Genomic DNA, 230,686 nt, shown 5'->3' with positions numbered 1-230,686 from the left:
CTTTTTTAAGCCATTGCTCTCTTTTGAGAGCACCACACTGTGGGCAACTTCGATGCCCACAGCTATTGTACCAATAGCCATTGAGGTGCCCATTATCACAATACAGCGCATGACCTCCCATCGACGAAGTTCGACAAGATGAAAGCCGACTGATCCCCTTAAGTTGATATAAAGGGAGTCGATGGTTCTTCGAATATGATTCAAACCTTTTTTGCAAAAAGGTTTGAACTGTATGTTTACTCATACAGTAAACATAGTAAATCTAACCAGAAAGGAGATGTTTAAGAGGGAGAATTACGAGGCAGCGCACTCTTCGAGCTTGCTCGGCAGATTTAACGCCTGCATAACACGTTTGCTACCATACATACCTAGCTGAATTTTACTGCCTTAATCACTGAAACTAAAGGCAAACTGACAACGCCGAATGTAGCAAATCGTGTTGATGCATTTGTTATAACGCAGTTCTCAATTTAGACCAATGACTCAGCCAATCTTTCGACGTTACACGGTCACTGAAAATTTCTAAAGAACGTTTCGGATTATGTGTAACCTGCAAATTGAACAACGATTCAAAGCCAAAAGCAGAAATACATTCATATTTTCCATTGCCTAATTTTCGTATGGCTACCGCTGTTTCTTTTTCTGGCCAATAACTCATTGCGTCGATAATATTTAAATACGGTTTATCACCATTTCGTTTGTGCATAATTGCTTGATTACGCACTTCCCAATTCAATTCTGGCATCAATGCAGAAAGCTGAGATTCTATTAGTTTGTAGTTTTCAGGATTAGATTCAGTTTCATCGAAATAAATAACGTCAACGTCATTCAAAGGCGTTGATACTAATTTCTGATGCAAATGATCCCACACCAAATTTCGGACGAAACCAGCGGCTAAATAGCAATGAGGTAAATTGAGCTGCCGAACACAATCAAGAGCTTTAACCCTTAATTCATCTTTCTCAATTAATGTGATAATTCTATCCATAACCACCCTGCGTTATAACGCCTAGAATAATGCGTGCAAACGACGGATTAATAGCGCTAAATATACTTTAAACCGCGAATGCCGAAGGTTACAGCATCGCATTGATTCGATTGTTAGATATGCCGATTGTGATGTGGTTGCAGCAGCTGTTAAATTTTCCGAGCAAGCCTGCGCCGATGTCTTTGTAATTTCTATATACTAAAACAAGAAAAATCACACTTTTCACAATCTAAAAAAACATCCCATTTCAAACATATAAACCAACTAGCACACGATAACTGGAATCGCTTGCAGCAGCAAGCTTTCTACACGAAATAGAATAATCCTTATCACATTTTCGATGAAAAAATAAATTCACCGTTTATCACTCTGAATCGAGCCAATACCGTAACCTTGCCTCCACATTCATCACAACATGGTACTTGCCCTTTGCTTTCCGCGTATTCTCGCCATAATAAAGGACTAATGTCCTTTATCCGCTCTTGGCCAAGATACTGTCGAGCTGTATTCAGTCTCTCTCTACATCGATTATGATACAAACCAACAAAGTGATATTGCTGTTTTTTCGGTATCGCTATATGACTCAATATACGCTCAATAAATTGATTAGGCTTTAGCCTAAGCATTTCTGTTTTCTTTGTTTGATGAGACTTATACCTAACTCGCACTTCCTTGTTTGATACATGCATAATTTGACTGTTTTTTATGGCTCCGCCACGAACATACCTCGCTAAATATTTAACGACTCCAGCACCATGGGAGTACGGTTTGGTACAATGAACTACCCAATCAAAAACGCCCCATTTATTAAAAAGGTTAAGTACATTTTGCTTAGAAAGTGATTCAGGGTAATTTAACTCTCCTTTATTCATTGCTGCGCGTAGCGCTGCAATGAACTTACCGCGAAACAGCTTCATCATCACTCTTGCAGGAAACAGAATACTTTTCTTTGGCTCAACCCAACCATCATTACCTAATCCTCCATGGGTAACTAAACAATGAATATGAGGGTGAAACGTTAAATTTCGAGCCCAGGTATGTAGGGCTAAAACACACCCAACCTTAGCACCTAGAAATCGCTCATCCGCGCTTAATATCTGAATAGTTTTACGAACAGAATCGAACAGTGTTTGCTGGCATAACGCTCTGTTATATTTCCATATTTCATGCAACTCATGCGGAAGAGTAAATACCCAATGATGATGAGAAGTATCTAAAATAAACGAATCTACTTTTTTAAGCCATTGCTCTCTTTTGAGAGCACCACACTGTGGGCAACTTCGATGCCCACAGCTATTGTACCAATAGCCATTGAGGTGCCCATTATCACAATACAGCGCATGACCTCCCATCGACGAAGTTCGACAAGATGAAAGCCGACTGATCCCCTTAAGTTGATATAAAGGGAGTCGATGGTTCTTCGAATATGATTCAAACCTTTTTTGCAAAAAGGTTTGAACTGTATGTTTACTCATACAGTAAACATAGTAAATCTAACCAGAAAGGAGATGTTTAAGAGGGAGAATTACGAGGCAGCGCACTCTTCGAGCTTGCTCGGCAGATTTAACGCCTGCATAACACGTTTGCTACGATACAGACTAAACTGAATTTTACTGCCTTAATCACTAAAACTAAAGGCAAACTGACAACGCCGAGTGTAGCAAATCGTGTTGATGCATTTGTTACACGATCTTTGTCAACGCCTCGATTTAATTGGTAAAGAATTGATTTACCAAGATTTACTGTAAACTGAGTTTAATTAGACTGGCTCAATTAAGCGAGCAAAATATCACTTCAACAGCAATAACTGTGAAACGGAACAATCCCTTTTTCTTACACCATTTGTACTATTTGGTTTCAACCAGTTTGGAGCTAATAAACCAAATATCCTCGCCACAATTGGGATTGAGAATGCTACGAGGAAAACACTGATTCAGGATAAAATGAGGCAAAACTACGAACAATTGAAGCGTGAATTGGTTTCTGAAATCCATGAACTTTTGGCAATAATGGCCAATTGCCGAACCTGATGAAATGAAAGCTAAAAGGATACAAAGAAGAAAAGAAACCACCCTACTTTCACATCTAAAAATCGAATGGTTCAATCACTGAACTGAGCCAAAAAACTGCTATCTTTAGTTCGTGTAACGCCTAGAATAATGCGTGCAAACGACGGATTAATAGCGCTAAATATACTTTAAACCGCGAATGCCGAAGGTTACAGCATCGCATTGATTCGATTGTTAGATATGCCGATTGTGATGTGGTTGCAGCAGCTGTTAAATTTTCCGAGCAAGCCTGCGCCGATGTCTTTGTAATTTCTATATACTAAAACAAGAAAAATCACACTTTTCACAATCTAAAAAAACATCCCATTTCAAACATATAAACCAACTAGCACACGATAACTGGAACCGCTTGCAGCAGCAAGCTTTCTACACGAAATAGAATAATCCTTATCACATTTTCGATGAAAAAATAAATTCACCGTTTATCACTCTGAATCGAGCCAATACCGTAACCTTGCCTCCACATTCATCACAACATGGTACTTGCCCTTTGCTTTCCGCGTATTCTCGCCATAATAAAGGACTAATGTCCTTTATCCGCTCTTGGCCAAGATACTGTCGAGCTGTATTCAGTCTCTCTCTACATCGATTATGATACAAACCAACAAAGTGATATTGCTGTTTTTTCGGTATCGCTATATGACTCAATATACGCTCAATAAATTGATTAGGCTTTAGCCTAAGCATTTCTGTTTTCTTTGTTTGATGAGACTTATACCTAACTCGCACTTCCTTGTTTGATACATGCATAATTTGACTGTTTTTTATGGCTCCGCCACGAACATACCTCGCTAAATATTTAACGACTCCAGCACCATGGGAGTACGGTTTGGTACAATGAACTACCCAATCAAAAACGCCCCATTTATTAAAAAGGTTAAGTACATTTTGCTTAGAAAGTGATTCAGGGTAATTTAACTCTCCTTTATTCATTGCTGCGCGTAGCGCTGCAATGAACTTACCGCGAAACAGCTTCATCATCACTCTTGCAGGAAACAGAATACTTTTCTTTGGCTCAACCCAACCATCATTACCTAATCCTCCATGGGTAACTAAACAATGAATATGAGGGTGAAACGTTAAATTTCGAGCCCAGGTATGTAGGGCTAAAACACACCCAACCTTAGCACCTAGAAATCGCTCATCCGCGCTTAATATCTGAATAGTTTTACGAACAGAATCGAACAGTGTTTGCTGGCATAACGCTCTGTTATATTTCCATATTTCATGCAACTCATGCGGAAGAGTAAATACCCAATGATGATGAGAAGTATCTAAAATAAACGAATCTACTTTTTTAAGCCATTGCTCTCTTTTGAGAGCACCACACTGTGGGCAACTTCGATGCCCACAGCTATTGTACCAATAGCCATTGAGGTGCCCATTATCACAATACAGCGCATGACCTCCCATCGACGAAGTTCGACAAGATGAAAGCCGACTGATCCCCTTAAGTTGATATAAAGGGAGTCGATGGTTCTTCGAATATGATTCAAACCTTTTTTGCAAAAAGGTTTGAACTGTATGTTTACTCATACAGTAAACATAGTAAATCTAACCAGAAAGGAGATGTTTAAGAGGGAGAATTACGAGGCAGCGCACTCTTCGAGCTTGCTCGGCAGATTTAACATTTATTTATACCAAGCAGATTCGCAATTTCTTCCGAGTCTATCCCACCACAATCAAATCAGTCTATTTTACTTTAAAACCAAAAAATTACCTTCTTTTCAAGCTAAAAAAACACTGAAATATCTGAATATGATTCGTATATCTCATTTTTATCACCTGGTGTATGTAACTGATTAATCTAATATTTCCATGAAATTAATAACTGCATTACAAATATACGAAACTAAATTGCGAGTTCAATTTAGACCGCTACACTCACTCTATCATTCACAACAACCAGTTATTATGGATATTCCATTAAACCTTAATCCAAGCTCACAACGTTTTACAGATCAATTACGTATTTTTATTCGTACGCGTGGCCTCGCCTATAATACAGAAAAACATTATATTTACTGGATAAGTAATTTTATTCGTTATAAAAATTACATATCAAAAGATGATATCGAGGCATTTGATATCCCAAGCTACCTCGAACATCTTGTTATAAAGCAAAATGTGTCTCCTAATACACAAAAAACGGCATTAAATGCCCTGATATTTTTATGTCGTGAGTTTTTACAGCAATCAGTCGATAACTTGGATTTTAAACGCTCTAAAAAAGCAACTAAACTGCCAACAGTATTTACTCATAATGAAGCTATATCTGTAATAAACGAATTAAAACATCCTGTAAAATTGATAGCACAACTGATGTATGGCAGTGGATTAAGAATAAACGAATCGTTACGCCTCAGAGTTAATGATATCGATATAGACAAAAAAATCATTACCATTAAAAGCGGAAAAGGAAATAAAGATCGAACATCAATCTTACCTGACAGCGTTATTAAAGCGATTAAAACCCAACTCGATTTTGTAAAACAACAGCATAAACTCGATGCTTTAAATGGCAACGATGAAGTTTATATGCCTTACGCTTTAGCTGAAAAATACCCAAAACAAGCCAAAAGTTATGGTTGGCAATATGTTTTTCCATCACCACAGTTAAGTAATGATCCTCGTTCAGAAAAATATCGACGCCATCATCTGTTAGATAGAACGGTTCAATCTGCTGTTAGAAAAGCAATACAAAAGGTTGGTATAGATAAGAAAGCAAGTTGCCATACATTTAGACATAGCTTTGCTACACGAGTTTTAGAAAGAGGAGCAGATTTAAGAACAATACAAGAATTATTGGGTCACTCTGATATCAAAACGACCCAAATTTACACGCATGTTATTGGTCTACATTTTTCAGGGACAAAAAGTCCACTGGATTTCGACTAATAACACTTACATCTCATATTGGCGATGTTTTAGTGAGTAAAAAATAGCTTTTACTGCTTTCGCCAAAAAAATCACTGCGATAATAACAAAAACTTTACTCGCAATAAAGCCAGGGGCTAAATATGAAACGATGGCAAAAAAAGCACCGATAAGTGCAGATAACATCCACTCTTTTTGCATGATTACATTACCAACCGAGCCATTTCAATTCCTGAACCTTTTACTCCATCGATGTTTTCAATAATAGAATCATTGATGAATAAGATATCAGCTTCAATTTGCTCTGATAACCATACTGATTTTGCATCCAGTGTTGGTAGATTATCCCAATCACGATTAATCGCATTTGCTAGACGAACGGTTGCCGCTAATGGAGAATAAATATTATCTATTTTTGGTTCATACTGTTCAGAGATAGCAAAAACCAATTCTTCAGAAAAAGACCAACTCTCGGCCAATTTAGCACCTAAAATTGCGCTATCAGTACCAATCGTTGAGCGTTGTGCTGTAACTTTATTACTGCCGGCTTCAATCTTTTCAAAAATAGTTGGAACTTGTTCAGCCATTACCGTGTAAATCATTAAATCGCCAATATTATGTAACATGCCAGCAGTAAAGGCGCTATTTGGATTTACTGAACAACTTTGAGCTATCGCTTTACTCAGAATCGCTACTTCAAACGTCTCTTGCCAGAACATTTCTAAGTCAATCACTTCCACGTACGGGAAGGCACTAACCAGAGATGATGCGATAATCAATGTTTTTAACGGTTCAAGACCCAAACGCACAACCGCTTGATCAACGGATGAGACACTTTTGCCTCGAGAAAAGTGTGCAGAGTTCGCTAAACGAATAACACGAGCACTAACCACTTGTTCCATTGAAATAATGCGAGCCAGTTCTTGAAGCTCTACTTCGGGATCATTCACAAGTTCCATCATCTCACGGATCACTTTAGGGATCTTTGGTAACTCATGCGCATGACTTAAAATTTCATTTTGTTCCATTTTCTTCTCCACAACAAGTCGCTACTTTTTCTTTTTCATCACGGCAACAGTAAAACGACTGGTGCAGACTAAGCGTTCTCGTTGATCTCTAATATCAATTAGCCAAACTTGGGTTGTTGCACCTAAATGCATTGGTTTTGCAGTGGCGTAAACTGTACCTTCTCGTACTGCACGAATGTGATTGGCATTTATATCCAACCCCACGCAATATTTTGATTCATCAACACACCAATTAGCAGCAATAGAAGCAACTGACTCGGCTAGCGCAACAGAAGCTCCACCATGCAGCATTCTAAGAGGCTGATGCACTGTTGAATTTACTGGCATTGATGCTGTAATGGAGTCATCAGTGTACTGACAATACTCAATATTTAATGCTTCCATCAAGGTATCTCGTGATGTTGAATTTAATATTGCCAAGTCCATCGGACGCTTCCAAATACTCATCGCCTATCCTTAAATTATCTTTGCTAATGTGTATCGCCTCAGTTTACACCCAACAAACCAGATCAAAAACACATTTTCACTTGTTGTCTGCTTTTAGTAGCTGATAAACTTCACAAAATTTTCCACTTTCTAATTAATAGGCTTGATATGTTAAATAAAAGCATTATCACTAATTTAATCTCACTACTCTTGTTAGCAGTCGGTTATTACATGCAACAAAATACTCTGTACTATATTGGCTTATTTGCTTTTTCTGGTGCATTAACAAACTGGCTTGCTATTCATATGTTGTTTGAGAAAGTCCCTGGCTTGTATGGTTCTGGTGTTATCCCTGCGCGTTTTGAAGAGTTTAAAGCCAGTATCAAACATTTGATGATGGAACAATTTTTCACAAAATCAAATGTAGATAAGTTTTTGTCTAAAGAGATGACATCGGCAACGAATATCAATCTAGAACCTGTAATTGAAAAAATCGACCTATCACCTGCGTTTGATTCTTTAGTTGAAGTCATTATGAATTCTCAATTTGGTGGCATGCTAGCAATGATGGGCGGCAGTGAAGCAATTCAACCGATGCGCGACCCTTTTATTGAAAAGATGAAGATTTCGATTACAGAGATCAGCCAGCAAGATCAATTCAAACTCGCTTTGAAAGAAGAATTAGAAAGCCCTGCGATGATGGATGATATTCAAGTCACTATTGAAGAGATCATTGACCAACGTCTTAACGAACTCACACCTAAATTAGTTAAAGAGATGGTTCAAGATATGATTAAAAAGCACCTAGGTTGGCTTGTAGTTTGGGGTGGTATCTTTGGTGGTGTGATTGGCCTTTTATCTACGCTAATACAATAATCCGATTTCAAACATATAAATACAAAAATGCCAGCCGTTCAATTGAAATGCTGGCATTTTTATTTAGATAAAGAACAAATTCAATAATTAGTGAATTGGGGCTTCATCATCTGCATTAAACTTACCAAAATGCGCTTCAAGGATTTCAGGAGTCAACTCCCCTGCTTCTTCAAGGCGTTTAAGCTCTGCAACAATCGCTTTTTGCTCTTCTATAGAAGGCAGTGCGACTTCTGGTTGATCTGAACCTTGTTGAACCATATCTTGCAGTTCTTTTTCGATATCACTCATGATTACTTTCTCAATTCATTAAAACAATTATGGCGATTCTACAAGAAATCTCCGTAAAAGGTAAACCTAAAGCGGTCAGTTATATTTTAAATGCACCAACTAATTGATCTAATCGTTGTGAAAGTTCGTTAAGTTGTTGACTCGAATCAGCTAATTCTTGTGCTGTTGCCGTTGTTAACTCGTTAATGCCATTGATCTCTTCGATATTCTGGTTAATCGTATACACCACGGTTGATTGCTCTTCTGTTGCTGTTGCTACTTGCGTATTCATGTCTGAAATATCAGTAATGCTTAACGCAATACCTGCTAATACGTCAGTTGCTGTGTCTGCAGATTGAACACCACGAGCCGTTACAGTGTGACTTGCTTCCATTGCCATTACTGCATTTTGAGCTTCGGTTTGTAGTTGGTCTATCATCTTTTGAATTTCATTAGTAGATTCAGACGTACGGCTTGCTAATTGGCGAACTTCATCAGCCACCACTGCAAAACCACGACCGTGCTCACCAGCTCTCGCAGCTTCAATTGCTGCATTCAATGCCAGTAAGTTAGTTTGGTCTGAAATACCTCGAATAACATCAAGAATAGAACCGATGTCTTGCGTTGTTCCTGCAAGTTGTTCCACCACATGACTGACTTGAACTAAATCACCTTCAAGCTGAGTAATAGCATCACGAGATTCAATCACAGTTTGGCGGCCATTTTGTGTACTCACTTCAGCATTGCTTGCCGATTGAGCTGCATTTGCCGCATTTGAAGCGATTTCATTAATCGTACTGCCCATTTGATTAATCGCCGTAACCACTTGTAAGGTTTGATCGCGTTGCATTTCACTGTTATCACGCGTTGAGGTTGCTTTGAGTGCAACATTTTCTGCTGTGGTATGCAGTACATGCCCAGTTTCAACAACTTCAGAAACTGTTGCGTGAATTTTCTCAACAAAGCCATTAAAGCCTTTTGAAAGCTCTGCAATCTCATCATTTCCTTTCACTTCAATGCGATGAGTTAAATCCCCTTCACCTTCACCAAGCTCATGGAAGCGGTGTGCTAATTCTTTAATTTTATTCGTGATCGAGCCTGCTCCCCAAATCGCTAATGTAATAAAGATAGCAATGATCACTAATATAGATAGGATGATTTCTTCTGTTGAGCTATAAAGACTTTCAAATACTTCACCTACAGGCACTTCTGCAACAATAAACCATTCCATTGATGGGATATAATGAGAAGCGATAAAAATCTCTTTACCATTTTTTTCAATGCGGCTTAAATTAAATGCTTGTTTGGTTAACAATGTTGATGCTTCTGCACTCACCAGATTACGAATTGATTGTTTTCCCATGATACTACTGTCTTTATGAATTTTAATGTCACCATTAACATCCATTAAATATACAAAACCAGTCTTCTCAATTCTAAAACCGTTTAATAATGACACCATATCATCAAGAGATTTAGATAACCCTGCCATTGATGTACCATTTAGCTGCTGAAAATTAACAAACAGTTTCACTTCACCATTTTGCTCAGTAAAGACATTCAACATTCGCTCAGGGCCATTTTGAGTAAACCCAAAAAACCAAGCATCTTGTTGCTGAGTTAATTGACGTAAAAAACCGTCTTGATTCCAATAATACGCTGTTTTACGGTTTGCTACTGACGCATCATTCAATTGATGTTGTTGTTTTAGTTTATTCAGTTGAGCAATCAGTATTGTTTGATCTTCAGGTGAAATATTAGGGTTTGAAATAGCATCAATAATAAATGGATTATTTGCCATTTGCTCTGCCGCACAGGGCGCGAGCATACTTTGATTAATTTATAACCCAAAGAAGATTCGAGCCCGATAATCATCATTCCAACTAGCTTTCTTCAACTTCACTTTTTGGCTTGGTGCCCCACAATCGCATTGCTTCAGCATGTTCATAACAAAGCGTCTAAATAACGCTATATTCTCCACTGCACCATCTAACGTTATTCGCGAGCTATCTTCTTTAAAAACAACATCTAAAACATAATGTTGGCTGTTTTCAATACGCCAATGCTGACGGATATAGTGGCCTAATAATTTGTGATTTGGAGACATAGAGCTTATGTAGTATGAGGTGTCTACGCTGCCTTTACCATTGATCACTCTGTGCCGTTCCACCGCTATGATGCTTCGTACCGTCGGCCATTTATTAGCAAGCTCTTCGGGTAACTTGGCCTTTAACTGGAATACGTATCGTTCTTCGCTGCGACCATGGCGCTTCTCTTTGATTTCGGTAACTATTTTCTCTTTACCTGCATCAAAGACAGCTTGAAATTGGTCAACAACAGCCGCTCTTAATTTGGGCTGATTGTTCTTTACTTGAACAACAACGTGAGCCTTTTTTTCTGCAATTTTCTCCAGTGTATCGCGCTGACAATGCAGAGCGTCAATGGTGATGACACTGTCTTTTACGTTAATAACATCAAGCATTTGGCGTACAACGTTGATCTCGCCATTCTTGCTCTTTGTCGGCTTTTGGCTCAATACAAGACCACGTTCAGTATCGTAGGCTGTGACCAATTGTAACGCGTTTTTTTTGTCATTTCGGTATGAACCACGCAACACTTTTCCATCGAATGCTATAATCGGCTTGTTTTGACTCGTGCGTTGTTCATTAATCCAAAGGGCTAACGCTTCTAGCAAAGATTCAGCAACAATTGAACGTAAAATACGAGCTATTGTATGTCGGCGTGGAATGCCATGTTCGAATGCTCTGTATTGTCTCAACCAATCTAATTTATCTTTTCCAAATAATTCAATATCTTGCCAGCCTTCACACCCCGATGTGATAGCGCTAATTACAAGGAACATAACGTCAATAAGGTCATGCTTCTGATTAATGTCTGATCGGGTATCTTGGACGACTGATAGGTGTTCGATTAAGTTCAAAGTGGCTGCGTGATTATGGATTTGGCACTATTAGATCATATTTTTTAACAAAGTGCGATCCCGCCCTGCTCTGCCGCAGAAGAGATAACCGCGACTTCTTTATCAACTTCACCACCAATTTGTTTAAGGATGGTAGGTAACTCAAGCGTCGTTAAACGCTCATCAAGAGTCTCGAATGCTTTGGTTTGGGCAACAATACCCACAAGTGAAGTCGATGCAATAATCGCTATTACGATGCCTGCTACGAGTTTCTGTTTTATTGTTAGATTAATCATAATTTTTCCACCGATAAAATAGATTTTCCATATAACGGCAGAGCGTACCATTAATTTAATAAATAACTACAATTTAATTCATTAGCTAAATGGTTGAATAATCAAAATTAAACCTCATCTATTAAGGAACTAATGTGATTTTAATAAGTCACAAAGAAATAATTACTACATAATCCAGAAAATGGGTGATATATGCCAGCGTTAAAAGTTCAACAATTACAAACTTATCTTGAATCTCAAGTCATTGGTCAGCCTGCATTAGTGAAGCAGTTATTAATAGCCCTTCTTGCTGATGGTCATATTTTAGTTGAAGGTCCTCCTGGCCTTGCTAAGACGCGTGCCGTGAAAATTTTGGCTGATTCGATCGAGGGGGATTTCCACCGCATTCAATTCACCCCTGATTTATTGCCTTCAGATTTAACCGGGACGGATATTTATCGCCAAGAAACGGGAGAATTTACCTTCCAGCCGGGGCCTATTTTTAATTCATTGGTTCTTGCGGATGAAATCAACCGTGCGCCAGCGAAAGTGCAAGCGGCAATGCTAGAAGCAATGGCAGAGAAACAGATCACTGCCGGTCGTAACACGTATCAATTACCAGAACTTTTCTTGGTGATGGCAACGCAAAATCCGATTGAACAAGAAGGGACATACCCTCTACCAGAAGCGCAACTTGACCGTTTCTTAATGCATTTAGATGTTGATTATCCGGGCGCAGAAGACGAATTGGCGATTCTGCGTTTAAACCGTGGTGAAGCCCTAGGTGAACAAGCTGAGAAACCACAGCCTTTAGCGCAAAGTGAAATATTTAAAGCGCGTAAAGAAGTGCTGTCGATTTACATGGCGCCTGAGATTGAGCAATACATTATTCGTATTACTATGGCGACGCGTAAGCCTGAACAATACTGCCAAGACTTAGCGAAGCAACTAGAAATGGGCGTAAGTCCTCGTGCAACGTTAGCGCTTGACCGCTGTGCTCGTGCACATGCATGGTTAGCAGGTCGTGATTTTGTTAGCCCTGAAGATGTACAAGCGATGGCCTACCCTGTGTTACGTCATCGTTTATTACTTAGCTTCCAAGCACAAGCTGAAGGGACAACTGCAAATAAAGTGGTTGAACGATTATTGCAAATGGTTGCGGCTTCTTAACGTCGTAAAGTAATTATATGAAAAAGACTACTCTATCGCTGCCACCACACAGTAATGGCGTTACCTTGTCACTGAATGAATTGGTTCACTACAAAAACCATTCATTACAGTGGCTACCGCCATCTCAATCTGTCTGGTCAAAAATGAATGGCAGCCACCAAAGCCGACAAAAAGGCCGTGGTATGGATTTCTCGGAAGTACGTCAATACCAACCGGGCGATGATATTCGCTCGATTGATTGGCGTGTAACTGCACGTACCGGTAAACCTCATACCAAACTCTACAGTGAAGAGCGTGAGCAACCAACCATGTTGTTTATTGATGTCAGTGATACCATGCGTTTTGGCTCTCAACTGCTGTTTAAATCTGTACAAGCTGCGCATTTTGCCAGTTTATTAAGCTGGATAACGCTCGCTGCAAAAGATCGCGTCGGTGGGATCATCTTTAATGGATTATCGACCTTGGATTGTAAGCCCTCTTCTCGTCAGAAAAGTGTGCTGCAATTTATGCAATCCATCATTGAACAGCATAATACCAACAGTGACTCAGAGCCTTTAGATACCGCACTGCAAGCTAGCTCATTTGCCAAGGGGTTAAGTCAGTTACAGCGTTTATGCCCTAAAGGCAGTGAGATTGTGATCATCAGTGATTTCTATGCACTAACCAATGAATGTAAGGCTATCTTCAGTCAACTGAGCAAACACAACCGTTTACAGTTTGTGATGATTAGCGATCCGCTTGAGCAAGGCTCTACTCGCTTTAATGGCGCAGAATATGTCTCTGATAATAAACGTTCTGCATGGTTAGATTTTTCGTCATCATCGACCAAAAAAGCATTAGAGCTGCAGGCTAATCTTCATAAAGCGTATGTACAAAACATGGCGATGCAATTAGGTATTCAGTTGCACTGTTTGTCATCAGGCTTGCCGTTATTATCGCAACTAACGTCATCACAAGATCCATCACAACAAGATAAAGGAGCCATGTAATGTCTTTATCTTCAGCCCAACAAGCACCAACAAGCAATGTATTACCATTAGCGGATATTCATTTACCTGCCGCGCCACCGTGGGGGTTATCACTTACAGGTTATGCCGCCATCGTCTGTGTGTTATTACTGGTTATTGCCATCGTTTGGTTTATACGTCGTCAACGTCAAAAAAGCGTCTTAAAACGTATAGCATTACAGCAGTTATCACAATTAACACCGCAACAAACCAGTGACATTGCGCGTTTATTAAAACAAGCCGCGTTAAGTCACTTTCCTCGTGAGCACATTGCATCACTACATGGATTAGCGTGGTGGCATTTTGTTGAGCAACAATTACCCGTGAAAAAACAGGCCAATGTTCATTTCTCATCTCGCGCAGAAATGCTAGATCAAGCGTTATACGGACAACAAGCATTATCAGAAACCAATCAACAACGTTTCTATGATGATGTGCGTTATTGGCTATCTCATGCTTTACCGGTAAAAAAAGTAATAGCAACAACATCAACAAAAGGACATCAACATGCTTGAATTCGTTTGGTGGTGGGCATGGTTTTTATTACCTATTCCCTTCCTGTTTTACTTTTTTGTTCCAGAAAAAGACGTAGGTAGCGCAATTCATCTTCCTCGGTTGCCAGAGCAAGGGGAATATAAGCAACCGAATAAACGCATCAACATTGGCTTATTGTCCGTTGCTTGGGTGTTATTGATTGCCGCCTTAGCGCGTCCGGTATGGTATGGCGATCCGGTTGATATTCAACCAGAACACCGTGACATGATGCTAGTGGTCGATTTATCTGGCTCAATGGCGGAAGAAGACATGCAAACCGAGAATGGGGATTTTGTTGATCGCTTAACTGCGGTTAAAAAAGTCGTGTCTGATTTCATAGATGAGCGTAAAGGCGACCGTCTTGGTTTAGTATTGTTTGGCGATCACGCTTATCTACAAACCCCACTCACCTTTGATAGAAAAACCGTCGAAGAACAACTAGACCGTACTGTTCTTGGTTTAGTGGGACAAATGACCGCCATGGGTGAAGGCTTAGGACTTGCAACTAAAACCTTTATTGAAAGTAATGCCCCACAACGAACCATTATTTTATTAAGTGATGGTGGCAATACTGCAGGAGTACTCGAACCATTAGAAGCGGCGCAACTTGCTAAAGACAACAATGCCAAAATTTATACTGTCGGTATTGGTGCGGGTGAAATACAGGTTCGAGGTTTCTTTGGCAAACAAACCGTCAATACCGCGCGTGATTTGGATGAGAAAACCTTAACTGAAATTGCAACCATGACAGGTGGACAATATTTCCGTGCACGTAATGCCGATGAGTTAGCGCAGATCTACCAAACCATCGACCAACTAGAGCCCATTACTCAAGCAACACAAACCTGGCGACCGCATGAAGAGTGGTTCCGCTATCCGTTAATGGGCTATCTGTTTTTCTTCTTTATTATTGTGGGAGTAAGAAAGCGTCATGGCTAATTTTACTTTTCTCTATCCGCTGTGGTTTTTAGCTCTTATCCCTCTTGGGGTATTGGTGCTTATTCAACGTAAAAACAAAAACACCACAGGGCTGATTGCACCGCACATTGCCAAACAATTGGGACTGACTCAAAAGACACAAGGCAATGGCTTTACGCTTGGCTTAGTTCTCGCATGGTTATGTGTTACTACTGCCCTCGCAGGTCCTAGTTTTGGTTATAAAGACTCACCAAGTTTTCAGCTCTCAGGTGCCCGAGTGCTTGTGATGGATATGTCTCGTTCTGTGTATGCGACCGACGTAAAACCAAATCGTTTAACTCAAGAGAAATACAAAGCGAAAGATTTATTGCCTTACTGGAAAGAAGGCATGACGGGGTTAGTCGCTTATGGCGCAGACAGCTATCTGGTGAGTCCGTTAACTGAAGATAGCCAAACGCTCAATAACTTAATTACTAACCTATCGCCAGAGATCATGCCTTATAAAGGGAAAGGCAGTAACTTGTTAGCGGCGGTTGATCAAAGTATTGAGATGATGACCAAATCAGGCCATCAACAAGGTGACATCATTGTTTTGACTGATGGAATATCAAACCAACAGCTCGATAAAGTGATGAGTCGCGTTAAAAGCACCAAATGGCGAATCAGTTTATTAGGCATAGGAACTAAAAATGGTGCGCCAATTGAATTGTCTTCTGGTCAGTTGCTCACCGATGCTTCAGGTAAAACGGTTGTCGCGACACTGGATTCAGACCCACTAGTCACACTCGCACAAGCAACTAATGGTGTGGCTCAACTTATTCAATCAGATAACAGTGATATTGAAGCTATTGCTCGCTTAACTAAAACGCCAGTAGAGCAAGTGACACAAAACAGCGATACCCAGGTCAACAGCCGTGCCAATCATGGTTATTGGCTGCTTTTCCCATTGGTACTGTTCTCACTGCTTTGTTTTAGAAAAGGGATGTTCTTAGCGTTATTGTTGGTGCTATTGCCTGTCGATAAATCCATGGCAAGTACTGATATATCAAACCGCTTAATTTCTGATGATTACAGCGCTCATCAACAATTTGAACAAAAAGACTATCAAGCAGCAAGCGAGCAGTTCAAATCCAAACAATGGAAAGGAGCCGCTCAATATAAGGCTGGAGATTATAAAGGCGCGATTGAAAGCCTAACGGGTCTTGAAGATACTCAATCTCAATACAATCTTGCGAATGCCTTGGCGCAAAATGGTCAATTGGAAGAAGCGAAAGAGAAGTACGAGTCTTTACTAAAAACCGATTCAGAGATGAAAGATGCAAAGAAGAATCTTGATATCGTCAATAAAGCACTAGAGCAAAAACAGCAACAGCAACAGCAAGACGATAAAAATAAACAATCGGATCAAAATAAAGACGACAAACAAGATAAAAAACAGGATAAACAAAACCAAGAGAATAAAGACAGCAAAGACGGCTCTGAGCAATCTTCAGATTCAAAAGACTCACCATCTCAAGATCCACAGCAGAATCAGCAGAATCAGCAGAATCAGCAGAAAAATGAATCTCAATCTGATGATAAATCACAGTCTGATAAACAAGATAAGTCAGAGGCTTCTTCTCAAGAACAGCAACAAAAAGATCAAGCTAAAAAGGAACAAGAGAAGAAAAACAAAGAACAAGCCGCACAAACTCGTGATGAGAAAGAGAAACAACCTAAATCGGACGAAGAAAAAGAGCAACAAGCTCAAATGCAATCACAACAAGCAAAAGCCGACAGTGACGCCATTAAAACCGATCCTCGTCTACAAAAATTAGAGCAATCAGGTGCAAAAGAAGATGAACTGCTGCGCGCCCTATTGTATCTGCAAGCAAAACAACAAGAAGCACCACAAGCTTCTGAAAATGAATGGTAATTTAAATGAGTATAAGACCAACCAGTCCCTACTCTACTGTAAAGAGTTCGATAATGAAGGCTTCTATGAAAAAGACAGCGCTGATAAAGAAAGTGATTTTATTTACGACCTTATGCGTTAGTGGTATTTCGGCAAGTTACGCACAAGCCATTGCAACGGTCAGTAAAAATCAAATCACTGAAAACGAAGTGATTAAGTTAATGGTATCTGTCGATAAAAGTGCAGACCAAAGTAAATTTGACCCTAGTCAACTCGCGCCTGATTTTCGCAGTGGCCAAGTCAGCTTTGGTAGTTCACGATCGCTAGTGAATGGCGATTACAGCGTACAAAGCCAGTGGACGGTTTCTATTGCCCCAACCAAAATGGGCACGTTAACCATTCCGAGTATGGATGTCGCAGGTGAGCAAACTAACCCAATAACGATTCGTGTGACTAAAGATGCGACCGCCCCAAAAAGCAGTGACGTAATCAAAGTCAGTGGTGGGTTAACCAAGGATGAATTGTATGAAGGCGAAACCGCTCAATTTAATGCCAAGATTGCTATTTTTGCAGATATTCGTCGTTTAAAAGATCCAAACATCATTACTCCACAAGGGAGTGGTATTGAGTTCTCTCCTATCGGAGAAAGTAAACAATACCAAACCGTAATTGATGGACTGCAAGCAACCGTAGTTGAACAAGCGTTTAGTGTGAGTGCAAACCAAGCCGGTCAATTAAGCTTTGATGGCTTGGCTTTCACTGGTGGCTTAGTACAAACTGATCGTTATGGCCGTAGTACTAAATTAATTCCACTGAACGTTAGCCCTAAACAGTATCAATTAACCGTATTAGCAAAACCCGCGGATTTCACAGGGACTTGGTTACCGACTACGGATTTAAAATTAGGGCAACAATGGTTAGTTGATGGCAAGCCACTAACAAGTACCACTGTAGAAGCGGGTACTGCCATTACTCGTCAAATCACCCTAATGATGGCAGATGTCCCACCAGAGAAATTACCAACGCTTGATATTAATTATCCTAAATCGGTTCGCATGTACGATGAGAAACCCGTAATCGGTAAAGACAGCCAAGGCAATAGCGTAATGACCATTAAACAAGTGATCATCCCTCATGCCAATGGTACGGTTCAATTACCCGCGGTTTCGATTCAATGGTGGAACAGTAAAACACGCCAGCCTGAGGTGGCAAAATTGGATTCATTGGCATTAACAGTGACCCCAAGCACTCAAATTAGCGAGCAAAAGATCGAGAGTCAAACAAATGCTCAACCTAAGAGAATACTAAAACGTGAAGTTGAACATGGTTTTTGGCCATATACAACGTTGGCTTTTGCTCTTTTATGGATATTAACAGTAATTGGTTGGTATATTAGCCGAACAAAAGGACACACTAAAAGCAACAATCTTGAAGGCAATAAAGTGATCATTGCCAATGGTAGTAAAGCTCTTATTTCTGCACTTGATAACAATAATATAATTCTTGCACACCAAATAATCTCAGATCATCATGAGCAATGGCGCAAGCAAGGTATTGATGTTGTTGAAGTTAAAGGATTAACAACCAAACTAAGTCAGCAAAAATACGCAAAAAATAGAGATAATAGCGCTGAAAAACAAATTATTAGCGAGATTAAAAAGAAATTAACGACTCTTAATAAATCCTTTCAACCTGATGTAGAACTTGAAAGATTATAACGGTTTTTAATTTCACTTAGCGTCCTTTCATTAAGGCTCGCGAGCTCGTCTCGCTGGCCTTTTTTATACATTGAATTCTGCTAGTCACACCTACTTTTAACATTATCTCTATCTTATTATTTACATTACTCTTTATTCATTAAACAAATTAAGCGTCATATCACATTACGTCCTACCCTACGCAAACGATCCCCCTCAAATATTCATATAAAAAAGCATGAATAATCACACAATTTTTTATTTTTGATTGACATCTATCTCATAAAACTCAATTATCAATACATCAAATGTTCACTACCATCGCATTTGCTCAGTATCATCTGAAACGGTGGCAGCGAGACGGATTTTCAAAGAAGATGCTCAAGCAGCATGTGATCAGTAAGGGTAAGTAGTATGACAACTAAATTAGAACAACTTCGTAAACTAACAACAGTAGTAGCAGATACCGGTGATATTGAAGCAATCGCAAAATACACACCAGAAGATGCAACCACTAACCCTTCTCTAATTTTAAAAGCAGCTCAAATCGCAGAATACGCACCACTGATTGATACTTCAATCGCTTATGCAAAAGAGCAAAGCAACGACAAAGCACAACAAGTGCAAGATACGTGTGACATGCTCGCTGTGAGCATCGGTAAAGAAATCCTTAAAGTAGTACCTGGTCGTATCTCTACTGAAGTAGACGCTTGTCTTTCTTACGACACTGAAGGCAGCATTGCAAAAGCTCGCCAACTGATCAAAATGTACAACGATGCTGGCATAACTAACGATCGCATTCTTATTAAACTGGCTTCAACGTGGGAAGGTATCCGCGCTGCTGAAGTTTTAGAAAAAGAAGGCATCAACTGTAACCTAACGCTTCTATTCTCTTTCGCTCAAGCGCGTGCATGTGCTGAAGCTGGCGTGTTCTTAATCTCTCCTTTTGTTGGTCGCATCATGGACTGGTACAAAGCAAAAGAAGGTCGTGATTTTGAAGCAAGCGAAGATCCAGGCGTAATCTCTGTTGCTGGTATTTACAACTACTACAAAGAACATGGCTACAACACAGTAGTGATGGGTGCAAGCTTCCGTAACATTGGTGAGATCCTTGAACTTGCAGGTTGTGACCGTCTAACTATCAGCCCTAACCTACTTCAAGAGCTTGAAGAAGCAACTGGCGAAGTTGTTGAGAAACTGATTGATACAAACGGCAATAAAGAACGTCCTGCTGCAATGACTCACGCTGAATTCTTATGGGATCACAACCAAGACCCAATGGCTGTTGAGAAACTGGCTGAAGGCATCCGTAACTTTGCGGTTGACCAAGGTAAGCTAGAAGACATGATCGCATCTAAGCTATAAAACATAATTTCAAATTGGGCTGATATTCATCGGCCCTTCTTTTATTCAAATATTCGAGTTAATCATTATGAATCGTAAACATTTAGCTAATGCTATCCGTGCTCTAAGCATGGACGGCGTACAACAAGCAAACTCTGGCCACCCTGGCGCACCTATGGGCATGGCTGACATCGCTGAAGTTCTTTGGCGTTCACACCTAAACCATAACCCTGCAAATCCTGAGTGGGCTGATCGCGACCGTTTTATTCTTTCTAACGGCCACGGCTCTATGTTGATTTATTCTCTGCTTCACCTAGCAGGTTATGAGTTACCAATTGAAGAGCTTAAAAACTTCCGTCAACTGCATTCTAAAACTCCAGGTCACCCTGAGTACGGTTATGCACCGGGTATCGAAACAACAACAGGTCCTCTAGGCCAAGGCATCACGAATGCAGTTGGTATGGCGATGGCTGAAAAAGCATTAGCAGCACAATTCAATAAAGAAGGCCACGACATCGTTGACCACTTCACTTATGCATTTATGGGTGATGGCTGTCTGATGGAAGGTATCTCTCACGAAGCGTGTTCTTTAGCGGGTACTTTAGGTCTTGGTAAGTTAGTTGCTTTCTGGGATGACAACGGTATCTCTATCGATGGTGAAGTTGAAGGTTGGTTCTCTGACGATACACCTAAACGTTTTGAAGCGTACGGTTGGCACGTAATTTCTGCTGTCGATGGTCACGATGCTGACGCAATCAATGCCGCTATCATCGCAGCTAAAGCAGATCCTCGCCCTACTCTGATCTGTACTAAAACTATCATCGGTTTTGGTTCTCCAAACAAACAAGGTACACACGACTGTCACGGTGCTCCACTAGGCGCTGAAGAAATTAAAGCAGCGAAAGCACAATTAGGTTGGGAGCACGACGCATTTGAAATTCCGCAAGAAGTTTACGCAGAATGGGACGCGAAAGAAGCAGGCGCAGCTAAGGAAGCGTCGTGGAACGAGAAATTTGCAGCTTATGAAGCAGCATACCCAGAGCTTGCAGCCGAGTTTACTCGCCGCGTAAACGGTGATTTACCAAAAGAGTGGAAAGAAAAAGCATCGGCAATCATTGCTGATCTTCAAGCTAACCCTGCAAACATCGCTTCACGTAAAGCTTCTCAAAACGCACTAGAAGCATTTGGTGCTATGCTACCTGAATTTATGGGCGGCTCTGCTGACCTTGCACCTTCTAATCTAACTATGTGGTCTGGTTCTAAATCGCTTGAAGCAACAAACTTCTCTGGTAACTACATTCACTACGGTGTTCGTGAATTCGGTATGACAGCTATCATGAACGGTATCGCACTACACGGTGGTTTCGTACCATACGGCGCGACTTTCCTAATGTTCATGGAGTACGCTCGTAACGCAATGCGCATGGCAGCACTGATGAAAGTGCAAAACATCCAAGTTTACACGCATGATTCTATCGGCCTTGGTGAAGATGGTCCAACTCACCAACCAGTTGAGCAAATCGCTTCTCTTCGTCTAACACCAAACATGAGCACATGGCGTCCATGTGACCAAGTTGAATCTGCAGTGGCTTGGAAGCTAGCAATTGAGCGTCGCGATGGTCCATCAGCACTTATCTTCTCTCGTCAAAATCTTGCACAACAAGATCGTGATGCAGAGCAAGTAGCTAACATTGCTAAAGGTGGCTACATTCTTAAAGATTGTGAAGGCCAACCTGAGCTAATCTTTATCGCAACAGGCTCTGAAGTTCAGCTTGCGGTTGAAGCGGCGGCTCAACTAACTGCTGAAGGCAAAGCGGTACGTGTTGTATCAATGCCTGCAACTGATGCATTTGATAAGCAAGATGAAGCTTACCGTGAATCAGTACTTCCATCAGCAGTAACAAAACGTGTTGCTATTGAAGCGGGTATTGCTGACTTCTGGTTCAAGTACGTTGGTTTAAACGGCAAGATCATCGGTATGACAACGTTTGGCGAATCAGCACCGGCTGAAGAACTATTCAAAATGTTTGGTTTCACTACTGAAAATGCAGTGAAAACAGCAAAAGAATTGTTAGCTTAATCACTAAATAAAAAGGAGCTACTCGTATTTAACGATTGGCTCCTTCAAAAAAAGCCCCATTATCTTACATAGATATGGGGCTTTTTAATGTCGATAGATAATTTAGTTTGCTAATACTTTGGTTTTATATCTATCTGGTTCTGTAGAGTTTTCTGGCAACGTTTTAAAACGTTTATGTAACCACATCCATTGAGACGGTTTTTTCTTTATTAAGCGTTCGATTTCCTGATTAAGAACCGTCGCAGCTGTAATTGCATCTCTACGTGGGATCTCTGCACTTAAATCATCACCCACTTCTAACGTATAATGCCCAGCTTCTCTGATACTCGTTCCAGACATCACTGCACATTTCGTCATATCAATTAAAAAGCTTGAGCCTGTTGTTGTTGCTGCTTCTTGAACCGCAAAGAATGGAACAAAAACAGAGTTACGTCTCCCATAATCATGATCAGGCAAGTACCACAAACGATTACCAGACTTAAGCACTTTAATCATGCTTTTTACATCATGACGATCAATCATTTGATGGCCTTTACGCGTGCGTCCTCGGTGCTGAATAAACTCATAAACAGGATTACTGTTCGCACGATACACACCATAGCCAGGAGCAAAAAGACTAAAAATACGAGCTGTCATTTCTAAATTTAAAAAATGACAACAAACAACAAGCACACCTCGTCCCTCTTTTTCTTGCTCTAAGATCTTATCCTTACCAATAATAGAGATATGACGCTTAACTCGCCAATCAGGCCAGAACCAGGCCATTCCCGTTTCAATCACTGCCAAGCCAGTATTTTTAAAATTCTCAAGAACCAACTTTTCTATTTCGACGGATGAATACAGAGGAAAACATAACATTAAATTCTTTCTAGCTATATCTGCACGCTTCTTTAAAAAGTGTTGAGACAAACGACCAATACCACCACCTAGAGCTTTAAGCATAAAAAAAGGAAGTGCGTTAACTAAAAAGGCAAGAAGAGAAAAGGATAGCCACACTAACCAATATTTTGGAGACAACAGCGCCCATGAAAATTTAGGACTTGGAACTGTTTTCATTTTTTAACCTTATTAAAACTAAGACAATAGTCATAGTAATGCTACAAAAGTGTAATTTTAGTAGAAAATCATAGATAGCTCAATTTAAGTTTATCTAATTTGAATAATTTAATATGAAAACTTATATTGAAAAGATAGGTAAGCATATTACCTATCTTGTGGAAAGTATGACTTCACTCGAATAATGACCAAATATATAATATTAATTATTTAACATCATCATTATTTACAGTTTCATAAATTTCTTTTAATAACGTTGACTCTATATTAACCAATCCATTAGAAAGATGTATATAATTACCATCTGTTACACTTAGTAATATATTCTTTCTAATTAATTCACTTTCTTTAGATTCTTTATTTTGAAAATGAAAATGTTGTATTTTTTCATAGACCATTTCTGATATTTGGTCTATTTGCTCTTGAGTTAAACAAACACGAGACATTCCAACTTCAGGTCTATAATTCTGAGATAATACTTCTAATCTTAATTTTTCAGTAAAGAGTTCATCTAATTTTGAACCTTCAAAAAACGTATAATATGGAGGTGTTAAAAAACAAGGAACACCATCTGAACGTAGCTCCAACAAACCAAGTATTTCAAGAGATCTTAAATAAATGTAAATACTTTGCTCAGATAAATCAGATTCTTTAGCAACCTCTTCAACCGAGCTCCCCTTCACATGAACTTCATAAAAGAAATCATAAAGATAAGGGTGGTTAAAAAACACCTCATCTAAGACTTCGGTTCTTGTCCCTTCTTCTTTATTATGAATATCACGTGCAATTTGAGAGAGTTCCTCTATATTGGTATTCAATACCGTCGCATATTCCATTAGTTTATCTATGCCTATAGAATTACTATGAAAATGACGTTTTAATGTCGATATAGGAACATTAACTCTTAATGACAATTCATTATAAGTTAGATTGTTTTCCTTAAGTTTAACTCTTAAAGCATTTAATAATAGACTTGCACAAAACCCCATAACTACTTCCTTGCTGTTATTAAGCGATTAAAATAACGTTACTGTATATTATTCATAATTACTAGCTTAGTTTCATTATTTGGTGTTATGAAACTCAAAAAATAAAACCTTACTATCAATAAATGTATAACCTGTTGCGTATTCACCGCATCAAAGGTTACAAATATGTTACATCGTCAATATTATGACGAGACCATAATTAAAATAACAATGTCAGTTTCTGCTCATAGATGAGCATTATTAATACATGGAAGTCACGCATGCAGACAAGAAAAATAAATGTGTCAGTGCTGTCTAGCTTTATTGCCTGCACTTTAGCACTAGTACACCCAGCATTCGCTGATGAAGCAAGTGAATCTAATGACATCAAACAAGAAAGCATATCATGGGGCGGGTCCTTATCCCTAGGTTACGACAGTAACTTTTTCCAAGAGTCGGATTATCGTTCAAACAGAGCGGTTTCATTCCATGGTTCACTTTATTTAAGCTTTTGGGATAATTACTCCCTATATGCCAATTCTGGAGGCTACCGTACTTTACAGTATGCAGAAGCATATTACTCAACAGACACAGTTATAGGATTATCACGTTCGTCATTATTCACTTTTGGAGAGTCTGGAAAAATAGGAATGAGCGGTCAATTCTCAATCCCTACTTCTGAATTTTCACAAGACAGCCATTTAAATACTGCTTTTAGAGTTCAAACCCCAATCTCATTTAAGCTTTTGGATATTAATATGACTGTCGCGCCTAGGGTACGTAAAAACTTTCACCAATATACAACCTCTCCTACTGGAACCGTGAATATCTCTTGGGGATTATCACTGCTTCTCTCTGCAAATTATTCTTATGATGATGCTTTTTTCTTTGCATCAGCCCTGGGCGGGACCTCAATCAATTACAACGGTCGATGGGCTGACGGGTACAGCTATGGTGGCAGTTTTGGGGCTGGCTATAAAGTACTCGAAGACTTATCAATTTCTTTAACCTTTGCTTCTTCAGGCGTATACACGGATGCAGCGCAAGGCACTCTAGGTAGCTTTGACATTTTTGATGAAGCCAAAGCAACTTACTCACTTGGAATGACCTATTCATTTTAAGGAAGTACAATAAAAACAGGATGTTAACGTATGAATTATAGAAAACTTTCCCTAACAGCAGCAATCGCAGTTGCCCTTACAGGTTGCGCTCCAGAAGAACAGGAATACGATACACTTGATAAAGACTTAACCCAAGTTCAGGTGCAAGATCTCCGCGTAGAAGGTCGCTGGTTCTATGCGCCAACTACAGGTGCAGCACCTCGCTTTGCCGTAACACAGTTCCCCTTCTTACAAGGCATGGGAAGATACGTTGAACTTTGTTTTTCAGATGAAGGGTTAGAAGTTCGTGGTTACGATAATAACAATCCGGACCTTACCCTACCAAAAGATAAAAATGGATTCTGTTTGCCACAAGACCAAAATAACATCGGTTCAGATGACCAAGTTAACTTTCCTCATGTCATGACCATCCCTGGAAGCTACGCAAAATATCAATGTCGTGAAGACAGCTATGGAGATTGTACTAATGTTGAAGAAACTGATTCAGATCCAAACCTTGGCAATACCACCTTTAGAAACAATACCCATTTTACGCCGGATCCTGAATCAACACTTGTTAGTGACTTAAACTGGGATGAGTTATATGGAACCAAAGATGGCTTAACACCTCAAGGCTCACCAGAAGTGATCTCGTGGGAGTTTGATCCAAAGAAAGGTGTATTAAACTTCGAACTTGAACAAACATTTAAGATCAATTTTGACAAGCTATCTCGCTATATGGATTGGTCGGCAATGGAAGAAGAGATGGCAAAAGGCTCATTCAAATCTCGCTTCTATTACTCTCTAGTTCATGAAAGTCATTTAGCATCAAGTGACTATCAACCAGTGCTATACCCTGTTAATGATGAAAATGACATTGGATTTTTTACAACAACAACAAAGAAAAAAGACCCTACAACTAACAAATATGATTCTGTTACTTACTTAAATCGTTTTAATCCAAACAAAGGCACAATCAAGTATTATTTGTCGGATAACTTCTTTGAAGAAAAAAATAAAATCTTTTTAGATTCAACAATTAAGACCATTAATAAAATGAATGAAACTCTACGCTTACTTGAGTCAAATTCAAATAAACCTATGCTTGAAATTGTAAACAAAACTGAAGGTATGGGCATTCACGCGGGTGATTTACGTTATAACGTGATTAACCTCGTTGATGAGCCACTAGATAATGGTTTATTAGGCTATGGTCCATCTATTGCTAACCCTATTACAGGAGAGATAATCAAAGCTCACGTAAATCAATATTCAGGGGTTGCTAGAACTGGCGTACCTTATTATTGGGATAACATGGCCCGTTTATACAACCGCGGGCAACTCGAGTTAAATGGACTTACCTCTGTTGATGAAACACCTACTGTTGCTTCTCGTATCGCATTACAAAAAAATAAACAAGTTGCATCAAACTTAGAAATAAACCATGCCGGTCATAACCATGTTACAACCTCTTTAGATGAGCAAAACGTCATTCAACTTTTAGCTCAACAAAGCATTAAAAACAAATTATCCCCAACAAAACTTGGGCAAATGCATGATGACATGGACCTAGAAAAAATTGTTCAAGCTGAAGAAGATCGCATTGCATTTTGGAGCGAAAATAATGTTTATCCTATTGAAGCCTCTTGGGTATCTTCTTCAAGTAAAGCTGTTATTGATAACCTACCTTTAACTGATGAAGGTTACTTTACTACCGTTACTGATAGTGAATCGGGCATTGTAACGAAAAAATTAAAAGCGTGGTCAGATTTACCTAAAAATCTAAAAACAATCGCAGCGGATGCTATTACGGTAACAACATATGCAAATACACTCGTCCACGAAATTGGTCATAATGTAGGCTTACGTCATAACTTCAAAGGATCTAATGACATTGATAACTACTTATCAAAAGAACAATCTAAACTTCTTGGGTTGAGTAATGTGCCGGCATACAGTTCAACCATGGATTATGCACCAAGTATGCTAGATGAAATCCCTACATGGGGATTATACGACTTAGCTGCGTTTAAATTTGCTTATGGTCGTAAACTAGACCTTGTTGAAGCCTCACCAATGACTCATGAGCAACGCTCAGCAGATGGAGGCGAAGCTGCATACTCTAATTCTTTTTATCATAGATACGGTACAACAGCTGACAATAATTCTTTAATGGTTTGTACTGAACAATCTGCCATTCTTAATAATTCAGGTCAACCAACGGGCCAATCAAATTATACGTGTGATTTCTCTCGTCTAGATACTGCAGCATTAAATGGCAATCCTCAAGCAGAGCACGGGGTGCTTTACTACCTTGATGACATACTTGGCTTCACACGTAAAGCCTATGCATTCTGTACAGATGGTAATGTTTCCTTAAACAGTGATTGTAACCGTTTTGATGAAGGAACTAACCTTCAAGAAATCGCTACGTATCAATGGCAACGATACCTTGATAGCTATGATTCAAGAAATGCTGGATTGTACCGAGATGGAATGTTCAATTCAGATTACCCGTCATACATTATCCGCCGATTCCGTGAAATGAATACGGTTCGAGATATGATTGAAGATAATGAACGCATTGATACCTTATTCCATGACTATGGTGATGCATCACCTTCAGATAAACCGACAGAATTTTTACAACGAGTTGCCGCTAATCCAAGCACCTGTACTTACTCATCAGATAAAGAACTTACTGCAGGAAATTCATGGCTATGTGACTACGCTTATGGTGCAACTAAGGCTTCTGAGTTCTTTTTAGATATTTTAAGAACACCAGAGTCACAATGTATAATTACAGACCGCTTAGGTGTTATGCGTAGTATCTCTCTTGGAGAAACATTGAGTGCCCAAAGCTATAAGATACCAAGTGACTATGATATTACTCGTGCAAACTGTTTTGATGAAGTAGCAAAACCAATCATTGAAAGCTTACATGGCGCTACTGCTATTCATGCAAAATCAATTAACTCTAAGTTTTTAAACTCAGTGAGTTCATTTGACCCAGCAAATCCATATTCAAATGCAGTTTCAGTACTCGGCATGTGGCCAGACAAAGGGCTAGCAAGCGATCAATTAGCTCGTCGCTATTCTTCACGTCATACCGATGAAGCAGCTTATGCGTCATTGCTAGATTTACCTGGGGTAAAAGCTGAATACGATGCAATCATGGCACATTTAATTGCCAAAGAACCATTGGTTAATGCAGTGGCATTTGTTGACAATACTGGCGCAGTTTATGAGCCAACAATTGATGTGAACTTACATGTCACACAATTGGTTGAATCATTGCCTCCACTACCTCAAGGAATTTTAAATTTTTATAACTTAAGTAATTACGCACGTACAGACATGTCAACCATGATCTTATCTATGGGTACAGACATGATGACAACAAGAGACTTTACCTTTGCTGAAACGGCTAAGAAACAAAGGAATAGTTTAACAAAACAATTGGACCACTATGGCTTATTAAACGATGATGCTATTACCGTTTCTTTAGAAGGTATTAGCTATAAAATTACTAAAGATAATGTTCTAGCAAACCGTATTGCTTCTAAACTATTTACGAGCGAAGGTTACAATGCAAAAGTCGCACTAGACCAAACATCAGCTGAAACACTAGATTCCATTCTATCAGCATGGGAGCCCGTTGCTGGATTTCAATCAAATTTCCATACTCCAATACTTGCTTTAGATGCCCCATTTATTGAGCTTATTGTAAATTCATATAAAGCACAAATTGCCTCAGGTGAAGCCGATTTAACATTTGAAAAAGTCGTTGATGGCGTACTAGCTCAAGACGGTGTCGTTTATGACGCTGAGACTGATATGATTACTTACAATGGTGGAAAATCTCACACGAAAAACAGCGTAACCGTTATTATTGACTATACATTAGCTTATGTGAATGCAGGTCTAGACCCTCAATTACTAACCGCAAGTTTTGCTTTATATAATGGTTACACTATAGCCAGTGATACTGAGAGGTTTGCTTGGACGCTAACACACAGCATGGTTACCTCTTACTTATCAGGTGACTATACAAATATGGTCGGACAACATTACGAAACCCTTCGTAAACTACCAGTCAAAAACGTATATTAATTTAGTTATTATAACATCTCTAAAAAGCCAGCTATCACGCTGGCTTTTTATATTCCAAAACAATAAGAATCTAAAGAACCGTAATCACATCTTTAAACGCTTTACGAGACTTAGGTAAGGATGCATTATAATCTTCACTTGCATGATGATAACCAATCGCTAAAGCAACATGGCACTCATACCCAGCGAGTTCGTCAGAAAAAATCTCATTCAATAATTCAGAATCCACCCCTTCCATTGTTGTTGAATCGATGTTTAATCGAGCTAACGTATGTAGAGCATTGCCTAACGCTAAGTACACTTGAGGTTTAGTCCATGCTTTATGTTGACCATTCTCATCACAATTTAATTCAACAAATTTAAATGAACCAAATGCCGCTTCTTTTTGCTCTTCAGTGATTCGATTATCTTGCACCGCTTTATTCAATACCAGTTCGTAATCATTACGTGAATATGTCAACTTATTAGCAAACAAGATCACATGAGAGCACGCTTTAATATGGTGCTGATTAAACTGATGCATGTTAGCAAAAGAATCATGCATCCGTTGTTTTGCTTCCTCAGACTCGATAACAACAAACTTCCATGGTTGAGAGTTAATTGATGAGGCAGATAGGCGTAATGCTTCTAATAACACAGCAAGATCATCTTGAGATATTTTTTTACTTGGATCGTATTTCTTCGCGGTATAACGACTTTCTAAATCATTGATAATCTCATGTTTCATAATCATTCACCTATTATCAGTTCAATTCAGTTAAAATTTTAGTAATACGAGTGTACACACCAACGCTAACGAGTCAATTTACTCATCAATCGTGACCTTATTACGTCCACTTTCTTTAGATACATACAACGCAGCATCAGCACGCTTATAAGCATCTGTAAACGAAACATCATTAGCAATAACTCCCCCCAAAGAAATAGTTACGGGAATCCCTTTTATCTTTTCCTTTTCAATAGCACATCGAATGTTCTCAGCTTTTTTTTCTAATCCTTTTTGAGACAAAGAATCAAACACAATAATAAATTCTTCGCCACCCCAACGGATCGCGATATCTTTAACTTGGATATTATTTAAAATTCGGTCAGCGACTTCTTGAATCACATCATCCCCTTTCTTGTGACCATAGGTATCATTGATACGCTTGAAATGATCAATATCAATTAAGAGCAATGAATGAGATTTCATTTTTTGTAATCGTTTTTCATAATAATCACGACGATAAAAGCCAGTCATACGATCAAACTGTAGCAAGTATTTACGGCGATTAAAGTTCAATATTAAAAAATAAAGTGTGAAAGAAAATAATAAAGATGGGAATAATACTACTTTAACGATATCAACCAACTTGATCCCTAACGTGATTTTTTCTTCTTCTGAACAAGGTAAAAATAATGATTTTTTATAGCGACTTCCTACGTCATGACTATTAATAACCGTGTTATATTTATCATTAAATTGAGTCACCATATCTGAAAACAAAGACGCTTTAAGATCAATTACTAACAGTGAATCTAAATGTTTATTATTATATATAGAATAATAAATCGAGCGTACTTCTTGATTAGTTTGTTGTTCAATGTACTTTTCAGTTAACTTTAAATTACACCCATAAAAAGATTGATATGTTGCATTAAGACTTTTCTTATCAACAATATCTTCTATCACATTTTCATGATTAAGCCCTTTAAAAAACATTTCATATTGTTTTCTAAGAGGGTCAAAGTGCATGTAGTTAGAAGGACTTTGGAAAACAGCAACAGTCCACACATTATTACCAACTAACTTCTCCAACTCGACTCTTAACTTTCTGATCCCTGGAGACAATACCTTAACTTGGCTATCACGATTAACAATAATACTAACGTTATTTCGGTCATAATTTCCCTTTTCTAAAAATGTTGAATCAGTATTATTATAATAAGAAGAAAAACGGCGAGTTATGGAATAGATATCTTTATAATCCTCAACAACACTCCGCTCTAACCGATTTAAAGATATGACATTAAAGAAAAAATAAGATATTGAAAATAAGGAAATAATCACACACAGTATCTTTAAAAAAATAGAGATACCTTTCGTTATTTCCTTTTTTTGTCTACTTAGCATTTGTTTTCCATCACAAAAAAGAATCAAATATATAGTAAGAAGTTATCATATCAACGTCGAATCTCATAAAAAGAGATAGCCTCTCGATTTTGAGACCAAAAACGAAATTAGATAACAAAATCATCAATTGTCTATATACATCAACAACATCCCATCAGTCATTAATTCAGCAAACCAATACTTAGCTTTTAAAAAACAAACCATTATTACTTGCAATTTACAAAAATGATTATTTTTACATTCGGAATGATATTAGTGATTTTTCTGTGAAGTTAATAGATTTTCTATTAAAAAATATATGCTAGGGTTTTATTCACTAACTAAAAAAGGAGAAGGATTATTATGAAACCTGAATTTGTGTACAGCGTTCCTGAAGAATTAGGCTCAACCGGCCAAGCTACAGCAGAAAGAGAGGCTGAGGCACTTTACTCTGAATTAACGGACAAGGGTGCTAGAAACATGACAGAAATTAAAATTGAAATAAAAGACATGAATGTCATTGCAAGTTGGGTTATAGATGGTGAAAGGTATTATAATAACTAATCCCTAGCCTATAAAAAAAGGGCCGCAAAAATGCAGCCCTAAAATTTGTCTTATGCCTCTAAAATAAATATTACCGTTTATTCGAATTTCACCACCGCAGCCTAATGCAAGACGAGATAAGTCATCGGCATGAGTACTATTAATGATGCAGTAATTGCCGCTTGCTTCCGTAATCGCGGTTAAATCCCCTACTGTTAACTTATGCGGTTGTTCAGGGTTTAACTTGTTGCGTAGCATTGTTGGGTTTATTCCACACTGCTTTGCTACTTGTTCCATGTTTTCTGAATCTGCAAATGCGTAACATGCATTGTCAAAAGCATTTTGTTTAGGCTCACGTAAATCGCACATTGAGCTATTCCTCTATCTGTCCGATACTCAAATGACAAAACCAAGGGAAACCAGAACTACAATTGCAACGATGATTTCCAATGTTGTCGGTTCGTTTTGGTTTGATTGGTTAGCCATCGCGTTAACCCAAGTAGCTAAGAGCTTCACGAGTAGCAAGCTCTTGCATTGCAATTACGTTTACTAATGGGGTTTCTTTAGGTAAGGCTTTCTTTTTAAGGATCAATTTACCTTGCGCAGCCCAATCTTTAAGAGTGCGTTTCGGCATACCTGAGTGACGAGAATATTCGTCCAAAGTCATAAATGGTGCAGGAATAACTATTTGAAATGACAACATGGTGGTATCCTTTATGGTTATCGAATTGTTTAACTTTGTTTGCAACCGTACAACTCCGCCCGAGTTGATAATGCAACTTTAGATCGAGAATGCAACTTATGCAAGCTAAAATTGAAGCTCCAGACTATTTAAATGGTCGAGATGTCGTAGAAAACTTAAAAAACGTGACGAAAAGTAGAGATTTATTAGCTCTTGCTGACGTCATCGGCGTACCAAGATCTACAATCTCGACATGGAATACACGCAACATGACTCCTTTTGAAGTGCTAATTCGCATTCATTTGGAAACTGGTGTGTCAATGAAGTGGCTTGCATTAGGTATTGGCGAGGCTTTTCCTGAAAGTGAAGAATCTAAAGTTGCAAATGCAACATCGATTGATAGCTTTAGATTGCGTTCAGGAGTCTTGGAAGAAACAAACTCGTTTGTTTTAGATAAGAGCATCTGTGATGAATTAGAGACTGAAAATCTAATTTTAGTAAAAGAAGACTCTCAAAGACTGCTTATTGATAAAGAATCTATACATGCAACATCTGGAAAGTATTTAATTGATATGGATGGTTCGTTCTCGATCAACGAACTACAGCGCCTACCGGGTAAGAAATTAGCGATCAGTTTTAATGGCTCTACTATTAATGTATCAGAAGATGATATTAAGGTAGTTGGCCGTGTGGCTATGGTGATGGGGAAGGAATAAAAAGGAGGCTTCAGAGCCTCCCCTTTTATTTATTGTTGGCGTAACCACTCCATTTCATCGACTCCATTACGGCTTAAATCACCAACAATACCAATAACTCGACTTTGTGCTTGTAACTCACCAAGGTCTCCAATCCATTGATATTTCTTTGCTGGGGTTTCTGTATTTTTAAATATCAACCTAGAATGTTGATCCTCTTCACATTGAACTCTTCCATCGATACTTGGCTCAAAACATATATGATTTAATTCATAAAATTTATTCTGTGTTTTTAAATTTATATGGCCAGTATTATCCATATTAGGAATTATTAAATCATAGTTACGATCTGTATTTTCTAATCTTTTTAATGGCGCAAAAGAAAACTTATGAGAATCAGTTAGTCGAACTGTATCGCATTTTGGTGTAACGCATAAAAAATATTCCTCAGAACCAAGACAATAAATAATAGAACCCTGAGTTAAATATGGTTTACTGTCTGTTATATCATCAGAAGTACGTCGAAATAATGATAAAACAGACAGATTTCGAATAGAATCTAGCGCTTTATTTTCTTCTGAATAAATATTAAAAACATCTTGAGTAAATGATTTTAAAATTTTATCTACTTTAGTTTTTGATAGCATACTTAGCTGCGGAGTACTATTATCGACTAATGATAATAAAACCTTATATAGCCCAATATCTTTGTTATCGCTTGTATAACCATCTTTTAAGATCTCGAGTGCTTTATCTTTCGTAAAATTAATTTTACTTCCATTTATAATTAATTCTTTTTCTATCATGCGTTCATTTTTTATTAACCACTTATTGATAGATTCGATTCCTAGACACTTACGATCTACTTGTGAAATTGAAAGCAACCCTTTTAAATATGTCATAAACATATCTAACACAAATAGCTCAGCATCTTCTGGTGATGGCAACAATGAACGATGAGTCAGATATCCAGCATCAAGTGTTTTAGGAAACTTAGCTGTTATTTTTCCAATATTCTTTCTTATTTCCGATGCCGATCTCATAGCAAACGCAGGGATTAAACCATCAACTAAAGTTGCAAAACTAGTTAAGGCAACCTTTGGTAAATCTTTTTCTTGAAGAACTCTTACCGCTTGTATTGTTTCAGGTTTATTATAAAAAACAATAGATAAATTATCTGAGTTAATTTCTAATTCAGTCTCTTTATTTAAAGATTCATTAGGCAAATAATTCCACAACTCATCTCTTAGATTATGTAAATCAGATTCACCAGTATAAATTACAATTGTTCTTAATCTTCCACCAATACTGTTATCAATACTAATAATTTTCTTTATAATGGCCTTACTGTAGCTAGAATCACGATCTTTAAGCATCCAGTCTAAGATAATTAAATCTGCAGCAAGAGCTACACCTTCAATATTTTCCGCGAATGTTTCAGCATTATCATCCCCTAATTGTGGTTGATATAGGCCAGGTACAATTCCTTCTTTGAAAAAAGCATTGGTTAACTCTAGAGCATTTAGATCATGACTAATTCTAACTTCTCCTGTTTCTGTTTCTGTTTCTGTTTCTGTTTCTGTTTCTGTTTCTGTTTCTGTTTCTGTTTCTGTAAGTCTGAACGGTGCAGTTGCATCAGGTTCAATTAAATTTTCATCCACAGTGATAACATTAGATCCAATTCCTGTCATATCATCAATGATTAAAACAGTTTGAATATAATCCTTAACAATATCATTGCAATGCGTTTGAAAAGTAGCCATTATTTATTCTCCAACTTCATTTGCTTTATCACAAAGCATGGAGATATTTTGTTTTCTTCTCCATTAACCAACTGAATATCAAACTCTTCTTTATTGAGAGTTTCTTTACTTATATAAAGCCCCATTCCTCTACCGCTCTCTTTTCTTGAGAAAGTAAATTCGAAGATTCTATCTTTATCAACTGTAGCTATACTTGGACCATTATTTGAAATGGTTAATCCACCAAAACCTACATCTAAGGATATTTCCTTATTAGGGTTATCTTTATCTGATTGATAATTAAGCCAATATATCGCATTATCCACAACATTAATAAATACAGGTAAGAACGTTGATGGGAAGACTTCTGTCACACTAACTGTAAAATCATGACTAACACTCCACTTTATATTATGACGCTTTAATCTCTCATCAAATATATCTTTTAAATACTTATCTATTTCCTTTCCTGATAGTTCAACTTTACTTCTATAAAGCCGTCTATTTAAAGGAGTAAACATTTTCAAATAACCATCTAAATGAGAAAAGCTATGCGTTATATTAGAATAAAGTGAATTTAATTTAGGGTTTTTATCTGCCCATGGTTTCAACGACTTAATTGAATTCCGTACGTTTTTAGCTGTACTACTAAATTCATGTTGAATTATACCTAAAGACATTCCTAATTGAGCGAATTCAAAATACTGATTAAGGGAACTTTTAACTTGTTCATTTTCATTTTCTAAAGCAACAAGTGTATCTATTGAATTTGTTTCACCTGATTTTAAATCATTTGCTATAAACTCAATAGCATCACGCATTTTTATAAAATACTCATCAGTTTGAGTATATATATCCTCAATTCTATTCTCCCATTGTTCAATTAACATTGAAGATTCATCATCAGGCAAAGTATCAATAGGAGTTGAGTTTATTTCACTCATTACTAACGAAAGTGTATTACTTAACTCTACACTGCGTTCTTTTGCTTTAGCTTTTATTGCAACATCAATTTCCGCAACATTTCCTGTTAACTCTTTCTTGTATTTTATTATATTTTTATTAAGACTTTTCTTCTCATCATTCAAAATACCAGTAACACGATCTCTTAAGCTAAAAGATAAGTCATTATTCATAAGATAATTTCTAATTTCACTTTCAACAAATGTCTTTAATGGAATAAGCACATCATCATTTAACTTTTCTTTTGTTTGAAGATAAGCACTCCACTCTTTTGTAAGAGATTCATTCAAACCAATATTTGGTTTTGTTATTTTTGATTTTTTTAAGACCTCAGTTAAATCAATTTCTATTTTTTTTCTTAACTCATTAATAGCATTATATTTATCTCTATCAGTCCAAGTGTCAGAAATGTTTTCTAATTCTGTAGTAACAAGATTCATAATCTCATTTGATAACAAAACAAACTCATTATTATCATAAGCTTTAAAAAAATCATCTATTTCATTTTTAAACGTGACTTTTTTCTCTTTTATTGTTTCTTTTCTTTTTGCTAATGCGGCTTTTTCTCGATCATTATCGCTTTTTAATTTATCTTTTATTTCAGAAAATCGTTCATTAACCGAATCCTTACGGAAAAAATCACTAGCTAATTGTGAAAAAAAGTTCTTAAGTATTGCTTTAAACTGATTGTAAGCAATATTTTCAATTAACCCTTCACGTCCAGCTTTCTCATTTAAATTAATATTAACATCATGTGAAATATCGATAGAACCGAACATTAATCGATAAGAAAAAAAAGCTGTCCCAGCATTTTTTGAACGCTCTTCTTCAAATCTTAAAAAATCAAATTCAGGTTTACCATAAGGTAGTACTCTAATACCATCTTTATACAAATACAATCCACCATACATACCTAGTTTAGATTTCATGTCTGTATAAACTTCTGTAGGAACTAGAGTTTCTGATGGTAGGCCTTGTATATAAGAAAACTTAATTTTAAATTCCCCACAGCGAGTTTTAGCTCCATAGTTTTTATTCCAATTTATAATATGCTCTTGCGGCGCTGATTTATAAACTGTTACAAAACCTTTGAATTGACCATATTCATCAAACTCACCTTCAACATAATGGTCTCCATTACCTGCATCTTCAGCGGTAAAAAAACCTTCTTCAATAAGTTCTTCTGCGGAGTTTGTATTATTATGAATACGAAACTTAGTTTTCAAATTGAATTTTGAGTTAATTGATAAAGAATTAGAGAAACCAACAAGTATTTTTTGTAACTCTGTTGTTCCTGTTTTCTCATCAACTTGAATATCAAGATCAAGTATTTCTTCTGACGGCATAATGATAAAATGAGTGCCTTTTCCAATACCATCTAGCTTTGGCAAACTTATTTTTGAATCATCTTTAGACGTTAATTTCGTCCAATTAGCTTCTGTTTCCTTTTGAAGATTTTTAAATAAGATCTCAGGTGAAAATGAGAAACGTGATAAATCGTTTTTGATTAATTCAAAAACATTCGCAGGAATAATTTTGCCTAAGCCCTTAAGGCTGTCAAGCAGTTCATTTACCATACTGTCAAGGTCTTTTACTTTAGGTAAAACACCTTCAGGAAAAGTTCTCGTTGGTATAGTTATATCTGATAAACTAATATCAGGTAGTTCAAATTGGCTCCAATGAATTAAAGCAACAACCATATCGTGCAAGCCATCTTTACGTTCTGCACGACTTAAAACCAAAACTTGGCGACCAATAGAAGCTATTGCTAATCTGCCAATGCCTTTTTCCCCCATTAAAGGACGTTCAGACATTCCTTCAGGGATATATTCTGACTTTCTATTTACTCCATACTTGCTAGAGGTACCAACTGTAAGCCACTTTGTTATAAAATCATTCTCGGTCATTCCAATCCCATCATCTCGTAATGTTACGAGCTTTTGTTCTTGGTAATAATCAATTTCTACATTTTTTGCATACGCATCATGCGCATTCTTAAACAGCTCATGAATCGCTGTTGGGATACCTGCAATTTGCTGCCGACCTAACATGTCTACAGCCCTAGCACTGACGGTCATTTTAGCCATTATTAATTATTATCTCAGTAAGTTATATACAAAAAAAAGTGCCTCACATTGTAGGCACTTTTTTCAATTCAATCCACAGCAGATAGTATTTATGAGGATTAGCCCCAATAATGGGGGGACCGCATTACCTATTTGCTTGGCCTGCTCTGTCGATGAACCATAAAAAACAAAGTCATCGGGAAAAGTTTGAAACCTTGCTGCATGTCTAAGGGTTATACCGTGATTCTTCCACGGATGAACAAAACGCCCTTTCGATGGGTTATTACAACCTGTAGTAATTGTATTACTTGGTTGATGTATAAAAATTCGACCGTATACATCTTTATGACCTTTATACCCGTTAGAATGGCATTTTAGTCGGTGCTGCTCTCCAGCATCTTCACGGCTACCATTTAATGGAGTATCAACAAAGCGTTTCACCATCATTTCGCTTGGTTTCATAAACACATTACATGGATCGTTTTTATCAACTTCAAAACCAAACTCTAATTTTCGCAACGAATTTAAAGCTTGTTCTTTAGTTAATTTCGTTTTCGTTAAGAAATACTCTTTAACGAAACGATTTAAATATTGTTCAGGTACGGCTTCAAAAACCGTTGATGCAGTCTTCCAACAAGGCGTAAGCCCTGATGTTGGTGAAAAGTGAGTTGCTTCTGGTGGAAAACTAACTGTGCTATTTATATCTTTTCTAACGCCATGTATAAAAACTCTTTTTCTATTCTGAGGCACACCAAAATCTTTGGCGTTTAAAATACCGCAAAACGTTATTTCATAGCCTTCTTTAGCTGCAAGCTGTAAAAATTTATTTAAAAAATCTTCATGTCGCTTCCATAATAAACCAGCTACATTCTCAACTAAAAAAGCTTTTGGCTGAAACTCATGAACAAATTCAAAATAGCGTAACAAAAGTGCATTTCTAGGATCATTTACGCCAGCATTATTAATTCTATGTGTTGAGAACCCTTGGCATGGTGGACCACCAAGAATTAAATCTAGTTCCCCAGCCTTTAAATTTAAAGACTCTCTCAAAACTGTTGGGTCAACTAGATTAATATCTTCATTAAGCAGTTTAATTGGCTTCTTATCTTTTAAGATGAAGTTTTCTTTATAAGTATTTGCAGCTGCCTTATCAAATTCTATTGCGGCCACAACCTCAACTCCAGCATTATGAGCTGAAAGAGTAAAACCACCTGCGCCGGCAAACAAATCTATTGCTTTTACTGTCATTAAAAATACCTACAAATTACTAACCGGCACATTCTACCGAGTTATTTCATAATTACCATTCTTACTCAATTAAACGCTGATTATATAATCGTTCTATGTACTATTTGTACGATATAAAACATTGTTAAACACTGAGCATGATTTATACTGTATAAAAACACAGTTAATGCAGATTTTACTATGGCTATTCGCAACTTAAAAGACAATTCAAAGAAACCTTGGCTCGCCGACTTCTACACGAACGGTCGTGAAGGTAAGCGCATTCGTAAACGCTTTACATCTAAAGGTGAAGCCACTACTTTTGAGCACTACACATTAAAACAAATAGAAGAAAAACCGTGGAAAGGCGATAAACTTGAAAACCGCCGTTTATCTGTGCTTATTGAAATTTGGTTCTCTATGTATGGCGTAAACCTATCTAATGGCCAAGTTATCTATCAAAAATTTGGACACATGGTAAAAGCCATGGGTAATCCTGTAGCCTCAACTTTTACCGCGAAAATTTACGCAGAGTTTCGCCGTAAACGTATGGCTGGTGAAATTAACTTTGTTGACCGAAAATGGCAAAAAGGCGCACCAAGTATTGCGACATTAAATTCTGAACTGGCTCGTTTTAAAGCAGTATTTGAAAAGCTTAAAGAGCTGGGTGAATTGAAAGGCCCAAACCCCTTAGAAAGTATTAAGCCATTTCGTGATCATGAAAGACCAATGAGCTTTTTAGCAAAAGAAGAGATTGCTCATCTACTTCAAAAAGTATCTGAACATAAACGTAAAGATATGCTCAAAATTGTTAAAATATGCCTATCTACAGGCTCGCGTTGGAATGAAGCGGCACAATTAACGGGCAATCAGCTTTCTAAATTCAAGATCACTTATACCAATACAAAGAATAAGAAAATTCGCTCTGTTCCCATCACTGAAGAGTTGTATAACGAAATCCATAAACCGACATCGGGTAAACTGTTTGAAGAGTGCTATACCCCTTTCTGCTACATATTAAGAAACAAACTTGATATTGATTTACCAGCAGGCCAAGCCTCTCACGTTTTACGCCACTCTTTCGCAAGTCACTTTATGATGAATGGCGGTAATATTTTGGTTCTTCGTGACATTCTTGGTCATGCCGACATTCAAATGACCATGCGCTATGCTCACTTTGCACCAGATCATTTAAGCGATGCCATTACAAAGAACCCTTTAAGCTACTTTTAAGTAATTCACTAAATATGCATAATTAATCACATTTAAAGGATGTGAAAAATAAAAACTTGGATCTGCGTAGTCATTTTGTAGTCATTAGCCATTTTTAGGCCATCGAGTAGGGTGAGGCTTTTGCCTCATCCCTCTCACAGAACCGTACGTACGGACCTCGTATACGGCTCCTGCAATTTACTATTTCTTAATAAAAAGAAGCGAGTACACCTGTTTTAACTTCGTCTATTGAATACAAGCCTAGATTTTTGAACCACTGATTAGGCATCGCATAGCTTGCTAACGGACTCGCACTGTTTCGCCATGAGTCCATTTTTATGGACTTAAATGGCGGTTTGTACTTTAGTTGCTTAAGACGACGATGCAATCTGCACGGCTTCTTCCATAAACTCATTTGTACCGCTCGCAATCTCCGCCTTATCCAAGCCGCAAGGCTTTTCAGTGTGCTCGTAATATTGGCTATTTTGAAGTAGTTTACAAACCCTCTGAGCACTGGATTCAGTTGCTTTAGCACTCTCGCTAAATTCAATCCTCCATTACGCTTGGTGAGTTGCCTTACTTTCGCTTTTAATGTTTTGAGCTTCTTTTCTTGAATTGCCGTGTAATTTGTAAAAATTTCCACTCCCAAGAATTTAATACCTGTATCGCTATGTGCTATATGGGTTTTCCGCTCATTCACTTTAAGTTTTAGCGTTACTTCTAAAATATGGCTAGCTACTTTTAATGCATTCTCTGCACCCTTTTTCGAGGTGCAGAATATCAAAATGTCATCCGCGTATCGCACTATTCGATGCTTACGCCTCATCATTTCTTGATCGAATTCATCTAAGTAGATATTAGCAAGTAGTGGACTAATCACCCCACCTTGTGGACTGCCTATTACACTATTCTGCCAGTTTTCACCAACCATGACTCCACTTTTTAGAAATTGACGGATCAAGCCTAAGATACTGCCATCCACGATGCGCTTTCGCACGAACTTGATTATCAGATCGTGGTCAAGCATGTCAAAACATTTAGACAGATCCATATCAACAACATGCCGCTTATTATATTTACGTATAAAGAGTGTAGCTTTGCTGATGGCTTGATGACAGCTTCGCCCAACCCGATATCCATAACTGGATGGATGAAAGTTTGGGTCAAATATGGGAGTCATTATATTCGTTAAACATTGTTGAACAATTCGGTCTCGAACTGTGGGGATCCCCAATAACCTGATACCGCCATCGTCTTTGGCGATCTCAACTCGTTTTACGGGCCGCGCTTGATAGCGCTTTTCTTGTAGTTCAAGTAATAGTTTTCTGAGCTCTACTTCCAAATTTTGTGTGAAATCATCGATACGCTGCCCGTCAATACCAGCTGCGCCTCCATTCTTTCTCACTTGTTTGTATGCCACGTAAAGCGCTTGCAGTGATAGCATGCGCCCGTAAAGGCTATAGTGTACTCTCAAATTATTATCTCACATCACCTGCTGCTGACTTTATTTATGTTGGTTAGGTTTATTTCGTTGTCGCGTTAAGTTTTCTAGCAAGGCTACGCCCTTTTATTCGCAATATGCTTAACCGCCTCTATGCCTCTAGTAAAGAGAAACACTTACTCCCCGTGTCCAGTTCTATTCACAGCTTTAGTATCACCCTTAGCCATTAAAATAGAGACTTTACCTTATTTGGTAATTCGTGAACCCATCATAAATTACGTCACTTTAAGGTAATTTATAAATCACTTCCCCCCTTCGCAATCAATAAGTGCTTTTGGCTCAAATTGACTCTATCAGATATATTACTGATAGTCGGCTTGGTTTTGTCCTCCACACCATCACTGGCTTTCACAGGCCTAGCCTTACTCACTACTACGGGTTCATCTGCCACCTCACATCGGCATTAGATCTTGAGTTTCTTCTTGAATCTAAGCCACTTACTGACAATTAAGTTTAGATGCCAGGCTTCCCCAGTTATTGCACTGACTCCCTGTTAGATATGCCACCCTCAAGCACAGAATTGGTCTGACTAAGTATTGGGCTTCGCGCTATTTTGGACGCTTACCCACCAATCCCGCCGAAACAGGTTACGGTTAGTTGTGTACATCTAACTTCCTATGGCTTCCTTCAGACCTCACCGTTAGCCAGTGACGCCCTTGCCATTCAGATTGTCTTCCCCTTAGTCGGGGTGACTCTGCTATCTTGCAAGCAGACGGGTTTGCCAGCTTTGCTGGGCAAACAAAAAAAAGGCCGCTCAATGCGACCTTTCATTATTCGTTATTTCCGAAATATCGAGTTATCACTCTTTACCGAAAACGTTGTTCTCTTGCTCTTGTACTCGGATGAAAGTAGTACGCTTAGTTAGCTCTTTAAGCTGCGCCGCGCCTACGTATGTACAAGTTGAACGTACACCGCCAAGGATGTCAGAAATCGTTGTATGAACTGAACCACGGTATGGTAATAGTACGGTTTTTCCTTCAGCTGCACGGTACTTAGCAACACCACCTGAGTGCTTGTCCATCGCGCTTTGTGAAGACATTCCGTAGAATTTCATGAATTGCTTACCGTCTTGCTCGATAACTTCACCGCCTGACTCTTCGTGACCTGCTAGCATACCGCCTAGCATTACGAAATCAGCACCACCACCGAACGCTTTAGATACGTCACCAGCACAAGAACAACCACCGTCACCAATGATACGACCACCAAGGCCATGTGCTGCGTCAGCACATTCAATGATTGCAGAAAGTTGTGGGTAACCAACACCAGTTTTAACACGTGTAGTACATACAGAACCAGGGCCGATACCTACTTTAACGATATCTGCGCCAGCTAGGATAAGTTCTTCAACCATATCACCAGTAACAACGTTACCCGCAGAAATTACTTTGTCTGGGAATTCAGCACGTACTTTTTCAACGTATTGAACTAAATGCTCAGAATAACCGTTTGCGATATCAACACAGATAAAGATCAAGTCATCTGTTAATGCCATGATATCTTTTGTTTTCTGGAAATCAGCTTCTGAAGTACCAGTAGAAACCATTGCATTTTTAAGAACTGATGCATCATTCTCTTTTACAAAGCCAGCCCAATCTTCAACAGTGTAATGTTTATGAATTGCAGTCATTACTCCGTGCTCAGAAAGTGCTTTTGCCATTGCGAAACTACCAACAGAATCCATGTTAGCTGCAATTACAGGTGTACCAGACCATTGACGACCGCTATGCTTAAATGTAAAATCGCGGGTTAATTCGACTTGAGAGCGACTTTTCAGTGTTGAACGCTTAGGACGAAATAGTACATCTTTGAAGCCTAACTTTAACTCTTGTTCGATACGCATGATAAATTCCTCGTATTATCGATACTGGCTCTACTATCTCTTGTTGCCTTTGGCAGAAGGCAGTTAACAAACCAAGATAGCAGGCACAAAAAAACCGGAGCGCTGGCAGGCGCTCCGGTTTTCAGTATTATAGGGCCGGAAACTTATTTCGCAAGCCTGATAATTCATTTTTTTTTGTGATACTATTGATAAATCTGCAAACAAACAATTATTATCAGAACATCCCACCAAGAATATAGTAAAATCCAGATAAAACACCAACAAGACATCTTTTTCAGGATTTTATATCAGACGAGAAGTTGCACGTTTTTACTACAACCCGACAAAAGTAAACGTTTGCTATTTGAACCATAAAACGAAAGTGATCTAGATCTCAACTTTTTACTATATTCATGAATGTTAATGAAAAAACTTGTGATATAATCTCGGAAAATTCACTTATTAACTGATCTTTAATTCATGAAGTTTCCTGGCCAACGTAAGTCTAAACACTATTTTCCTGTTCACACTCGCGATCCATTAGTGAATCAAATCAAACAAACACCTAAACTTGAACGCACCCACCTTATCGGTGTTGGTCAAACTATTGTCGATATTGAGGCAAAAGTAGACGATGATTTCTTAGCGCGTCACCAGTTAAGTAAAGGCCATTCATTGGTTCTTGAAGAATCAAAAGCAGAAGCTTTATATAAAGAACTGTTTGAAAGAAACTTGATCAGTCATGAGTATCCTGGCGATACCATTGGTAACACCCTTCATAACTACTCTGTTCTAGCAGACAGCAAATCTATTCTGCTAGGGGTAATGAGTGAAAACATCAAAATCGGTTCTTACGCTTATCGTTATCTATGTAACACAACAAGCCGTATGGACTTAGATCACCTGCAACCAGTTCAAGGTCCTATCGGCCGTTGTTACACCTTGATTTCTGAAGATGGCGAACGTACGTTTGCGATCAATGAAGGTGACATGAACCAGCTTTGTCCTGCTCACGTTCCTGAGCATATTTTTGAAAAAGCCTCTGCATTAGTGATTTCTTCTTACCTTGTTCGTGGTAAAGAAGGCGATCCTATGATGGACGCGGTTCAAAAAGCGATTGAATGTGCAAAATCTCATAATGTCCCTGTAGTGTTAACGTTAGGTACTAAGTACGTTATTGAAGGCAAAGCAGAATGGTGGCAAACCTTCTTGAAAGAGAATGTAACCGTTGTTGCGATGAATGAAGAAGAAGCTGAAGCTCTTACTGGTGAGAAGGATCCCCTACTTGCAGCAGATAAAGCGCTAGAGTGGGTAGATTTAGTACTTTGTACTGCAGGCCCTGTTGGTTTATACATGGCTGGCTTTACTGAAGAAAGTATTAAGCGTGAAACTGACAAACCATTGCTTCCAGGTAATATCCCTGAATTCAACCGTTTTGAATACAGCCGTCCAATGATGAAAGCATTATGTACTAAGCCAATTAAAGTATCTTCTCACATTGCCCCTTATATGGGTGGCCCAATGGAGATTAAAAACACGAATGGTGCTGGTGATGCTGCTTTGTCTGCCCTATTACATGATATGGCAGCTAATTACTACCATAAAGAGAACGTACCAAACTCGAGTAAACACGATGCCGAGTATTTAACTTACTCTTCTTTCTCGCAAATTTGTAAGTACTCAAACCGTGCAAGCTACGAGGTGTTAACTCAGCACTCTCCACGTTTATCTAAATCAATGCCTGAACGTGAAGATTGTTTAGAAGAAGCATACTGGGAGCGTTAAGCAATTTAGTACTCTATATAAATAATAAAAATCCGACGTTAGGCGTCGGATTTTTTGTATGTATTATTTAGTCCAATATAAATAATGTTAAGTTCGGTAAAGTACTTTCACTACGTGCCAACCGAATTTGGTTTTCACTAAATGCGGAACCAATGTTTCACCACTAAAACACACTTTATCAAACTGCGGTACCATCTGGCCTTTTTTAAATTCACCTAAATCTCCTCCTTTTTTACCTGAAGGACAGTTAGAGTATTTCTTCGCTAATACGTGAAATTTAGCGCCTTTTTTAAGCTGCTGAATAATGTCTTCTGCTTGTTCTTTATGCTTAACAAGAATGTGTAGCGCTGCTGCAGTGCTAGCCATGAATACCTCAAAGTGATCTTAGATAAATTTAGTCTAATTATATCGTTTATATAGCAACAATTGATAGACTCACCTTTAAAAAGTATCTCAAAAAAACTACAATCGCATCCAGAAAAATAATTATTTCCACAAGGCTATTATTTATGAAAAGCAAAGCGAACCAATCTCAAGGGATGCTGCTATTTAAACTCACACTAACACAGCGTTTTGCCATTGGTACGTTAAAAGTTCGTGAGATTGTGCCTTTTCAAACTCTCACTTCTATTCCCTATTCTCACCATCATGTATTGGGAACTGCAACGATTCGAAATATGGCGATCCCAATCATCGATATGTCAGCAGCAGTTGGTTTTAGACCACTTCAAGAAGAAGAATTACAAGACTGTTATATCATCATCACAGACTGTATGCGCACTGTGGTAGGGTTTGCAGTTAGAGCTATCGATAAAATCATTGAGTGTGATTGGAAAGCCATTGAGGCATCACCAGAAACCGCAGGGGCAAATGTATTTGTTACAGGGATAACTCGAGTTGAAGACAAAATAATTCAACTTTTAGATGTTGAACTTCTATTATCAAAAATCTACCCAGAAGATACCTCAAATCTTTATCCTATCTTGGCGGATGTAGAAAGAGAGAAACTCAAAGCACTTAATATTCTATTAGTTGATGATTCGTTTGTGGCACGTAAACAGCTATCAACGGCTTTAGACAGTATTAATATTATTTATCATGTTGCAACTAACGGGCTTGATGCTTATGAAGTTCTAAAGCGAGCAGCTGAAGAAAATAACCCATTTGATATTGTGGTCAGTGATATTGAAATGCCGGGCTTAGATGGCTATGAGTTAGCGTTTGAAATTCAAAATGACACTAAACTAAAAGACGCTTACGTTATTCTCCACACTTCTCTTTCAAGCGAAATTTGTGTTGAACAAGCCAAGCAAGTTGGTGCGCATGAGGCGTTAACTAAATTTGAAGCAACAGAGCTAGTTCAAGCCATGCTGCGTGGTGCTAATCACAATCAAAAGAAATAATACCAACCCCAATAATTATCCGATCATTATTACTGGTTAAATGTTAGTCAACTAACCACATAAAAAAAGCCGCGTTAATCTTCATAAGATAAAGACTAACGCGGCTTTTTTATATATTAGAATTAGCTCTCTCGGCGATTAGAAATACAAACGTATAACTGACACAGCAACACAACCAGGTCTGCGGCATTTTTCAATTTCAACTTTAACTTCAGTTTCAATTTCTAAACCACGCTTAATTGGAGTTACCGACATTAATGTACTTCTCGCACGAATTCGTTTACCTGCTTTTACAGGGTATGGAAAACGCACTTTATTTAAACCGTAGTTCACTGTCATTTTTGCAGTAGGAAATAATAAGTTATCGCTGCCTACGTTGTCTGTTAATTTTGATAGCATTGAAAGCGTTAAAAAGCCATGAGCAATAGGTGTTTTAAACGGAGATTCTGCTGATGCTCTTTCTGGATCAGTATGGATCCATTGCATATCTTCGGTTACAGCACCGAATTGATTAATACGTTCTTGATCCATCATTGACCAATCGCCAATGTGGATTTCTTCGCCCAAACGAGCGGTTAACTCTTCAAATACAGCTTGAGTATCTAGATTCATTTCTATTGGCTCAGGTTGAACTACATCTTGCTGCGGTCCATTTGCAGCACGTTTGTGTTCTTTAACCCATGAAATAATGTGAATATTATTGGCTTTCTGTAAAAATTCAATCCAGTAATCCTTAATGGTTGGTGACATCCAGTCTTTTAATTCAAACGGATGTTTCGCCAGATATTCACGCTTATGCTTTAGAAAATCGACAACCTTCATAGAGAAACCTTATTTGATATCTAATAGTAAAAACAATGCTTAGTAAGTGCCAGAATTATAATTGTGTTACACATCACGTTTTTATGCAAACACTTTTCTAGCTTACAAGCGTTCGCTAGAACCAAGTTTATTATTAAATTACAAAGACTTGTTGATAATGAACACTGTTCAAAAAAGATCAATAGTGAGAAGTAAAACTCATTAATTTTCTCAAAATCACCAAGAATGTATTCTAAATAAACCAATCACAAAAAATGAAGAACAACCAAACTGAAGCTATTTCCCCCATACTTTTATTAATGTTTAGTGTAAGTTTTATGAAAATTCCAATTTTTATTATATTTTATACATAAAAGCCCTCTAACTGATTAAGCATAGAGGGCTTTGTAAAGCAGTTAAACAGAGCTAATCAATAACTAATGACATTAACCACGATAATAACGTTGAGGAACAAACGGCATTTTTTCAACTGTCATTGCTAGTTTTTTACCACGAACCTCAGCAAATACTTCAGTGCCAATAACAGAAAGATCTGTTCTTAAATACCCCATTGATACTGGCTTCCCAGCAGTAGGTCCTGCAGTACCAGAGGTTATAACTCCAACTTCAATATCATTCGCATCAAACAATTTACAACCTTCACGCACTGGTGCTTTAGTTTGACCCACTAAACCAACGCGTTTACGATTTACATCTTTCGTTTCAATTTGCTTTAAAATGATATCTGCACCAGGGAACCCACCAGCGCGCTCACCGTCTGAACGACGATTTTTACTGATACCCCACAGTAAACTTGCTTCTACTGGCGTCGTTGTTGTATCTAAATCATGACCATATAAGCATAAGCCACACTCAAGACGCAGCGAATCTCGCGCTCCAAGGCCAATCCACTCGACTTCTTCAAAAGACGTTAGTGCTTGTGCAAGCTCTGCGGCTTTATCATTTGGCACTGATATTTCATAGCCGTCCTCACCTGTATAACCAGAGCGGCTGATATAACACTCGATACCATTAATATCAATAACGGCCGTATCCATAAACAGCATAGAAGCAACAGAGGGTTGAAGTCGTGACAATACATCTGCCGCTTGTGGACCTTGTAGTGCCAATAAAGCACGGTCTTCAATTACTTCAAGTTCAACACCTTCAGGAAGGTTGGCTTGTAGGTGTGCTATATCTTGTTCTTTACAAGCTGCATTCACTACGACAAATAGGTGGTCGCCAAAATTAGCCACCATTAAGTCATCCATAATACCGCCCTCTTCATTTGTGAAGAACGCATAACGTTGTTTCTGAGAAGGAAGGTCAATAATATCAACAGGCACTAACGCTTCTAATGCCGCGGCAGCACCTTCGCCTGTTAATCGAAGTTGGCCCATGTGCGATACGTCAAACAAACCTGCAGCATCACGCGTGTGAAGGTGTTCTTTTTTTACACCAAGTGGATACTGAACAGGCATATCATAACCGGCAAATGGCACCATTTTTGCGCCAGCAGCTACGTGCATATCAAAAAGTGCAGTTTTATTTAGTTGTTCTGACATCTTCTTTTCTCCATGTGCCATCTCTGGCTGATTTTGTCGTTATCTTTCTAATTAAGTAGGCGTTTATCGGTTACGCTTTATTTTGCAGTAACCCAGAGAATTTGAGCGTCTTCTTCGCTGATTGAAATAAGTACGTGTCCCATACTTGCTTCATAATAAACACTATCCCCTACTGCTAAATTAACCGGTTCATAAAATTCACTGTAGAAACAGACTTCACCTTCTAGAACCAATAAAAATTCTTCTCCATCATGGCGAACCCACTCTGCGTACGCATCAAAATTACGCGCTCGAATACGGCTTTTAAATGGCATCATCCTTTTATTGGATAATTGTGTCGCTAATAATTCATGTTCATAAGTCGCTGTGGGATGAGGCTTACCTTGCTCAACACGTGTAATATCTCTGCGACCAACCGCGCCTTTTTGCTTAGGTGGTTCGAATATTTGCGGTATGTCTATATCCAGCCCGCAAGCTAACTTGTGTAATGCTTGAAATGTAGGAGATATTTGCTCATTTTCAATTTTAGAAAGCGTTGAGCGAGCAAGCCCTGTTCGTTTACTTGCTTCTTCTAACGTCAAGCCAAGTTGAACTCGAATGTCTTTTAATCGCTTACCAAGATTTAGCGGAGCAATCGGTTGCTCTTCGCTATTTCTCTCTATTTTAACGACCTTTGCTTCTTCCATTATATTTTTAGGCTGGTTCAAGCGTTTCTCCTTGCTCATTTAAGCATCCAAGTTGCTCTATTAATATTCATCTTAAGGAGGGAAATTGCGAGATAAAAAGCAACACAAATGCTTAAATAGTGCGCTAGGTAACAAAACGGGAAACAAAGTTTCTTATTGGAAACTTGACGGTTGAATGTTGCATTTCACACTTGTATGTTTACCAGATGTAATCTTATGGCCGTTATTAATACAGATAACACCTTGTTGAGTTCCACTTAATATAATTCGCTTAATGCTAATTTTTCTCAAGCATTGGACTAAAAACCATTTGCTAAAAACAATTCACACTGGAGAAGTATCATGGAAAAAGATCTTAAATTTACAGCAAGCCACGAATGGGTACGTGAAAATGGCGATGGCACTGTAACCGTTGGTATCTCAAACCACGCTCAAGGCCTACTTGGTGATGTTGTATTTGTAGACTTACCTGACGTTGATGACGAAGTAACTGCGGGAGAGAATTTCTCTTTAGTTGAATCTGTAAAAGCGGCTTCTGATATCTATGCACCTATTTCTGGTGTGATTGTTGAAATCAATGAAGAGCTAGAAGACAGTCCTGAACTTGTTAATGAAGAACCATATGAAGGCGGTTGGATTGCTAAAATAAAACTGTCTGATGAAGGTCAACTTGAAAGCCTAATTCCTGGCGATCAATACCTTGAAAGCATCGAAGAAGAATAAAAATAATTTAAAGGATTAAGATCATGAGTCAGCTTCTTCAACAATTAGGCACGGATAACGAGTTTATTCGTCGCCACAATGGTCCCGCTTCTTCACAGCATCAACATATGCTCAATACGGTTGGCGCTGAAACACTAGAAAAATTAATCGAAGAAACCGTACCAAGCTCAATACGTTTACCTCAGCCAATGCAATTACCTCACGGCCTTTCTGAAAATGCCATGCTTGCTGAGTTAAAACAAATAGCTCAACAAAATACGCTCAATACAAGCTATATCGGCCAAGGCTATTACAATACACACACGCCAAACGTAATTTTGCGTAATGTATTAGAAAATCCGGGCTGGTATACCGCGTATACGCCTTATCAACCTGAGATCTCTCAAGGTCGTTTAGAAGCGCTACTAAATTACCAACAAATGGTGATGGATTTAACTGGTCTTGATATTGCTAACGCCTCTTTGCTTGATGAAGCAACTGCGGCTGCAGAAGCAATGACACTGTGTAAGCGTGGTGGAAAAAATAAAAGTACCACTTTCTTTGTGGCTGACGATGTCCACCCACAAACATTAGCGGTAATTAAAACCCGTGCGAAATTCATCGGTTTTGACGTTGTTGTTGATACTGACTCAAACTTAGATTCACATGATGTGTTTGGTGCCCTACTTCAATACCCTGGCACAACGGGTGAAGTAAAAGATTTATCAACACTGATTGAACAAGCTCATGCTAAAAAGACCCTAGTAGTTGTTGCCACTGATCTTCTTGCTTCAGTGCTTCTTAAACCTGTTGGTGAAATGGGTGCTGATATTGCCATTGGTAGCGCACAACGTTTTGGCGTACCAATGGGATACGGCGGTCCACATGCCGCATTCATGGCTACGCGCGAAAAGCTAAAACGTTCAATGCCAGGTCGAATTATTGGTGTGTCGGTTGATTCAAAAGGCAACCAAGCACTGCGTATGGCAATGCAAACACGTGAGCAACACATTCGTCGTGAAAAAGCGACATCAAACATTTGTACAGCCCAAGCGCTGCTAGCAAATATGGCCTCTTTCTACGTGGTTTACCACGGTCCTAAAGGCTTAAAAACCATTGCTCGTCGTGTACACCACTTCACAGCTATTGTTGCAAAAGCACTTCAATCAGCAGGGTTTGAGTTAGCACACCAAAGCTTCTTTGATACATTAACAGTTAAGACTGAGCAACAAACAGATATTCTGTACACCAAAGCATTAGCAGCAAGCATCAATTTACGTAAGTTTGATACTCGGCTTGGTATTAGCTTTGATGAAACCACAACAGTGCCTGATCTTGTTGCACTACTGACGGTATTTGGTGTTGATAATGCAGAGTGTGATACGCTTTCTAATGAAGTTGGTGCTGATGAGTTTGCCGCAATTCCAGAAAACTGCCGTCGTACTTCTTCATTCTTAACACACCCAGTATTCAACACGCACCACAGTGAAACACAAATGCTGCGCTACTTGAAAAAGCTGGAAAACAAAGACTTTTCATTAACTCACGGTATGATCCCGCTTGGATCTTGTACGATGAAGTTAAACGCTGTTGCTGAAATGCTGCCGGTAACATGGCCTGAGTTTGGTGGTATTCACCCATTCGCACCATTAAACCAAGCTGCTGGTTATACTACATTAGCAACGTCGTTAAAATCGATGTTATGTGAAATCACAGGCTATGATGAGTTTTCTCTACAACCTAACTCTGGAGCTTCTGGTGAATACGCAGGTCTAATCGCGATCCAACGTTACCACCAAAGCCGTGGTGATGACCAACGTAATGTGTGTCTAATTCCAAGTTCTGCACACGGTACAAACCCAGCAACGGCTTCAATGGTATCCATGAAAGTCGTTGTGGTTAAATGTGATAACAACGGCAACATCGATATGATCGATTTAGCTGAGAAAATAGAAAAACACCAAGAAAACCTATCAAGCATCATGATCACCTACCCTTCTACACATGGTGTATATGAAGAGCAAGTTCGTGAAGTGTGTGACATGGTTCATGCTGCTGGTGGTCAAGTCTATCTTGATGGTGCCAACATGAACGCTCAGGTTGGTTTAACTAGCCCTGGTTTTATTGGATCTGATGTATCACACCTAAACTTACACAAAACGTTCTGTATTCCACACGGTGGTGGCGGCCCGGGTATGGGTCCTATAGGTGTTAAATCTCACCTAGCACCTTTCTTACCGGGTCACACTGAGAACGGTGTTCAAGGTTCAGATTATGCTGTATCGGCTGCGGATCTAGGCAGTGCCTCTATTCTTCCTATCTCATGGGCTTACATTGCTATGATGGGTGAAATGGGACTAACTGAAGCAACTAAAGTGGCTATCTTAAATGCCAACTACGTGATGGAGCGTTTACGCCCGCACTACCCTGTTCTGTACCGTGGTACGAATGGCCGTATTGCTCACGAATGTATTATTGATATTCGTCCACTTAAAGAGGCTACAGGGATCAGTGAAGAAGACATTGCAAAACGTTTAATGGATTTTGGTTTCCATGCGCCAACCATGTCATTCCCAGTGGCAGGAACGTTAATGATTGAGCCAACAGAATCTGAAGACTTAGCTGAATTGGATCGCTTCTGTGATGCGATGATTGCTATTCGTGAAGAGATGAACAAGGTCCAGCAAGGCGAATGGCCATTAGACAATAATCCACTAGTAAATGCACCGCATACTCAAGTGGATCTGATGTCTGATGAATGGGATCACCCATACACTCGTGAAGTGGCTTGCTTCCCATCAACTCAAGCAAAAGCTTCTAAATACTGGCCTACCGTTAACCGTGTAGATAATGTATTTGGTGACCGTAACTTGATTTGTTCTTGCCCAAGTATCGAGAATTACGAAGAGTAGTTTTCTAGCGATAGAATCATTTATAAATACAATAAAGGCAAGCCAGTAGGTTTGCCTTTTTCTTTCCTTAAAACTGAGAGTTATTAACTGAACAATAGTTCTTCTAAATTCGATTATTTAACGTAAAAACATGACAAAAGGCATGGTTAAAAACCAGTATGGTGATAAGATTCACCCCAATATATGGCTTATTTTATGAAGTAAAAAACACGTTACTTTATATTAATCACGATGATTTACTTCCATTGCCCTTCATTCTTTTTTAACATTTTTGGGGCTCGTAATTGGATCATTTATTGGACATTAATCTTTGAAGACCAACAATTACCCTAATTCATTAAATACACGATTTATCAACCTACTGTCAGTATTTAAAAATAAACTGACATCAAACAATAATGAGTCATACTCTTATGTTTATGACCTCTCGGCCATTGCATTATTACTATTACCGCTAACGTTATCGAATGCACTCGCCATACTATTAGGGCATACATTTAACGTTCTTGAACTGCCTTTTTTCTCTGGATTGTGTTTTCATTTATCCAATTTATTAATCAATATTTATCCACTTTCATTTTGTGTTATTGCTGGTTATTATTTATCCCATAAAACCACATTTAATAGCGCTCTCTTTATTATCTATTCATTGGTTCTTTTTTACCTTGTCTCTATAGAAAACGACAGCCTTTCTACCGCTTACTACTTTCCGAACAATCCATTAATTGCGTTATTAAGTGCTCTCGTCACTTTTGTTTATTGTACCCGCTTCAATTTACTGCAACTTGAACCACAAGCATTAGATTTTTCATCCCGTTTATTCAAACATGTGCTGCATTTTTTCGTTTTTATCGGCTCTGCATTGTTCTTATCTAAAGTAGTGGTTAAAGTAATCGAATACTTTACATCGCTGATTAATGGGTTAAGCCTTGATCCTTTGACTTTTTCAGGAGGATTGATTTATCAAACCTTACTGGGCTTACTAGGCGCAATAGGGATTAACGGCCACAACATGCTGTTTTCCATAAAGCAAACTATCTACTCTGCTACACAAGAAAATATGACAGCTTGGGCTGCTGGAGAAACGTCTCTTAATATCATTAGCCAGGGGTTCTACGATGCTTTTATGTCAATGGGCGGTTCAGGTAACAGCATCAGCTTATTATTGTGTGTGTTAATATTCTCTAAAGAGCGTAACCACATCATGCTAGCGTTAGCTGCGTTACCATTAGTCATTTTTAATATTAACGAAGTTTTATTGTTTGGCTTACCTATCATTTTTAATCCACTCCTTATTATTCCATTTGTCGGTTTACCTTTAATTAGCTTTCTTATTACTTATCTTTGCATTTCATCTGGCCTTGTTTCTCCCGTAGTAGAGATTGTGAACTGGATGACTCCACCATTATTTAGTGGCTATATCGCAATGGGTAATAATATCGAAGGAACCCTGCTTCAATTATTCATCATTATTGTAGGTGTTTTTATTTACCGCCCTTTCTATCTTTCTTTTGCTGGTAAATATTCAATTCGTTTAAAGTCGACAATGTCAGAAACATTGGTTGAAAAAAGTATTTTTACCAATCTATTAGACAATGTTAGAAGCTCAGCAAGTAATAGCTTAAATAAATCTTCAGCTCAAAAGCGACTGGCCACCTTGCTTCACCAAGGCGAGTTATTAATGCATTACCAATTATTACAATCAGTACTGAATAAAAATTCTTTTTCATTCGAAGCATTATTGCGTTATCAAGATAAAACCGGAAAACTACATCCACCAACTTTTATCTGTGACTTTCAGTTATTAAACATGATGCCAATGCTAGATAAGCTAGTCATTGATAAAGTATTATTAGATATGCAGCAGATGAAGCTGTCAGCACAACATCGAGTTGCCATTAATATTTCGGTTGCGTCTATTGAAAAAACTGATTTTGTTTCCCACTTACTGGCGCGATTAAGTCATTTCTCAATTCCTCCACAGTGGTTAGAGCTAGAAATAACAGAAGAAGCCATCTTGAGTGATAACCTTGCACTACTACAAACGATGGAAAACTTAAAATCACACGGAATTAAAATATCAATGGATGACTTTGGTACCGGTTATGCTTCATTCCCCCACTTAAATAAATACCCATTTGACAAAATTAAGCTAGATCGTTCTTTACTACAGGATGCAGTAACGCCAAAAGGAAAAGAGCTTTATCAATTAGTCACGAAAATGGGTGAAATTGCTGATTGTGAAGTCGTTGCAGAAGGCGTGGAAACCACTGAAGAATACGAATTCGTAGCAAAATGTGGGGTTGACGCCGTGCAAGGTTATTTACTGGCAAGGCCACAACCACTTTCAGCAGCGCTTAAACTCATAGAGCAGCATCAACGAATTAGTATTCGTTAAACCTATTTCACGCTATTGCCACATAACTAAAACAGCAGCAATGGCAATTAAAAAGAGAGCAAATATGTCTTTTCTCTTAATGCTTTCTTTTAACCAAAAGAAAGAGATCAAGATTGTAAAAAACACTTCAACTTGACCAAGTGTTTTTACTAATGGCACAGTTTGTAATGACATAGCGCTAAACCAACCCAGTGACCCAATAAAGCTTGCAATGCTAGTCATCACAACTAATTTAGGTTTGATAAACATTGCTTTTAATGTATTACGGTCTTTGACTAACATATAACCCACAAGTAATAATGTTTGTAGGAAAATAACCAATAATAATACCCAAGCAGCACGATGAGGGAATGGAAGCGTTAATGTTAAACTTGCCTCTCTAACCCACAATGAGGTTAAAGCAAAAGAAGTACTGCAGGCTAAACCAATTAACGCAGTTTTTAATGAAATACTACGAATACCATTGGGACAGCTCAACATAAAAACTGCAATGGCTCCGACAGCAACCCCTAGCCAACCGAATAACGATAATGAAGTACCAAAAAAAAGAACACCCAGAAAGGCAGCTACTGGCGCTTCACTTTTGGCTAACCCAGCACCAATCGCAAAATTCTTTTGTTTAAATAATACCACCATCAATCCAGTTGCAAGGATCTGCATGATTGAAGCACCAATAATAAAGAGATAGGAATACGCAGTAAAAGTAGGCAGAGGAACTGTCTGATATAGGTAAAGTGAAAACAAGTAGAGTGCTGCAAGTGGGCTGGCCCATAAGAAGCGAGACAGTGTAACTCCAATCACGTTCATTTCTTTACTTAAACGACTCTGAAACGCATTACGCCATGATTGGCTGAATGCCGCCAGTAAGGTAAAAAGTATCCAGCTCAAAATAATCCTTTATTTAGCATTTAAATCTCAATAAAAACCAACTTAACTCTATTTTTGTAACATGTGAAGTCACTCTCCTCATTTAATTAAATAATAAAAAATTACGTTCCAAATAGTAATGAGATCTACACCACAAATACCTACTCTTCTATTTTTTTAAATTGTAAATTTACAGATTATAAAATACATTCTTTTCTTTTAAAAACAAGAGAGTAAATAATAATGACAAGCTTTAAAGAATACAAAGTAATTCACTTAGTCGAAGGCGGTTGTGGCACTATCTTTTTAGGCGCTAGTGGTGTTCCAATTCAAAAAATGGAAGCTGAACTAAACAAACACGCCCAAGATGGTTGGCAGTTAGCGTTTCAAATCGTAGAGCAAAAACGCTTTCTTCTTTTCTGGAAGCGTGAAGCCGTTATTATTACATTAGGTCGTTAATGATCGCACAACTGTCTATTACCTTGATCCGCTCCTATCAACATAAAGGTGGGTCAAAGAAGCTATTAAATCTTGCATGCAACTTCGAACCAACCTGCTCTGAATACACAAAACAATGTATTGAAAAATATGGAGCCTTCAAAGGATGGAAGTTAGGCTTACAAAGAATAAGACGCTGTAACCAACCGGATTTGGTTGAGGTGATTTATGACGAGGTTCCGTAATGAATTTTCTTGGTAATTTAAGCGAATTAGAAGAAAAAGAAGAGCTACTTAGAAAACAGGTGGCTGAATTATCTAGTGAAGAGCGCAAAATATTTTATCAAAAACAAAGCGAACAGCTTAAAGATCCTGATACATATGCGACTCTGAATTATTTATTTCTAGGTGGGTTTCATCACCTATATTTAGAAAAATACTTATGGTTCTTTGGTGAGTTATTAGCCTTAATTTTAAGTCTATTCTTGATTTTCTCTGGCGAAAATTTTGGATTCTGCATCTTGATTGCAATTGCAATCATAGAGCTTCCTCAGTTATTCTTTTCTCAAAAAATAGCAAGAGATCATAACTACAAACTCTCTTGTGCACTATTAGAAAAAATCAAAAACAAACTTTTCATCTAGGGCATTTTCTGCCCTATTTTATCATTGTTCTATAATCTGATGGCGTATAAGTCGTTTTATTCTTAAACACTCGATAAAAATAATTCACATCTTGAAAACCACAACGAGTTGCTACCTCTGTTAATCTGAAGGTATATTTTTTCAACATGAATTTTGCACGTTCAATTCGAACCCATGTAATGTAATCCGCTAATGTCATGTGCCCTTGCTGCCTAAACATTCGTGACAGATGATTCGGCGAAATATTAAATCGATTCGCGATATTTGTTCTGTCTATGTTGCGATGGAAATTTTCCTGAATATATATACATATCCCTTGATAGAGATCTTCACTGCGTTTTTTCGGAGAGATCACATCATTCGGCTCACCTAGCATTGCATTACTGTAACTTAATAGAGCAAGCAGCAAGTGCTCGTCCATCGGTTTTTTCTTAGGCTCTCTCGCTAACGCATTCAACGCTTCTAAAATATTATCGATCGCATGACCTGTACGTGTTTGGATACTGTATTTCTGCACATCGTAAAAACCGGAGTCCCCTCTGTGTTTACTCACCAAGCTAAAGCCCACCTGACGACGACCAAATAACAAACTCAGTACAGAACAGTCTTCATCCCAGCTTGGTTTATTCCAACAGTTTGGTGGAATATATAGGGCATCACCCGCCATCACTTTAATCTCTGTAATGCCGAGATCTGGGTCTTCAATTTGATTTAAATATTCACCACTGACGACTAACTCTAAACGAGGAAAGTTTACCTGATAGCTAAATTGTGGGGGGGTGACTTTATCACCAGCAAACCAGATCTGGTTGAAGCTTTCTCGCTCAGACAAAAGTGCTTCTAGCACACTATTAAATACAACTGTCATTTCATCTCATACCAAATAGATTTAATTAACGCTACTTTTATCCACTAGAGTTCAGGAAAACAAAAAATAAAGCGTGAATAATTAAATAGAAACCGACCACAAAAAACACCTAACTAACTATTTATTAAATGCTTTTTTGACTAGTACATTATAGCCATTTGGTTTTATAAAAATAAGATCTTAATCACACTTGCCGCTACAGGATACAATAATCCAGTAAATGCCTTTCTAACACACTTATCAATAATCCCTATCCATCCCACACTATTCCCACTTAAGTAAATCATAAAAAACGGGGAATAAATCATGATCACCGACTTAATTAATGAACAACTCATTTGTTTAGATCTTAAAGCAAAAACAAAAGATGACGTATTTTCAGAAATGGCTGAGACGTTACACCAACAAGGTCGCATCAATGACAAACAACAATTTTTGGCAGATATCTATGCCCGTGAAGAATTAGGAAATACAGGGTTTGAAGAAGGCGTTGCTTTGCCTCATGCCAAAAGTTCGGCAGTTATTTCACCAGCAGTAATGATCGGTGTCAGTAAAGAAGGCATTGAGTACGGCGCTGAAGATGGGCTCCCATCTAAATTATTCTTCATGATCGCATCTCCTGCGAATGGTGCTGACCATCACATTGAAGTGCTAGCTGAACTTTCTTCTAAGTTAATTGAAGATGGTTTTATTGAACAATTCCTTAAAACTACCTCTTCAAAAACCGCTCTTGAACTTCTACTTCAAGAATCTGAAGCAACAGATGCTGTAGAAGCAAACAACGGTTTTCTTATTGGTGTTACTGGTTGTCCTGCTGGTATTGCTCACACTTATCTAGCTTGCGAAGCTCTCGAAAAAGGCGCAGCAGAGCTTGGTTACAAAATCAAAGTCGAAACTAATGGCTCTATTGGTGTTAAAAATAGCCCAACAGCAGAAGAAATTGAGCAAGCCGATGCCATTATTGTCGCCTGTGATAAACAAGTTGATCTTACTCGCTTTGCTGGGAAAAAATTAATTCAAACCAACGTAAAAGCACCAATCAAAGACGCGAAAGGGTTAATCACTCAATCACTGACTCAACCTCCTTTTGTAGCTGAGTCATCATCTTCTTCAAGTGACACTAAAAGTGCCGCATCTCAAACTCGTTCAGATTTATATCGCTATCTAATGAATGGGGTATCTCACATGATCCCATTCGTTGTAACTGGTGGTTTATTAATTGCACTTGCATTAGCACTAGGCGGTCAACCAACAGAAAGTGGAATGGCAATCCCACCGGGTAGCCTATGGAATAAAGTGCTTGATGTTGGTGTTGTTGCCTTTACCTTAATGATCCCTGTCCTTGCTGGTTACATTGCTTACGCGATTGCTGATCGTCCTGCATTAACACCAGGGCTTATCGGTGGTTGGATTGCTAACAACGGTTCTTTCTATGGTGCAGATGCAGGCACAGGCTTCATTGGTGCCATCATTGCCGGTTTACTGGTTGGTTACTTTGTTAAATTTATCGTAAGTATTAATTACCATAAATTTATCCAACCACTTGTGCCAATCATGATTGCCCCAATTGCTGGGTCATTGTTTATTTCAGGTCTGTTTATCTTCGTTATTGGTGCGCCAATCGCAAGTTTAATGGATTCATTAACCGTGCTTTTGACTAACTTGAGCACTGGTAATGTTGTTCTACTTGGCATCGTGTTGGGTGGTATGGCGGGCTTTGATATGGGTGGTCCATTCAATAAAGTCGCCTTCCTATTCTCTGTCGGCATGATTGCAAGCGGCCAAACTCAATTTATGGGTGCGATGGCATGTGCAATTCCTGTTGCTCCACTAGGTATGTCTTTGGCTACTGTTCTTGGTCGCAAGTTCAATATCTTTGAATCATCAGAAATCGAAGCAGGTAAAGCGTCTGGTGCGATGGGTCTCGTTGGTATCTCTGAAGGTGCAATTCCATTTGCTGCACAAGATCCAATCTCAGTTATTCCGGCAAACATGCTCGGTTCAATGACAGCGGCAGTAATGGCATTTTCATTCGGTATCACTAACAGTGTTGCTCATGGTGGTCCAGTGGTTGCCCTACTCGGTGCGATGAATAAACCAGTCCTTGCTATCGCTTGTATGGCGGCAGGTACTGTCGTAACTGCTCTGGTTTGTGTCTCTATTAAAAAGATGCGTCAAAACAAAAACGTCACAGTAGCAGTAGCTTAATTGTCTTGTGGCACCATCGACCAATCTCCCCCTGTGCTTGATGGTGTCACCCTAATATTATACGAGTCCATTATGAACGCATGTAAAAAGCACTTTTTTTACCCGATGAATAACGTCATTCAAGATTATGCTTGGGGTAGTTATACTTCTATCGAAACTCTTTTTGATATCAAAAATACAACTGAGAAGCCTCAGGCTGAATTATGGATGGGAGCTCATCCAAATGGTTGTTCTTTTGTGACAATCAATGGGAATTCAGTATTACTTTCTGATTTAATCAATGAAGATAAAGACGCCTTCTTATCTTCACCTACTGCACAAAGCTTTGGTGAACTGCCTTATCTTTTTAAAGTACTCGCAGCAGAAAAAGCCCTCTCAATTCAAGTTCATCCTAATAAACAACAAGCGATGGACGGATATGATAAAGAAGAAAAAGCAGGCATTGCAATCAATGCATTTAACCGTAATTACAAAGACAACAATCACAAACCTGAGTTGGTTTATGCCTTAACGACTTATAAGGCAATGAACGGTTTTAGAGCATTTGACGACATAATATCGCTGTTTACTTTAATGTCATTACCTTCGATAGACTCTCTTGTTACTGAATTTTCTCAAGATCCAAGCTCTAACGGACTAAAAACATTCTTTAAAGCCATTCTATCTCTAGAAGGTGAAGCAAAAGACACCGCTTTAACTGAATTAGTTAACTTCGCATCACAAAATACCGATGAGTTATTTATTCAAATTCAAGATCTCATTGAACAATACCCAAATGATATTGGTTTATTTACTCCATTGATGCTGAATGTAATTACCCTTCAACCGGGTGAGGCGATGTATTTAAAAGCATGTACCCCTCACGCTTACATTAATGGCACAGGTCTGGAGATTATGGCTAATTCTGACAATGTATTGCGAGCAGGGCTAACACCTAAATTCATGGACATTGATGAGTTAATGGCATGTACTGAATTTGACAGCATTCCTCAGTCAGCATTATTGATGCAACCAATAAGTATTGATGGTGGGATGAATTACCCTATTCCTGTTGATGATTTTAAATTCTCAGTGCTAACTCCTAGCACAGAATTACCATTAACAACTCAAAGTGCCGAGATCTTATTTGCTATTGATGAAGATATGATCGTAAATCATCCGTCTGGAGAATCGGTTTCTGTGTCTAAAGGTCACTCGATTTTTATACCGGCTTACACAGAGCAATATACATTACAAAGCCAGGGTAAAGTTGCAAGAGCCTTTAATTAACGTTGTAAATAAAACACCAATCTAAATCCCCCTAAATAGCTAACGAGTGACTCCTTTTCGTTGGCTATTTTTTTTACTCTTGGCACATAGCATGAAGCAACAATGCTTGTAATCCCATTGGTTGTCTTGTATTTACAAGTCTTTGACTAAAATCGGAAGACAACATACTACGGGTTAATTTAGTCGCGCTTATGATCATATCTCGAGTAGGATTCTCAGGTAAAACTAAGGCAATGACTAAGTTAACATCCCCCATTTTAGAAGCCCAATCTATAGAGTAATCACTACGAATAATAGCGATGGTCGGCCTATCAACTAAAGATGTGATCACATGGGGTAACGCAATTCGTCTCGCCATCGACGTGGACGAACGCTCTTCACGTTTAATAAAAAGAAGTAATAACTCATCCGTTTCTTCAGGACAAATCAATAATGATAATCCTTTTAAAATTTCAAACTTTGAGAGTTGGGTTTGGGCTTTTACGTAATGGAAATTAATGTCACATTTTGGGGTTAATTTAGGGTGTTTATCGACAATTGCTTCAGAAAAATCACAAGACTTATCTGAGGCAATAAAATCAAAACCTGATGAGAGCAAATCTGTTAATACAAAGTTTGCCCACTCCGCATCGATACCAACCGTAACTAATTGACAAAAATCGCCTTCCGTTAATGCTAATTGCAATAAACCAAGAGAACTTGATACATCAGAACGGCGATCTCGGGTGATATTTTCAATATAAACCAAACATTTAAACTTTTTCGCTAATCGAGCCAACTGACTTGCCAATTTAGGAGGCAAGCCACTGTGTTTTACAAAGAAGGTTATTCGATAATCATTTGTTACGGATTCAATCATGAAAGATGCTTGGATAAAATTCGGTCAACATCCGTCAATACTAACTCAATATTGTATTGTTTTGTATTAATCCCAACAAAACGGTTTTTATTTGCGATTTCAATATCAGAAGCAATGATCACAACGTCCGCATTCACGATATCAGCTGACGTTAATTCATTTTCAATTCCCATTGCTCCTTGCGTTTCCACTTTAATGGATACACCATATTTTGCTGCGGCTTTAGTTAATACATCGGCTGCCATATAGGTGTGTGCAATGCCCGTAGGACACGCAGTTACTGCCACAATTTTCATGATTTACTCTTAAAAAGTACAAACTAACGGTATAATAAAATGCTTTATATCAATGGATAACGATTAGAATCACACTTTATAATTCAGGGTACAATAATCCAGTAAAAGCCTTTTTTGTGCTGTATTCTAAAAAGAGATATTTACTTACATTACACCTAATAACTACAATATAATCAATAATGAGCAAATCATGAACATCCATTCTCTTATCGATACCAACGTTATTTGTTTAGATCTCAAAGCGACCTCTAAAGAGAGTATTCTTGAAGAGATGGTTCAGATTTTGGATGATGCAGGCAAACTCTCTGATAAAAAACAATATTTATTAGATGTTTGGGCTAGAGAAGAAATTGGAAATACTGGATTTGAAGATGGTATTGCTATTCCTCATGCAAAAAGCTCTGCAGTAATCACCCCCTCAGTGGCTGTTGGTATCAGCCGTCATGGTATCGATTATGGTGCCGAAGATGGCGAACCTTCAGATATCTTTTTTATGTTAGCGTCTCCTGACGGTGATGATACACACCATATCGAAGTATTAGCTCAGATATCTAGCCGTCTGATTGAAGATGGCTTCACTGAAAAACTTAAATCAGTATCAACCGAGGCAGAGGCTCTGGCTCTTTTTACTGACAATATTAAACTAGAAGAAGAATACACTCCTAATCAACCTCCCTCTGTCTCATCAGAGAAAAATACATTACAGCGTCGATTAGGGCGAGCTAAAGAACACCTTTTATTTGGTACTTCGCACATGATCCCCTTTATTGTTGCTGGTGGTGTGTTGTTATCTCTTTCCGTTATGATCTCTGGACATGGTGCTGTTCCGACAGAAGGCATATTAGCGGATATTGCTCAAATGGGCATTGCTGGCTTGACCTTATTTACCGCGGTATTAGGCGGATACATAGCCTACTCTATTGCAGATAAACCCGGATTAGCTCCTGGTATGATCGGTTCTTGGATTGCCGTTCAGCAATATAATACAGGGTTCTTAGGCGCGATTATCATTGGTTTTTTTGCAGGTTTCGTTGTAAGAGCTTTAAAGCAAATCAAATTACCAGACAGTATGACTTCTCTTGGTTCTATTTTTATCTATCCACTTATTGGTACCTTTATTACTTGTTCTGCTGTGATGTGGGTAATAGGTGCTCCTATTGCTAGCACCATGACGTTATTAAATGAATGGCTTGCAAGTATGGCAGGGTCTGGAAAAGTGGTTCTGGGTGCCATTCTTGGCGCAATGACCGCATTTGATATGGGCGGACCTATTAATAAGGTGGCTACTCTATTCGCTCAGACTCAAGTAAATACCCAACCTTGGCTCATGGGTGGCGTCGGTATTGCTATTTGTACTCCTCCTCTAGGCATGGCTCTTGCCACTTTCTTGTCTCCTAAGAAATTCAAACGTGAAGAAAGAGAAGCAGGAAAAGCCGCAGGTATCATGGGAATGATTGGCATTACTGAAGGGGCAATCCCATTTGCTGCTGCTGATCCTGCTCGTGTTATTCCGGCCATCGTTGCAGGTGGTATTGTGGGTAATGTTACTGGGTTCTTATTTAATGTACTTAACCACGCCCCTTGGGGAGGGTGGATTGTTTTACCTGTTGTTGATGGGAAATTTGGTTATGTCGTAGGTACATTAATCGGGGCAATAACGACTGCTCTTATTGTCATATCCTTGAAGAAAAATGCGGTTGAAGATAGCGATTTAAAAGGACAACAACTTATTTTTAGCTCTGTAAAAGACGAAGGCACAGCAGATGTATTAGCAATAACCGCTTGCCCTTCAGGTGTTGCTCATACCTTCTTGGCAGCAAAAAGTTTAGAAAAAGCAGCTCATACTTTAGGCATAAAGATTAAAGTAGAAACTCAGGGAGCTGATGGCATTAATAACCGAATAACCCCTCTTGATGTTAAGAACGCTAAATTTGTTATTTTCGCACACGACGTTGCCATTAAAGAGCCATTACGCTTTAAAGGAAAACGAGCACTTGATGTTAGTACAAAAGAAGCAATGTACAATAGCGAGCAATTACTAAAAACACATTCTATTAGTTATAAGCGCTATACTTTGTAGCACAGAACTGGCTCTATTTTTGATTTCCTTAAAAAAACCAAAAAAACCACACTGACATAACCACTGAATTATCAGTGATAATAACTATTCAAATAGTGATTCCGAGTGTTTTTTTATAAAGCCGCCCTACCGTATTGAAATAACAAATTAAGTTGATATTTTGGCAAGATAAATAAGATGTAACAAAAATATTTTGCTAGAGGATTAACAAAATGGCTAAGCCAATCCAACTGGGTTTTATGGCTTTATTACTGGCTTTTTCTGCTTCAACATTTGCTAAAGGCGAGCGTTATGGTGCAGTGGCTAATATGAAGACAATTGAATCTACTGAGTACGAACAAGGAATGAGTGGCGAACTCAGCACAATCAGTTACGGTTTAGTTCATACCCGCCCAATAGATGAGAATAATAACCGTTGGCGTTGGTGGCTTGGATTTAATTATTTGTCTGACTACATTGATGCGCCAGCTAATGGGGTATATCAAGAAGTAACAAATTACGAACTTCGAATCGTCCCTCAATTCGCACTCGGTAACTGGTGGGCATTCACACCCTATGTGGGCGCGGGATTATCTCTTGGGTACAGTCAATATGGTGACCGCTGGGAAGTCGATGAAGACGGTTATAAGTACGGCAAGCAACTTGATGATATTGACCAATTTGAAGTCGGAGCAGTGTTCTCTTTTGGTACCGTCATTAAAATTGGCAGTAACCCTGATGCCCATCTTCAACTGATCCCTCAAGCTTCTTATATTCAACCTCTCTATAATGATGGCCTAGGTGGGCTTGAGTTATCCATCGCATTATTATTCTAAGGGGTTATTGTGCATTTAAATCAGCTCACTCTGTTTATTACAAAATCTCCTGAAGAATACACGGGCGGAAAACACATTGAAATGCCAGAAAGTGGAGGTTCACTCGGTCGAAATCCAAGTAATACTGTCAGTTTAATCGACCACAATCGCTTTATTTCTGGTTCTCATTGCATTATTAGTATTTATGGCGATACTTACTATCTTAGCGATGTAAGTACAAACGGCACGCTTGTTAATGGTAATAAACTACTAAAAAATCAACCAATCTCCTTATACGATGGCGATACGATCATTCTTGGGCGCTATGAAATCAGTATTGCTCTAGAAAAACTGTCTAACTCCGTCAATATTGCCGCAGATATTTCCGAAGAAACAGATTCTATCGATCCTTTAGCGAACCTTGCAGAATACACCGTTGATGATAAAGAAGATAAAGGTAACATTGCTGATCTATTTAAAGAAACTCGGATAGATAAAGTAGACAGCTCAGATCCTGTCGCTCATTTAAACTTCAAAACTCAAACAAGCAATGATGAGCACCTACTTCATGGCACTGAAAAAAAAGCGACGATAAAACCAACAGAGGCCGTTAATACTCGTCAATTACTTGATGACAGTAATAGCGTACACGCTGAGTTTGATATTCCAAACCTTATTCCTGAAGATTGGTTTTCAACTGATTTTAATGATCTTACTTCATCAACGTCACAACAAGAAATACCTCAAACGGTCCCAATTCAGCCAGTTGTAGAGCCTAAAGTCGCTCATCAAGAACAGCCTTGGGAAGACGTAACCCAAACAATACAATCAACAGCGACAACAGTAGAAAGAGAAGAGCCTTACCCTTCTCGCGATGTCATTACGCAAGATGCCCCATCTCAACAATCAGCGTATATTCCAGAAGTCAGTCACGATATAAAAGCGGCATTCTTTAAAGGGCTGGGCGTTTCTGAATCTCAAGTTGAACAAAGCGATGCGCAATTCTTCCAGCAAATGGGGACATGTTTACGCTTATGTATTAATGATTTACAAAAAGATCTTACCGAATTAAGAACAATAAAAGAAACAGAGCAAGACACATCAATCACCAATATTGTTGAGTTGATGCTGTCATTAAATCAACAAAAACTTTTGTCTCCAAATGAATTAATCGAACAAATCCTTGATGAATTGGACAGTCACAAATTCAAAATGGCTCAAGCCACTAATGATGTGATCAACCAAAAATTACAATCCTTAAATCCTACAGAATTTGCTCAAATCGTACGTTCTCAGTCGAGATTAAAAAGTAATGGCAAATTATGGAAAGAGTACGTCGATTTTTATCAAAAAAACAATCATGACAAAGTGGATATTTCTAGTTTAGTTGTGCAACAGAAAATCAAAGAACAATATTCTAAGAAATTAAAGGCTTAACATGCGAAATCTACTCATAGTTACACTGGCTTTAATTCTTTCTGGTTGCACCATGTGGGACCAATTTAAAGAATCAACAGGCATAACACCAGAGACGTCATCAATCGAATTGATTATTACTGCAAACAGCATACTTAATGTTCGTGAAGGTGGTCAATCTTCTCCTGTAATTCTGAGAATTCATGAACTTAACTCCCCTGTATTATTCCGTAACCTCGATTTTTTTGCTCTGTTTGAAAATGATAAAGCGTCATTGGGTGATGAATATATTAAACGTTATGAATATCAAATACAGCCTGGCGACGTTATTCACGAAACCTTAGTACTTGATCCTGAAACGCGAGCTATTGGATTCTCTGTCGCCTTTCGAGACATTAATGGATCGTCGTGGCGCAAAGTCGAATTAATCGAAGAAAAAAGCGAATACTTCTTAAAGCTAAACCTAAAAGAAAGTGAACTTAGCTCCAACAATACTCGTGGTATTGAACAAACATATTTTTAAGGATATCAACAATGTCATTATATAACCCTGTCGTGTGGCAAGATGGAATGTTTATGAAGCCGCAGCATTTCCAGCAGTTAGATCGCTATCAAGGCAAACAAAGTGGAATGCTAAGTGGGTTTGAATCTCCTCTTCATTGGGGAATAAAACGCATTGAAATCAATACCGAATTATTGGCTTTAGGTAAAATAGGTATCACTCACGCTGAAGGGATCTTGCAAGATCGCACTCCTTTTGATCTACCACTTCACGCTTCATTGCCAGAAGTAAAAGATGTTGATGCTTCTATTGCAAATAAAGTCTTATATTTGTGCTGTCCTTTGCCATCAGAGCGCTCTGAGCTATTCGGTACAAGTAAAGACGGCGCTCGTTACACAATGCACACTCAAGATGCGGTAGATGCATGCTATGACAGTGAAGAAATTGCCAATATCACCATTGGTAAGCTGAATTTTTGCTTAATGTACGAAGACGAAGATAAAAGTGCCTATACCTCTATTCCTATTCTGAAAATTTCAGAGGTAAAACCTGACGGCAGTATTATTCTAGATACATCATATATTCCTACTTGTATTGATATTAATGCCTCAAGTGTGCTTAAAAAATTCACAACCGAATTTGCATCTATGCTCCGTCACCGTGCTGAATCGATTGTTCAACGTTTAGGCGTTGTTGATCAGCAAGGCGTGTCTTCGGTTTCTGACTTTATGCTTTTACAAGCACTTAACCGTTATGAACCTCTATTTTGGCACTTTGCTAATATTGAAGGTGTGCATCCAGAAGCTTTCTATCGTGTTCTATTGCAAGCTGAAGGTGAATTAGCCACGTTATGCTCGGCGTCTCGTCGTCCACAAGAGTTTGTTCCTTACAACCACGGTAACTTAACAAGTTGTTTATCAACGATCCTGAATAACTCAAAAATGACCTTGAGTGTGATGTCTGAGCAACGTGCTATCCCGCTTGTTCTTAAAGAACAAGGTTACGGTATTCGTATTGCGCCAATTTCAGATAGAAGTATTGTTGAGTCAACCACCTTTATTTTGGCAGTTAAAGCAGACGTTACCTTGGATATTCTTCATACCCAATTCGTATCTCAAACTAAGATTGGCTCTATTGATAACATTCGCGAACTTATCAATTTACAGCTACCTGGTATTCGTATCAAACCAATGCCAGTTGTACCTCGTGCTCTGCCATATCATGCAGGCTACACCTATTTTGAGTTGGATAAATCAAGTGAAGAATGGGCAGCACTAAACAAGGCGGCCGCCATTGCGGTTCATGTTGCTGGTGACTTTGCGAACCTATCACTGCAACTCTGGGCTGTTAGATTATGAGTTACACCGAAGACGATGTAACCGTCGTACTCTTTCAACCAGAGCCGGGCAAACCAATGGAGGTGATGCCCGCTCCTGATTTGTCTCGCAATATATCCGTCAGTGAGCTAAACATCACCTCGATGGGAATAAACCCATTAGTTGATCAGTTCTCATGGCTCATTGCAAGCTTATCTTGTATGTCTTCTATCCCTTGGCTTGATGACCCAATGCCCTTTCGTGAACAAGTGGCTCGTGAAATCCGTAAAGGCGAGCGCATGCTAAATGAAATGGAGGTCGACCGCGCTTCTATTTTGGTTATCCGTTATTGCCTGTGTGCCGCAATGGATGAATCCGTATGCCGACAAGAATGGGGAGCAAACAGTAACTGGAGCCAAAACAGCTTATTGTCTGAGTTCCATAATGAAACCTCTGGTGGTGATAAGTTTTTTGTCATTTTAGAGCGATTAAAAGCGGATCCAAAAAAGTACCGTCACGTGATTGAGTTTTTGTATTTATTACTGCAACTCGGCTTTAAAGGCAAATACGGTCGTGCTGAGCGTGGTGCAGAAAGCTTAGCGGATATAGGCAATACCATTTATCGTCTCGTACGAGATGAACGCCTTGCTGAACAAGAAAAAGTCACTTTAGTGGATGTAAAATCCAAATACTTAAAAAAACCATTAAAACGAGTATTGCCTCCAAAGGTAATTATTGGAGTAAGCACGGTACTTTTTGCTGCCTTATATGCCGCAACGTACCTCATTATTGACGTTCGCTTTCAGAAGCTATTGTCAATTTATCAATAAATGACTCTGGGATTTTATCCCTTCAATTTTACAGATAGGTAATTCAATTATGGGCGTAACGGTTGCAGCAAATGGTATTGGCTCGGCATCTAGTATATCCGCAGGGCAAATCTACATTATTTACAAAGAAAGTGCTGATGATTTTGTAATTAATTCACCAAGAAGTATTAATCCTCATTATCGAAAAAACCTTACCGACGATGTATTTTTCGATCTTGCAGCTCAAGGAAAACATTAAAGAAGCCAAAAAATCAGAAGCAAAATGTGCTAACAGATTACACGGAAAGAATTTATCTCGTCAAATTTCGGGGATCGATTTTCGATACCTGGGAAAAGAAGATACAATAAAAGGTAATAGGAAATTAATTACATTTAGTCAACAACATTGGGAGCCAAAGGTAGGTCAATGAATAAATACAACGAAGAATACTATATAGTTTTTGATAATTATAACGATGAAACTCTTTACCTTAGCCCTTTACAAAAAACATTTGATAGAAACTATACCTATACAAAAGCAATTATGGGGCAAGATCCCTTTTTTTTGAAAATGCATATAAAGATAAAGACTTATTAAACTCAATACAAAGACCAATTAACAATGCACACTTAAATCTAAACTACCCTATTGTTTCTGATAAAATAAAAGATGACATAAACAATTTTAAAATTGATAATTTCCAACTTTACCCAACAATCATAATTGATGACAATGGTGATTTTTATGACAATTTCTGGTTTTTTTTTAATATTGTCAATAAGACAAATGTATTAAACTTAAAACATTGTATTATTGATGATTATGATGAAGATGAAGATCATAAGCGACATGATATAGATAAATATTATCTTGATTCAAATAAATTAGACGTAATACCAAAGGAACAGCGCTTAGTGCTCATCCCAGAAAAAGTGGTGTTCCAGTTTTCCTCCATCAAAAAATAGTTGATATTTTTAATAAACATAAAGTAGATACTCTAAAGTTTATTAAAGTTTCGGAATGGGAAATAGGTAAGCAATTCTAGTTCCTTAATCATAAACACCAGTTCTTTCGCTGGTGTTTTTGCTCCTACTAATTTTATACTTCTTCAATACAAAATATCTATCATTTTAATTAGACCACATAGAATAAGAAACAAACACTATGCGACTTCAGTGACGTATGATAGCCTAAAAAACTAATATTCTTGTTAGTGTTTTTATCTTACCTTTAATGCATTCAACCACTACATACAAAATACCTATCACCTTAGTTACTTTTTCTATTATTTTAGTGAGATTTAAAACCTTTAATCGCATAATATTATTATACAATAAATTCATATAAAAATATTATGGCTAACCAAATAATCGCATTTATTGCAAGTAATCAATTAAAAGACAGAAAATTCACACGATTGGTTTTTAATACAATCATTCTGCTTATTACACTTACAATCATGACTCTTGATGCATCTGAGAACTATGATATTGATAACCTACTTACTGATGTAATAGACAGGATCATTATCTTTACCAGCATTTGTTATATGAGTACTTTGTATTCGTATGGTTACAAGAAGGCTCTATTTAAGCATCAATGGCAATTATTCCTCGTGTCTTACCTAACAGTTACGCAAGCTATGTATATTGTTGGTTATACTATTTTTTCTTTATATGGAAAAGTCACCATCTTATTTTTACTACCTTACTCTATATTTTGGCTATTATTCTATTGTTATATTATCTATACAATTAACAATCTAAAAAATGACTTAGAAGAATATATATAAACTAAAAAAGCCAGTGAGTTCACTGGCTTTTTATATCAAAAACAAAATCAATTACGCTACTTTTTTATTAATCCAATCATCACGATATACAAAAGCAACGCTATCATTTAAGGACACAGTTCTACTTACTGTTGTTGCATTTACACCAGAAGCATTTATACCATCAAGAGTAATTGCTATATTAGAATTTCTCCAAGCTGAAATATCTTCCGTAGTCGTAGTCCAAGTACCATCTCGTTGTACCTGTACGGTTTGATTAAAGTTCTTAGCACCTTGATCTACTGATTGAACAATAATATTAAGATTGTCCCCTTCAGCAAATCCTAAACTTGTGCCAGTGATAACTAAACGATCAGAATCATCAGTTCCTATAACATCATCTCCTGCTACAAGACCTAGTGTGATCTCGGAGTTATTGCAACTTGCTCATTATATGCATCACCTTTATTACCAAACGCATTTTCATAATCTGCAGAAACGATTAAGTCTTTATAGCTTTCAGCACCTACATTTAAAGAGGAAATAGTCCCTATCCATTCAATAGCAGGGGCCGTCACAGAGCTAAAATCAATCGGTTGGCCTAAAGTTCCACTTACATTAGAGACATTTTCATTAAATCGGATAGTTACTTGAACACTATCACCATTTGACGGTGTTACCGGATTTAACGTGACACTTGAAACCGTTGGCTTCGCTGCTGAAAGGGTCGCCGTCTCTGTCACTGCTTCAGCAGCAATACTATGTTGATTTGAACCAGTAACTGTCGCCGTTACTTCACCATCAGGCCAACCAGTTAAATCTTGAGCCGCCGTACTCCAACGGCCATCACCTTGAACATTGGCTTCCGCGGTTTTCGTTTGTGCATCAACGTCGTTACTCAACACTAACGTTACTTTTTGGTTGTCATCAAATCGAGAGGTGTCACCATTAACAACAACATTCGTAACGTCGCTGCTGTTGATTACACCACCTGAAATTGCATCTATTGTAATACTAGGAATAAGATACAATACCCCGCTTGTATCTATACTCCCTACATTACCGAATTTATCAGTATGCCCAGATATCGTTAATATTGCTTCAGCGCTACTACTGACCGGAACATCCACTTGCCCAATCCATTGGGTTGAGTTTTGACCTGATATCCATGTAACAGTGTTCACTCCAAGTTTAGCCTCCGCATTTAATGTCTCTTCAGAAAAATCGATGGTTATATTTACAGAGTCGCCACTATTTGCATAAGTAGGTGAGAAAGTCGCCTGCGTTATCAAGGGGCCACCATTATCGACAAAGTAAGATGACATAATAACCTTACCCGTATTATTCCCAATAATGTCTTGAGCTTCTGTCTCAATTTCAAATTTAAAAACATTGGGATAATTTATGTTTTTAGAATCGATAGTAAATGTATATACCTGACGATAGTTATTACTTCTAGAGCTATCTAACTGAAAATCAATATTAGCATCAGTGCGCTTTAATGGATTACCTGCATACCAATATACTTTATTGATAGGAGCAGTATCCGTTGTATTTATACCGCCAATATCTTCAATTGTTAATGTTGATTTGACGATACCTGAAATTGTAAAATCATTACCTGTAGGATCGGAAATAACGACACCATCCGGTTGAATATTATCAGGGGAAAGAGTCAAAGTAGGTGCATTTTTATCAATACTTTCCCCTACTGAACCAAATACACGTACACCATTAACCACTGGGTCAGCCAGAGAGAAATGATCGGCCTGCTTTAAAGCGATAAACTCTTCAACACCATATTCTGTTGTCGTAATATCAAAGTAAGTTTGAGCTAAATCAGTTCTATATATATCTTCATTTAAATTCTGGTTACCAATAACAATTTGTCCATTAGCACCTTGACCATCAGCCTTGCCATCCGTTAATAAGTCATCATAAATTGCTACGGCATAGTCAATACTATCAGTTTCAGATGCATTCCTAGATGCCATATCACCTAAACTTTCAACCAAAAAACGATGTTGATAATTGATACTAGGTTCAGTAGGAATGACACTATCTAACATCTCATTTGTTGCATACTGACTCTGGGTAGGATTAAAACCAAAGAATGAATTTATTTGTGTATCTAAAGCCGAATTTACATCATTTAAAAGTTCTTTCGCTTTGGTTGAGGTTTGATAAATAAGATCTAATCCATTCCATTGATTCTCAAATAAACTCGTTTGATATGTAGATAATTCATCAATATATAGAACTTGAGATTCAGCCTCAGAGAAATAAACACCAACATTAGCAATTTTTGATGGAGACCCATAATTAAAATCAATATTCTTTCTTGCTGATAAACCCGATTCCCATTGGTAGTAATAGGCTCCTGGGTTGGCCTGTAAAACTACTCTAAAAAAGTCATAACCAAAAGGGTTATAGGTCATTTCACATTCCGCAACATCAAGTGATTTTCCACCTGAGTTATTATCTACTTGTACTGTGGTACAACTCTTAAGAGAATTAAAATCATTATTTGCTTTCATTCCTTCAATTTTTGCCGTAACACCAATAAAAGGGGTCACCACTTTTAATTTTGGCTGATCAAACGTAGATCGGAAGTAAACATCAAGCGGTTCACTAAAATTACCAGAAGGATCTCCTACCGTAATACTCAATTTTTGAGAATAGGTTTCAGTTGTTGAGGTAAAGGTTGTTCCAAGGACATCTTTAGTAAAAGGAATATAATAAATAACCTCTGATACCCTTCCATCAGCCTCTTTAATTAAAGCTTCATGAGGTATGCTAGCCTCTACGCTATCTGTAGACGCAACTGTATTTTTACTCGTAACAAAATCATATTCAATCGCACCTGTACGTTTCCGAAAATAATCAACTCTTAATGTTAATTTATCCGCAGAAGAACCATAAGTGCCTGATGTATAAGGATCCGAAACTCGAACTTTTATATAAGGAATATTATTATCTTTAAGAAAATTAATATTAAAATCAGAAAAACTAGTGCCACTCGCGATCCCATCAGAGGCATAAGCAAAATTTATTTCTAGGATCTCCGTTGCATCATCTACCGTATCTTTGGTATACGTATAATCAGAATAAATACCCAATCTCGATGCATCAAAGCCACCAAGTGTCATAAAGTACATATCTGCATTAATTTCATCGGGATAAGAGACGGTTTCTCGAGGTAACTGATCATCCTTATAAACAATAAATTCGTCTTTTCCTATATTTCCTAATATATCTTCTGCTGTGATATTAAATGCCGTACTATCTCCGAAAGAATCCGTACTATAGATCTGACTAAATTTACACCATGTATTGACGCCGTCATTAATAGGAGAACAACTTAATAATGTTGGTTCTTGTGCTCCTAATTGAACGCTAATACTCTGTATTTCACTCGGATTTTTCTTTATAATACCTTCCAATGTATAGCTAGATGCTGTTGATTTAATCGCATCAGGAGAGATAACCTCAATAACTGGCGCAATATTATCCCAATCAAATTGAATCTTGACACCATTAATATTCGTATTACCAATTACATCTTCAGCGTAAATGACCAACCGTGATTGTACAAAATCATTGTCTTCAGTATCTGCATCCAACCTATCTATCGACTCGGTATAAATGTCCACATTTTCTTCTGTGTCCCGAACTCCTGATTGAAAGTTAGTGAGATCTAATTGACAATATATTCCAGAATGATCTTTAGGACATTCTTCTAATTCAGTCCAACGATCATCAAGATCTGACTCCATCTTCCATTCAAGAACCACTCGATTACTATCTACACCTATTTCATCAATTAATGACAATTTAATAATATCGGTACCAGATAAAGTGTCAGAACCTAACCGAGTCACCTCCGGAGGATCTTCATCAATAGGAATTGAAGCTCTTGGAGCAACAACACTGTTAATTGAACCACTAGTTCCAAAATCATTTATTTGTCGACTAAAACTTTCATAATCGGAAACTGGTGTTCCAGATACATTTAATTGGTGATCACTAGTAACAATTAAAATATGCTGTGCCATCTCATGTGAATAAAGATCAGAGGTAATAGGAACTTGCCCAAAAGAGATATCTTTCAATAAACCAGAACTGTCTAATTCAAGCCCATTAAGCTCCCCGTCAGCAACAATATCCCGATAACCAATATCTGCAAGGTGATAAGAAGTATAAAGTTCTTCACTATCATTTCCTGGATATTTTTTAATTAAATCATAAGAATAAGAGGAGTATCCAACCAACAATGCACCATACTTATGCCCTATAGATGCAAAACTACTTTGCCCTCCTGTCGTGATATCAATAGGTATTGTTGTATTCACATCAAAACCATACATACCTCTATACATTGCAATCGCATTACTAATCGCATTAGCTACATTATTACCTTTACTAATATAATATTCAGTGAGTCCAGCGACTTGGTATGTTAGTGGCGTAATCATTATTGGTACTTCTGTTCCTTCCTCATAATTAACCACACTCGACATCACTATTGATTTATTATTACTTGCCGAGACAATATTTTTAGTTAGCGGATCACGATACGCTCCTCCCTCAGCTTTAACAAAAAGCGGCATACTCGATGAATCAAGGCTTATAGAATATTGACCAGACGGATTAGTAATTGATTGCCCTAATTTCCGTCCTAATTTCCCATTATTGTATTCCCATACAGTAACCGTAGCACCCGAAACTGGCGCGTCAAATACATAACCAGAGACTGAACCCATAGTACGTACTGGTGGAGATGTATCTCCTTTTTCTCCCCCACAAGATGTAATAAAGGATAGAAATAAGATACTAATAAGTAATTTAAATAACGAGTTAAGACGCATAAGGCTATTTTTAGTAATTAAGGGAGATATTTGGAGGTATTATATTTACTGCTTTTAAAATAACAACATGTCGATAAGAGTGGTAATATAGTTAAAATGACCATGAATTTAGTTAAAGTAACTATTGCATTAACCTGAAATTGCCAACAATGATTTCAAACCCTTTATATATCACCTAAATAAAGGCCTATTTATCTTTAAAATAAATGGTGTAGAATCGTAAAATCAGTATATTAAAAGTCAATTCTATGAAGTCTAAATATTTTACATTCATTTTTATCAATCTATTTATTCTTATGTCTGGATTTTACTTTATCTATAATTCTTCAAAAATTAACCAGAAGATAATACCTGAACCTCAAATACACCTTCCAATTAAAGTAAAAAAAGTAAAACATATTTTTTCTGGTGAGGTAACCACATCTTTCTTTAGCTCAGCATTAAACAGTGGTTTATCTGTAGATCATATTCTAACGCTGACTGAATCACTTAAATATAGCATCAATTTTGTAAGAGGTATCCAACATGGAGATAAATTTAAAGTGATTCTAAATAATGAAGCAACAAAAATAGACACATTAATCCTTCATTTATCAAATCAGATACTTATAGCAAAGGCAGATAAAAATGGTGTATTTCACGACCAAAATGGAGTTAATTTAAGCAATGACAGTATAGTTAGACCGCTAAAGAAGCATTATGCTATAAGTTCTCACTTCTCTAATCATCGAACTCACCCGATTCTTAAACGAATTCAGCCACACTTAGGGACTGATTTTAAGACCCCAGTTGGAACTCCTACCTTCGCTATTAACAAAGGTGTCATTATAATTTCAAGATACCACCCAATAGCTGGTAATTACATCGTTATACAGCATGATAATTCAATTAAGACAAGATACCTCCACCTTAACAATAGAATGGTCAATAAGGGTGATGTTGTATATAAAGGACAGAAGATAGGATTAACTGGTAACACAGGTAGAACTACTGGTCCCCATTTACATTTCGAGTACTTAAAAAATGATATTCCCATAAACTTTGAAAAAACAAATAAAAAGAGTATTTGACATAACTATAATAAATGTAAATATACAAAACTCAGATAACAACAAATCAATCATAACTATCATATTTAAAACGAGTATTCGCCTGATAAATGAATAAACCGAAGAGATAAGAGCTGCAGGTTAAAAATAAAATCAATTATCTCAATTATCTCAATTATCTCAATTATCTCAATTATCTCAATTATCTCAATTATCTCAATTATCTCAATTATCTCAATTATCTCAATTATCTCAATTATCTCAATTATCTCAATTATCTCAATTAAGGAACAAAAGAATAATTAATGTAAATATTAATAGTATACACTTTGGCTTTTGCGTGGTAATTATGTGAACCAAGATCACATTTGCACGATATACGTAGACATTTGCACGATATGCGTAGAAAAACATTATTTTTTTATATTCATTTTATATTTTAGTAGTACAATTAAGTTATATTATATAAGAGCACATAAAACATAATAATACATGACCACATGTAGATAATTGTTATTCGCTAGGTTGGAAAAACTCATGAATCTTCCTGATTTTGCACGGCGCCCTATTAGCCAAAATTTGCCTTGTGGGGTAAACCCTAATGCTCTTGACGACTTTTCAGAAATTAAACGTCAAGTTAATAAGCTTAATACAGTTACGTCTAAAATTTCATGGAAAATAGTTCATTCATTATCTAAAAATATCCTACTTAATGAAAGTAAAGACATCCGTTGTGCTTGTTACTACACCGTTTCAGCAACTCATGTGGATGGACTAAAAGGATTTGTTGGTGGTTTACAGGCATTATTCGATATTTGCCTCATTTATTGGTATTCCGCTTACCCAGAAGAAAGTAAGTCTACTGCTCGAATTGGTTCAATCGAGTGGCTGACTGAGCACGCCGTCCGTAAACAAAAAACATTAAAGATATCTCCTAGTGACTTACCTTTAATTGAAGAAGGACACAAATTAACACTTAAGATAGAAGAAGAATTACGCTCTCACTATGGAACAAAAAGCCCCTCTTTAGGAGGGATCCGTCGTATTTTCTCTCAGTGGATAGAAGAAATCCAAATACAAGAAGAAAAAGAGAAGAAAAGAGAAGAGTCCAAAGATAAAAAAAGCAAAAACACAGCGGAACCTAAAGGGATTAACGTTAATCTATCAATGCCAGCAATGAAAGCCCCTGTAACTAAAGTGGAAACCACTAACAAGCCAGAAAATAATTCAAAACCTTTACTTATCATTCTTATTGTTCTTGGCTTTTTTCTTTGTATGCTGTTCGCTAATTTTTTCTATAGCGACAATCAAAAAAGAACATTACGTGAACAAATAGAAACGGCCAACATCGACGACATTGTTGCCCTTCTCCCCGAGTTAGAGCGTAAAGAAGATCCGATTAAACAATCGATCAAGTCCGATATTATCAAGCGAACTCAATGGTTAGTTTCAGGCTGGGAATTAGATCCTATAAGAGTGAATCAACTTCCAACTCTAACCTTTGCAGTAGATACACTGAAAACAATTTACCCAGATTCAGCTGCAGCAAAAAGTATGCAAGAAAAACTCACATCGCAAACCATAGAATTTGATAACGCATACAAGCGTATTAACCGCCAGTTTTTAAAATCAAGGACGGTGTTTGCTAACGCAAAATCTCAAGAAAAATCCATCATAAAAGCATATGACTACAGTAATTCTTTATTCCCCTTACTTGGTCGAATTGAATATGCAGAGAAAAAAATGACATCGGCAGAGATCGATAAAACACAGCGTTTACTCAATATTTACCAACACAAAATAAATACGCTAAAAGAAGAACTTTAGCCTTGTAACTCACTGTATTACTAACGTCAAACATAACAAAAAAGTAAAACTATGAAAAACACTTTAGTTAGAAGCCCGTTACTACTCTCAACACTTATTACTGTTTTTATACTGGCTGTATTATGTGGTTCTTATCTTCTTTGGTTTCCAGAAGCCGAAGTTATGCTTGTGTGGGGAACGGCGGGAGTCATTGGTCTGCTGTACTTATTATTTAATCTTACTTTATATATAAAAAAACGAAAAGGTAAGAATAATCAAGATATTGAGACAGAAGAAGAAACTCTATCAATGGTACTAAAGCCATTACTGCATAATGCCAAGCAAAAACCAATCTACTTAGTGATTGGTAATAAGGGATCAGGGAAAAACCAATTCCTCCATGTCTCTAATGCTATCAAACCAATGGATAAAGTGAAAAGTGTAAAAAATGACTTTTTTGAATGGTCTGAATCCGATTCTGCCGTCTATATCAAACCAAATCATCGTCTTGTTTTTCAAGAGATCTCAAGCACTGACAGTCTATTATGGCGAGCATTAATAACAGAAGTCATTAACCATAAACCAAGAAAACCATTTGCTGGTTGTTTATTATTAATCGATTTTGAATTCTTGATCGTCAATGAAGATGAACAAACTGACTATACACTCAACATACTTCTACAACGTTTAGACTCAATTAAAGAAAGTACAGGAGCTACTCTGCCTCTATACCTTGTGATGAGTAAATTGGATAAATTAGAAGGGTTTAAAGAGTACATCCATTTTAGCCCATTAAAATCAAGCATTGAGTTCCTTTCTATTCCATTAAAAGATGCGAAAGGTGCCATCCTAGATTATTTTCAAGATAGCTATAAAAACATCGTAAAAGTGATGGAAGTAAGTGCGCTCGACTCTTCATCACACACAAACAACGTCGATGAAAAACAAATAATTCTCGCTTTTCCTAAACAATTTGAGTTATGCCAAACAGAAATAAAACGCATTATTGAGCGTTTAAACGATTTAAATCAAGGCTCTTATTCTATTGATATTAGAGAGGTATTCTTCAGCTCAAGTCTTCAAGGCGGTCGTAAATATAACTTATTAGCAAAAAGCTGTAGTAATTACTTTAATTTACCAATCATTGCATCTGAACATGGGCAACTCACCGAGACTCCTTACTTTACTCGATTCTTAGTTGACTCAAAAGTATTGCCTGAAGCCGACTTTTCTAGTGAAAACCAAAATTACTTACGCCGAATTCAACAAAACAGTCGTTTGGCTTTCTTGGTCTCTGTTGTTGTTCTTACCAGTGGTAGTTATTTTTTATTTCAAGCGTTAGAAAGTAATTTGCAGGTAATTAACCAGTTAATTGATGTAAAAGGCAGCGATCATGAGCAATACAACTCTGCCGTATTCGAATCACAATTAACCAATGCTCAAGAAGGGATTGAACCGACTTATGGAACCTGGTTAAGCGGAAACAAAGCGCTTGATGACGAACTTTTATCGATGAAAGTCAGCCGTTTAGAACCAACAACTAAGATCGCATACCGAGCACTAATCGAGCAAATAAATACACAATTAATGCCGATTATTTCGGAAGCGTATCGAATTCAATTAACTAAAAATCAAAATGATATCTCCCTCTCTCTCCCTCTATTAAAGGGATACTTGATGTTAAATCAACCAAGTAAACGAGACATTCCTTACTTAAAACAGCAGACCTTTGATGTACTAACTCAATTACATTCAAGCCCTGAGACTGTAAAGAAAACCATGTCTTATTTGGATGCTTATTTCCGTACCAAGTTCATACCAATTTCCATTAACATGGATCTGGTTCGTGCGACTCGCCGTAACCTTCTAGCAAAATCAAACGTTGATTTGGTCTACCTTCAAATCTTAGAGCAAGCTAAAAGTTCAGATATTGATACGCTTAATCTACAGCGAGCGGTTGGGTTTGATTTTAATAATATTTTTAAGAATCCGATCAACAATAAGAGCTTAAATATCAACAAACTATACACGTCAACTGGGTTTAGTTCGTTCTATCGTCCACAAGTAGATTTACTCTCAAAACGAGTCATCTCCGACAACTGGGTGCTTGGATTATCAAAAAACATTATTCCAAGTAACGAAGAGCAAGAAGAATTTAAAGATAAAGTTCGTAAGAAATATACCGATGACTATATTAATTACTGGCGTAACGCGCTAAGCGAATTAAAAATAAAATCATACGACAATATCTATGACTTGACGAATGCGATAGATCTTATTTCTGGTCCATCATCACCAATGACAACGATCTTAAAACAGCTGTACGCAAATACACACTATTCACCGACTGGTGACATTGGATCGTTACTGGATCCAAAAAAGAATTTAAAAAATACTTTAGAAACAGCAACTGAGGCCGTAAAAGAGATAGTTAAACCCGATTACGTTTTAATGTCTCGAGTTGAACAAGCGTTTTCTTTATTAAATCAATTACAAATAAATGAAACGAAAAACTCCCCTACCCCTTGGGAAGATATCTTAACCTCTTTGAATTCATTGAGAACATACATTAAGGATATTGCTGATTCTCCAAATGTACATCAAGCAGCCTTAGACGCTGCAAGAGCTCGAATGATAAGATCGGAAGCCGACCCTCTTATTCGACTTAAACAAATTGCTCAGAAATCACCAGAGCCAGTACGCAGTTGGTTACTTGATATAGTAAATCAAACCTGGTCTGTGATGATCACAGAAGCCAAAAAAGGCATTCAAACAAAATGGTACAGTGAGGTATACAGCGTTTTCCGTCAAACTGGGTTAAACAAATACCCATTTGATGTTAATGCAAAAGAAGATATTTCATTAGAAGATTTCGAACAATTATTTGCCACTGGCGGCATATTAAATGTGTTCATTAAAGATAATCTTGCACCATTTTATGACACCAATTTATGGACGGCAAAACGAGTAGACGGACAAGTCATGTATCTATCGCCTGAACTGCTCGTTCAATTACGAAATTACAATATAATACGCAACACAATGATCAATAAAAGCACCAATAAAGTACACATCCCTTTTAGTACTAAAGTTGTTGATCTTGATTCAAGTGCAATCCGAGCAAACATCAATGTGGGAAGCCATATGATGAGTTATTACCACGGCCCAAGTAAGGTCCAAGAGTTGCAATGGCCACCACAAAACGGAGATTTTGAGGTCAAAATTACCTTACAAGACGTAACAGATGAGGGTAAACAACATACCCTTTCTGAAAATGGACAGTGGGCTATCTATCGATTATTAGGGGATTCTACACTCTCTGATGTCACCAATAGTAGCTTTGTTAGCCATATTAAAGTGAGTGGTCGTGATATCAGTATGAAATTCACACCATTAACACAAAACAACCCATTTACTTTCTCTGAGCTATCGAACTTTAAGCTCCCAGAAGTAATTAACTAAGAAGATAAATTAAGGCAGGGAGTAACATGTCAAAGATGAATCTACAGGACTTAGATAAGTTAGATCGGAGAATTATCTCCAATCTTTTATCAAATGGTAGAGAATCTATTGCGAACTTATCACGTAATGTTGGGTTGTCTAGAACAGCCGTTGCAGAACGAATTAATCGCTTAGAAAAGACAGGGGTCATAAAAGGGTATACAGCCCAAATACGAATAAATAGCGAGAATCATGCATCTTGTTATTTGTTAATTTCGTGTGTGGTTGGACAAAAAGATGGTGTCTCAGAAGCACTGAAAGAAATCCCTGAAGTAAAGATGACCAGTATTGTTGGTGGGACTTATGACATTATTTCTTTGATTGAAGCGCCCGATTTACATCGAATTCATTATCTCTCTAGTGAAATTGAATCGATAACGGGCATTAAAGAAGTGAAGAGTACTATCGTTTTACATCAGCCTGTTTGCCGATAAGTATTCCTAAGTCACTTAAAACTATTATAGAAAGCGAATAATAAGCGCCAACTTGTTGTTCGTTTTCTATCTTATCTATCTTTAATTACTGCCTACAATTTTAATGATTGTATCCTCCTTATCGATATTCCCTAGCCAATACGTTTGACCTAACACATTCCCAATCCCATCCCCTAATTCGTTCTCAGGAATAGTATTGTTCTTAACGGTTAACTTAAGATCCCATGCCATCGGGTCACATAAGATAAACTTCATTAGCCCTATTAACGTCTTGTGCAGTCGTCCTCCTGGTAAAAAGTTGGTATACGCATCAAAATCAATATCATCGATACATAAATTGAACTTTCCAGTAAGATCCGCCATGCTCTTTCCTAGGTGCAAATCATTCCCTAATTGACAGTTCTTTTGATTCAACTTATTACGTTGTGAATCGGCGATCGTCACTCGACGATATACCCACTCTTCAATGTAAACATTGGGAAGTGAAAAGTAATGGGAAACGATACCAGAAACAAGCTTTGGTGAACGAGTACGCGTGGATAACTGGTTTACATAGGAAAGTAATTTCGCTCTATCTAAATCAACATCATTATTCTCTTGAATAACACTCGACAGACCAACTAAATGTAATAATCTTCCTGAGAATGGGTCCGTTGCATCACTTTGATATTGAATATGATAACGGTACTTTTTCCACACTCGATAAAGCATACTAATGTAACGATGATGAAAAAAATCAAAGAAATCTTTTACTGGATTATCGTCACTGTCTCGCCCTGCTAACTTTTCCGTATAAGACGCTGGTAGCGGAGAACTTGAGCCATGCAAGCCGAGAAAGTTCACTTCAATTTTTGTGTACACCTGATCATTACGTTCAACCTGAGCGATGTATTCTATATCGCTCTTGGGGAAACTCAGTTTTGGTGACACACTAAACTGTATGTACTCGTTTTTTACGTACTGATTTTCACCAATCGCATTAAATTCAATACCTGGAAAATTTTGATAGTGTTTCTCCAATAAAGATACCGCTTGGAAAAAGCTGTACTCGCAAGGTTTATTAACAATATATTCAATCATAATATTGTCTGTTGCCCAGTTAAGCTCGGCCATTCATATTCTTCACCCGTATCCTCATCAAACACTTCAAGCTCAGTAAATGAATTGATACTCGAATACAATCGAATAAACTCGTTTAGAATACTAGCGAGTAAATACATATCCCCTTCATTAACAAAGTACGTTGAGTTCATCGCAACCTTAAACTTAACACCACGAATAGCAACGCCACGAAAGACTCTATCTGTTGGATTCATACTTGCGGACCTAATACCATCAAGGCGGTGTATAGAGGCTCTGTGAGCCTGCCTATCAACACGAGAATGGAAATCATAGGTTGAGAGTAATACTTTTAACACATCAATATTAGCGAGTGATAAATAGTTCAACGACATATTGGCAATAAGCTGCCACTGTAACTCTCCATTCACTTGTGGGCTAACTGACTGAGTCGGCTTTGTTATATTGCTAAACGTGGCATAGGTTGGTGACTTGTGTGTGGTATAAATAACATCCCCCACAGATAAGCGCTCAGCTAAATCTGCATTGCTGCACACTAATTTAAGTAACACGGTTTCTGTCCCTAAATCCGATATTTGATTGTTGTGCGAATGAAAAGAGATATAACGTTCTAGCCCTCGTCCATTAATTCTTTCACTGACTTTTGTTTTATAAAAATCTCGTTTATCGCGCTGATTTATTTGATGTTCAAACGATTCAAATTCAATTAGCTGTTTCCTACGGCGCTCTGCTTTACTCCAACTTTCTACATTTTCAACTGAGTAAACTTCATAGTGCTCCTGATTTGAACTTTGAGGACGGACTTTATAATCATTACGTTGGTGATCAAGACGGATAGGATCACCATCTTGTTCGAATAAGTTCACCGCTGGTGTGCAATGCAATTTTAAATGCTTATCTTTTAAAACCACTTCAGAAGGCAAGGCTCTCGAAAAAACAAAGGACAATTTGACCGTACTGCGCTGTGGTATCCCGCTTAACCATTCAAGACCTTTAATATCAAAAAACATGAATTTATCAGGTAAAGAGAAGTACTCTTGTAATAAGCGATACCCTGAAAATGAGTTTTTGCTGTATGGCAAAATTGCTTCATCGTCATCAAAGCCCACAGGGGTAACTTGATCGGCTCGAATACGATGTTTATAACCGCCACCAACATCTAACTCTACATACTCTAAATAGCGGAATAACCAAAGATATAAACTGCGAGTAATATGCTGCTCACCATTTAAATGAAAACGTAATGTATCTAATTTTATGCGAGACAGTTCTAACCCATTATTTGCTGCTAATGTCACATGAACAGAAGAATTGGTGCGACTGTTATTTTGCTCTATCTGTTGAATACTAAGTGGATATAAAGCAACGTCATAACACGTTCTAAATAAGCATTGAGTGCCTTCAACTTGCTCACTTGCCATTTCTGCACCACGGTTTACGATGGTCTTTTCTGTTACGCTTCCTGAATGAGGAGTCAGTTCACTAATGCACATTGAAGGCACTGAACGCATGTAATGAGGCCAAAGCAATGAGATTAATGACTGTGTTAATTCTGGTAGTTCATCATCGATTTTTTCGCGAACACGACCGGTTAAAAAAGCAAAGCCTTCAAGTAAACGCTCCACATCGGGATCAAAGGTTCCTTCAGATAAAAAGTTAGTCAGCTTAGGGTGATATTTTGCAAATTCACTGCCTGCTTCTTTTAAATAAGCCAGTTCATCTTGAAAATACTTACTGTTACTCACTACTCTCTCCTACTAAACGTTAAATTGTCCATCGACGCCCATGAATATATTAATTGACATTGGGACTTTACCGCCGTTGTGCATTACTTCTCCGCCAATACCAAAGCTTAATTGCAGTGGGTTGTGATTATCTTGGCGATAGTGAACCTCAACATTTTTCAGTCTTGGTTCAAATTTTTCAATTGATGTTCGAATGTTTTGCTGAATATTACGAACCAAATTCGTGTTATTTGATAGCACATCATTAAAATCAGGCAGTCCGTATTCATTATCTATCATGGCGTTCCCTGCGTGAGTATTCAGTAAATCAGCAAGGTGGAGATGAATTGATTCTATCAGATGTTTGTGGGAGACCACTTTCTCATAGCAGTTTTTTGGTTCGCCCAATTCAATTCGCTCTAAAAGCCGGTAACCTTTTTCCATAATGACTTCTTAAAAAATAAGCGATCGGCTCAACCTGACCGCCTATATACGGTGACAAATTAGTTCTGATCTAATTTACCAACTAGTGACAAGTCAAAACTTGCCCCCATGTATTTGAAATGCGGACGTACAGACATTGATACTTTATACCAACCTGGATCGCCTTCAACTTCAGATACTTCCAGTTTTGCAGCACGTAATGGACGACGGCCGCGAACTTCTGCTGGTGGGTTCTCTTGATCAGATACGTATTGACGGATCCACTTGTTTAATTCAATTTCTAGATCAGAGCGCTCTTTCCATGAACCAATTTGTTCACGTTGCAGTACTTTGATGTAATGAGCTAAACGGTTGATAATGAACATGTATGGCAATTGAATACCTAACTTGTAGTTCATTTCAGCTTGCTTACCTTCTGGTGTATTCGGGAATACTTTTGCTTTTTGTACTGAGTTTGCAGAGAAGAACGCTGCATTATCAGAACCTTTACGCATAGTAAGTGCAATGAAGCCTTCTTCTGCTAATTCATACTCACGACGATCTGAAATTAAGATCTCTGTTGGGATCTTAGTTTCGATTTGACCCATAGATTCGTAATTATAAACAGGTAAGTCAGCAACAGTACCTCCACTTTGTGGACCGATAATGTTCGGACACCAACGATATTTCGCAAATGACTCACTAATTTTAGACGCCATCGCATACGCTGAATTACCCCAGAGGTAGTTATCATGACCATCTTGAACTTGTTCATCATAATCAAACGCTTTAATTGGGTTATCTTCTACTGAATACGGTGTACGTAGCATCATACGTGATGTACAAAGACCAACATAACGTGCATCTTCATGCTCACGGAAACCGCGCCATTTAGTGTACTGAGGACCTTCAAATACAGACTTAAGATCTTTTAAGTTAGGTAGGTCTTCGTAGCTATCTAAACCAAAAAACTTAGCTGATGCTGAAGTAATAAATGGAGCATGAGACATTGCGCCTACATTCGCCATGTATTCCATCAGTTTCACATCAGGTGATGATGCAGACATTTGGAAATCACAAATCACAGCACCAACTGGTTTACCACCAAATTGACCGTATTCACGCGTATAGATTTGCTTATAAAGACCAGATTTAACCACTTCTGGAGCATCTTCAAAGTCATCTAATACTTCGTCTTTTTTCGCTGAAATCAATTCAATTTGAATGTTTTCACGGAAATCGGTGTGATCAACCAGGTATTTCAAACCACGCCATGTTGATTCAATCGCTTGAACTTCTTCATTGTGAAGAATGGCATCGACTTGTTTAGACAACTTCTGATCAATTTCAGAAATCATTAAATCAACAAGTGATTGCTCAACTTTACTGTCGGTATTTTTGCTGCTTAACAATTCACCAATAAATGCTTCTACGCCACGCTTTGCAACATCAAAACCTTCATCACTTGGCTTTAAACGCGTTTCATTAAGAATACTGTCTAATAGTGAGCCAGATTCAACTAGTGTAGCTTCTTGTTCGGGAGCTTGTGCTTCTGTTGTCATAATACCCTCTACTCAGCCTTTTCTTCTTTATCTGCACCAAGATTTAGCTCTTCAAGTAATTTTTGACGAGCTTCTTCATCTTGAAGTACCGCGGCAATTTTCTTACGAAATGCAGGTACGTTTCCTAATGGGCCTTTCAAAGCAACAAGTGCTTCACGCAGCTCAAGTAAACCATTTAATTCAGGAACACTTTTAGCGATCGCTTCTGGTGAGAAATCTTTCATGCTGTTAAATGTAAGATCTACACCAAGTTGAGCACCTTCTTCACCGCTTAACTCGTTACTTACGTTTACGTTTACGTTTGGAGAGTAGCCTTCCAATACATCATTGAAGTTATCTTTATCAATGTTGATTGGAGTACGATCTTCAATTGGCGTCTCATCAGCACGTGCAGTAAAGTCACCAACGACCATCATACTTAGTGGTAATTCAACGTCTTCTTGCACATCGCCAGTCGCAGGGACATAACGTATATTAATTCGCTCTTTAGGAGCAACCGAGCCATCGCGGGACATAATTCTTCCTTATTTTCGTCTATTTATTTGTTATTAATGGTTAGCCATTGTTGGTACTTTTCAGGAACCAAATCCTTAGATGGATACATTTCCGTCATTGTTTTCTCAACCAACGTATCAAGCTGATTACATAAATGAGGCTCCCAACTCATTAAATTTATTTCTTCTCTTACCGCCCATATTTTTTCAATGTAAGGTAAGCACAAAGGAAGCAAGCCTACGAGGTGGTACGCTTTTATTAATTTCAATTGCAACATAAACTGCCCACGTCCAGACGTATCGGTCGTTAAACCTTGAGCAATGGTGGAAACATAATCACCTAATGTCGCTAAGGTAATATCACCTTCAGATAAGGTTTCCTCATCTGTTAATTCAAAAGGCATTGGCACCAACGCCGCGGGGGTAATCGCAGTGCGTGATGCCAGCCATTTTAGGGTTGCTTCGTCAGCAAAAGGCACTGAATTGGCAAACATTAGTTCTTCAACACCGTTTAATTCTTGAGTAAATAATACGGTTTCTTGTTTAACAGCTTCAGCCGCAGACTCATGACCTAGATTGTTCAACATCTGGTACATAAGATGATGACCACTTAACCAAAAAGGTGCATCAGTCAACGTTTTTTCAAGACGTTTAATCACTTCAGGATCGGTTTCTTGCTTTGCTTTTTCTTTATATTCGGAAAGCTGATCTTGTGATACTGCTAAGCTTATCGGTGTTTTTTTCTCATTATCGTGCGGAGGTAATTCATCCACATCACACCAGGTAGAATGACGATGTAAACGATAAGCCAAAGAAGCCCCAATATTAGAATGAAGCATAAACTCAGCAACTTTTTTTAGCGTTCTTTTTGATGCACTAGGACTTGAAAAATCTGTATCAATATCGACTTCTTTTCTCATCGATTCTTGTCTTTTTATTGGTGTTGGAGTCACCGCTTTAGGTGCTTGTTCAATAACCGTTTCAACCACATCTGGTTGCTTCACGTCTTGAACAACAGCCGTTACGGCTCCTTCTCCTGTTTGTGGTAAACGCTCCATAATGGCGTTAACCGCAGAACGAACAACAAAGAACTCTACATCTGAGTCTGAAAATGCATCTTTATATTTATCATCAATCTCAGAAATTAAGGTTAAACACACCGACCCTTGCTCCCACGACACTGCCGCAGTATTTAATTTTGGTAATACACTTTCAATTTGAGAAATAAACCATTCTATTGCACCGTCTCTTGCGCGTTTTCGTCGTGGATATAATCCATCACTAAACGTCGTTAAACTTTGTAAAAGCAACGAGAGTCCGGTTTCAAACCCGTCAAACCCTTTTCTTTCGATCAGCGCTCGAGTTAAGTAACAAATGGCTTTTAAATCTTTACTATAAGTGGTTAATACTTCAGTTGCGTTCGCTTCAACAATTTTCCAATCAACCGTTTCACCAAACAATGAACCAAACTTTTTGATCTCAAATTCCATTAGCTCATAACAGAATTCATATTTCGCTTCTTCACCAGAGGGAGACGTTTCATTGATCGGTTTTAAAAGTGTCTCAATATCAAAATTCATTGCCATTAGAGTGTTACCTGTTTTTGATAAGCATTTAAGGCTTTCTCTATCGCAAGTGCACCTTCAGCGGGAACATCTTGCTGAAAGCTTTGTTCAAGCGACTCTCTTGCTAGATTTTTTAATAACAGTGACACTTCTTTGAAGCGAGATGGCGCGTTTTCATGCAAGTCTGATAATGCAGTATTAAGCTTATCGCTTTTAAACATTAGCTCACCGGTCACCGTACCAAAGAGCACGTACTCACTGCGTTCAATTATTAATTCTGTTTTTTTAGACGTCAGTTCTACAGTGTCGCCAAAAAGCGTGATGGTTTGATTTATTTCATCAATTGCTTTTGAATAAAAATGATTTTCAGCGTTTTTATTTACGGACTCGAACACTTTATTTAGAATTTCTTTCGGAAGTACATAAGCATAAAAATAAGATTCAGCCTGTGTTTTCATCCATTCAGTGCGTAGATATTTTTCGACATCTTTTGAATCCCCAGACATCATAATATCAGCCAAAGCTTGATCTTCTTTGCCCAGTGAATATGTGTATTTCTGACGCTCTAACATTAAGTTATTCAATCCTTTCATTAACTTACTTAAACGTCGATTCACAGAAGATGAGATAACAGCATTGCGGTTAAGATGGTCATTCAGAGCGACCATGTCTTTTCTTATCGAACTAAGCTCTTCTCTTTGACGCTCTTCACTTTCACGTCGCTTCATCAAATTGTCTTTTTCTTTGTTATACCAAAACTCAATTTGATTATTTTTAACATCAACAGCCTCTCTATAAGGTGCTAATGCTAATAAATCGGCTTCATTATCATCTAGTGCAGTTGTGATTTCCCATGGCGGCTTTGTTAAGAAGGCTGCCATCTGTGCCGGTTTTATTTTTGATATTCCAATCACTGGTGCAGTTTGTGGCAGTAGATAACTAGATAGCATTGCGCCAGTAATAACGAGAACACTTGCAATCAACGCCACTTCTAAATACTTAAACATGCCGAGACGTAAAGGCTCAAAACTGTTTTCTTTTCGTAATACCAAATCTGCATTGCGTAATCGTGTGAAAATTGGCGCATGATTACTGGTACGCATAGCATCAATATCAATTTTTGCTAATGCTTGAGCAAAAGCAATCGGTGTTAATTTATGGCCTCGCGGTTTTGTTACAATTAGGCGTAATAATAGCCATACTGACTTTGGTATCTGGTGTGGTCTTTTTCGCTGCGTTAAAATCGCTTTCCAATCTGGGTTTTCTGTATACCCAATAAATAAGCAACACGTCAGTATTGCCATTGAATAAACATCATCTTGAGGATCGGACTTTCCTGTTTCTAAAAATAATGGGGACGCATAAGATAAGCTTGCTTCAGAATATTCTTTACCTTCTCCTGAATATTGGGCTGCACCGAAATCAATAAGCTTAATACCATCATCTTCACACACAATAATATTAGAAGGTTTAATATCTAAATGGCATACACCCTTGGTATGCATATATTCCAATGCACCCGCTAATTGGTATATTAACCAAGCAACATGGTCATGACGAAAGCCTTTATTATTATGTCGAGAGAGTTTCTCAGATAAAGATTCACCTTTAATCCATTTATACATAAAATAAGGGCGATCGAATTCATTCCCTAGTTTAATAAATTCAGCAGTGCTTGGATGTTGTGATACTTCAAGGTGTGTTGCTTCTGCGATAAACATTGAACGAGCGTACTCTGGCGCGTTTTCATTCAATACCTTACAGCAGATCTGTTTCTCTGGTTCACCCTTTTTTGCTAGGTGATACAGCGTCGTTTTAGTATTCTTAGATTCTATAGTATCTAATACATCGAATTGTGAAAATAATACATGCTCCAACCTTGGCTTATTTTTTTCAGCCAATGCTTGCTCATATTTTTTCTTTTTTTCGATCGCTTTTACAACTAACTGATTAATAAATTCGTTAGCTGATCCCTGCTGTTTAGACACTTATTATTCTCTTTATACCAAACCGAATTAATGAGGCTTGATTTTAATGAGTTAGTGTATGGCTTTTCAATACTGCAAAACAAAACGAACACTATCCCTAGGCTTTTAGTTAAAGTGCCTAGAAATATAGAAAAAACGCCACCACACAAATAATATTATTTTATCGGTTTGAATATTAATAATGAGCAAGTATTAAATTGGTCAAACAAAAATAAACTCGCCAGAGAATTACTGTCATGAAGATAATTCATTGATGCTATAGTCGCAATCCCCGAGGCCCCACCTAATGTACCCCAATATTCATTAGTTAAATTTACTTGCTGCACATTTGGTAATGCTTCACTTCTTGCGCCAATAGCAAAACCATAATCTTCAACATGAGCACGTTGATTGGTCATATCGCTATACACAACACCTAGGTTAGAATATGAGTTACACGCCTGTCTAATTAGACGAGAACACCCTCTTCGATCTGTTGATGCTTTATCAAACCCCATATACATAAGTTGGGATTGAGGCGTTATCTTTAATGTGTCTATGACATTACGTTTTGTTAATACCATCCCTGCCGCCCCTTCACTTGGGATCATACCCCACGGATTTTTCGCACTCATAACTTGTCTATTTTCAATTAAACTCTCTATCTCGCTAAGCGGACTATCAATAGCGATACATAGGACAGCATCTGGCTCATCTAAACTTTGCAAACATTCAGCCATAAACAGATTGCCTTGATGGTTACTTATCGTGATATTAGATAAATACGCACTGTATTGACTCTCACTCAACCAGTCTCGAATATCGTGACGAGAAAGCGAAGCTGGAATAGAAAGCAGTAATGGTAATGGTTTTAATGAAATGTGTAATCGTTCTAATAAAGGGACAAGTACTTCAATAAGTAATTGTTTTGTTTTTTCAAATAAATCATCCGCTTCTATATAATCAAGTTCAGCAACACTGTATTTGTCACCATTACTTTCATAACTTGAAAAACGGTCAATATCTGCTTTTGCAACAGCAATAGCAAGTTCCACATTCATACCTGTTGAAGTGACAATTTCACTGTCGAGAACAAATTGTCCGTATCGCTGGCTCATGATGACACTTCCTCCAAACAAGATGACGTGAGCAAATGCTCACGGTCTTGGCAATGAAAAGAGGCGGTATACAGCACTTCAACTCGCTTTTTATTCGCATCAATCCAAACGGTATATATCGGCATTACCGCCTTTTCTTCCTTGTCTTGAAAAGTGACTGTCGCTTGATATTTCTCTGTAGGAATTCGAAATGACAATGCATCATTATGACAAAATCCACTCACCATTAAACGTTCTCCGCCAATAAGATAACCTTTACATTGCTGATCGTGAGGTGCCGATTGGTAGAACCTGTCATCAAAATCAATTGGCCACAAAGGACGACGGTCTTCCTGCCATCTCTCATCAAATGTTCCAGCCCATCGGCTTCGTTCAGAGAAAAAAGGAGGTAAAGGCCCAAAGCCTGCCACTTGAACTTTATTGCTGTTCGCTTGCCAATTTTGCCCCACATAAAATACAGAAGGCACTTTCATACTGGCGAGTTCTTCATTCGTATCAGCAATGCCTGATCCAAGACGGTTTCTCTCATCCCCTCCAATAGCATTCGTATAATCAATCTCTCTCTCAATGAAAGGTTTTGCTGACGAAACCGTTAAACTGCCACTATGATCTATCCATTGTCGCTCACCAATAATGATTAATGATTTATCAATATGTTCGTCAATTAACAAACGACAAGTATGACTGCTCATCGGTTTTTTAGCGTATGTTTTTGCTTTTCCATACACCAACACATCGGTATTTTTTTTATGTATTGGGAAGTCATGATCTGAAATCATGGCAGAAAAACCTGCGTCACCAGCATAAATAGGGTCATCATTGATAATCGCAGGTGCTTCTTCTACCCATCGCCCTTCTAGCCAAGTCCATGCTCTTTTCATACTTAACACCCACACCTCATGACCTTGGCAATCACGTTGGAATCGGCCTTTTAAAGCGTATAAGTCCTGTTGTTCAATATCCCAAAGCTGCATGTTTTCCTCTCAAATTAAAACGTTCGCGGACAAGATCAATATGACTAATATTATCGAGTAAACGTGATTGCTGCTGAACACTCAATTGAGGATGCCAATGAAAATGAACACGGCTTAATATACATACTTCACGCCACAACCAAGTTCGAAAATTCGCACTTATCTCTGGGCTTTTTAAGGCTTCGATTGAAGAATCAAAAGATAAACGTTGGCCCAATCTTAATGGATAATGACTGTCATGTTTTTCTTCATTAATCCATTGATTAAACAACGACAATGCATGATCCCAATCCATTCTACTTCCAATCGCTGATGGCAATAATGGCAAGCGCTCGCCATATACAGTAAATAATGCCTCACACCATGGCATTCCTTCAATTTCATCAAGTGAATTCATATAAGAGACAATATCAGCGACTAACGCGGTTTCACCAGACAGCATAAGATGAAATGGCGCATGAGCATGTTGAATATCAAATTCACTGAACTCTTTCAAATTCAGCAGCATTGCATAAGTCGCAATCTCTTCTGATGGTAATGAATCCGGTGAATATTGTTGACGAAACCAAGTAGATCTATCCTCTTTAAGCACCAATTGTTCAAATAAAATAAGATCATAAGATCGTCCTTGATCTAGCCATTCGATGCTGCTGTCTACATTAGACAATGCAAGTTGGGAGTGTAAGTAATCTTCAGGAAGGAATGACATTGATAACCAATGTTTAATTAAAGATACACTCACACGCTGCCTCAAAACTAAACAACGAACGTAACCCTCACTTGCTTTGGATTTCCCTTCTACCAACCTTGCTAATATTTTGTCTAAACCAGAAGTATTTGAACGAAGTAGCAATCCTATGCCTAAGCTATCATCAAGATCATCAATGATAGAAAGCCCTATCAAGGTCGTTTTTTTGTCTTCTTGTTTAAGCGACTCATCCAAACATAACCAAGCTAAGACTTCTGGAAATTCATCATAGATACAGTATACAAATGCAGGAGATATACGGTGCAAAGCAATAAAAACAGATAAAAAAGACGCTAGTTGTGTTTGTAGTAGCGATAAATAATCAACACTTAAAGAAGGATATCCTTGTTGATGAAAACGGTATTGCTGTTTAATGCAAAACGACATACTTTCAGCAGCTAAGATCGCTTTATTTTGTAAAAACTCAACCTTAGCGGTTGAAAATTTACTCAATGCTTCTTGAGATTGTTTGATAATCGCATAGGCTGCAGCTTTATCCATATCAGATAAGGCGTTTTTTACATCTTCAACTAAATAACGATATTGATTCATACATCACTCTAATTAATGGCGATCGTTGAGCCCTGAATTTTTTGGGCCTTCTCTGCTTGCGAAGTAATGTATTTCGCATTAGTAGTTACTCGCCCATCTCGACCACTGTATCTGGTTTTTGTCTCACCACTTTTAAGAATTAACTCATCTTCGGTTTCAATAGTTAACGATTTAGCTCTTAAAATCATCGGCTGGTCATCATCTAATAATGAGAAAAAAATGTCTGTAAGCACAGGAAGTGAAAGATCACCATTAAGAAACTCAATTCGGCACGTTAGGCCGCTTTCAATTGCTGTTTCTAATTCAGACTTTCTAAATTGTCGTCCTATTTTGGCAAGAACCGAGGTACCTAGAGCCAGACCATCAAATTCAACATAAAGACGATCACCCAATGTTGGGTGCAAAGAAATGACTTTACCAAAACGAGGAACGCAAGCTGATGATTCAGCTTGCGAAGTATTGTCTAGAATGTCAGTAACTTCGATAGAGTTAGTTAACTGCAACCTTGCCACCTTTCACTGTTACGGTACTTGAACCTTCAATAGTAATCGCATTGCCTGATAGCTTAATTGTGCCATCGCTGCTCATAACTAAGGATGAGCTTCCAGTTTGCAATACAATCTTACTACCGCTGATAATTTGAGTTGAAGCATCTGATTTATAAGACGTATTACCTTGAACTGAAACCGTTAAGTTACCACCAACCGTTTGATTATCATCCGCTGAGACATCACTTGTTCGTGATTCTCCTACCGATAGGTTGCTGTTTTCAGTAACGCTTAAATCGTCATTTTTACCAATTGTCGTGGTGCGGTTATCACCAATATCTAACGTTGAGTTATTGGTCACCGATTGCTGTTCGTTTGCGTTGTATTTAACCGTGACATCTTGCTCTACCGTTTCGGTAAACGTACTATTTACTTGCGTAGTCTTATGGCCTTCAATGGTTTCTTTATGATCGCCCTTAATCTCATTAGTTTGATTACGATCTACGGTTAAGAACTCGTCTTGGCCAATGGTTCTAAAGCGGTTGTTAAGCACCTTTGTCGACATGTCTTTTTGAGCATGAATGTGAACCTCTTCCTGATTCGCTTCATCTTCAAAGCTTAGTTCGTTATAACCCGTTCCCTTATGGGTTTGCGTTCTAAATGCTGTTCGTGTTTTATTCTCAGGCAAAGAGTATGGAGGATAATGTAACCCATTATAAACCGCCCCTGTCACTAATGGACGATCAGGGTCCCCTTCTAAAAAGGCCACCACTACTTCATGTCCGATACGAGGCAAATACACAGCACCCCATGTTGGCGCTGCCATTGATTGACTTACGCGGATCCAACAACCAGAGTTTTCATCATTATTGCCATAACGATCCCAATGGAATTGGACCTTAATACGGCCTAATTTATCTGTGTAAATCTCCTCACCATTAGGACCAACAACAACAGCGGTTTGAGGGCCATCAACAATTGGCGCAGGGAGCTTAGGCGCTTTAAATTCAATATCACGTGGTAAACAACTAAATTGGTTTTGATACGTGGTAGGCATACCACTGGCTTCATCTTCATGCACTTGCGGATCATAACCACTGTGTGTCACTGATAAAATAGTATAATCACGATTAAGCGCTGCTCTTGGGTGCTTATTTAATATAAAACTATACCCTGGTGTTAAACGCATAACGCTACTAACAGCTTCAATCTGATGATTATCTACCACGCTTTCAGCCATTAATTCATCAGAGCGAATTTGTCCTTGGCTTGGTTCTACATAGCGCCCTGGAAAGTCAAAATAAGCGAGATCATTATCGATCGAACCAGCCGTCCCCATTTTTTGAGGAATACGAGGTTGCTCATAGTTGTAATCAGTATAGGTAACTTGACCAGTACGAACACGATTCACTGATTCTAATTCAAAAATATGCTCTCTATCTGCATTCCCTCCCCCTTCGGCCTGATAAACAATAGGTCCAACGTAAGAAGAGTTTAAAGGAGTATTAATCAGCTCTGCAATTGCATCATTTTTATCCACAATAACCATAGTATGGTTTGCGCTAGAGTGCTCGAAGTAATACCACAGTCCATGCTCAGCAAGTAATCGTTGAACAAATTGGCAATCACTCTCTCTGTATTGAAGAACATACTCTTTAGGTGAATATATTCCTGATGTATCAAAACGATAATCAGTCACTGAAGCTTCATCAAGTACTTCTGTAACTATATTAATAACAGACTTATCTTGGAAAATACGACAATCTTGACGCTGTGTTAAAAACCATAATTGTGGAACCAGAACCACTTGATAACGAGAAAAGCGACGCCCTTCACCTAGATAACGAACTTCATTAACCACACCATGAAATTGACGAGCAACGCCAACCCCTTGACCAAAAACATTAAGCAGTGCTGGTTTTCTAATTAACTCATCAAACGTAATATCTGCATCAAGTGAAAGTAATGATAGGTTGATATGAAAAGGCTTAGACAACTCTTCAACTACATTAAAGCTTTCAACACGAAATTCATGCTCTGTTCCAAGGATTTCAAACTTAAATTCTATCTCACTAACCATATCTTTTACCTGATACTAATATAAAAAGAGGGCCAACAATGTGGCCCTAACTATTTAACGCAAAGGCTATTAAGCTTCGCGTGGAGTACGCCAGTCATCGTTACCCGCAGTACCACATGTTTCATGAGTTACTTCAATTGCACGGTAAGTGAACTTAAGAACTTCTTCAGTAACACGATCAGACGTTGCAGCATCTTGGCAATGATCCATACGTGTTTGCATATCAACCAATAGTGCATCAATTAGTTTGATTGTGTAGTAATGCTCTTGCTTACCAGAAGTAGAAGTACGGTAAAAGTTAATACTACATTCAGGCAGTTTCTCACCAGATACTAAAGCGTTAAATAGTAGTGGAGAACAACGGTCTTGTTGTTTAGTTACGATCACAGGACGGTGAACACGTTGACCTGTAGGTTGACCACTTTGTGGATCACGTGGAACTGTTAATACGTGGTCAAGTTCTTGAACTAGGAATTCATCAACGTGAGCTTCCTGCCATGTATTACCAACTGAATCTGCAGAGTATGCATCTTTAGTAATATCGCCTTGATTTTGACCTTTAATTGACATATATGCTGGAGTTGGCATTCTATTATCCTTTCATTGTTTATATATAAGAGTATTTAATTTTACCAAATCGTTTATCACTACGATTGTAATGTACATACAGCAACAGCCATGCCAACTTTTAAGTCATATATAATCAATAACTTATAAAAAATATAAAATTAAAATCAATTTATAGATCCAATTTCTTGTTTATTTTAACAAGAAATTGGATGACAAGAATCATTGTATCTTCATATACTAATAATGGTAGTTAATATAAAACACAAATAACAAAAAAGTCATAATGACATGCATTATAGTGATAATAACTATTATAAAAATCAGAATAACCAAAAGCATTAATTAATAATGATAATAATAAAGTCATACACCTATATTTCATCTAAAAGACGGTGTTATAAATAGCATTCTAAAAAAAAGATATTTTTATATTTAGTATACTCGGCACAATTTTTCACATTGGCTAAAGATAGATACTACTCATGATAAATATAAATCTCTCTTCTTTAATACAACGTCTACACCCTATTACTAAAGTGGCTTTAGAAGATGCAGCTGCTCTTGCTGTTTCTGAACGAGCATCAGAAGTTCAAATCGAACACTTTCTATTAAGCTTATTAGAACGCCCAAACAGTGATTTTGACCAATTACTTTCTCATTTTGATTGTTCAGAAAATCTTTTACGCCAGAGTATTAAATCAAGTTTAGAGAACAATCATCAAAATCATGGTGGTAAACCTGTTTTCTCAGCAATGCTGATTGAATGGTTACAAGAAGCTTGGCTTGTTTCTTCTCTTGATCTATCTGAAACAAAAATCCGTTCTGGTGCATTATTACTTACTTTAATCAGTAACCCATTACGATACGGGCAACACAGTTATTCTTCATTATTAGAAAATATTAACCCTGAAACCTTAAAACGAAACTTTGCCGAGCTAACATCACAATCGCTTGAGTCTCAAGTCGCAACATCAGAGCAAACACACGCACGTGAAGATGGCTCTGCATTAAGTCAGTTCACGACCGACTTTACTGGTAAAGCCCGTAAAGGTGAGATTGATCCAGTCTTTTGTCGTGATCAAGAGATCCGTCAAATTATAGATATCTTAGCTCGTCGCCGTAAAAACAACCCGATAGCCGTTGGCGAACCTGGTGTAGGTAAAACAGCGGTTGTTGAAGGTTTAGCACTTAAAATCGTACAAGGTGAAGTGCCTGATTGTCTAAAAGGCGTAGAGCTTTACGGTTTAGACATGGGATTACTGCAAGCAGGTGCAAGTGTAAAAGGTGAATTTGAAAAACGCCTAAACGCCGTACTTGATGAAGTAAAAAACTCACCTACCCCAATCATTCTTTTCATTGATGAAGCACACACTCTTGTTGGTGGCGGTAATCAAGCAGGCGGAAGTGACGCTGCAAACTTACTAAAACCAGCATTAGCGCGTGGCGAAGTAAAAACCATCGCGGCAACAACATGGTCTGAATACAAAAAATACTTTGAAAAAGACCCTGCCCTAGCTCGTCGATTCCAACTAGTCAAATTAGATGAGCCATCAACAGAGCAAGCAGCTTTAATCATTCGTGGTTTACGATCTGTTTATGAAAAATCACACAGCGTTTATGTTCGTGATGATGCAATCACAGCGGCAGCAATGCTATCAGACCGTTACATTTCAGGTCGTCAATTGCCAGATAAAGCCATTGATGTACTTGATACGGCGTGTGCTCGTGTAAATATCAGTTTAAATGCGGTACCTGCTCCGATTGAAACATTACAACAAGAGATTGCTGCGCTAAGCCGTGAACTTGAAGCCCTTAAGCGAGATCAGTTACAACAAACGGGTGATAGACATGCCTTAGCTGCCATTCCTGAGTTGCAAGAACGTATGGATGAAGCGCTAGAAGAGCAAGCGGTGTTACAGCACCAATGGAAAAAAGAGCAAGCTTTTATTTATGAAATGATTGAACTTCGTGCCCACCTTCAATCATTAACCTCTGAAGAGTCAGTCGATACGAATGAAAAATCAGAAGCATCAGAAGACGATTTGCCTAGCTGCCATCACTTTACTGAAGAAGAAACTCGCCAAGCAATTCATACCTGTAATGAGCAATTAGAAAGCGTACGTAGCGCTCATCCTCTTGTACATTTTGAAGTAGGACCTGATGAGATCAGTCATGTTATTTCTGATTGGACAGGGATCCCTATGGGGAAAATGCTGCAAGATGAAGCCGCAACAACATTAAACCTACAGTCTGCACTAACAGAAAGTATTAAAGGCCAACCTTTTGCTATTCAAGCGCTGACAGAAGGATTACAAACAGCAAAAGCAGGATTAGTTAACCCTGATGCTCCAACCGGTGTTTTCTTATTAGTTGGCCCAAGTGGCGTAGGTAAAACAGAAACTGCTCGTGCCATTGCCGACCAAATGTTCGGTGGTGAGCGCTTTATGACAACAATCAATATGTCTGAGTTCCAAGAGAAGCACACAGTTTCTCGCTTAATTGGTTCTCCTCCTGGTTATGTTGGCTACGGTGAAGGTGGAATGCTAACTGAAGCAGTACGTCAACGTCCTTATTCTGTTGTTCTGTTAGATGAAGTAGAAAAAGCCGATCCTGAAGTTCTTAACTTGTTCTATCAAGTATTTGATAAAGGGACATTAAATGATGGTGAAGGTCGTACTATTGACTTTAAAAACACGCTTATCATCATGACAAGTAACTTAGCAACACATGAGATTGAATCTCTTGTTCAACAGTCAAAAGACATTGACGCAAACATTGTTGCCGAGGCTATTCGTCCTACCTTAAATAACCATTTCAAACCTGCATTATTAGCACGTATGAATGTATTACCATTCTTGCCTCTAAATGATGAAGCAATGACCGACATTATCGTACATAAACTTAATAAAGTATCTGCCCGATTAGAGAAACATCATAAATTAACGTTAAGCTACAGTGATGAATTAGTATCATTTATCCTTGCTAATTGCCGTCTAGCTGAAACTGGTGCTCGTAACATTGATGCCGTTATCAACCGTCAATTATTGCCTCAACTTTCGACTCAGCTTTTGGCTCATGACAAAGATGAAGTACATACACAAATTGTCATTTCAATTGATGACCAAGGAACCTTAGGTTATGTCTTTAGCTAAGCCAGACAACCTAAATAATGCCCTACTTGCGATTAGCCAGTCTCTGGCTGATCGCAGCCAATTAGCGTTAACTCTAGACTCTATTTTGGCAGCAGCACGTCAGCTTACTTTTGCTGACCACGGTATTATTTACGTATTAGATCAAACAGGACAAGCACTTATCCCAAGTGTTGTTCATCATAACGAGCAAATATTAGCAGATCACCCTTGGTTACCTTTAACGCTAGAATCAACCAATGAAACGGATCCCTTTAATTATGCGATTCGTAATGGTGAGGTGGTTCTGATTAACGACCTCTATCAATACAATGGTTATTATTGTGATGATATTTATCAATCTGAGACCATTTTAAATCGAAAAAGCCAAAATCTATTAGCGTGGCCTCTCATCGATAACGAACGAAAAACCGTCGGGTTGTTGGTGTTATTCAATTTAAACGTCATTAACGATGAAGCAAGTTTAACCGCATTTTGTCAAATAGCAGCAACCAGTATTCGCCAAGCAGTTTGGCTTGAAACTTATAGCTATATGCTCAAAGAACTGTCTAAAGATAATGCAAGTCTTGTGCGAGAAAACAATCAGTTAAAACAGCGAAAACAAAGCCAATATAACGGTCCTATTGCTGAAAGTGATGTAATGGTTAATGCTTTAGACCGATTAAATAAAGTACTAACTCTGCCCGTTGATATACTTATCCGTGGTGAAACAGGCGTAGGTAAAGAAGTTATCGCTCAGTATATTCACGATAATTCAGACCGTTCACAACAAGCATTGATTGTACAAAACTGCGCAGCCATTCCTGAACAATTATTAGAATCAGAACTTTTTGGTCATAAAAAAGGCGCATTTACCGGCGCAGACAAAGATAAAGTTGGATTGTTTGAAGCCGCTAATGGCGGAACCCTTTTTTTGGATGAAATCGGGGATATGCCATTACTATTGCAAGCAAAATTGTTACGAGTACTGCAAGAGCGTAAATTTAGGCCTCTTGGGGCGAATAAAGAAATCGCGGTAGATGTAAGAGTATTAGCAGCAACGCATGCTAATTTGATGGATAAAATTAAAAAGAATGAATTTAGAGCCGATTTATTCTATCGTTTAAACGTCTTTCCAATCACCATTCCACCACTAAAAGAACGACAAGCGGACATTATTCCTCTTTCTGAACACTTTATTAAGCAGCTCAGTGAAAGCATGAATATCGAACCACCAGTTCTTAATAAGCAAGTACGTAAACAGTTATTAGAATACTCCTACCCCGGTAATGTTAGAGAACTTAAAAACATCGTAGAACGATCTGTTTTCTTATCTGACTTTGAAACCATTGCATCAATTGAATTTGGAGAAAATGACCTGATTCAAGCAGAAGAAATTACAACTCAAGTACAAGTAGAGCTACCTTCTAAAGAGGACGCAGATGGTATAAACTCCCTTAAAGACATCGTTGGTAGTTATGAGAAAAACATTCTAATTGAATGCTTAAACACTTATAACTGGCAAACAAAACGAGTGGCTGAGTACCTTGCCCTCCCATTAAGTACGCTTAACCATAAAATGAAAAAACACAACATTTCATCTGAGCATACACATTAAATGAAACCATATTTTTTACTTATTCCAGCAGCACTTGTTGTTGCTGGATGCTCTAATAATACACAAAAATTCGATCCTCTCGCACCATACAAAAACGTTCACCTCATAGGGAAGCAATCTCAGAGTATTGGTTCATTTACCTATCTAACTAAAGACAATAATGGATACATAGATAAAGAAGTGATTGTTTATTTTAGTAAAATACCTTTTTTATGTGCTGACTAAGGGGTTTATATCGCTAATTGCCAGAGTAAGATAACTATCTCTAAAACTAAAAATAAAGGCCTTATTTTTAGTTACGATTTAAATTTCTATAATGGTAATTACCCTGCAAGAGTTGGGAATATGAACATATTACTCCCAAGTACGACAACAAGAAAAATGGATAATATGACTCAGCATGTTTCTGCTGAGTTTAGTGAAGAACAATTCTTAACAGCAGATAAATTAGAGGAAGCGACGTTTATTTCAATGAAGCCTTCTTAATATAAGTAATACCAATCGTAATAAAAAACCGCCCTCAGGCGGTTTTTTATTCGAAATTAACTTATACCTTGATCTGATGGCGCCGATCGAGTTTCAGCCTTATCTTTTATCCAATCTTTCAACCATTTTTTCTGCTTCTCTTTATCTTTATCCAGTTCTTTCCATTTAGCTTGTGCTGATATGTCTAAGCTAGCTGATTTATCTCCCTCTTGAGTCCAAGGTAAACCTTCCTCATAAAAGCTCTCACTTTTTGGCAATGTTATCGCTAATGGAGAACCTGAAAAGTATTTACTCTCCCCCTTATCAATACCTTCTTGGTATAATCCCAAAAGACGTAATTCAGAAGAATAAATCTCATCGTTCTTATCATCCAATATCGGCCCAAATGGTCTTAATCCTTTGACCTTTCTTCCTGTTGGAGAGATATAATCCAGATCAAATTTCATGATATAGAGTTTTTTCGATGCTAATGCGGTCTGGTTTAAAACAAAATCAGGCGTTTGTTTAACTTGCTCAACGACCAGTGATGCAAAGTTTAATAATTCACTCTGATTTTCACTCTTTATATTTAATTCAACGACTTTCGATTTAATGTTACTATAGGTAAACAATTCAGTGCGGCGATCAATATCTACTTTATAACTAATATCCATTACATGATGAAGAGAGTTAAAGTAACTTGGTCCTTTTGCATTATCTTTAAACAGAGAAGTAGAGTTTTGCTCTTCAATACTTAACTTTAGCTGCATAGTGATCTTATCAAGATTGAAACCAATACTCTTATAATCTTCACGGTTATCTTTATCTGCTAATAAAGCCACATAAATCGATGCTGGTTGCTCTTTACTCCAATCAAACTGTTGAGAACTAATTGGCTTTTGTTTATCAAACCATTCAAATTTATTTCCTATATTTAACGCCGCAACCGATGTGATATTTCCTTCTATATAGGGCTTTTTACCTGCACCTTTACTACTTTCATTAGCTTTAACAAAGCTTTCAACGAGCAAATCAGCTTCATTAATTACCGCACTTTTATTACCTAACCCATCAAAGAGATATAACGGTTTAGTTGATGCATCAACACTTCCATAGGTACTGTTGTCATCAATACCATAGTGAATATTGCTCATATCGTAAAGCACGCCACCAACATCCAGTTTTTCTATCGAAACTTTATGCTGATTAAGCTTAAAAAAATACGACAGAGCTTTGTATTTACCATCTTGTTTCCACGTATCAAAATTTTCATACCAATAACCAGAAAACAGAGGTTTAAGTCCGGGGATTTCATACTCACCGAACCAATAGGTTGGTTCAAATTCAACAGCGGTTAACGTTTGTTTTTCGTCTTTATCCGCTGCATAATCATCGCCTAATTGCTGTGTGTAGTATGACGTCAATTCTTTATCTGATGGCCCACACACGGTTAAATCAGACACTTCTTTTGCTGATAACAAGACTTGATATTGAGGGCCATCAACATCAAGCCAGCCACGATCACAACCATAGCTTAATGTTGCTTTAAAGAATTTCTTCGCATCTTCTGACGCGTCTTTGGTCAATACAACTTGTAACTTAACACGAGTAAATGGCGTAATACACTTTGTTTTACCTTCTTCTTTCCACTTTGAATAAGGCATCCATGATTTATCATCATCTCGATCGTTAAGCACCAATAAACGACTAAAACCAATATCGTCTGATTTTACATCTTGAGCGGTATTGTCAAACAACTTAGCAAAATCAACAAAACCATTCTCTTTATCATCCATATACAAACTGGTTTGCACAGGGAACCCGGTATTAAACGTACCTTGAATTTTAGCTCGTTTAACTAAATGTTTCGTTGCTTCATCCAATGTTGCTTTCTTATTCTTATTGGCATATTCCACAAAGAAAGAACGTGCTTGTGATGCGCCAGTTTTATCATCTCTTACTCGGTTAAGCCAATTCTGAGCCATGGTATTGTAAGACGACAAAGGGGCTTCCCAATTATCATTAAGAATATAAGTTGCTATGTAGTCTTGAACTCGATCACTTATGAGTTCTTTTTTATAATCACTATTTGAGCTACTCCCTAGCGATATTCTGGCAAGCAATTCAATTAAACCATTTAACGCCAAAGCTCGAAGTAAGAAACGTTTTTGTAATTCTTCTGATGTTTTATTCGCCTTTAGAAACGCTTCTACCTCTTCTTTTTTTGTTAACTGCTGTTCAATTTTTACCTTAAACCCACGATACTGTTGCAATACTTCAATGTGAATTTTACCTAACTGGTTTAGCTCATTAACGTTCTTATATTTGGCTTTAAAATCCTTATAAGCCCCTTCTGTTAATATTGAATCTAAAAAGCTTAACCCACTGTCTGCAATAGTAGCACCCTCTTTAATTAACATAACCCCAGCCGCGACAGGGGCGATAGGGGTTAACATTGCCACCCCCATTAAAGAGTTGAATACTGCTGATATTTGCTCTTTTTGATTATTATCTAACCCAACATCAATCGCCTGTTTTGCTTGACGAACTTTCTCTAAGTCAATCATACCCGTTCGGCTAGGAGGTAAAGCTAATGAGTAGGTTGGAGGCAATAGGCTTATTTCAACACGTCTATCTTCCGCTAACGCTGAATCGTCCCCAGTTTCACTCATAGCAACTTTAGCGTTGCCTGCACTTATTGGTTGAGTGTTGCCATGTGACAAAGTAATAATACGCTCAGGTAATGTGTTATCTTCTTTTGCTTTATCTAAAATTGCCTGCTCAACTTGTTTCGCGCGATCCTCAGCAATCGTCTTATTCGCCTTATCACTGCCAATTCGCCCTGCGTGCCCATCGATTTGAATTCGATAATCTGGGTGTGTTTTTAGTAGTTCTGCAATTTTCTCACAAACTTTATCGATATCACTACGTAATGTCGTACCTGTATTTGGTAGCTCCGACGAATTAAATTTGAAGTTAATATGAATAATCGCACGAGAGCCTTGCGTAATAATACGCGCTATTTGCTCCTTACCGTCATTATTCAAAACCTTAGTGGCATCTGAAAGCTGCTTAGTCCAGTCCGCCTCGGCTTTTACCATCACAATTTTTTGCAAATAATCAGTGGTTGCATTATCAAAGTTTTCTTGTTCTTTAGTCGATTGTTTCTCTAATTCTCCTTGTTTATCTACTAGCTGATAAAAATCATACATACTGCCAATACTGTCTATAATAGGTAAGCCTTTAGCCAATTTTGTATAAGCACTTCCTTCAAACCAACTTGCCGCAAGGTTTCGAGTACTAACGGATGTCCCATGCTCTTGAAAGTTTTCTTTCATCTCTTTTAGCGCGTTCTGCATAAACGTTTTATTAGCAAAACCGTTACGCACCATTCTTCCAAAAGTTTGTGGAGCAGTTAAATTAAATCGTTGAACTCTTTCGGTGAGCTTAACTGCATCAGTAAACGCATCACGCGCCTCTTTGACCGATTGCAACCCAAACAAGAAACTCGCCCCAGCAGTAAGCGGCTCTGGTAAAACACCCTCAACGGTTAATTTACCCCAAATATTTTTTGCCACACTAGTTGCAATTTGTTGGCTAGATAAATCACCAAATACACCAATGCCTTTTGTCGCAAAACCTTGAGCGTAAGATTGCGCTGTCTTTTGCACTGCGGATGCAACACCAAGCGTGGCGACACCAGTGCCTTTCAACGCCACTGTATTTCCTTGCTGTGTTATAAAATCAGAATAGCTAGGTAGTGCCGTTGGATATTGATAAATTAGACACTCTTCAAGCGAGATCAAATCACCACATACCATCGCCAACTTACCAAAACCGCTTATTGGTTTAAAAGTGACTTTTTCATGCAACTCATAAGTATAGACGTCTTGCACCGTTTTGCTGTCAGGATGCTCAATACTAGCTTCAAATTTTAGTTGCCCTTGCTTTACTGAATCAGGAAAAGTAGCTTCTATACCTTCATCTAAAATTGCTTTCTGTCGTTCTAAATATTCTTCAACCCAAAAACGCGTGCGAAGCAGAAAATAACCATCATCAATCAATTTAGGATCAAAATTAAACACGACACTAGGTGTTATTTTCTTATAATCTTCTGGGTTATTTGTTTTATCATCACTTGGATCAGGTTTAGTGACAAAACTCGTGGCCAAGACTTTTTCTACTTCACCTGAATTGTCTTGTTTTGATTTCACTTGAATAAGAGAAACCTCTGCCCCCACATACAAATCACTGCTAAACACCACCCCAACTGAGTGAAAAGCAGGAGTAATGATGCCTTGAATTTCTGTTACGTCACTCGCTTTAATTTTGTCATACCAAACATTGTAGTCATTCTGCTCATCTGTCAGCGGCTTATCGAACTCTTTATAGGGCCCTGCTAACTGCTCAACACTTATTTTACTGATAGTAAATTCAATTAATTTAGAATATTTTTCTTCCGTGTTTAATTTATTGGAATAAATATCTTTTAGTGAATCGTTTAACGCTTTAACGTTGGAGTGTGTTTCAGCCAGTTGTCCAATCACATTTAATGGCGGAAACATTAATGAATATGGTTTATCTAAATTTAACTCACTAACCGTTAATGGTTGCTTATGACGCAAAAAGGTTTGTTTTTTTGCTACGGCTTCAGGTGCTGTATTCTCATCAAAATAACCCAACTGACATAATAAACCGTCTTTATTCGTGCCCCATAATACTGGCTTTTCAGCATCATCAACCAAAACAGGCGTAAAAGGAATTGGGCGAACATTGCACAAATCATCAGCCTCAGTTACATCAGATGATTGATGCCAGGTTGTTTCAACCTTCTGCCCCTCTTCATCTAGATAACTTGTAAAGTAAGCCCCTAATAAATAAATTCCGTGATCATAGGTTTTTAAGGTAGACATTACTTGCCCTCCTTAAACCATAAGCCATTATTTGCTAATCCATTATATAAAATAGCGTCGCCAGATAGCGCCCCATAATAAAATGCACGCCATGACCACACACGATCTCCAACGCGATCAACAATTCTAACTTTAGCAAAACTATCTAATGCACTAAAATGAGCATCTTTCCCTAAAATTTGAGCTGGCGTATAGTCTGTGGTCATTTGCTTAACAGTTAATTCTTTAGTATCAAACATCCAAGCAAAACTTTGATTTGAACCCCATGCAAAACGTCCTGTTGGACTAATAGATTTAACTCTAAAAATTCTTTCTTTATCACTTAATGATCGGTCTGAACTTAAAACAAATAAACGTTCATTTGTCTTTAAGTTATAACCCACAACTGCGGCATCGGTGACTTTGATAATTTTATCTTCAGTTAGAACTGCTTCAGTACGAATTTTAAAATCAATCTCATTAATTTCACCAGTCTCAGAATCCCAACGAGAATAACGATTACGATATCTCTCATGATACAAATAACGGCTGTCTTCAGACCAAAGCATATTAAGTGGAGAAGTAGTCTTCTGTACAACTGTCACCTTACCCGTTTTTAAATCATACACACCTTTCTGACCACCGGAGCCAGCCCAAGCAACGTAACGATTATTTGGTGAACGAGCTAAATTACGAATAGATGCAAAACCAATGGTGGCATCCGTTACCAAACGTAAATCAGTGCCATCGGTTTTCATACTCCAAATCTTAACCCCACTCTCATATTCATCTTTTGAGCTTGAGTTCGCCCACGCAAATTGAAAACGCGGTAAATCGTATGAGCTAGCGTCATTGAGATCTTCTTTTGGCCACTCTTTTGCTTTTTCAATAAAGTAACGAGGAAAGTCTTGATACATTACTTTTAAATCTTTTTTTGTCGTGAATTGAATGTCACCACTGCTTTCCATGGTGTAATAGTTACTCTCACCCACATAGGTACGATCTGGGTGTTGCTCTGCTCTTAATTGAGCCGCTTCTGCTGCCACACTTTCAGGGTCATTACACCCCATTAGAGTGATGCTAAATAGTGCGAGTAATAGTATTTTTTTCATTGTTCTAGCCTATTAATTCTGAAATTTTAATTTTTGTTTTCAAAACGGATAATTCGTATTCTGTTGTCCCTAAGTCAGCACTCGCGCCGCGAAGAATATCCACTTCTTCAACTTCTTTTGGCCAACCAGAAAAAGAAAGGTTTAAGAAGCCTTCATCATCGGCTTTTGCTTGTCTGAAATAAACTTTCTGTGACCATTCTTCCTCTTCATTCCTTAACATAAAGAAATCATCAGGTTGGTCTGTCGTGCTACAAATACGGTAACGTAATGTGATTTGATTTTTTGGTGGCATCACAGTGATTGCTGCAATGTTACTACCATTCTGCTCGTTGATAATATGAGAACCAAATGAGGTATTTTTTGCCATAGGAAGTGTATAAATATGCTCTCCATCAAACGCTTGTTGCTGGCTATAAACCGACATTTCCTCAATGGATACCGCGATATTGGCATAATTAGATTCTAGTGAGCTTATCTCTGTATCAGATAATGCCGCTTGGCTATAACTCACATAACAATCAGTCTGTACCTCGCCTAAAATTTTATAAGGTAACCAGACATGAGGCATTGGATAACTCATTGCTTCACGTTCATTAGACGCTTGATTTTTTATTGGACTTTCATGCGTTTCAAGTAAAATCTCATCATGCTCAAAATCAACAAATTTTAGCTCGACCTCTTCTGCGAGCAGGTTAAATACCCTTGCTTGTTCGCAAATATCCAGTTCTCCAGAAAATACCTTTTGCCCTTGCTGATATAATTCAAACGTCTCAAAAGACACATTCGCTTCAGGAAAAAACTCAGACGCATTTATATTTACATGTCGCGTGGCCAATGGCTCTTTTCGTTCATGCTGAATATCGAGATCACAAAAGTAACCATTAGAATCAATCGTAATTTCTCGCCATACTTTGCCATTCCAAATAACATAAAAGAAACCGCTTCGGTATAAAGAATATTCTTCTCCTTCCTTCTTCATTGGTACCACTGGCACTAACACATTATCCCATTCATCCATCTTTGTTTTTTTCTCAACAGGTTGAACGTTTTCGGCAAGCAGTAATTTTAAGGGTTGTGGCGTGCCATTCATTGGAATGGTGAGGTAAAGGTTTCTTGGCTCTGGCTCTAAATCTTTAAAAATGGCGATACTGCGATGAGCAGCATGAATATCGGCTCTTGGTTTGGTTATTTTTTCTTTTAGTTCATCAGACTTAGCAAGCAACAAAGAAGCCGCATTATTTGGCCACTGTCCTGCGAACTCCACCACGATTTTATGCTCTGGTGTTAGTTCTACTGGGTTATATTGAAGGCTACGAGATAACACAATATCATCAGTGACAGCTTGAAAGTTTGCTTTTACATACTTTGTAGATTGAGTCTCACTCACTCGCGCCATGTGTTTGTTTAACTGCGGGTATTGAACGAGTTGAGTATCTGATAGCGGTTTAGTTCGCTTTGCTGTCGATACTGCTATCCACTCACCTTTTACCAATTTTTGGTTTAAAGCGGTCAATAATGAATGCGTATTTTTTGTAGAAGAAAGCGCTAAAGATTCCCTTAACGGAGATGGGAGTGACTTTACAATATTTTGTGAATTTTTCTCACGAGAAAGCAGCCTAACGACCTCGTCAGGAGTGAGAATATACTCTAGCTCTTGGTGTGATAAAGAGAGGCTAGGAATAAGTTTGCAAGTAAAATGCATGTAGGTCTCCACAACCATTAACAAAATTTCAATATTGGTTGTAGTGATATTTAAGCTGATAAGGCTTAGGTATAACGATTTGGTTTGTAGATTTTACTGATATTTATAAATTCATTCAATCACTTGCTGAAATTAAAGTCTGATTTAAAATAATGAACACTCTAAATGTGATATTTAGCACAGAAAACCACCACCAACGTTAGCGAATAGTCTAAAAATCCAGACACTTTAACCAAAGAGCTCGTAGTGGGATATTCTGCTAAAGTTTATTCTTATACCTATAATTATCTGAACATTATTACTGGCTAAATCACTCAATAGTTGCGTTAAAAATTATTATTGTAGAATAACTACTTATTAAAAATTTTTGCCTTACTCTATAAGTGATTTTCCTGCGTAATAATAGATCATCTAGTTAGTTACATTGGTGTTACTACAAAAGCTCAGTACTAGATCAAATTCCAGATACAACAAAACACGCCACTAAGCGCTTAATTTTCAATGAGTTGGAATATTAAAATAGGAACAATCTCTTGAGGAGGATAAAAAGAGATTGGAGCGTACAGCGGGAATCGAACCCGCATCATCAGCTTGGAAGGCTGAGGTAATAGCCATTATACGATGTACGCACATCGTTGGAACGAGATAGATAATGCCATACTGAGCGCAGAGGTAAAGCCTTTTTTTACACTTAACTAATTGATTGCATGATATTTAAGCATAAGTTACAAATTTTCACATCTCACACCATATAACAGGTATAAATAGTAAGCACCGCTACCCTGTTTTCTCATTAGGTAATGTGGACGATGCTTACTGTGCGTCATTACAAAAAATTGCTTAGATTTTAATTCAATAGCAGGTGGCTGCAGCAATAATAGATAAAAGACTAACCTAATCTGATCACAAGTTTATTTTTATTGATAGTATTAACAGGAGTTAATCTCGCTAATATAAACACCAAAGTCGTCTGTGCAATCAAAGCTAATACAAAAATTAATGGACTCTCAACAAGACCCGCGATAACAAAACTAACCAAAGCGATGCTACCGTTTAATAATGCATAAGGCAGTTGAGTTCTAAAATGCTCAAACTGATCACAACCAGCCCCTGTTGATGATAAAATAGTCGTTTCAGATATTGGGGAGCAATGGTCACCAAATAAGCCACCAGATAACACAGCACCAATACAAGCGTATAATGGCGCATCAATCGCTAGAGCCGTTGGAATAACTAAAGGCATCATAATTGCGAACGTTCCCCACGATGAGCCAGTGGCAAAGGAAATGATTGCAGCTAATAAGAATGCAACCGCCGGAACTAACCAATTAGGAAAACCACTTTGAGCTTGCTCTGCAATATAAGCCGCAGTGCCCAGCTCTTTACCAACAGAACTTAATGACCATGCAAGGATTAAGATGATCGCTACTTGCATCATATTACCCATGCCTTTCATATAAACTGATATTCCTTCCGACCACCCTCTTACTTTATAAAGAGCCATTAAACAAATTAACGTGGCAGCAGCAAAGAAATAAGCGGTTGATAAGGCAGAACGAAAAACAGAACCAGAGACTTTTTCAAACGGGAATCCTAAAGGCACAAGCATAAAACTCAGAACCAATCCCATAACAAGTAATGGTGCCCATACGAATGAGGCTTTTGCATTTTTATGCGTGAATATTTCTTTAGATGCTTCTGATGATACGTGTATTTCACCTTTTTCAGCGGCATTTTCTGCTTTTGCCATCGGACCAAAATCCAATTTTTTAAATGCAACAAGAGGAACTATCGCAATTGCTAAAATTGCATAAAACTGGAATGGGATCGCACCGATAAAGGCATCCCAATCGGATAATTCAACATGTAAAGCGGTAAATTCTTTTTGAATTAATCCCATGATATAAACACCCCATCCAATAAATGGGATCAAGATAGCAACGGGAGAAGATGTTGAATCAATAATAAAAGCCAGTTTTTGACGAGATACTTTTAATTTGTCGAAAAGAGGACGAAAAACAGGACCGACAATTAAAGGTGTACCTAAATCAGAGAAGAAAATAATAATTCCACCTAACCACGCTGAGGTTTGGGCTTGAAACTTGCTCTTAACCCATACAGTGACTTTATCTGCAAATGCATAACCACCACCAGACTTCTCCATCAATGCAACAAAGCCACCAATAAAGACAAGCAGTACAATAACGCCAGCATTGTAGCTGTCCGTTAGTTGTGGAGATATATAACTTTTTATCATTACACCAAACGTTTCTAATGGGTCGGCATGAGTAAATAATCCATTAATCATAGCAACCCCGCTAAGAACTCCGGCAAACAAACCCACTGCAACATTTTTTGTTGTAAGTGAAATAAAGAGTGTAATGACAATGGGTATTAGGGAGGTAATGTCTGTCTGGTCCATAACGATATTCCTTTTGCTACCGCATAAAACAAATTAAATATAAATTCATTATTTATGACTATATATATTTACAATGATTATGTAAACACTAAAAAACCCACTCTTTAAAATTAACGATTTTCTTACAATAATTCAGTCATTAACACAAAAAAGATACCCATCCGATATATAAATAAAGGCATTGGAAATCATTAATATTTAAAATATGTTAGGCACAAAAAAGCCGAATGATTTACTCTCATTCGGCTTTTTTATTTAAGATTTTTAGCTAGAAATAGTTAACTGTCTGCAGGAAACACAACGCCCGTTTGTTTACGGATCTCAGTGGTTACTTTTGAAATCAACAATGAGCGCTCAACCGCATGTTTATCTATTTGATTCACTTCTACTTGCTCTGCAAATTTAAGCGCTTCATAGAACATTGGATTTGAGTTCTGCTCTACAGTTAAGTTTTCTGTTTCTCCACCACGATTGATTTTAATTACTTTCTCACCAATCGAAATCATGTCAGCCAAGATTGCACCATTCTCACCTTGGATCTCGCTAGGTACATAAGAATCACTGGTTTTAGAGTGCATCACAACCACATCAAAGCCATCATAGCCGCAAATAATGCTGCCGTTACCATCAACACCTGATTCTAATAAATGCGCTTGTGCTTGAATTGATGTTGGCTCACCAAACAATTCAATCATTGAGCCAATACAATAAAAACCAATATCCATAATTGAGCCATTGGAAAAATCAGGATTGAAGGTATTCGGATTTTCACCATTCAAATACTTAGGGTAGCGTGAAGAATACTGACAATAAGTGATATGGGCCTTTCTGATTGTTCCTAAGCTTGGTAGTTGCGCTTTGATTATTTGAAAGTTAGGTAAGTATGGAGACATAAATGCTTCAAACAGAACCACATTATTCTCTTCTGCCGTTTGATACGCCTGTTGTGCCAAGGCGTAGTTAGATGCCATAGGTTTTTCACAAATAACGTGCTTACCTTGCTTCATCATTTGAATAGATTGTGGCGCATGACAAGAGTTAGGGCTCGCGATATATACCGCATCAATCTCACTGCATTCAGCCAATTTATCTAAGTGATCAAAAGTAAGTTCTACGGCAAACTTCTCTGCAAAGGCTTTTGCTTGTTCTAATGAACGAGAATACACCGCTTTTAATTCATATTTTCCTGACGCTATCGCCCCCGCAATAAAACGTTCGGTAATCCAGCTTGTTCCAATAACAGCAAGTTTTATCATTATGGTCTCTCTTTATTGGTTTCTGTGTGTTTTTATTTGCTTCTTAATGCTTCACTTTTAAATTGAACACCACTCCAACCCGTCACCATAAAGTTACGAATATTTTGGTGATCATCATTAGTTGGGTTTTGTAATACATCTTCACGATAATATTGACCGAAGCAAGTCAACGTTTGTTCAACTGTTAATTGATTTAATTGAGCAAAAGCAAAGATCTTACACGAACCACTGTTCTGCCCTGCTTCATTAACGGTATTTCCATTAGAAAACTCCGTTGGCGTAAAATCATAATTAGCCTCAATTACTGACATGGTGTCTGCAAACTCGACCAATTCTGGTTGTATATTTAACCTTTCAATAAACGTGTGTAAAGACATCTGTTCCATCCTTGTTTCTGTTCAATTTGGTGGATAAAAATAAAGCCTAGCTCAATTGAACTAGGCTTTACATTATTTAATTATTTTGCCAGTAAGAACTGCCATTGCTCGTTCTTATTCATGTAATGCACGACATAAGAACAAACAGGAACTATCTGCAAGTTAGATGTTTTCATTTCTGAGAGAAACGATTCCATCATCACTTTTCCATAACCCCTACCTTGCAACTCATCAGGAATACGAGTGCTTATCACATCCAAAATATTCCCTTTCTTTTCATAATAAACTTTTGCTACAGCATTACCTTCTAGAGTAATTAAATAGCATTTGTTATTAGAATCATGAGTAATTGCATTCATACATAATTCCTTCTAATTAATCTGTATGTTATGTCATTTTTATACACTATGGCTCTACTTTAATCAGTTCCACTTCAAAATGCGAGTCTCATTTCCTTCAGTAGGTGCCTGAGGAATATTTAAAGACAATATTAAGGATAATAATGCCATTCCCGCCCCTACATAAAATACCGCAGCAGGAGACACTAACCATATCAAACCAAAACTTACCGGAATAATGACCGCAGCTATATGATTTATCGTAAATGCCACACCAGCAGTAGATGCCATATCAGCAGGATCCGCAATTTTTTGGAAATACGTTTTAATAGCAAGCGCTAGCGCGAAGAATAGATGATCAATAATGTATAAAGCCGTCGCAATTTCGGCAGTTTGCACTACAGCATAACCAACAAACACACAAATCAAACCTACATATTCAAACATCAGCGCTTTACGCTCACCGACAACACCAATCCAACGTCCTATTTTTTTAGCAAATAGCCAATTAAATGCGTAGTTAGCAAGGAACAATAAGGTGATATCAGCAGCAGAATAACCAAACTTTTCTACCATTAAGAAACCAGCAAAGACCGTGAATATTTGACGACGAGCACCACTCATGAAGGTTAATGCGTAATATAACCAGTAGCGTTTACGTAATACTAATTTCTTAGTTTGAGGCGTTTCACTTTTAAATTCAGGGAAAGCAAGCCACATAAATATAATGATAGAGAGAGCAACAGAGCCTGCAATTAAGTAAATCCATTTAAACTCTAGCTGTATCACTTCAAGCAATATCCACAACGCACCATATGTACATAATGAGGCCAATGCGCCAACTGATATGAGTTTGCCTAACATCTCAGGCGCTTCTTCTTTGGTAAACCATTGCAGTGATAATGATTGCTTTAAAGTCTCAAAGTAGTGAAAGCCCGTCGACATTAATAACGTAGTACACAATAGACCATATACACTAGGGAAGAACCCCGTAATAGCAACACCGACAGCCAACATGCTCAAAGAGAGGATCATGAATTTTTGTTCACGAAGAAAAAGAAGGACGAAAACAGCAGTAAAAGCTAGAAATCCAGGGATCTCACGCACGCTTTGCAATAAACCAATATCTGCACCTGTAAAGGCAGCTTTTTCGATAACGAAGTTATTCAGCAAGGCACTCCATGCCGAAAACGCAATCGGAACGACAATCGAGATTAAAATAAGAAAGGTTTTTGGATTTCTCCAATGAGCAGTGCTCGACATGGTAGTGACTCTCATTAATGTTTATATTATCGATACAATAGCATATATTTAATTAATTCTAGTTCATCTTATAATGATCTTTACTTTATTTACCTACTCCCCCTGTTTATTGCTTAAATAAGCTCACCAAATACTCCATATTTTCAGACAACACTTCGGTATTTGAATAAACTCCTACTACACCTTGTCGGTGCTCTGTCATTGGTAACGTCGCAATGCTCTGCTGCTTCATTTTGTCTTTAATCTTATCAGTATAAGGCATAATCGCATCACTCATCTTAAGCATATCAATGCTGGCTTTTAACGAGTCCAATTCATAAACAACTTTGGCTTGCTGTGCTTTAATTGCAAACGTTTCAGCCCCTTTATCATTCAGAACCTTTCCATCTCGGCTATGATCCGGCGTTACTTTTATCTGTGGGTAATCATGTCGGCTCAACTCTCTGTTATTCAGTAATGGATGCCCTTTTCGAACATATAAGGCTTCACGCTCTGTGAATAAGGGAATAAAACGCACTCGGTTACGAGAATCAATATTTTCTATCTCATGACCTATAAAGAGATCAATATCACCATTGAGTAAATGACTTAACATCGACAGACCATTTCCAAATTCAATATAAAGTGAATTTTTAGGGTTTGTTTCGATAAATTGTTTAATCACATCAGCCGCAAAACATTCCCACCACGCTTCACCAATCCCTATTTTTATCTTTCCTTGGCTACGAGCTTTCATATCAGATAATTGATGCATCATCTGGCCATGTTTTTCATAAATATCTTGAACATAACGATAATACACCCAGCCAGCACTGGTTAATTCGACCCCTTTAGACTTTCGATGAAACAAAAGCGTCCCAAGTAAATCTTCAAGCTTTTTGATTGCGGTAGTAAGCGTTGGTTGACTAATGAACAATTTATCCGCAGCACCTTTAATACTGCCTTGACGAGCCACTTCATAAAAATATCGGTACTGCTTTTCCATGATTATTATCCATATCATAACTTCAGCTCTACCATACCTGTGATATAAATTTTTTCTATATCAGAGTTCAAATTATCAATTATTCATACCCATTTAATTTCGTTATATTAGCGCTACTTTCTTTAATGAATATTGGATATCAAAATGGAAAAACGTTGGTGGCATAACAGTGTGGTGTATCAAATTTACCCACGTAGCTTTTGTGATTCAAACAATGATGGCATTGGTGATCTACAAGGTATTATCAGCAAACTCGATTACTTAACTACCCTTGGTATCGACGTTATTTGGCTCTCTCCTGTTTATCAGTCTCCAATGGATGATAACGGCTACGATATCTCTGATTATCAAGCCATTGCCGCTGAGTTTGGTAGCATGGATGATATGCGCGAACTGATGCAAAAAGCAGAGCAACGAGGCATTAAAATCGTCATGGATTTGGTGGTTAACCATACCTCTGATGAGCACCCTTGGTTTGTTGAATCTAAGAGCAATAAAAACAGTGAATACCGTGATTTTTATATCTGGCGTGATGCTGGCGAAAACGGCGAAGCGCCAAGTGATTTAGGATCTATCTTTGGTGGGACTGCATGGGAGTGGGATGAAGAGAACCAACAATACTATTTCCATTTATTCTCAAAACGTCAGCCCGACTTAAACTGGGAGAACCCTGCGGTTCATCAAAAAGTGTTTGATATGATGAATTGGTGGATTGACCAAGGCATTGGCGGCTTCCGTTTAGATGTGATTGATTTGATTGGTAAAGAAGTCGATAACAAAATTACTGGCAACGGCGAACGTCTTCACCCTCTGCTTCAACAAATGAATAAAGCAACCTTTGGTAATAAAGACTTATTAACCGTTGGTGAAACATGGGACGCAACACCAGAAACAGCACAGCTTTATAGCAACCCTGCTCGTAACGAACTATCAATGGTGTTTCAGTTTGAGCACATTACTCTGCTATGGGAAGACGGAGATAAGTGGAAGCCAAAACCATTAAATCTTAATGCCTTTAAGCAAGTGATGATCAAATGGCAACTTGAGTTAAGCAATAACGGCTGGAACTCTCTATTTTGGAATAACCATGATTTACCGCGTGTTGTTTCTAAATACGGCTGTGATGGTCAATATCGTGTTGAGTCTGCGAAGATGTTAGCGACAACGCTACATTTACTAAAAGGCACACCTTATATCTTCCAAGGTGAAGAGATTGGCATGACAAACGTGGCGTTTGATACCTTAGAAAAATACAAGGACATTGAAACGCTGAATTTCTACAAGGTAAAAACAGAAGCTGGCGTTAGTCATGAAACCATGATGAAAGGCATTCATGCCAATAGCCGTGATAATGCAAGAACACCAATGCATTGGGATAGCTCTGCTCACGCGGGTTTTACTCAAGGATCGCCTTGGATCAAGCTGAATCCAAATTACCCTGAGATAAACGTTGCTGCTGCTTTAGAAGATAACGATTCTATTTTCTATCATTATCAAAAACTGATCGCTCTGAGAAAGCAGAATCCTGTAATTGTGTATGGTGATTTCATTCCACTGTTTGAAGATCACCCAGCGGTATTTGCTTATGAGCGTAAAGATGAAGACCAACATTTAGTGGTACTAAATAACTTTACGGCTGAATCTCAATTATTAGTGCTGCCTGAGCATTTAGTGAACAAAGAAGTTGAATGCTTAATTGCTAACTTAGAACCTATTAGCCAATTAAATACAGAACTGACGATTAAGCCTTATCAAAGTATCGTTGTAAGACTGTAGTTACCATTATTGAACCACCTTGTAGCGCCCTATTGCTTATCAATTAGATTAGTTTTCTATTGATAATTATGCTTTTGGTATGGGGCGTTACACTCACACTCCCTTTTTTTATTCCTATTTCTATTCTTACATCCCTTTAAATAAACTCTGAGCGCTGCGGCTAACGGGCAGTTTTGACTCTCCAATGTGTACATGTAAATGCCCTAGCAAGTCTTTTTTTACTTTGTCTATTTTAGCCACGTTGACAATGCTTGAGCGATGGATATGCCAAAAATGGTCCGGATTTATCTTCTGCTGTAACTCCTTAAGTGAACTGCGGAGCAAATACTCGGTCACTTTATTATCTGCTTGTTTTGTATAAACAGAAACATACTTATCTTCTGCTTTAAAATAGAGTACATCAGAGATTGAGAGAAGGTGTAAATCATCTCCTTGATAGGCTTTAATCCAACTTAAATATTCTGGTTTTTGCTGTGCTGATAGCTGCTGAATTTGAGCAAACAGATCACTTAATGCCCCTTGATCTTGTTTGGGCTCTAAGTGTTTATCTTGCTGAGTTAACCTTTGTTTCAGTTTTTCACAGGTAGCTTCAAGTCTGGTTTCAGGTATGGGTTTCAACACATAATCAATCGCATTGGTTTCAAACGCTTTTACCGCAAATTCATCATAAGCGGTAATGAAGACAATTAACGGCGCTACGGTATTTTTTTGTAATTTTTCCGCCAATGCCATGCCGTCTAATTCTGGCATTTTAATATCAAGAAAGGCAATATCTGGTTGGTGTTGCTCTATTGCATCAAGCGCTTCTTTACCGTTAGCACATACCGCCATAATATCTAAATCAAGCCAAAGATCGGATAACATTTTTTCTAAATGGAATCGTAATAAAGGCTCATCATCGGCAATAATGGCGGTCATCAACTTACTCATGAATATTCCTTATTTAGTTGAAGCAGCTTATCAGATGGAATAATCAGCTCTGCATTTACACCACCTTCTTTATTTTCAATGATACGAACGGAAGCACTGCCATCGAACAGATCATACAATCGCTGTTTGATATTATTTAAGCTCATTCCATGCCCCTTACTCAATGGCATCGATTCTAACCCAATACCGTTATCCGAGATGACAACAATAAACTGGTTATTCTCTTGCTTAAACTGAACCATAAGCTGTCCTCCTTGCGCACTCGGCTCTATACCATGAGTAATCGCGTTTTCAACCAGAGGCTGAATGAGTAAAGGAGGCAGCGAAATTGTTCCACTCAGTCGGTTCTCAATCTTATACGTTAAACGATCACCTAAACGGATCTGTTGAATTGATAAATACGCACTTAATAATTCGACTTCTTGCTCTAGTGTAATTAGGGGATTACGATTTGTTTTTAGTGTGCCTCGAAGTAAATCCGTTAATTTCTCCAACATCAATTTGGCTTTACCACTGTCTAATTCGATTAACGCACTAATGTTAGCTAAGGTATTAAACAAGAAATGAGGTTCTATTTGGCTTTGAAGTTGGCTTAATTGACTTAATGCTAAGGCTTTTTCTTGCTCTAATTGCTTACGCTTAGAAATCTCTAATGCCTGCTCTGCCTGCAACGTTTTCTCTGTGGCGTGAAAGTAATAAAAACAGATCCCGGTAAATATCAATCCTAATAATACAATCGGTTGTAATGCTTCTAAAGTTGCGAAATCATCGTATTTATTTAGCCATAATGACGCGTGAAACGTTCCTAATGTGATAGAAAGCACCATGGCTAATACGGTGGAATACGCTTTTTTTAAAGTGGGAAAGTTATTCTCTAATACAAATGAGCATAAAACGGCACTGTAACCATAACCAATACTAATAAGAACGTGTTCATAAAAAGGAGATGGCCAAATATTGCTCGTCATCATGGCGATAACAAGACAAAACACAGTCGTAATCGCTAGGCTTTTTACTATCTGAATCGCTACTTCTTTTTGTTTATTTATCGTTACCATTAAAATCGTCCTTTTAGGTTCAATAACAGCATATGCTTATCGGATAAATTTGCATACGCTGAATCACCCGATCCTGTTAAAAAACGTGCGGCAAGTTCCATTTCAATACTCGAATCACCCGAATCATGCAGCAAATAATTTAACCACTGAGTTGCTATCACGCCATTATCTTCTGGTGAGTAAAGCACATCAAATGTTGGGGTAAATTGACTTAACCATGAAATATCTCGGCTCCATTCCCATGCGGACCATGCGTTAGGATCTAAGCTCCAATGAAACATCATGTTATGTTGAACCATATTCGCCTGATTAAAGCCTTGTTGATACGACGGTGTTGCTGCAGTAAGCGCATTATTCCACTCGTTTTTACTCCATGCTCGGCTGTCATACCAATACTCTAAAACGACACTGCTTCCGATTTCATTTGCCCACGTAAATCCGACTAAGGCTTGATACGCATTTTCTTCTTTTTCTAAAGTGACAGGATAAAGTGTGTTATTTGGCTGCTGATAAGAAAAATACTTTGATTGATATACCGCCGATCCATGAAACTCCCACGCGGCATCTAGCACAGTAACAACACTCGCACCCAATAGCCCCTGTCGAACATCGTCATAATAAGCAACCCATTGGTATTCTGTATCTCTCACTAACGCATAACGTCTTATTCCAATTCCTTGCTGTTCGCTTTGCTCCTCTAACTCGCTCCCTTCTTGCTGAGTCCATGAGGAATTGGTATAAATTAATGACCACTCTCCTTGGTTATCAAAATAGGATACCGAAGCAACACCAGCCCCTTCTTCTACTTGTATACCTACGGGATTACGGCGATATGGCGTGAATATATCAAGAGGGCGATAACCATATCCAACACCCCAATCCACTCTGACTTTACCTAGTTGTAGATCCAACGATGTATTGGCGATATCAACACTACTTTGCCAAAACAGTTCACTGACAATTAACTCAGCTTCTGCACTTTTATCTTGAGACTCAAGACTTGAGTGGTAATAGAGATCATTACCTTTAAGTGCCACCACCGCATTCCAATCTTGATAGCCAATTTGAACGTCTAATACACCATTAATGGACTCTTGATGCTCGTTATCTGTTATTGAAGAGAAAACCGTCTCTCTTTGTTGAACCGTTTCGGAACTAAGCATCCAATCCCACTCGAAAGTCATCTCTGAAGATTGAGTACTAAAAGAAGCCAACCAAGCACCGCACAATAATATCCGTTTCAACCGAGGTTTTATGATCACAAACCCAACTGCTTGGTACGTGACAGATAAGCAGGGTTGTAATATTTATCATCAATTTCAGTGACCACTATCTCTTTGTATTCAATGACGGTTTTTTGATTGGTTTGGATTTTATCGTTTAATACCATTGAGATAACTTTGGTTTCACCTTCTCTAAGCCCTTTAATAAACCACGCTTCTTTCGCCATTTTTCCTGAACGTAGATAGAGATCGGCTTTAATTGGAAAATGAGTCCCCTGCTCTAGCCATAAATCAATGGTGAAATAACTCGCGCCTTTAGTAATGGCATTCAGTTTGAGTTTTTCAACTTGTACCTGCTTTCCATTCTCTAATTTTAATGCCTCACTCGCTTGCCATTGCCCTTGATAATCTTCGCTCCAAGTGAGGGTTGAAATATCACCTACCGATGCTTCTCCCAATAATTTTTGCATTGGTGTAATACGGATTGGTCGGCGGCTTTTAGGCATTAATAACCAATAATTATCGCCTAACATCAGCATCTTTTGCCCAGCTTCGACTTGAGAATTAAACAGCACTAATGATTCTCTATTTTCTCGCATATAGACCGTGTATTGACGTTTTTTATCTAGCTCATCATTTTTATATAGCAATACTTCTGATACGACTTTTGCAGCTGCGTTATCTAATCGATAATCATCAGCAGCCTTAATCATTTGTTTCACTTGGCTATGATTATGATTAATCCCGATTTCTTGCTGATTCTGTTGTTGAGTAAGTTCTGATTGAGATAACTCTGTCGCGGCCACTGAAAAATGAAGCCCCATAAATAAACAGAACGTAGATAATAATTTTAATTTAGACATAGATAAGCGCCTCCGTAATCGGTTTTTTAACACCTTTTCGAGCAGACAAATAAGCAGCTAACAAACAGATAATCATCACACCAAATCCCGCATAAGCGACTAGTTCAAATGAGAAATAAATATTTAATGGGTAACCATCCGTTCTGCCCGGAGGTGGTGGCATTTGCACATCAATAATCATCAGTAACACGGTAGTAATTGCGGTGGTTAACGCCCCAAAAATCACACCAATAGCAGCTAATAACCCAGCTTCTCGTAAGAATGAATGGATAATTTCATTTGGGTAGCTTCCCAATGCGGATAAGGTACCAATTTCACGTGTTCGCTCAGTCACGGACATTGTCATGGTATTAAACAAGGCCACAAAGACCACTAATCCCATTACAAAACCCATTATGCCGAAGATAAGATCGTAAAGATCTTTTACCTTATTGTAGAAGAAGGCTCTCTCTTGCCATGGTGTGATCTCAATATCTTGTTGCGTGATGTTCACTTCTTCATTTAATCGTTCATGCATAAGCTCTGTTTGCTCGGTATCAAACAAAAAAACAGATAATGTGCTGACTTTATCTGAAATCAATAAGTCTTGTGAAGACTGAATATGAATATACAGTTGACGCTTATCAAGCTCAGGGACACCGGTAGAATACGTTCCTCGAACTTTAAAATCTAAGGCATTTAATGCGCCTTCACTAGTGGTACTTAATAAGGTAATCCAATCACCAATAGTTACGTTTAGATTTTTAGCAAGATCAACCCCTAACATCACTTCAGGTTCCATTGGATCATAACGACTAGAGTTAATATCAGATAAGGTTTTTCCTGATTTCATATCTAGAAATGGTCCTTTCATATCAAACTCTCGGTCATTAACCCCTGTTCCCATAAAGATGGTTGATTTCATTCCATTTGAGACTAAGCCAGTGAAATAAATTCGAGGTTGAACACCACGAACTTCATCGTGCTTCATTATGTTTCGGGTTAATTGAGAGATGTCAGCAAGACCATTACTTAATGGCAACTCTTCATCGCTTTCAAAGTAGCCCGGCTGACTTAATGTTAAATGTCCAGTGTCACGTGCTGTTGATTCTTTCAATGAATCATAAGTATATAAGCCAAAACCACCCGCACTGGTTAATGCAAAAACAGCAATAGTAATGATTAAAATTGAAAGTGCGCTACGGCGACCATTGCGCAATAAATTAAGCCACGCGAGACGCAATGAATCAGGAAATAAGGTGATTAACTTGCCCATGATATTTTCTCCTCGCTGATCATTCCATCCAATAAATTAATGCAGCTATCACAGTGTTGCGCCATACGATAATCATGCGTCGCAATAATAAAGGTGGTTCCCATTTCTTTGCCTAACGCTTTCATAATATCAATCACAACCTCTGCGGTTTGGCTATCTAAGCTAGCCGTTGGTTCATCAGCAATAACCAAACTAGGTTTATGAACTAACGCACGAGCAATGGCAACACGTTGTTGCTGCCCACCAGAGAGGTTATCTGGACGATGATAAATAAAATCGCCTAACCCTACTTTTTCTAGCATCTCAATGGCTAACCTATTTTGTTCTTCTCTGCTGTAGCCATTTAATTGCAATGGGTAAGCCACATTCTCTAAAGCCGTCATAACTGGAACAAGATTGAATCTCTGGAATACAAACCCCAATTGGTGACGCCGTAACGTAGCTGCTTGAATAGGATCTTTAGGGTAGGCTTTACCATCCATTCTGATCTTGCCTTTGTAATCCATATCCAATAAACCAAGTATATTTAATAAGGTGCTTTTGCCTGAGCCAGATGGACCGCACAAAGCAACCATCGAACCTTTAATAATAAAACCCTCTATTTTTTTTAACGCTTCAACCTGTTGTGATCCCAACTGATAGTTTTTTTTAATACCCTTAAAGCTAATCATCTCTATTCTCCTATTACTGAGCTAAAAACAGCACTTGAGCATTAAGCGTTTCTGGATGTCCTTTATCTTGTTCTCTCATCTCCGATAGCCATTGATTCGCTTTTTCTGTGTCTTCTGCTCGTAAAGCGGCTTGTATCGCATAGCCATAAATCCACGCAGTAGCTTCGAATGATTGTTGCTGAAATTTAGGCTCAGAGAGCAATTCCAAATAAAGATCATAACCACGCCCAAAGTGATTAAACATATCAGGAAGTTGTGAATAGGTTGCCGCCGCTAGCGCACGTGTGAGGTAAGAGTTAGGAAGGCCAGAAACAACGGGCTGATCTTCAATTGAAGCGGTTTCTGTAGCAAGTAGATTTAACCCTTTGCCAATTTTAGCTAACCCTTGTTCAACGTATTTCATTGCTGTCCACGGCATCATGGCATCTCTACCCTTTAAGGTTTCAGCACTGCCAAAATAAACCAGCGTTAATGGTGTCGCGCCTTCTTGTTGTATCAATTGGTTAAAACGATCATAAGCGGGGTCAACTTTATCTTCATCACCCGCCGCTGCTTGGTTATAGAGTGCAATATCTGTAGCGGTTAATGCGGCGTGAGCAGTAAAAGCAACCATGCTCATACACACGCTCAATAGTAAGATTAATAGTGTCATTTTCATCTTCTAATCCTTAGTCGGTGATCTTATTTTCAATGATCACAGATTAACTAAGATGAAAAATAAAAACCGACTGATGCGACGAATGGTAAATAACAGGTATAAACGGTAATTATTAGATTCAAATGGTATCAGTGCTTGTCATCTAAGATTATTCTAGTTAAGTTAAGTGTATGTTTATTAAGCAAAGGATGTAGGTAATGGAAATAGTGATTCGCCCAACAGAATTAAAAGACATTGATGGTTTATGTGAGTTGTATAATCAACCACAAGCTCAAGCGCAAACACTTCAACTGCCACTCCCATCGCCTGCTCTCTGGGAAAAACGTATTTCAAGTAAACCTGATAACGTCTATAGCTATGTTGCCCTTATTGATAACAAGGTTGTCGGTAATATTGGTTTTGAACAAGTGACACATCCTAGGACTCGTCATGTTGCTCATTTTGGAATGGGTGTTCACGATGATTATCATGGACGTGGTATTGGCAGTAAGCTAATTGAAACCGTTTTAGAACTTGCTGATAATTGGCTTAATGTTCACCGTATTGAAATTGATGCGTTTGTAGATAACCACGCGGCGCTTTCTCTGTATAAAAAATTCGGGTTTGTGATTGAAGGTGAAGCAATTGATTCTGCGTTTAGACAGGGTGAGTACGTAAATACCTATTTCTTGGCACGTATCAATCGTAAGTAAGTTTTAATATAAAGCATTAATAATGAATATCATGGCGGACTTTTTTGTTCCGCCATTTTTATAAATAGTTATCTTAGTTGACTGTCTTTACTTGCCCTTCGGTTATAGGCACTAAAGGCTTTTTCTCTTACATCTTCTTTTACCTGACACTCAACACACAACTCAACACCGGGGATAATTTTACGTCGACCTTCAGGGATCAACTCACCACATTCTAGACAATAATCAGTCTCGTTATGTTCATGGTTAAGATGTGCTCTAGCACGGTTAATTGCATCAGTAACAGTGGCATCAATTTGGTCTTGTACGCCACCATCTCTTATAAATCCATTAGCCATAATGGTCTCCAAAGGTAATGATTGACTAGGAGAACATTATCGATTATTAACTGTGTTTTGATAATAGAGTTAAATGTGAATTACTATTACGTTTATGTAATAAAAATAATTGAGAATAAAAAAGCCGAACCAATAAAAGGGACGGCTTTGTTTTTCTCAAACTCACTCAATGGTAAGTATTACGATAACGAAATCACGTACTCTTTCCAATATTGAGTAGCAAGCTTGATCGCTTCTTCTCTTGGGTAGTTTTCTTCTCGTTTATTTGCCCACAATACGTTAGCAACATTAAAAATAACGGTGTTCGCCATTAGTTGTAACTGCTCAGGTTTAGTACATAGCAAACAATTTTCTAGGATAGGCAAGTCTTCTATTAATGCTTCTTCCCAGTACAACTCTTCGCACACGCCTTTTGATGCACACCACAGTGATTGACTCACTTTAGGGTTAAACTCAGATTCCCCGCCCATGCCTTTAAAGCACAGTGCTAATTCAGAGCTGTCATCTGTTGCTTGTTGCAAGCGAGACTCTGCTTCGCCATGCAGTTGCGGTAAACCTGGGTGAAAGCTTCCACGTAATGAAATCGGCGCTGATGCAGGGTTTAGCATACGAGCGCAAGTGTTAGCCGGTGTGCGTAGACCATATTCATGTTGCCATAACAGCATGGTTTCTACTTGAGGAGCATAAACAGAGAGTGGTAAATATGCGATATTACCTTCATCCAGTTTTTTCTGCGTTTCAGCAATGCTTGAACAACTTGGAATATTTAGCTTATCAATGACTTGAGATACGTGTTCACGCGTGCTGCCAAGTTGTAAGTGACCATGAAGCAATACTCTAAAGCCTTTATTCGCTAGAATTTGTGCTGCATACAACTGCCATGACGGACCTTGAACCTGACGCTTACCTGCAAAACATGCCCAATCAATATCTACATTAAGATCTTTTAGCTCTGGCGTTTGTTCGTTACGAATAAATTCACGGATGGCGGTAGTAAAGCCGCTGATCTCCTCAACCGTTTCGTTTTGAACTCGGATAAGCATCATCAGCATTGCCATTTTGTCACGAGATACTTCACCGGCAAGGTATTCTTTCATTACCTGATAGGCTTGATCAAAACTTAACGGCTTACGACTGCGCTCACCACGCCCTACCGTTTTAATACATTCAATAATTGAGCTCATGACTGTCCTTGTTATTTTCTTTATAATTTTCAACTAGACAGACGTTATCACATAAACAAAAAAAGCCAAGAGCAGTTCGTAACAATGTACAAACCTCTTGGCTTATAATTCTATGATGCATAGTTTTAGCTATTTTGTTCTTCTCTTTCTACTCCCCGAAAGAAAATAGGAAAAAGCTTAATCAGTCGATAACAAACCCAAATCAGTAAGCTGGTAACAATGACAGCAACAACTATCGATGACATTCGATATAAAATAGCAAAGAAGGCATCTTTTTGTCCCGGTACTGCGCCTGTAATTGGTATAGTTAACCCTGCCATAGCGGAGAAACCAATCCCTTTCATTATTGGATTTTCACTCGCTAACCATTTACAAAAATACCCTGATGCAATAGCAAAGCTTAAAATATACAAAATAGGATTATCGTAAAGATCATACAAAATCAACTGCATCACCATCGCTGCCATACAACCAGCTAATGTACCAATGATACGTATGCGAGCCATCATTAATGAACCGACTAAAGTCATTGGTGAAAGCATAATCAGCATAGAGGCTTGTGCTGATAAAGAGTCATTTAATGCGCAAATTTCAAAGATCAAAAACACAATCATTGCTACCATCCAACCTAATGCAGTTTGCTCTAGCATCTCTCTTGGCTCTTTACTCTGGCCTTCTACTTTTAAAATAGGAGTATGAGCTTCAATGGGGTCTGGAAATAGATAAAAAGCTAAGGCACAAATAGGGATCACCATAATCGCGGCAACCCATACTCCAACAATAAAATCCTCTAAATCAAAAGTGGCATACGAACCAAAATTTAACAAAATGGAACCAACTAATAACCCAGTATAACCATATAGATAGCTCGCTTTATAATGCATGGCATGACACTTAAACAACAACAAAATACCAACAGCAACGGTCATTAGAAGTGGATAAGGTTGTAGAAAGCCAACAATTAACGCCACTTGAATACTCACCCAAACAACACTGATAAACAGTTGAATAAACATTCCCCAGTTCCAGCGGTTTAGATTCGATAATATAAACAGAGGTAATAAAGTACCAAACATGCCATTAGACCAACCAAACACCGTGCACATCGCAAAGCCTAAAACACAACCAAACCATATCCGTAATGCTTTCATACCAATACCCAATTAATAAATATAATGTAAATAACTGATCATGGTAATTAAACTATGGCCGATATAATCAATTACGCTATTTCCTGAGGTATAAATAATCACCGTTGCACGTGAGCCTACAAATAAGCTAGAAGGTATGGATCCTTCACTAATAAGATTAACTCGAACTCGCTGTGCATCTCGTACCCAGCGGTTACTCACCTCTACTGTGCTCAATTGTCCATTAGCCTTTTGCTGTGCAGAAGACACACCATAATCTCGACTTTCAACTAACAGTGGGAAAACTTCACCAGGCATAGCATCATATGCAACCTCTGCTCTCATTTCTTTTTTCATTCCTGCCGTTGCTTTTTCACGGTAATCAGCAGAGATCCATAACGAATCTGTTGGAATAAAAGTAAGTAATGGCTGATTAGCATTGGCAAACAAACCGACATGCAACTGCATGTTCGTAATAATCCCTTCACTTTGCGCTACTACATCAGTATGTTCTAAATTTAACTGTGCTTGCTTTAGAGCATTTTTTGCAGAAAGCACCGCACTGCTTTGACCATTGCCCTTACCCAACTTAACTTCTAAAGCATGTAGCTTTTGTTTTGATGCCATAAAGTTAGCAACTGCTTGATCTCGTTTTGTTACAGCCGAATCTAGCCCTGATACCGAAACAGCACCTGATTTAGCGAGCCGTTTTATACGATGATATTCTCGATTAGCATTATCTGCCGTGATTTTCGTAGTTTTTACATTTGATTTTGCCGCTTCAATATCAGCAACTAAAGAGGCTTCTTGCTCTTTTGTTTGTGCTAATGCTATCTCTGCTTTTTGTACTGCTAGTTGATATTTTTCATCATCTATTTTGAATAATCGCTCACCCTTTTTTACCAACTGATTATTCGTATGGTTCACTTCTACAATGCGTCCCGATACCTCTGGAGATATTTGAACTACAAACCCTTGAACTTTACTCTGTGTAGTAAGCGGCGTTAATCTATCCGCCACCACTAAATAAGCCGTAACGATAAGAAATAATACGATTAGGATACGCATCCATTGTTTGAATTTTTTTTCTGCAGCTTGCATAAATGTTCTCAATAAAGTCAAAGTTGCTGTGATCTGGTTCTCATACCATTCTGGATAAGTGGTTGTTCAGATAATTGCGCAGGAAAAATCGATTAGAGCAAGGCATAAATTACAGTAACTAGTGGGTCTAATTACAAAATTTATAACGCAGATATAATCGATTTTAACAAGCAAGAATGATCAAATACTTATGTAGATTGGTATTATTATAGTGCGTGATTTTATTTCGAATAGATGGCAAAATAGTCCGTATATGGCCTATTAACAGGACAATAGAGATGAGTAACCATCCAGATAGCTCCGTTTCATTTGATGATATTTACCTATTTGTTCTTATTGTTAGGCATAAGGGCATTAGCTCTGCTGCACAATTTGCAGGATTACAGCGCTCAAAGGTTAGTCGTCGCCTACAAGAGTTAGAAAAAGCTCTTGGCCATCAATTACTCATCAGAACGACAAGAGCGATTGAATTAACCCAGCAAGGGAAATGGCTATATGAGCAAACCTCTAATCCAATTAATACCTTAGTGGATGCAAGCCGATTAATGAAAGAGCACCATTTAACGCCAAGGGGTCGTTTAAAAGTTGCTATCCCTCCAGCCCTTGGAATGACGGAAATTTTCTCCCAATTAATTGAACAGTATATGAAAGAGTATACTGAGGTTAAGCTAGAGATTGAGCATCATGTTCAATCGTTAGATCTTCGCCGTGAAAATATTGATCTGCAAATTCTGCCTAGCTACATTGAGCCATTACATGATGATTATATTCAGCAACGCTTAATTCAAATTCCTTATAGCATGGTTGCTTCTTCTGAATATTTAGCGCTTAACGGATGTCCTGATAATGTGGCTCAATTAAATGACTTTCATCTGCTTGCTAGTCGTTATAACAAAAGCTTGCTCCCTCAAGGGCTTGATTATCAATTATTTAGTGATGATCTAAATTTACTTCAAAGATTAGCTATTTCAAGTAAAGGCATTGCTCTTCTACCATCTATATTAATTGAAGATAAAATCGAAAATGGCCAACTCATTGAGGTCTTACCCAGAACTTCTTTTACAGATCTAACGATTACTTTGGTTTACCCTACCCCAAGTTATTTACCTGAGAAAACACGGGCGATGGTGACGCTATTTAGAGAAACGTTTTCATATCAATGAAATTAATGTCCAAAAAAAAGCCAACATCATGAAAGATATTGGCTTCTGTATCTTGTACTTAAATGCGTTTATAGCAATAGAAATTAACTTTCTAACACATCTAAATTAATGTATTTACCCATATTTTTACGCTTAACACTTGGCATGTATGGGATTTCACCTAATTTTGGTGCTGGCATTTTATCTTCTAACATAGCGATAATCTCAGCGTAATTTTCAGTACCTGGGTTGATTCGGTTTGCTACCCAACCAATGATCTCTAAGCCATCATGTTGAATCGCTTCAGCCGTTAGCATTGCATGACTTAAACAGCCCAATTTAATGCCTACCACTAATACGACTGGCAATTTCTCTTGCTTAACCCAAGTAGACAAGCAATCATCTTTAGAAACAGGAACACGCCAACCACCTGCGCCTTCTACTAGCACCACATCAGATTTAGCTTTTAATGCAGCCAAACCTTGTGAAAGAACAGAATAGTCAATCACAACATTCTCTGCTTCTGCCGCAATGTGTGGCGATGCAGGCAATAACAATGCGTATGGGTTTACTTCTTCGTAGCTTAATTCAACATTAGCAGCAGAGCGTAAATGGATTGCATCAGAGTTTTGAACGCCTTCGCCTTTGTCTTCAGAGCCCGCAGCTACAGGTTTGTATGCGGCTGTATTTAGCCCTTTTATATTTAATGCATCTAAAATCGCTTTAGAAGAAACCGTTTTACCTACATCTGTGTCTGTACCTGCAACAAAAAATGCATCAATCATTACTTATAACTCCAAAGCCTACCTGATAAGTAGCAGGTAACTTATTCAATTCATTCTTAAAAATTTGATACGCTTCTTCCACAGCTAATAGCTTTCCTTTACTCAATAAACCTGAGTGGCGACCATTAGGTAAATGCGTTGCTCCAATTCCTTTTAAATCTTTCATTAAAGCAAGAGCGGAAGAATACGTCATCTCGACTGGCGTGCAGTCTAGTGTAAACTTGTTGCAATCAGATTGCGCTAACGCAAGTTTTACCATAGATTGAGTAATAAAATCGTTAACATGTTGATATGAATCAACCTTTGACCACGCATTTTTCAACTCAAACAGTGAGCCATCTAACAAAGTTGAAAATACAACCTTGCTTTTAGTATGAGTAACTCGATTCATTTCAGCCAGAGGAACGGATAAATCCTGGCACCATTGCAACGCTAAACTTGAAATAACCGCGTCAAATTCACTATTAATAAACGGTAAATGCTCAGCATCCCCTTGAACATAACAAATATTAAGTTCACCACAACGTTCTTTAGCTTTATCTAACATCGATTGAGACAGATCAAACGCCACAACCTTTGCACCACGCTTCAACAACTGTTCACTGCAATAGCCCGTTCCGCAGCCGACATCTAATATACGCTGCCCTGACAGATCTTGAGGTAAATAAGATAATAAGGTATCCGCCACCTGACGTTGAAATTCAGCCGAGCGATCATACGTATTTGCCGCCTTACTAAACGCGGCTTGAATGGCTTGTTTCTCTTGGCTTGGTGTCCAATGTGAGGTTTCTATGGCGACAGCTTGATTAACCATAACTCCATCATCCTAATTCTGTTATTGCTTGGGTAAGCTGTGTAATGCCTTGTTGCGAGTGATTAGCACTTAACGTAATTCTTAACCGCGCAGTTCCTGTTGGCACGGTCGGCGGACGAATGGCAGTTGTCCACAATCCTTGGTTTTTAAGTGCAGCAGAGAGTGTCATTGCCGCCCCCGTTTCGCCAATAATAATCGGTTTTATCGGCGTATTTGTTTTCACCGCTCCTGAAAAACCAGTTAATTCTGATTCAAATTGTTGATTTAATTCTTTGAGCTTTTCACGTCGCCACTCTTGTTGCTGGATCATCAATAAGGCATGAGATAACGCATGAGCTTGAGCAGGAGGCATTGCCGTTGAATAGACATGATGACGAGCAAATTGCGCTAAGTAATCACCACATTCTTGATTACATAACACCGCAGCACCCGATAAACCAAACCCTTTACCAAACGTGACGACTAAAATGTCTGGCGTCACTTGATAAAAATCACAACATCCTCGGCCATTGTTACCTAACACGCCACATCCATGAGCATCATCTACCATTAACCACGCATTATTTTCTTTGGTTACTTTAGCAATATCTGAAAGTGGTGATAAATCCCCATCCATACTAAAAACCCCTTCGGTGACGACCAAAGAAGGTGAATTATCAGACGCCGTTAATAATTTGGTTAAGTGAGATATATCATTATGTTTAAAGCGTTTCATCATCGCAGGTGACAATATACCCGCTTCCATTAACGAGGCATGATTAAGTTTATCTTGCAGTAAAGCGTCACCTTTTTCTAATAATGAAAAAAGCACCGCTTGATTAGCACTAAAGCCAGAGTTAAACAGTAATGCGCAATCAAACCATAGCCATTCAGCCAGTTGAGACTCTAAGTCGGCGTGAGGTTTTGAGTAACCTGTTACTAATGGTGAAGCACCACTGCCACTGCCATATAAAGATAAGCCTTGTTGCCATGCTTGAGTTAACTCTTTGCTGCCAGCAAGACCAAGATAATCGTTACCTGAAAAATTGATATAAGATTGACCATCCACCACTAATCGAGATTGATTACCTTGCTCTATTACCGTTCGAGAACGATTCAGCCCCGCTTGCTTACGTTGAGTAAGTGCGGAGCTAATACGTTGATTAAACGCTCGCTTCATAGAATAGATCGTCTTTTTCAGGACGAGAAGCAACACGTTCAGCAACGCGGTCTAATAATTCATGCTCTTGAACCACATCTGGTTTTTGCGCAACTTGTTGGCTATTCACACCCAGTTTCTTAAACAGTTGCATGTCGCTGTCTTCATCCGGGTTTGGCGTTGTCAGTAGTTTACACCCATAAAATACCGAGTTAGCACCGGCCATAAAGCATAAGGCTTGCATCTGCTCATTCATGCTTTCACGACCTGCAGACAAACGCACAGCCGATTCAGGCATCATGATACGAGCAACCGCAATCAAACGGATAAAATCAAATGGGTCAACGTCTTCAGCATCCTCTAATGGCGTGCCTTTTACTTTTACCAGCATATTGACAGGAACAGACTCAGGGTGCTGAGGAAGATTCGCTAATTCAACAAACAGACCCGCACGATCACTGTCACTTTCGCCCATGCCGATAATGCCACCAGAACAGATCTTCATTCCTGCATCACGAACATGAGATAATGTATCTAGACGATCTTGATAAGTACGAGTAGTAATGATGTTGCCATAAAACTCTGGCGAGGTGTCTAAATTATGATTGTAGTAATCGAGACCCGCTTGTGATAATTCACCCGCTTGCTCTGAGGTGATCATCCCTAGCGTCATACACGTCTCAAGACCCATCTCTTTGACGCCTTTGATCATATCTAACAGATAAGGCATATCACGTTCTTTTGGATTTTTCCAAGCAGCACCCATGCAGAAACGGGTTGAACCTGAGTTCTTCGCTTTTTTCGCAGCATCCAAAACGCTTTCTACTTCCATCAAACGTTCACGGTCAACGTCAGTGCGGTAATGAGCACTTTGAGGGCAATATTTACAATCTTCAGGACAAGCGCCCGTTTTAATTGATAGCAGTGTACTCACTTGTACATGGTTTGTTTGTTGATATTTACGATGTACTAATTGAGCATCAAAGATTAAGTCCATAAACGGCTTATCCATCAACGCCTGTACTTCTGCTACTGTCCAGTTATGTCTCACTTCCACGTGTAAATTCCTTTCGTTAACTTGCTATAACCATTGCTATTACTAAGATCCGACCACTTTTGATTGTGCTTTTTGGTCTCTATTTATACTTGGCTAGTCTACGGTTAAACGATACACTGTCAACCTTAATGGATAGATAAAGTTTACAACTGGTGAATAAATGAGCAATAGCGTCGACTTGGATTTTGACCATCAACACATTTGGCATCCCTACACATCTGCAATTAACCCGCTTTCTTGCTACCCTGTTACTCACGCTAAAGGGGTTAACCTCTATTTAGAAGATGGGACAGCATTGGTTGATGGAATGTCTTCTTGGTGGTCAACCATTCACGGTTACTGTCATCCTCACCTTAACCAAGCGCTTAAAGATCAAACCGATAAAATGGCACACGTGATGTTTGGTGGTATTACGCATCAACCTGCGGTTGATCTATGTAAAAAATTAGTTGAATTAAGCCCTTCTCGATTAGAGCAAGTCTTTTTAGCCGATTCTGGCTCAGTCGCGGTTGAAGTTAGTTTAAAAATGGCTCTGCAATATTGGCACGCCAAAGGACAACCTCGCTCGAAATTCGTAACGGTTCGTCATGGATACCATGGTGATACCTTTGCCGCAATGTCGGTAACTGATCCCGATAATTCAATGCACGGTCTATATAAAGGTTTTTTACCAGAGCATCTATTCGTAGAATCTCCGACCAGTAAATTTGGTGATGAATGGAACCCTGAAGATATTCTTCCTTTAGAAAAGATACTGGCTGAACGCCATGAAGAGATCGCCGCCATGATCCTTGAGCCTATTGTTCAGGGGGCTGGCGGAATGCGTTTATACCACCCTCAATATTTGAAAGAAGTGCGCCGTTTGTGTGATCAATATGACTTACTTCTTATTCTTGATGAGATAGCAACCGGCTTTGGACGAACAGGAAAGTTATTTGCTTGTGAGCACGCCGACATTGAGCCTGACATCATGTGTATTGGTAAGGCACTTACAGGCGGCTACATGACATTATCTGCAACACTCACCAGTAAAGTGGTTGCTGATACTGTATGTAGTGGAGATGCCGGCTGCTTTATGCACGGACCCACCTTTATGGGAAATCCACTGGCTTGTGCTGTTGCGAATGCCAGTTTAGAGCTGATCCAACAAAATCATTGGCAGACTCAAACTAAACAGATTGAAACCTGCTTTTCAGAATTACTGCCTCAACTTAAAAAACACGATGTGGTTGCCGATGTTCGATGGCTTGGAGCGATAGGCGTTGTGGAATTAACCACACCTGTTGAGATGGAAAAAATCCAAGCACACTTTGTCGAGCAAGGGGTTTGGATACGACCATTTGGTAAATTGATTTATATGATGCCGCCGTTTATTTCTCAACCTGAACACATTACTAAATTGGTTAATGCTATTGATAGTGCGTTAAATAAGCTCTTCTAATTAAAAGTAAACATAAAAAACCGATACGCTACATTAAGCGTATCGGTTTTTATTGAATCATTGCAACAAATCTACTTTATCACTATTTCTTTTTCGACTCGTTAGTAAAATCATCTTCTACCAACTTATAAATAATGAAAATAGCCAGTTCTAACAATGCCGTTAATACCAAGGTCATAATGACGTAACGTTCACTGAAAATACCAATACCGTGCAACACAGTTGATTGAATAACAAACGCACCAACAACACCTAAAATCAATAACTGTAAAAACTTGATGAACTTCAGCATTTAAATTCCTTCTTTATCATTATCTTAAAATAATTGAAATTAACTCTTATAGACTACACTAAACTTAGTACATCTCTATGATTAACTTCTCCTATTTTCTTAATTTTTCTTATTTTTATGACGAAATAACTCTAATCAGGTTTCCAATCATCATTTATTTTTGAAGTGAGAATGTGGTCTTCCCACTCTCCATTAATGTATAAATAATTCTTAGCTTCACCTTCTTTAACGAAACCTAAGGTTGATAATACCTTGCCACTTTTTTCATTATGAGGAATATAAGCCGCCATAACTCTATGAAGATTCTGCACAGAAAACATCCAATCAACCGTTTCTTTAACTGCCCGCTGCATAATGCCGTTTCCTTGATATTTTTCATCCAAAGAATAACCAAGGTGAGAGGCATGAAAAGGAAATCGCGTAATATTACTGTAGCTCACAGTACCAATAATTTTGTGCTCTTCTTTATCAAAAATTACGAAGTAAAAAGCTAAATTATGCTTATGCAGTTCAACTAGTTGTAATAGACGTTGTTTCCATCCTTCAGGTGTAAAAAAAGCATTTGCACGCTTTGGCTCCCATGGTTCGAGGTGATGGCGATTACGCATAAAGTAATTCGCTATCATCACAGCATCGGCACTTTTAATTAAACGAACTTGGTAATGGTCAAAATCAAAATGTACATCCATGTCGTTTCTCCCTACTTCTTACCAATACCGTAATCACGCAGTTTATTCGCAATTGCAGTATGTGAAACCCCTAAACGCTTCGCTAATTTACGGCTTGAGGGAAATTCACTGTATAAGCCTGACAATATGTTTGACTCATACGATTTCATTATTTCATCTAATGTGCCATCCACATTAATATTAATCACATTCGTATTATTATCAGCAATTGGTAGCATAAAGTGAGATGTACTTAACTGGTTTCTGTCCATTTGTGTTAATGCTTTTAACGTCGAACTTCTAAGCTGACGTACATTACCAGGCCACGAGTAACTGCGTAAATAATCATATACGTCTTCAGAAATCGACGGTTTTACAATACTTAACTCTTTACATAGTTGGGCAACAAAAAACTCAAATAACGTCGCAACATCTGATGGACGTTCACGCAATGGCGGTATCTCTAAGAACAGTACATTCAAACGATAATAAAGATCTTCCCGGAATACGCCTTGTTCTACTAAGTCTAGAAGTTCTTTCTTACTTGCGCCAATAATCCCCACATCAACATGGATTTCTTTCTCTTCACCCACACGGCGGAAATTACCATCTTGAATGAAACGCAATAATTTGATCTGTAGAAGCGGACTCATTTCGCTGATCTCATCAAAGAAAACGGTTCCGCCGTCTGCTTGCTCTATGATCCCTTTTTTACCTTCAGGCATATTTGGAAACGCACCAGAAGCGTATCCAAATAATTCAGTTTCTGCGACATCATCTGGCATAGCAGCACAGTTAACCACCATAAACGCTTTACCTGAGCGAACAGAAGCATTATGACATGCACGAGCTAACATTTCTTTACCCGTGCCAGTTTCACCTTGGATCAATAATGATTGATCAATATCAGACAGTTTCTTTGCCTGAGAGATTAGCTTCTTATATTTAGTCGAGGAACCAACAAAATGTTCAAAACCAAGATTAGATGATTCAGGTAAAAATGGACGTGCTTGTTGAGAATCAATCGACGGCTTAATAATAACAACGGCACTGGCTAAGATAGAGGCGTTGTCATCATCAGTGATATAAACAGGCATGATTTCCATGACATAATTTACGCCTTCTATTTCCATTGATTCTCGCTGACGAATGCGAGATTCCTCTAGCCAATAAGTAATATTAAAATCAGGCAATAATAGGCTTGCTGGTTGGCCAATAAGCGTTTCTTTGTCTAAATTAAATAAAGAGGCTACGGCCTGATTTGCGTTATCAATTTTACCTTTTAAGCTAATAGAGAAAACAGGATCAGGGAGCGTACTTAATACCGCTAATAGCTCTGTATTGCGACGTTCACTCGGAAGAAATGGAATTTTACGAACATCCATTACTCCCTCAATTCGACGAATTTTTGCCATTAATTGACTGAATTCATCAAATTCTACTTCTGGAAAATTAAGATAGATTAACCCTGTTTTTTCAATTTCAATATCTCGTAAATCGATATTTTGAGAAGCCAAAATATCAAGTAATTCACGGGTTAGTCCTAATCGATCTTTACATTGCACTTCAAGACGCACAGAAGCTTCCTTAACTAAGATAGCTGTCACAATATGTTTACAGTTAGTTTGCTCGACTACAAAAAAAGAGTCAAGCTGAAGTGATCCAAATAGAGAGTTAATTCGTTTAATTACTCATTGATAATAAAAATAAGCAATGGAGAGTCAATCATGGATATTAAAGTTGGTATAAGTTCCTGTGTTAACGGTGAAAGTGTTCGTTTTGATGGTGGGCACAAAAGTAATAAATTCGCTTCTAAAGTCCTTGCCCCGTACTTTACTTATATTCCTATTTGTCCAGAAGTTGGCAGCGGTATGTCTGTACCAAGACCAACGATACGTTTAATCACAAATGAAGAAAGAATAGCCCTTGTTGATTCAAAAGACGCGTCTCTAGACTACACAGATTCAATGATCGAGTTCTCTCAAAAAACCGTCGATCGTCTAAAAGAAACTGAGATGTGTGGCTACATCGTATGTGCTAATTCTCCAAGCTGCGGTATGGAGCGAGTTAAGGTATATAGCAAAAATAATGCAAAAAAAAATGGCGTCGGTCTTTATACTCAAATTTTGATGAAAGAAATGCCGTGGCTGCCAGTAGAGGAAGATGGACGACTGACTGATCCCGTCCTTAAAGAAAACTTCATTACTCGCGTATTTTGTTTAAATGATCTATATAAATCTATGGATGGAGAGCCTACAGCAGGGAAAATCATTGCCTTCCATTCTCGTTATAAATATACCCTGATGTCACACTCCACCGTTGGATACAAAAACTTAGGTAAATTGGTTGCGAAAGTAGCGGAATATGACATAAATGAGTTCTTTGCTATTTATCGTACACAGTTAATGCAGACAATGGCGATCCGCGCTTCTCGCAAGAACAACACGAATGTATTAATGCATCTTCAGGGGTATTTCAAAAAAGAACTTGAATCACCACAAAAACAAGAGCTTGCTCAAATAATCCAAGATTACAATCAAGGGTTATTACCTTTGCTTTCACCAATTACCTTAATTAAGCACCATTTAGGTATTCATTCCAATGAATATTTAGCAAAACAATCTTTCCTTAATCCATACCCTCAAGAATTGAGATTACGCTATGGATTATAAACCAACCATGCAATGCGTTTGGTTTCGTACTGATTTAAGATTGGCGGATAACCCAGCGTTATCTGCCGCTCTTGCTAATCAAGCGCCTACAGTCGCCATCTTTGTTGCCAGTGAATCTCAATGGCAACAACACAATAAAGCATCAATTCAAATCGATCTGATAAAGAGGCGTTTGCTTGAACTTAAAAAAGAGCTGCACACACTAAATATTCCATTATTAGTGTTATCTTGTCCTTGGTTCAAAGATATACCACTACAGCTTCGAATATTGTGTAAAGATCTTGGTATATCACATCTATTTGCCAATAAAGAATATGAAGCAGATGAATTAAGCAGAGATGCCGATGTTGCAGCACAACTATCTGATGTTCAATGTGCTTTTTACGGCGCAAAATGTGCTGTAGAAGTTGGAAAACTATTGAATAAAACCCACCAGCCCTACAAGGTTTTTACACCCTTTAAAAAAGCGTGGAGAGAGTACTTTTATCAACACTTTCCAACCATTGAAAAAGTGACCGCTTCAGTTGAACTATCGAGTCCGCAACTCGACTCACTGAAAAGTTATAATGCACACGAATTTACCAACTCTATCAGTAATGAAAGTAAAGTATGGCCTGTATCAAATAAAACAATAGTTAATACCATGCGTCAATTTTGTCGTGAAAAATCACAACAATATAATGACCAACGAGATTACCCAGCAATTGAAGGGACAAGTCAACTTTCTCCTTATCTGGCTATTGGTGCAATTTCAGCAAAGCAATGTATTTTACGATTACACCTAGAAGCGAATAATCAACTAACTCAGGGACAAGAGATCTGGCTTGATGAATTAATATGGCGAGAGTTCTACACTCATCTACTTTACTTTTATCCATTGTTGTCTAAAAACCACGCTTTTTTGAGTTTTGACAAATACATTCAATGGAATAACGACAGCGATAAGTTTGAGCAATGGTGCAAAGGCGAAACTGGGTTTCCTATTGTGGATGCAGCAATGAAGCAACTCAACAATACCGGTTGGATGCATAATCGCCTGCGAATGATCACTGCCAGTTTTTTAGTCAAAGACTTACACATTGATTGGCGTTGGGGCGAGCAGTACTTTATGTCAAAACTTATTGATGGTGACTTTGCATCAAATAATGGAGGTTGGCAATGGTGCGCATCTGTGGGCTGTGACAGTACACCTTACTTCCGCATATTTAACCCCACAACACAAAGCGAACGGTTTGATAATAATGGGGTTTTTATTAAACATTGGCTACCAGAGTTAACGGAACTAACAGGAAAGCTATTGCATCAACCCAATAACAAGCCGCTATTAAAACCGGATAATTATGTAGAGCCTATTATTGAGCATGCAGTACAACGATTAAAGACATTAGATATCTATAAGCAAGCCAAAGCTCAGGATATTGCAAGTTAGCCATAGCAAGTATTATGATGGTCTCATCTGTTATAAAGAGTTGTATTAATTGATGTCTAAATCACTACCGTTAGTTCTTGCTGGGCCTATTATTAGAAAATCGAGTGCGACTGAAGTCAACTTATGGCTAACGACTTCAGAACGCCTCGAAGGTCATGCCCTAATTCAATGGGCAGATAACTCACTTGAGTTTATGATCACAGATAAACAATGCATTCAAATCGGTCACCATGCTTGGGTATATCTACTGCAATGCCAAGCGGAGTTTCCGGTAAATCAAGCGGTCGAATACGATATAATCACTCAACATGGCACATTATCTGGTTTGTTACCTAATACGCTTTATTCTAATGAATCTCTCTTTTCATTCATCATTAAAGAGAAAGCTGATTATGTCTTACATGGTTCATGCCGTAATCCTCATTATCCTAGCAAAGACAGCTTAGTCATCGCCAATCAACAATTGAAAACACAAACTCTTGAAGAGAGAGCTTCACTATTAATGATGAGTGGTGACCAAATCTATGCAGATGATGTCGCAGGACCGATGTTAATGGCGATTCAGCAAATCATTCCTCAATTAGAGTTATTTGAAGAATCGCTTCCTGATAAAGCTATCCCAACAGATACTTCGCTTTACGCCCATCAACATAACCTTTACCAGCGTGATAAAATTTTGCCGCACTATGTTGATAATACTAATTTTCTCTCGCGATGGAATCTATATAAGTCTCGTCCCATTTTTAGCTCCAGTGAGCACGAAAATCATCTAATCACTTGTGCCGAATTCTTTGTCATGTATTTATTAGTTTGGTCGCCTGCATTATGGGAATGTATAGATCTGCCTACATCACTTCCTGACCCTGATAATAAATTAGATAAAAAATGGCACGCTTGCTGGAAAACAGAAAAAGCTGTTATTGACCAATTTGTGCAAGAGTTAAATGACGTCCAGCAACTGTTTGCGCATATACCGACTTACATGATCTTTGATGATCATGACATCACTGATGATTGGAATTTAACCATTGGCTGGGAGAATGCCGTTAATGGGCATCCACTCGCAGCACAAGTCATTGGAAATGGCTTAATGGGCTACTTTCTGTATCAAGGCTGGGGAAATAACCCTGAGCAGTTTGATGACGAATTTTTAGATAGCTTCCGTCAACTCTTTAGCGACTATACTCATGAAAAACATACACAACTTATCAGGCAGTTAACTCGATTTGAACAGTGGCATGACTCTATCCATACAACGCCTAAAATCGTGGTATTAGACACTCGAACTCGTCGTTGGCGTTCTGAATCGAATACCAATAAGCCTTCTGGTTTGATGGATTGGGAGGCAATGCTTGATTTTCAGCATGAACTTATTGGTCAAGAAGCGATCATCATCGTCTCTGCTGCGCCTATTTTTGGGGTTAAATTTATTGAAGCTCTGCAAAAAACAATGACTATGTTAGGACAACCATTAGTGATTGATGCAGAAAATTGGATGGCTCATCCAGGTTCAGCAAATACATTATTGAGTATTCTTACTCACCCTAAAACACCACAAAACTTTGTAATTCTGTCTGGTGATGTGCATTACTCTTTCGCCTATGACATTAAATTGCGTCACAGCAAATCTAGCCCAGAGATCTATCAAATTACTTGTAGTGGGTTTAAAAACGAGTTTCCTAATGCCTTACTTCGTTTTTGTGATTTTATGGACAGAGTGCTCTATAGCCCACACTCTCCGTTAAACTGGTTTACAAAGCGTAAGAATTTATTAGTCACCAAACGAGATCCATCGGTCACAAATAACGATAAACTAATTAATAAAAGCTCAATTGGGGAATTAAGGTTGGATGAAAAAGGCAAGCCGGAACAGATTTCGATTTTAACCGCAGAAGGAGAATCTATTTCCTTCTTGCCTAGATCAAGTGATTAAATCACTTTGTACTATTAAAAATAGTAAGAACTGAAAACATTAATCGTTGAGGGTAGTGTCAGAACCACTCTCAACCTCTATTGAGTTATGGAAGTATAGACCCGTTTCAATTGCGTCTAGCCACTCTAATTCCACCTCTTCATGATACCTAGTTTTATCAAGGTAGTCTGCACTCATATTAATATCCTTATGTGAGTTCCAAGAGCCCGATTATACGAGTCTTGAATTGCAATACTGTGACAGATATACAAAATCCTATTCAAATCGCACCACTACAAATGGTAATGATTATTATTAAGATTGAATTATCTCTCATTTTATCCTACTCTATAGGACTGTTCTCTACTGAATCTCTATTATGAAATCCACGATTTTATTTTCTCTTGCTTCTGTTCTTTTGTTGTCAGGTTGCAGTCAACAAATTCAATCGACATCAACACCTTTCCAAGCTATCACCAGTTTCTATGATTATCAATTACTATCACCAACAGGCTTGCCTTTATCTCTTTCAACCTTACCTAATGAGATAATAAAAGCTGATGTTATTCTGGTTGGTGAGTGGCACACTCATGCCGCTATCCATCGTTTTCAAACCGATTTATTTAAAGAACTCTCTGCAACAAACCCTAAATTAGCGTTATCTATGGAGCAGTTCAGCCGTAATAAACAAACCGTTGTTGATGATTATTTGTCAGGAAAAATTGGCGAACAAACGTTAATGTCTGACGCTAACGCATGGCCTAATTATGAAAGCGATTATCGTCCATTAGTTGAAATAGCAAAGGCTGAAGGACGTGATGTGATCGCTGCAAACGCCCCAAAGCAAATCGTAAAATGCATTGGCCAACAAGGCATTAGTTATGTAGATAAACTCGATATTGATGAAAAGTCATGGTTAGCTAAAAACATCGATCTTTCTGACTCCCCTTATAAGTCAAAATTCTTAGCTTCTATGCACCACGGCGATGAAGAACAAACTCAGAAACAATTTGCAGCTCAAATGACGTGGGATGCCACGATGGCAGAAAGCATTGTTAATTACTTAACGCTACATCCTAAAGCGCAAGTCATGCATATTGCAGGAAAGTTTCATATTGAAAATGGCCTAGGAACAGCAGCACAAATACTAGAATTAAACCCAAAGCTTAATGTCGTAGTTATCTCCCCAATAGAAAAAGCTTCTAATGAAGACTCTGGCTATCAATTAGAGGTTTTAGCTCCACCAAAACGCTTTGTGAAACAAGAAAACATGATGAAAGCCTATAAAGCGATTAAAAATCGTAACAATGAGCTTGTATGTAAATGATTAAAGAATAAGAAATAAAAAACCACTCACTTCGACGAGGGAATAAAGTGAGTGGTTTTGGTTTAGCGGCATGTTTCATTTCAAGGTTTTTACTTATTTTCGGATAACAAGTACAACTTCACCTACTTGTATACCCCATTTATAAATTTCGGTTTGATTAATAACAACACTATCTGAGATTAGATAAATCCAATCATCAAATTCAACTTCATATTCTGAATCATCTACCTTTAATATCATCGAGTATTTCCAGTTAAGGGCATTCCCTGCACTTTTCCCATAAGCTGTATCAAGAATATCGCTGGCAGTTCCTGTGTACGAGTTATCACCTAAATCTTGAATCACCCACGTTCGTTCTTGCTCTTCACCGTCATTAAATAGAAATTGTTCGTCTAAGGTTAATGTATCCGCCTTCCAGTTAGCCTGAAGATCAACGGTAAACGTTCTTATCACAGTGCCATTAAAGTCCTTTACTATCCCTTCGGCTTTTAAATCACCTTGAAAAAAGGCCTTCATTGAGAATTCAGGCGTTGTCTCTGCATAATCATTAATGTCTTGAGAAGAGCAACCGACTAATAGAATACTAAAAACAAATAGGACTATCTTTTTCATTATCTATCTCCTATCAATTCAAGACGTAAATCTGGATAAGTGGTTTTTTCTGAGACCCAAATATCAAGAAAAAGCTGAGAAAAGTCTTTATTCGCTATTTTTCCAATAGGTTTATCATTTAGAAAAAACTGATTATTCCCTATCTCATCAATGCTAAAAACCAATTTATCTTCAGGTTTCACATCAGGAAATACTTGTTCTAATTCAACCAACCAAGAATCTAAATCAGGGTGTTTAATTGATTGCTCTTCCCACTGATCTTTAGTCGCTTTAATTAAGTTTTCTTTTGTTATATTACGGTAATATTCAATCTCAAGTGCTTGTGGATATTGACCATAGATAAACTGGCCTGAAGTAGTAAACAGCTGCGCTTCATACACTGAGATTAAGAACCATGACAGCTCTGATTTACCGCTACTTTGTAAGCCTTGTAATGGAGCGGCTGCCACACTATTTATTGTTAATAGGCTTATTACTATGGTGAGTATACTCATCAATCTTCTCATGACCCTTCCCCTCATTATTTATTCTTGCTCTTAAACGCTTTTGAATAATAATAAATACGGGTAGATTGACTACCCAGATCACTCCAATTGAAAATAAAGTGATTTGATATGAATATGAGAAATCAACAGCGCCTAATCGATGACCAGCTAAATAGTTTAGTGGGCCTGCAATCGCACCAAGCAAAGCAATAAATCCAAGATTGAAACGAGATAGCCATCCTAAGCTGTGATTAATAGCAAAACCAAAATGACACCATAATAAAATAAGCCACACTGGTATTAATGCATCATTCGGAAATTGATACACGCCGGTAAATGATAATAATACATCCCCCGACACACCTAACATCGAAATTAAAATGAGTAAATAAAAGTCTATTTTTCGTGTTGGAGATACCAAAAGATGAAGCAATATTGAAACGAGTAAAAAAGGAATCGCTTGCTGTTGATAAAGGATCACAGAAAACCACACCAATTGAAACCAAATAGCATTAATAAGTGGGAAATAACGTGACATTGAAGCCTCCTACAATACCAACCTAAATAAGTACTTGTTTGCTGACTTATCTAGATTAGTATAATGCAAATAATAATCGACTAGCACACTCCATGTTGTGGTTTTGCAGCCACTAAATGTACAGTACTTATCTTGCGTTCTAAAAAGCCACCTTCGCAGTAACAAAGGTAGAACTGCCATAAACGAATAAAATCATCGCCATAACCCATTTGTTTTAAATCACTGTTTGCATCATCAAAACGTTCATACCAATGACGTAATGTTTTTGCGTAATCTAAACCAATATCATGTAGAGAAGTAATCACCATATCGGTATTTTGTGCCACTTTATTTGCCATAACACTAACAGATGGTAAGCACCCCCCAGGAAAGATATAACGCTGAATAAAATCGACACTTTTACGATATTGATTATAACGTTGATCTGCAATCGTAATGGCTTGAATTAACATTTTACCTTCAGGCTTTAGATGACTGCTACATACGTCAAAGAAAGTGCTTAGGTATTCGTGTCCTACTGCTTCAATCATTTCTATCGAAACTAATTTGTCGTATTGACCTTCAAGGGTACGATAGTCTTGCTTTAGAAGCGTAATTCGGTCTTCTAGACCTAAGGCTTTTACCCTTTGTTCTGCAAATTCATATTGAGCATCAGAAATTGTCGTAGTGGTAACATTGACCCCATAATGCTGTGCAGCGTAAATAGCCAAAGCTCCCCACCCTGTACCAATTTCAAGTAAGGTTTCACCTTCTTTGAGTTCAAGTCGTTCACAGATGGTTTTTAATTTAAATAACTGAGCTTCTTCCAAATTTGCATCTGCATTAGGATAAATAGCACTTGAATACAGCATCTCTTTATCCAGAAACGTTTTGTACATTTCATTGCCGAGATCATAATGCGCTAAGATGTTCTTTTTAGAACCTTCTTTGGTGTTTTTATTGCGCTTGTGGTTGATTAAATCAAAAAATTGAACCAGTTTACTAAAGCTATTTTCTACTCTATCAAGTACGCCTTCTTCACGGCCTAACACTTGAATAACCTTTGTTAAATTTGGACTTGTCCACCAACCTGCGACATAGGCCTCACTCGCACCAATGCCACCACCAAATAAAATTTTTCGATACGCTTCGGTGTTATTGATCTCGACTACTGCTTTCAGAGAGGCTAATGGGTCTCCCAAAACCACTTGTCCAAATTCATCGTTTATTGTTAGTGACGCTTGAGTCATTTTTCCTAAATAATCCAATAACACTTTACGCGCCATGCCATCAATCCATCGCATTGACTTATGATTTTTCTTATCGATTAGCACTGACTCTTTCAATGCTGTTCTCTCTATTTGATTACTAGCCATTGCTCTCTCCTTATTGCTCTGGGTGTGGCACAAACGGGATTCGTTTTATGAATAATTTCAATGCTTGCCAATAAATACCCCATACTATTTTTACGGTCATGACGGGAATAGAGATCACTTGTTCACGTATATTTTTTGAATTAAATTCTTTTCGAGTCATAGCGATCGTTGCATCAAAGACTTTTTCTTGATCTTCATCTAAGCCACGGTTTTCTAGGTGTAGCGATAATCGCTTGCTTGGCGCTTTAATAAACCAATGATATTTCATATTCAGATCCAAAAAGGGCGATACATGAAAGGTTTTATCAATGATTTGCTCAGTGCCAATTTTTATTAAGTAATAGTGAGTTTGATTCCACGGCGTATTACTCACTTCAGCCAATAAATCCGTCAATTCATCTTGTTGGTTATAACAGTAATAAAAATTAATTGGGCTAAAATAAAGCCCAAAACAACGAACCTGTCCAACGAAGAGCACTCGACCTTGGCTGTTATTTCCACCCAATTCACTCACTTTATTCCACACCGATTTTTTTAAAGATTCATCCTGATTGCCAAGATAATCAGAACGTCGAAAACTTAGGGGAGCAAAACGCCCTTTTTTGAACCACCCCACCTGTTCTGTTTTTTCTAATTCATCCAAATCTAAGGCGACAAAGAACATCTGATAACTAAAGCTATGTGCTTTCGTTTGAAATCGTCTGTGTCTTACGTCGCCATAATATAGACAGGAATTGATCATAAGCTAATACCAAAACGCTGGCATACATCTAGCGCACTTTTTACGCCATCTTCATGGAAACCGTTATACCAATACGCACCAGCAAAGTGGGTATGGTGTCGACCACAGATTTCTTCTCGACGAGCTTGCGCCTCTATGGTGTCAGTATTAAATACCGGATGATCGTATTTGTACGAACCTAATATTTTATCTTTATGAATCAATGGTGAGTTGTTTAAGGTGACACAAAATGTTGTTTCTTTAGTTTCTAATCCTTGGAGAATATTCATGTTATAAGTCACACTAGATGGATTATTTTTATTCCCCGTATCTAAATGATAATTCCAAGCCGCCCATGCACGTTTTTGTATTGGCAATAAGCTCTCATCAGTATGCATAACCACTTCATTTTCTTGATAAGTGAGTTTACTTAGCACTATTTTTTCAGCGGTTGTAATATCACTTAACATTGCTAATGACTGATCGCTGTGACAAGCCAATACCACTTCATCAAAGTCATGTTTATCTTCACCATTTATCTCTAACGTCACCCCTCTAGAGTTTCGAGTTACACTCGTTACAGGACTATTTAAATGAATTTTGTCTTTAAACGTCGCAATCAGAGGTTTAATGTATGAATGAGAACCATTAGGGACCACATACCATTGAGGTCTATTAGCAATATCTAACAAACCATGATTATGGAAAAAGCGAATGAAAAAGTGCAATGGAAAAGCTTTCATATCTTGTAAGCTAGATGACCAAATAGCCGCACCCATCGGTAAAATATAGTGCTCAGAAAAATAGCTACTATATTCATTACGGTATAAGAAATCACCTAATGTGCCATCGATATCAAGATCCATATGGTCATCACTGTAATCGACACTCCACAGCTCTTTACATTGTTTATTAAAGCGTAAAATCTCACTAATTAAAGACAAAAACTTAGTATTGAATAAGTTTGAGCGTTGAGCAAAAAGCGTATTTAAATTATGGCCATTATACTCAAGACCAGAAATGACATTTTTTACACTAAAACTCATTTCTGTTTCTTGCCCAGACAAACCAAGTTGAGTTAATAACTCAATGAAGTTTGGGTAAGTTCGATCATTAAACACAATAAACCCAGTATCAATATCCCATTCTTTTCCTTCTGCCTTTACTCGTTTTGTTGCGGTATGCCCACCAATATAATCATTGGCTTCAAATACTGTCACATCATGCTCTCGTGATAATAGGTGAGCACACACCAATCCTGAAATACCTGTACCAACTATTGCAATTTTTTTCATTATCGTTTCATCCTTAAAGCGAGCCAGTGCCAAATACGATCTGGGAGACTTCCCATTAAAATTAAGAAACTCGTAAATGGAAATGGAAAATGAATGTGTTTTTTATTTTTATCTATACCAGTAATTATATGCTCTGCTGCTTTATCAACGTCGATTAACATTGGCATAGGAAAATCGTTTTTATTTGTTAGTGGCGTTTTAACAAAACCTGGCGCAATGACACTAATCGTAAATTGCTCTGGTGATATATCTAATTGAAGCGATTTTGCCAAGTAATGGATTGCCGCTTTACTTGCTCCATACGCTTCTGCCCGTTGAAATGGAACATAAGAAGCACTTGACCCCATGAACGCTAAGTGACCGCCCTGCTTCATTTTTGGTATTAACGCTTGTAAACAATACCCAATTGAAATTACATTAGTTGTGATCACTCGCTCAAATAATACAGCGTCAAACTGAGTCGCATCATCGATGTATTCGCACGTTCCCGCATTGAGGATTACGGTATCTAGCATTTCAATCGTAGAAAGTACGTCGAGGATTGAGTTGCTGTCATCAAGATCAAAAACGACCTCAATTAAACTTCCGTTGCCTTTCGCGCTGGTTAAGTATTCTGAATCAACATACCCAGAAAAATTACGACCACACGCATAAACCCGATACCCTTGTTTAAGGTATTTGTTTGTTAAAGAGAGACCGATGCCCGACGTTGCGCCTGTAATTAATATTGTTTTCATGACTGCATTCTCTTTTTAATCAGCTTCACGGCTGAACCAAGAACTGGTAAATGCTCATACAGCATCTGCCCCATGTCTAAGTAATCTCTGTGGTAATACACTCTTTCATTAAATTTAATATGTGAAGAGCCATCAACAGAAATACTTTTCCCTTTACCTATTTTAGGATGGCTATATTCCATCGTCCAAAAAAGACTGGCTTCATTATTATTCTCAATAACATGATGGATATGAAACTGACAATTTAAAATATTCTCGTATAAGTGCTCAAAATACTCAGTAAGCATAGGAAGACCATCGATCTGATGTACAGCATCAATAAATTGAATATCATTGGAATAGATTTCAGGAAGGCGATGAAGGGTTGAGCGATCTAATTCACTATAAAGTGATATAAATGTAGTAACAAAATTAGAGTGCTTCATGATGATATGTCCTTATTAAACTTATGAAATACTACGTGGTAGTATTCAAAAAAGATCACATCCTGTGATCTTTTTAATAAAAGGAAATTAGCGTTAGCTCAACTTACTTACCTATATGTATATATTAGTACAATAAGTTACCTATCGGATTAAATAATTTACTTATTCCTTGGGTAAAATGCAGTGGCGCATTTTGCACTGTGTAACATAAACACCCATCAGTGGTTTTAGGGCTATGCGCATGCGAAGAATCTAGCCAAATAAAATCACCTTTATGGTAATGTCCTGATTCATCTTCAAAGCTACCATCTAACAATAAGGTTAACTCAAAACCTTTATGGGTATGCGTTGGGATCACACCACCGGCATTGATGTGCAGTAAGTTGGATCGTGTCGCTCCCTCTTCTATTAAACGAGCACGACTGACCGCTCCCATTTGATTCCATTTCATATCAACATAACGAGTCAGTACACGAGGTAATTCATAATGAAAAGAATCAATAAAAATATGTTCTGCTGATGACTCTTTCAAATAGCTAGTTTCAACCTCGGTATTTAATATACCGTTAAGCATTTGAGAAAAATCAATCGATTCCCCTTCTACTGGTTCTTGCCACGCTTTAGCTGCAAACTCTTGGGTTAATTGTTCTGATTTACGCTTACAATGTTCACACAAATCACAATGTAGCGTCATACCAACAGCAAGAGATTCAGGTAAATCACCATCAATATGAGAACGTAATAAAGCATCGCTAGGATGGTGGGTAATTTTATTCATGCTCATACTCCTGTCTTAATTTGGTTAATGCTAAACGCAGCCGTGATTTAATCGTCCCGATTGGTTCACTAAGCTGCTCTGAAAGCTCTTGTTGAGTCAAACCTTGTTGATAAATCCCTTCAACAACTACTCGTTGATTACTGGGTAGTACACTAACTGCTTTTTTCAATCTTTTAGTTTCAAGCCAATCTAGCTCTATAGTTTCAACTTGTTTATCAAATAATGGCCATAATTCATCACTGACCGTATCTTCTTTATTTGATTGTATTTTACGCAACATATCAAAACTATGGTTACGCATGACCGTAAATATCCAACCAGATGCACTGCCTTTGTTCTGATTAAACAGTGTGGCTTTTCGCCAAACAAGAGTCATGGTCTCTTGGACTAAATCCATCGCTAATGTTGGATCATTAAATTTCTTTAATCCATACGCTCTAATTTTTGGTGCAAACCAAGAAAACAGCTCGGAAAATGCCTGTTTATCTTGAGATAAAGCGACCTCTTGTAACCAAGCGTCTAATCTTGCTTTATCTTCTTCATCTGATTGTGTCGGTATTGGGTTCACCTGATTGCTAACCTCTACATAATGAGTTTGCATAATCATCTCCAAAGTTTTTATACTTTGTTCTACGATAATGCTAAGAAATTGGATCACTATTTATAATATAACATTGCATTTATTTTAAATATTATTGATTTCAATATATTTATCACAGTATCGAAAATAAAACTTGATGAAGAGTAGCCAAAGAAAAGTTGATAATAGAAACATAAACCACATTTCAAAAAGCGATAAATATTCTTGACTAAAAAGATATGTGTTGGCTTAATCGACTATTAACTCATAAGGCTTTAATCGTGTTTAAATATTTAATTTTTATATTGTTTCTCTCATTTAATGCAAGTGCAGGAGATGCCAAGTTAGGGAAACTAAAAGCACCAAGTTGTGTATTTTGTCATGGGCAAACAGGAGAAGCGGTTAACGCTAGTTATCCAAATCTAAATATGCAAAATGAAACATATTTATATTCTTCAATGAAATCTTACCAAAATGACGAGCGAAAGGGCCCTCTAGCTCAAATGATGAAGGCCCAGTTACAGCGACTTAATGATCAAGACTTAAAAGACATTGCCGCGTTTTATGACAGCTCATCTAATATCGAAAATAAATAGTCTATTTCATCAACCGTGTTGTAATGCATAAATCCAATACGTACAACACCACCGCTCTCTTCCAACTCAAGTTGTCTAATTAAGCCCAGCGCATAAAAATGCCCATTCCAAACACACACCTGTTTTAATCCTAGCTCTTTGGCTACTTGCTCTGGTGTATGACCCTTCAAGCGAATAGCAAACGTTGGTGTTCTACGTTCACAATGTTCAGGATCACTTATCCCAAATAACGAAATCCAAGATCGGCTTTCAACCTTATTCAAAAAATAATGTGTTAACACTAATTCATGTTGTTGATATTGAGTGAAACTAGTCACCAGCCTTTCTCTCAAACTTTCCCCTTTAGGTCCCCATTGAGCTAGGTATTCAATTGCGGCACTTACTCCAGCTAGCCCTTCAAAACTCTGCGTTCCTGTTTCAAAACGTCCTGGGCCAATATTCGTTGCAGGTTCCACTTTGTAAGGAGAAAGTGATTCTAAATAGAGTGGTGATACATATGCGATCCCAACATGAGGCCCAAAGAATTTATACGCAGAACATACTAAGAAATCACACTCTAGAGTTTGAACATCAACCAAATGATGAGGAGCATAATGAACAGCATCAACATAAATCATGGCACCAAAATGGTGAGCAGCTGCTACCATAGAATCAACATCAACAAGAGAGCCCGTTGTATTCGACGCATACGTTGTCGCCACAAGTACCGTTCTATCGGACAGTAAAGAATAAAAATGTTCCATATCCAAAGTACAGTCAGCAGAATTAACACGAACCTGATGAACGATAACTCCTTTATCTTCAGCTGCCTGTTGCCAGCTTGATACATTCGAGTAATGATCCAATGCTGTAACAATGATCTCATCACCCGCCTTCCAATCTCGACTGATCGCTCGGCTTAATTGAAAAGTCAGGGAGGTCATGTTTGCCCCAAATACAATATTATTACTGCTTGGTGCATTCAATAAAGCAGCACAAGCAGTTCGAGCATTATCCATAACTGCATTTGTCTTCTGGCTCGAAAAAAAATGACCGCCTAGATTAGAGTTCGAATAACCTAAATATTCTGTCATTGCCGTTAGCACTGATGTGGGAACTTGAGAGCCTCCCGGACCATCTAAAAATAAAACGGGATGACTCTCGATTGTTTGAGACAACGCTGGAAATTGAGGACGTACGTTATCAGGCGTGAAAGTCATTAGCTTTATCCTTTGCTGTTAATACAAATACATCCATATGCCCTTCATGCGCGTGGTCAATCAAACGTATTGGTTTTCCGTTGTGCCATAGTTTTCTGTCATCAACCATGGCGACCTCTCCATCTTCCAGAATCTTTCTAAAAAATGGTTCTTCATTAGAGTCTTTATAAACAAGCAGTTCCCCCCCCTCGATATTAGAACGATCAATACCAATCAAAGCGATATGATCAAACCCATCTTGATGAACCCCCTCTGGCGCTATTTGTGTTTCTTCATAAATGGCAGAGATACGCATTTGATGTATCTCAATCTCCTGACCATTAGGAAGATGATTTAGGTCCATAAAGACTTGGCACATTTCCGCCATGCCTTCGCTGTGTAAAATATGCGCTTCAATCGCTTCAAATTCGCGAACAATATCTCCTTGAAAATGATTAATATCTTCACTCTGAACAAAGTTATGTTTGTTGGTTTCAACCACCCTTTCATTAACAACACAAATGACTGAGTAACGACGTAATCGAAAGTTACCATCGGCGTGAGTGGTTTTAGGTAAACCTGTAAATGAGGGTGCGAGCTGATGAACAGCGGCATGACTTAATTGTGTCAGCTGTAATGTTGTATCGTGAGAATGAATCATATTGCCTCCTGCATAATAAGATTAACATTTAATTTACATATTTATTATTTATTATTTATTATTTATGCAAAAATGCTAATAAATCAAATAAAGCAGTTCTTTTATTCATTCATTTTTAAATATTCGACAGATAACTCTATTCCAGTATTGTAAGTAGGTACTAAATTCTAGTTATCTTTTTTAATATACTTCAAAACTAGAATTCTTCACTAAAATAAACATATACCATTGATTATTAATCAGTAGTTCTACTTCTCACTCGTTTATTCCATAATAAAACAAAAACCATAATGAACGTTATCGTTAAATAAAACACTCCTAAAGAGTATTGATTTGTTACCAAACTTTTGACGAGATAACCACCAAATACACCGGCAAGGCCCATTTGAATAGATCCTGATAACGCTGAAATCGTCCCTACTTTTTTAGTATGCGGAGCAAGTAATAAGTTAATAGACAGTGGGAATGTAATACCTTGAGCAACGGCTAATAAGGTAAACGCAAATACTAAAGAAAACAATGAGGTATCAAAACTTATCAGCCATAAGCCGGATAAGGTCATAATACCAAGGGCAATGCCAATTAAAATATCAACAGAACACCGCTTATTTAAGCTATTAAGAATAAAACTGCCTATCATTAAACCCGCAGAAGGAATTATCATTACTTGACCATACTCGGCCGTCGTTAAACCTAATCCCTCTTGAAGCAAAAAAGGCAATAAGGAAACAGACACAAGGCTACCTAAATAACTAACCCAATTTAAACTTGCACTAGAAATTACCTGAGCGTTAGAAAAGAGTGAACCATAATCACGTAATGTTTGAGTAAAGCTAAACTTTTGAGGTTTATAGGGGAGTGTTTCAGGAAGAATAAAGTACCCAACGGTTAAAATACAGCTTAGGTATATCAATACAAAACCAAACACCCACTGCCAGCTAAAATGCCAAGCAATCCAGCCGCCCATAACAGGTGCAAGAATCGGCAAAATAGAGGCGGTAATGGAAATATAAGACATTGCCTTTGTTAAATGATGCCCACTGTAGCTATCTCTTAATACACTTCGACCTAAGACTGATGCGCTACCCGCCCCTAGACCTTGCAGTAAACGCCCTAACACTAAAGCAGTAAAGTTATCTGTCATTGAAAAGCACAAGAGAGTACCTAACAAATAAATCCCCTGCCCTAAAATAAAGATTGGTCGCCTACCTAATGCATCAGATAGAGGTCCATAGAACAACTGAGATCCACCAAAGCCAACCAAAAATAGCGTAACAAGTAACTGAACATCTGCAGGGGAAACTCCAAGATCTTGGCTAATTAAAGGCAATGACGGTAGATAAATGCTCACACCAACTTGCCCCGTTGCAATAATCATCATTGCAAGAAGTAACGGTGTTTTATTTAAGCGGCCAGTAGGCAGCGTTGAGGTATTATTTTTATTCATTTAATCAGTTTACATTCAATCGATATGATTGATAATAGCTATCATAGGAATCAAATTAAGTCCCAAGAGGAACTAATCATGGATTGGATTGAAAGTGTTAGAAGTTATATTAAAGTTGTTGAGGAAGGCAGCTTTAATGCCGCGGCTTTAGTACTAAATACATCAGGCTCAGCCATCAGTAAACGCATAAATTGGCTTGAAGAACGAGTTGGAGTGCAGCTATTAACTCGAACCACTCGTTCAGTACACCAGACCGATGCGGGTATTTTGTTTTATCAACGAGCACGCTTGCAGCTTGATCAATGGCAACACCTTGTCGATGAAACTCGCGCAATTAACCAAACCCCTACGGGGTTATTAAAAATAGGCGCTACCCTTGCTGTTGGTTCTAAATTTATCATTCAATATTTAGACGAATTTTTGGTTACTTACCCTAAAATTAAGGTTCAATTAATTACTACATTACCGGGACAAGTTCCTGAAAGTAATATTGATGTTTTTATTAGCCGTGAATTAGAGCAATTAAATACATTTAGCTATAAATCTACGCCACTTTTTGAGCACCATTCTGGTTTTTTTGCCTCTAAGGAATACATTGAAAAAAAAGGAATGCCAGCTAACCTTAATGATCTCAAGCGCCACAATATGCTTATATGGGGTGAACGTCCTGTTAGAGAAGTAAAATTATCAAACGGAAAACGCATTACTTTACGTGGTAACTTTGCTACCACGAATCCAGAGGCGTTGTTTCATGCAGCTAAACGAGGCATGGGTATATTACTCACAAGTAAACAAATGCTGAGGGATGATATTCAATCAGGAAATCTCGTCGCTGTACTTCCCGAATTTACAACCGATCACACCTTGGTTAATGCTTATTATCCGACATTAGATTACGAACACACACGAACGCAGCTTTTTATTAAGTATCTAAAGAGTAAACTAAGTTGACGTGTGTAACACTATTAACAAGTTTCATATTATGAACGAACATTTATATTGATTTTAACCTTAATATTCGTACTCTGTTTTGATTATCTCTTTAAACTAAATAGACACAAATGAATACTGCAATTTTATGGGCTTTTATCCCTACCTTTTTCTTCGTTTCTGTTACTCCAGGCATGTGTATGACATTCGCACTTAGCTTAGGTATGAGCATTGGTTACAAACGTACACTCTGGATGATGATGGGAGAATTAGTTGGCGTTGCTGTTGTCGCGGTAGCTGCTGTCTTAGGCGTTGCTGCTATTATGCTAAATTATCCATGGCTCTTTACTATATTTAAAGCCCTTGGCGCAAGTTACCTTGCTTATATTGGGATTCAAATGTGGCGTTCAAGAGGCAAGTTAGCCATGAGCTCCGAACAAACAGACGCCCCTAAGGGTAAAGACTGGGATTTAGTGGTACAAGGTTTTGTCACTGCAATAGCAAACCCTAAAGGCTGGGCTTTCATGGTTTCATTACTTCCTCCGTTCATTGATGGAAGTAACCCAATTGGACCGCAGTTAGTTGCTCTTGTATCTATTATTTTAGTCTGTGAATTTTTATGTATGACACTCTATGCTGCTGGCGGTAAAGGCCTTAAGCGCGCATTAGGGCATTCAAATAATGTAAAAATAATGAACCGTATTTCAGGCAGCTTAATGATTGGCGTTGCGATTTGGTTATTTGTAGGGTGAGAAAGTCGCTTTATAGCATATAGATAAGGCGATTCTGCATGAGGGTCGCTTAATTTAGAATTTGAAAGAAAGGAAAAACTACTATTACTTTGTAATACATCAAGACTGATAAAGCAGCGAATGAACAAAAGGCATAATGGTTTAAATCAACAGCAGAAAAGAGAAGTTTAGATCATGTGAAAATCAACTTCTCATTACTTCTGCTAGCATATCCAGTTCTTCATCAGTAAGCAGTGCATTTTCTGATTTAGTTTTAGCTGCTGCTTTTTCCTCTAACTTTTTAGCGATCGCATATTGAAGGCTTCGCAGTTGGTATACCGTGAGTTCGTTTAACTCACTCTTTAATGTATCTGTGCTAATCATAAAAAATTCCATGTATATTACGTTTCACATTAACAGTGTGAATAATAGTTCTCTTTTTCCTACACTTTGTCAGACAAATGTCAAAGCTAAAAGTTGCAAAAATAAGTTATACTAACCGCATTGTTGTTTAATGGAGAAAACAAATGCGCATTCAAGTAGATACCCATACTCATACCTATGCTAGCGGTCACGCTTACAGTACCATCAGTGAAAACGCTTTTTCAGCCTCTCTGCTTGGCTTGCCAATGTTTTGCACGACAGACCATGCTTCTCTGATGCCTGGCGCCCCTCATTACTGGTTTTTTAGCAACCAACGCGTTCTTCCTCGCTTTCTTCATGGTGTAGCTATTATCAGAGGCTGCGAAGTAAACATTCGCAATATAGAGGGCGATATTGATATTCCACCTTCCGTTGACCAAAACCTCGATTGGGTTATCGCAAGCTTCCATGAACCTGTTTTTTCTCCTACAAATAAGCTAGTACACACCCAGGCATTAATCAAGATTATAAAATCAGGTAGAGTTGATGCCTTAGGTCACTTGGGCAACCCAAACTTTGATTTTGACTTTAAAGAGGTAATTCAGTGTGCTGCCGATCATAATGTAGCGATTGAAATTAATAACACGTCTCTTAAAGGGGGAAGTCGAATAGGAAGTATTGATCGTTGTTATGAAATAGCAAAAACAGCAAAAGAATTAGGCGCTTTTATCACGACAGGCAGTGATGCGCACTTTTGTGAGGATATTGGTAAGTTTGAGAAAGTAGAACAGCTTATTGATGCCGTTAACTTCCCATTAGATAAAATTATTACTCATACACCTAAGCAATTTTTAAGCTTTCTTGCTTTGCGTGGGCGAGCGCCGATTACAGAATTTGAAGCACTAACGCAATAGTTCTAAACCGATATATAAAAATGGAAGGCTATCACTAACCTTCCATTCTAACTCTTTTATTGCGATTCTAATCGCCTCAAATTAGATAAGTATTTAACCCAGCCCTTCGTCTCATTAGAGGCGAATATATCATTGGCTTTTTTCGCATTAATCAACCCTTCTTCTAAGCGATCCAGCTTGTAATACGCTTTTACCTTCGCCAATAACACAGCTTGTTTTTTCTTAGGATCCTTCACTTTATTTAACGATCTCAAAGCCGCTTCAAAGTGCTTTTGCTGCAAAAGTAATTGAGATTCTTGCCAGTAATAACGAGACGATATTTTTGCGGCTTTACTCCAGAATTGAATAGATTTATCCCACTCTTTCGCATTTTGCCAATGCACGGCTTGCTCTACCAATAAATCAACATCAGTATTTGCCGTTGATAAGCGTCCTAATGTCTGTGCAGCTTTTTCTGGAATACCTTGTTTTGCGTATAGCTGAGCCAACAATTTAATGTCTTGTTCAGGAAGAGATAATTTGTTGATATCCGCTAACACTAATACATTCAATGCTTGCTTGGTTTGACCTAACTGCAAGTGAGCCGTAACTAATTGACGCCACCACGTTAATTTCTCAGGCTGTAGTACAATCAGGCGCTCTAAAGTAGGAATAACTTGCTTCCATTGCTTAAGTTGAACTTGCGCACCAAACTTCAAAGACAATGGCGTCAATTCATCTGGTTTTCGGTACGATTCATATCGACCAATCGCTTTAAGGGTTGGTATAAACTCTGAGCTCTGATAATGGATCTGAGCGATCCTAAGCCATAACTCATCCCCTTTTTCACTCTTTGGTACCGTTTTAACCAATTGATAATAATGGGGTAGCGCTGCTTTATACTTTTGCTCCATTAAGAGGATATCGGCTAACATTTTCCGGGTTGTCCACGCTTGCTTATCCTGTAATTGACCACTCGAAACCGCATAATCAAGCTGTTTAATCGCTTGTGATTTTTGATTATTCTGCCAATAAAACACACCCAACATTCGAGCTACGAATGCTTTATCATAGGCTTTTGATGTATCAACATCCGCAAGAACATCAATGGCTTCACTCAATTTTTCATTTTGCTGAAGGTTTTGTGCCCTTTGTACTTTTGTAGCGGTATATCGGCTCAATTCCGCCGCAATCACACCATTGCAAAACAAGGTAAAAAGAGCCATTAGTACGATATTTTTTATCATTTGGCTAATTTAAACTCCAGTCTAACGGTTTGATTCTGCTGAACAATTGCTTTTCCTTCTACCAATTTAGGTTGGTACTTCCATTGTTTTAGTGCCCGAACCGCATCACGATCAAATATTCGTTTTGGCTCCGCTCCTTTGACTTCGATATCAAAAGGTTCGCCTGTTTCATCAATAGAAAAAGACATAATAACGTAGCCTTCAAGTTTACGTTTTAATGCTCTACTCGGGTATCGTGGTTCTACGCGATACAATGGCATTGCCTGTTGGTTCGTCGTAAAACTTCCAAACGACGTTGGAGCGCTTATTTTTAATCCGTTAATCGCCGTATCTAAACCAGCCGAAGACATTGGCGTTACAGGCATCACCGAAGACATCTCTGATTGCGACTGAGATACTTTCGTTTCTGGTGGTAATTCTGGCGGTTTAGGCTGTTCAGGAACAGAACGCTGACGACGTTGAAGCTCACTTTCAGGTTCAACCATCATCATTGTAAAGCTTAGATTTTCGCTGGCTTCTGGTTTTCCTTGGTTACCATTGTCGACCATCCATGCCATCATTGAAAATAAGGCAATACTGATAGCTACAGCTATAGGTAACGCCATTAGTAACCTAAACACTATCGCTTCTCCGCTGCCAATGCTATTTGCTTCACGCCCGCCCCTTTTGCCGCATCCATCACTTTAACTACCGTACCGTTATACGCATGCTCATCCGCTTGGATCACAAGTGAGGCATCAGGTTGCTCTAATAACAGATGCTCTAACGTCGCTTGTACACGCTCTACATCTACTATTCGTTTATCGATGTAAATATCATTTGATGCATCAATGCCAACAAAGATGCCTGCGTCTTTCTGGCTTGTTACATTGGATGCTTGAGGCCGATTCACTTCAACCCCTGATTCACGTACAAACGAACTCGTCACAATGAAAAAAATCAGCATGATAAAGACAATATCCAGCATTGACGTTAAATCAATTTGAGCTTCTTCTGTTTTTGTATCGCGTCTTCCGAGTCTCATGTTGGACTCCTTAATGATTTTTCTAACTTCAATTCACGTAAACGACACGTCTTTGCTAAACGTGCATGAACAAACAATCCAGCAAGAGCAGCAACCATACCCGCCATCGTTGGTAGCGTAGCCAGTGAGATGCCTGAGGCCATAAGTTTCGGTTGGCTACTGCCTAATGTTGCCATCACATCAAAAACAGAGATCATTCCAGTCACGGTACCTAATAATCCTAACATTGGACAAATTGATACTAACCATTTGATTAGGTTTAAGTTCTGATTTAATTCTATGTGGGCCTGATTTAACCAACTGTCACGAATCGCATGGGCATACCAAGATTCATGTTCACTGCGTTGATGCCATAGTGTTATCCATTCTTGACGGCGTTTTGGAAAATAAAAACCAAGATATATCACGCGCTCAACAACAAATAACCAACATACAACGACAACCCCTGCCAGCCACCACAAAATATGACCACCTTGTGCCATAAATTGCAGTAATGTATCAAGCCAATTAGATAGCCATGATATTGCCATTAGATGTTACTTCCTACCGTTGTTTTCACTGTCGACTGCGGTTGCTTTTCTGCCTGTATTGCGACTAAACCAATGCCTTGTTTCTCTAGAATACTACGTATATTCTCAGCTTGAGTGCTTAAAATATTATGAGCAAACAACAACGGCATTGCAGCAACCAAACCAAGAACGGTGGTGACCAATGCCATCGAGATCCCTCCTGCCATCACTTTTGGATCTCCATTCCCAAACTGAGTGATCACTTGGAATGTTTCAATCATGCCAGTAACTGTACCTAACAAACCAAGCATTGGCGCAAGGGCTGCAAGTAATTTCAGCATTGAAAGCCCTTTTTCTAACCCTTGTTGCTCATCAACAATCGCTTCTAATAAACGCAATTCTAATGACTCAACACTACGGTGTTTTTCTTCATCGTAAACAGATAATACTCGGCCTAACGGGTTGTCTGTTGGATCTTCTGGATTCTTCAACTGCGTTTTTATTTGTTGTTGGATAATTGCTAATTTAACACCTCTGAAAATCGCAATAACCAACCCTAACGTTAATAACGCAAGAATGATTTTTCCGACAACACCGCCAGCTTGAAGTCTTTCAAACAAGGTTGGTGTTAATGCCAGTTGGTCTATCATGAAACCACGCGATGGATCGACAACCATCGTTTCCATACCACCACTTGCAAGGTCAGACAGTGAACTCAAACTTGGGCCATTATCTGGCTGCTTAACATAATAAGTCGCGTCTTTACGTGTACCATTCCAATTCAAGTAGCCTTGATCGGCAATTAACCCTATAGCTCCTAAGCGGTACGACGCTTGTGAAGCGCTTTGACCTTCACCATCAATCACATTGGTATTATTTTTTTTCAGTTCACCACTGGCTTGAATTTGTTCATCCATGCTCATCCACAATTCAGTTAACTGCGGCAAAGTTGGTAACGTTTTCGCCGATACGATGGTGTTTACCGCTTGTGAGTATTGAAGATTATCCGCACCGGTAACACTGGTTTGATTTTCGCTTTTCAAATCTTTCGCTGCTTGACGAACAACACCAAACAATTCACCTAAACTGCCAGTATCTAAGCGCAGTTTCTCTTCTCGTTTTGCTAATAGCCCTTCATTTTCACTGAAGGTTTTCGTCAATGCATTAATCTTTTTTTGAACTTGGCGTTTACGTTCTGCAAGTTCTTTTTTCTGTTGTAGATACGTTTGTTCTGTTTGCTTAAACCCCGATTCTCGCTGCGCATCATGCGACTTTTGTGCTTTATTTTGAGCTTGTGCACTGCTTGCTAAATCACCTTGAGCTGCAACTGAAAAAGAAAGACTTAATAAGCAAACATTAAGAAGTGTGGATACGTAATTCATCTTATTTCTCCTCAATAACATTCAGTGATACAGGTAATGTAAGCAAGCTTGGCGCTACCTCTTTATTTGCTACCGAGTACGCATGATTAAGCTCCGAATTAAGTGAAGAATCTAATAATGCCCATGACTTTTCTTTTTGATCCCAAGTCCAATATTTATCTTGATTAAAATTACGTGCAATTAAAGAAATTCGACCTAAATACAAAATGTTAGCTTCAATGGTTTTATCATCATCAAGCGTAATTTTACCTTGGTAAACACCCAACTTAATGCCGTAATCCAGTTCGATTTGGTACGCTTCTAAAATACGACGATACTTCTCAGCATCACTGACATTCGCCACTGTCATCATGGTTTCTAGTTTTTCAATGCGAAGGTTACGCTGATCAATACGAATCGGCTTGTCATTTTTAACCGTTTGTTTTAAACCATTAATCATTTTATACATCAAAGGTACAACCCCTTGACGAGTTTGTTCAATGTCTGAGATTTGCTGATCAATATTACTCAATTCACTGTGTTGATCTTTTACTAATGCCTCTAAATGCTTGCGGTAAACATCGAGGTTTTTAACTTCTTCTTCCAATTGCTCAATATCAGAACGCAACGATAAAGTAGAATCGGCACTATGACTAATACGAGCCTGGCTTTGAGCAGAAGCCGTATTGGTCTTATTTTGAATGGTTTGAGCCGTTCCTAAGTCACTGGCATATACCGCCGTTGGTTGTGCCATCATTACAAATAGCCATGCTTTTTTCGTCAGTTTCATCATAATCAAATCGTTAATTAATAAAATTTCACCTAGCCAATATCAATGTAGGCTAGCCATTATGGAACATCTATTTTTAATGTGTGGAACGTTGGCCTTTTATCAGTAAACCAATAAAGTAAATACCTCCAATCACTGACACTAACGTTCCTGCCGCCACTTGCGATGGAAATAAAATATGCTGGCCTAACCAATCAGAAATTACCATTAACCAAGCACCAATTAATGCCGCGACGACAATTTGTTCAAATGCTTTTTTTGCCCCTAAAAGAACCGCCATATGGGGAGCAAGTAATCCAACAAATGCAATCGGCCCCATGGTAGCAGTTACTGCCCCACAAAGTAATGCAACACAAATAAGCAATGCGATAAAGCTCTTAGTTACGTTTAACCCTCTGGCTTGTGCAAACAAACGCCCTGCTGAAATAAGGGTTAGCCAACGATGAGTAAACAGTGAAAAAGCCACTAACAAAACAACGCAAAAGAATAAAATAAAAGCAGATTGTGGGGAAACTCGGTAAGTAGAACCCGCAAGCCAATTCAATAGTGAGTATGAATCCTCAGTCCCTTTTGCTAATGAAAATTGGACTAAAGCGTCGATTAACGCCGTTAATGCTATCCCAGTAAGAATGAGCATCGAAGGCGCATACTGATGACGCTTCCCTAGCACCAGTAGCAGCACTAATACCGCTAAGCTTCCGCAAAAAGCCACAAGAGGTGCCGCTTCAAAAATATTGAATCCTAAAAAAACGCTGCCACCAATTAAGCTTAATGTAGCTCCCGCTGAGATACCTAAAATATCAGGACTTGCTAAAGGATTATAAATCAATCGTTGCAATAATACGCCTGCAACTGCCAATCCAGCCCCTGCAGATAAAGAGGTAAGTAGCCTTGGCCATTTTAACTCCCAACTGAATTCACTCGGGAGCATCATTACCCACGGATGAAGTGTTTGCGTTGAATCTTTTGTTACCACGACAGCTAAAACCGCAACCACCACAAGACCCACAATCAATGATGGAATTAACCCTGTTGGTAAATATGATTTCCCTTTTGGTAAACTGATCGACAATTGATCTTGCGAACTCATGTTTCTTCGAGTAAACCAAATAAGTGCAGGTGCGCCAATAAATGCCGCCGCTGTTCCACTTGGGATCATATCTGTTGTGTACTGACTGAGCACTACCGCCAATAAATCCGTACCAACTAATAACGTAGCGCCTAATAATAAGCTAAAGCACAGTTCATCTCTTGGGGTTCTTGCACCTAAATGACGAGCAATATTTGGCGCAAGTAAACCAATAAAACTGATCACACCAACCACAGTTATTGAAGAGGCAACCAACCATAAACCAACGGTAAATAATCCAAAGAAAGCAGGAATAACATTAAGCCCACGAGCCGCAGCGCCAACATTACCCAAACGCAATAACGCTAAGACTCTGGGCGCAAAAATAAAAATAAGTACAGCGGCTGATAGTTTTGGTAATAACCATACAATTTGATCCCATCCATTCTGAGCCAGATCCCCAGCCCCCCAAATAAACAAGTTCTTTGCATATTGCTCATTTAATAAAATAATAGCGGTGGCGACAGCACCCAGAAAAATATTCACAGCCATGCCAGATAGCACGATAGGTAAGCCTGATAAATTTCGAATGCCTGCAATAGCAACAACTAAACCAAACGTGAGCGATGCCCCAACGAGTGCCGCCATAGACGCATAATCAGCTACATATTCAACAAACCACACATTCATAATGACCAAGGCTAGCCACGCACCTGATGCTGTACCCAGTGTCATTGGTGAAACGAGGGCGTTCTGAGTCAGCTGTTGCATTAAACTGCCGACTAACCCAAGCATCCCACCAACTAAAATTGCCATGATTAAACGAGGCAATTGTGACTCAACAAAGATGATCTTATCAAAGTCATCAAGCAAAGTAAGATCAACTCTCGCTTGGTTTATCGCTTGCCATTGCTGAGATAAACTCAATACAGCATCAAACTGAAACGTAGCAACCACCAATCCAATCAATACACAAAGTACCGATAGATAACGGAAAGAGACGCCCTTTAACTGACTACTCATTATTACCACTAACATTGACTGATTTAGGTGCTATCTCAAGTAAACTTTTTGCCAATGCTTTTGCTGTATATTTGATCGACATTGCGCCACCATAACTCCATACCGATTCAACACTATTGACTCGGTGTGTACGTACGAAAGGCATCGCATTCCAAATAACTGATTTGTTTAACTTGTTCTCTTCATTAAACGGTTTTATATACAACGCAATACCATCGTCAATATCACGAAGATCAGTTAACCGAAGTTGAGTCACTCCCCACTGATTGCTTTTTTGAGGTAACGCTGCAGTAAACCCCAACAGGTTTAACGCGTATTGCGCTGTTGAATTATCACCATACACAAAGACCGAGGTCATAGTTGCGAATCGAAACACAGACACGGCTGGTAACGCATTACCATACGCGTCAGCTAACTGCTGCTTTAATTCTGCTATCTCGGTATACATCTCAATTAACTTTTCTTGTGCGACTTTCTCTTTCCCTAATACAAGGGCAATAGCTTTAAAATTATTAATCGCCATCAAGCTATTATCATGATCTGCAGAGTAAGTTTGAAAATACAACACAGGCGCTATTTTTTCTAACTGAGGAATTAAATCAGCCTGCGGAGAAGCAACAAGAATCACATCCGGTTTTACCGCCGCTATTTTCTCAAAATTGGGTTCTGCGCGAGTACCGACATCTTCAATATCACTCGATAATGCGGGTTGTACTACCCACTCACTGTACCCCGCCGTATCTGTGAGCGCGACTGGCGTAACCATTCCGAGAGCAACCACTCAACAGACTTAGCCAAGCCGCTTGAAGGCCCTACATAAGGAAGAACTGCATATTCTTGAGCTGGAATGAAGATTTTTGATACCTTTTTACTTAGCGATATTAATTCTGAAGACAAGTGCTCATCATCAATAATTCCCGCCCAATAAATTAAAGACTCGGTATCATTTCGAGTATCGATGACGCCATATTTGCTCTTTGGGCTTGACGACATTTGTGTCAAATAGTCATCAAGCTCTTGCCATACTTGAGGTACCTTATCTAAAAAATCTGGTACATCAGCAAGCAAACCTTGCAACGTAGTTGGTAACCCCGTTAACGTAAAGCTCTCTCTATATTCTAAGCGTACTTGATAAAAGCCAGAGCCTTGGATCTCTGTTTGGCTTTTACTTTTTAGAAAAGGCTTACGAATACCAATTTTCTTACCTTGTTTTTGGTACTCTCGTGGTGACATTTTAAAATACTGTTTAAAAGAACGACTAAAGGCTATCTCTGAGGTAAAACCATATAAATAGGCAATATCTAACATTCGATATTTTTTATTTAAAACCTCAAGCGCAGCCATACTTAAACGTTGCTCTCGTACGTATTGAGCCACATTCATTCCAGTATGATTTAAAAATACACGCTGTAATTGCCACCGAGACCAACAGCTCATTTCCGCCAAAGTTTCCACAGATAATGGGCTATCCATATTTTGATGGATATACGCCAAAATAGTATCGATTCGATTGAACGTTTTATCATTATCGATATCTGCTGACATTACTGCTCTCCGGTCATTAAAGTAAGTAATCGCTTATATTGAACATAGGCACTTACCATAAAGTACAATAGTTCATAAATAATACAAGCATAAAAAATGGCAGCTTATTTATAAGCTGCCATACTAGATTTCTATCAGGATTTATTAGCTAAATTAGCCTTTTAGGCCTTGTTTTGCTAAGTACTCTTCGTAAGTACCGTGGAAATCGTTCACGCCATCTTTTGTGATTTCGATGATACGTGTTGCAATTGAAGATACAAACTGACGGTCATGAGATACAAACATTAATGTTCCTTTGTAGTTCTCTAGCGCCAAGTTCAATGCTTCGATTGATTCCATATCCATGTGGTTTGTTGGTTCATCCATTAATAAGATGTTTGGCTTTTGCATAATTAGCTTGCCAAATAACATACGACCTTGCTCACCACCAGAAATCACTTTTACTGATTTCTTAATATCACTTTGAGAGAAAAGCATACGACCAAGAATACCGCGAACCACTTGCTCGTCATCGCCTTCTTGTTTCCACTGACCCATCCAATCTAATAGATTTAGATCTTCAGCGAAATCATGGCCGTGGTCTTGTGCGTAAAAACCAATGTTGTTATTTTCAGACCACTTCACCATGCCTGACATTGGTTCCATCTCGCCCGCTAACGTATTCAGGAACGTTGATTTACCGATACCATTCTCACCGATGATAGCAATGCGCTCACCCACTTCAACCATTAGATTTACACCATTGATTAAAATGTTTTCGCCATAGCCTTGTTTTAGGCCTTCAACTTCTAATGCGTTACGGAAAAGTGGTTTTTCTTGGTCAAAACGAATGAACGGAGATTGACGGCTTGACGCTTTAATCTCTGTTAGTTCAATTTTATCCAAACGTTTCTGACGAGACGTTGCTTGTTTTGCTTTTGATGCGTTTGCAGAGAAACGGCTTACGAACGTTTGTAAGTCAGCAATTTGTGCTTTCTTCTTCGCATTATCTGCTTGAAGTTGTTCACGAGCTTGCGTTGCTGCAGTCATGTATTCATCGTAGTTACCAGGGAACAGACAAATATCACCGTAATCTACATCAGCCATATGTGTACATACTGCGTTTAAGAAATGACGGTCATGCGAAATGATGATCATTGTACAGTTACGAGCTAAAAGAACATCTTCTAACCACGCAATGGTGTGCATGTCCAGGTTGTTCGTTGGTTCATCAAGAAGCATGATATCTGGTTCTGCAAACAGAACTTGTGCTAAAAGAACACGAACTTTAAGACCTGGAGCAACTTCACTCATTAGGCCAAAGTGTTGTGATTCAGGAAGACCTAAACCTAATAGAAGTTCACCCGCACGAGCTTCTGCTGAGTAGCCATCCATCTCTGCGAATTCAGTTTCTAAATCACCAACACGCATACCATCTTCATCTGACATTTCAGGTAAAGAGTAAATACGGTCACGCTCTTCTTTTACTTTCCACAGTTCTTTATGACCCATGATAACAGTATCGATTACTGTGTATTCTTCAAATGCAAACTGATCTTGGCCTAACTTAGCCATACGTTCATTTGGATCTGTTGAAACTGTACCGCCAGACTGTTCTAACTCACCACCTAAAATCTTCATAAAGGTAGATTTACCACAGCCGTTCGCGCCGATTAAACCGTAGCGGTTACCGTTACCAAACTTAACAGAAATATTTTCAAAAAGTGGCTTATCGCCAAATTGCATTGTGATGTTAGCAGTCGTTAGCACAGTACATTCCAATTAGTTATTCAAATAGACATAAAAAAACTGGCCCATATGTCCAGCTTTTCAAATTTTCGCCAATTATAGCAGCATTTGTGATTTACATCACTTTTTATTCTGCTTTATTCTTTTCAATAGCTTAGCTAGCACTTTTGTTGGATTTAAAGCTCATCTAATCAAGTTCTGTGCTTTATGTCATATAACCTTGTACAAGATAAAATATCTTAAATAAGTGTTAGCTGTAAAAAATAAAAATCTGATATTATCCGCGCCACTCTACTTTGGTTGAACTACCGATAATCATGCCCTCGACAATATTAATTAAACATCTTCAACGGTCACTCACTTTTGTATTTGCTATTTTGATAAGCTTTATTATCTCAAAAGCTTTTGTTATAGAACCTGAGCATTTCCCTACCATTTCTATTGTCAGTTCAGTGATGGCTGTTAGCTTTATCTGCTACGGCAATCGAGCTTTAGTTGGTATAATTAGTGGCCTTTTTTTACACTATTATTTTGCAGGTAAAGAAATTGGAGTTACCCTTCTTTTTTCTTTGATACTTCCCACTCTTCCTTATGTCTTCGCACTACTTTTTAATACCATTAGTGAGCGTTTTAACGACTATCCAATATCTAAAAAAATTGGCTTATATTTTATAATCTTCTGCTGCTGCTTCCCTATATCCAACTCATTGCTCTTACTTTGGGTTCGTTTTATTGGCGATCAAATAGCACCAAGCATGGACTTTTTATCTTATTCTGTTTTAGGATCTTTTCTTACTCAAAGTCTGATCTCGCCGGTACTTATTTTTGCCGTTAGCCAATTTAACGAAAAAAGTTTAAAAGAGTATAAAACTCTTGATCGTGATATGCGTAATTCTTCAGATAACGATAAAAGTTACAAAATATGGTTATTAACTTGTACCTTATTAATGCTAATTGCAGTCACTCAGCCAGACCCACTCCTTCTAAACTCATTATGCTTTTTTCTATTAGTTCTCATTATTGTTGGCTTTGGCAAACATGGGTTTATTCGACCTCTCATTATGGCTGCGGTTGTCATTTTAATGATGGTTTTTGATAGCGTTACCCGAGTTAATTTATCTCAAAACATAGATGCTAATTTCTATGGTTTATTCGTTGTTTTATCCGTAATTACCGCTTTAGCCTATTTATTAGCTAGCCATAACATTAAAAATTATGAATTAACCCAAAAACAAATCTTAAATGAACGTATAGATCCTTACACTGGACTATATAATATCACCCAACTGAAAGACGATTTATCACACATAAGAACCTCTGTTCTTATTTATCTTGATATCACACCAACGCTGACCACGGTTAGTGATATCGGTCATGCAGGCCGTTCTCATCTTATCCAACAATTAAGTTTGTATTTAAGTGCAAGAGACCAAGGCATGACTAATTTTTATCGCCCACCTTTTAATACGGGGTTATTAAGTTTTATCCCTTTATCACACGACATTAAAGATGAGCTAAAGTATTTAGCGCGATACTTAAAGAAATTCCAGTTTTTTTGGGAAGGTTCCTCTATTACTTTAGTTGATCCTACATTGCATTGTGCAAAAATATCTAATGATAATGATATTGAAATGGCAGTTTCGATCTTATGTGAGCAGCGTCCTTTAGTTTCAGTTTCCACCAATTGGGTCGACGTACAACCAACGCCAATTTATAAAATATGCAAGTTGAGTTTTATACAAGGTGTATTTAAAAATAATCATTTTGAACTCCACTGCCAGCCTTATCTAAATTTATCAGACAAAACAGCAAAGAGTCATAGTTTTGAGGTATTACTTCGCATTAAATCAGAAACAGGGGAACAGATCCCACCTGCTGAATTTTTCCCATTAATCAATCAGTTTAGTTTAGAAACTAAATTGGATTCTTGGGTTATAAAAAATACGTTTAAAATGCTTGATTTAATGGTCGATGATTGGGGAAAAATAGAAAAATGTGCCATCAATCTAACGGCAAAATCACTTGGTTTACCTAGTCTTGCACATTCTATTATTTTAAGTGCAAATAAACATAATATTCCATTATCTCGTATTTGTTTCGAAATAACAGAATCATCCGCTTTACAAAATGAACAGCAAGCAATTGATACATTGAATATATTGCGAGAAGCAGGCAGTAAAATCGCTCTTGATGATTTTGGTACAGGCTATGCTAGTTTTGCATATTTACGTACCTTACCATTAGATGTGTTAAAAATTGATGGTTCATTTATCAAAGAGTTACCAACGAATGAACCGGATCGCTTAATCGTAAGTTCAATTGCAACAATAGCCAAAGAAATGAAACTTGAAACAGTCGCTGAGTTTGTTGAAACTCAAGAACACATTGAAATTTTAGAGCCTCTTGGGATCACTTACGGACAAGGCTATGGAATAGCAAAGCCACGCCCATTAGCGGATTACTTAGCAGAACTAAAAAATAGTGAATATGAGACGTTAAAAGCAAGTTAACTTATTCTCTATTTTTGAGAAATAAAAAAGGCTCAAACTACAATTTGAGCCTTTTTATCAATTGAATAAGTTATAAAAGGGTTATAAAAGTTCAACCGATTGCTGATCGATCACAAATTCTTCGTTGGTTGGAGTTGGTAAAGTATCGCACCAAATTAACGCGGTGGTTATGTACACAAGAGACACCGTTTAAAAATTATTTAATGCCTGCGCTCACCAACTTGAATCATATTTAGGTTTCAACCAACCCTCTTAAGATCCTTCAATGCAGCCTCTTGTGCCGTATTCTTAATCTTTACTCTCTTGACAAAGTATTATCGATGATACTTATCATTGAGCTACGAGTGTGTAGTCGTCAACTAAAATTGGTCACGGTTTTAGGGTTTTCACAATATAAACTTTCTGATTTATTGGGCGTTAGAACATTATTCTGCTCATGTGGCCTAAATTTATTGTAATATCCAATAACATAACTAACTTATCTCTTGTTGCGCCTCAGTGAAACTACGATAATCCACGGTTGGCATCTATTCTGTTTTAAAAGCGTTACTCTACTGAGTTGCTTGAACAAACCGAGCAAATCATCAATACTTATAGTAATCAGCAAACCAAAGAAACCCTAACAGTAGTAAAAGAAATCGTAAAACCGAAAGCGAAGAAAGTGATAACGATTGATACAAACTTTATCTTCCGTGATCTTAGTGACAACAGTTATTTAGAAACCGAGCAAGAGCTAGACGCTTACCTTGCTGCACTTAAAATACAGTTATCAGGCTTAATTACCTCTAACCATAAAATGTGAATTAAGTAATAATAACTACACACTTGCGCCCCCATACTCCTAGGGGTGTATTGAGACAATAACAATGACAGCTCAAATATCTGAAATACTAATTTATAATGGCGAAAAGGTTCGCTTACACAGTGCACCAAACATTCCCGAACAACATCCACATATCCGATTGGATACAAGCCAGCCTGAATTTATATCAACGGCATGTTGGCGTGGCTATGTCGGGACTTGGAAAATCACCAACAGTAAGCTTTACCTCAGCACAATTAAGGGTAAGTATATCGTTACAAACCCTGTACTCGCCAGGGTCCGCGCATGTTATTTACGCAGTGATTTCTAATATTTCGGGATATAATTTTTTAAAATAGCTTGAATTCGAAGTTTAGAAATGATCTTATACTGTTAACAAAACAGAAGAAGACAAAATAATGAATTACGACGAGTTTAAAGACCATTTTAACATATTAAGCGATACACGTCAGTCGAGAAAATCGACGTATAATTTCTTTGAAGTCATGTTCCAAGTGGTTACCGCAATGTTGTGTGGAATGAAGACCTGGGACGAGATAGATACCTTTGGTGAAGAGAATTTAACGTGGTTTAGAAAATTTAGCGATTACTCTCATGGAGTACCGAGTCACGATACCATTGCTCCAGGGTCCGCGCATGTTATTTACGCAGTGATTCCTAATATTTCGGGATATAATTTTTTAAAATAGCTTGAATTCGAAGTTTAGAAATGATCTTATACTGTTAACAAAACAGAAGAAGACAAAATAATGAATTACGACGATTTTAAAGACCATTTTAACATATTAAGCGATACACGTCAGTCGAGAAAATCGACGTATAATTTCTTTGAAGTCATGTTCCAAGTGGTTACCGCAATGTTGTGTGGAATGAAGACCTGGGACGAGATAGATACCTTTGGTGAAGAGAATTTAACGTGGTTTAGAAAATTTAGCGATTACTCTCATGGAGTACCGAGTCACGATACCATTGCTCGAATAGTTAGTTTGGTTGACCCCGATGAATTTTCAATTTGTTTTACACGGTGGTGCAATGATATTCAGCATGAAAAATCATTAGATACGACTCATGTAGCGATTGATGGGAAATCATTAAGAGGAACATATGACTATAGTAAAAACAAATGCTTAACTCATATGGTAAATGCTTATTCTGTTGATACAGGCTTGGTTTTAGGCCAATTAAAAACAGATTCCAAAAGCAATGAAATAACGACAATTCCTGAAATACTAAAGCTAATTAAAGTTAAAAACAGAATTATTAGTCTTGATGCAATGGGCTGTCAGAGAACAATTGCAGCAGATATTGTTAATAGAGAAGGTGATTACTTATTAGCAGTGAAAGGTAACCAAGAACGCTTACGTAATATGTTTTTAAATAAATTTTCTTTTGCTCAACTTGCTCATTTAGAGTGTGATAAATTTGAAACGGAAGAAGTCGGTAAGCGCGGAAGAAAAATGGTTAGGTCTTATTATGTTGTGCCATTTACAGAAGCATTTGGAGACTTCTCTGTTGATTGGGACGGTCTAGAAAGTTTATGTATAGCAGTGACTTATAATAAACATAACAAAAGTAACTCAGGGTCTTTAGGTATTAGATATTTCATATCATCTAAGAAATTATCAGCAGAAGAGTTTGGTAAATTATGCCGAGGCCATTGGGGTGTAGAAAGTATGCATTGGTGGTTGGATAGCGTAATGAAAGAAGACGACAGTAAGATAATGTATCAGCATGCTGCAGAGAATTTATCTAGGATCCGCCAGATGTGTATGAACTTCATAAAATTGGTGGATTTAAAAGGAACGTTAAAGAAACGGCAGTTGAAATGTGCACTTAATACAGACTTTAGAGAGATGGTATTATTTGGCACTTAGCTGTAATTTAACATTTTAGCAACTCATGCGTGGACCCTGCTGTACTCGCAGATTGGTATTGCGGTACTCTAGTCATTCCTGAGTCTGAACCTAGCGAGTATTTTCATGGCGGTTGGGGGTATGTTTACGCTAAAAACAAACTCATTACCATCGTGAACGGCGAAGTAACCAATATTCGATACCAAGATAAAAAGGCCACTGGCTATATTGATGATTGGGCTAAACAACGCTTAAACCAAACATTTGGTGCAATCGCTGAGGCTGCTCAAGAACTTTATTTATTGCCAGACGATAATGACAAAGAAAATAAGCTGATTGTTTTTACTTTCGACCAAAAAACAGTCTTGGAAACTATGACTGGTAAGCTTGTCTTAGCCGTTCAAGATAGCAAACAGTCTTTACCTATTTCTGCATGTCTTGCTCAACCTTGTAAGGTGGGGGGGAAATCACTCTCATAATCTCTCGGTCAGAATTCCTGCTCTATGGGCAGTTGATCTGGAACAAACGTTTAGCTTCCATCACAGATATAATAGTGATGATAACATCATAGAAAATATTGACGTTACTTGGTTTTTTTTCAAAAAAAGAAAAAACTAAAATGTCAAATTCTCAAAATGAACCATTAATGGACTTTGATGATGACATTCCGTTTTGAGGGTTACTTCAAACCTAGTTTTAACAAAAAACCTTACACCATCAGATGGCTAATTCATGTTTAATAACAATACCAATAATCAAAGCTCAAAAGCACAAGGCTTAAACTATCTAAAACAAATGACGAACACCTCCAACGTAACGTTTCATGACGGGCAGTGGGAAGCAATTAGTGAGCTTGTAGAAAAGCAAAACCAACTACTCGTAGTTCAAAGAACTGGCTGGGGTAAAAGTGCCGTTTACTTCATCGCGACAAAACTGCGCCGTATGCAAGGGTATGGACCTAGTATCATCATATCCCCCCTTTTGTCTTTGATCCGAAACCAAATTGAAAGTGCGGCTAAGCTCGGACTCAATGTCGTCTCATATAACTCTTCCATGAATCAGCATGAGAAAACTCATGCTGAACGTCAGATCTTATCTCGTACCGTGGATGGCATCATCATTTCACCAGAGCAATTGGGTGATACTAAATTTGGCCAAGAGATCTTACCTCAGATCGTGAGTAATATTGGCTTGTTCGTGGTAGATGAAGCTCACTGTATTTCCGACTGGGGACATGATTTTAGACCTGATTATGGGCGAATTGTGCGTACAATCCAATTTATGCCACGCAACATGCCCGTACTTGCGACGACAGCTACAGCCAATAACCGAGTCGTCACTGATATTCAAAGTCAGCTAGGAGATAGGCTCGAAGTAATTCGAGGCTCTCTCATGCGAAGCTCTCTAAACCTACAGACCGTTCGTATCCGTAGCAAATCCCATCGTTTAGCTTGGTTGGCAGAACATCTGGATCAACTACCAGGTTCAGGAATCATTTATTGTAAAACAACCAAAGATGCCAATATCGTTGCTGAGTTTTTACAGGCTCAACATATTAACGCACACGCCTATCACAGTGATATTGAAAGCCAGAATAAGCCTATTTTAGAGCAAGCGCTGCAACAAAATCAGATCAAGGCTCTTGTTGCAACCTCTGCGTTAGGGATGGGATTTGATAAACCCGATTTGGCATTTGTTATACATTTTCAAGCACCAGGTAATATCGTCGAATATTATCAACAAGTAGGTCGTGCAGGTCGTGGGATCGACAACGCTCTAGGCATACTCATGATTGGCGAAGATGATGCTCGTATTCAACAGTTTTTCATTAAAAACACCTTTCCAAAAGAAGAACAAATTAACGCTTTCCTTGCACTTGTGGCAAACCACAATGGTATCAAGCTCGCAGAGTTAGAAAAGCACATGAACTGCTCAAAAGGCAAACTGGAACACATCATTAAATTTCTAACCTCTGAGTTCCCATCTCCAATCATGAAAGATGGCACGATGTACTATCGCACGGCTTCTGATTACAGTTTGCCTCATGATAAAATTGAGAGATTAAACAGCCTTAAAGAAGATGAGTGGGAACGACTGCTTACTTACTTCAATGGTTCACTAAACCGCTGCTTAATGCAGATTCTGGGTGAAGAGCTGGACGACCATGACATTCAAGCTTGCGGAAAATGTGAACATTGCAATCCGACAAGCAAATTACCTGAAATGGTAACTCAAGATTCAGTCATAAAAGCGGCCGACTTTCTACGTAACCGCTATATCAAGCTAGAGCCAAGAAAACTTTTCGGCGCATCAAACGATTCTGTCCGAAGCGCATTTCCCATCTATCGCTTTCCGTATAAAAACCCCAACCTTTTATGTGATAGAGGTTGGGCAATGTCGACTTGGAGAGATGGAGGCTGGGGCGATATGGTTGCACAGGGCAAGTTTAATGGGGCGTTCAATGATGAACTCATTGCCCCAATGATAAAAATGCTCAATACCGTTCCCTATGAGCTAATGCCAACATGGATAACGTACGTGCCATCACTTAGACACCCTACACTAGTGAAAAACTTTGCCCACAAGCTGGCTGCCGCACTTGGAGTGCCGTGTCAGGATGCCGTTTCGATATCCGAACTTCGACCTGAGCAAAAAACGATGGAAAACAGCTATCACCAAAGTAGAAACCTAGATGGTGCATTTCATATAGATTCAAGTAAACTGTATAAATCACCAGTATGGTTACTAGATGATGCAAGTGACTCTGGCTGGACCTTTACCGTTATTGGAGCACTATTAAGAAGACTTGGCGTACCCAAAGTGGTCCCTATTGCTCTAACTAGCACTAAAAACAACCAATAGAATGAATGATAATATGCAACCTAGCCTCTCAGAAAATACCAAAGCGATGCTAATGCTCACGCATTATTTTAATCGTTCAGATAGAAAGCTATGTAAACCTCTTACAGACAACGGATTTGGTTATTTAGCTCATTGGATGAATGCAAATCGCTATCAACCACATGATTTACTGGATAACGAACGACTAGAACCTTTCTTTGCGGATTTTGCCGACGAATCGACGCATTTCACGTCAAAAAGTGCGCTTTCTGGCTTTATGAGAGGCTTAGATAAAACCGTTTCCAAAATGACTAAAGAACGTTTACAGTCATTACTGTCACGAGGTATGGCTCTCTCACAAGCACTAGAAAAATGGCAAAGTGCTGGTATTTGGATCCTAAGCCGAGCGGATAAGGCTTACCCTATCCAGATCAAACGCAATTTAAGAGAAAAAGCACCAGCTATCCTATTCGGAACAGGAAATATTGATTTACTAAATTACAAAGGCATTGGATTTGTTGGCTCTCGTAACTGTGGAAAAAGTGATGAAGCGGCAGCGGTTCATTATGTTGATGAGATCAACCATCACGGACTCCAAGTTGTTTCTGGCGCAGCTAAAGGCATCGACAGCATCGCCATGCATCGTTCACTCTCGAATAACAGTATGGCGATAGGTATTCTAGGCGATAGCTTATTCAAAGCGTGTGGTGACAGCCAATGGAGAGAGTATTTAAGAAATGAGCAACTCCTACTACTCTCTCCTTTTGATCCAGAAGCGAGTTTTGGTCGTGGTGAAAACGCAATGCAACGCAACAAATACATCTATTTCCTTTCCGAGGCAGTGGTTGCGATTTGTTCTGGAGTTGAAGGCGGGACAATCAATGGCGTAAAAGAGAATTTAATTGCTGGCTGGTGCCCGCAATTCGTTTCTTGTCACGATTCTCCAAACACCGCTGGAAACACAGAAATATTAAACGGTTTTCCAAGCAGTAAGACGCAAGTAAAAACACTGGCACAGGCAAAAACTATAACACCTGAAAAGTCACTAATTTCATTGGTTGCCCCAAGTAATAACGTTGCAGAGGTGCAACTAACACCCGAAAATGAAATGACAACTGAAGATGTAACAGAGGTAAATAATTCAACGGAAGCATTCGATGCCGTTGATATGCCTGCTGAGAATGACCTGCAAGTAGCAGGTGAAACGCTTCAAGATGAATTGAACTACACTGATAATCAGGTTGGTAGTTCGATACTTTCTATACCTGCATTTTCAGGAACAGAAACCCTCGCTGCGTTTTACTTCGATATGCTTGACCTATTCAAAGCAAAACAAACCAACGATGAAGAGAAAGTAACTTTAACAGAAGCTCAACTCTTGGAAGGATTATCTGTGTTAGTTAACATTATCGGCAACGCCGCCGTGAAAAAGTTGCTCACACACTTTCAGGAGCACGAGCTACTGATTCGTCAAGGACGCACTAAAAGCTATCAAATCATTGATATAGAAAACAATGATCAAAAAGTATAGATACTCGATTCAAACGAAATATAATCATTAAGAGTGACATAATGAACACCAATAAATTAAAATCCTACGCACAAAAACGCGTATCGCCTTTATGGAAGCATTAACAAAGCGATCAGCATTTCTTAGCTTATACGCTGATCACATTGCAGAAATGAAGACCACTCTAGACTTTGATAATGGTGTTGAGGTGAACTACTGCAAATTTAGTAACTTGCTAAGTGAAGTGAAAGCCTCACAGTAAAATGCCAGAGAAGATTTAGTAATTTAATTAATATTGGATATGCACAAACTTCAGGCTGTGCTTTTTAAATTCTATAACAACAGTATTCCACATGAAAAGAACAAGTATTCAGCAATTAAAAAAAGACTTTACCGTCTTTCCATTCCCAGGGCTTGGAAAAAACGTGATGGTAAATTTCGAGTTTGAAATCTATGACACCAAACTCAAAAAAGCAAAAGCGACATTAGCTCAACTTCCTGATCTCATTAGAAATCTTAAGAAGATTATTTCAACAGGTAAAGAACATGACAAAATATTTGTAAAATTAGAAGAAAACCTTAGTTCGCTGAAGAGTTCGCTGAGCGAACTCAAACTAACTGTTACTAGCAAATATAATCAAAACAAGATCCTAGGCATGATTATGGGTTTGATTGTTTTGATGATTTTCTTTTTTTTGTGCCCTTTTATGATGATCGTTTTTTTGGCACTCTTTAGCTATGTATCTACTTTTGTATTGATTACATCCATAAAAAAGGTTATCAGGCAGAAAAACACGTCAGGCCATGTTTCCACGGTATCAGGCAATCGTGTCTTCATAAATAACAAAGGAACCAAAAGAGAAGAGCGAACGATTTCTCATGAGCACTGCCATTTAATGCAGTTTAACAACAGTAAATTGGTTAACCTTATCTACGATACCAATCTTAACTTAGAAAAACTGGTTCTGAACAACTCACCAACGGATCACGAACGCTACCTTTTTTCAAAAATCGAACTTGAGGTAAGAGTTCATGAGTTTATCAGGACGGTTTATTACAAAAATGGGAAAATACCTACTGAACTTAATGAATTTTATAACGAAGTTGCTGAGTTTATGAAAAAAGATTTAACTTCAGAGAACTTAGGCTCTGATCTAATCTCTTTATCTCATACTATTTCTCTTTCTGCTTACGATTTTCTACTTCTTAATAATGAGACAGTATCAAACAAAGAAATGTTGAAATTATGGGAAGAAAAAGAAAGAGAAATGTTTGATAAATTTATTTGTGACATACTATTTGTCTGCTATATCAAACTTATTCGATATTATGGATACCTCGATTTATCTAAAAAATTAGGTAATACTGTAAATTTCCCCAACTTATATAATCAAATTTATGAAACAAATTTATAAAATAAGTTAATATTAATAATTACACACAAAAAAGCGAGCCATTATAGCTAATGCCAGTCAGTTAAGCGAACATCAATAAAAACAAGGGCTTCAGACGAATTTATTACAATCATTCTGGAGCCCTTGTTGTATCTATCTTTCACTCTCTTAACGGGTACTTTGCCATATCTATTAGACATTGAATAAATAGTGCATAATTACTCAATAAAGTGACTAACTGATCGGCATTAGCCATTATAGCTCGCTTTTAAATCTATGTTTTTATTATAATTTACAGCAATTCAACAGACTGTTGAGCTATCACAAATTCTTCATTAGTTGGTATAACCATTGCCACTGCATTTAGCATTTCAGATTTAGCAATAACCCCATCAGCGCCAAAACGAGCACCTTCGTTACCTGCAACATCTTCAACAAATCCTAGAATTTTAAGGTTGTTTAAGATTTCACGACGGATTGGTAATGAGTTCTCACCGATACCACCAGTAAAGATGATACCATCTAGAGAATCTAATGCTGCTAGATAAGAAGCAACGTACTTAGCAACACGGTATGTGAATACTTGGAATGCTAATGTCGCACCTTCGTGGCCTTCTTCCATTGCCTCAAGGATACCACGTGCATCACTTGTTAGGCCGGACACACCTAAGAAACCAGACTCTTTATTTAGAGAGTTAAATACTTGTTCTTGTGACCAACCTTTTTTAAGTAGGTACTCAATGATGCCTGGGTCTAAATCACCACAACGTGTGCCCATCATTAGACCAGAAAGCGGTGTAAAGCCCATTGATGTATCAACACTGTTACCGTCTTTAATTGCACAAACTGATGCACCATTACCTAGGTGAACAGAGATAAAGCTAGATTCTTCAATTGGCTTGTTAATCATTTTCGCAGCTTCACGGCTTACGAAATAGTGACTTGTACCGTGGAAACCGTAACGACGTACACCAAAATCAGTATATAACTCTTTAGCAATAGCACCTGTGTATGCACGTTTTGGCATAGTTTGGTGGAACGCTGTATCAAATACAGCAAATTGAGGAAGAGAAGGAAAGGCTTCAACAGCTGCTCGGATACCGATAGCACCAGCAGGGTTATGTAATGGCGCTAAATCAGATAAGCTCTCAATCTCTTTTGTTACTTCTTCAGAAATTCGAACTGTTTGCGTGAATTTCTCACCACCATGAACAATACGATGACCAATAGCAACGATGCCATCAGTAAAACCCAATTCTTCAGTTAAGCCCACTAATTTACCAATGGCTATTTTATGGTGATTTTCTTCGCCTTCAATGGCGATTTCGGTTTTCTGTCCTTGATACTTCCAGCTCATACGAGCATCTTCCAGACCAAAGCACTCACCCAACCCGCTTAACACTGCATCACCAGAAGCAGTATCGATAACAGCAAACTTTAGTGAAGAGCTGCCTGAATTGATAACTAATACGTATTCGTTGTTCATCATTATTCTCTTTTTATAAACTGTAGGTTACACATATATTTGTGCCTTTTGTAACACTCCCATTATTCAACTTTTTTTTAATTATTCAACTTTTGTTTTTATTTATTCATATTTTATTTGTCAATTCTTTATTCTAGATCAACATTAGCAAATATAGGCTGCTATCTGTCCTAAATCTCAATTCAAAAAAGTACACGGAAGAAACTAATCGGAAATTTATACCAATAGAGTAAATAACAAACAGAAAAAAGCCTGAGTGATAATACTCAGGCTCTGATTACAAAAAGTAAAGTTGCATCCTGCAACACTTACCCAGCTATGCGTAATGCCAATACTGCGCTGAACACTTTACCGATCGGCGACCAAACCATCATAAAGCTCTTCACGCAAATGGACCCTGCCCAAAATGTGTCGGGTCCGTATAATTATCGTTATCCTTTTACACCACCGGCTGTCAAACCACCCACAAGGAACTTCTGAGCAAGTAGGAAAACCAATGTAATAGGCAATGCTGATAATACCGCAGCGGCCGCAAAATCACCCCATAAGTAGTTCTGAGGGTATAAATATTGTTGCATACCTACTGCTAATGTGTATGAGTTTACATCAGAAAGTAGTAAAGATGCTACTGGAACCTCTGTAATTACACCAATAAATGACAAAATGAAGACCACAGCCAAGATTGGCACAGATAATGGTAACAATACTAAACGAAATGCTTGCCATGGTGTCGCACCATCTAATGCCGCCGCTTCCTCTAATGAATTATCAATGGTTTCAAAGTAGCCTTTAATCGTCCAAACATGCAATGCAATACCACCAAGATAAGCAAAAACAAGTCCACCGTGTGTATTTAATCCTAAAAACGGAATGTACTGACCTAATTTATCAAACAAAGCATATAAAGCCACAAGCGCCAGTACCGCTGGGAACATTTGGAAAATCATCATTCCTTTGAGTATAGTATCTTTTCCTTTAAAACGTAGTCGAGCAAACGCATATGCACTGGTTGTTGATAATGCAACTATCAATATAGAACTAATCGCAGCAACTTTTACTGAGTTCCATAACCAAGTGAGAACAGGAAACGGAGGTTGAGTTGTAGAGCCGTCAGCGTGTTCTACTGCTATTCCTAATGCTAACTTCCAATGCTCTAGTGATGGGTTTTCAGGAATTATGCTACCTGTTGCAAAGTTACCTTCACGGAATGAAATAGTAATAACCATTAATAATGGGAATATTATCATTGCTAAAAATATCCACATTGCTATATGAGTAGCCCAAACACGGTACTTTAAGTTTTTTCCTTGAACCATTGCCATATCAATGAATCCTTATTTATTCAATATGCAAGTAGCTAAATACAATATTCTTCATAGATAGCTACTTAACTAGTATTAATTTAGTTATTTGATAATTTGGTGAAACGTAGGTTCAATAACGCTAAGCCACCAACCAATAAGAAAATAAGTGTTGCAATTGCACTTGCTAAACCGAAGTCTTGACCACCACTGCCCTCAAACGCGATTCGATACGTATAACTTACTAATAAATCCGTATAACCTGCTGGTTCTGTGGTTCCAATCATATTTGGGCCACCTTTTGTCAATAACGCAATCATTACGAAGTTATTGAAATTAAAGGCAAATGCAGCTATCAGTAACGGTGTTAATGGCTTAACCATCATTGGTACTGTGATTTTGAAGAAGTTTTGAATTGGCCCTGCACCATCAATCGCTGATGCTTCATAAAGATCTTCTGGAATCGATTTCAATAGCCCCATACATAGAATCATCATGTAAGGGAAACCAAGCCATGTATTCACAATTAATACCATTGTTTTGGCAGTAAATGGGTCAGAGAACCAATTAGGCTGAATACCAAACATGCTATCAAGTAACATATTTATTTCACCGAAGCTTTGGTTAAAAAGACCACGAAAAATCAAAATAGAGATAAATGCAGGTACCGCATAAGGGAGAATTAATAGAAGACGATAAACAGCACGCCCTTTAAGTTCTTCCCATTGCACAACAGCAGCTAGCACTAAGCCTATTGCCAAAGTAAATACCACGGTACAAGTTGCAAAAATAACCGTCCAGATAAAGATGCTAATAAAAGGTTCTTTAATTCCGTCATCTTTCCAAATTCGTTCAAAGTTAGCAGCACCCACATTTACAACAAAACCAGGAGAAATTGGATCACCAATGAAAACATCATTATCGTTCACTTCTTGATAGAAGCCTGTTTCATGGTTAGCTTTAAAATAAGTTTCAGTTTTATTGTTATAAAGCGTTTCATCGTCTTCTTGTAAAACAAACAGTGGCGCTACCGCTGCAAATTTACGCAATCCACTCATTTGAATCTCACCACCAGATGGTAAAGATAAAGTAATTAAATTTAAATTTGGGCGTTTACCGATAATTTGCTTAATTGTCGCTTTTTTACCTTTAACAGAATCAACAGGCGTTAAGATCAGATTACGCTCAATAGCCTCAGTTAAATTAAACGTTTCTGTCGCTAACAACCCACCTGAGTCTTTGATGGTTAGTGCATAACCATTTCCCTGATTCATCAGTTGAAATTTATAGCTCTTTCCACTTTGAAATGTTTTTGATAGATGAACCGTTTGCGCTCGTTCTAATGTCACTTGGTTCGTGGCACTATAGTTCGTGAATGCGAGTCCAACGGTATAAACTAGTGGAAAAATAATGAATAGAATCATGCCTGCAATACCAGGAAAGGTATATCTATGAGCGTACGTTTTCTTACTACCAAATACATAAACGGCTAACGATGTTAACACGAGAGTTAACATTGCAAATGCAGTTTCACCACGAGAATACATAAGTACGCAAACATAACCATTGATCGCAGCAATAGCAGACAATAGTCCCCATTTTGCTAATGATTTATAATTTGAATGCGAAGCGACTGCTGTTGTCATAAGCTCCAAGACCTTTTTTAAAATACCAACCTAGTAAGTCAATTAATGAGGTAACAAACTTACTCAGTAGGTATATGTCGATAAGATAGTTTTGTTTTAATATTAAAAGAGGGAAAAAATACCTCCCCTCTTTTCTATATTTATTACTTGGTCATGCGTTGTTCTGCAGCTGCCAGTGCGTCATTAATCATTTGACGACCATCAACCACATTACCTAATGCTTCTTCCATGCTGTACCAGAACGTTGTGAACTGTGGAATGTTTGGCATAATTTCACCATTCATTGCATTATCCATTGTTGCTGCAATACGAGGATCATTACCTAGTTGTGCTTGGTATGAATTTAAAGCTACAGCACCAAGCGGCTTATCATCATTCAGACTTTTTAGACCTTCATCTGTAAGTAGGTAGCTTTCAAAAAATTCAACAGCAAGATCTTTATTTGGAGAAACAGCACTAATACCACCAACCCAAACCCCAACAAATGGTTTAGATGCTTGACCGTGGAATTTAGGCAAGGTTGTTACGCCATAGTCGATACCTGCTTTCTCAATGTTTGCCCAGCCCCAAGGACCATTAATCATCATTGCAACATTGCCTTTCACAAATTCAGATTCAGCAACTGAGTAATCCATATCTGCAGAAATGGTCTTATCTTTTACCATTTTCTCAATAAAGCCCATCGCATCTTGAACCCCTTTTTGGTTCACTCCTGCGTTCTTAATATCATAACCGTCTGCCGTTTTCTTAAAGGCATATCCGCCATCAGCAGCAAGTAGAGGCCATGTAAAGTAAGCACCACCACGTAAAGGCCACATGATTGCTTTTTGGTTTTTAGTCATTAGTTCTTTATCTAATGCTGGAATATCTTCCCAATTTTTTGGCGGTGTTTTAATGATTGCTTTATTATAAATTAATGACACAGATTCAATCGCGATTGGGTAAGCGATGGTTTTGCCTTTGTAAGATACAGCATCCCATGCAAAATCTACGACTTCAGATTTCAGTTCTTCAGATGGCTTAATTTCGGCAAGTAGACCCGCTTCTGCAAACCCACCAAAACGATCATGCGCATAAAAGATCATATCTGGACCATCACCAGCTGCTGCAACTTGAGCAAACTTCTCTTCCGCTTTATCAGGGAAAGCAACGGTCACCTTAATGCCAGTATCTTCTTCGAATCGTTTACCTACTTCAGCCATACCTTCATAAGATTTATCGCCAGTTACCCAAATAGTAAGTTGACCTTCTTCGATTGCTGCAGAAGCGTTAATTGAACCAAAAGCTGCCATTGTGCATAGCGCGACAGTGCTGAGGACTTTTTTCATTGTGAATCCTTCCTTTATAATTAGCGAATCATCCGTAGGGTTGAAATAAAAATTGGTGATGATTCAGTTTTCATGGTGTATTTTCATGAATAAATCCCCTAAGTTCATCCTCCTACTCCCTACGCCCTTTTAACATGCGGTGAAAACCGTGATCTCAATCAGAATATGCATTGTCCCACCTCACAAAACAAACGCAAAGTGAGACCACTATCACATTGAAATTTAAAAAAACTTTGAGCTCCATCACTATTTATTAAAAACGTGACCTAGGTACTCCTCCCCCCTACTCCCCCAAAAAAAAGAGGGAGGAGGAGGATGACGTAATGCCCTTTTTACTGAAGAATGGCACCATAAAGCGAATAGCTACTATTATTTAAAATTAAAATAGAGGATGGACACAATGACGAGTGTCACTTTACGCAACGTTTGCAAATCCTATGGCGACGTTAAAATATCGAAAAATGTAGATTTAGAAATAAACTCAGGTGAATTTGTTGTATTTGTTGGTCCATCAGGTTGCGGTAAATCAACGTTATTACGTTGTATTGCTGGCTTAGAAGACATTACATCAGGCGATTTATACATGGGTGACAAACGCATGAATGATGTTGAGCCTTCTAAACGTGGTGTTGGTATGGTCTTCCAATCATATGCGCTTTATCCACATTTAAACTTATTCGATAACATGTCGTTTGGTCTTAAACTCGCTAAAGCCGACAAAGCCGAGATCAAAAAACGCGTCGATCACGCGGCTGATATCCTGCAACTTGGTCACTTATTAGAACGCCAACCAAAAGCGCTTTCTGGAGGGCAACGTCAACGTGTGGCTATTGGCCGTACTCTGGTGTCTCAACCAGACGTTTTTCTTCTTGACGAGCCTTTATCTAACTTAGATGCCGCATTACGAGTGCAAATGCGTATCGAAATCGCTAAGCTTCATAAAAAACTAAACTGCACCATGATTTATGTTACTCATGATCAGGTTGAAGCAATGACAATGGCTGAAAAAATTGTCGTGCTAGATGGCGGTTATGTTTCTCAAGTTGGTGCTCCATTAGAGTTGTATCATTACCCAAAAAACCGCTTTGTCGCTGGATTTATTGGGTCTCCAAAAATGAATTTTATTAGTGTATTCATCGAAGATGTTGAAAAAAATCAAGTAAAAGTACAATTCAAAAATGGAACTTCATTCTGGGTTCCTGTTGATGGTACGCACGTCACTCGTGGAGAAAGAATGTCACTAGGCATACGCCCTGAACACTTAGTCTCTGCCGAAAATGGAGATACCGTAATTAAAGGCGAAGTGCTTGTTGTTGAAAAATTGGGATATGAAACACAAATTTATTTAACAATTGAAGATGCCGATGCCGATATGATATACCGTGTCCCTGATACTGCATTAATTGAGGCTGGTGACGCCTTCTCTGTGGGAATACCTGCACACCGTTGCCATTTATTCCATGGTGATGGAAAAGCATGCCAAAGGCTCTATAAAGAAGCTGGCGCTTAACTGACATTACTCATTTATAAAAAAGCCCAACAATGAATTGGGCTTTTGTTGTTTATTCAGTAAGAGGTATATTGTGAACACACATCATGCTTTCCCGTACCCTCTAGGGGCGACATTAACTCCCGGTGGATGTAATTTTTCAGTCCATCATTCGTCTTCATTTCCTCTCTCATTAATTATATTTAATGAAGATGGGACCCATAAAGAACATCCATTCACTGAAGAATATGGCTCAATTAAATATACCTTCATTGACAATATCACTAAAGACACCGCTTATGGTTTTAAAATAATTCAAGGGAAGGAAGAGCTACTTTTACTTGATCCATACAGTAAAGCCTTAAAACATACCCCTCATTATAATGTTCCTTATACAGCGGAACAAAGCTGGACTTTAGCGCAATCTCTTGTCGTTGATGATTCTTTTGATTGGCAAGATACATCAAGACCAAAGGTCCCTCGCTCCGAAACCATTTTATTGGAAACTCACGTAAAAGGGTTTACTCTATTAAATTCGAAAGTAGATGAAAAAGTAAGAGGAACTTACCTTGGGTTGGCTGATCCTGCCAACATCGCACACTTAAAACACCAAGGTATTACAAGTGTTCAGTTACTTCCTGTTGCTGCTTGTATGCATGAGCCTCATTTACTTGAAATGAACATGGTGAACTACTGGGGCTATAACCCCATTTCATTTATGGCACCCGACCCACGCTATGCGCGTAATGATGCTGTCACAGAATTAAAAACAGCCATCAGAGAACTTCATAAAAACAATATCGAAGTCATTCTCGACGTGGTATATAACCATACTGCTGAAGGTGGAGATGGCGGAGTCACCTTTAATCTAAAAGGCTTAGACCAAGATTATTATTTGCACCATCACGGTAAATATACAAATTATACTGGATGTGGAAATACGCTAGATATTACTCATCAACCAAGCCTAAATCTAGTCATGGATACTCTGCGTTATTGGGTTGAACAATACCATATCGATGGCTTCAGATTTGATTTAGCGGCAACATTAGGCCGTGAATACGATCAATTTACTCCGAACAACGCTTTCTTCAAAGCTGTAGCCCAAGATCCTGTTCTTCAAAAAATAAAACTGATTGCAGAGCCATGGGATATAGGCCCTAACGGTTATCAAGTCGGTCAGTTTCCTAATGGTTGGAATGAATGCAGCGATAAATACCGCGACACAACAAAAAGTTTTTGGCGTGGTGAACAGAACTACTTAAAATCGATGGCAACTCGTTTAATGGGATCTCGCGACCTAGTGAGTGCTTCTCGTTGGCCTCATAAACTGCCTGTTAATTATGTCAGTTATCATGATGGGTTTACACTTCAAGATCTTGTTAGTTACAAAGAGCGCCATAACCTTTCCAATGGCGAAGAAAACCGCGATGGGCATGGCGATAATCGCTCTGATAACTATGGCATTGAGGGTCCAACGGATAACCCAAGAATCATTGCCATGCGTGAAAAGCAAAAACGTAATATGATGACAACTTTACTATTTAGTTTTGGTATCCCTCATCTTTTAGCGGCGGATGCTTGCTCACACAGTCAGCAAGGCAATAACAATGCTTACTGTCAAGACAGTAATATTAGTTGGGTTAATTGGAATTTAGATAAAACGGCTCTAGAGTTTAAACGCTGGTTATCAGAGATGATACAAGCAAGACAAACTCATATGGTACCAGTCATTAATGCATTTAGTGGCACAAGTAGAGCCAAGCAAAAAGTCGCTTGGTATACTTCTGAAGGCAATAATATGACTCATGCAAATTGGCACGGTGCTGAATCGTTATGTCTTCATCTCAATATATATGATGGGACTAAAGAATTACTTATCTTAATAAACCAATCAAATATACCGACTCGTTTTGAGTTACCAAATCCAAAACAATATTCTCGTTGGGCTTTAGTGTGTAATACCCAGCATACTCAAATAACACCAAAACATGCTGTTTTTGATTACAGCCTATCGCCGTTGTCTATTGCCATATTTAATGCTGAATAAAGAAAGGTTATACCAATAAAAAAGGAGGCAATTAAGCCTCCTTTTGTTCTCCACTAAGCTAGTCTAGCCCAGCCTCAGATTTTACACGTCCTTTGTGATATGTTCTATACGCTAAAACCGTCAGCGTAATTATTAACTTGGATGTAATCCAGATCATATACGAATAAGATTACGAAATAATTTGAGCTAGCCTTTCCTGCACAACACCGACAATGAGATCAGGCTGAAACTTAGAAATAAAACGATCACATCCTACTTTTTGAACCATTGCATCATTAAAACTGCCACTTAACGAGGTATTTAACGTAATAAACAAATCATTCATTCTAGGATCATTTCTGATTTCATGAGTCAGTCTATAACCATCCATTTCTGGCATTTCAGCATCGGTGATCATTAATAAAATCTCATCATTAACCACTTTACCTTCATCACACCACCCTTTTAAAAGATCAAGCGCTTGGCGTCCATCACTTCTCTCAATCACTTCAAGACCAAGTTGTTGTAATGTATTTCTGACTTGAGTTCGTGCCGTACTTGAATCGTCAACGATAAGCACTTTACGCCCATGCATATGACTAACCAATTCTTGGTTTAATACACCTTCAGAAATTGAAATATCGTATTCAATAATCTCAGCTAATACTTTTTCTACATCAATAATTTCAACAATTCGCGTGGTATTTGGTTCAATCTCAACTTGAGTAATTGCAGTAAGAAAGTTATGGCGTCCTACCGTTTTTGGTGGCGGCTGAATATCAGCCCATGTGGTATTAATAATATTCTGGACTTGCCCAACCAAAAAACCTTGGGTTGTACGGTTATATTCAGTAACAATTAGGGTGCTTTCTTCATCATTACCCATTGGCTTCATACCAATAGCACCACGCAAATCAATCACAGGCACAGATTCACCACGTAAACTCGCAACTCCAGAAATATGATAATGAGAGCCCGGCAGCTTAGTTAACTTAGGGACTTTTAATATTTCTTTTACTTTAAAAACATTAATCGCAAAAATTTGAGTGGTGTTTAGCTTAAAAAGCAACAATTCCAATCTATTTTCACCCACGAGTTGGGTTCGCTGATCAACACTATTTAACATTTCACTCATAATCATCACTCATTTGATTGTCATTGCCGATATTATCACCAGCAATTATTTCTGTAACACGTTAATATATTATCGGCATTTTTCTAGAAGTCTTTAACAAGTTAGTGCAAAAAAATAGACAATAATGTTACTATCTTTCGCATAAGCATCAGATAAGATGCATGTTGTACTAAATTAAAGGAATTTAATATGCCGCAAGCCCAACCTTTACTCGTTCGTATGATGAATACAAACATCGTTATACAAATTTTAATTGGTATTGTCGCCGGTGTCGCACTAGCCACACTATCACCAGAAACCGCTGTTTCTGCTGGTCTTTTTGGTCAATTATTTGTTAGTGCCCTAAAAGCGGTCGCTCCTATTCTTGTATTCATTCTTGTTGCATCCTCTATTGCTAACCAAAAACGAGGCCAAGACTCAAACATGAAACCTGTCGTGGTTTTATATTTGGTTGGTACTTTTTGTGCGTCACTAACTGCCGTTACTATGAGTTTTATTTTTCCAACCACTTTATCTCTAGTCACTGACGCTGCAACCAATAGTGCGCCTGAAGGCATTATGGAAGTTCTTTATACCTTATTATTCAAAATCATTGATAATCCAATCAATGCTTTAATGACTGGCAACTTTATTGGTATCTTAGCCTGGGCGATTGCTCTTGGTTTAGGTCTACACTCTGCATCTGATGCAACAAAAAAAGTGTTTATTGACCTTTCAAACTGTATTTCAAACATTGTAACGGTCGTTATCCGTTTCGCTCCAATTGGTATTTTTGGTCTTGTAGCAAGTACCTTTGCTGAGACTGGTTTTGATGCATTAGCAAGCTACTCTCACCTACTCGCGGTTCTACTTGGTTCAATGGCAATTATTGCGTTAGTTGTAAACCCACTAATTGTGTTTATTCGTACAAAACGTAATCCATACCCACTTGTTTTCTTATGCTTACGTGAAAGTGGTGTAACGGCATTCTTCACTCGAAGCTCTGCAGCCAACATTCCAGTAAACATGGCATTATGTGAGCGTTTAAATCTGCATAAAGACACTTACTCAGTATCCATCCCACTAGGTGCGACAATTAACATGGCCGGTGCTGCAATTACAATTACCGTACTTACACTTGCAGCAGTACATACATCAGGCGTTGCGGTTGATTTACCAACGGCTCTATTACTTAGCCTCGTTGCTGCTGTTTCTGCATGTGGTGCATCTGGTGTTGCTGGCGGTTCATTATTACTTATCCCATTAGCATGTAGCCTATTTGGTATTCCAAACGAAGTCGCAATGCAAGTTGTTGCTATCGGTTTTATCATTGGTGTAGTTCAGGATTCAGCAGAAACAGCGCTAAACAGCTCTACTGATGTTCTGTTCACTACAGCTGCTTGTCGTAAAGCAGACAATCCATATAAGCCACTAGTTCAAACATCAAATTCTTAATCAATACTAAGAAATAAAATCAAAAATGGCAGCTAAAATTAGCTAATGCCAGTCAGTTAAGCTGACTGGCTTTTTTCTTTTTCCAGCAAGGGTACTTCACGGCTTTAGCTCGAACTCTCCTTGGATAGCGCCTATCTTCTCTCTTTGGCGGTAAAATGTAGTGAGCGGTATTTGCCTGTAAAGAGGCGATAGTCTTCGGGATATTACCTGCACTATTTAGTGACATTGTGTACAACATATTTATGATTGCCAGCGAGCATGATGTGAAACTTAATTGGTTTGCGTGAAGCCCCTTCACCGTATGTGACATCTTAACCATTTGATATCTAAGTAAGTTATAACCAAGTAATATCCCCCATAATTCTTGTCTAATCATCTCAGGCTTTTTACTTCGAAGGTGATGCTCACTATTTAGAAGCGTCTGTTTCATTTCTCTATAACCGACTTCTATCTCCCAACGCTCACTGTACAGCTCTACCATTTCAGACGATGGAAAACGCATTGGATCAACCATTGAAGTTAAAATTTGAGTCTCTTTTCCTTTCACTTTTTTACTCACTAACCGAGCTTCAATATATTCCGGCAGATCAAGGAACTTCTTTCTAGCTTGTGGCGATGTTTTTAAACGCACTAATTTATCTTGTCGACCTAAAGTTCGTACTTCCTCATATATTGTTCCTTTCTTCACAGGAAGCAACCAATGACGTTCCGATCCTGTTGTAGACCATTTATGAAGTAAGCCAAGGGAATAAAATCCTTTATCAAACAAAGTTATAGAGTTATCTGGAGTGGATGAGATAAGTTGTTCAGCTAAAACCATTTCACTGACTTTTGTGCTATCAAAAGCACTATTGATCAATAAATGGCTAGTGAGTTCCATTTGGCATACCATTCTGATTTGAGGGTAGCAGGTTTCGCCATGCTGATTACTTTTAGGTTCAAATACTTGAAGGTTTTCTTTTGTGTCAGGCGCTCGCCAAACTACGCCATCAACACCTAATAATTGTAAACCGTTCCATGTTGGATGGTTTGCTTCGGTATTCCAGATTTCAGCTGTTGATGTGAAAATATGTCTTACTGCTTCGCTTCCAAGTCTTTGTCTCGCTTGAACTACTGCACTCGGAGCCACTAGTGGCCGCTTTCCTGGCAGCATAAGCTGCATATTACTGGTAATGTCCCAGACTGACTCATCTCGATAGAAAGCCATGCCTAACACAACCCAAATCATCATATCTAATGGTAATCGGCGCTTACGGATCGTAGCTATCCCAGCCTCTTCTAAACATTGATTAATAAATTCAGGAGGTAATATATCACTGAGTTTTCCGAGAGAATCAGAATCAGGGACGAAATCATTAGCCAGTGTTAGAGCTTTAGTTAGTTGCATAAAAAATCCGATATTGGTTACCCAATATCGGATTTTGAAGGTTTTTAACGATCAGTCAAATGATCTGGAAAATTTCTTAACTGATCGGCATTAGCTAAAATTAGCTGCCATTTTTTATTTAGGGATTTATTATCTAACCTTATACCAATGTAACTAATTAGATGATCATTAATGTAATTGGTATTATTGATGATCTTTATGTTGGTACAAATAAATCGAATAAGAAAGAGCCAGTAACGCACATAATGTAGCAGGTATCGCTAGCGTATTAATCCCTAAAGAGGGGTAGAAATAGCCGCCAATGACACCGCCAAAAATAAAACCAAGAGCAATAAATAAATACAATGCCAAACGACGATGATGAATTGGCTCACCTTTTAGTTTCATGCCTAACATAATACCTAAGTCTGTAAGCACACCAGTAACATGAGTCGTTCGGACGACTGCCCCGCTATAAGTTGTTACTAAACCATTCTGTAAACCACATGCAGCAGAAGCGAAATAATGCCCCCACTGACTACCTTCATTCAATACGAACATCGCTGTAAAAAGTAATAGACTTTCAATAACTAAAGCAAAATTATAACGGCGCCCTAATTTTAACGCGGTACACCCAACAATAAGGCTGCTTAATGAAGATCCTAAAATGAAGCTAAATATAATAAAAAGTAAGTGCCATGTTTCCTCATTAAAACTAAGCAACTGTGTGCCGAGTAACGTTGCCGTCCCTGAAAGATGAGAAATTGACTGATGTTGAAAACCCAGCAAGCCCACTGAGTTAGTAATTCCAGCTAAGAGAGCTAGAAAAAAGGTGCCGTATTCGACCCATTTAGGTAGTTTTGAAATCACGATTCGATACCTAGCCAGTAAAGAGCGTTATTCTATACCCAAGTAAGCGTAAGATACAATTTCAGCAAGAATTTATTATACTCTATACTGATTAGTAAACTTATCAAGGTCAAAATAAAAAAGGAAAGACAAAGTGCCTTTCCTTTTGTTATACATCATACGTTGCAGTTAAAGATTTAAGATAAATACATCTCAACATATTTATTTGCCGCATCATCCCAACTAAAACTTTGCTTCATAGCATGTAATTGCACACGCTTAATTTCATTTAGGTTTTGGCTATAAAGTAATAAAGAGCGCATTAATACTAATAATAACTCTACAGGCTCCGGTGTTTTAAAACTAAAGCCTGTGGCATTATCAATATCACTGTCGTAATCAGTCACACTGTCTTTAAGACCACCAACTTCACGAACAATTGGAAGCGAGCCATAAGCCATACTGTAGATTTGATTCAATCCACACGGTTCAAACTCTGATGGCATCAAAAAGAAATCCGATGCAGCTTCAACCCAATGCGCTAACTTATTATTATACGCTTCTACAAAAGCAAATTTATCACTATTTATTGCCGCAATTTCTGCGAGTTGGTTAGCAAGAACAGGATCGCCTGTCCCGACAATCACAACTTGAACATCATTCTTTAAGAATTGCTCTAAAATAGGTAATAGATAATGAATACCTTTTTGATTCGTTAAACGACAAACCATGCCATACATCGCTACCTCTTTTTGAGGTAAATTCACTTCTTCTTGCAGTGCAGATTTACATGCCTTCTTGCCACGAACCATACTAATACGGTTTGCTTTAAACTGTTTTGGAATAAAGCTATCAATTTCAGGACTCCACTCACTGTAATCACATCCATTTAGAATACCAAATAGATCTGATTCTCTCGCTTGGAAATCACTTGCCATACCATGAGAGCCTAGATCCGTTAGCAGCTCTTTCGCATAAGTTGGGCTGACTGCATTTATTTTATCTGCACACAATACTCCTGCTTTTAGCATACTAATATGACTATGACTTACAGCAGCTTCAGGTACATAATGCGCTTTAAACTCAGCAAGACATGCTATCTCATCATAATGAAAAATACCTTTAAACACCGCATTATGGACAGATAAAACTGAGCGAGTATGAGAAAAGAAAGCGTCATTTTCGTAACGTTTTTTCAGTAGATACGGAACTAATCCTGTATGCCAATCATTCGCATGAATAATGTCTGGTTGAACATTAAGTTTTGGTAGCATATCTAGGCAAGCTGCACTAAAAAAAGCAAATCGTTCGCCATTATCAGAATACGCTTGATTATTTTCAGCGTACATTTCTGCACGGTCAAAATACTCAGCACACTCAATACCAAACACCGAAATACCATCCACTTCTAGCGCTCTTACTTTATAAGGCGTATGTGGCCAATGCTCTAATGTTGTTTCCAGTATGATATCAGCAACATCTCGACCTGAAATCGTCTTATAGGCAGGCATTGCGATATTAACCTGATGTCCTAACTTTTTAAGTGACTTAGGCAGAGCCTTGGCAACATCTGCCAAGCCTCCACTCTTAATCAACCCTTCAACTTCAGATGCTACAAATAAAATTGAAAGCGTCTTAGTAACCAATTCTCTCTCCTTTAGGTATAACGACTATACCCTTATCTGAAACATGATATCTCTTCTTATCTTCTTGAAGATTAACACCAATTTCAGTTCCAGGGGCAATATCTACACCTTTATCAATGATAACTCGGCGTAAAACACAACCTTTACCGATTTTTACATCACCTAAAAGAATACTTTCGCTAATATCACACGCTGAAGCAATATTACTACGGAAACCTAGAACTGATTTCTCGATACGAGAACCACGAACATAACTACCACCACATACTAAGCTATCAATAATTTGCACTCGGCCGTTATCTGAATCACTAAATGTAGCTGGTGGAAGCGGCGGATAATAAGTATGCAGCGGCCATTTACGGTTATAAAGAGAAAATGGTGCATCTTTCTGTAGTAAATCCATATGTGCTTCCCAGTACGATTCAATCGTACCTACATCACGCCAATATACCTCTTCTTTTTCCCCCGTAATATGGTTAGTACTGAAATCATAAACATAGACATTTCCTTCAGGGAACATCTTAGGAATGATATCTTTACCAAAGTCATGTGATGAATCAGCAAGATCTGCGTCGTACTTAAGCTCTTTACACAAGCTTTCAGATTCAAAGATATAATTACCCATTGAAACAAGAGCAATACCTGGATGCCCTGGAATGCACTTTGGCGTTGCTGGTTTTTCTTCAAAGCCAATCATTTTTCCATGTTCATCTACCTCAATAACACCAAAGCCACTGGCGTCTTTCGCAGGCATGCGAAGTGCAGAAACAGTCAGTGCTGCTTGCTTCTTCTTATGGAAATCAAGCATTTGTCGAATATCCATTTTATAAATATGATCAGAACCAAAGATACATACATGTTCAGGTTCTGACGCTTCAATAAAACTAATATTTTGATAAATCGCATCCGCAGTACCTTCATACCAACGTTTACCTGTACGCATTTGTGCAGGAACAGGGTCAATAAAGCGATCTGTAATTCCGTTTACATTCCAACCTTTTTTCATATGTTGAAATAGTGATTGTGACTTAAACTGAGTTAATACATAAATACGCATTAAATCTGCATTTACAAAATTGTTTAAGGCAAAATCGATTAAACGATAACTACCACCAAACGGTACTGCAGGTTTTGTACGCGACTCTGTTAATGGACGAAGACGTGAGCCTTCACCTCCAGCCAAAATCATTCCTAATACACCAGCCATTTTCTCTCCAACGTTTATAATTAAAATAGTAATTATTAAAAATATTACTTATATCTGTTTATTTTGGGATTAACTTAACACATTTAGATTACAAAACTGTGAAGTATGTAACTTCAATTTATTTACAAAAAAGATTCAATCAATAATGTGCATCAGCTCAATATTTAGCACTTATAGGCTAACCGTACGTTAACATAAAACACACAAAACCAAAATACGGTATGACTACCCAAATAGAGCATTTGCATAATCAACAGGCCTTATGTAATTATCAAATTATTCATATAAAGTTTCGAGGTTTTTATGTCACCTTCACTTTTCCAGCAGTTGCAATTGGTATGGGACTACCATTTACTTAATCAGCCAATTAAAAAAAGTGATGCTATTTTTGTTTTATGTAGCTATGACTTACGTGTTGCTGAACATGCAGCACAACTGTATTTGGATGGCTATGCACCATTATTAGTCTTTTCAGGTGCCCAAGGTCGAGCAACAGAAGGGTTGTTTACATTAAGTGAAGCGGAAACCTTTGCTAATATAGCTAAAGACATGGGAGTTCCCTCTTCTGCGATTCTAATTGAAACAAAGGCCACAAATACTGGCGAAAATATATTCTTCACTCAAGCCTTATTAAAAGAAAAAAACATTAAGGTTGAATCTCTACTCTTAGTTCAAAAACCGTATATGGAGAGAAGATTACTCGCAACATTCTTAAAAAACTGGAACGATATAGAATTCTGTATTTCATCTCCTAATATTACTTTCATCAATTACCCGACTGAAGATGTTACATTTGACCATATCGCTAGTATTATTCTAGGCGAATTACATCGTTTGAAGGTATACCCAACATTAGGGTATCAAGTAGCACAGAATATTCCCGATGATGTTTGGCAAGCCTTTGAAAATTTAACCAAGATTGGTTTTGATGAGTATTTATTAGTAGAATAAAGAAATTAAAAAAATCCCTGAACAACATAATTATTCAGGGATCCTCATTATTTAGAACTGAATCGTTACTTCAAGCGATAAAACATTGTCGACAATGGAGGCAATGTGATTGAAATAGATTGTGGTAGACCTTGAGACTCAATAGATTCTGTTTTCACCTCACTAACGACAGTGTAACCACTGCCACCATAGAAGTTAGCATCACTATTTAAAATCAATTCATAATCGCCTTCAACAGGCATACCTAAACGGAAATTTTCTCTTGGTGCTGGCGTGAAGTTACTAATAACTAAAATACGTTCACCGTTATCACCTAAGCGTTCATGAGCGAGTACACTCATTTCAGCTTCGTCTTGCAAACGCCACTCAAAACCCACAGGGCTACAATCATTTTGATATAATGCAGGCTCAGACGTATACATCTTATTTAGATCTCGCACTAGAGATTGCATACCAGAATGGCGTTCAAATTGCGTTAAAAACCATTGTAATTGACTGTCATGATCCCATTCCGCACTTTGAGCGATCTCTGCACCCATGAAGTTTAACTTTTTACCTGGTTGTCCATACATATACCCCATGTACGCACGCATATTAGCTGTTTTCTGCCATTCATCACCCGGCATTTTATCTAGAATAGAGCCTTTGCCATACACTACTTCGTCATGAGAAAGTGACAATACATAATTTTCACTAAATGCATATACCATTGGGAAAGTAATGGTGTCATGGTGATAACGTCGGTGAATTGGATCTTCTTGAATATAGCTAAGGCTATCGTGCATCCAGCCCATATTCCATTTAAAACCAAAACCTAAACCACCATCAAATGTTGGTGCAGAAACACCAGGGAATGCGGTTGATTCTTCGGCAATAGTCATTGCATTTGGATAATGAGAATATACTTCTTCATTCATCCATTTTAACAAGGCTATTGCGCCGTGGTTATGGTTACCACCATCCCAGTTAGGGATCCACTCACCATCATCACGTGAATAATCAAGGTAAAGCATTGACGCAACAGCATCAACACGTAAACCATCAATATGGAAATGTTCAAACCAGTACAAAGCATTTGAGACTAAGAACTCACGTACGTGCTGTTGGTCATAATTGTAAATAAAACTCTGCCAATCATTATGCCAACCACGACGTGGATCTGGATCATTAAACAATGATGTACCATCAAAGTTCGCTAAGCCATGCGAATCTGATGGGAAATGTGCTGGGACCCAATCAAGAACGATACCGATACCCGCTTGGTGGCACTGATCAATAAAGAATTTGAAATCATTAGGTGTACCAAAACGACTCGTTGGAGAAAATAAACCAATAGGTTGATAGCCCCATGAACCATAAAACGGATGCTCTGAAACTGGCATCAATTCAATGTGCGTATAACCCATCTCAACGATATATGGAATTAACTGCTCAGCTAATTCACGATAGGTTAAAAAATCGCCCTGTTCGTTTCGTTTCCATGAACCAGCATGTAATTCATAAAAAGATAACGCTTCTTTCTGCTTTTGAGTTACAGGACGAGTTTGCCATGTGCTGTCTTGCCACTGATATTCTTTTTGATCATAAACCACAGAAGAAAAAGAAGGGTATTGCTCGTTATAAGCACCAAATGGGTCCATTTTATGAGGCAATGCTTCCCCATTCGGTCCTTTTAGCTCAAATTTATATTTGGTTCCTGCTGTTTGTTCAGGGATAAATAACGCCCAAAGTCCATTATCTATGCGTTGCATTAAATGCCGACGGCCATCCCATTGGTTGAAATCACCAATAACACTGACAGAGGAAGCATTAGGAGCAAAGACAACATAACGTACGCCTTGAGTTTTCTTGCCATCTCGCTCAACCGACATTAAATGTGCGCCTAAATGGTTATACATCTCTTTTGGCGTATGAGCTTGAGCATCAGTTGGAGAGATATTATGGTATTGATACGGATCATCAATAATTTGTTCTGTTCCATTCCAGTCAACCACAAGTTGATAATGCAAGCTTGTAAGATCAAGCGATTGGTTTAGAACAAAGATACCAGAACAAGAGGATTCAGGACTGAGAGGATAATCAGAATGTGATTCGAGACGAACGCTTACTGAAGTGGCTCCTGGAAGCCAAACACGCAACGCTATGTCTTTAGATTGATATTGTGGACCTAGAAAAGAAAATGGATCTGAAAATGCAGCCCTTTCGAGCTGCATGTAAATGTCCTTTTCTTTACGTTCAACAAGTAAGTTCAACGTAAATACTCCTATTATTTTCGGCTAGCTTGAGCTCGAATGTCAGTTAAACGCTTAGTTAACTCATTTACTTCTTGGCGATTAAATATTTCATCCAAGGTAATTGATAACTTACGACGCCAGTTTGGATATTCATCAACAGTTCCCGGTATGTTAACTGGTTTATCCATTTCTAGCCAATCTTCAAGCTGTAAACTGAGAAGCGTGCTCGATCCTGCTGCTAAATGATACTGAAGTGCATCACTTAAATGTCTATCCATAGGAACATAAGACGCATCACGACCAACGCCTTCAGGTAAGAAACCATGGAAATCAACACTGTTTAAGATCTCTTGCTTGGACTCCGCTCGAGTTTCGAATAACGCTTTTAACTGCTCCGCATCTGGGTATAAGCCAATTTCTTCACCCATTTTTAAATCATCGCAATGCCAGAAGCCGCGCAAAGTTGGCATATCATGCGTACACAACGCAGACATTGATTGCTCTTGGTAATGTGTTGGAGAGTAATAGCCACCATCTTCTGCTGTTTCAAAGAAGAACACTTTATAAGAGTGAATGCCAGCGTCAGCCAGTAAATCAACGATTTCATCAGGAACGGTACCTAAATCTTCGCCAATCACAGAGCACTCATAACGATGGCTTTCCAAGGCTAAAATAGACAACATGTCTTCTACTGGGTAGTACATGTATGCGCCTTTAGTTGCATTTTCCCCTTTAGGGATCCACCACAGACGTAATAGCCCTAATACATGGTCAATACGCAATGCACCACAAGCTTTCATGTTGGCACGCAGTAATTCGATGTACGCTTCATAAGCTGTCGCTTGCAATGCATGGGGATTTAATGGTGGTAAACCCCAGTTTTGACCTAGTGGACCTAAGATATCTGGCGGAGCACCAATGCTTACATCTAGGCATAAATTTCCATGATCTGCCCACGTTTCAGAACCAGAATCAGCAACCCCAACAGCCAAATCACGATACAGACCTACGTCCATGCCTTTTTTCTCGGCAAACTGCTGAACGTCATTAATCTGTGTAAATGCGATCCATTGTAAGTACATGTATAAATCAACTTGCTCACTGTTATCCGTAATAAATTGCTGTACTTGTTTATTATCAAAATGCTGTAGTTCATTTGGGAATACAGGCCATCCCCAAATGTTTTGATCTTGTGTATAAAGCGTATTATGCAGAGCATCAAAAGCTGATTGATGAAGCAAACTTTCTCCACCTTCTTCTACAAATGCTAAGAAGGCATCTGCACGAGCACTGTTTTTGTCGATATGACGCGCTTTAAACTCTTCAAAAAGAAAAGGTAATACGCTCATTTTAAGAGATGACACTTCCGTGTAATTCACCCAATGAGATTGGCGCGCTTCATTTAATCGCTGTTGAAATTCAGCGCTACCCACTAACTCTTGAGCTTGATTACATAATGCAAATTCAGGTACTGAGCACACATCAATGTATAAAATATTCAACCAACGACGTGACGATGGGCTGTATGGACTTGCGCCTTCAGGGTTTGCAGGAAACAATGAGTGGATTGGGTTGAGTCCCACAAAATCACCACCACGATTCGCAATATCACCAACAAGCTGTTTAAGATCGCCAAAATCACCAATCCCCCAGTTATGAGAGGTTCTTAAAGTGTAAAGTTGAACACTTGGCCCCCACATTTTTTTACCTTGATTGATCGCATCTTGCTTAAAACACACTTTTGGAGTAACAATCAATGTCATTACATACGGTGTTTTACGGCGTTTGCGAATAATCTCTAATGTATGGTAACCCCAAGGTAAAATTGGTAAAGAAAATAATAATACACCACCATTATCACGATCATCAGCAACAACTTGAGATTGTAAGTACCCCTCAAGGATCTCGCCCTCTTCTGTCGTTACTTTCCAACTGAATTCACTAATACGCGCACTTTTACCTAGGTGCATCTCAACATGCAGAGGTTCGTTATCTCTAATAACTTTTACTGCCGCTAACACCTCTTTCTTCTGCATTTTTTCAGAAGACGTAATCAATGTTTTATCATTCTTAGTGTCATAACCTAAAGAAGCCAGTAAACGAGTTAAGGTCTCATCACTGACTTTTGCTTCATCGCCCCAAGCACTTACGTAACTATTTGCTAGCCCAGCCTGCTCTGCGATTTGATGTAGTACATTATTATCTTTCATCGCTTTTTCTCCAAGGGCAGCATAATACTGCCCTCATTTATCTATTTCTAAATCAAATTAACGTTTTACCGCTTCTAGTTTCCAGATGTTATTTACATAATCGCGAATACTACGGTCAGAACTGAATTTACCTACAAGAGCAGTGTTTAAAATAGCCATTTTTGCCCACTGTTTTTGGTCGCGATATGCCGCATCAATATCATTTTGAGCACGAACATAATCAGCAAAGTCAGCCAATACTAAATATGGGTCGCCACCGTAAAGTAAATTATCACGTGTTGCAGATAGCAGACCCACTTTACCTGGAGTAAATTCATCACCAGCAAGAAGATCTAACGATGCTTGCAGTAATGAATCGGCTTCATAATATTTGTATGGGTTGTAACCAGACGCTTTAAGCGCTTCCACTTCATCAACATCCAGACCGAAGATGAAGATGTTTTCATCACCAACTTCTTCACGGATCTCAACGTTTGCGCCATCCATCGTACCGACAGTCAGTGCACCGTTTAACGCCATTTTCATATTACCAGTGCCCGATGCTTCTTTACCTGCAGTAGAGATTTGCTCAGAAACGTCAGCTGCTGGAATGATGATTTCAGCCATGCTCACTCGGTAATCAGGAATGAAGACCACTTTTAAGAAATCAGATACACGAGGATCGTTATTTACTTTCTCTGCCACTTTATTAATAGCAAAGATGATCTCTTTTGCTAAGTGGTAACCCGGTGCTGCTTTCGCTGCAAAGAAGAACACACGAGGATGCATATCAAAGCCTGGTTCATTCAGAATACGGTGGTATAAAGAAAGAATATTTAACAGATCTAAGTGCTGACGTTTGTATTCGTGCAAACGTTTGATTTGAACATCAAAAATTGCGTCGGTATTTAATTCAATACCCATGTTCTCTTGAACCCAATCAGCTAAACGTTGTTTATTTTGCTTCTTAACTGCCATGAAATCTTTTTGGAATTTCGCGTCATCAGCAAATTTTGCGATATCACGCAATTGATCTAAATCTGCAGGCCAACCATTACCAATTTTCGTTGAAATCAAGTTAGAAAGACCCGGGTTACAGAACTTCAACCAACGACGAGGCGTTACGCCATTCGTTACGTTCGTTAATTTACCTGGGAAGTATTCATTAAACTCAGGGAATAAATCACGCTTAACTAACTCTGAGTGAAGTGCCGCTACGCCATTTACTGCGTAAGAAGACACTACACATAAATTAGCCATGCGTACCATTCGGTGTGTGCCTTCTTCAATAATAGAAAGCTTACGCAGTTTATCGACATCACCCGGCCATTTAAGTTTCACGCCCTCTAAGAACAGGTAGTTAATCTGATAAATGATTTCCATGTGACGAGGAAGCAAGCGAGAAATTAGCGATTCGCTCCACGTTTCTAATGCTTCAGGAAGTAATGTGTGATTCGTGTAAGCAAACGTCTTAGAACAAATAGTCCAAGCCGCATCCCACGTTAAATTACGCTCATCCACTAAAATACGCATCAACTCAGGAATACCAATTGTTGGGTGTGTATCATTTAATTGGATCGTTTCGTACTTTGGAAGATCTTCAATTTTATGACCTGCCGCATCATGACGACGCAAAATATCCGCAATAGAACATGCACAATGGAAGTATTGCTGCATTAAACGCAGTGTTTTACCTTTTTCATGGTTATCATTAGGGTACAAGACTTTCGTTACGTTACCCGCATCAATCAACGCATGTTGCGCTTCAAAATAATCACCATTATTAAAACTTGCTAGACTGAAAGGTGCTTTTGCACGACATTCCCATAAACGTAATGGGTAAACTGTGTCGCTTTCATAACCTACAATTGGTAAATCCCAAGGCATGCCTTCTACTGACATACTAGGAACCCAGCGACGCTTCTCTTCACCGTCAACAATATGTGTCTCTACATGACCGTAAAATCCTGCATTTTGAGCGAAGTCTGGACGTGCAACCTCCCACGGATAACCCTCGACACCACACCATGCATCTGGTGCTTCTTGTTGGCGTCCATCTTCAAAAGATTGACGGAACAGACCGTATTCGTAATGAAGACCATAACCAATAGCTGGAAACTCTTGTGCAGCCAAAGAATCCATAAAACACGCAGCTAAACGACCAAGACCACCATTACCTAGTGCAGGATCGCGCTCTTCTTCTAATAAATCAGTTAGATTATGTCCTAGTTCACCCATTGCATTCGTAATGTCTTCGTAAAGACCCATGCTAATTAGGTTGTTTCCTGTTAAACGACCAATCAAAAATTCTAATGATAAGTAGTTTACGCTTCGTGCGTTCTTAATTTTCTCATCATTTTCAGTGTTAACAAGATCAAACGTCGTCAGTTCAGCTAGGGCTTTGCCCATGGCTAAGTACCATACTTTTGATGTTGCTGTTTTTTCATCAGCACCAAAAGTTGTTACCAAATGCTGTTTTACAGAAGCTTGAAATGCCGCTTTATCAAATTTTTTGATGTTGTTCTTTTTCATCTTTTGTCTCTCACGAAAGTTCATAAATCAACTGTTATCAATCCTGCCTGTTTCGTCTAGGGGCCACATCCTCCTCCTAAGGGGGAGGAGAATAAAACAGAATAAGGCGTAGTTAAAAGAAGAAAAGATAGTGTGACAAAACTCAAACTTTGTAGGCTTACAGAGAGATTAGGCGTGATAATAAACACACTTTTACAGCATAAAACACAAAATGATAACAAGATCACATTTTTAAACATTAAGAAAATTACATTCAACACCGTAATAGAAGCGCTTGATTTATAAATTAAACCATAACTAAAAGAGAACTTAGATCACATTTACAGGGCGTAGAGGATACCTTTTTTCTCATTATTGAGGATAATCTTCTTAGTATTTTTAAGAAGAACAATAATTATGTTAATACCATCGAAATTACATTTCCCAAGGCGCTTGCATAACGCAATCATCAGACAACGAGTGTTAGATACACTGTCTGATGCAATGCATTACAAGCTTGTTTTGTTTCGATCTCCCGCAGGCTACGGTAAAACGACAATGGCGGCACAATGGCTATCAAATAAAAAAGCCACTGGCTGGTACAGCCTCGATGAAGGCGATAATGATGAATTCAAATTCGCAAAGTACTTTATCCAAACCATCAGCAATGCTACCGAGTTAGAACTTCAACACTCCAAAGCATTAACCGAAAAACGTCAGTTTGCTTCTTTATCAAGTTTATTTTCTCAAGTCTTTACTGAGTTAATTCCATTTCAAGATGAAGCGTATTTTGTACTTGATGACTATCATCTAATCACCAATGAAGCGATTCATTTAGGTTTAAAGTTTTTCCTTAAACACCTACCTGATAATCTTACTCTTGTTATTACTAGTCGCTCCCAGCCTCCTCTTAACACAGCAAATTTACGTGTTCGAGATCTATTAATTGAAATAGACAATCAAAGCCTAGCGTTTGATCAATCTGAAACATCTTTATTCTTCAATCAACGCCTCAATGACGATATAGATCAAGAAGCAATTACCCATGTTCGAGAACACGTCGAAGGTTGGCCCTCAGCCTTACAATTAATCGCTTTGCATAGTATTCAAAATAATCAGTCTTTAAGTAATTCAGCTCAAGCAATGGAGCAACTTAATCATGCTCATTTGTGGGACTATCTTGCAGAGGAAGTCTTTGACCATTTAGATAAAGAAACACAACAATTCTTAATGCGCTGTGCCGTATTTGAACATTTTAGTACTCAGTTATTAACAAATGTGACAGGACGAAACGATGCTCAACTATTAATAGAAAACTTAAATCGTTTTGGCTTATTTATTAATAGTGATGGTGAAAAAGGTGAGTGGTATAAATTCCATAATTTATTTGCTGAATTTTTAACACATCAACGCCAAAACCATCTCGCGCATGAAGAAGTCAAGCTGCAACAAAAAGCCGCTCATGCCTGGTTATCTAATAATAATATTTACCAAGCACTACGCCATGCCAAAAATGCCCACGACGATACTTTAATCGCTGAGATACTGACTCAACATGGTTGGCATCTATTTAATAATGGCGAACTTACGTTACTTGAATCAACGATTAAGGCACTTAAACCAGAGGTATTATTTACTTCACCTCGATTGGTTATTATTCGTGCATGGTTAGCACAGAGCCAGCACAACTATTTACAAGTAGATGACTTGATCTCTGAAGGTCAGCGAGAAATGTCTCAACGGAATATTACGTTAGATAGGCATATGCAAGGTGAGCTTGATGCCCTGCGCGCTCAAGTTGCCATCAATAAAAATGACCCTGAAGCTGCTCTTGCCTTTGCAGAAAAAGCCCTTGAAGAATTAGAAACCAATAAATACCGTAGTCGTATTGTCGCCACATCAGTCATTGGTGAGTATCACCATGTATCCGGTAACCTTGCACAAGCACTTGCATTGATGCAACAAACTGAAAAAATGGCCATGACGTATGGTATTTATCATCAAGCGTTATGGGCGATCTTGCAACAAAGTGAAATCTTAATGGCTCAAGGTTTTATGCAAGCAGCTTTTGATTTACAAGATAACGGATTTAAATTAATTAAAGATCAAGACTTAGGTCAGTTGCCATTGCATGAATTTTTATTACGTGCACGAGCTCAAATTTACTGGTTCTGGTTTCGATTTGATGAAGCAGAACAATATACATGGAAGGGGTTAGACGTACTCTCCCCATTTGATGAAACTAAACACCTACGTGGGTATTCAATGTTAGCACGTCTGGCTGTTGCTCGTGGAGAGTTAGATAAAGCAGAGCGATATCTTGAGAAGTGTCAGCAATTGTTAAGTCAAGCTGATTACCATATCGATTGGAAAGCCAATGCTTCTTCTGCCCAGCTATTCTATTGGCAAGCAAAAGGGAATACCGAAGCCATTAGCTATTGGTTAGCTCATACTGAAAAACCAGAGACTCGTTGTAACCACTTTACTCAACTTCAATGGCGCAATATCGCACGCGCACATTTCCATTTAGGCGATATCGAAACCGCGATAAATACCCTAAAAGCATCACAGATCATTGCACAGCAACATAAATTAATAACTGATATTAATCGTAATGCAATTATGGAATCGGTTCTATTGTATGAAAACAAGCAAATTAGTGAGTCTATTGAAGCGATGCATCTTGCCATTAAACAATCAAATCAAACGGGTATTATTGGTAGCTTCCTAATGGCCGGAAGAAATATTTTAAAACCTTTAGCTAAATTGCAGCAAAAGGGAAACATCACTGAACTTGAAAAACACCGAATTGAACAACTACAGAAAGCATTATCCAATAATGAACGGGCTCGTTCTGCGCATTTTGATGAGGCTTTCATTGAAAAGGTCGTCAATAATCCAGAAGTCCCAGAACTGATCCGTACCAGTCCTCTCACCCATAGAGAGTGGCAAGTGCTTGGCTTAATTTATTCAGGGTTTAGTAATGAGCAAATTGCGGTTGAATTTGATGTTGCCCCTACTACAATAAAAACCCATATTCGAAATTTATACCAAAAGTTAAATTTAGCGAATAGAAAGGCAGCAATTGCTATGGCTGATGAGCTAGTTAGTATGATGAAGTAATCACATACTAGCTATTATCTCGTTAGTAATATTGGGATAATTAATTTTACGACATTTTTTATACAAAAACTTATGTATAATCACGTACCTTCGTGCATTATGCATAAGTTTTTTTTCATTTATATAGAGCTAAAATGAACTATTTAACGACATTCTTTAAAGGTATGGCAATGGGCGCAGCTGATGTTGTTCCTGGAGTATCTGGTGGTACGATTGCCTTTATTGCTGGTATTTATGACACGCTTTTAGAAAGCATTCGACGTATAAATCCTTCTATCTTCGGATTATGGAAACGCGAAGGCTTTAAAGCAGCATTTGCTCACATTAATGGTTTTTTCCTTATTTCTCTTTTTGGTGGTATTTTAACGAGCATTTTAACACTCGCAAAATTCATCACATGGATGCTGCATACGCATCCCATTCCTCTGTGGTCATTCTTCTTTGGCTTGATCATCATCTCCATTATTCATATCGCTAAGCAAATTGAGAAATGGTCATTAGATCGTTTTGTTATGTTATTGGCAGGAGCCGCGTTTGCTTATAGCATTACGGTACTAAACCCAATGACAATGACACCATCAACCTTTACTTATATTCTTGCTGGTTCAATTGCCATTTGTGCCATGATTTTACCTGGCATTTCAGGCAGCTTTATTCTTCTGCTTATTGGTATGTACAGCCCTGTTCTTGGTGCCGTAAAGTCTCTTGATTTGGTCACTATGGGACTATTTGCTTCAGGTTGTGTCATTGGCCTATTAAGCTTTTCTCATGTTTTATCTTTCTTACTAAGAAAATTCCGTGATATTACCTTAATCTTTTTAACGGGGTTAATGGTAGGTACGCTAGGTAAAATTTGGCCTTGGAAAGAAGTGATTGAATGGCGCGTGAACTCAAAAGGTGAACAAACCCCTTTAATTGAACACAACCTATCTCCATTTGACTATGAGCAAGTAACACAGCAACCTGCGCTTATTGGCTTTGCTGTTGTTGGTGTGATTCTAGGTATCGGTTTGGTGGTTGGTTTAGAAATCTACGCAAAGAGAAGCGACAAGTAATACGTATTTTTTGAACAAGCTATAGAAACAAAAATGGCGGAGAAAGGAAAGGTTATACACCTTATCTTCACCGCCATTTTTATGGTAAAAAATCAATCTCACTTAATACCATAAGATTGAATAAAAATAGACGTTACCGTATCGACCTTACTTTTCACCGCATCACCTGTCGGTTCAATATCTAAATTCATTACCTGCGGCCAAAATAGCAAGCCTTGAAACAGACTCACGTACACATCTGTCATTAATTTTGAATCGACATTCTTTAATCGACCAGCTTCAATAGCCATATTGAACCACTGCGTTATCGCTCGAATACTGTAGATATTTTTTATTAAATTTTTGGCCATATCTGGCTGACGTAAAAATTCCATAACTATGGTACGAGCAAGGGAAATACCATAGGTTTGATAAAGTATTTCTATCTCTTTATAAGCAATATCATTCAATTGCTCTTCGGTACTTTTCTCTTCATCAAATTGATAAGAAACGTTTTCGTTTACTGAGTCATTAATAATGGTTAATACCGATTCAAATAACACTTCTTTACTTTCAAAATGACGATAGAGGGTACGTTTAGACACTTCAGCCGAGGCGGTAATTCTATCCATATTGGCAGCAAGAAAACCGTGTTCAATAAATTCTTCTTTTGCCGCATTGATAATATCAAGGTGCTTTTGCTGTGATCGTGTCAGTTTTTTCATAGTCCCTCCATCACTAAATTTAGAACATTCTACCCATTCAAAATAAAAATGTACACTCAAGAGTTTACTTTGTGATGATTTAGCCATAAAATAAACTCACGAGTTTACTTTAGTAATTAAAAAAATGATTTACTCGATTATTTTATGTTCAACCAATCACTCTTTTCATGAGGAATGAGTCAATGAATTCACGTATTTCGACTGTTATGTTAATGAAGAAAACCGTACTGGCTGTCAGCCTTGCGATTGGCACACTAATGATCTCTGGTTGTGACTCAAACGAAGCACAATTAGAAACAACAAAAGTCGACACTATTCGCCCTGCACTTATTGAAGTGATTAGCCCAAGTATAAATGCGCAATTACGCTTTAACGGTGTTGTACGCTCTGCCGAACGTGCTGATTTAGCTTTTAGAATGAATGGACGTGTTATTAATGTGCTGGTTGAAGAGGGCCAACAGGTAACCAAAGGACAATTACTAGCGCAATTAGATCCTCGTGATGCGAAAACGGCATTAGAGTCAGCGCGTGTTGAATATAAAAATAGCCAAGCAGAATACAACCGTGGCAAAGCGATTTATGAAAAAAGCCAAGCCATTGCTAAGAGTGATTTAGACACACTAAGCACTCGCTATAACCTAGCTAAAAATCGACTAGAAGAAGCAAAACGTCAATTAGAGTACACCCAATTGACCGCTCCTTTTGATGGTATTGTTGGTCGTAAGATGGTCGATAATCATGTACAAATACAAGCAAATAGCCCAGTATTGACCATTCATGATCTTGATAACTTAGAAGTACTTATCAATATTCCAGACAGTGTCATGTTAGGCGAATTAAAAGGCTCTGAAGCGATTGCTCAAATCAGTGCTGTTCCTAATGTGCGCTTTCCTCTTGTATTAAGTACCTATGGCACCCAAGCAGACCCAATAACGCAAACCTACCCAGTAGTACTAACGTTTAAAGAATTAAGCGGCTTTAATGTATTACCGGGCATGACAGTAAAAGTGACTCCTGTGTATCCAAAAGACTCAGCAGAAGAGAACACTCTCATTACAGTGCCTTTAACTGCTATCGTACCAGATAACAAAGGCGGTCAATTTGTGTGGGTGGTTGATGCTCAAAATCAAGTACAGCAACGCACGGTTAATACCGGTGAATTACTGGCAAACCGAGTGGTTATTACTCAAGGCTTGCAAATGAATGAACGCATTATCATTGCCGGTGTTACTAGCATTAAAACCGACATGATCGTAAAACCCTATTCTGAACAATCAGCAATGAGTGACGGGGAATAGAAATGGACATTGCACGTTATACAATTACTAAACGTACCTCAGTGTGGGTGCTTATCACTCTGATCTTATTTGGTGGTTACTTAAGCTATTTAAAACTAGGTCGTTTTGAAGATCCTGAATTTGTCATTCGCCAAGCAGTAATCAATACTCCTTATTCTGGCGCAACCGCTCAGGAAGTATCAGACGAAGTAACCGACATTATTGAAGGTGCCGTTCAATCACTTCAAGAAGTAAAAGAAGTGAAATCTGTCTCTAAACAAGGCATGTCTGAAGTGACGGTTGAAATCAAACTTGAATTTGCTCAAAGCCAAGCCGCTTTACAACAAGTGTGGGATAAACTGCGTCGTAAAATTGGGGATGCACAACGCCAATTACCACCAGGAGCAAGCGCATCAATTGTTAATGATGACTTTTCTGATGTGTACTCGCTGTTCTTTGCCGTAACAGGCGAAGGCTTTAGTGACAAACAACTGCAAGATTATGTCGATGATTTGCGCCGTGAACTTGTTCTTGTCCCTGGCGTTGCAAAAACAGCAACACTAGGCGAGCGCCAAGAAACCATTTTCGTTGAAATGTCGAGCGAACGTATGGCGCAATTTGGCGTGTCTGCAGAGAAAGTGTATCAGGTACTACAAAAGCAAAACATCGTAACGGTTGCCGGAAGCATTGAAACAGATGCAATGCGTATTCCTGTGATCCCAAACTCAGGGATTAACTCAATTGATGACTTAAATAACCTGCAAGTAAGCCTTGGGAATAATCATACTGTCCTTCGTTTAGGTGACATTGCAACGGTTACTCGTGGCTACCAAGAGCCGACGTCTATGCTGGTTCGTTACAATGGTGAGCGTGCCGTAGGTTTTGGTATTTCAAACGTATCAGGCGGTAACGTGGTTGATATGGGCGATGCCGTAAAAGCGCGTATTGCAGAGCTAGAAGGTCAACGTCCATTAGGGATAGAGCTGAATGTCATTTCTATGCAATCGGATTCGGTTCGTGCGTCGGTAACTAACTTTATTGATAACCTCATTGCCGCTGTTGTGATTGTATTTGTTGTCTTATTACTGTTTATGGGTTTACGCTCAGGCATCATCATTGGCTTTGTTTTGCTACTGACGGTTGCAGGTACATTATGCATCATGTTAATCCAAGACATCGCAATGCAAAGGATCTCTTTGGGTGCATTGATCATCGCATTGGGTATGCTGGTAGATAATGCGATTGTGGTCACTGACGGTATTTTAGTGCGTTTACAAACCACTCCAAATGACAGCCGTGATGAGATCGTTTCAGATGTCGTTAATGCAACTAAATGGCCTCTTTTAGGCGGTACGGTTGTAGGTATTTGTGCTTTCAGCGCTATCGGTCTTTCTCCATCAGACATGGGCGAATACGCAGGATCTCTATTTTGGGTGATTTTATACTCAATGCTATTAAGTTGGGTATTTGCGATTACAATCACGCCAATGCTATGCCACGATTTTCTAACCGTGAAAGCAATAGATAACCAAGCACCACCAAGCCGTATTAGTCAACAATACCGTCAATTATTAACGTGGGTATTAGCGCATCGCGGTATCAGCCTAGGTCTTTTATTGGTTGTTTTGTTTACTTCTATTTATGGTGTTCGTTATATTCCACCGGGCTTTATGCCAGAGTCTCAACGTGCTCAATTTGTGGTTGATGTCTATTTACCGCAAGGGTCAGACATTAAGCGTACAGAGCAAACTATTGCGGCCATAGAGCAAGATGTAAAACAAAAAGAAGGCATCACTAATATCACTAGTTTTGTGGGCGGTGGCGGTTTACGCTTCATGCTAACCTACTCACCAGAAGCGCGAAACCCAAGTTATGGCCAGCTACTGATTGATATTGATGACTATCGAAACATTGCTCCACTGTTGGTTGAACTTCAAACTGAGTTGGATGCAAAATACACCAATGCGTCGATTAAAGTATGGAAATTCATGCTAGGCCGCGGCGGCGGTAAGAAAATTGAAGCCGGATTTAAAGGCCCAGACAGCCATGTGTTGCGTCAATTAGCAGAGCAAGCAAAAGCGATCATGCTTAATGACCCACAATTGATTGCAGTACAAGACGATTGGCGTCAACAAGTGCCAGTGCTACGCCCTCAATTTTCAGAAGAAAAAGCACAACAATTTGGATTAACAACACAAGAGATAAATAAAGCCATCGCTCAAACATTATCAGGGCGAAACGTTGGTGTTTATCGTGAAGGTAATGACTTAATTCCGATTGTGGCTCGATCACCAGAAACAGAGCGTAACCATCAACGTGCGATAGAAAATACAGAGGTCTTTAGCCCAACAACCGGCAGTTTTATCTCAGTAAGCCAGCTTATTGAATCATCAAACTTAGTTTGGGAAGATGCCATTCTGCGCCGTATTGATCGAATGCCGACCATTTTAGTACAAGCTGACCCAGCACCGGGCGTACTGACTGCGGATGCCTTTAAACAGGTAAGAGAGAAAATTGAAGCTATCGAACTTCCATCTGGATATCAGTTAATTTGGTATGGGGAATATAAAGCCTCTAAAGACGCGAATGAAGGCTTGGTAATATCAGCACCTTATGGGTTTGCAGCGATGATTTTATCTGTGATCTTCATGTTCAACGCATTACGTCAGCCATTGGTTATTTGGTTAACGGCACCTTTAGCCATTATCGGTGTATCGGTTGGGTTAATCGTATTCCAAACGCCATTTGAGTTTATGGCAATACTGGGCTTTTTAAGTCTTATCGGCATGATGGTGAAAAATGCGATAGTACTAGTAGACCAAGCGGATGTGGAAGTAGCAAATGGTAAGCACCCTTATAATGCGATTATTGATGCGTCATTAAGCCGTGCAAGACCAGTATTACTCGGAGCACTAACAACCATACTTGGTGTTGCTCCCTTGCTTATCGATCCGTTCTTTAAAAGCATGGCGGTGACTATTATGTTTGGTTTGTTGTTCGCAACCATACTGACATTAGTGGTTATCCCACTCTTTTATGCAATGTTCTTTAGAATCAAGGTAAACTACTAGTTGAAAATTACTAAATAACAGGCATAAAAAAGGAGCGTTCAATACGCTCCTTTTCTTTATCTAAAATTTACATAAGCAGTTAACGCATCAAATTAATGATGGTTTGGCTCACGTAAATAGATGATCCAGTAACCCATACCAACGAAGATACCACCACCAATGATGTTACCAATCGTCACAGGGATAAGGTTATTAATAACAAAATTACTTAATGTTAAGTCTGTAAAATCTAATGCAGAATAACCACTTGCCGCCCAAAATTCAGGAGATGCAAATGTTTTAATACCGACAGCCATTGGGATTTGAAACATGTTTGCGATACAGTGCTCAAAGCCCGCTGAAACAAACATAGCAACAGGAAGAATCATTACTAAGATTTTATCCGTTAATGTACGACCAGAGAATGTCATCCATACACCAACACACACTAAAACATTACACATAAGGCCTAGCGCAACCGCCTGCCAAAAACCGTGATGCAATTTATGTTGTGCAATTTTCATGGTATTAATACCAACAGCACCGCCATCACTCATGTATTGTTTTGCAACTAGCATGATGCCAACTAGCAGCATAGCACCAATGAAATTACCAATATAAACAACAGCCCAGTTAGCGCATAAACTTTTCCAGCTTATTTTACCGCTTGCACGAGCAACCAATGTTAACACCGAACTGGTAAATAGTTCACCACCAGTAACAACTACTAAAATCAGGCCAAGACTAAAAGCTAGACCACCAACAAAGTGAGTCATCCCCCAAGGCATATCTTCAGCACCAGTGGTTACCGTAGTATAAAATATAAAAGCAATACCAATGTGTATACCAGCGGTAATGGCTAATAAGAATGATTTAAATGGATCTTTAGTTGCTTTTGCTACGCCAACTTCAGCAGCGCGTTCAGCCATTTGTGGCGGTAATAAAGAGTCGAACTGGTTCATAGTAGAAACATTTTGATACAAGTGAAAAGGAAATCGGATAATCCTCCTATTTTGTATGGAATACAAGCGATTTTCGGACTTGCAAGCATTTAAAATGAGAAAATTTACAACGACCTGACAAATATAAAAAACGAGACCTAGTTCACACTCAATAAGTAAATATAAGATTTATATTTTGATATCTATCTTATCTTTATAGCGACGATCTTCTTTAAATCTTCTCTCATACAAGACAGGTTTTGAGGGATAATTACGTCGTTCTTCCTTTTTACGTAACTCTTCTTGGTACGTCCCATCAATATCCACAGTTTCTATAATTGTTTCGTCTGAGTTTGGTAAGGATTTTTTATCCATAATTGTCCCTCCCTTTCTATTACTCTCCCATCATTTAAGTCACCAACACTTAAATGTTATCTACATGTTACTTTTTAACATAACAAGGGCAATTAACCAAATGATCATTGACGACACCTGTCGCTTGTAAAAATGCATAACAAATAGTGGATCCCACAAATTTGAAACCACGCTTCTTTAAGTCTTTACTTACTTTATCCGACAACTCTGTCGTTGCGGGTACTTCAGCCATTGTTGTCCAATGATTTATAATCGCTTTATTCTCAACATAACTCCATAGATACTGAGAGAAGCCACCAAACTCTTTTTGGATTTTGATAAATGCATGAGCGTTGGTAATAACCGAATTAATTTTTAATCGATTACGTACAATGCGTGCATCTAACATTAAAGCTTCTACTTTTACTTGATCGTACTGGCTGATTTTTACAATATCAAAATTATCAAATAACAATTGATAGCCTTCACGTTTCTTTAAAATAGTCGACCAACTTAAACCTGCCTGTGCGCCTTCTAAGGTTAAGAATTCAAATAATTTACGTTCATCGTAAACTGGCACACCCCATTCATTATCATGATAATTTCGATCAAGATCCGATACTTCAGCCCATTCACATCGTTTTTTGTTCATTTCTCATTCACCTTTGCTTTAGGTTATTAACTAAGCTCACATTACCACAACAAGTATTCTATCCAGAATTTACCTTATGTTACCATTTACATACTTTCTCTTTGAACGATTATCCATATGAAAATGCTTACTTCTGCAATTAAAATTTTAACGGTAATCGCCTTATTCATTATTGGTTTCTTCTTCTCAGAATTAACAACATTAATAAAAAGTCATCTAACTCCACCAGTCACTGTTGAGGAAAGCTGTCAGCTATCTAGTGATATTTGCGCAAAAAACGGCGTCCAAATTAGATTAGAAAGAGACGTATTAACGCCTTTAGAGCCTAGCGCGATTACCGTTAACTGGCCAAATTCTACAACTGAAAATATTATTGTTTCTCTTGAGGGGCTTGATATGTCAATGGGAAATCCTCACTTTCAATTGCATAGAACAACAAATCAAACCTATGAAGGCGAGATTCTATTGCCAATATGTACCCAAAATACCATGACATGGGTTGGAAGCATCAGTAACGGTTCAAACTCAGTTCCTATTTCATTAAAGGTCGTACAATGAAAAAATTCATACTTATTATCGCACTCATCCTATTAGGATTTGGCGCTAAGCAAACCTATCTATCCTATTCAAAAGCAGATTCAACACTCTACGGGTTAGAAAATAAAAAAATCGATCTTTTTGACCTTAGTGATCCTCGTATCCGCATCGTTTATTTTGGCTTTACTCGTTGTCCTGATGTATGCCCAACCTCTCTTGCCATGCTTTCTGGAGCATTAAATCAAATAAACAACAACACACTAACTCAATTTCGTCCAATATTTATTACTCTCGATCCTGAAAGGGACAGTCCTGAGCATTCCGCCGAATATGCTCACTACTTTCATTCCTCCATCGAAGGTAGCTCTGGATCTATAGAGGCAGTGACAACATTAGCTGATCGCTATAACGTTATCTTTCATAAAACAGAGCTCGCAGACTCTGCTTTAAAATATACGATTGACCATTCTTCTTATTTTTACTTTTTAAAACCCGACGGTACATTAATAACAAAAGTACCCCACACCACGACGCCAGATCCAATCGTAGAAACAATACTTTCTCTTTCACAATAATTGACCATAACCCTTTAAAGGAATATCTAATGAAAAAAACAATCTTTGCTCTAAGTGCACTGTTACTAAGTTCAACCGCTTTTGCTCAAAGTGAGTTAGTTATTGAGAATCCATACGCACGTGCAACTCCACCGAATGCGGTAAATAGTGCAATCTTCATGACAATTAAAAATGGCGGGGATAAAGATAGAACACTGGTATCAGCCATAACCTCAGCCGCAAACAAAGTTGAGTTGCATACTGTTATAAAAACTGATGGCATGATGAAAATGCGTGAAGTTGAATCAATGACAATTGCAAAGAATGCTGACACAGTTTTAAAGCCGGGTGGATTACACATTATGCTTTTTGAATTAACAGGCCCGTTAAAAGAGAAAGAATTTATTGACGTAACACTAAACTTTAAAAATGGTGATAAAGAACAGTTCAAAGCACCAGTGAAAAAAGTAATGGCTGGAATGAAACACAAAATGTAGCCGTAATCTGGTTTAGTATCATAATGTCTTTCTACTAAATCAAAATGTCTGATTAAAGATATATATATTCTAATAGACCTGTCAAACTGCATCTCATTACCTATTAACGAGATGCAGATCACATGTATTATCTATTACCTCTATTTACCGTCCTGATCTGGGGTGGTAACTCTATCATCAATAAAATGGCTGCATCGGCTATAGAACCAAGTGCTATGAGCTTTTATCGTTGGGCATTTGCAATGCTTTTATTGACTCCATTTTGTTTGCCTTCTGTCATAAAATCTCGTCATGTTATTCGCCCTTACCTTTCTAAGTTGGCATTTTTGGCGCTACTTGGCATGGTGTTAAACCAATCTTTAGGCTATTACGCCGGTTTAACAACCACTGCATCTAACATGTCATTGATTACTTCTTTAGTGCCGTTAATCAGTATTTTTCTTAGCTTACCCCTACTAGGTAAACGTATTTCTAAATTAAGTATTGTTGGTGCGGTAATCTCATTGGCAGGTCTTACTTTTATGCTTGGTCATGGTGATATTACGTTCTTTTTACATCAACCTATTACAGAAGGTGATGGTTTAATGGTCATTGCTGCGCTTTGCTACGCAACTTATTGTGTATTACTAAAACGTTGGAAAATGCCAATTACAAGTTGGCAGTTAATTTATATGCAAGGTGTATTTGCAGTGGCTATGCTCGCTCCACTATGGCTAACCAGCGAGAATTTATTACCAACAGAAAGTTCTATCCCATTAATCATGTATGCATCTATTGCTGCGTCTATTTTAGCGCCTTGGATGTGGGTAAAAGCGATTGATGTCATTGGAGCTGAATCAAGTGCGATGTTCATGAACTTATTGCCAGTAGTTGCTGTATCACTTGCTGCAATCCTGTTGGATGAGAAGATTGAGAGCTACCATTTAATGGGCGGGTTAATGGTTATCTCTGGTGTTATCTTAGCTCAAGTTAAAACCAAAAAAGCCAAACAAGAAGCAAGCTTACTTATCAAAGCGTAATTATTGTTAGTAGCAACATGATATAAGAAAGCCGACTGTCTATGAGTCGGCTTTTTTGTGGGTATTCGTTAATTGTTACTGAAGAATTATACCAATCACAGTAAGTAAGTGATCAGGACTAGCGAAGGAAAAATGCCTGAGAACAAGACGAAATTTTTTGATAAGTAGTTATTCTACAATCAAAAATTTCAACGCAGTTATCGAGCATTTTAACCAGTTAGGATGATCAGTTATTTACTAAGATTGGTATTAAATGGAGATTAGTTACTCGCCATCTCGTGATGCTTAGTCAGCTGATTATACAGGGTATCTTTTAACTCCATGCGCTGATGTTTAAGTTGATTCATATTTTCATCATCAATCGGACTGCCTGATATCTCAAGCTCTCGAATGTCATAATCCAATTGGTGGTATTTTTGAAGTTCAACTTTGAATGCGGGATCGTCATGATTTAGCTGAACAATGTCTAATTTAAGCTCTGGAAAATCTAAGATAAAAGCATGGTTTTCATTTAGCATTGGCATTTCCTTTTCTATTAGATTGTTTACCAGTATAGGTGTAAACAATCTAAAGAAATGTGGTGCATCACGCAAAGTTAATCTTAAGCATCCGCTAATTGATCTTCATGCTTTGCTACTTTATGCCCATCTTCAGTGCAGCCTTCTTTCCAATAACTACTGATATAAAGATCGTCTTTATCGACTTCTTTTTCGTTACGGAAATATGCACGAAGCGCTCTCATTTGATTAAACTCACAAGCACTCCATACAGCAACTCGACCAGTTTTCCACTCTTGTGATTGCACTGTGTCCGTCAAGCTAGTTGCATCAGATCTCAGCACCCACACTAGTTCAATGCCTTGTGGTTTAACTAAAGCCTGCTTATCTGATTCATGGTTAATTTCAATCACTGCATACCCTGCCGCTGTTGCTGGTAGTGCTTCAAGCTTTGCAGACAAAGCAGGTAGCGCTGTCATATCTGCCACTAAGAAAAACCAATCCGCCTCTGCGTTTAGTCCTTTAATACTTCCTGGACCGGCGATTGAAATCGTATCACCATTTACGGCATTCTGAGCCCAAGCAGAAGCAAAGCCGCCTGTTTCAGCACTTATCTCTGTATTCTCATGATGATGGCGAACAAAATCCACATCTAGCTCATTCTGCTCTTTTCTCAAATTACGCACGGTATAAGTACGCATCATAGGACGAGTGCCTTCTGCTATTCCAGAAAGATCCGTACCGCCATTTTCATTAAACATCAGTTTGATGTAACCGCCTTCACTTTCCATGTCAAAATTAGAAAGATCTTTGGCTTTAAACGTAATGCGCTGCATGTTTTCAGTTAGTTGAGTACTATTAATAACCGTTAATACGCGTGGTGAGGGTTTCTTATTCATTATTTAATCCTTTATTGACCGTAGTACATACAAATGCGCTGCCCATTAACTTCATGGATATCAAATTCAGTTTCGTATATTTCTGATAACACCTCTTTTCTGATCACTTCAGCAACGGTACCATTTGCCACCACTTTGCCTTTTTTAAGCGCCACAATATTATCGGAATAACATGATGCAAAGTTAATATCATGAATCACTATCACTACGGCTTTTCCTAATTCATGAGCCAACGTTTTAATGTTTTTCATGATTTGCAATGAATGCTTAATATCTAGGTTATTTAACGGTTCATCTAAAAAGACATAATCCGTATCTTGTGCAACCACCATGGCAATGAATGCCAATTGACGCTGTCCACCACTTAATTGATCTAAGTACTTATTCTGAATAGGAGCAAGATCTAAATAATTGATCGCCTTATCCATCACTTCATTATCGTGCTTTGTTAGCTTACCTTGGCTATAAGGAAACCGACCAAAGGCAACAAGCTCACGCACCGTAAAGCGCATGTTTAAATTGTTTGATTGTCTAAGCACTGCTAGTTTTTTCGCTAAGGCTTTTGTGTCCCAATCCACCACTTCTTGGTTTTCAATGAGCACACTGCCACTGTCTTTGGCCAATAAGCGACTTGCCATAGATAGCACGGTACTTTTACCTGCGCCATTAGGTCCAATGATCGACGTCACTTCACCTTTAATAAAAGAAGCAGAAGCTTGATCAACCACTTTTTGCTGACCAAATGATTTTGAAAGTTGAGATAATGAAATCATACGTTTCTCTATTGAATTTTTTGTCTAACTAACAGTGATAAGAAGTACAAACCACCGATAAAATTAATCACTACGCTTAATGTCGTTTCAAATTTAAAGATGTTCTCAATCGCCCATTGCCCTGAAAGCAACATCGACATTGCCATTAAACTGCTTCCCAGTAGCAAAGTTCGGTGACGATAGGTATTGAAAAACTCTTTTGCTAAGTTTGCCACCAATAAACCAAAGAACATCACTGGACCAACTAACGCAGTAGATACCGAAATTAAGATAGCCACTAAAATAAGCACTTGCTTGGTTATTTTACCCACATCAACGCCTAAACTGGTCGCGTTATCGTTATCAAGCCAGAACACATCAAGCACGTTAGACATTCGAAATAACACAGCACTAATTAGTAATAATGGGATAACACAAAAATAAACTAACTCTTTGTTAATATTATTAAAGCTAGCAAACATACTTGATTGAATTGACGCAAAATCATTTGGATCAACCAACATCATAAAAAATGACGACACATTAGAAAATAGCTGTCCAAAAATCACACCAAGCAATAATAAGGTAATGACATTACTGTTGTTTTTCTTAAAGTAAAAACCAAATAACAATAAAGAAAACCCGACCATTATCACAACTGACATAGCAAAGTTAACAAATGGGTTTAATAGGAAAATACTAAAGCTACCAAAAATAACCACAACCAATACTTGAGTCAGTAAATACAAGGCATCAAACCCCATAATACTTGGTGTTAAAATACGGTTATGCGTAATGGTTTGAAATACTAAAGACGACTGTGCAATCGCAATACTGGCTAAAATCATCGCCAATACTTTAGGCACTCGACGAGACAAAAAATACTCATAATTGGAAGCATCAAGCCCAATACCAATAAACAAAAAGGTGAATAAAACGGTTATGAATGCCAATGCCGTTAGTTTAATTGAATCAGACATTTTGTTTACCTTTAACGATAAAGAAAATAAACACCATTCCACCAAGAATACTAATGATCATAGAGATTGGGATTTCATAAGGGAAAATGATCACACGTCCTACAACGTCACACACAAGGATCAATATTGCGCCAACAATCGCCGTTAGAGGGATGTTTCTTCGTAGGTTATCACCATAAAACTGAGCAACTAAGTTTGGTACGATTAAGCCAAGGAAAGGCAATTGACCGACAATCATCACTACCGTTGCTGACATAACAGAAACTAAAATAATGCCGAGAAATAGAATTTGCTTGTACTTCAAACCAATATTGGTCGCAAAATCTTTCCCCATACCAACGGCAGATAAACGCGTCGCGTACCAATAGCTGATCACTGAAATTGGCACCGCAATGTATAACAGCTCATAGTTGCCTTGAAGAATGTTCGCGAAGTTCGCAACCGTCCATGCAGAAAGGTTCTGAACTGCATCGTATTTATAAGCGACAAAGGTTGCAGCAGAAGAGACAACGTTACCAAAAATGATGCCGATTAAGGGTACATAGATAGCATTTTTAAATTGAATACGATGAATGAATTGAATAAAAAGAAGTGTACCGCCAATCGCCATTGCGAAAATCAGCAACAAGTTATCGCCATGTCCAAAGATCACCAAGCTTAATACGTAACCCAACATTGCACACTCAATGGTGCCAGAGGTTGATGGGGCTGCAAATCGGTTTTGACTTATCTGCTGCATGATTAACCCAGCAATACTCAAACCTGCTCCAGATAGAAGAATAGCCAATAAACGTGGGAGACGACTTACAACAAGGAGTTCTAGAGCTTCTGTATCTCCTCGGAAAATAGCTGACAACGGCAAATCAGCAACACCGATAAATACCGAAGCAAAGCTCAACACAATAAGAACAAGCAATAACTTTTTCAAAGCTAACCTCAGCCTGCACAAAGCGTGCTATCTCAAAGAAATAGCACGCTTTACAGTGGAATTAAAAATAAATAACGATCAAACTTAAAGATGGATAGATTGTTTTACATCAGCAATCATTTGGTCTGTTGCTGTAACGCCTGCAACTGCTAGATACCATGCATTGATATCAAGATACGTTAAGCTGTCATTTTTATAGGCATCGGTTGCTTTCACCAGTGGGTTAGCAAACTCTTCACGTGTGCGACTTTTATCTTTATTAATTAGTTTGTCTTTATCGACAATAAGAAGATTTGATGGGTTTACGTCACGGATAAATTCATACGAAACTAAATCACCATGGCGAGACTCTTTAATGCCTGTTACTGCTTCTTTAAAACCAAAATCTTTATAGATAGCAGAAAAACGAGATTGCGCACCGAAAGTCGTAATATTACCGCCTGCACTCATTACCGTTAACGCTGCAACATTATTCGTTTTATTGTGTTCAGCAATCGCTTTAAACTCTGAGTCTACACTCGCTATTTTTGCTTCAACTTTATCTTGAATTTCAAATACATTACCTAGCATACGCCATTGTTGCTGTGTACTCCCCCAATAGCTTTCTGAATCTGCAGTAAATACGATTGTTGGTGCAATTTCAGATAACTCTTTATAGGCTTTAACAGCACGAGAGCCAATAATGATCACATCTGGCTTTTGCATATAAATCGTTTCAAAATCTGGTTCACTTAAGCTACCAGAAGAAGCAAACTCTTTTGTTGTGTACTTTAATAGATATGGAGGCATTGTGGTTGCTTGAGTAACCGCTACTGGCTTGATACCAAAATAGTCAATGGCATCTAAAGTTCCTGTTCCAATCACAACAACACGTTGAGGTTTTGTTTCAAGCGTTGTTTTACCTAGTTGGTGAGAAACGGTAATAGTTTCAGCATAACTTGATGCAGAAACCACTAAACCAAATAACATTGTAGCGATACTTTTTTTCATATTCTTTACACTCAAGTGATAACCATTCGTATTTAAGTTATTACTATAATGAAAATCACTCTCATTCGCTAGAATAAAAAAGTAAAGATTGTAAAGGCGCACTATATGTAGGGATAAAGAAAAAATAATGTCAATGTGCGCTATAGAAAAGTAGATATGACAGGTAATTATAAAATATTTAAGTATTAAAAAAGGCCATTATTGGGGAATAATAATGGCCTTAAAAAATACATAGCTTGTTTACTTTAGTGTAAGTGTCTCTTCGTTACTTCACATGAAAGAGTCTCATGATCAAATAAGAAGCGAAATGCGTGAGAATTGAAATACTTCCCATCACTCCATAGAACTTCACCAAAGATCTTGCAGAGATCAATGTCTGATGCTGAACCTTTCTTATCGATTAGTCCAATAACAGATAAAACTTGGCTCTCTATATCCTTGGGACAATTTTTAATTGACCATTTATGAGTCATACTCATTTTTTCCATAATAACTAGCCTAATGTGTTTTTATTTTATTGTGAATCAAGTCACGTAAGACAGTTTAACTGAACCGTAACTTAAAACCAAGCTTTTTGTGACTTGAGTCTCATAAAGTAATAAAAACGATTAGTAATAGAACTATTAACAATCAATTCTTATAAATAACACACTTAAATCTTCACATAAAAAAAACATAAAAAAAAGCGAGCCTAGATAGACCCGCCTCACTATACTACTTTAGTATTACCTTAACCGCATGAGATTTAAGGGTATTTTTCTTCTAAAAAAGCCATGATATCTGATGATTCATACATCCATGTTGTTTCACCATCTTTATCAATTCGTAAACACGGCACTTTTACACGTCCTCCACCCGCTAATAATTCAGATCTATGCTGTTCATTATTTTTTGCATCACGCAGCTCGATCTTTAGCGATTGACGCTTAATAGTTCGACGAACCTTGACGCAAAATGGGCATGCTTCAAATTGGTATAGTGAATAGTTCGCCGTTTCTGCGTCTATTTCTATTTGTTTCGCTGGGTCACGTTTTACACCTGAAGGTGAAAATACACAATCCAAACCTAAAATGACTTTTCCAAGCACGAAACGAATTAATTTCATGTTTACTCTCCTAGTAATGCAATTTTAATGATTATAATTTTTATTTCTTTTTGAAGTGCGTGGATTGTAACAGTTTCATTTCATTGAACATACAAAAAAGCCCCAAGTAGAGGAAACTCTAAATGGGGCTTTCATATTAAATCACTTTTACATTGGCTTATTCGAATTCAATTAAGTTACGCTCATATTGCTCATGTTGCTTACGAACTTTTTCTTCTGGTTCACCCGTTAGTTTACTTACTGCAATAATAGCAACAGTGGCAAAGATGATCCCTGGAACAATTTCGTACACATCAAACATACCACCCGTTAACTGCTTCCAAATAACGATAGTTAAGCCACCTACAACAATACCAGCAAGTGCGCCGTTACGATTCATGCCTTTCCAGTACAAGCTTAAAATAATAGCAGGACCAAACGCAGCACCAAAGCCAGCCCATGCATAAGAGACCAAACCAAGTACCGAACTGTCTGGGTTCATCGCTAGTGCAAGTGCTATCAGGGATAAACCAACAACAGCAAAACGACCTACATTAACAATTTCTTTGCTTGTTGCATCTTTCTTAACTAATTGTTTGTATAGGTCTTCAGACAATGCAGAAGAAGACACAAGCAGTTGTGAATCCGCAGTACTCATTATTGCTGCTAAAATCGCGGCTAACAGCACACCCGCAATTGCTGGGTGGAAAGTCGCATTAACTAATAGCATGAAGACTTTCTCACCATCGATCACTTCACCACTCATTGAGCCATTAACATAAAGCAAACCAACTAAGCCAACCAATACCGCTCCAGCCATTGAAAGAGCAGTCCAAACAACAGCAATACGACGAGCCGTTGTTAATTCTCTATTTGTACGAGACGCAAGGAAACGAGCTAAAATATGCGGCTGACCAAAATAGCCTAAACCCCAAGCAACCAAAGAAACAATCGCAATCATACTTAATGGGTTACCATCCATGCCTGTCCATAATGTCATCAACTCTGGATTGATGGCTGTTAAATCTGAACTTAGTTGGCCAAAGCCACCTTGCATTGCTGCGATTGGAACAATCATTAATGCAGCAGACATTAATAATCCTTGAACTAAATCGGTCCAAGCAACTGCTAAAAATCCACCAAATAACGTATACGAAACAACACAAAGTGTTCCGATAACTACTGCTACTTTATAATCAAGACCAAATACAGTTTCAAATAACTTACCACCAGCAACTAAACCTGAACTGGTGTAGAAAAGAAAGAAAAGAAGAATAAACAGCGCAGAAATTGTCTGAATAAGTTTTGAATTATCATTAAAGCGACGAGATAAAAACTCAGGTAAAGTAAGCGCGTCATCAGTTGTAATACTGTACGTTCTTAAACGTTTAGCACAAATCAACCAGTTCAACCAAGTCCCTAACAGTAAGCCTCCTGCAAGCCATAATGATTCTAGTCCTGCTGCATAAGCATATCCAGGTAAACCAAGCAGCAACCAGCCACTCATGTCAGAAGCACCTGCAGATAATGCCGCAGGCCAAGGACCTAATGTGCGACCACCTAAAAAGTAATCCGATGAACTGCTCGTTCGCTTATATGCATATACACCAATGGCAAGCATCATTATCAGGTAGGCGATAAACGTACCTGTAATGGCAAAATTATTTTCTATCATTTTATTTCCTTTATTTGATTGGCAGTAAATTTAACGTCGTTACTACTATGTATGAGCATCAAGGCCCTATTGTTATGACGCAATAACGACGATGGTACGTTCGATTACTAACTCGTTAGTGGTTACCGCCTCCAAGTTCTAGCAGAGTTGCGTTGCCGCCAACCGCCGTCACATTGATTGTTCGAGTACGCTCTGTAATAAAACGTAGAACAAAATGGGGGTCAGTAATGTTTGCTAAACGTTCTTGATCTGTTTCTGCGACCAATTGCGCTAATAATCCATCTCGTTTTGCTAATTGTTGATTAAGCTGTATTTCTTTTTGTTTGCTTCCTACAAAACAAACTCCCGCTAATCGAACATCATCAACATCTGTTTCTATGGCATTTACCTGTTGAACCGTAAATTTAGGTACATTTGCTTGATGTAAACCTTCAACGATCACAGAGGTAATCATTGCCTCCTCATTTTGAAGGGCAACAATAATAGCGTTTCCAGCTGCTAATGCCGCAGTTATTTGCCCTACAATGGCAACAACTGATGCTTTATTATCCGATGTGATGTAAAAAACACCTCTGGAGGCAGTGTAGAGTTCATTACTTTCACCTGTTGGCCCCGGCATCAACTCTGTTTCAGCTATCAAATTCACTGCTCTTTGGCATTGAAAGTGCACCATTTTTGCAGCAAGTACACCAAAATCAGGATGTTCAGCTAAATGATTTGACCATTGAAGTAGCTTTTCTACACGTTGAGAAAATGAATGCTCTGCCCACTCGGCATGACCTTGAGAAAGAGCAGAATCAATAATCTGAGTAATAGTTGTCATAAGGTTCTCCTTTCTCATTTATTCGATACAAAATTAGATACAACCGCTTGGGTATAACGGAATAAATAGCGTGGTCCCCCCGCTTTCGGCCCTGTCCCCGATAACCCTTGCCCACCAAATGGTTGTACTCCAACAACCGCTCCAACTTGATCACGGTTGATATAACAGTTGCCTACCTTAATACTTTTCTCAATGCGGCTGTAAGTCACTTCATTACGACTATGAATTCCCATTGTTAAGCCAAATCCTGTTGCATTAATATCTGTAACCATTTGATCTAATTCACTCGCTTTAAAACGCACAATATGGAGTATTGGACCAAATTGTTCATTTTCTAACTGATTAATAGAATCAATTTCAAATGCGCTTGGTGGTACAAAATCACCTTTTTCTGACCAATCAGGCAGTGTCGCTTGAGCTATAAGTTTTCCTTCTTTTGTCATTCGCTGAATATGCGCTAATAGCTTTTCTTTTGCTTTTGCATCAATCACTGGACCAACATCAGTACAATGAAGCTCTGGTAAGCCGACACTCAGCTCAGTCATCGCACCTTTAATTAAATTAATAATACGTTCAGCAATATCTTCTTGAACAAACAAGACTCGAAGTGCTGAACAGCGTTGACCAGCAGACGCAAATGCTGAACGAACAACATCTCGAACTACTTGCTCTGGCAATGCAGTACTATCAACTATCATGGCATTTTGACCACCAGTTTCCGCAATAAATGGAACTGGTGAAATGCCTTTACTTTCAAATGTACGATTAGCCAATGTGCGATTAATAAGCTGAGCCGTTTCTGTCGATCCAGTAAAAGCAACACCGGCAACTCGATAATCAGAGGTTAATGCCGCACCTACCGTTTTACCATCTCCAGGAAGTAAATGAATCGCTTGTGGTGCAATTCCTGTCTCTAATAGAAGTTCAATAGATCGCACTGCAATTAATGAGGTTTGTTCCGCAGGTTTTGCAACTACAGTATTACCAGCAACCAAAGCAGCAGCTACTTGACCTAAGAAAATCGCAAGAGGGAAATTCCATGGGCTAATACATACAAATACCCCACGGCCTTGGCGCGCTACTTGATGTGAAATATCATCAAAACCAACGATGGTTTCTGGTGTAGTAAAGTTTAGCTTTGCTTGAACCGCGTAATAACGGCAGAAATCTACCGCTTCACGAACTTCATCAATACTGTCATGAATTGTTTTCCCCGCCTCTTTATGACATAAAGCGACAAGTTCTGGCATATTCTCTTCGAGTTTATCGGCTAATGCTTCAAGA

The 230,686-nt window shown here is 38.2% G+C and carries 194 protein-coding genes, 1 tRNA gene and 2 pseudogenes (2 of these 197 only partly in view); 72 read left to right on the top strand and 125 right to left on the bottom strand.

Features of this window, described 5'->3' with window-relative positions:
- From AC2IP4_RS18905 to AC2IP4_RS18890, 4 genes are all read right to left on the bottom strand, one after another.
- Positions 1-244, bottom strand: partial view of an IS91 family transposase gene (locus AC2IP4_RS18905; protein WP_486307435.1) — the beginning only. 902 nt of this gene lie to the left of the window's left edge; 244 of the gene's 1,146 nt are visible here — the first part of the coding sequence; its start codon is at positions 242-244; the stop codon falls past the left edge of the window.
- A gap of 207 nt (positions 245-451) precedes the next feature.
- Positions 452-988 (bottom strand): nucleotidyltransferase family protein, encoded by a 537-nt coding sequence (locus tag AC2IP4_RS18900; protein ID WP_486310850.1) that lies wholly within the window; start codon positions 986-988, stop codon positions 452-454.
- A gap of 329 nt (positions 989-1,317) precedes the next feature.
- Positions 1,318-2,463: an IS91 family transposase gene (locus AC2IP4_RS18895; protein ID WP_486307435.1), complete on the bottom strand. Its 1,146-nt coding sequence runs from the start codon at positions 2,461-2,463 to the stop codon at positions 1,318-1,320.
- Positions 2,464-3,447: 984 nt separating this feature from the next.
- A complete protein-coding gene (locus AC2IP4_RS18890; RefSeq protein ID WP_486307435.1) occupies positions 3,448-4,593 on the bottom strand; it encodes an IS91 family transposase in 1,146 nt (381 codons plus the stop codon).
- Between the two features lie 378 nt (positions 4,594-4,971).
- Here AC2IP4_RS18890 and AC2IP4_RS18885 point away from each other — a divergent pair, with 378 nt between their 5' ends.
- Complete coding sequence (locus tag AC2IP4_RS18885; protein ID WP_375320675.1) at positions 4,972-5,955, top strand: integron integrase; 984 nt, start codon at positions 4,972-4,974, stop codon at positions 5,953-5,955.
- Between the two features lie 6 nt (positions 5,956-5,961).
- Here AC2IP4_RS18885 and AC2IP4_RS18880 read toward each other — a convergent pair whose 3' ends face one another.
- Genes AC2IP4_RS18880 through AC2IP4_RS18870 form a run of 3 tightly spaced genes read right to left on the bottom strand, consistent with a single transcriptional unit; the run spans position 5,962 to position 7,409 of the window.
- Complete coding sequence (locus tag AC2IP4_RS18880) at positions 5,962-6,135, bottom strand: hypothetical protein (protein WP_105055902.1); 174 nt, start codon at positions 6,133-6,135, stop codon at positions 5,962-5,964.
- Between the two features lie 2 nt (positions 6,136-6,137).
- Positions 6,138-6,962 (bottom strand): HDOD domain-containing protein, encoded by an 825-nt coding sequence (locus AC2IP4_RS18875; RefSeq protein WP_375320676.1) that lies wholly within the window; start codon positions 6,960-6,962, stop codon positions 6,138-6,140.
- A 21-nt stretch (positions 6,963-6,983) separates the two neighbouring features.
- On the bottom strand, positions 6,984-7,409 hold the full coding sequence (locus tag AC2IP4_RS18870) for a hotdog fold thioesterase (RefSeq protein ID WP_060993025.1): 426 nt from the start codon (positions 7,407-7,409) through the stop codon (positions 6,984-6,986).
- A 147-nt stretch (positions 7,410-7,556) separates the two neighbouring features.
- Between AC2IP4_RS18870 and AC2IP4_RS18865 the strand changes: the two genes are divergently transcribed.
- Positions 7,557-8,264, top strand: a complete 708-nt coding sequence (locus AC2IP4_RS18865) for a DUF445 domain-containing protein (protein ID WP_375320677.1) — start codon at positions 7,557-7,559, stop codon at positions 8,262-8,264.
- Between the two features lie 87 nt (positions 8,265-8,351).
- Here AC2IP4_RS18865 and AC2IP4_RS18860 read toward each other — a convergent pair whose 3' ends face one another.
- The 4 genes and pseudogenes from AC2IP4_RS18860 to AC2IP4_RS18845 all read right to left on the bottom strand — a co-directional run bounded on the left by AC2IP4_RS18860 (position 8,352) and on the right by AC2IP4_RS18845 (position 11,747).
- Entirely contained in the window at positions 8,352-8,552 is a 201-nt protein-coding gene (locus AC2IP4_RS18860) for a hypothetical protein (RefSeq protein ID WP_061037457.1), read from the bottom strand.
- A gap of 79 nt (positions 8,553-8,631) precedes the next feature.
- Positions 8,632-10,344, bottom strand: a pseudogene (locus AC2IP4_RS18855) (methyl-accepting chemotaxis protein); the annotation flags it as partial.
- Positions 10,345-10,371: 27 nt separating this feature from the next.
- Positions 10,372-11,472 carry an ISAs1 family transposase gene (locus AC2IP4_RS18850; RefSeq protein ID WP_486310151.1) on the bottom strand — a complete coding sequence of 367 codons (1,101 nt, stop codon included), beginning with the start codon at positions 11,470-11,472 and terminating at the stop codon, positions 10,372-10,374.
- A gap of 44 nt (positions 11,473-11,516) precedes the next feature.
- Positions 11,517-11,747 (bottom strand): hypothetical protein, encoded by a 231-nt coding sequence (locus AC2IP4_RS18845; protein WP_486310849.1) that lies wholly within the window; start codon positions 11,745-11,747, stop codon positions 11,517-11,519.
- Between the two features lie 192 nt (positions 11,748-11,939).
- On the opposite strand from AC2IP4_RS18845, the gene AC2IP4_RS18840 reads away from it, so the two are divergent.
- The 8 genes from AC2IP4_RS18840 (at position 11,940) to tkt (ending at position 22,370) form a co-directional block, all read left to right on the top strand.
- Complete coding sequence (locus AC2IP4_RS18840; RefSeq protein ID WP_105055899.1) at positions 11,940-12,896, top strand: AAA family ATPase; 957 nt, start codon at positions 11,940-11,942, stop codon at positions 12,894-12,896.
- 17 nt (positions 12,897-12,913) lie between these two features.
- The gene (locus AC2IP4_RS18835; protein ID WP_486310848.1) at positions 12,914-13,885 is read left to right on the top strand and encodes a DUF58 domain-containing protein; all 972 of its coding nucleotides are present in this window, start codon (positions 12,914-12,916) and stop codon (positions 13,883-13,885) included.
- Positions 13,885-14,418: a DUF4381 domain-containing protein gene (locus tag AC2IP4_RS18830; protein WP_486307431.1), complete on the top strand. Its 534-nt coding sequence runs from the start codon at positions 13,885-13,887 to the stop codon at positions 14,416-14,418. Before AC2IP4_RS18835 ends, AC2IP4_RS18830 begins: the two co-directional genes overlap by 1 nt.
- On the top strand, positions 14,411-15,376 hold the full coding sequence (locus tag AC2IP4_RS18825) for a vWA domain-containing protein (protein WP_486310847.1): 966 nt from the start codon (positions 14,411-14,413) through the stop codon (positions 15,374-15,376). The genes AC2IP4_RS18830 and AC2IP4_RS18825 overlap by 8 nt, the downstream gene beginning before the upstream one ends.
- Positions 15,369-17,270: a vWA domain-containing protein gene (locus tag AC2IP4_RS18820; protein ID WP_486310846.1), complete on the top strand. Its 1,902-nt coding sequence runs from the start codon at positions 15,369-15,371 to the stop codon at positions 17,268-17,270. Before AC2IP4_RS18825 ends, AC2IP4_RS18820 begins: the two co-directional genes overlap by 8 nt.
- 65 nt (positions 17,271-17,335) lie before the next feature.
- Positions 17,336-18,967 (top strand): BatD family protein, encoded by a 1,632-nt coding sequence (locus tag AC2IP4_RS18815; protein ID WP_486310845.1) that lies wholly within the window; start codon positions 17,336-17,338, stop codon positions 18,965-18,967.
- Between the two features lie 393 nt (positions 18,968-19,360).
- Complete coding sequence (gene tal / locus AC2IP4_RS18810) at positions 19,361-20,311, top strand: transaldolase (protein ID WP_486307427.1); 951 nt, start codon at positions 19,361-19,363, stop codon at positions 20,309-20,311.
- A gap of 67 nt (positions 20,312-20,378) precedes the next feature.
- Complete coding sequence (gene tkt, locus AC2IP4_RS18805) at positions 20,379-22,370, top strand: transketolase (protein ID WP_375320685.1); 1,992 nt, start codon at positions 20,379-20,381, stop codon at positions 22,368-22,370.
- 102 nt (positions 22,371-22,472) lie between these two features.
- Here the strand turns inward: tkt and AC2IP4_RS18800 are convergent, their stop codons facing one another.
- On the bottom strand, positions 22,473-23,426 hold the full coding sequence (locus AC2IP4_RS18800) for a Kdo(2)-lipid IV(A) acyltransferase (protein ID WP_105055891.1): 954 nt from the start codon (positions 23,424-23,426) through the stop codon (positions 22,473-22,475).
- 206 nt (positions 23,427-23,632) lie between these two features.
- Positions 23,633-24,415: a helix-turn-helix domain-containing protein gene (locus tag AC2IP4_RS18795; RefSeq protein WP_486310844.1), complete on the bottom strand. Its 783-nt coding sequence runs from the start codon at positions 24,413-24,415 to the stop codon at positions 23,633-23,635.
- Between the two features lie 260 nt (positions 24,416-24,675).
- Here AC2IP4_RS18795 and AC2IP4_RS18790 point away from each other — a divergent pair, with 260 nt between their 5' ends.
- Together AC2IP4_RS18790 and AC2IP4_RS18785 are read left to right on the top strand one after the other, a co-directional pair.
- A complete protein-coding gene (locus AC2IP4_RS18790) occupies positions 24,676-25,515 on the top strand; it encodes a hypothetical protein (RefSeq protein WP_486310843.1) in 840 nt (279 codons plus the stop codon).
- A gap of 30 nt (positions 25,516-25,545) precedes the next feature.
- The gene (locus tag AC2IP4_RS18785) at positions 25,546-29,607 is read left to right on the top strand and encodes a zinc-dependent metalloprotease (RefSeq protein ID WP_486310842.1); all 4,062 of its coding nucleotides are present in this window, start codon (positions 25,546-25,548) and stop codon (positions 29,605-29,607) included.
- A gap of 70 nt (positions 29,608-29,677) precedes the next feature.
- Here AC2IP4_RS18785 and AC2IP4_RS18780 read toward each other — a convergent pair whose 3' ends face one another.
- Positions 29,678-30,334, bottom strand: coding sequence for an NAD(P)H-dependent oxidoreductase (locus AC2IP4_RS18780; RefSeq protein WP_375320689.1), 657 nt, complete (start codon positions 30,332-30,334; stop codon positions 29,678-29,680).
- 78 nt (positions 30,335-30,412) lie between these two features.
- Positions 30,413-31,720: a GGDEF domain-containing protein gene (locus AC2IP4_RS18775; protein WP_375320690.1), complete on the bottom strand. Its 1,308-nt coding sequence runs from the start codon at positions 31,718-31,720 to the stop codon at positions 30,413-30,415.
- 342 nt (positions 31,721-32,062) lie between these two features.
- Between AC2IP4_RS18775 and AC2IP4_RS18770 the strand changes: the two genes are divergently transcribed.
- A complete protein-coding gene (locus tag AC2IP4_RS18770; RefSeq protein WP_375320691.1) occupies positions 32,063-32,263 on the top strand; it encodes a hypothetical protein in 201 nt (66 codons plus the stop codon).
- A 3-nt stretch (positions 32,264-32,266) separates the two neighbouring features.
- Here the strand turns inward: AC2IP4_RS18770 and AC2IP4_RS18765 are convergent, their stop codons facing one another.
- Complete coding sequence (locus tag AC2IP4_RS18765; protein WP_375320692.1) at positions 32,267-32,611, bottom strand: phage regulatory CII family protein; 345 nt, start codon at positions 32,609-32,611, stop codon at positions 32,267-32,269.
- A 121-nt stretch (positions 32,612-32,732) separates the two neighbouring features.
- On the bottom strand, positions 32,733-32,945 hold the full coding sequence (locus AC2IP4_RS18760; protein WP_023604564.1) for a hypothetical protein: 213 nt from the start codon (positions 32,943-32,945) through the stop codon (positions 32,733-32,735).
- 89 nt (positions 32,946-33,034) lie between these two features.
- Here AC2IP4_RS18760 and AC2IP4_RS18755 point away from each other — a divergent pair, with 89 nt between their 5' ends.
- Positions 33,035-33,640: a phage repressor protein CI gene (locus AC2IP4_RS18755; protein ID WP_486310841.1), complete on the top strand. Its 606-nt coding sequence runs from the start codon at positions 33,035-33,037 to the stop codon at positions 33,638-33,640.
- Between the two features lie 29 nt (positions 33,641-33,669).
- Here AC2IP4_RS18755 and AC2IP4_RS18750 read toward each other — a convergent pair whose 3' ends face one another.
- From AC2IP4_RS18750 to AC2IP4_RS18740, 3 genes are all read right to left on the bottom strand, one after another.
- Positions 33,670-35,382, bottom strand: a complete 1,713-nt coding sequence (locus tag AC2IP4_RS18750; protein ID WP_486310840.1) for a response regulator receiver domain — start codon at positions 35,380-35,382, stop codon at positions 33,670-33,672.
- A complete protein-coding gene (locus AC2IP4_RS18745) occupies positions 35,382-38,411 on the bottom strand; it encodes an ATP-binding protein (RefSeq protein ID WP_486310839.1) in 3,030 nt (1,009 codons plus the stop codon). Before AC2IP4_RS18745 ends, AC2IP4_RS18750 begins: the two co-directional genes overlap by 1 nt.
- A 63-nt stretch (positions 38,412-38,474) precedes the next feature.
- Complete coding sequence (locus tag AC2IP4_RS18740) at positions 38,475-39,638, bottom strand: DNA cytosine methyltransferase (RefSeq protein WP_486310838.1); 1,164 nt, start codon at positions 39,636-39,638, stop codon at positions 38,475-38,477.
- A 180-nt stretch (positions 39,639-39,818) separates the two neighbouring features.
- On the opposite strand from AC2IP4_RS18740, the gene AC2IP4_RS18735 reads away from it, so the two are divergent.
- Positions 39,819-40,850 (top strand): phage integrase, encoded by a 1,032-nt coding sequence (locus AC2IP4_RS18735; protein ID WP_486310837.1) that lies wholly within the window; start codon positions 39,819-39,821, stop codon positions 40,848-40,850.
- A 187-nt stretch (positions 40,851-41,037) separates the two neighbouring features.
- Here the strand turns inward: AC2IP4_RS18735 and ltrA are convergent, their stop codons facing one another.
- Positions 41,038-42,273, bottom strand: coding sequence for a group II intron reverse transcriptase/maturase (ltrA, locus tag AC2IP4_RS18730; protein ID WP_375321735.1), 1,236 nt, complete (start codon positions 42,271-42,273; stop codon positions 41,038-41,040).
- 856 nt (positions 42,274-43,129) lie between these two features.
- Positions 43,130-44,173, bottom strand: coding sequence for a GMP reductase (locus AC2IP4_RS18725; RefSeq protein ID WP_486310836.1), 1,044 nt, complete (start codon positions 44,171-44,173; stop codon positions 43,130-43,132).
- Between the two features lie 459 nt (positions 44,174-44,632).
- Here AC2IP4_RS18725 and AC2IP4_RS18720 point away from each other — a divergent pair, with 459 nt between their 5' ends.
- Positions 44,633-45,937 carry an inosine/guanosine kinase gene (locus tag AC2IP4_RS18720; RefSeq protein ID WP_486307425.1) on the top strand — a complete coding sequence of 435 codons (1,305 nt, stop codon included), beginning with the start codon at positions 44,633-44,635 and terminating at the stop codon, positions 45,935-45,937.
- Positions 45,938-46,024: 87 nt separating this feature from the next.
- On the opposite strand, the gene AC2IP4_RS18715 is transcribed toward AC2IP4_RS18720, so the two are convergent.
- On the bottom strand, positions 46,025-46,303 hold the full coding sequence (locus tag AC2IP4_RS18715; RefSeq protein ID WP_375320699.1) for a peptidylprolyl isomerase: 279 nt from the start codon (positions 46,301-46,303) through the stop codon (positions 46,025-46,027).
- 143 nt (positions 46,304-46,446) lie between these two features.
- On the opposite strand from AC2IP4_RS18715, the gene AC2IP4_RS18710 reads away from it, so the two are divergent.
- Positions 46,447-47,340 (top strand): chemotaxis protein, encoded by an 894-nt coding sequence (locus AC2IP4_RS18710; protein WP_486307424.1) that lies wholly within the window; start codon positions 46,447-46,449, stop codon positions 47,338-47,340.
- A 138-nt stretch (positions 47,341-47,478) separates the two neighbouring features.
- On the opposite strand, the gene AC2IP4_RS18705 is transcribed toward AC2IP4_RS18710, so the two are convergent.
- From AC2IP4_RS18705 to AC2IP4_RS18695, 3 genes are all read right to left on the bottom strand, one after another.
- On the bottom strand, positions 47,479-48,162 hold the full coding sequence (locus AC2IP4_RS18705) for a MaoC family dehydratase (protein ID WP_060993003.1): 684 nt from the start codon (positions 48,160-48,162) through the stop codon (positions 47,479-47,481).
- 425 nt (positions 48,163-48,587) lie between these two features.
- Positions 48,588-49,706 (bottom strand): glycine cleavage system aminomethyltransferase GcvT, encoded by a 1,119-nt coding sequence (gene gcvT / locus AC2IP4_RS18700; RefSeq protein ID WP_375320701.1) that lies wholly within the window; start codon positions 49,704-49,706, stop codon positions 48,588-48,590.
- A 77-nt stretch (positions 49,707-49,783) separates the two neighbouring features.
- Positions 49,784-50,392, bottom strand: a complete 609-nt coding sequence (locus AC2IP4_RS18695) for a helix-turn-helix domain-containing protein (protein WP_375320827.1) — start codon at positions 50,390-50,392, stop codon at positions 49,784-49,786.
- A 342-nt stretch (positions 50,393-50,734) separates the two neighbouring features.
- On the opposite strand from AC2IP4_RS18695, the gene gcvH reads away from it, so the two are divergent.
- The 3 genes from gcvH (at position 50,735) to AC2IP4_RS18680 (ending at position 56,404) form a co-directional block, all read left to right on the top strand.
- Entirely contained in the window at positions 50,735-51,115 is a 381-nt protein-coding gene (gene gcvH, locus AC2IP4_RS18690; protein WP_023604575.1) for a glycine cleavage system protein GcvH, read from the top strand.
- A gap of 23 nt (positions 51,116-51,138) precedes the next feature.
- Positions 51,139-54,006 (top strand): aminomethyl-transferring glycine dehydrogenase, encoded by a 2,868-nt coding sequence (gene gcvP / locus AC2IP4_RS18685; protein ID WP_375320702.1) that lies wholly within the window; start codon positions 51,139-51,141, stop codon positions 54,004-54,006.
- Between the two features lie 352 nt (positions 54,007-54,358).
- Entirely contained in the window at positions 54,359-56,404 is a 2,046-nt protein-coding gene (locus AC2IP4_RS18680) for an EAL domain-containing protein (RefSeq protein ID WP_375320828.1), read from the top strand.
- Between the two features lie 12 nt (positions 56,405-56,416).
- Here the strand turns inward: AC2IP4_RS18680 and AC2IP4_RS18675 are convergent, their stop codons facing one another.
- Positions 56,417-57,292, bottom strand: a complete 876-nt coding sequence (locus AC2IP4_RS18675; protein WP_486310835.1) for a multidrug transporter — start codon at positions 57,290-57,292, stop codon at positions 56,417-56,419.
- Between the two features lie 222 nt (positions 57,293-57,514).
- On the opposite strand from AC2IP4_RS18675, the gene AC2IP4_RS18670 reads away from it, so the two are divergent.
- From AC2IP4_RS18670 to AC2IP4_RS18660, 3 genes are read left to right on the top strand one after another with little or no spacing between them, the layout of a single operon-like run.
- Positions 57,515-57,730: a DUF4177 domain-containing protein gene (locus AC2IP4_RS18670; protein WP_105055872.1), complete on the top strand. Its 216-nt coding sequence runs from the start codon at positions 57,515-57,517 to the stop codon at positions 57,728-57,730.
- Positions 57,730-57,954 (top strand): membrane protein insertion efficiency factor YidD, encoded by a 225-nt coding sequence (gene yidD, locus AC2IP4_RS18665; protein ID WP_105055871.1) that lies wholly within the window; start codon positions 57,730-57,732, stop codon positions 57,952-57,954. Before AC2IP4_RS18670 ends, yidD begins: the two co-directional genes overlap by 1 nt.
- On the top strand, positions 57,954-58,352 hold the full coding sequence (locus AC2IP4_RS18660) for a hypothetical protein (RefSeq protein WP_375320704.1): 399 nt from the start codon (positions 57,954-57,956) through the stop codon (positions 58,350-58,352). The genes yidD and AC2IP4_RS18660 overlap by 1 nt, the downstream gene beginning before the upstream one ends.
- A gap of 13 nt (positions 58,353-58,365) precedes the next feature.
- On the opposite strand, the gene AC2IP4_RS18655 is transcribed toward AC2IP4_RS18660, so the two are convergent.
- Complete coding sequence (locus tag AC2IP4_RS18655; RefSeq protein WP_375320705.1) at positions 58,366-59,220, bottom strand: helix-turn-helix transcriptional regulator; 855 nt, start codon at positions 59,218-59,220, stop codon at positions 58,366-58,368.
- 306 nt (positions 59,221-59,526) lie between these two features.
- Here AC2IP4_RS18655 and AC2IP4_RS18650 point away from each other — a divergent pair, with 306 nt between their 5' ends.
- Both AC2IP4_RS18650 and manA read left to right on the top strand, forming a co-directional pair.
- Entirely contained in the window at positions 59,527-61,428 is a 1,902-nt protein-coding gene (locus AC2IP4_RS18650; protein WP_105055868.1) for a PTS fructose transporter subunit IIABC, read from the top strand.
- A 72-nt stretch (positions 61,429-61,500) separates the two neighbouring features.
- Positions 61,501-62,697 carry a mannose-6-phosphate isomerase, class I gene (manA, locus tag AC2IP4_RS18645; protein WP_486307422.1) on the top strand — a complete coding sequence of 399 codons (1,197 nt, stop codon included), beginning with the start codon at positions 61,501-61,503 and terminating at the stop codon, positions 62,695-62,697.
- Between the two features lie 73 nt (positions 62,698-62,770).
- On the opposite strand, the gene AC2IP4_RS18640 is transcribed toward manA, so the two are convergent.
- On the bottom strand, positions 62,771-63,556 hold the full coding sequence (locus AC2IP4_RS18640) for a PTS sugar transporter subunit IIA (protein WP_375320707.1): 786 nt from the start codon (positions 63,554-63,556) through the stop codon (positions 62,771-62,773).
- Positions 63,553-63,852 (bottom strand): PTS fructose transporter subunit IIB, encoded by a 300-nt coding sequence (locus AC2IP4_RS18635; protein ID WP_105055866.1) that lies wholly within the window; start codon positions 63,850-63,852, stop codon positions 63,553-63,555. The genes AC2IP4_RS18640 and AC2IP4_RS18635 overlap by 4 nt, the downstream gene beginning before the upstream one ends.
- A gap of 190 nt (positions 63,853-64,042) precedes the next feature.
- Between AC2IP4_RS18635 and AC2IP4_RS18630 the strand changes: the two genes are divergently transcribed.
- The 7 genes from AC2IP4_RS18630 (at position 64,043) to AC2IP4_RS18600 (ending at position 71,028) form a co-directional block, all read left to right on the top strand.
- Positions 64,043-65,932 (top strand): fructose-specific PTS transporter subunit EIIC, encoded by a 1,890-nt coding sequence (locus tag AC2IP4_RS18630; RefSeq protein ID WP_486310834.1) that lies wholly within the window; start codon positions 64,043-64,045, stop codon positions 65,930-65,932.
- 212 nt (positions 65,933-66,144) lie between these two features.
- A complete protein-coding gene (locus tag AC2IP4_RS18625; RefSeq protein ID WP_486310833.1) occupies positions 66,145-66,747 on the top strand; it encodes a hypothetical protein in 603 nt (200 codons plus the stop codon).
- 9 nt (positions 66,748-66,756) lie between these two features.
- Positions 66,757-68,163: a type VI secretion system-associated FHA domain protein TagH gene (tagH, locus tag AC2IP4_RS18620; protein WP_486310832.1), complete on the top strand. Its 1,407-nt coding sequence runs from the start codon at positions 66,757-66,759 to the stop codon at positions 68,161-68,163.
- Between the two features lies 1 nt (position 68,164).
- The gene (gene tssJ / locus AC2IP4_RS18615; protein WP_486310831.1) at positions 68,165-68,665 is read left to right on the top strand and encodes a type VI secretion system lipoprotein TssJ; all 501 of its coding nucleotides are present in this window, start codon (positions 68,165-68,167) and stop codon (positions 68,663-68,665) included.
- Between the two features lie 11 nt (positions 68,666-68,676).
- Complete coding sequence (tssK, locus tag AC2IP4_RS18610) at positions 68,677-70,002, top strand: type VI secretion system baseplate subunit TssK (RefSeq protein ID WP_105055861.1); 1,326 nt, start codon at positions 68,677-68,679, stop codon at positions 70,000-70,002.
- Positions 69,999-70,790, top strand: coding sequence for a type IVB secretion system protein IcmH/DotU (gene icmH, locus AC2IP4_RS18605; protein WP_060992986.1), 792 nt, complete (start codon positions 69,999-70,001; stop codon positions 70,788-70,790). The genes tssK and icmH overlap by 4 nt, the downstream gene beginning before the upstream one ends.
- Positions 70,791-70,839: 49 nt before the next feature.
- Positions 70,840-71,028, top strand: a complete 189-nt coding sequence (locus AC2IP4_RS18600; protein WP_060992981.1) for a hypothetical protein — start codon at positions 70,840-70,842, stop codon at positions 71,026-71,028.
- 1,929 nt (positions 71,029-72,957) lie between these two features.
- Here the strand turns inward: AC2IP4_RS18600 and AC2IP4_RS18595 are convergent.
- Positions 72,958-77,409 carry a hypothetical protein gene (locus AC2IP4_RS18595; protein WP_486307418.1) on the bottom strand — a complete coding sequence of 1,484 codons (4,452 nt, stop codon included), beginning with the start codon at positions 77,407-77,409 and terminating at the stop codon, positions 72,958-72,960.
- 248 nt (positions 77,410-77,657) lie between these two features.
- Between AC2IP4_RS18595 and AC2IP4_RS18590 the strand changes: the two genes are divergently transcribed.
- The 4 genes from AC2IP4_RS18590 to AC2IP4_RS18575 all read left to right on the top strand — a co-directional run bounded on the left by AC2IP4_RS18590 (position 77,658) and on the right by AC2IP4_RS18575 (position 84,199).
- Positions 77,658-78,479 (top strand): peptidoglycan DD-metalloendopeptidase family protein, encoded by an 822-nt coding sequence (locus AC2IP4_RS18590; RefSeq protein WP_375320715.1) that lies wholly within the window; start codon positions 77,658-77,660, stop codon positions 78,477-78,479.
- Positions 78,480-78,995: 516 nt separating this feature from the next.
- Positions 78,996-80,285, top strand: coding sequence for a type VI secretion system ImpA family N-terminal domain-containing protein (locus AC2IP4_RS18585; protein ID WP_375320716.1), 1,290 nt, complete (start codon positions 78,996-78,998; stop codon positions 80,283-80,285).
- Positions 80,286-80,336: 51 nt separating this feature from the next.
- Complete coding sequence (tssM, locus tag AC2IP4_RS18580; protein ID WP_375320717.1) at positions 80,337-83,726, top strand: type VI secretion system membrane subunit TssM; 3,390 nt, start codon at positions 80,337-80,339, stop codon at positions 83,724-83,726.
- Between the two features lie 26 nt (positions 83,727-83,752).
- On the top strand, positions 83,753-84,199 hold the full coding sequence (locus AC2IP4_RS18575; RefSeq protein ID WP_375320718.1) for an Lrp/AsnC family transcriptional regulator: 447 nt from the start codon (positions 83,753-83,755) through the stop codon (positions 84,197-84,199).
- Positions 84,200-84,280: 81 nt separating this feature from the next.
- On the opposite strand, the gene tssG is transcribed toward AC2IP4_RS18575, so the two are convergent.
- The 13 genes from tssG to AC2IP4_RS18510 all read right to left on the bottom strand — a co-directional run bounded on the left by tssG (position 84,281) and on the right by AC2IP4_RS18510 (position 99,562).
- On the bottom strand, positions 84,281-85,279 hold the full coding sequence (tssG, locus tag AC2IP4_RS18570; RefSeq protein WP_375320829.1) for a type VI secretion system baseplate subunit TssG: 999 nt from the start codon (positions 85,277-85,279) through the stop codon (positions 84,281-84,283).
- Entirely contained in the window at positions 85,276-87,024 is a 1,749-nt protein-coding gene (gene tssF / locus AC2IP4_RS18565) for a type VI secretion system baseplate subunit TssF (RefSeq protein WP_105055853.1), read from the bottom strand. Before tssF ends, tssG begins: the two co-directional genes overlap by 4 nt.
- A gap of 12 nt (positions 87,025-87,036) precedes the next feature.
- Positions 87,037-87,447 carry a type VI secretion system baseplate subunit TssE gene (gene tssE, locus AC2IP4_RS18560; RefSeq protein ID WP_060992969.1) on the bottom strand — a complete coding sequence of 137 codons (411 nt, stop codon included), beginning with the start codon at positions 87,445-87,447 and terminating at the stop codon, positions 87,037-87,039.
- 59 nt (positions 87,448-87,506) lie between these two features.
- Positions 87,507-88,988, bottom strand: a complete 1,482-nt coding sequence (gene tssC, locus AC2IP4_RS18555; protein ID WP_375320720.1) for a type VI secretion system contractile sheath large subunit — start codon at positions 88,986-88,988, stop codon at positions 87,507-87,509.
- 8 nt (positions 88,989-88,996) lie between these two features.
- Positions 88,997-89,503, bottom strand: coding sequence for a type VI secretion system contractile sheath small subunit (gene tssB, locus AC2IP4_RS18550; RefSeq protein ID WP_375320721.1), 507 nt, complete (start codon positions 89,501-89,503; stop codon positions 88,997-88,999).
- 23 nt (positions 89,504-89,526) lie between these two features.
- On the bottom strand, positions 89,527-91,062 hold the full coding sequence (gene tssA / locus AC2IP4_RS18545) for a type VI secretion system protein TssA (protein ID WP_375320830.1): 1,536 nt from the start codon (positions 91,060-91,062) through the stop codon (positions 89,527-89,529).
- Between the two features lie 5 nt (positions 91,063-91,067).
- Positions 91,068-93,035, bottom strand: a complete 1,968-nt coding sequence (locus tag AC2IP4_RS18540) for a protein kinase domain-containing protein (RefSeq protein WP_486310830.1) — start codon at positions 93,033-93,035, stop codon at positions 91,068-91,070.
- A gap of 155 nt (positions 93,036-93,190) precedes the next feature.
- Positions 93,191-94,132 carry a hypothetical protein gene (locus AC2IP4_RS18535; protein ID WP_375320723.1) on the bottom strand — a complete coding sequence of 314 codons (942 nt, stop codon included), beginning with the start codon at positions 94,130-94,132 and terminating at the stop codon, positions 93,191-93,193.
- Positions 94,129-95,106 (bottom strand): DUF2169 family type VI secretion system accessory protein, encoded by a 978-nt coding sequence (locus tag AC2IP4_RS18530; RefSeq protein ID WP_486310829.1) that lies wholly within the window; start codon positions 95,104-95,106, stop codon positions 94,129-94,131. Before AC2IP4_RS18530 ends, AC2IP4_RS18535 begins: the two co-directional genes overlap by 4 nt.
- Positions 95,087-96,406 (bottom strand): hypothetical protein, encoded by a 1,320-nt coding sequence (locus AC2IP4_RS18525; protein WP_375320725.1) that lies wholly within the window; start codon positions 96,404-96,406, stop codon positions 95,087-95,089. Before AC2IP4_RS18525 ends, AC2IP4_RS18530 begins: the two co-directional genes overlap by 20 nt.
- 8 nt (positions 96,407-96,414) lie before the next feature.
- Positions 96,415-96,909, bottom strand: a complete 495-nt coding sequence (locus AC2IP4_RS18520; protein ID WP_105055846.1) for a hypothetical protein — start codon at positions 96,907-96,909, stop codon at positions 96,415-96,417.
- A complete protein-coding gene (locus AC2IP4_RS18515; protein WP_375320726.1) occupies positions 96,896-98,974 on the bottom strand; it encodes a type VI secretion system Vgr family protein in 2,079 nt (692 codons plus the stop codon). Before AC2IP4_RS18515 ends, AC2IP4_RS18520 begins: the two co-directional genes overlap by 14 nt.
- Positions 98,975-99,043: 69 nt before the next feature.
- Positions 99,044-99,562 (bottom strand): Hcp family type VI secretion system effector, encoded by a 519-nt coding sequence (locus tag AC2IP4_RS18510; RefSeq protein ID WP_375320727.1) that lies wholly within the window; start codon positions 99,560-99,562, stop codon positions 99,044-99,046.
- A 464-nt stretch (positions 99,563-100,026) separates the two neighbouring features.
- Here AC2IP4_RS18510 and tssH point away from each other — a divergent pair, with 464 nt between their 5' ends.
- The 4 genes from tssH (at position 100,027) to AC2IP4_RS18490 (ending at position 104,776) form a co-directional block, all read left to right on the top strand.
- Positions 100,027-102,696, top strand: coding sequence for a type VI secretion system ATPase TssH (gene tssH, locus AC2IP4_RS18505; RefSeq protein ID WP_375320728.1), 2,670 nt, complete (start codon positions 100,027-100,029; stop codon positions 102,694-102,696).
- On the top strand, positions 102,683-104,290 hold the full coding sequence (locus AC2IP4_RS18500; RefSeq protein ID WP_375320729.1) for a sigma 54-interacting transcriptional regulator: 1,608 nt from the start codon (positions 102,683-102,685) through the stop codon (positions 104,288-104,290). The genes tssH and AC2IP4_RS18500 overlap by 14 nt, the downstream gene beginning before the upstream one ends.
- On the top strand, positions 104,291-104,515 hold the full coding sequence (locus AC2IP4_RS18495; RefSeq protein WP_486307410.1) for a hypothetical protein: 225 nt from the start codon (positions 104,291-104,293) through the stop codon (positions 104,513-104,515).
- A 120-nt stretch (positions 104,516-104,635) separates the two neighbouring features.
- Positions 104,636-104,776 carry a hypothetical protein gene (locus AC2IP4_RS18490; RefSeq protein WP_375320730.1) on the top strand — a complete coding sequence of 47 codons (141 nt, stop codon included), beginning with the start codon at positions 104,636-104,638 and terminating at the stop codon, positions 104,774-104,776.
- Positions 104,777-104,832: 56 nt separating this feature from the next.
- Here AC2IP4_RS18490 and AC2IP4_RS18485 read toward each other — a convergent pair whose 3' ends face one another.
- The 10 genes from AC2IP4_RS18485 to AC2IP4_RS18440 all read right to left on the bottom strand — a co-directional run bounded on the left by AC2IP4_RS18485 (position 104,833) and on the right by AC2IP4_RS18440 (position 119,102).
- The gene (locus tag AC2IP4_RS18485) at positions 104,833-109,668 is read right to left on the bottom strand and encodes an OmpA family protein (protein WP_486310828.1); all 4,836 of its coding nucleotides are present in this window, start codon (positions 109,666-109,668) and stop codon (positions 104,833-104,835) included.
- On the bottom strand, positions 109,668-110,759 hold the full coding sequence (locus AC2IP4_RS18480) for a TolB family protein (RefSeq protein ID WP_486307408.1): 1,092 nt from the start codon (positions 110,757-110,759) through the stop codon (positions 109,668-109,670). Before AC2IP4_RS18480 ends, AC2IP4_RS18485 begins: the two co-directional genes overlap by 1 nt.
- Positions 110,760-110,763: 4 nt before the next feature.
- Positions 110,764-112,461 carry a hypothetical protein gene (locus AC2IP4_RS18475; RefSeq protein ID WP_486307407.1) on the bottom strand — a complete coding sequence of 566 codons (1,698 nt, stop codon included), beginning with the start codon at positions 112,459-112,461 and terminating at the stop codon, positions 110,764-110,766.
- 554 nt (positions 112,462-113,015) lie between these two features.
- Positions 113,016-113,090: transfer RNA gene (locus tag AC2IP4_RS18470), tRNA-Gly, on the bottom strand.
- A gap of 260 nt (positions 113,091-113,350) precedes the next feature.
- Complete coding sequence (locus AC2IP4_RS18465) at positions 113,351-114,883, bottom strand: Na+/H+ antiporter NhaC family protein (RefSeq protein ID WP_486307406.1); 1,533 nt, start codon at positions 114,881-114,883, stop codon at positions 113,351-113,353.
- Positions 114,884-115,161: 278 nt separating this feature from the next.
- Complete coding sequence (locus AC2IP4_RS18460) at positions 115,162-116,139, bottom strand: Gfo/Idh/MocA family protein (protein WP_486307405.1); 978 nt, start codon at positions 116,137-116,139, stop codon at positions 115,162-115,164.
- 32 nt (positions 116,140-116,171) lie between these two features.
- The gene (locus AC2IP4_RS18455) at positions 116,172-116,516 is read right to left on the bottom strand and encodes a HopJ type III effector protein (RefSeq protein WP_105055837.1); all 345 of its coding nucleotides are present in this window, start codon (positions 116,514-116,516) and stop codon (positions 116,172-116,174) included.
- Between the two features lie 80 nt (positions 116,517-116,596).
- A complete protein-coding gene (locus tag AC2IP4_RS18450; protein ID WP_105055836.1) occupies positions 116,597-116,875 on the bottom strand; it encodes a GNAT family N-acetyltransferase in 279 nt (92 codons plus the stop codon).
- A gap of 63 nt (positions 116,876-116,938) precedes the next feature.
- Positions 116,939-118,117 carry an MFS transporter gene (locus AC2IP4_RS18445; RefSeq protein ID WP_486307404.1) on the bottom strand — a complete coding sequence of 393 codons (1,179 nt, stop codon included), beginning with the start codon at positions 118,115-118,117 and terminating at the stop codon, positions 116,939-116,941.
- Positions 118,118-118,223: 106 nt separating this feature from the next.
- Complete coding sequence (locus tag AC2IP4_RS18440) at positions 118,224-119,102, bottom strand: LysR family transcriptional regulator (protein ID WP_486307403.1); 879 nt, start codon at positions 119,100-119,102, stop codon at positions 118,224-118,226.
- A 144-nt stretch (positions 119,103-119,246) separates the two neighbouring features.
- Between AC2IP4_RS18440 and AC2IP4_RS18435 the strand changes: the two genes are divergently transcribed.
- Positions 119,247-120,878: a glycoside hydrolase family 13 protein gene (locus AC2IP4_RS18435; RefSeq protein ID WP_486310827.1), complete on the top strand. Its 1,632-nt coding sequence runs from the start codon at positions 119,247-119,249 to the stop codon at positions 120,876-120,878.
- Between the two features lie 126 nt (positions 120,879-121,004).
- Here the strand turns inward: AC2IP4_RS18435 and AC2IP4_RS18430 are convergent, their stop codons facing one another.
- The 7 genes from AC2IP4_RS18430 to AC2IP4_RS18400 form a co-directional block, all read right to left on the bottom strand.
- On the bottom strand, positions 121,005-121,808 hold the full coding sequence (locus AC2IP4_RS18430) for a LytR/AlgR family response regulator transcription factor (RefSeq protein WP_375320739.1): 804 nt from the start codon (positions 121,806-121,808) through the stop codon (positions 121,005-121,007).
- On the bottom strand, positions 121,805-122,866 hold the full coding sequence (locus AC2IP4_RS18425; RefSeq protein WP_486310826.1) for a sensor histidine kinase: 1,062 nt from the start codon (positions 122,864-122,866) through the stop codon (positions 121,805-121,807). The genes AC2IP4_RS18430 and AC2IP4_RS18425 overlap by 4 nt, the downstream gene beginning before the upstream one ends.
- Positions 122,866-124,050 (bottom strand): hypothetical protein, encoded by a 1,185-nt coding sequence (locus tag AC2IP4_RS18420; RefSeq protein ID WP_486311207.1) that lies wholly within the window; start codon positions 124,048-124,050, stop codon positions 122,866-122,868. Before AC2IP4_RS18420 ends, AC2IP4_RS18425 begins: the two co-directional genes overlap by 1 nt.
- 74 nt (positions 124,051-124,124) lie before the next feature.
- Positions 124,125-124,952 (bottom strand): outer membrane lipoprotein-sorting protein, encoded by an 828-nt coding sequence (locus AC2IP4_RS18415; protein WP_375320742.1) that lies wholly within the window; start codon positions 124,950-124,952, stop codon positions 124,125-124,127.
- The gene (locus tag AC2IP4_RS18410) at positions 124,945-126,207 is read right to left on the bottom strand and encodes an ABC transporter permease (protein WP_375320743.1); all 1,263 of its coding nucleotides are present in this window, start codon (positions 126,205-126,207) and stop codon (positions 124,945-124,947) included. The genes AC2IP4_RS18415 and AC2IP4_RS18410 overlap by 8 nt, the downstream gene beginning before the upstream one ends.
- The gene (locus AC2IP4_RS18405; protein WP_486307398.1) at positions 126,195-126,878 is read right to left on the bottom strand and encodes an ABC transporter ATP-binding protein; all 684 of its coding nucleotides are present in this window, start codon (positions 126,876-126,878) and stop codon (positions 126,195-126,197) included. Before AC2IP4_RS18405 ends, AC2IP4_RS18410 begins: the two co-directional genes overlap by 13 nt.
- Before the next feature lie 13 nt (positions 126,879-126,891).
- Positions 126,892-127,536: a hypothetical protein gene (locus AC2IP4_RS18400; RefSeq protein ID WP_375320745.1), complete on the bottom strand. Its 645-nt coding sequence runs from the start codon at positions 127,534-127,536 to the stop codon at positions 126,892-126,894.
- 197 nt (positions 127,537-127,733) lie between these two features.
- On the opposite strand from AC2IP4_RS18400, the gene AC2IP4_RS18395 reads away from it, so the two are divergent.
- Positions 127,734-128,228: a GNAT family N-acetyltransferase gene (locus AC2IP4_RS18395; protein WP_375320746.1), complete on the top strand. Its 495-nt coding sequence runs from the start codon at positions 127,734-127,736 to the stop codon at positions 128,226-128,228.
- Positions 128,229-128,296: 68 nt separating this feature from the next.
- On the opposite strand, the gene AC2IP4_RS18390 is transcribed toward AC2IP4_RS18395, so the two are convergent.
- The 4 genes from AC2IP4_RS18390 to AC2IP4_RS18375 form a co-directional block, all read right to left on the bottom strand.
- Entirely contained in the window at positions 128,297-128,566 is a 270-nt protein-coding gene (locus tag AC2IP4_RS18390; RefSeq protein ID WP_375320747.1) for a DksA/TraR family C4-type zinc finger protein, read from the bottom strand.
- A gap of 179 nt (positions 128,567-128,745) precedes the next feature.
- A complete protein-coding gene (locus AC2IP4_RS18385; RefSeq protein ID WP_375320748.1) occupies positions 128,746-129,750 on the bottom strand; it encodes a glycosyl transferase family protein in 1,005 nt (334 codons plus the stop codon).
- A 125-nt stretch (positions 129,751-129,875) separates the two neighbouring features.
- On the bottom strand, positions 129,876-130,901 hold the full coding sequence (locus AC2IP4_RS18380; RefSeq protein WP_375320749.1) for a DUF2955 domain-containing protein: 1,026 nt from the start codon (positions 130,899-130,901) through the stop codon (positions 129,876-129,878).
- A gap of 12 nt (positions 130,902-130,913) precedes the next feature.
- Positions 130,914-131,981: an HlyD family secretion protein gene (locus tag AC2IP4_RS18375; RefSeq protein ID WP_486307397.1), complete on the bottom strand. Its 1,068-nt coding sequence runs from the start codon at positions 131,979-131,981 to the stop codon at positions 130,914-130,916.
- A 278-nt stretch (positions 131,982-132,259) separates the two neighbouring features.
- On the opposite strand from AC2IP4_RS18375, the gene AC2IP4_RS18370 reads away from it, so the two are divergent.
- Positions 132,260-133,144 carry a LysR family transcriptional regulator gene (locus AC2IP4_RS18370; protein WP_375320751.1) on the top strand — a complete coding sequence of 295 codons (885 nt, stop codon included), beginning with the start codon at positions 132,260-132,262 and terminating at the stop codon, positions 133,142-133,144.
- Positions 133,145-133,227: 83 nt separating this feature from the next.
- Here AC2IP4_RS18370 and bioD read toward each other — a convergent pair whose 3' ends face one another.
- Genes bioD through bioB form a run of 4 tightly spaced genes read right to left on the bottom strand, consistent with a single transcriptional unit; the run spans position 133,228 to position 136,917 of the window.
- Complete coding sequence (bioD, locus tag AC2IP4_RS18365) at positions 133,228-133,908, bottom strand: dethiobiotin synthase (protein WP_130048866.1); 681 nt, start codon at positions 133,906-133,908, stop codon at positions 133,228-133,230.
- Positions 133,901-134,722, bottom strand: a complete 822-nt coding sequence (bioC, locus tag AC2IP4_RS18360; RefSeq protein WP_375320752.1) for a malonyl-ACP O-methyltransferase BioC — start codon at positions 134,720-134,722, stop codon at positions 133,901-133,903. Before bioC ends, bioD begins: the two co-directional genes overlap by 8 nt.
- A 7-nt stretch (positions 134,723-134,729) precedes the next feature.
- A complete protein-coding gene (gene bioF, locus AC2IP4_RS18355; RefSeq protein WP_486310825.1) occupies positions 134,730-135,881 on the bottom strand; it encodes an 8-amino-7-oxononanoate synthase in 1,152 nt (383 codons plus the stop codon).
- Positions 135,865-136,917, bottom strand: a complete 1,053-nt coding sequence (bioB, locus tag AC2IP4_RS18350; RefSeq protein ID WP_486310824.1) for a biotin synthase BioB — start codon at positions 136,915-136,917, stop codon at positions 135,865-135,867. The genes bioF and bioB overlap by 17 nt, the downstream gene beginning before the upstream one ends.
- Positions 136,918-137,077: 160 nt before the next feature.
- Between bioB and bioA the strand changes: the two genes are divergently transcribed.
- Entirely contained in the window at positions 137,078-138,358 is a 1,281-nt protein-coding gene (gene bioA / locus AC2IP4_RS18345) for an adenosylmethionine--8-amino-7-oxononanoate transaminase (protein WP_486310823.1), read from the top strand.
- A gap of 82 nt (positions 138,359-138,440) precedes the next feature.
- Here the strand turns inward: bioA and AC2IP4_RS18340 are convergent, their stop codons facing one another.
- The 3 genes from AC2IP4_RS18340 to tyrR form a co-directional block, all read right to left on the bottom strand.
- A complete protein-coding gene (locus AC2IP4_RS18340; RefSeq protein WP_105055821.1) occupies positions 138,441-138,650 on the bottom strand; it encodes a hypothetical protein in 210 nt (69 codons plus the stop codon).
- A gap of 131 nt (positions 138,651-138,781) precedes the next feature.
- Positions 138,782-139,339 (bottom strand): ribosomal protein S5-alanine N-acetyltransferase, encoded by a 558-nt coding sequence (gene rimJ / locus AC2IP4_RS18335; RefSeq protein ID WP_375320755.1) that lies wholly within the window; start codon positions 139,337-139,339, stop codon positions 138,782-138,784.
- An 11-nt stretch (positions 139,340-139,350) separates the two neighbouring features.
- Positions 139,351-140,895 (bottom strand): transcriptional regulator TyrR, encoded by a 1,545-nt coding sequence (tyrR, locus tag AC2IP4_RS18330; RefSeq protein WP_375320756.1) that lies wholly within the window; start codon positions 140,893-140,895, stop codon positions 139,351-139,353.
- 150 nt (positions 140,896-141,045) lie between these two features.
- Here tyrR and AC2IP4_RS18325 point away from each other — a divergent pair, with 150 nt between their 5' ends.
- From AC2IP4_RS18325 to AC2IP4_RS18315, 3 genes are read left to right on the top strand one after another with little or no spacing between them, the layout of a single operon-like run.
- Entirely contained in the window at positions 141,046-141,990 is a 945-nt protein-coding gene (locus AC2IP4_RS18325; RefSeq protein ID WP_375320757.1) for a YbgA family protein, read from the top strand.
- Positions 141,980-143,419 (top strand): deoxyribodipyrimidine photo-lyase, encoded by a 1,440-nt coding sequence (gene phrB, locus AC2IP4_RS18320; protein WP_486310822.1) that lies wholly within the window; start codon positions 141,980-141,982, stop codon positions 143,417-143,419. Before AC2IP4_RS18325 ends, phrB begins: the two co-directional genes overlap by 11 nt.
- A gap of 52 nt (positions 143,420-143,471) precedes the next feature.
- On the top strand, positions 143,472-145,352 hold the full coding sequence (locus AC2IP4_RS18315; RefSeq protein ID WP_486310821.1) for an alkaline phosphatase D family protein: 1,881 nt from the start codon (positions 143,472-143,474) through the stop codon (positions 145,350-145,352).
- 39 nt (positions 145,353-145,391) lie between these two features.
- Here the strand turns inward: AC2IP4_RS18315 and AC2IP4_RS18310 are convergent, their stop codons facing one another.
- Positions 145,392-145,529 carry a hypothetical protein gene (locus tag AC2IP4_RS18310; protein WP_375320760.1) on the bottom strand — a complete coding sequence of 46 codons (138 nt, stop codon included), beginning with the start codon at positions 145,527-145,529 and terminating at the stop codon, positions 145,392-145,394.
- Positions 145,530-145,710: 181 nt separating this feature from the next.
- Here AC2IP4_RS18310 and AC2IP4_RS18305 point away from each other — a divergent pair, with 181 nt between their 5' ends.
- Entirely contained in the window at positions 145,711-146,658 is a 948-nt protein-coding gene (locus tag AC2IP4_RS18305) for a ChaN family lipoprotein (protein ID WP_375320761.1), read from the top strand.
- 93 nt (positions 146,659-146,751) lie between these two features.
- Here the strand turns inward: AC2IP4_RS18305 and AC2IP4_RS18300 are convergent, their stop codons facing one another.
- The 10 genes from AC2IP4_RS18300 to AC2IP4_RS18255 form a co-directional block, all read right to left on the bottom strand.
- Entirely contained in the window at positions 146,752-147,270 is a 519-nt protein-coding gene (locus AC2IP4_RS18300; RefSeq protein WP_375320762.1) for a DUF3833 domain-containing protein, read from the bottom strand.
- Complete coding sequence (locus AC2IP4_RS18295; RefSeq protein WP_375320763.1) at positions 147,270-147,764, bottom strand: chalcone isomerase family protein; 495 nt, start codon at positions 147,762-147,764, stop codon at positions 147,270-147,272. The genes AC2IP4_RS18300 and AC2IP4_RS18295 overlap by 1 nt, the downstream gene beginning before the upstream one ends.
- Positions 147,721-148,293 (bottom strand): DUF2878 domain-containing protein, encoded by a 573-nt coding sequence (locus AC2IP4_RS18290; protein ID WP_375320764.1) that lies wholly within the window; start codon positions 148,291-148,293, stop codon positions 147,721-147,723. Before AC2IP4_RS18290 ends, AC2IP4_RS18295 begins: the two co-directional genes overlap by 44 nt.
- Positions 148,294-148,373: 80 nt before the next feature.
- Positions 148,374-149,648, bottom strand: a complete 1,275-nt coding sequence (locus AC2IP4_RS18285) for a class I SAM-dependent methyltransferase (RefSeq protein ID WP_375320765.1) — start codon at positions 149,646-149,648, stop codon at positions 148,374-148,376.
- 10 nt (positions 149,649-149,658) lie between these two features.
- Positions 149,659-150,390, bottom strand: coding sequence for a DUF1365 domain-containing protein (locus AC2IP4_RS18280; protein WP_375320766.1), 732 nt, complete (start codon positions 150,388-150,390; stop codon positions 149,659-149,661).
- Positions 150,387-151,664 carry an NAD(P)/FAD-dependent oxidoreductase gene (locus AC2IP4_RS18275; RefSeq protein WP_486310820.1) on the bottom strand — a complete coding sequence of 426 codons (1,278 nt, stop codon included), beginning with the start codon at positions 151,662-151,664 and terminating at the stop codon, positions 150,387-150,389. Before AC2IP4_RS18275 ends, AC2IP4_RS18280 begins: the two co-directional genes overlap by 4 nt.
- Entirely contained in the window at positions 151,664-152,401 is a 738-nt protein-coding gene (locus AC2IP4_RS18270; RefSeq protein WP_486307386.1) for an SDR family NAD(P)-dependent oxidoreductase, read from the bottom strand. Before AC2IP4_RS18270 ends, AC2IP4_RS18275 begins: the two co-directional genes overlap by 1 nt.
- On the bottom strand, positions 152,398-152,826 hold the full coding sequence (locus AC2IP4_RS18265; RefSeq protein ID WP_486310819.1) for a nuclear transport factor 2 family protein: 429 nt from the start codon (positions 152,824-152,826) through the stop codon (positions 152,398-152,400). The genes AC2IP4_RS18270 and AC2IP4_RS18265 overlap by 4 nt, the downstream gene beginning before the upstream one ends.
- A 124-nt stretch (positions 152,827-152,950) precedes the next feature.
- Positions 152,951-153,604, bottom strand: coding sequence for a ChrR family anti-sigma-E factor (locus AC2IP4_RS18260; RefSeq protein WP_486310818.1), 654 nt, complete (start codon positions 153,602-153,604; stop codon positions 152,951-152,953).
- Complete coding sequence (locus AC2IP4_RS18255; protein WP_375320771.1) at positions 153,597-154,205, bottom strand: sigma-70 family RNA polymerase sigma factor; 609 nt, start codon at positions 154,203-154,205, stop codon at positions 153,597-153,599. The genes AC2IP4_RS18260 and AC2IP4_RS18255 overlap by 8 nt, the downstream gene beginning before the upstream one ends.
- Before the next feature lie 218 nt (positions 154,206-154,423).
- Here AC2IP4_RS18255 and AC2IP4_RS18250 point away from each other — a divergent pair, with 218 nt between their 5' ends.
- Positions 154,424-154,780: a c-type cytochrome gene (locus tag AC2IP4_RS18250; protein ID WP_375320772.1), complete on the top strand. Its 357-nt coding sequence runs from the start codon at positions 154,424-154,426 to the stop codon at positions 154,778-154,780.
- Here the strand turns inward: AC2IP4_RS18250 and AC2IP4_RS18245 are convergent.
- The 3 genes from AC2IP4_RS18245 to AC2IP4_RS18235 form a co-directional block, all read right to left on the bottom strand.
- Complete coding sequence (locus AC2IP4_RS18245; RefSeq protein WP_375320773.1) at positions 154,747-155,979, bottom strand: cysteine desulfurase-like protein; 1,233 nt, start codon at positions 155,977-155,979, stop codon at positions 154,747-154,749. The two genes, AC2IP4_RS18250 and AC2IP4_RS18245, sit on opposite strands and share 34 nt — an antisense overlap.
- Positions 155,963-156,619, bottom strand: a complete 657-nt coding sequence (locus AC2IP4_RS18240) for a 2OG-Fe dioxygenase family protein (protein WP_375320774.1) — start codon at positions 156,617-156,619, stop codon at positions 155,963-155,965. Before AC2IP4_RS18240 ends, AC2IP4_RS18245 begins: the two co-directional genes overlap by 17 nt.
- Positions 156,620-156,854: 235 nt before the next feature.
- On the bottom strand, positions 156,855-158,042 hold the full coding sequence (locus AC2IP4_RS18235) for a multidrug effflux MFS transporter (protein WP_375320831.1): 1,188 nt from the start codon (positions 158,040-158,042) through the stop codon (positions 156,855-156,857).
- Positions 158,043-158,144: 102 nt separating this feature from the next.
- Here AC2IP4_RS18235 and AC2IP4_RS18230 point away from each other — a divergent pair, with 102 nt between their 5' ends.
- Both AC2IP4_RS18230 and AC2IP4_RS18225 read left to right on the top strand, forming a co-directional pair.
- The gene (locus AC2IP4_RS18230) at positions 158,145-159,017 is read left to right on the top strand and encodes a LysR family transcriptional regulator (protein ID WP_105055800.1); all 873 of its coding nucleotides are present in this window, start codon (positions 158,145-158,147) and stop codon (positions 159,015-159,017) included.
- Positions 159,018-159,127: 110 nt separating this feature from the next.
- On the top strand, positions 159,128-159,748 hold the full coding sequence (locus AC2IP4_RS18225; protein WP_375320775.1) for a LysE family translocator: 621 nt from the start codon (positions 159,128-159,130) through the stop codon (positions 159,746-159,748).
- Positions 159,749-159,931: 183 nt separating this feature from the next.
- Here AC2IP4_RS18225 and AC2IP4_RS18220 read toward each other — a convergent pair whose 3' ends face one another.
- Positions 159,932-160,111: a hypothetical protein gene (locus tag AC2IP4_RS18220; protein WP_375320776.1), complete on the bottom strand. Its 180-nt coding sequence runs from the start codon at positions 160,109-160,111 to the stop codon at positions 159,932-159,934.
- A gap of 143 nt (positions 160,112-160,254) precedes the next feature.
- Here AC2IP4_RS18220 and AC2IP4_RS18215 point away from each other — a divergent pair, with 143 nt between their 5' ends.
- Entirely contained in the window at positions 160,255-161,004 is a 750-nt protein-coding gene (locus AC2IP4_RS18215; RefSeq protein ID WP_375320777.1) for a phosphatase, read from the top strand.
- 56 nt (positions 161,005-161,060) lie between these two features.
- Here the strand turns inward: AC2IP4_RS18215 and AC2IP4_RS18210 are convergent, their stop codons facing one another.
- The 10 genes from AC2IP4_RS18210 to AC2IP4_RS18165 all read right to left on the bottom strand — a co-directional run bounded on the left by AC2IP4_RS18210 (position 161,061) and on the right by AC2IP4_RS18165 (position 171,300).
- Positions 161,061-162,230 (bottom strand): tetratricopeptide repeat protein, encoded by a 1,170-nt coding sequence (locus AC2IP4_RS18210; RefSeq protein ID WP_375320778.1) that lies wholly within the window; start codon positions 162,228-162,230, stop codon positions 161,061-161,063.
- Positions 162,227-162,850: an energy transducer TonB gene (locus AC2IP4_RS18205; protein ID WP_375320779.1), complete on the bottom strand. Its 624-nt coding sequence runs from the start codon at positions 162,848-162,850 to the stop codon at positions 162,227-162,229. Before AC2IP4_RS18205 ends, AC2IP4_RS18210 begins: the two co-directional genes overlap by 4 nt.
- Complete coding sequence (locus AC2IP4_RS18200; protein ID WP_375320780.1) at positions 162,850-163,254, bottom strand: ExbD/TolR family protein; 405 nt, start codon at positions 163,252-163,254, stop codon at positions 162,850-162,852. Before AC2IP4_RS18200 ends, AC2IP4_RS18205 begins: the two co-directional genes overlap by 1 nt.
- Complete coding sequence (locus tag AC2IP4_RS18195) at positions 163,251-163,784, bottom strand: MotA/TolQ/ExbB proton channel family protein (protein ID WP_375320781.1); 534 nt, start codon at positions 163,782-163,784, stop codon at positions 163,251-163,253. Before AC2IP4_RS18195 ends, AC2IP4_RS18200 begins: the two co-directional genes overlap by 4 nt.
- Positions 163,784-165,145 carry a MotA/TolQ/ExbB proton channel family protein gene (locus tag AC2IP4_RS18190; protein WP_486310817.1) on the bottom strand — a complete coding sequence of 454 codons (1,362 nt, stop codon included), beginning with the start codon at positions 165,143-165,145 and terminating at the stop codon, positions 163,784-163,786. The genes AC2IP4_RS18195 and AC2IP4_RS18190 overlap by 1 nt, the downstream gene beginning before the upstream one ends.
- Before the next feature lies 1 nt (position 165,146).
- On the bottom strand, positions 165,147-165,914 hold the full coding sequence (locus AC2IP4_RS18185; protein ID WP_486307828.1) for a DUF3450 domain-containing protein: 768 nt from the start codon (positions 165,912-165,914) through the stop codon (positions 165,147-165,149).
- 76 nt (positions 165,915-165,990) lie between these two features.
- A complete protein-coding gene (gene fhuB / locus AC2IP4_RS18180) occupies positions 165,991-168,006 on the bottom strand; it encodes a Fe(3+)-hydroxamate ABC transporter permease FhuB (RefSeq protein ID WP_486310816.1) in 2,016 nt (671 codons plus the stop codon).
- Positions 167,999-168,772, bottom strand: a complete 774-nt coding sequence (locus AC2IP4_RS18175; RefSeq protein ID WP_486310815.1) for an iron-siderophore ABC transporter substrate-binding protein — start codon at positions 168,770-168,772, stop codon at positions 167,999-168,001. Before AC2IP4_RS18175 ends, fhuB begins: the two co-directional genes overlap by 8 nt.
- Positions 168,721-169,551: a helix-turn-helix domain-containing protein gene (locus AC2IP4_RS18170; RefSeq protein ID WP_375320784.1), complete on the bottom strand. Its 831-nt coding sequence runs from the start codon at positions 169,549-169,551 to the stop codon at positions 168,721-168,723. The genes AC2IP4_RS18175 and AC2IP4_RS18170 overlap by 52 nt, the downstream gene beginning before the upstream one ends.
- 153 nt (positions 169,552-169,704) lie before the next feature.
- Positions 169,705-171,300 carry an ABC-F family ATPase gene (locus AC2IP4_RS18165; RefSeq protein ID WP_105055786.1) on the bottom strand — a complete coding sequence of 532 codons (1,596 nt, stop codon included), beginning with the start codon at positions 171,298-171,300 and terminating at the stop codon, positions 169,705-169,707.
- Between the two features lie 734 nt (positions 171,301-172,034).
- On the opposite strand from AC2IP4_RS18165, the gene AC2IP4_RS18160 reads away from it, so the two are divergent.
- The gene (locus AC2IP4_RS18160; protein ID WP_486310814.1) at positions 172,035-173,789 is read left to right on the top strand and encodes an EAL domain-containing protein; all 1,755 of its coding nucleotides are present in this window, start codon (positions 172,035-172,037) and stop codon (positions 173,787-173,789) included.
- Between the two features lie 355 nt (positions 173,790-174,144).
- Here the strand turns inward: AC2IP4_RS18160 and AC2IP4_RS18155 are convergent.
- Positions 174,145-174,316 (bottom strand): annotated as a pseudogene (locus AC2IP4_RS18155) (IS3 family transposase); the annotation flags it as partial.
- A 32-nt stretch (positions 174,317-174,348) separates the two neighbouring features.
- On the opposite strand from AC2IP4_RS18155, the gene AC2IP4_RS18150 reads away from it, so the two are divergent.
- The 7 genes from AC2IP4_RS18150 to AC2IP4_RS18120 all read left to right on the top strand — a co-directional run bounded on the left by AC2IP4_RS18150 (position 174,349) and on the right by AC2IP4_RS18120 (position 182,231).
- Complete coding sequence (locus AC2IP4_RS18150; RefSeq protein WP_486310813.1) at positions 174,349-174,591, top strand: hypothetical protein; 243 nt, start codon at positions 174,349-174,351, stop codon at positions 174,589-174,591.
- Between the two features lie 419 nt (positions 174,592-175,010).
- The gene (locus AC2IP4_RS18145; RefSeq protein ID WP_486310812.1) at positions 175,011-175,301 is read left to right on the top strand and encodes a transposase family protein; all 291 of its coding nucleotides are present in this window, start codon (positions 175,011-175,013) and stop codon (positions 175,299-175,301) included.
- Between the two features lie 60 nt (positions 175,302-175,361).
- Positions 175,362-176,486: an ISAs1 family transposase gene (locus tag AC2IP4_RS18140; RefSeq protein WP_486310362.1), complete on the top strand. Its 1,125-nt coding sequence runs from the start codon at positions 175,362-175,364 to the stop codon at positions 176,484-176,486.
- A 29-nt stretch (positions 176,487-176,515) separates the two neighbouring features.
- A complete protein-coding gene (locus AC2IP4_RS18135; RefSeq protein ID WP_486310811.1) occupies positions 176,516-176,944 on the top strand; it encodes a hypothetical protein in 429 nt (142 codons plus the stop codon).
- Between the two features lie 253 nt (positions 176,945-177,197).
- Positions 177,198-179,327, top strand: a complete 2,130-nt coding sequence (locus AC2IP4_RS18130) for a RecQ family ATP-dependent DNA helicase (RefSeq protein ID WP_486310810.1) — start codon at positions 177,198-177,200, stop codon at positions 179,325-179,327.
- A gap of 13 nt (positions 179,328-179,340) precedes the next feature.
- On the top strand, positions 179,341-180,837 hold the full coding sequence (locus AC2IP4_RS18125) for a DNA-processing protein DprA (RefSeq protein WP_486310809.1): 1,497 nt from the start codon (positions 179,341-179,343) through the stop codon (positions 180,835-180,837).
- A gap of 332 nt (positions 180,838-181,169) precedes the next feature.
- A complete protein-coding gene (locus tag AC2IP4_RS18120; RefSeq protein WP_486317131.1) occupies positions 181,170-182,231 on the top strand; it encodes a hypothetical protein in 1,062 nt (353 codons plus the stop codon).
- Between the two features lie 271 nt (positions 182,232-182,502).
- Here the strand turns inward: AC2IP4_RS18120 and AC2IP4_RS18115 are convergent, their stop codons facing one another.
- The 4 genes from AC2IP4_RS18115 to malE form a co-directional block, all read right to left on the bottom strand.
- Complete coding sequence (locus AC2IP4_RS18115; protein ID WP_181044685.1) at positions 182,503-183,696, bottom strand: acetate/propionate family kinase; 1,194 nt, start codon at positions 183,694-183,696, stop codon at positions 182,503-182,505.
- 431 nt (positions 183,697-184,127) lie between these two features.
- Positions 184,128-185,018: a maltose ABC transporter permease MalG gene (gene malG / locus AC2IP4_RS18110; protein ID WP_375320791.1), complete on the bottom strand. Its 891-nt coding sequence runs from the start codon at positions 185,016-185,018 to the stop codon at positions 184,128-184,130.
- An 80-nt stretch (positions 185,019-185,098) separates the two neighbouring features.
- Positions 185,099-186,643, bottom strand: a complete 1,545-nt coding sequence (gene malF / locus AC2IP4_RS18105) for a maltose ABC transporter permease MalF (protein ID WP_105055782.1) — start codon at positions 186,641-186,643, stop codon at positions 185,099-185,101.
- A gap of 143 nt (positions 186,644-186,786) precedes the next feature.
- Positions 186,787-187,971: a maltose/maltodextrin ABC transporter substrate-binding protein MalE gene (malE, locus tag AC2IP4_RS18100; RefSeq protein ID WP_375320792.1), complete on the bottom strand. Its 1,185-nt coding sequence runs from the start codon at positions 187,969-187,971 to the stop codon at positions 186,787-186,789.
- 400 nt (positions 187,972-188,371) lie between these two features.
- Between malE and malK the strand changes: the two genes are divergently transcribed.
- On the top strand, positions 188,372-189,481 hold the full coding sequence (gene malK / locus AC2IP4_RS18095; RefSeq protein ID WP_375320793.1) for a maltose/maltodextrin ABC transporter ATP-binding protein MalK: 1,110 nt from the start codon (positions 188,372-188,374) through the stop codon (positions 189,479-189,481).
- Between the two features lie 73 nt (positions 189,482-189,554).
- Positions 189,555-191,510, top strand: coding sequence for a glycogen debranching protein GlgX (gene glgX, locus AC2IP4_RS18090; RefSeq protein WP_375320794.1), 1,956 nt, complete (start codon positions 189,555-189,557; stop codon positions 191,508-191,510).
- 169 nt (positions 191,511-191,679) lie between these two features.
- On the opposite strand, the gene AC2IP4_RS18085 is transcribed toward glgX, so the two are convergent.
- Entirely contained in the window at positions 191,680-192,624 is a 945-nt protein-coding gene (locus AC2IP4_RS18085; protein WP_105055778.1) for a chemotaxis protein CheV, read from the bottom strand.
- Between the two features lie 189 nt (positions 192,625-192,813).
- Here AC2IP4_RS18085 and sstT point away from each other — a divergent pair, with 189 nt between their 5' ends.
- On the top strand, positions 192,814-194,058 hold the full coding sequence (gene sstT / locus AC2IP4_RS18080) for a serine/threonine transporter SstT (RefSeq protein WP_105055777.1): 1,245 nt from the start codon (positions 192,814-192,816) through the stop codon (positions 194,056-194,058).
- Positions 194,059-194,110: 52 nt separating this feature from the next.
- Here sstT and AC2IP4_RS18075 read toward each other — a convergent pair whose 3' ends face one another.
- The 4 genes from AC2IP4_RS18075 to glgC form a co-directional block, all read right to left on the bottom strand.
- The gene (locus AC2IP4_RS18075; protein WP_375320795.1) at positions 194,111-195,445 is read right to left on the bottom strand and encodes an IS4 family transposase; all 1,335 of its coding nucleotides are present in this window, start codon (positions 195,443-195,445) and stop codon (positions 194,111-194,113) included.
- A 183-nt stretch (positions 195,446-195,628) separates the two neighbouring features.
- Positions 195,629-196,294: a YoaK family protein gene (locus AC2IP4_RS18070; protein ID WP_105055776.1), complete on the bottom strand. Its 666-nt coding sequence runs from the start codon at positions 196,292-196,294 to the stop codon at positions 195,629-195,631.
- Between the two features lie 176 nt (positions 196,295-196,470).
- A complete protein-coding gene (gene glgA, locus AC2IP4_RS18065; protein WP_486310806.1) occupies positions 196,471-197,919 on the bottom strand; it encodes a glycogen synthase GlgA in 1,449 nt (482 codons plus the stop codon).
- A complete protein-coding gene (glgC, locus tag AC2IP4_RS18060) occupies positions 197,909-199,126 on the bottom strand; it encodes a glucose-1-phosphate adenylyltransferase (RefSeq protein ID WP_105055774.1) in 1,218 nt (405 codons plus the stop codon). The genes glgA and glgC overlap by 11 nt, the downstream gene beginning before the upstream one ends.
- Before the next feature lie 303 nt (positions 199,127-199,429).
- Between glgC and AC2IP4_RS18055 the strand changes: the two genes are divergently transcribed.
- The gene (locus tag AC2IP4_RS18055; RefSeq protein ID WP_486310805.1) at positions 199,430-200,077 is read left to right on the top strand and encodes a YdcF family protein; all 648 of its coding nucleotides are present in this window, start codon (positions 199,430-199,432) and stop codon (positions 200,075-200,077) included.
- Between the two features lie 65 nt (positions 200,078-200,142).
- Here AC2IP4_RS18055 and glgB read toward each other — a convergent pair whose 3' ends face one another.
- The 3 genes from glgB to AC2IP4_RS18040 are packed head-to-tail and all read right to left on the bottom strand — an operon-like array spanning position 200,143 to position 207,032.
- Complete coding sequence (gene glgB / locus AC2IP4_RS18050; RefSeq protein WP_375320798.1) at positions 200,143-202,290, bottom strand: 1,4-alpha-glucan branching protein GlgB; 2,148 nt, start codon at positions 202,288-202,290, stop codon at positions 200,143-200,145.
- A gap of 53 nt (positions 202,291-202,343) precedes the next feature.
- Positions 202,344-204,521 (bottom strand): 4-alpha-glucanotransferase, encoded by a 2,178-nt coding sequence (malQ, locus tag AC2IP4_RS18045; protein WP_486310804.1) that lies wholly within the window; start codon positions 204,519-204,521, stop codon positions 202,344-202,346.
- A 57-nt stretch (positions 204,522-204,578) separates the two neighbouring features.
- Complete coding sequence (locus AC2IP4_RS18040) at positions 204,579-207,032, bottom strand: glycogen/starch/alpha-glucan phosphorylase (protein WP_375320800.1); 2,454 nt, start codon at positions 207,030-207,032, stop codon at positions 204,579-204,581.
- 396 nt (positions 207,033-207,428) lie between these two features.
- Between AC2IP4_RS18040 and malT the strand changes: the two genes are divergently transcribed.
- The gene (gene malT / locus AC2IP4_RS18035) at positions 207,429-210,134 is read left to right on the top strand and encodes an HTH-type transcriptional regulator MalT (RefSeq protein WP_486310803.1); all 2,706 of its coding nucleotides are present in this window, start codon (positions 207,429-207,431) and stop codon (positions 210,132-210,134) included.
- Positions 210,135-210,268: 134 nt separating this feature from the next.
- Positions 210,269-211,189, top strand: coding sequence for a polyprenyl-phosphate transporter (locus tag AC2IP4_RS18030; protein WP_486310802.1), 921 nt, complete (start codon positions 210,269-210,271; stop codon positions 211,187-211,189).
- A 98-nt stretch (positions 211,190-211,287) separates the two neighbouring features.
- Here AC2IP4_RS18030 and AC2IP4_RS18025 read toward each other — a convergent pair whose 3' ends face one another.
- Positions 211,288-211,893, bottom strand: a complete 606-nt coding sequence (locus AC2IP4_RS18025; protein ID WP_486310801.1) for a TetR/AcrR family transcriptional regulator — start codon at positions 211,891-211,893, stop codon at positions 211,288-211,290.
- 182 nt (positions 211,894-212,075) lie between these two features.
- On the opposite strand from AC2IP4_RS18025, the gene AC2IP4_RS18020 reads away from it, so the two are divergent.
- Positions 212,076-213,191, top strand: coding sequence for an efflux RND transporter periplasmic adaptor subunit (locus AC2IP4_RS18020; RefSeq protein ID WP_486310800.1), 1,116 nt, complete (start codon positions 212,076-212,078; stop codon positions 213,189-213,191).
- Between the two features lie 2 nt (positions 213,192-213,193).
- Positions 213,194-216,241: an efflux RND transporter permease subunit gene (locus AC2IP4_RS18015; protein WP_486310799.1), complete on the top strand. Its 3,048-nt coding sequence runs from the start codon at positions 213,194-213,196 to the stop codon at positions 216,239-216,241.
- A gap of 92 nt (positions 216,242-216,333) precedes the next feature.
- On the opposite strand, the gene focA is transcribed toward AC2IP4_RS18015, so the two are convergent.
- The 3 genes from focA to AC2IP4_RS18000 form a co-directional block, all read right to left on the bottom strand.
- The gene (focA, locus tag AC2IP4_RS18010) at positions 216,334-217,182 is read right to left on the bottom strand and encodes a formate transporter FocA (protein ID WP_375320806.1); all 849 of its coding nucleotides are present in this window, start codon (positions 217,180-217,182) and stop codon (positions 216,334-216,336) included.
- A 168-nt stretch (positions 217,183-217,350) separates the two neighbouring features.
- Positions 217,351-217,536: a hypothetical protein gene (locus AC2IP4_RS18005; RefSeq protein WP_486310798.1), complete on the bottom strand. Its 186-nt coding sequence runs from the start codon at positions 217,534-217,536 to the stop codon at positions 217,351-217,353.
- 67 nt (positions 217,537-217,603) lie between these two features.
- Entirely contained in the window at positions 217,604-218,167 is a 564-nt protein-coding gene (locus AC2IP4_RS18000) for a DNA-3-methyladenine glycosylase I (RefSeq protein WP_486310797.1), read from the bottom strand.
- 117 nt (positions 218,168-218,284) lie between these two features.
- On the opposite strand from AC2IP4_RS18000, the gene AC2IP4_RS17995 reads away from it, so the two are divergent.
- From AC2IP4_RS17995 to AC2IP4_RS17980, 4 genes are all read left to right on the top strand, one after another.
- Positions 218,285-218,725: a hypothetical protein gene (locus AC2IP4_RS17995; protein WP_486310796.1), complete on the top strand. Its 441-nt coding sequence runs from the start codon at positions 218,285-218,287 to the stop codon at positions 218,723-218,725.
- Positions 218,722-219,279 carry an SCO family protein gene (locus tag AC2IP4_RS17990; protein ID WP_375320809.1) on the top strand — a complete coding sequence of 186 codons (558 nt, stop codon included), beginning with the start codon at positions 218,722-218,724 and terminating at the stop codon, positions 219,277-219,279. The genes AC2IP4_RS17995 and AC2IP4_RS17990 overlap by 4 nt, the downstream gene beginning before the upstream one ends.
- A gap of 29 nt (positions 219,280-219,308) precedes the next feature.
- Positions 219,309-219,755: a copper chaperone PCu(A)C gene (locus AC2IP4_RS17985; protein ID WP_375320810.1), complete on the top strand. Its 447-nt coding sequence runs from the start codon at positions 219,309-219,311 to the stop codon at positions 219,753-219,755.
- A 122-nt stretch (positions 219,756-219,877) separates the two neighbouring features.
- Entirely contained in the window at positions 219,878-220,774 is an 897-nt protein-coding gene (locus AC2IP4_RS17980; protein WP_375320811.1) for a DMT family transporter, read from the top strand.
- 260 nt (positions 220,775-221,034) lie between these two features.
- Here AC2IP4_RS17980 and AC2IP4_RS17975 read toward each other — a convergent pair whose 3' ends face one another.
- The 11 genes from AC2IP4_RS17975 to putA all read right to left on the bottom strand — a co-directional run.
- On the bottom strand, positions 221,035-221,292 hold the full coding sequence (locus AC2IP4_RS17975; protein WP_375320812.1) for an HP1242/YdcH family protein: 258 nt from the start codon (positions 221,290-221,292) through the stop codon (positions 221,035-221,037).
- An 83-nt stretch (positions 221,293-221,375) separates the two neighbouring features.
- Entirely contained in the window at positions 221,376-222,170 is a 795-nt protein-coding gene (locus AC2IP4_RS17970; protein ID WP_375320813.1) for a siderophore-interacting protein, read from the bottom strand.
- Between the two features lie 11 nt (positions 222,171-222,181).
- The gene (gene vctC, locus AC2IP4_RS17965; RefSeq protein ID WP_375319825.1) at positions 222,182-222,943 is read right to left on the bottom strand and encodes an iron chelate ABC transporter ATP-binding protein VctC; all 762 of its coding nucleotides are present in this window, start codon (positions 222,941-222,943) and stop codon (positions 222,182-222,184) included.
- An 8-nt stretch (positions 222,944-222,951) separates the two neighbouring features.
- Complete coding sequence (locus AC2IP4_RS17960; RefSeq protein WP_375319826.1) at positions 222,952-223,902, bottom strand: iron chelate uptake ABC transporter family permease subunit; 951 nt, start codon at positions 223,900-223,902, stop codon at positions 222,952-222,954.
- Complete coding sequence (gene vctD, locus AC2IP4_RS17955) at positions 223,895-224,830, bottom strand: iron chelate uptake ABC transporter permease subunit VctD (RefSeq protein ID WP_151653874.1); 936 nt, start codon at positions 224,828-224,830, stop codon at positions 223,895-223,897. The genes AC2IP4_RS17960 and vctD overlap by 8 nt, the downstream gene beginning before the upstream one ends.
- Positions 224,831-224,914: 84 nt before the next feature.
- A complete protein-coding gene (locus AC2IP4_RS17950; RefSeq protein WP_375319827.1) occupies positions 224,915-225,820 on the bottom strand; it encodes a siderophore ABC transporter substrate-binding protein in 906 nt (301 codons plus the stop codon).
- A 245-nt stretch (positions 225,821-226,065) separates the two neighbouring features.
- Positions 226,066-226,293 (bottom strand): hypothetical protein, encoded by a 228-nt coding sequence (locus AC2IP4_RS17945; protein WP_486307370.1) that lies wholly within the window; start codon positions 226,291-226,293, stop codon positions 226,066-226,068.
- A 272-nt stretch (positions 226,294-226,565) separates the two neighbouring features.
- Positions 226,566-226,925, bottom strand: coding sequence for a glutaredoxin family protein (locus AC2IP4_RS17940; RefSeq protein ID WP_375319828.1), 360 nt, complete (start codon positions 226,923-226,925; stop codon positions 226,566-226,568).
- Positions 226,926-227,082: 157 nt separating this feature from the next.
- Entirely contained in the window at positions 227,083-228,579 is a 1,497-nt protein-coding gene (putP, locus tag AC2IP4_RS17935; protein WP_486310795.1) for a sodium/proline symporter PutP, read from the bottom strand.
- Between the two features lie 115 nt (positions 228,580-228,694).
- Positions 228,695-229,402, bottom strand: a complete 708-nt coding sequence (locus AC2IP4_RS17930) for an aldehyde dehydrogenase family protein (RefSeq protein ID WP_486310794.1) — start codon at positions 229,400-229,402, stop codon at positions 228,695-228,697.
- A 14-nt stretch (positions 229,403-229,416) separates the two neighbouring features.
- Positions 229,417-230,686, bottom strand: partial view of a bifunctional proline dehydrogenase/L-glutamate gamma-semialdehyde dehydrogenase PutA gene (putA, locus tag AC2IP4_RS17925; protein WP_486310793.1) — the 3' portion only. It continues 1,889 nt past the right edge of the window; the window shows 1,270 of its 3,159 coding nt (coding positions 1,890-3,159); its start codon lies beyond the right edge, outside the window; the stop codon is at positions 229,417-229,419.

This window comes from Aliivibrio thorii (genome assembly GCF_057368585.1).
This window is presented reverse-complemented; position numbering and strand designations above follow the sequence as displayed.

What these genes read in the sequence shown, in the direction of transcription:
- AC2IP4_RS18715 (WP_375320699.1), bottom strand. Translation starts at nt 46,303, where the DNA reads ATGGCTAGCACTGCAGCAGCGCTACACATTCTTGTTAAGCATAAAGAA.
- AC2IP4_RS18460 (WP_486307405.1), bottom strand. Translation starts at nt 116,139, where the DNA reads ATGATAAAACTTGCTGTTATTGGAACAAGCTGGATTACCGAACGTTTT.
- AC2IP4_RS18275 (WP_486310820.1), bottom strand. Translation starts at nt 151,664, where the DNA reads ATGAAAAAAATTGCAATAGTTGGTACAGGTATTTCAGGATTGGTGTGT.
- AC2IP4_RS18190 (WP_486310817.1), bottom strand. Translation starts at nt 165,145, where the DNA reads ATGAATTACGTATCCACACTTCTTAATGTTTGCTTATTAAGTCTTTCT.
- AC2IP4_RS18420 (WP_486311207.1), bottom strand. Translation starts at nt 124,050, where the DNA reads ATGACTTTCGAGTGGGATTGGATGCTTAGTTCCGAAACGGTTCAACAA.
- AC2IP4_RS18055 (WP_486310805.1), top strand. Translation starts at nt 199,430, where the DNA reads ATGTCACCTTCACTTTTCCAGCAGTTGCAATTGGTATGGGACTACCAT.
- tssG (WP_375320829.1), bottom strand. Translation starts at nt 85,279, where the DNA reads ATGATTGAATATATTGTTAATAAACCTTGCGAGTACAGCTTTTTCCAA.
- AC2IP4_RS18840 (WP_105055899.1), top strand. Translation starts at nt 11,940, where the DNA reads ATGCCAGCGTTAAAAGTTCAACAATTACAAACTTATCTTGAATCTCAA.
- AC2IP4_RS18705 (WP_060993003.1), bottom strand. Translation starts at nt 48,162, where the DNA reads ATGAAGGTTGTCGATTTTCTAAAGCATAAGCGTGAATATCTGGCGAAA.
- malE (WP_375320792.1), bottom strand. Translation starts at nt 187,971, where the DNA reads ATGAAAAAAGTCCTCAGCACTGTCGCGCTATGCACAATGGCAGCTTTT.
- AC2IP4_RS18285 (WP_375320765.1), bottom strand. Translation starts at nt 149,648, where the DNA reads ATGGCTAGTAATCAAATAGAGAGAACAGCATTGAAAGAGTCAGTGCTA.
- AC2IP4_RS18265 (WP_486310819.1), bottom strand. Translation starts at nt 152,826, where the DNA reads ATGAAGCACTCTAATTTTGTTACTACATTTATATCACTTTATAGTGAA.
- AC2IP4_RS18830 (WP_486307431.1), top strand. Translation starts at nt 13,885, where the DNA reads ATGTCTTTATCTTCAGCCCAACAAGCACCAACAAGCAATGTATTACCA.
- AC2IP4_RS18885 (WP_375320675.1), top strand. Translation starts at nt 4,972, where the DNA reads ATGGATATTCCATTAAACCTTAATCCAAGCTCACAACGTTTTACAGAT.
- malQ (WP_486310804.1), bottom strand. Translation starts at nt 204,521, where the DNA reads ATGAAAGATAATAATGTACTACATCAAATCGCAGAGCAGGCTGGGCTA.
- AC2IP4_RS18650 (WP_105055868.1), top strand. Translation starts at nt 59,527, where the DNA reads ATGATCACCGACTTAATTAATGAACAACTCATTTGTTTAGATCTTAAA.
- AC2IP4_RS18755 (WP_486310841.1), top strand. Translation starts at nt 33,035, where the DNA reads ATGCAACTTATGCAAGCTAAAATTGAAGCTCCAGACTATTTAAATGGT.
- AC2IP4_RS18450 (WP_105055836.1), bottom strand. Translation starts at nt 116,875, where the DNA reads ATGAATGCAATTACTCATGATTCTAATAACAAATGCTATTTAATTACT.
- AC2IP4_RS18530 (WP_486310829.1), bottom strand. Translation starts at nt 95,106, where the DNA reads ATGCAGCTTTGGGATATTGAACAACAGGACTTATACGCTTTAAAAGGC.
- AC2IP4_RS18195 (WP_375320781.1), bottom strand. Translation starts at nt 163,784, where the DNA reads ATGGCAATATCATGGCTATCTAATTGGCTTGATACATTACTGCAATTT.
- bioD (WP_130048866.1), bottom strand. Translation starts at nt 133,908, where the DNA reads ATGATTGATGCATTTTTTGTTGCAGGTACAGACACAGATGTAGGTAAA.
- AC2IP4_RS18310 (WP_375320760.1), bottom strand. Translation starts at nt 145,529, where the DNA reads ATGAGTGCAGACTACCTTGATAAAACTAGGTATCATGAAGAGGTGGAA.
- AC2IP4_RS17950 (WP_375319827.1), bottom strand. Translation starts at nt 225,820, where the DNA reads ATGAAAAAAAGTATCGCTACAATGTTATTTGGTTTAGTGGTTTCTGCA.
- phrB (WP_486310822.1), top strand. Translation starts at nt 141,980, where the DNA reads ATGGATTATAAACCAACCATGCAATGCGTTTGGTTTCGTACTGATTTA.
- AC2IP4_RS18765 (WP_375320692.1), bottom strand. Translation starts at nt 32,611, where the DNA reads ATGTGCGATTTACGTGAGCCTAAACAAAATGCTTTTGACAATGCATGT.
- AC2IP4_RS18395 (WP_375320746.1), top strand. Translation starts at nt 127,734, where the DNA reads ATGGAAATAGTGATTCGCCCAACAGAATTAAAAGACATTGATGGTTTA.
- AC2IP4_RS18390 (WP_375320747.1), bottom strand. Translation starts at nt 128,566, where the DNA reads ATGGCTAATGGATTTATAAGAGATGGTGGCGTACAAGACCAAATTGAT.
- AC2IP4_RS18040 (WP_375320800.1), bottom strand. Translation starts at nt 207,032, where the DNA reads ATGAAAAAGAACAACATCAAAAAATTTGATAAAGCGGCATTTCAAGCT.
- AC2IP4_RS18775 (WP_375320690.1), bottom strand. Translation starts at nt 31,720, where the DNA reads ATGCTAAGTAGACAAAAAAAGGAAATAACGAAAGGTATCTCTATTTTT.
- AC2IP4_RS18425 (WP_486310826.1), bottom strand. Translation starts at nt 122,866, where the DNA reads ATGGTAACGATAAATAAACAAAAAGAAGTAGCGATTCAGATAGTAAAA.
- AC2IP4_RS18485 (WP_486310828.1), bottom strand. Translation starts at nt 109,668, where the DNA reads ATGTCTACCTTAAAAACCTATGATCACGGAATTTATTTATTAGGGGCT.
- AC2IP4_RS18430 (WP_375320739.1), bottom strand. Translation starts at nt 121,808, where the DNA reads ATGAGTAAGTTGATGACCGCCATTATTGCCGATGATGAGCCTTTATTA.
- AC2IP4_RS18870 (WP_060993025.1), bottom strand. Translation starts at nt 7,409, where the DNA reads ATGAGTATTTGGAAGCGTCCGATGGACTTGGCAATATTAAATTCAACA.
- tal (WP_486307427.1), top strand. Translation starts at nt 19,361, where the DNA reads ATGACAACTAAATTAGAACAACTTCGTAAACTAACAACAGTAGTAGCA.
- AC2IP4_RS18025 (WP_486310801.1), bottom strand. Translation starts at nt 211,893, where the DNA reads ATGAAAAAACTGACACGATCACAGCAAAAGCACCTTGATATTATCAAT.
- AC2IP4_RS18140 (WP_486310362.1), top strand. Translation starts at nt 175,362, where the DNA reads ATGAATTACGACGATTTTAAAGACCATTTTAACATATTAAGCGATACA.
- AC2IP4_RS18185 (WP_486307828.1), bottom strand. Translation starts at nt 165,914, where the DNA reads ATGAAACTGACGAAAAAAGCATGGCTATTTGTAATGATGGCACAACCA.
- AC2IP4_RS18835 (WP_486310848.1), top strand. Translation starts at nt 12,914, where the DNA reads ATGAAAAAGACTACTCTATCGCTGCCACCACACAGTAATGGCGTTACC.
- AC2IP4_RS18465 (WP_486307406.1), bottom strand. Translation starts at nt 114,883, where the DNA reads ATGGACCAGACAGACATTACCTCCCTAATACCCATTGTCATTACACTC.
- AC2IP4_RS18030 (WP_486310802.1), top strand. Translation starts at nt 210,269, where the DNA reads ATGAACTATTTAACGACATTCTTTAAAGGTATGGCAATGGGCGCAGCT.
- glgC (WP_105055774.1), bottom strand. Translation starts at nt 199,126, where the DNA reads ATGGCTGGTGTATTAGGAATGATTTTGGCTGGAGGTGAAGGCTCACGT.
- AC2IP4_RS18535 (WP_375320723.1), bottom strand. Translation starts at nt 94,132, where the DNA reads ATGAGCCAGCGATACGGACAATTTGTTCTCGACAGTGAAATTGTCACT.
- AC2IP4_RS18005 (WP_486310798.1), bottom strand. Translation starts at nt 217,536, where the DNA reads ATGGATAAAAAATCCTTACCAAACTCAGACGAAACAATTATAGAAACT.
- AC2IP4_RS18075 (WP_375320795.1), bottom strand. Translation starts at nt 195,445, where the DNA reads ATGCAACTAACTAAAGCTCTAACACTGGCTAATGATTTCGTCCCTGAT.
- AC2IP4_RS18375 (WP_486307397.1), bottom strand. Translation starts at nt 131,981, where the DNA reads ATGCAAGCTGCAGAAAAAAAATTCAAACAATGGATGCGTATCCTAATC.
- AC2IP4_RS18315 (WP_486310821.1), top strand. Translation starts at nt 143,472, where the DNA reads ATGTCTAAATCACTACCGTTAGTTCTTGCTGGGCCTATTATTAGAAAA.
- AC2IP4_RS18170 (WP_375320784.1), bottom strand. Translation starts at nt 169,551, where the DNA reads ATGTCAGCAGATATCGATAATGATAAAACGTTCAATCGAATCGATACT.
- AC2IP4_RS17975 (WP_375320812.1), bottom strand. Translation starts at nt 221,292, where the DNA reads ATGCTAAATGAAAACCATGCTTTTATCTTAGATTTTCCAGAGCTTAAA.
- AC2IP4_RS18795 (WP_486310844.1), bottom strand. Translation starts at nt 24,415, where the DNA reads ATGGGGTTTTGTGCAAGTCTATTATTAAATGCTTTAAGAGTTAAACTT.
- AC2IP4_RS18860 (WP_061037457.1), bottom strand. Translation starts at nt 8,552, where the DNA reads ATGAGTGATATCGAAAAAGAACTGCAAGATATGGTTCAACAAGGTTCA.
- AC2IP4_RS18220 (WP_375320776.1), bottom strand. Translation starts at nt 160,111, where the DNA reads ATGATTAGCACAGATACATTAAAGAGTGAGTTAAACGAACTCACGGTA.
- AC2IP4_RS18200 (WP_375320780.1), bottom strand. Translation starts at nt 163,254, where the DNA reads ATGAGACTCGGAAGACGCGATACAAAAACAGAAGAAGCTCAAATTGAT.
- AC2IP4_RS18410 (WP_375320743.1), bottom strand. Translation starts at nt 126,207, where the DNA reads ATGGGCAAGTTAATCACCTTATTTCCTGATTCATTGCGTCTCGCGTGG.
- AC2IP4_RS18875 (WP_375320676.1), bottom strand. Translation starts at nt 6,962, where the DNA reads ATGGAACAAAATGAAATTTTAAGTCATGCGCATGAGTTACCAAAGATC.
- AC2IP4_RS18655 (WP_375320705.1), bottom strand. Translation starts at nt 59,220, where the DNA reads ATGACAGTTGTATTTAATAGTGTGCTAGAAGCACTTTTGTCTGAGCGA.
- AC2IP4_RS18215 (WP_375320777.1), top strand. Translation starts at nt 160,255, where the DNA reads ATGCGCATTCAAGTAGATACCCATACTCATACCTATGCTAGCGGTCAC.
- AC2IP4_RS18890 (WP_486307435.1), bottom strand. Translation starts at nt 4,593, where the DNA reads ATGAGTAAACATACAGTTCAAACCTTTTTGCAAAAAAGGTTTGAATCA.
- AC2IP4_RS18325 (WP_375320757.1), top strand. Translation starts at nt 141,046, where the DNA reads ATGGATATTAAAGTTGGTATAAGTTCCTGTGTTAACGGTGAAAGTGTT.
- AC2IP4_RS18845 (WP_486310849.1), bottom strand. Translation starts at nt 11,747, where the DNA reads ATGATTAATCTAACAATAAAACAGAAACTCGTAGCAGGCATCGTAATA.
- AC2IP4_RS18240 (WP_375320774.1), bottom strand. Translation starts at nt 156,619, where the DNA reads ATGATTCATTCTCACGATACAACATTACAGCTGACACAATTAAGTCAT.
- tssH (WP_375320728.1), top strand. Translation starts at nt 100,027, where the DNA reads ATGATAAATATAAATCTCTCTTCTTTAATACAACGTCTACACCCTATT.
- AC2IP4_RS18660 (WP_375320704.1), top strand. Translation starts at nt 57,954, where the DNA reads ATGAATTTTCTTGGTAATTTAAGCGAATTAGAAGAAAAAGAAGAGCTA.
- AC2IP4_RS18590 (WP_375320715.1), top strand. Translation starts at nt 77,658, where the DNA reads ATGAAGTCTAAATATTTTACATTCATTTTTATCAATCTATTTATTCTT.
- ltrA (WP_375321735.1), bottom strand. Translation starts at nt 42,273, where the DNA reads ATGCTATCACTGCAAGCGCTTTACGTGGCATACAAACAAGTGAGAAAG.
- AC2IP4_RS18475 (WP_486307407.1), bottom strand. Translation starts at nt 112,461, where the DNA reads ATGCATTTTACTTGCAAACTTATTCCTAGCCTCTCTTTATCACACCAA.
- tssE (WP_060992969.1), bottom strand. Translation starts at nt 87,447, where the DNA reads ATGGAAAAAGGTTACCGGCTTTTAGAGCGAATTGAATTGGGCGAACCA.
- AC2IP4_RS18510 (WP_375320727.1), bottom strand. Translation starts at nt 99,562, where the DNA reads ATGCCAACTCCAGCATATATGTCAATTAAAGGTCAAAATCAAGGCGAT.
- AC2IP4_RS18160 (WP_486310814.1), top strand. Translation starts at nt 172,035, where the DNA reads ATGGACTTTTTATCTTATTCTGTTTTAGGATCTTTTCTTACTCAAAGT.
- AC2IP4_RS18820 (WP_486310846.1), top strand. Translation starts at nt 15,369, where the DNA reads ATGGCTAATTTTACTTTTCTCTATCCGCTGTGGTTTTTAGCTCTTATC.
- AC2IP4_RS18250 (WP_375320772.1), top strand. Translation starts at nt 154,424, where the DNA reads ATGTGTTGGCTTAATCGACTATTAACTCATAAGGCTTTAATCGTGTTT.
- gcvH (WP_023604575.1), top strand. Translation starts at nt 50,735, where the DNA reads ATGGAAAAAGATCTTAAATTTACAGCAAGCCACGAATGGGTACGTGAA.
- AC2IP4_RS18245 (WP_375320773.1), bottom strand. Translation starts at nt 155,979, where the DNA reads ATGACTTTCACGCCTGATAACGTACGTCCTCAATTTCCAGCGTTGTCT.
- AC2IP4_RS17985 (WP_375320810.1), top strand. Translation starts at nt 219,309, where the DNA reads ATGAAAAAAACAATCTTTGCTCTAAGTGCACTGTTACTAAGTTCAACC.
- AC2IP4_RS17995 (WP_486310796.1), top strand. Translation starts at nt 218,285, where the DNA reads ATGAAAATGCTTACTTCTGCAATTAAAATTTTAACGGTAATCGCCTTA.
- AC2IP4_RS18525 (WP_375320725.1), bottom strand. Translation starts at nt 96,406, where the DNA reads ATGAATCAATATCGTTATTTAGTTGAAGATGTAAAAAACGCCTTATCT.
- AC2IP4_RS17945 (WP_486307370.1), bottom strand. Translation starts at nt 226,293, where the DNA reads ATGACTCATAAATGGTCAATTAAAAATTGTCCCAAGGATATAGAGAGC.
- AC2IP4_RS18255 (WP_375320771.1), bottom strand. Translation starts at nt 154,205, where the DNA reads ATGCAAACTCATTATGTAGAGGTTAGCAATCAGGTGAACCCAATACCG.
- AC2IP4_RS18740 (WP_486310838.1), bottom strand. Translation starts at nt 39,638, where the DNA reads ATGACAGTAAAAGCAATAGATTTGTTTGCCGGCGCAGGTGGTTTTACT.
- AC2IP4_RS18600 (WP_060992981.1), top strand. Translation starts at nt 70,840, where the DNA reads ATGGGCGTAACGGTTGCAGCAAATGGTATTGGCTCGGCATCTAGTATA.
- AC2IP4_RS18210 (WP_375320778.1), bottom strand. Translation starts at nt 162,230, where the DNA reads ATGATAAAAAATATCGTACTAATGGCTCTTTTTACCTTGTTTTGCAAT.
- AC2IP4_RS18825 (WP_486310847.1), top strand. Translation starts at nt 14,411, where the DNA reads ATGCTTGAATTCGTTTGGTGGTGGGCATGGTTTTTATTACCTATTCCC.
- AC2IP4_RS18710 (WP_486307424.1), top strand. Translation starts at nt 46,447, where the DNA reads ATGAAAAGCAAAGCGAACCAATCTCAAGGGATGCTGCTATTTAAACTC.
- AC2IP4_RS18490 (WP_375320730.1), top strand. Translation starts at nt 104,636, where the DNA reads ATGAACATATTACTCCCAAGTACGACAACAAGAAAAATGGATAATATG.
- AC2IP4_RS18880 (WP_105055902.1), bottom strand. Translation starts at nt 6,135, where the DNA reads ATGCAAAAAGAGTGGATGTTATCTGCACTTATCGGTGCTTTTTTTGCC.
- AC2IP4_RS18720 (WP_486307425.1), top strand. Translation starts at nt 44,633, where the DNA reads ATGAAGTTTCCTGGCCAACGTAAGTCTAAACACTATTTTCCTGTTCAC.
- AC2IP4_RS18295 (WP_375320763.1), bottom strand. Translation starts at nt 147,764, where the DNA reads ATGAGTATACTCACCATAGTAATAAGCCTATTAACAATAAATAGTGTG.
- bioA (WP_486310823.1), top strand. Translation starts at nt 137,078, where the DNA reads ATGAGCAATAGCGTCGACTTGGATTTTGACCATCAACACATTTGGCAT.
- AC2IP4_RS18435 (WP_486310827.1), top strand. Translation starts at nt 119,247, where the DNA reads ATGGAAAAACGTTGGTGGCATAACAGTGTGGTGTATCAAATTTACCCA.
- AC2IP4_RS18015 (WP_486310799.1), top strand. Translation starts at nt 213,194, where the DNA reads ATGGACATTGCACGTTATACAATTACTAAACGTACCTCAGTGTGGGTG.
- bioC (WP_375320752.1), bottom strand. Translation starts at nt 134,722, where the DNA reads ATGGTTAATCAAGCTGTCGCCATAGAAACCTCACATTGGACACCAAGC.
- AC2IP4_RS18270 (WP_486307386.1), bottom strand. Translation starts at nt 152,401, where the DNA reads ATGAAAACAATATTAATTACAGGCGCAACGTCGGGCATCGGTCTCTCT.
- AC2IP4_RS18900 (WP_486310850.1), bottom strand. Translation starts at nt 988, where the DNA reads ATGGATAGAATTATCACATTAATTGAGAAAGATGAATTAAGGGTTAAA.
- AC2IP4_RS18640 (WP_375320707.1), bottom strand. Translation starts at nt 63,556, where the DNA reads ATGATTGAATCCGTAACAAATGATTATCGAATAACCTTCTTTGTAAAA.
- AC2IP4_RS18085 (WP_105055778.1), bottom strand. Translation starts at nt 192,624, where the DNA reads ATGAGTGAAATGTTAAATAGTGTTGATCAGCGAACCCAACTCGTGGGT.
- AC2IP4_RS18670 (WP_105055872.1), top strand. Translation starts at nt 57,515, where the DNA reads ATGACAAGCTTTAAAGAATACAAAGTAATTCACTTAGTCGAAGGCGGT.
- AC2IP4_RS18300 (WP_375320762.1), bottom strand. Translation starts at nt 147,270, where the DNA reads ATGAAAAAGATAGTCCTATTTGTTTTTAGTATTCTATTAGTCGGTTGC.
- tssA (WP_375320830.1), bottom strand. Translation starts at nt 91,062, where the DNA reads ATGAATTTTGATATTGAGACACTTTTAAAACCGATCAATGAAACGTCT.
- AC2IP4_RS18125 (WP_486310809.1), top strand. Translation starts at nt 179,341, where the DNA reads ATGCAACCTAGCCTCTCAGAAAATACCAAAGCGATGCTAATGCTCACG.
- glgB (WP_375320798.1), bottom strand. Translation starts at nt 202,290, where the DNA reads ATGCAGCTCGAAAGGGCTGCATTTTCAGATCCATTTTCTTTTCTAGGT.
- bioF (WP_486310825.1), bottom strand. Translation starts at nt 135,881, where the DNA reads ATGAAGCGAGCGTTTAATCAACGTATTAGCTCCGCACTTACTCAACGT.
- tssJ (WP_486310831.1), top strand. Translation starts at nt 68,165, where the DNA reads ATGCGAAATCTACTCATAGTTACACTGGCTTTAATTCTTTCTGGTTGC.
- AC2IP4_RS18000 (WP_486310797.1), bottom strand. Translation starts at nt 218,167, where the DNA reads ATGAACAAAAAACGATGTGAATGGGCTGAAGTATCGGATCTTGATCGA.
- AC2IP4_RS18770 (WP_375320691.1), top strand. Translation starts at nt 32,063, where the DNA reads ATGAAACCTGAATTTGTGTACAGCGTTCCTGAAGAATTAGGCTCAACC.
- malF (WP_105055782.1), bottom strand. Translation starts at nt 186,643, where the DNA reads ATGACAACAGCAGTCGCTTCGCATTCAAATTATAAATCATTAGCAAAA.
- AC2IP4_RS18800 (WP_105055891.1), bottom strand. Translation starts at nt 23,426, where the DNA reads ATGAAAACAGTTCCAAGTCCTAAATTTTCATGGGCGCTGTTGTCTCCA.
- rimJ (WP_375320755.1), bottom strand. Translation starts at nt 139,339, where the DNA reads ATGGATGTACATTTTGATTTTGACCATTACCAAGTTCGTTTAATTAAA.
- AC2IP4_RS17970 (WP_375320813.1), bottom strand. Translation starts at nt 222,170, where the DNA reads ATGAATAAGAAACCCTCACCACGCGTATTAACGGTTATTAATAGTACT.
- AC2IP4_RS18020 (WP_486310800.1), top strand. Translation starts at nt 212,076, where the DNA reads ATGAATTCACGTATTTCGACTGTTATGTTAATGAAGAAAACCGTACTG.
- AC2IP4_RS17980 (WP_375320811.1), top strand. Translation starts at nt 219,878, where the DNA reads ATGTATTATCTATTACCTCTATTTACCGTCCTGATCTGGGGTGGTAAC.
- AC2IP4_RS18500 (WP_375320729.1), top strand. Translation starts at nt 102,683, where the DNA reads ATGTCTTTAGCTAAGCCAGACAACCTAAATAATGCCCTACTTGCGATT.
- AC2IP4_RS17940 (WP_375319828.1), bottom strand. Translation starts at nt 226,925, where the DNA reads ATGAAATTAATTCGTTTCGTGCTTGGAAAAGTCATTTTAGGTTTGGAT.
- AC2IP4_RS18735 (WP_486310837.1), top strand. Translation starts at nt 39,819, where the DNA reads ATGGCTATTCGCAACTTAAAAGACAATTCAAAGAAACCTTGGCTCGCC.
- fhuB (WP_486310816.1), bottom strand. Translation starts at nt 168,006, where the DNA reads ATGAGTAGTCAGTTAAAGGGCGTCTCTTTCCGTTATCTATCGGTACTT.
- tkt (WP_375320685.1), top strand. Translation starts at nt 20,379, where the DNA reads ATGAATCGTAAACATTTAGCTAATGCTATCCGTGCTCTAAGCATGGAC.
- AC2IP4_RS18385 (WP_375320748.1), bottom strand. Translation starts at nt 129,750, where the DNA reads ATGAGCTCAATTATTGAATGTATTAAAACGGTAGGGCGTGGTGAGCGC.
- AC2IP4_RS18780 (WP_375320689.1), bottom strand. Translation starts at nt 30,334, where the DNA reads ATGAAACATGAGATTATCAATGATTTAGAAAGTCGTTATACCGCGAAG.
- tssM (WP_375320717.1), top strand. Translation starts at nt 80,337, where the DNA reads ATGAAAAACACTTTAGTTAGAAGCCCGTTACTACTCTCAACACTTATT.
- AC2IP4_RS18625 (WP_486310833.1), top strand. Translation starts at nt 66,145, where the DNA reads ATGGCTAAGCCAATCCAACTGGGTTTTATGGCTTTATTACTGGCTTTT.
- tssC (WP_375320720.1), bottom strand. Translation starts at nt 88,988, where the DNA reads ATGACAACAGAAGCACAAGCTCCCGAACAAGAAGCTACACTAGTTGAA.
- AC2IP4_RS18120 (WP_486317131.1), top strand. Translation starts at nt 181,170, where the DNA reads ATGAAAAGAACAAGTATTCAGCAATTAAAAAAAGACTTTACCGTCTTT.
- vctC (WP_375319825.1), bottom strand. Translation starts at nt 222,943, where the DNA reads ATGATTTCATTATCTCAACTTTCAAAATCATTTGGTCAGCAAAAAGTG.
- AC2IP4_RS18280 (WP_375320766.1), bottom strand. Translation starts at nt 150,390, where the DNA reads ATGATCAATTCCTGTCTATATTATGGCGACGTAAGACACAGACGATTT.
- AC2IP4_RS18370 (WP_375320751.1), top strand. Translation starts at nt 132,260, where the DNA reads ATGAGTAACCATCCAGATAGCTCCGTTTCATTTGATGATATTTACCTA.
- yidD (WP_105055871.1), top strand. Translation starts at nt 57,730, where the DNA reads ATGATCGCACAACTGTCTATTACCTTGATCCGCTCCTATCAACATAAA.
- AC2IP4_RS18750 (WP_486310840.1), bottom strand. Translation starts at nt 35,382, where the DNA reads ATGGCTACTTTTCAAACGCATTGCAATGATATTGTTAAGGATTATATT.
- AC2IP4_RS17990 (WP_375320809.1), top strand. Translation starts at nt 218,722, where the DNA reads ATGAAAAAATTCATACTTATTATCGCACTCATCCTATTAGGATTTGGC.
- AC2IP4_RS18130 (WP_486310810.1), top strand. Translation starts at nt 177,198, where the DNA reads ATGTTTAATAACAATACCAATAATCAAAGCTCAAAAGCACAAGGCTTA.
- AC2IP4_RS18260 (WP_486310818.1), bottom strand. Translation starts at nt 153,604, where the DNA reads ATGAATAAAATTACCCACCATCCTAGCGATGCTTTATTACGTTCTCAT.
- icmH (WP_060992986.1), top strand. Translation starts at nt 69,999, where the DNA reads ATGAGTTACACCGAAGACGATGTAACCGTCGTACTCTTTCAACCAGAG.
- gcvT (WP_375320701.1), bottom strand. Translation starts at nt 49,706, where the DNA reads ATGTCAGAACAACTAAATAAAACTGCACTTTTTGATATGCACGTAGCT.
- AC2IP4_RS18145 (WP_486310812.1), top strand. Translation starts at nt 175,011, where the DNA reads ATGAATTACGACGAGTTTAAAGACCATTTTAACATATTAAGCGATACA.
- tssB (WP_375320721.1), bottom strand. Translation starts at nt 89,503, where the DNA reads ATGTCCCGCGATGGCTCGGTTGCTCCTAAAGAGCGAATTAATATACGT.
- AC2IP4_RS18515 (WP_375320726.1), bottom strand. Translation starts at nt 98,974, where the DNA reads ATGGTTAGTGAGATAGAATTTAAGTTTGAAATCCTTGGAACAGAGCAT.
- AC2IP4_RS18635 (WP_105055866.1), bottom strand. Translation starts at nt 63,852, where the DNA reads ATGAAAATTGTGGCAGTAACTGCGTGTCCTACGGGCATTGCACACACC.
- AC2IP4_RS17960 (WP_375319826.1), bottom strand. Translation starts at nt 223,902, where the DNA reads ATGTCTGATTCAATTAAACTAACGGCATTGGCATTCATAACCGTTTTA.
- AC2IP4_RS18440 (WP_486307403.1), bottom strand. Translation starts at nt 119,102, where the DNA reads ATGGAAAAGCAGTACCGATATTTTTATGAAGTGGCTCGTCAAGGCAGT.
- AC2IP4_RS18305 (WP_375320761.1), top strand. Translation starts at nt 145,711, where the DNA reads ATGAAATCCACGATTTTATTTTCTCTTGCTTCTGTTCTTTTGTTGTCA.
- gcvP (WP_375320702.1), top strand. Translation starts at nt 51,139, where the DNA reads ATGAGTCAGCTTCTTCAACAATTAGGCACGGATAACGAGTTTATTCGT.
- AC2IP4_RS18290 (WP_375320764.1), bottom strand. Translation starts at nt 148,293, where the DNA reads ATGTCACGTTATTTCCCACTTATTAATGCTATTTGGTTTCAATTGGTG.
- AC2IP4_RS17930 (WP_486310794.1), bottom strand. Translation starts at nt 229,402, where the DNA reads ATGACAACTATTACTCAGATTATTGATTCTGCTCTTTCTCAAGGTCAT.
- malG (WP_375320791.1), bottom strand. Translation starts at nt 185,018, where the DNA reads ATGGCAATGGTTCAAGGAAAAAACTTAAAGTACCGTGTTTGGGCTACT.
- tssK (WP_105055861.1), top strand. Translation starts at nt 68,677, where the DNA reads ATGTCATTATATAACCCTGTCGTGTGGCAAGATGGAATGTTTATGAAG.
- AC2IP4_RS18745 (WP_486310839.1), bottom strand. Translation starts at nt 38,411, where the DNA reads ATGGCTAAAATGACCGTCAGTGCTAGGGCTGTAGACATGTTAGGTCGG.
- AC2IP4_RS18585 (WP_375320716.1), top strand. Translation starts at nt 78,996, where the DNA reads ATGAATCTTCCTGATTTTGCACGGCGCCCTATTAGCCAAAATTTGCCT.
- AC2IP4_RS18175 (WP_486310815.1), bottom strand. Translation starts at nt 168,772, where the DNA reads ATGGTTACGCCAGTCGCGCTCACAGATACGGCGGGGTACAGTGAGTGG.
- focA (WP_375320806.1), bottom strand. Translation starts at nt 217,182, where the DNA reads ATGAACCAGTTCGACTCTTTATTACCGCCACAAATGGCTGAACGCGCT.
- AC2IP4_RS18230 (WP_105055800.1), top strand. Translation starts at nt 158,145, where the DNA reads ATGGATTGGATTGAAAGTGTTAGAAGTTATATTAAAGTTGTTGAGGAA.
- AC2IP4_RS18895 (WP_486307435.1), bottom strand. Translation starts at nt 2,463, where the DNA reads ATGAGTAAACATACAGTTCAAACCTTTTTGCAAAAAAGGTTTGAATCA.
- AC2IP4_RS18380 (WP_375320749.1), bottom strand. Translation starts at nt 130,901, where the DNA reads ATGAAAGCATTACGGATATGGTTTGGTTGTGTTTTAGGCTTTGCGATG.
- AC2IP4_RS18575 (WP_375320718.1), top strand. Translation starts at nt 83,753, where the DNA reads ATGTCAAAGATGAATCTACAGGACTTAGATAAGTTAGATCGGAGAATT.
- sstT (WP_105055777.1), top strand. Translation starts at nt 192,814, where the DNA reads ATGCCGCAAGCCCAACCTTTACTCGTTCGTATGATGAATACAAACATC.
- malK (WP_375320793.1), top strand. Translation starts at nt 188,372, where the DNA reads ATGACGAGTGTCACTTTACGCAACGTTTGCAAATCCTATGGCGACGTT.
- AC2IP4_RS18480 (WP_486307408.1), bottom strand. Translation starts at nt 110,759, where the DNA reads ATGAAAAAAATACTATTACTCGCACTATTTAGCATCACTCTAATGGGG.
- AC2IP4_RS18790 (WP_486310843.1), top strand. Translation starts at nt 24,676, where the DNA reads ATGCAGACAAGAAAAATAAATGTGTCAGTGCTGTCTAGCTTTATTGCC.
- AC2IP4_RS18725 (WP_486310836.1), bottom strand. Translation starts at nt 44,173, where the DNA reads ATGCGTATCGAACAAGAGTTAAAGTTAGGCTTCAAAGATGTACTATTT.
- AC2IP4_RS18455 (WP_105055837.1), bottom strand. Translation starts at nt 116,516, where the DNA reads ATGTCTTTACACACGTTTATTGAAAGGTTAAATATACAACCAGAATTG.
- AC2IP4_RS18405 (WP_486307398.1), bottom strand. Translation starts at nt 126,878, where the DNA reads ATGATTAGCTTTAAGGGTATTAAAAAAAACTATCAGTTGGGATCACAA.
- AC2IP4_RS18115 (WP_181044685.1), bottom strand. Translation starts at nt 183,696, where the DNA reads ATGAACAACGAATACGTATTAGTTATCAATTCAGGCAGCTCTTCACTA.
- manA (WP_486307422.1), top strand. Translation starts at nt 61,501, where the DNA reads ATGAACGCATGTAAAAAGCACTTTTTTTACCCGATGAATAACGTCATT.
- AC2IP4_RS18630 (WP_486310834.1), top strand. Translation starts at nt 64,043, where the DNA reads ATGAACATCCATTCTCTTATCGATACCAACGTTATTTGTTTAGATCTC.
- AC2IP4_RS18340 (WP_105055821.1), bottom strand. Translation starts at nt 138,650, where the DNA reads ATGCTGAAGTTCATCAAGTTTTTACAGTTATTGATTTTAGGTGTTGTT.
- AC2IP4_RS18495 (WP_486307410.1), top strand. Translation starts at nt 104,291, where the DNA reads ATGAAACCATATTTTTTACTTATTCCAGCAGCACTTGTTGTTGCTGGA.
- AC2IP4_RS18225 (WP_375320775.1), top strand. Translation starts at nt 159,128, where the DNA reads ATGAATACTGCAATTTTATGGGCTTTTATCCCTACCTTTTTCTTCGTT.
- AC2IP4_RS18445 (WP_486307404.1), bottom strand. Translation starts at nt 118,117, where the DNA reads ATGTCGAGCACTGCTCATTGGAGAAATCCAAAAACCTTTCTTATTTTA.
- AC2IP4_RS18400 (WP_375320745.1), bottom strand. Translation starts at nt 127,536, where the DNA reads ATGAAAATGACACTATTAATCTTACTATTGAGCGTGTGTATGAGCATG.
- AC2IP4_RS18595 (WP_486307418.1), bottom strand. Translation starts at nt 77,409, where the DNA reads ATGCGTCTTAACTCGTTATTTAAATTACTTATTAGTATCTTATTTCTA.
- AC2IP4_RS18785 (WP_486310842.1), top strand. Translation starts at nt 25,546, where the DNA reads ATGAATTATAGAAAACTTTCCCTAACAGCAGCAATCGCAGTTGCCCTT.
- AC2IP4_RS18695 (WP_375320827.1), bottom strand. Translation starts at nt 50,392, where the DNA reads ATGGAAGAAGCAAAGGTCGTTAAAATAGAGAGAAATAGCGAAGAGCAA.
- AC2IP4_RS18815 (WP_486310845.1), top strand. Translation starts at nt 17,336, where the DNA reads ATGAAAAAGACAGCGCTGATAAAGAAAGTGATTTTATTTACGACCTTA.
- malT (WP_486310803.1), top strand. Translation starts at nt 207,429, where the DNA reads ATGTTAATACCATCGAAATTACATTTCCCAAGGCGCTTGCATAACGCA.
- AC2IP4_RS18760 (WP_023604564.1), bottom strand. Translation starts at nt 32,945, where the DNA reads ATGTTGTCATTTCAAATAGTTATTCCTGCACCATTTATGACTTTGGAC.
- putP (WP_486310795.1), bottom strand. Translation starts at nt 228,579, where the DNA reads ATGATAGAAAATAATTTTGCCATTACAGGTACGTTTATCGCCTACCTG.
- AC2IP4_RS18865 (WP_375320677.1), top strand. Translation starts at nt 7,557, where the DNA reads ATGTTAAATAAAAGCATTATCACTAATTTAATCTCACTACTCTTGTTA.
- AC2IP4_RS18415 (WP_375320742.1), bottom strand. Translation starts at nt 124,952, where the DNA reads ATGTCTAAATTAAAATTATTATCTACGTTCTGTTTATTTATGGGGCTT.